The organism is Pseudomonas sp. NPDC077186 (assembly GCF_044543505.1).
Lineage (GTDB): Bacteria > Pseudomonadota > Gammaproteobacteria > Pseudomonadales > Pseudomonadaceae > Aquipseudomonas.
In genome coordinates this window covers 517,335-743,602 of record NZ_JBITWE010000002.1, presented here as the reverse complement: position 1 = coordinate 743,602, position 226,268 = coordinate 517,335, and the positions used below count along the sequence as shown (strand labels likewise).

Genomic DNA, 226,268 nt, shown 5'->3' with positions numbered 1-226,268 from the left:
GTCGACAACAAGGCCTTCGGCACCATGGTCACCTACGCGCTGGACGGCCACAGCTTCGGTCTGGGTTACCAGAAGATGAGCGGCGACACCGGCTTCGCCTACGTTGGCGGTACCGATCCGTTCCTGGTCAACTACGTGCAGATCGGCAACTTCGCCGCCAAGGACGAGCAGTCCTGGCAGGCGCGTTACGACTTCAACTTCGCCTCCATCGGCATCCCGGGTCTGACCTTTATGACCCGCTACCTGACCGGCGACAACATCGACCGCGGCAACGGCGTTTCCGAAGGCCGCGAGTGGGAGCGCAATACCGATATCGCCTATGTGTTCCAGGACGGCGCGCTGAAGAACCTCGGCGTGCGCTGGCGCAACGCGACCATGCGCAACAACTTCGGTCGCGACATCGACGAGAACCGTCTGATCGTCAGCTACACCCTGCCGCTGATGTAATCAGCCGGCAGATCCTCGGGAGGCTCCACGGCCTGTCGTCCCGAGCGCGGTAACAACAATGCCCGCACCCTTCCGGATGCGGGCATTTTTTATGTGCGCGCGTTGGGCTTAACGGGCGTCGTCGGCGCTGGCCGCGAGCGGGCCGGCGGAGGCGGCGAGAATGGCGCTGGCCAGCGCCATATCGTCGGCGCCCTGCAGCTCGGGGTTTTCACTGCGCAGGCGCTGCAGCGCCGCCTCCAGGTGCGGGCCGCGGATCTCGCCGGCACTGGCGACGAAGCTGCTGGCGTCTTCCTCGGCGGCGACGACCAGCTTCTTGTCCTTGAAGGTCAGGTAGGTGGAGGCGGTGGTCGCCCCGGAAGAAAGGATATCGCGCAGCAGGCTGTCGGCTGCGGCGGTCTGGGCGATCAGGCAGGCGGCCAATGCCAGGGCTGCTCGGCTCGATACACGCATGGGGTGGTACTCCTGTGAATTGACTCGTTCATAGGAGTCGCGCGCGCCATGCGGGGTTCCTCTTACGCGATGGTCGGTCGCCATGGAGCAGACGGGCGCGGGGTCAAGCAGGCACAAGCTTACGCAGCACTCGAACTCCGCCAGCGTCCTGTCGTAACCCCACTATCCATTGGTAGCGGCGGCAGGTTTATGTAGGGTGCGCTGTGCGCACCGCTGGCACCCGGGGGGCGTGGTGCGCACGGCGCACCCTACGAACTGGAGTCGCCGAAGCGATAGCTCTGAGTCAGCACACCAGGCCCTCGCTCATGCGTCGCGTTCGACCCGCAGAATCACGCCATCCTGGGCCACCACCTTGACCGCGCTGCCGGCCGGCAGGTCGGGGCCGCTGACCAGCCACAGGCTGTCGCCGGCCTTGATCTTGCCGCGGCCGCCGATGATCGCCTCGTGCAGGGCGAAACGCCGGCCGAGCAGTTCGCTGCCGCGCTGGTTCAGCCCCGGCTGGTCGCTGGGGCGCGTGGCGCTGCGCTGGCGGCGCCACCAGAGCACGGCGGTGAGGATCGCCAGCAGGCCGAACAGGAAGAACTGCCAGACCCAGGGCAGCTCCGGAAACAGGTAGCTGAGCACGCCGACGCAGGCGGCGGCCAGGCCGATCCACAGCAGGTAGCCGCCGGCGCCGAAGACTTCGAGGATCAGCAGGACGGTGGCCAGCGCCAGCCAGTCCCAGAACGACAGGTGTTGCAGGTAATAGATCATGACGTCAGCCCTGTTTCGCGCCTGGGCCGCCGGCAGCGAAAGTGGCCTTGACGATTTCGCCGATGCCGCCGACCGCGCCGATCACCTGGCTGGCCTCCAGCGGCATCAGCACCACCTTGCTGTTGTCGGCCGCCGCCAGCTGGCCGAGCGCTTCGATGTACTTCTGCGCGACGAAGTAGTTGACCGCCTGCACGTTGCCGCTGGCGATGGCCTGGGACACCACGCGGGTCGCCTCGGCTTCGGCCTGGGCCGCCCGTTCGCGCGCCTCGGCCTCGAGGAAGGCGGCCTGGCGCTCGCCTTCGGCCCGCAGGATCTCGGCCTGCTTGTGGCCTTCGGCGGTGAGGATGGCGGCCGAGCGCGAGCCCTCGGCCTCGAGGATCTGCGCGCGCTTGAGGCGTTCGGCCTTCATCTGGCTGGCCATGGCTTCGACCAGGTCGGCCGGCGGGCTGATGTCCTTGATCTCGATGCGGGTGATCTTGATGCCCCAGGGCGCGGTGGCTTCGTCGACCGTCTTGAGCAGGCGCTCGTTGATCGCGTCGCGCTGGCTGAGCATGGCGTCCAGCTCCATGGAGCCGAGCACGGTGCGGATATTGGTCATCACCAGGTTGCGGATGGCGTGCTCCAGGTTGTTCACCTCGTAGGCGGCCTGGGCGGCGTTGATCACCTGGAAGAAGCACACCGCGTCGATCTGCACGATGGCGTTGTCGGCGCTGATCACTTCCTGCGGCGGGATGTCCAGCACGCTTTCCATGACGTTGAGCCTGCGGCCGATGCGGTCCATCACCGGCACTATGATGTTGAGCCCGGGCTTGAGCGTGGTGGTGTAGCGGCCGAAGCGCTCCACTGTCCACTCCGAGCCCTGCGGCACCACCTTGAAGCCCATGTAGACGATGGCCAGAGCCAGGCCGACGAACAGCAGCAGGACGCCACCGATTTCCATAAAGCGATCTCCCTCTTGCGTGCAGTTGACCGTTGCGACGTGACGAACGGCCTTGTCGGCATCTAAGCATAGCCGCTGGCCAATTGCCGCCGACCCCTTCTCAGTGCCCGGCGGCGACGGCACCGTCTAAATCGGGCTGTGATGCCGCGCTCAGGCCTTGCGCGCGGGCCAGGGCGGCGCTCAGCTGGGCGTCGCGGGCATAGATGTCGGGGGCGTAGCGCAGGCTGCCGTCGCTGCGCGCCTCCACTGTCCAGTAGGCGATCAGCAGCGCCGCGGGCTGCTGCAGGCGGTATTCCTCGGTCTTGCCGCTGGCGATGCGCCGCTGCACCGGCTCCAGCTCCTGCGGCCGGAGCAGCCAGGCCAGCAGGGTGCCCACCGCCTCGACGCGCACGCAGCCGGAGCTGAATACCCGCGGCGACTTGTCGAACAGGCGCTGGCTAGGGGTGTCGTGCAGGTACACCGCGAAGGGGTTGGCGAAGCGCAGCGCCACCCGGCCCAGCGGGTTGCGCGTGCCGGCGGCCTGGCGTAGGACGATGGCGCCGGGGTTGTCCCAGTCCACCAACTGCGGGTCGAGCGGCTGGCCGTCGCGATCGAGCACGCTGAGCTCCTGCTGCGCGAGGTAGCCGAGGTCGTCGCGGATCGCCGGCAGCTTGTCCTCGCGCAGGATGGTCGGCGGCACCGTCCAGGTCGGGTTGAGCGTCAGGCGCTGGATGCGCGAGGCCAGCAGCGGCGTCTCGCGACCGGCGCGGCCGACCTGGGTGCGGGTGCGCCACAGCACCCGTTGCCGGCGCAGCACCAGCAGCTCGGCGGCGGCGACGTTGATCAGCACCTCGGCCGCGGCCAGGTCGTCGGCCAGCCAGCGCAGGCGCTCCAGGTTGAGGCGCAGCTGGGCGCGGCGCATCGGCGCGGCGACGTTCAGTTCGGCCAGGCTGGCCGGGCCGAGGATGCCGTCGGGATTCAGCCCGTGGTCGTCCTGGAAGGCCTGCAGGGCCAGCACCGTGGCCGGGTCGAAGGCCTCGCCGGCAACCGTCGTCACGCGCAGGTAGCCCTCGGCGCGCAGGCGTTCGCGCAGCGCCGGCACCCGTGCATCGCGGCGCTGCGCCTTGAGCAGCGGGCCGTCGGCCAGGGGCTGCCAGTCGGCCAGCGGCCGCTGGCGCAATTCGGCGTAGGCGGTGCGCAGGCGGCGGTAGGCGATGCCGCCCGGGCGCGCCGCGGCGAAGGCCTCGGCCGGTGCCTGCAGGTGCAGCAGGGCGAGCGACAGGCTGGCCAGGCGCAGGTCCGGCCGCGGGCTGGCGGGCGAATGCCACAGGCTTTCCTGACGCGGCGGCGGCAGGCGCCCGCGCCGCAGATGGAGCAGCGCCTGCAGGTAGCTGTGGCTGTGCAGCAGCTCGCTGCACGGGCCGTCGTACGCGGGCAGGGCGTATTCGTCGGGCTCCAGGCCGTCGTCGGCGAGGGCGGCGAGCTGCGCCGCGAGCTGCTGGCGTCGGCTGGCGTCGGCCCATGCCGGCTGGTTCTCGCGCTGGGCGTAGAAGTCGCGCAGTAGCTGGCGCGCGTTATCGTCTAGATTTGTCGGTAAGGGTGCGCAGTGCTGCGGCAGCTGCTCCAGCAACGGGCGCAGGTCGGCGCTGGCGGCAGCATCCGTGGCGGCGACCAGTGGCAGGGTGAGCAGCAGGCCGCTCAGGTAAGATGCACGTTTTTTGAACAACATACTGCTCCAGTCCTTGGCTCAGAAAAGGCGCCACCCGGGTCGGCGCCGCGCGTCCAGTATAGGCGGGCCGACGTAGGATTTAGCGACAGGACGTCCCGGAGTCTGTGCTTCAGAGGTAATTACGCAGATGTTTGGACGTATTGGCCGATGCTGGCTGGCGGGTTTGTGGTTGCTCGGTGCGCCGTTGTGGGCGAGCGCGGCGCAGGATGGGCTGTTCGCCGACCTGGCGCGGCAGGCCCCCGGGCTCGAGCCGCAGGCGCTGCGCCACGCCCTGGCGGCCATGCAGTGCGCGGTCAACCACGGCGCCGGCGATGCCCGGCGCCTGGCGGTGATCGACTACTCGCGGCCGTCGACCGAGCGCCGCCTGTGGATCTTCGACCTGCAACGCAAGCGCCTGCTGCTGCGCGATTTCGTCGCCCATGGCCGGCGTTCCGGGGAGAACTTCGCCGAGGCCTTCTCCAACGAACTGGGCAGCCACCAGACCAGCCTCGGCCTGTTCCGCACCGCCGAGAGCTACCGCGGCAAGCACGGCTATTCGCTGCGCATGGACGGCCTGGAGCCCGGCCTCAACGACCTGGCGCGTGAGCGCGCCATCGTCATCCACGGCGCCGACTACGTGAACCCGCGCTGGGTGCAGCAGCATGGCCGCATCGGCCGCAGCCTGGGTTGCCCGGCGGTGCGCCGCGAGGTGGCGCGACTGGTGGTCGATCAGCTCAAGGGCGGCCAGTTCCTCTTCGCCTGGCACTCCGACCCGCGCTGGCTGGCGGGCTCGGCCTACCTGACGTGCAAGCCGCAGCAGATGGCGTCCTTGAGCCGCGCCGGCGAGGGGTAGGTTGGCGCTGAGCGCAGCGAAGCCCAACGGGGAGTGCGCAGCGCTCCGCCCGGCGTCCGTAAGGCGTCCACAAGGCGGCTATAGGTCGTTCACCAGCACCGCTGCCCAGCCCGGTTCCGGCGTCGTGCCGGCTATCGCTCGTTGGGCTTCGTCGCAGGCTCCTCAGCCCAACCTACGCCGCGTATAAGCGCAGCCCATGCACCGCAGATAGCAATATCGAGCCGCGGAGACGTAGGTTGGCGCTGAGCGCAGCGAAGCCCAACGGGGAGTGCGCAGCGCTCCGCCCGGCGTCCGTAACGTGTCCACAAGGCGGCTATAGGTCGTCCACCAGCACCGATGCCCAGCCCGGTTCCGGCGTCGTGCCGGCTATCGCCCGTTGGGCTTCGTCGCAGGCTCCTCAGCCCAACCTACGCCGCGCATTAGCGCAGGCCATGCGCCCGTTCAAGCCGCCGCAGATGGCGGTATCGAGCCGCCAGCCGAGCGCTCTGCCGCGGATGCGTCACTTCTGCTCGCTCTGCGGGGTCACCCGCAGCACTTCCTCGATGGTGGTCAGGCCGGCGGCGACCTTCTGCGCGCCGGACAGGCGCAGGCTGCGCATGCCCTCCTTGAACGCCGCGCGGCGCAGGGCGACAAGGTCGGTGTCGGCGGTGATCAGCGGCTTGATCGCATCGCCCAGCAGCATGATCTCGTACACCCCGGCGCGGCCGCGGTAGCCGGTGTCGCGGCATTCCAGGCAGCCCACGGCCTGCTGCGCGCCGGTCGGCAGCGGCGCGCTCCAGGGTTTGGTCAGGCTCTGCCAGCCGTCCTCGTCCAGTTGCAGCGGCGCCTTGCAGTGCGGGCACAGGGTGCGCACCAGGCGCTGGGCCATGACGCCGAGGATGGTGGCCTTCAGCAGGTAGTGCGGCACGCCCAGTTCGAGCAGGCGGGTGATGGCGCTGGGCGCGTCGTTGGTGTGCAGGGTCGACAGCACCAGGTGGCCGGTGAGCGCCGCCTGGATCGCCATTTCCGCGGTCTCCAGGTCGCGGATCTCGCCGACCATGATGATGTCCGGGTCCTGGCGCATCAGCGCGCGCACGCCGCTGGCGAAGGTCAGGTCGATATTGTGCTGCACCTGCATCTGGTTGAAGGCGCCCTCGATCATCTCGATCGGGTCCTCGATGGTGCAGACGTTGACCTCGGCGGTGGCCAGTTGCTTGAGCGTGGTGTACAGCGTGGTGGTCTTGCCCGAGCCGGTCGGCCCGGTGACCAGGATGATGCCGTTGGGCTGGCGGGTCATGCTCTCCCAGCGGCGCAGGTCGTCGGCGGAGAAGCCCAGCTGGTCCGGGCTCTTCAACAGCACCTCGGGGTCGAAGATACGCATCACCATCTTCTCGCCGAAGGCGGTGGGCAGGGTCGACAGGCGCAGCTCCACCTCGCCGCCGTCCGGGGTCTTGGTCTTGACCCGGCCGTCCTGCGGCTTGCGTTTCTCCGCCACGTTCATCCGGCCCAGGCTCTTCAGGCGGCTGACCACCGCCATGGTCACCTGCGGCGGGAACTGGTAGACGGTGTGCAGCACGCCGTCGATGCGAAAGCGCACGCTGCCCTGTTCGCGGCGCGGCTCGATATGGATATCGCTGGCGCGCTGCTGGAAGGCGTACTGGAACAGCCAGTCGACGATATTGACGATATGCGCGTCGTTGGCGTCCGGCTCCTGGTCCTGGGCGCCGAGGCTGAGCAGTTGCTCGAAGTTGCCGACGCCGCTGATCTTCTGATCCACCGAGGTGGCGCCGCTGACCGAGCGCGCCAGGCGGTAGAACTCCACGGTGAAACGCTGGATGTCCGCCGGGTTGGCCACCACCCGTTTGATCGGGCGCTTGAGCACGTGCACCAGATTGGCTTCCCAGCTGTGCACCAGCGGCTGGCTGCTGGCGACGGTCACGCTCTCGGCATCCACCGCCACGGCGAGAATCTTGTGCCGCTGGGCGAAGGCGTAGGACATCAGCGGGGTGATCGCCGGCACGTCGATCTTCAGCGGGTCGATGCGCAGGTAGGGCTGGCCGGCGAACTGCGCCAGCCAGACGGTGAGGCTCTCCAGGTCGAGCTTCTTGCCCGGGCGGCTGAGGTCGTCGACCTGCTGCGCGGCGAGAAACTCCAGCGGGTGCTGCTGGTGGTTCAGCGAACTGCGGCGGATCGCCAGGCACTGCTCGGCCGCGTCCTGATCGACCCGGCCCTGGGCGACCAGCTCGCGCAGCAGGTCGCCGAGATCCAGGACGCGGTCTTGGGCGGTGGTGGCGAAGGCGGACATGCAGGCTCCTCGGTGGTTCGGCTTGGTGCAAGCGTAGCTGTTGCGGGCGGTCTGGCGCTGACTCGGCTGCGTAGGGTGCGCTGTGCGCACCTTGCACCCGGATGCCCGCAGGTGCGCATGGCGCACCCTACGTTCACCGACCGCAGTGGGTGATGACGGAACGGAGCCCTAGGATGCCCGAAAAGCGTGGACGGGGCGAAGGCCCCGGCGTGACCCACTACCCAGTGCGCAACGCCGCCTGCTCCGGGCTGTGATCCAGCTGCCGCCAGTCGACCTGCCAGACGCACACCAGGCCGCGCAGTTTCTCCGCCAGCACCCCGGCGCGATGCAGCGACAGGCCGTGCAGCTGCAGTCGCACCTGCAGATCGCCGTCCTGGCGCTGCACCTGCAGCTGTTGCGGCAGCAACTGCAACTGGGCGAACAGGCCGAGCAGGCGACACAGCACCTCGGCCTCGGCCTCGGTGCGCAGGCGGTATTCGACGGCCGCCTCGGGACGATCCTGCCAGGGATCGCGGCGGCTGTGCGGAGCGGGGAAGGGCGTGGCGTCGGGCATGGCGGCATCTCGCGGTGGATTTGCTCCAGTTTCGCCCTTCGCGCGGCAAAAGTTCTGCCTGGTTTTCTGTGAAAACCCGGGTTTTGTGGATAGTCTTGCCGTTTACTGCCGTTATCGAGGAGTTTTTATGTCCGTCGCCTTGGATCTTTACGACCAGCGCATTCTCGCCCTGCTGCAGGAGGATGCCAGTCTCTCCACCGCCGAGATCGCCGAGCGCGTCGGCCTCTCGCAATCGCCCTGCTGGCGGCGCATCCAACGGCTCAAGGAGGAAGGGGTGATCCGCCGCCAGGTGACCCTGCTCGAGCGCAAGAAGGTCGGCCTGCACACCCAGGTGTTCGCCCAGGTCAAGCTCAACGCCCACGGCCGCTCCAACCTCACCGAGTTCGCCGAGGCCATGCGCGAGTTTCCCGAGGTGCTGGAGTGTCACGTGCTGATGGGCGCGGTGGACTTCATGCTGCGTATCGTCACCCGCGACATCGAGGCCTACGAGCGCTTCTTCTTCGAGAAGCTGTCGCTGGTGCCGGGCATCCAGGAGGTCAACTCCATCGTCGCCCTGTCGGAGATCAAGTCCACCACCAGCTTGCCGTTGGCTTAGGCGGCGCTGCGCGGCCGCCTGATCCGGGCGCCCGGAGGCGGCCCGGATGCGATCCGCGGCTTACTTCACCAGCGCCTTCCAGGGCTTCAGGCTTTGCAGGATCTGCGCCTGGCTGGCGCGCAGCTGGCGCTGCTCGTCGTCGAGCGGCTGCTGGGCCAGCAGCTGGAACTTGTTCAGCTCGCCGTACAGGCGGTCGACCTCGGCCACCTCGAGCACGCCGCGGGCCAGGCGCAGCCAGACCAGCAGGCGCTCCAGGCGCGGCAGCTGCTCGGCCAGGTCTTCCGGTTGCTGCTGGTAGCGGCGCAGTTGCAGCGCCGCGCCTTCCTCGGCGAGCAGGGTCGGCAGCCAGTTGCCCAGCGCCGCGCCGCCCTGGCGGTTGCCGCGGTTGTTGCGCGCGGCGGTCCAGCCGCGGTTCAGCAGCCAGTGCGACAGCTGCAGCGACAGCAGGCCCCAGCGGCAGCCGTCCAGCTCGGCGGCGAACAGCGCCGGGGCGTTGCGCCGCATGCTGTCGTCCAGCTGGCCGGCGGCCAGGCGCGGGCGCCAGTCGGCCAGCAGGGCGTCGAGCTGCTCGCGCAGTTCCCGCGAGCTGGCGCGCGGCGCGGCCTGGCCGAGGCTGGCGAGCAGCGCGCGCAGGTCGACCAGTTGCTGCAGCCAGTCCTGCAGCAGGCTCCAGTGTCCGTTGAAGCGGTATTGCTCGGCCAGGCGCTGGCTGGCGCCGAGCAGGTGCCAGGCGAGGGCGGCGAAGGCATCGTCCAGGGTCGTCTCGGCGCTCGGCTGCGGCGCCGGCAGGCTCAGGCTGTAGCTGCCGGCGTCGAACAGACGGTAGCCACGCTCGGCCTTGCTGATGTCGCAGGGCATCAGCGGCAGCTCGGCGGCCAGTTCGCAGGCCAGCTCCAGCAGCGCCGCCGGTTCGCCCTGGCGCAGTTCCAGCTCCAGCTCGCAGATTTCTTCCTCGCCCTCGCCGGCGATCACCTTGCCCAGGTCCAGAGCGGCCTCGATGACCACCTTGGCCTTGCCGCGGCCCCAGGCGATCTCGGCCTTCTCGCGCACGAAATCGGTGGTGAACAGCGGCTGCAGGGTCTTCTTGTCCAGCTCGGCCAGGCTGGCCGGCCAGCAGCTGTCGTCGAGCTTCTTCAGGTCCAGCTTGGGTTTGGTCAGGTACCAGTCCCATTCGTTGCGCTCGGACAGGCCGGCGACGCTCTGGCCGCGGCTCTTCAGGGTCTGGATATATTGCTCGCCGTCGCGGCGCAGGCGCAGCGCGACACGGGCCCCGGCCAGCTCGCGGGCCGGGGTGTCGTAGTACTGGTTGAACAACTCGGCGCGCTGCCAGCCGCTCTTGTTGCGCTTCTTCAGCAGCGGGTGTTCGCGCAGGGCGGCCAGGGTGGCACGGCTGGCGCGCAGTTTGATTTCGGTTTCTTTGACCATGGTCGGAAGCGAGGTGCCTTGTATGAAAATATGACAGTCCGATGACGCGCGCTGGCGATAGACGAAGGCGATCCCTATACTTGCCGCCTTCTCAAAACGGGGGCTTACCCTATGCCTATCAATCCCTTTGTCAGCCTGTTCGGTCGTTCACCCATCGGCCCCATGCAACAGCATATCGCCAAGGCCAATGAGTGCGCGGCGAACCTGGTGCCCTTCTTCGAGGCCGTGATGGCCGAGGACTGGGATCGGGTGGAACAGGTGCAACAGGAGATGTCCCGGCTCGAGCACGAGGCCGACAAGCTGAAGAAAAGCGTGCGCCTGCACCTGCCCAAGAGTCTGTTCCTGCCGGTGCCGCGCTCGGACCTGCTGGAGCTGCTCAGTGTACAGGACAAAGTCGCCAACCGTGCCAAGGACATCGCCGGGCTGATGCTCGGCCGCCAGATGGCCATTCCGCAGGCGCTGCAGCCGTTGATGCGCACCTACGTGCAGCGCAGCGTGGATGCCAGCGCCCAGGCGCTGAAGGCGATGAACGAGCTGGACGAGCTGCTGGAAACCGGCTTCGCCGGCCGCGAAGCGGTGCTGGTGGAGACCCTGATCGAGGAGCTGGGCGTGATCGAGCAGGACACCGATCGCCTGCAGATCGAGGTGCGCCGCAACCTGTTCAAGCTGGAGAAGGACCTTCCCCCGGTCGATGTGATGTTCCTCTATCAGATCATCGACTGGATCGGCGATGTCGCCGACCGCGCCCAACGTGTGGGCAACCGACTGGAACAACTGCTGGCGCGCTAAGCGCCAGTGTCCTTTCTGGGATCTACGGAAAACTAACTTATGTCTCTGATTGCGGACTACGGGCTGATTCTGCTCGTTCTTGCCTGCCTTTTCGGTTTTTTCATGGCCTGGGGTGTTGGGGCCAACGATGTAGCCAATGCCATGGGTACATCCGTTGGCTCGCGTGCACTGACGATCAAACAGGCGATCCTTATCGCCATGGTCTTCGAGTTCTGCGGCGCCTACCTGGCCGGCGGTGAAGTCACCGAAACCATCAAGAACGGCATCGTCGATGCTTCGCTGATCAGCCCCAACCTGATGGTGCTGGGCATGATGTCGGCGTTGCTGGCGGCCGGCAGCTGGCTGCTGGTGGCCTCGACCAAGGGCTGGCCGGTATCCACCACCCATACCATCGTCGGCGCGGTGATCGGCTTCGCCGCGGTCGGCGTGTCGGTGGATGCGGTGCACTGGGGCGGCGTCGGCCCCATCGTCGCCAGCTGGGTGGTCACCCCGCTGCTCGCCGGGATCATCTCCTTCGGCCTGTTCGTCAGCGTGCAGAAGCTGATCATCGACACCGACAACCCCTTCCTCAATGCCAAGCGCTACGTGCCGCTGTACATGTTCCTCACCGGTTTCATGATCTCGCTGATGACCATGACCAAGGGCCTCAAGCACGTCGGCCTGAACCTCTCCAGCAGTGAAGGCTTCATGCTTTCGCTGGGCATCGGCGCTGCCGTCATGCTGCTCGGCATCGCCCTGCTCAGCCGCATTCATGTCGACGCCGAAGCCGACAAGGCCTTCCACTTCGCCAGCGTGGAGAAGGTGTTCGCCGTGCTGATGATCTTCACCGCCTGCGCCATGGCCTTCGCCCACGGCTCCAACGACGTGGCCAACGCGGTCGGTCCGCTGGCGGCCATCGTCGGCGTGATCCAGAGTGGCGGCGACCTGGCCGCCGGCGAGAAGTCCCTGGTGCCGGGCTGGATTCTGCTGCTCGGCGCGGTGGGCATCGTGGTCGGCCTGGCCACCTACGGCTACAAGGTGATCGCCACCATCGGCAAGGAAATCACCGAGCTGACCCCCAGCCGCGGTTTCGCCGCCGAGCTGGCCGCCGCCACCACCGTGGTCAGCGCCTCCGGCCTGGGCCTGCCGGTGTCCACCACCCACACCCTGGTCGGCGCCATTCTCGGCGTCGGCCTGGCGCGCGGTATCGGTGCGCTGAACCTGGGCATGATCGGCAAGATCTTCCTGTCCTGGATCATCACCCTGCCGGTGGGTGCGGCGCTGTCGATCCTGTTCTTCTTTATCCTGCGCGGGCTGTTCGGCGGCGTCTGATCTTCCCATTAGGGCGCCTCTAAAAACGTAGGCGAGGCAGTCAGCGCAAGGCGAAAGCAGGCGAAGAAGCGCAGTTTACGAGCTGTAAATGAGCATTCTGAGCCTGCTTTCAACGCAGCGATGACAACGCAGGTAGTTTTTAGAGGTGCCCCTGGCTGGCGATGCCCCTATGATGGGGCACCGTCCCAGGAGAGCACCGATGCCGCTGCCGTCCTTCCAAGAGCAATTCGCCGCGCTGATCGCCGCGCCGTCGGTGAGCTGCACCCAGCCGCACTGGGATCAGAGCAACCGGCCGGTGATCGAGCTGCTCGCCGCCTGGCTCGGCGACCTCGGCTTCGCCTGCGAAACCCAGCAGATCGCCCCCGGCAAGTTCAACCTGCTGGCCAGCTACGGCAGCGGCCCCGGCGGCCTGGTGCTGGCCGGCCACAGCGACACCGTGCCGTTCGACGCCGCCCTGTGGCAGAGCGACCCGCTCAAGCTGACCGAGGTCGACGGACGCTGGGTCGGCCTCGGCAGTTGCGACATGAAGGGCTTCTTCGCCCTGGCCATCGAGGCCGTGCGGCCCTTGCTCGATCAGCCCTTCCAGCAACCGCTGCTGATTCTCGCCACCTGCGACGAAGAAAGCTCGATGGCCGGCGCCCGCGCCCTGGCCGAGGCCGGGCGGCCGCTAGGGCGCGCCGCGGTGATCGGCGAGCCGACCGGCCTCAAGCCCATCCGCCTGCACAAGGGGGTGATGATGGAGCGCATCGATATCCTCGGCCAGAGCGGCCATTCCTCCGACCCCAGTCTCGGCCATAGCGCGCTGGAGGCCATGCAGGACGTCATGGGCGAGCTGCGCGGCCTGCGCGCGCAGTGGCAGCGCGAGTTCAACAACCCGCAGTTCGGCGTGCCGCAACCGACCCTGAACCTCGGCTGCATCCATGGCGGCGACAACCCCAACCGCATCTGCGGCCAGTGCGCGCTGGAGTTCGACCTGCGCCCGCTGCCGGGGATGGACCCGGAGCAGCTGCGCGCGGCGATTCGCGGCAAGCTGCAACCGCTGGCGCTCAAGCACCAGGTGCGCATCGACTACGGCCCGCTGTTCCCGGCGGTGCCGCCGTTCGAGCAGGCCGCCGACGCCGAACTGGTACGTCTGGCCGAACGCCTCACCGGACACGCGGCGCAGGCGGTGGGGTTCGGCACCGAGGCGCCTTATCTGCAGCAGCTGGGCTGCGAGACCCTGGTGCTCGGCCCCGGCGACATCGACTGCGCGCACCAGCCCGGCGAGCACCTGGAACTGGCGCGGATCGAGCCGACCGTGCAGCTGCTGCGCCAACTGATCCAACACTATTGCCTGAGTCGGAGCGAAGACGTGCTGCGACGATGAGAGAAGCCTTCGAACCTGCCATGGCGGCTTGACCCGCCCCCTGTCTCGACGCTCACACGGATCTTTCATGCACGACTACGTCAACTGGTTACGCCACGCTTCGCCCTATATCAACGCCCACCGCGACTGCTCCTTCGTGGTCATGCTGCCTGGCGAGGGCATCGCCCACCCGAACTTCGCCAATATCGTCCACGACCTGGTGTTGCTGCACAGCCTCGGCGTGCGCCTGGTGCTGGTGCACGGCTCGCGCCCGCAGATCGAGGCGCGCCTGGCCGCCCGCGGGCTGACCCCGCACTATCACCGCGACCTGCGCATCACCGACGGGCCGACCCTGGAGTGCGTGATCGACGCCGTCGGCCAGCTGCGCATCGCCATCGAGGCGCGCCTGTCGATGGACATGGCCGCCTCGCCGATGCAGGGCTCGCGCCTGCGCCTGACCAGCGGCAACTTCGTCACCGCGCGGCCGATCGGCGTGCTCGACGGGGTGGATTACCACCACACCGGCGAGGTGCGCCGCATCGACCGCAAGGGCATCAACCGCCAACTCGACGAGCGCAGCATCGTGCTGCTGTCGCCGCTCGGTTACTCGCCCACCGGGGAAATCTTCAACCTGGCCTGCGAAGACGTCGCCACCCGCGCCGCCATCGACCTGGGGGCGGACAAGCTGCTGCTGTTCGGCGCCGAGGACGGCCTGCTCGACGAGCACGGCCAGCTGGTGCGCGAATTGCGCCCGCAGCAGGTGCCGGCGCACCTGGCGCGCCTGGGCAGCAACTACCAGGGCGAGCTGCTCGATGCCGCGGCCGAGGCCTGCCGTGGCGGCGTCAAGCGCAGCCATATCGTCAGCTACGCCACCGACGGCGCCCTGCTCAGCGAGCTGTTCACCCGCACCGGCAACGGCACCCTGGTGGCCCAGGAGCAGTTCGAGTCGTTGCGCGAGGCGACCATCGAGGATGTCGGCGGGCTGATCGAGCTGATCAGCCCGCTGGAGGAGCAGGGCATCCTGGTGCGCCGTTCGCGCGAGGTGCTGGAGCGCGAGATCGAGCAGTTCAGCGTCGTCGAGCGCGAGGGGCTGATCATCGCCTGCGCCGCGCTCTATCCGCTGGCCGACTCCGACTGCGGCGAGCTGGCCTGTTTGGCGGTCAACCCGGATTATCGCCACGGTGGCCGCGGCGACGAGCTGCTGGCGCGGATCGAGGCGCGGGCGCGGGCGCTGGGGCTCAAGACCCTGTTCGTGCTCACCACGCGTACCGCCCACTGGTTCCGCGAGCGCGGCTTCGAGCCGAGCAGCGTCGAACGCATGCCGGCGGCGCGCGCCTCGCTGTACAACTACCAGCGTAATTCCAAGGTGTTCGAGAAGACCTTGTAGAGGGGCGAATGCGCTGGGAAGGGCTTTAGCCGCGACCGGTAGCGCAGGTCGCGGCTAAAGCCCCTCCCACGATGCGTTCAGAACGTCAGGCGCTGTGCTGCTGCAGGCGCAGCTGCTCGAAGCCGTCGTCCCAGCCGGCCTCCCAGGCCGCGGCGGGAACTTCGTCGGGGTAGGGTTGGCGGTCTTTGGCCTGGCCGGTGAGACCGGCCATATAGCCTTGCTGGTAGGCCTTGGTCAGGCTCTCCAGGCTCCATTGCGGCGTGGCGTCGTCGGCCATGGGCGCTGCTCGTCTGCATCCGTTACCCGCCATGCTAGCCGCCCGGGCGCGCCGCGACGCGGCCGCCCATCCCGGCTTTTGCTCCGCTGGCGGCCTTTGTGATGCAGTCGACTATTTCTCGGCCGGGGTCACACCGCCAGCGCCAGGATGCTGGCCTGGTAGGCGGCGACGAAGGTATCGAAGTCGCCTTGCGGCTGGGCTTCCAGCTCGGCCTGTTCGGCCAGCGAGCGCTGCGCGCTCTGCTCGAAGGCGGCCTGTTGCTCGGCGTCGAGCGGCTGGCTGCGCAGGGTCTCGGCGTGGCGCCGGCTCTGCTGCAGGGCGAAGTCGGCGAAGCGGGTGCCCTGGCGCAGCGCCGCCAGCACCTGCGCCGAGGGCGTCAGGTCGGCGTCGGCGACCTTGGCCTGCTGCATCGCCAGGGCCTCGCCGTGCGCCGCGCCGCCCTGGCTGCGGTCGAGCAACTCGGCCAGCGGGCGGATCTTTTCGAGCAGCTCCGAGGCCCAGGTCTTCAGCTCCACCGGGCGGCCGTCGCGTTGCAGGTGCAGGCCGGGGCGACGGCCTTCCTTGACCACCTTGAGGAAGTTGTCGGTGCAGCTGCGGCATTCGCCGCCCTCCAGCAGCGGGCTGTCTTCCAGCGCGCAGAACAGCAGGAAGGCGTCGATAAAGCGCGCCTGGGCCAGGTCGAGGCCCAGCGGCAGGAAGGGGTTGATGTCCAGGCAGCGCACTTCCACGTACTGCACGCCGCGGCTCATCAGCGCCTGGATCGGCCGTTCGCCGCTGCGGGTCACGCGCTTGGGCCTGATGCTCGAGTAGTACTCGTTCTCGATCTGCAGGATATTGGTGTTCAGCTGCAGCCACTCGCCATTGCGTTGGGTGCCGGCCTCGACATAGGCCGGATAGGGCGTGGCCACGGCCAGACGCAGGCTGTCGGTGTAGCTGGCCAGGTCGTTGTAGCAGGGGGTCAGGCCGGACTGGGCGCTGCTCTGGTAGCCCAGATCGCTCATGCGCAGGCTGGTGGCATGGGGCAGGTAGAGGGTGTCGGCGTCCAGTTCCTGTAGTTGATGCGGGCGGCCGCGCATAAAGCCCTTGTCCAGCGCCGGCGAGGCACCGAACAGGTACATCAAGAGCCAGCTGTAGCGGCGGAAATTGCGGATCAGCGCGATATAGCGCGCCGATTGGTAGTCGCGCGCGCTCTGCGTGTCGCCTTCGGCCTGCTGTTGCAGCTGCCACAGGCCCTCGGGCAGGGAGAAGTTGTAGTGGATGCCGGCGATGCACTGCATGGTCTTGCCGTAGCGCAGCGCCAGGCCCTTGCGGTAGACGTACTTGAGCCGGCCGATATTGGAGCTGCCGTAGCGGGCGATGGGAATGCTTTCCTCGTCCGGCAGGGCGCAGGGCATCGACGGGCTCCACAGCAGCTCGTCGCCCAGCTTGGCGTAGGCGAAGCGGTGGATGCGTTCCAGCTCGTCGAGGGTGGCCGCCGGGTCGGTGGCGGTGCCGGTGATGAATTCCAGCAACGATTCGGAATAGTCGGTGGTGATCTGCGCATGGGTCAGCGCCGAGCCCAGCCCCTGCGGATGCGGGGTCAGGGCCAGCTGGCCGTCCTGGTCGATGCGCAGGCATTCGCGTTCGATGCCGTGCAGGCACTGGCCCAGCAGGGACAGGTGGGCCGGCTCGCCGAGCAGGGCCAGGCGGCGGGAGAGAAGGTCGCTCAAGATGCACTTCCTAACTGGGCAGTCGCCACAATATGGGGGGGGCAGCTGCAAGCTTCAAGCTCCAAGCGGCAAGCCGAAAGGAAAAGTCGCAGACGGATTGCTCGCGGGCGCAATTCGCCCGAGATGGCCGGATCGGGCCGGCGCCTGAGCGGTGTGTAGGGTGGACATGCCGAAGGCTTGTCCACCGATTGCGGAGCGCGTAGCCCGGATGCAATCCGGGGCGGGTTGCATCCGGGCTACGTGCGCTCAGGTCCTACGAGCCTTTTCTTGCAGCTTAGGGCTTGCAGCTTGTTGCTGCTTACACGCAGGCGAAGGTGCCTTGCGCCTTGGCGACCAGCTTGTCGCCCTGCAGCACCTCGGCTTCGACCACCTGGGTGCGGCGGCCGGCGTGCAGCACCTTGGCGTGGCACAGCACGCTGCCCTCGGACACCGGGCGGATGTAGTTGATCTTGCACTCCAGGGTCACGCTGCTCGGGCCGCCATCGCCGAGGCTGTGGCTGGCCTGGCCCATGGCGGTGTCGATCAGCGAGAACAGCGCGCCGCCGTGCAGCTTGCCGTGCAGGTTGCGCAAGTCGTCGGTGAGGGTCAGGCGCACGCGCGCCTCGCCGCCGCCGACCTGGAGGATCTCCAGGCCGAGCAGGCGGGAAAAGGCGCTGCTGGCGCCGACGTTGCCTTCCGTACTCATTTCTTCAACTGCTTGGCGTTGGCGAACAGGGCGGCCATGCCGCCGCTGGCGGGGGCCGGTTTGTCCTGGCTGGAATGACGCTCGCTGCGCGGCGCGTTGCCGCCACGGTTGCCAGCGCGCGATTGCCCGCCGCGTTGGCCGTCGACTTTCTCGCCGGGGGTATCGCCCATGCGCATGGACAGGGCGATACGGTTACGCGGGATATCCACCTCCATCACCTTGACCTTGACCACGTCGCCGGCCTTGACCGCCTCGTGCGGGTCCTTGATGAACTTCTCCGACAGCGCGCTGATATGCACCAGGCCGTCCTGGTGCACACCGATGTCGACGAAGGCGCCGAAGTTGGTGACGTTGGTCACCACACCCTCGAGCACCATGCCCAGCTCGAGGTCCTTGAGGGTTTCCACGCCTTCCTGGAACTCGGCGGTCTTGAACTCCGGACGCGGGTCGCGGCCGGGCTTGTCCAGCTCCTTGAGGATGTCGCCGACAGTGACCAGGCCGAAGCGCTCGTCGGTGAACCTGGCCGGGTCGAGGCGCTTGAGAAAGCCCGAGTCGCCGATCAGCGAGCGGATGTCGCGGCCGGTGTCCTGGGCGATGCGCTCGACCAGCGGGTAGGTTTCCGGGTGCACCGCGGAGGCGTCCAGCGGGTTGTCGCCGTTCATCACGCGGAGGAAGCCGGCGGCCTGCTCGAAGGTCTTCTCGCCCAGGCGCGGCACCTTCTTCAGCTCGGCGCGGGTCTTGAACGCGCCGTTCTGGTCGCGGTGGGCGACGATATTCTGCGCCAGGGTCGCATTCAGCCCGGAGATGCGCGCCAGCAGCGCGGCGGAGGCGGTGTTCACATCGACGCCGACGGCGTTCACGCAGTCCTCGACCACGGCATCGAGCGAGCGCGCCAGCTTGAGCTGCGACACGTCGTGCTGGTACTGGCCGACGCCGATGGATTTCGGGTCGATCTTCACCAGTTCGGCCAGCGGGTCCTGCAGGCGGCGGGCGATGCTTACTGCGCCACGCAGGGACACGTCGAGATCGGGGAACTCGCGGGCGGCCAGCTCCGAGGCCGAGTACACCGAGGCGCCGGCCTCGGAGACCATCACCTTGGTCAGCTTGAGGCCCGGCACCTTCTTGATCAGCTCGGCGGCCAGCTTGTCGGTCTCGCGGCTGGCGGTGCCGTTGCCGATGGAGATCAGGTCGACGCCGTGCTTGGCGCACAGCTTGGCGAGGACCGCCAGGGTGCCGCCCCAGTCGTTGCGCGGCGCGTGCGGGTAGACGGTGGCGGTTTCCAGCACCTTGCCGGTGGCATCGACCACCGCCACCTTGCAGCCGGTGCGCAGGCCCGGGTCCAGCGCCAGGGTGGCGCGCGGGCCGGCCGGCGCGGCCAGCAGCAGATCGTGCAGGTTACGGGCGAACACGGCGATGGCCTCGTCCTCGGCCTTCTCGCGCAGCTCGCCGAGCAGGTCGGTTTCCAGGTGGTTGTACAGCTTGACCTTCCAGGTCCAGCGCACCACCTCGGCCAGCCACTTGTCGGCGGCGCGGCCTTGCGCGCTGATGCCGAAGCGCTCGCCGATCATCAGCTCGCAGGGGTGCAGGGTACCCGGCAGCTCCTCGCCGACCTTCAGGCTGGCGCTGAGGATGCCCTCGTTACGGCCGCGGAAGATCGCCAGGGCGCGGTGCGACGGCACGCCCTTGAGCGGCTCGTCGTGCTCGAAGTAGTCGCTGAACTTGGCCCCTTCGTGTTCCTTGCCCGGCACCAGGCGGGCGCTGAGGGTGGCGTGGTCCTTGAGGAAGCTGCGCAGCTTGTCGAGCAGGCTCGCATCCTCGGCGAAGCGCTCCATCAGGATGTACTTGGCGCCCTCGAGCACGGCCTTGACGTCGGCGAAGCCTTTCTCGGCGTCGATGAAACGCTCGGCTTCCTGTTCCGGGGCGAGATTCGGATTGTTGAACAGCGCATCGGCCAGCTCGCCGAGGCCGGCTTCCAGGGCGATCTGGCCCTTGGTGCGGCGCTTTTGCTTGTACGGCAGATACAGGTCTTCCAGGCGCGTCTTGGTGTCGGCCAGGGCGATCTCGCGCTTGAGTTCGGGAGTGAGCTTGCCCTGCTCCTCGATGCTGGCGAGGATCGCCACGCGGCGCTCGTCCAGTTCGCGCAGGTAGCGCAGGCGCTCTTCCAGGTGGCGCAGCTGGGTGTCGTCGAGGCTGCCGGTCACCTCTTTGCGGTAACGGGCGATAAAGGGCACGGTGGAACCTTCGTCGAGCAGGGCCACGGCGGCGGCGACCTGTTGCGGGCGCACGCCCAGTTCTTCGGCGATGCGGTTGTTGATGCTGTCCATAAAAAAGCTACCCACAGGGCGGCCATGCCGGCGGCACGGCGCGCGCGAATCAATTGAGTCGACTTGGCCGTGAGCACCCTGGCCCGCTTCCATGCCGTGGCGGCAGAGGGGCGGAGGAGGGGCGCTGCGCGACTGCCAGGTCGAGGCGGCGGCGCATTATAAACACCGCATCCGCCGGCGCTGGGAACCGTTCGGGGAAAAATCTGCTAACAATGGCTGGAGCGCCCGCCAGGGCGCCTGAGCCATAATGCCGCCATTCCAGCCTGGCCGCGCGGCGCGCGAGCGGGCTTCAGCCAAGGAGTTGCCATGAGCCACAGCGCCCCCGCCGCCGAAGGCGAGAAGATCCTGATCGTCGACGACGACGCCCGTCTGCGTCGCCTGCTCGAGCGTTTCTTCGACGAACAGGGTTATCGCGTGCGCGCCGTGGAGAACGTCGAGCAGATGGATCGCCTGCTGGCCCGCGAGCTGTTCAACCTGGTGGTGCTCGACCTGATGCTGCCCGGCGAGGACGGCCTGTCCGCCTGCCGCCGCCTGCGCGAGGCGAACAACCAGATCCCGATCATCATGCTCACCGCCAAGGGCGACGAGTCCAGCCGCATCCAGGGCCTGGAGCTGGGCGCCGACGATTACCTGGCCAAGCCGTTCAATCCGCGCGAGCTGCTGGCGCGGATCAAGGCCGTGCTGCGCCGCCAGGCGCCGGTGGTGCCGGGCGCGCCGGGCAGCGAGGACGAGAGCGTCAGCTTCGGCGAGTACGAGCTGTCGCTGGCCACCCGCGAGCTGAAGCGCGGCGAGCAGGTGCACATGCTCACCACCGGCGAGTTCGCCGTGCTCAAGGCGCTGGTGCAGCATGCGCGCGAGCCGCTGACCCGCGACAAGCTGATGAACCTGGCCCGCGGCCGCGAGTGGGACGCCCTGGAGCGCTCCATCGACGTGCAGATCAGCCGCCTGCGCCGGCTGATCGAGCCGGATCCGTCCAAGCCGCGCTATATCCAGACGGTGTGGGGCGTGGGCTATGTGTTCGTGCCGGACGGCAATAAGTGATTCCTGGGTTGGCGCTGCGCGGAGCGAAGCCCAACGCCCACTGCGTCCTGTCCGATAGCCCGGCGTCGGGCTTCAGCGCTGCGCGCCTCAACCCAACTTACATCGAAGCGTTATGAAAACCCCGCTCTGGTTCCCGCAAAGCTTCTTCGCCCGCACCCTCTGGCTGGTGCTGATCGTCGTGCTGTTCTCCAAGGCGCTGACCCTGGTCTATCTGATGATGAATGAGGACGTGCTGGTCGACCGCCAGTACAGCCACGGTGCGGCGCTGACCCTGCGCGCCTACTGGGCGGCCAACCCCGCGGAGCGCGAACACATCGCCCAGGCCGCCGGGCTCAAGCGCATCCCCCGCGACAAGGTGCCGGCCAGCGAGCAGCACTGGCCCTACAGCGAGATCTTCCAGCGCCAGATGCAGACCGAGCTGGGGCCGGACACCGAGGTGCGGGTGCGCGCCACCACGCCGCCGGCGCTCTGGGTGCGCGCGCCGAGCCTGGGCGACGAGTGGCTGCGGGTGCCGATGTACCCGCACCCGCTGCGCGGCCAGCGCATCTGGAGCGTGCTCGGCTGGTTCCTCGGCATCGGCCTGCTGTCCACCGCGGCGGCCTGGATCTTCGTCCGCCAGCTCAGTGCGCCGCTCAAGCGCCTGGTGTTCGCCGCCCGCCAGCTGGGTCAGGGGCGCAGCGTGCGCCTGCCGATCAGCGACACGCCGAGCGAGATGGCCGAGGTCTACCGTGCCTTCAACCAGATGGCCGAGGACGTCGAGCAGGCGGCGCGCGAGCGCGAGCTGATGCTGGCCGGGGTGTCGCACGATCTGCGCACGCCGCTGACCCGCCTGCGCCTGGCGCTGGAATTCATGCAGAGCGATTCCGAACTGACCGAGGACATGGTGCGCGACATCGAGGACATGGACGCCATCCTCGACCAGTTCCTCGCCTTTATCCGCGACGGCCGCGACGAGCCGGTGGAGCAGGCCGACTTCGCCGAGCTGGTGCGCGAGACGCTGGCGCCCTACAACCAGAACGGCGAGCGCGTGCGCCTGTGCCTGGAGGCCATTCCGCCCTTCCCGCTGCGCCGGGTGTCGATCAAGCGCCTGCTCACCAACCTGGTGGAGAACGCCCTCAATCATGGCGGCGGCGACGCCGTGGAAGTGGTCGCCAGCCTGGCCGGCGACCACAACGCGCCCTACGTGGTGCTCAGCGTGCTGGACCGCGGCAACGGCATCGACCCGGCCGAGCTGGACAGCATCTTCAACCCCTTCATTCGCGGCGACCGCGCCCGCGGCGGGCGCGGCACCGGCCTCGGCCTGGCCATCGTCAAACGCATCGCCGCCCTGCACGGCGGCAGCGTGGAGCTGCGCAACCGCTCCGGCGGCGGCCTGGAGGCGCGCGTGCGCCTGCCGCTGGGGCTGCTGCTGCCGCGCGGCGCGGTCTAGTTTTAGCCTATAGCCGGGCTGGCCCCGGCTGCATCGGCCTCAGTGGGCGGCGCTTCAGCGGCGCCTGTCGCGGCTAAAGCCTCTCCCACGGCCCATCCGTCCGCCCACGGCACACATACTGGCAATCTGCTGCCGAGGGCTCTGGCGCTGGGCTATGCTGTGCCAGCGCACCGACTCGAGGCCCGCATGCCCGCCGCCTTATCCGACCGCCTGCCCAAATGGACTTGGTGGCTGCCGCTGCCGCTTTTCCACCTGGGAACCTGGTTATCCCTGATCACCCGTCTGGATGACGGGGTGGCGCTGTGCTACCTGCCGCTGCTGCTCGGCCTGGTGCTGTGCCTGTGGTGGGGGCCGCGGGTGTTGCCGGCGCTGTACCTCAACGCCCTGCTCAGCACGCCCTTGTGGGGCCTGCCCTGGCAGTGGGCGCCGCTCTATGCCGTGCCGGAAACCGCCGCGGTGGCGCTGGGCTGGTGGCTGTTGCGGCGCCAGCCGTTCGATCCCGCGCTCGGCCGGCTGGCCGACCTGCTGCGCTTTCTCGCCTTCGCCGTGCTGCTGCCGACCACCCTGGTGGCCTTCGGCCTGCAGGGCAACCTGTGGCTCACCGGCCTGCAGGCCGGCGAGCAGTGGGCGCTGGCCGTGCTGGCGGTGTGGCTGAGCGACGGCATCGGCCTGCTGGCGCTGGCGCCGCCGCTGCTGGCCTTCGCCAGCCCGCTGCTGCGCGCGCGTGGCTGGTTGCATGAGGATGTGACGGACGCCGCGCCGGCGCTGAACTTCAGCCGCTCGCTGCCGGGCTGGCTGTTCGCCGGCGGCGCCTTCCTCCTGCTGGCGGCGTTGCTCGGCAGTCTGCCGACGCTGCTCGGCCTGCCGCTGCTGGGCATCTGCATGCTGGTGCTGGCCCTGCGGTTCGCCTTCGCCGGGGCGCTGTACGGCGTGGTCCTGGCCTTCGCCGCGACCCTGCTGCTGCCGCTGCTGCGCGATGGCCTCGGCCTCGGCGAGCCGGATCTGCAACGCAGCCAGCTGCAACTCACCGTGCTGTTGCTGATGAGCGCCGCGCTGCTGGTCGGCCGCGCCCTCGGCGACCTGCGCCAGGCGCTGGCGCGCAGCGCGCAGATGCAGCAGCAACTGGCGCGCGCCAACCTGGCCATGGAGGCCAGCCCATTGGGGGTGACCATCGCCGACGCGCGCCAGGCCGACCTGCCGCTGATCTATTGCAACCCGGCGTTCGCCCGCATCACCGGCTACGCCGTCGAGGAGGTGCTGGGGCGCAACTGCCGCTTCCTCGCCGGCGACCAGCGCAATCAGCGCGACCTGCAGCAACTGCGCGCGGCGCTGCGCGAGGGGCGCAGCGGCCACGCGGTGCTGCGCAACTTCCGCAAGGACGGCAGCCCGTTCTGGAACGAGGTGGTGCTGGCGCCGATGCGCGACGAACAGGGCATCAGCCACTTCGTCGGCCTGCAGCACGACGTCACCGAGCGCGAGGAACTGGCCGCCAAGGTCGAGCAGCAGCGCCTGGCCATGCTGCGCCAGAGCCACCTGTTCAGCCAGACCGAGAGCATCGCCGACATCGGCGGCTGGGTGCTGGAGCTGAGCGACCTGAGCATGTTCTGGAGCGAGGGCTGCTACCGCATCCTCGGCCGCGACCTGGCCCTCGGCGCGCCGGGGCTGGAGCAGGCGCTGGCCTACTACGAAGGCGCCAGCCAGGCGCTGATCCGCGACAACCTGGCCGAGGCGCTGGCCGGGCGCGATCACTTCGACCTGGAGGCGCGCCTGGCGGCGCGCAACGGCTGGGTGCGCCTGCGCGGGGTGGCCGAGCGCGACGGCACGACGCTGGTGCGGGTCTACGGCGCGATCCAGGACATCAGCGAGCGCAAGCGCGCCGAGCAGCAGCTGCGCGAGCGCGACGAACGCCTGCGCCTGTTCTTCGAGGCGCCGCTGATCGGCATGGCCCTGACCACGCCGACCTTCGGCTGGGAGGAGGTCAACCACAAGCTGTGCGCCATCCTCGGCCGCTCGCGCGAGGAGCTGCTGCGCTGCGCCTGGGACGAGCTGTCGCATCCGGACGACCTGGCCGCCGAGCAGCAGCACCTGGATGCGGTGCTGGGCGGCAGCAGCGACGGCTTCGAGCTGGACAAGCGCTTCCTGCGCGCCGACGGCCAGCTGGTGCACACCCGCCTCAGCCTGCGCGCGGTGCGCAACGGCCAGGGCCGCCCCGGCATGTTCCTGCTGCTGGTGGAGGACGTCAGCGCCCGACGCGAGGCCGAGGCGCGCTATCGTACCTTGGTCGAGCACGCGCCCGAGGCGATCATGCTGTTCACCCCCAAGGGCGGCATGGTCGACTTCAACGAGAACGCTCTGCGCCTGTTCCGCTACCGCCGCGAGGAGCTGCTGGGCAAGACGGTGCTGGAGATCAGCCCGCTGCGTCAGGCCGACGGCCAGCTCTCGGCGGAGATCGGCAAGGTGCATCTCAAGCGCGCCATCGCCGGCGAGGCGCCGGTGTTCGAATGGTTGCACCGCGACAGCGCCGGCCGCCAGCTGCCCTGCGAGGTGCGCCTGGTGCGCATGCCCGGCGAGCAGCTGCTGATCCGCGGCAGTGTCACCGATATCTCCGAGCGCCAGCGCTACCAGCGCGAGATCGAGCGCCTGGCCTACAGCGACGAACTGACCGGGCTGCCCAATCGCCGCCTGCTGCTCGACCGCCTGCAGCACGCCATGGACCGCGAGGCGCGCGAGGGCAGCCTGGGCGCGCTGCTGTTCATCGACCTGGACCACTTCAAGACGGTCAACGACAGCCTTGGCCACCTGATCGGCGATGGCCTGCTGCGCGAGGTGACCAGCCGCCTGGCGCGCGAGCTGCGCGCCGAGGACACCCTGGCGCGGCTCGGCGGCGACGAGTTCGTGGTGCTGCTGGAGGCGCTCGGCGACGACCCGCGGGTGGTCGCCGAACACGCCGCGGCGGTGGGCGACAAGCTGCTGCGCGGCCTGCTCGGCAGCTGCACCATCGACGGCCACGAGCTGTCGATCAGCGCCAGCATCGGTATCGCCCTGCACCCGCTGGAGCGGCAGAACGCCGCCGACGTGCTCAAGCAGGCCGACACCGCGATGTACCGGGCCAAGCACGCCGGGCGCAACGCCCTGCATTTCTTCGCCCCAGAGATGCAGGCGGCCATCGACCAGCGCCTGCAGCTGCAGGGCGAGCTGCGCCAGGCCATCGCCCGCGAGCAGCTGCACCTGGTGTTCCAGCCGCAGCTGGCGCTGGCCACCGGCAAGGTGGCCGGCGCCGAGGTGCTGCTGCGCTGGCGTCACCCGGAGCGCGGCGATATCGCCCCGGATCAGTTCATCCCCCTGGCCGAGGAAACCGGGCTGATCCAGGACGTCGGCCATTGGGTGCTGGAGCAGGCCTGCGCGGCGCTGACGCGCTGGCATCGGCACTGGCCGCAGCTGGTGCTGGCGGTCAACCTCAGCCCGCGCGAGCTGCGCCAGGCCGATTGCGTGGCGCGTATCCAGGCCTGCCTGCAGCGCCATGGCGTGGCGCCCGCCTCGCTGGAACTGGAAATCACCGAAGGGGTGCTGCTGGAGGACGTCGACCAGTGCATCGCCACCATGCAGCGGCTCAAGGCCCTCGGCGTGCGCTTCGCCATCGACGATTTCGGCACCGGCTACTCGTCGCTGACCTACCTCAAGCGCCTGCCGCTGGACCGGCTGAAGATCGACCGCAGCTTCGTCGCCGACCTCGACGGCGAGGAGAGCGGGCGCCTGCTGGTGCAGACCATCTTGGTGATCGCCCGTAACCTCGACCTCGAATGCGTCGCCGAAGGCATCGAGCGCGCCGCCCAGCTGGAGCTGCTGCGCGAGCACGGCTGCTCGCTGGGCCAGGGCTACCTGCTCAGCCAGCCGCTGGCCGAAGCGGAGTTTCTCGCCTGGCTGGAGGCGCACCACCGCTAGGCTGGCGCGAGATATTGTCGCCTCCCGAGCGCCGCTCCCGTAGGGTGGGTTAGCCGCCTGTCACGGCTTTTGAAATACCCGCTGTGCTTGCTGCGGCGTAACCCACCATCGGCGTAACACGGTCTATCGCCTGGTGGGTTACGCGGCGCACGACCTTCATCTGCGCCTGGAAGACCGGCATTCGGCGCCGCTAACCCACCCTACGAAGTTCGCAGCGTGCGGCTCAGCCACGCCCCTTGGTGCGGGTCTGCCCGGGTTCGGCGTACTTTTCCAGGTGTTCGACGATGATCCCGGCGACATCCTTGCCGGTGGTGGTCTCGATGCCTTCCAGGCCCGGCGAGGAGTTCACCTCCATCACCAGCGGGCCGTGATTGGAGCGCAGGATGTCCACCCCGGCGACGTTCAGGCCCATCACCCGCGCGGCGCGCACCGCGGTCATGCGCTCCTCGGGGGTGATCTTGATCAGGCTGGCGGTGCCGCCGCGGTGCAGGTTGGAGCGGAACTCGCCGGCCTTGGCCTGGCGCTTCATCGCCGCTATCACCTTGTCGCCGACCACGAAGCAGCGGATATCGGCGCCGCCGGCCTCCTGGATGTACTCCTGGACCATGATGTCCTGCTTGAGGCCGAAGAAGGCTTCGAGCACCGACTCGGCCGCCTTGTGCGTCTCGGCCAGCACCACGCCCTTGCCCTGGGTGCCTTCCAGCACCTTGATCACCAGTGGCGCGCCGCCGACCATCTGGATCAGGTCGGGGATGTCGTCGGGGGAGTGGGCGAAGCCGGTCACCGGCAGGCCGATGCCCTTGCGCGACAGCAGCTGCAGGGCGCGCAGCTTGTCGCGCGAGCGGCTGATGGCGACCGATTCGTTGAGCGGGTAGACGCCCATCATCTCGAACTGACGCAGCACCGCGCAGCCATAGAAGGTCACCGAGGCGCCGATGCGCGGGATCACCGCGTCGAAGCCCTCCAGCGCCTGGCCGCGGTAGTGGATCTGCGGCTTGTGGCTGGCGATGTTCATATAGGCGCGCAGGGTGTCGATCACCTGCATCTCGTGGCCGCGTTGCTGCCCGGCCTCCACCAGGCGGCGGGTGGAATACAGGCGCGGGTTGCGCGACAGCACGGCGATCTTCATTGGGCACCTGGAACGGAGGAGGGCAGGGTGGGTTTGTCTTGCACGTAGCTGAGCGCCGGGTTGACCACCAGTTGCCCGGCGATCAATGCCTTGGAACCGAGCAGCACGCGGTAGCGCATGGTCTTGCGGCAGGCCAGGGTGAACTCCACCGGCCACAGGCGATCGCCCAGGGCCAGGTGGGTGCGGATCACGTAGCGGCTCTGCGCCAGGCCGTTGGAACTCTTGATGCGCTTGACCGACAGCAGCGGTGCCTCGCAGCGGTGGCGGCGCTGCACCTGGGTGCCGAGGTAGGCGGTGAAGCGCACCCAGTCCTCGCCATCGCGCTGGAACGGCTGGATATCGCTGGCGTGCAGGCAGGAGGTGCTGGCGCCGGTGTCGATCTTGGCGCGCAGGCCGACGATGCCGAGCTCGGGCAGATTGATCCACTCGCGCAGGCCGATCACGCTGAGCTGGTCGAAAGTCTTCAAGGTGAGAGTGTCCCCTGCGGCCCACACGGCCTATGATTGCGCGCATTCTAGTAGCGCCGGGTGACAACTGCATCAGGCAGCCCGTGGCGAATGCGAAATCCTTCCGGGAGCGAGATGAGCGACAAAGACGACGACAAGGTGCGCCTGGACAAATGGCTGTGGGCCGCGCGCTTCTACAAGACCCGCGCGCTGGCCAAGGCGGCCATCGAGGGCGGCAAGGTGCACCACCGCGGCGAGCGCTGCAAGCCGGGCAAGGAGCCCAGGGTGGGCGACGAATACGTGCTGCGCACCGGCTTCGACGAACGCACCGTGGTGGTGCTGGCGCTGTCGGCGGTGCGCCGCGGCGCGCCGGAGGCGCAGCTGCTCTATCGCGAGACCGAGGCGAGCATCGCCCGCCGCGAGCAGGCCGCGGCGCTGCGCAAGGCCGGCGCCCTCGGCGTGCAGACCGACGGCAGGCCGAGCAAGAAACAGCGCCGGCAGATCCAGCACTTCAACGAACAGCAGGACGGCGGCCTGCGCCATCCCTGGGCGGACGAGGAGTAGGGTGCACAGCGCACCCTACGCGCTGGCCTGGCGGTCCGTGCAACCGTAGGTTGGGCTGAGGAGCCCGCGACGAAGCCCAACGGGCGATAGTGGGCGCAACGCCGAGACCAGACCGGACATCGGCGAGTTATGGACGTCGAGCGGAGCACTGCGTGCTCCCCGTTGGGCTTCGCTGCGCTCAGCGCCAACCTACTGTCCAGATGCCCTATCGTCCTGTCAGGTGCGCACACAAAGGTCGTAGGCCCGCCAGGCTCAGCGCCCGCTGACGATGCTCATACGGCCCAGTAGCGGTAGCCTGGCCAGGCGCGCGGTGATGGGCAGGGTGACCCGTTCCAGCCGCTCGCTGGTGCGCCAGGCCAGCGGCGTGTAGCAGCTCCAGGCCAGCGCCAGCAGGGCCAGCAGCAGGCCGCCGACCAGCGCGTCCGACCCCCAGTGGGCGCCGGCCACCAGGCGCGGCAGCATGCCGATCACGGCAATCGTCCAGACCAGCAGCAGGCGCCAGTTGCGCGCGAAGAAGCTCATGAATAAGGCCCAGATCAGCAGCACCGAGGCGTGGTCGCCGGGGAAGCTGCGGCTGGCGCTGTCTTTCATGTCCCAGCGCTCTTCCCAGGCGGGGAACAGCTCGGTCAGGCGCGCGCTGCCCTCGACCACCAGCGAGGCGCTGGGGCGCTGCCAGTCCATGGCCTTGACCAGCTCGGCGAAGCCCACGCGCAACAGCAGCAGGGTGACCAGCGCGACGAGAAAGGCGAACAGCGCGCGGCGCACCTGGGCGCCGGTGAACACCAGATCGGCCTTGAGCATCACCGCCAGCAGCACCAGGCCCAGGCCCAGATCCACCGGGCGCATGCTGCCGATGGCCCAGACCTTGGCCCACAGCCCGGCGGCGTGCACCGGCTCGTTGAGCAGGCGGAACAGCCACAGGTCGAAGCCGTCCCACAGTTGGCGGCTCGGCTGCCACAGCCAGCTGACGAGCAGCAGGGCGGCGGCGAGGTGGCAGATCAGCAGGGCGCGCGGGCGCCAGCGGCGGTTGAACACGGCGGTCGACATCGGAAGTCCCTTTGCAGACTTATGACGGCCCTACCTGGGCGCGCGCATCTTAGGACCTGGTTGGCCCGGCACAAGGCCGGCGGCCGATCGGTTCAGCCGGGGTTCAGCGAGCGGCAGCGGTTCCGTGATCGCCCTCACGCGACGCTCGGGCCTTGGTTGTGCGGGCATTTGTGCATAAAATCGCCAGCCTTTTTTGCAGACCCAGGCAGGGCCAGAGCGCTATGACCGATTTCAGCCAACGCTTTCTCTTCGACGACACCGACGTGCGCGGCGAGATGGTTGCCCTGCGCGAGAGCTACGCCCATGTGCTGGCCAAGCACGCCTACCCGCAGCCGGTGGCGCAACTGCTCGGCGAACTGATGGCCGCCGCCGCCCTGCTGGTCGGCACCCTCAAGTTCGACGGCCTGCTGGTGCTGCAGGCGCGCTCCGAGGGGCCCGTGTCGCTGCTGATGGTGGAATGCTCCAGCGCCCGCGAACTGCGCGGAATCGCCCGTTACGACGGCGAGCGGGTCACGGCCGACGCCGACCTGCACGCCCTGATGCCCGACGGCGTGCTGGCGATCACCATCGACCCGGCCAAGGGCCAGCGCTACCAGGGAATCGTCGCCCTCGACGGCGTCGACCTGGCCGAGTGCCTGTCCAACTACTTCGCCAGCTCCGAGCAGCTGCCCACCCGCTTCTGGCTCAAGGCCGACGGCCAGCGCGCTCGCGGCCTGCTGCTGCAGCAGCTGCCGCCGCACCAGCAGACCGAGCCGCAAGAGCGCCAGGAAAGCTGGAACCACCTGCTGACCCTGGCCGACACCCTGTCCGCCGAGGAGCTGCTCGGCCTGGACAACCCGACCCTGCTGCACCGCCTCTACCACCAGGAGACCGTGCGCCTGTTCGACGAGCAGGCGCTGCAGTTCCGCTGCAGCTGCTCGCGCGAGCGCTCGGCCAGCGCCCTGGTCAGCCTTGGCCGGAGCGACGCCGAGCTGCTGCTCGGCGAGCAGGGCGGCAAGGTGGTGATCGACTGCCAGTTCTGCAACGAGCGCTACGCCTTCGACGCCGCCGACATCGCCCAGCTGTTCGCCGGCGGCGGCAGCGAGGCGCCGTCGCAGACCCGTCATTGATGAACTTTTCTGGGCGATAGCCGCTCTCTATCGGATCGGAGGCTGCCAAGCAGTTCGCTTTTCTGGCATACTCCCGCGACTTTTTTACCGCTGTAGTGCAGTTGCCCCTGTACTACACAACGTTCGGAAGACTCGGCCAGCGGCCGACGGGGACCCTCATGACGCAAGCCAACACCGCCGTGTACACCGACATCAGCGCCGCGCAACTGGTCGAAGAAGCCATCCGCCGTGGCGAAGGCGAACTGGCCGCCAACGGCTCGCTGGTGGTACGCACCGGCCACCGTACCGGTCGCTCGCCGGCCGACCGCTTCATCGTTCAGGAGCCGAGCAGCGAGGCGCAGATCGCCTGGGGCGCGATCAACCGTCCGTTCCCGGCCGACAAGTTCGATGCCCTGTGGGACCGCGTCGAGGCGTTCAACAACGCCCAGGATCATTTCGTTTCCCACGTGCACGTCGGCTCCGCCGAGGCGCACTACCTGGCGGTGAAGATGACCACCGCCACCGCCTGGCAGAACCTGTTCGGCCGCTGCCTGTTCATCGAGCCGGCAACCTACAACCCGGCGGGCAAGACCGAGTGGCAGATCCTCAACGTCGCCAACTTCGAGTGCGTGCCCGAGCGCGACGGCACCAACTCCGACGGCTGCGTGATCATCAACTTCGCCGCCAAGAAGGTGCTGATCGCCGGCATGCGCTACGCCGGCGAGATGAAGAAGGCCATGTTCAGCGTGCAGAACTTCCTGCTGCCGGAAGCCGACGTGCTGCCGATGCACTGCGCCGCCAACATCGGCGAGGAAGGCGACGTGACCCTGTTCTTCGGCCTGTCCGGCACCGGCAAGACCACCCTGTCGGCCGACGAGTCGCGCTACCTGATCGGCGACGACGAGCACGGCTGGGGCGAGGGCGTGGTGTTCAACATCGAGGGCGGCTGCTACGCCAAGTGCATCGACCTGTCGGAGAAGAACGAGCCGGTGATCTGGAAGGCCATCCAGTTCGGCGCCGTGCTGGAAAACGTCGTACTGGACGACAGCCGCACCCCGGATTACGCCGACGACAGCCTGACCCAGAACAGCCGCGCGGCCTACCCGCTGACCCATGTCGAGAAGCGCAGCGAGCAGAACCTGGGCGGCGAGCCGAACGCGGTGATCTTCCTCACCTGCGACCTGACCGGCGTGCTGCCGCCGGTGTCGATCCTCAACGAGGAACAGGCCGCCTACCACTTCCTCTCCGGTTACACCGCGCTGGTCGGTTCCACCGAGATGGGCAGCGGCGCCGGCATCAAGTCGACCTTCTCCACCTGCTTCGGCGCGCCGTTCTTCCCGCGCCCGGCCGGCGTCTACGCCGAGCTGCTGATCAAGCGGATCAAGGCCTTCGGCTCCAAGGTCTACCTGGTCAACACCGGTTGGACCGGCGGCGGCTACGGCGTCGGCAAGCGTTTCAGCATCCCCACTACCCGTGGGGTGATCGCCGCGATCCAGAGCGGCGCGCTGATCGGCACCGAGACCGAGCAACTGCCGATCATCAACCTCAACGTGCCGAAGTCGGTACCGGGCGTCGAGACCAACCTGCTCAACCCGCGCAACACCTGGGCAGACCAGAACGCCTACGACGAGGCCGCCAAGGCCCTGGCCAAGCTGTTTATCGACAACTTCCAGAAGTTCGACGTCAGCGCCGCGATCAAGAACGCCGGTCCGCAGCTCTAAGCTCGCGCCGCGCGCTACGACAAGGCCGCCTTCGGGCGGCTTTGTCATTGATGGGCAGCGGTTGGTCGTAGGGTGGACATGGCGGAGCCTTGTCCACCGTTTTGGATCACGCGCCTTAGTGGCGGACAAGCCTTCGGCATGTCCGCCCTACGCAACTTCGACCTCGTAAGCTAGGGTTACTTGGCTTATCAGCGGTCAATGGAGTGACAGCGCATGTCCACCCTCAAACGCGTCTTCGGTTTCGATCAGCTGCGTCCCGGCCAGGAGCAGGTGGTCAGCGCCGTGCTCGCCGGTCGCTCGGCGGCGGCGATCTTTCCCACCGGTTCGGGCAAGTCGCTGTGCTACCAGCTGCCGGCATTGCACCTGCCCCATCTCACCCTGGTGATCTCGCCGCTGCTGGCGCTGATGCAGGACCAGCTGGCCTTCCTCCATGCCCATGGCATCGCGGCGGCCAGCATCGATTCGGCGCAGAGCCGCGAGCAGGTCGCCGAGGTGATGGGCCGTGCCCGCTCCGGCGAGCTAAAGATCCTGATGATCTCGGTGGAGCGCCTGAAGAACGAGCGCTTCCGCCATTTCATCGCCCAGGTGCCGATCTCCCTGCTGGTGGTCGACGAGGCCCACTGCATCTCCGAGTGGGGCCACAACTTCCGCCCCGACTACCTCAAGCTGCCCGACTACCAGCGCCAGTTCGGCATCGCCCAGGTGCTGCTGCTCACCGCCACGGCGACGCCCAAGGTGATCGCCGACATGCGCGAGAAATTCGCCATCGCCGCAGCGGACGTGGTCACCACCGGCTTCTACCGGCCCAACCTCAACCTGCTGGTCGAGCCGGTGCCCGGCGCCGCCAAGCTGCGCCGTCTGCAGGACTGGCTGGCGCCGCGGCGCGAGCAGGCCAGCATCGTCTACGTCACCCAGCAGAAGACCGCCGAGCAGGTCGCCGAGCGCCTGGCGCGCGACGGTCTGGCGGTCAGCGCCTACCACGCCGGCATGGCGCATGAGGCACGCGAGGCGATCCAGCGGCGCTTCATGGCCGGCGAGCTGCAGTGCATAGTCGCCACCATCGCCTTCGGCATGGGCATCGACAAACGCGATATCCGCAACGTGGTGCACTTCGACCTGCCCAAGTCGGTGGAAAACTACAGCCAGGAGATCGGCCGCGCCGGCCGCGACGGCCAGGCCTCGGATTGCCTGGTGCTGGCCAACCGCGACAGCCTCAGCGTGCTGGAAAACTTCGTCTACGGCGATACCCCGGAGCTCGGCGGGATTCGTGCCGTGCTCGACGACCTGCGCGCGGTCGGCACGGGCGGGCAGTGGGAGCTGATGCTGGGCCAGCTCTCCGAGCACAGCAATATTCGCGCGCTGCCGCTCAAGACCCTGCTGGTACAGCTGGAACTGTGCGGCATCATCGCCCCGCGCTACGCCTACTTCGCCGAATACCGCTTCAAGCTGCTGCTGGAGGACGAGGCGTTGCTGGCGCAGTTCGAGGGTGAGCGGCGCCGGTTCGTCGAGGCGATTCTCTCCAGCTCGCGCCGGGCGCGCACCTGGTTCACCCTGGATTTCGATGTGCTGTATCGCGATCACGGCGCCGAGCGTGCGCGGGTGATCAAGGCACTGGACTACTTCCAGGAGAAGGGCTGGGTCGAGCTGGAAAGCAAGCAGATGACCGAGGTCTATGCCCTGCTCGACGCCGAATTCGACCCCGCCGCCCTGGCCGAGCAGCTGCACGGCCATTTCCGCGCCCACGAGGCCAGCGAGATCGCCCGTATCCAGGCCATGCTCGGCTTGTTCGAAAGTCGCGATTGCCTCAGCCGGCGCCTGGCGCTGTACTTCGGCGACGCCCAGGCGCCCGAACGCTGCGGGCATTGTTCGGTGTGCCAGGGCCGCGTCGCCAGCTTGCCGGCGCCGCCAGACCGGCCGCCGCTAAGCGGGCGCGATGCGCAGGCGCTGTGCGCGGCCTTCGTCGAAAAGCACCTGCAGCACGCCGGACAAATGCCCAGCCGCGAATGCCTGACGCGTTTTCTCTGCGGCGTGACCACGCCGTTGTTCACCAAGCTCAAGGCGCGCCAGCTGGCCGGCTTCGCCGCGCTGGAGGATTACCCCTACGGCGAAGTGCGCGATTGGCTGACGCTGTAGGGTGGACATGCCGAAGGCTTGTCCACCATCGCTGACTTTGGAAGAACGACGGTGGACAAGGCTGCGCCATGTCCACCCTACGATCCGCATGCACAAGGAGTGTGCTTATGTCGAACTACCGGCGGGCCTGGGTGCCGGGCGGGAGTTACTTCTTCACCGTCAATCTGCAGGATCGCCAAAGCGACCTGCTGGCTGGCGAGATCGATTTGTTGCGGCGTGCCGTGGCAACCACCAAGGCGCGCCATCCCTTCGCCATCGATGCTTGGGTGGTGCTGCCCGAGCATATGCATTGCCTGTGGACGCTACCGCCTGGCGACAGTGACTTCGCCAAACGCTGGATGGTGATCAAACAACTGTTCTGCCGCGGTCTGCCGGTGACGTGCGAGCCGGGCATACGGCGCGAACGCGGCATCTGGCAGCGCCGTTATTGGGAGCACCTGATCCGCGATCAGGACGATTGGCAGCGGCATTTCGATTACATCCACATCAACCCGGTCAAGCACGGTTGGGTTGGCCGGGTGCGCGATTGGCCCTATTCCAGTTTCCACCGAGCGGTGCGCGAGGGCCTGTATCCGCTGGCTTGGGCGGGGGATATCGAGGTGGAGGTTCCCGGAGGCGATTGATCCGTTCGGCGCACGATTGGTGGACAAGCCTTCGGCATGTCCACCCTACGATGGGGTGATGTAGGTGGACATGGCGCAACCCTGTCCACCCGTTAATCAGCGGCCCCGCTGCCCTTCGCTCAGCGTCCAGTGCACCAGCTCGCGGGACAGTTGATCCCCCGCCTGGCCGAAGGCGGCGACCACTGCCGGCACCGAGGCGTCGCTGGCCGGCCGGGTCGCGCTGAAGCGGCGGCTGGCGAGGATGCGTTGGTCGCGGGCATCGACCAGACGCACGTCGAGCTGGATCAGCGCCTCGGGCCGCTCGCCCTGGTACTGGCTGTGGAAGGCGCGCAGCTCGCTGACCAGCTCCAGGTCGGCCTGCAGGCGCTGGGCGTCGCTGCTCAGCGCGCGGATGCGGCCATCGTCGTGGAAGGCGTCGAGCAGGCGATCGCGCAGCAGCTGCGGGGTGCGCTCGCTCCAGCGCACGCCCTGGTAGGTGTTGACCCGGCCGGGCTCGGGCAGCACGACGATGCGCGTGCCGTCGAGCAACTGGTTGCTGCTGGGACTACCCACCCGCAGCGCCCAGTCGACGGCGCCCGGCTGCGCCGGCAGCGGACTGGCCGGCAACAGGTAGACGTCCAGCGGTTCGCTCTGCGGCAGGATCGAGCAGGCGCCGAGCAGGGCGGCGGCCAGCAGCAGGGGCAGAGGCTTCATGGTTGGAACTCCTTGATGCTGTCGTTGCGCAGCAGGTAGCCGGTGGGGTCCCGTTCCAGGCGCTGGGAGAAGCTGCGCAGGGCGCCGAGGGTGTCGCGCAGCTCGCCAATCGCCGGGCCCAGTTCGCCGAGGCCCTGCATGCCGCTGTCCAGGGCACTGCGGTTGCTTTCCAGCAACTGCTCGATGCTGCGGCTGCTGCGCTCCAGTGAGGCCATCAGGCGTTCGGCGTTTTCCAGGGCCTGGCTGCCCTGGTCGTCGAGCAGACGGTTGGCGGTGCGCATCAGCTCGGCCGCTTCGCGGGTGGCGGCACCGGCCTGCTGCAGGGCGGCGCCGAGTTCGTCGCGCTGGCCGGCGATACCGGCCGTGGCCTGCTCCAGGTTCTCCAGGGTGCGCGAGACGCGCTCGGCATTCTCGCGCGAGAGCATGCGGTTGGCGCGGTTGAGCAGGCGGGTGATGTTGATCACCAGGTCCTCGCCGTTGGCCATCAGCCGGGACAGCGGCGAGCGGTCGGCGACGATGATGCCCGGTTGGCCGTCCTCGCCTCGCAGCGGCGGGCTTTCCGGGCTGCCGCCGTGCAGCTGGATCACCGCCAGGCCGGTAATGCCGGTGATCGACAGGCGCGCGCGGGTGTCCTGCTTGATCGGCGTATGGCCGACGATGCGGATGCGTGCGCGCACGGTGCGCGGGTCGTCCGGGTCGAGGCCGAGGCTGATCACGTCGCCGACCTTGATCCCGCTGTACTGCACCGCGCTGCCCTGCGACAGGCCGCTGACCGCCTCGTTGAAGATTACCTCGTAGTCGGTAAAGGCGCGCTCGGCGCCGGCCTTGTTCAGCCACAGGGCGAACAGCAGCGCGGCGCCCAGCGTGAGCACGGTGAACAGGCCGATCAGCACGTGATGGGCTCTGGGTTCCATTTATCCACCCCCTGCCGCGGTGGCGGCCTGTGCAGCCGCGCGTCCACGCGGGCCGTGAAAATATTGCTGAATCCAGGCGTCGTCGGTAGCGGCCACCACCTCCAGGCGGTCGGCCACCAGTACCTTCTGCTGTGCCAGCACGGCGACCCGATCGCAGATGCTGTACAGCGTATCCAGGTCGTGGGTGACCAGAAACACGCTGAGGCCCAGGCTGTCGCAGAGGGTGCGGATCAGCTGGTCGAAGGCCGCCGCGCCGATGGGATCGAGGCCGGCGGTGGGCTCGTCGAGAAACAGGATGTCCGGGTCCAGCGCCAGGGCGCGGGCCAGGGCGGCGCGCTTGACCATGCCGCCGGACAGCGAACTGGGGTACTTGTCGGCGGCGTCCTGCGGCAGGCCGGCGAGGGCGATCTTGACCCGCGCCAGGCGCTCGGCGCTCGCGCGCGACAGGCCGGCGTGCTCGATCAGCGGCAGGGCGATGTTCTCGCTGACGGTCAGCGAGGAGAACAGCGCGCCGCGCTGGTAGAGCACGCCGAAGCGCCGTTCCAGCTGCGAGCGGCGCTCGGCCGGCAGGCTCAGCAGCTGTTCGCCGAACACCCGCACGGTGCCGGCATCGGGCTGGCGCAGGCCGACGATGCTGCGCAGCAGCACCGACTTGCCGGTGCCCGAGCCGCCGACCACGCCGAGGATCTCGCCGCGATAGAGGTCGAAATCCAGGTGCTGGTGCACCACCTGGCTGCCGAACCTGTTGCACAGGTCGCGCACCTCGATCACGGTCTCGCGGCTCACCAGCCCATCTCCATCAGAAACAGCGCGGCGAGGGCGTCGAGCAGGATCACCACGAAGATCGACTGCACCACCGCCGAGGTGGTGTGCTCGCCCACCGACTGCGCGCTGCCGCTGACCTTGAAGCCTTCCAGACAGCCGATCAGGGCGATCAGGAAGGCGAAGATCGGCGCCTTCAGCAGGCCGACCAGAAAGTGCCGCAGCAGGTCGCTGTCGTGCAGGATCGACAGGTACATGGTCGGCGAGATGTCCAGGCTCAGGGCGCAGACCAGGGCGCCGCCGAGCATGCCGCTGAGCATGGCGACGAAGGTCAGGATCGGCAGGGCGATGAGCATGGCGAACACCCGCGGCAGCACCAGCAGCTCCACCGGGCTCAGGCCCAGGGTGCGGATGGCGTCGATCTCCTCGTTGGCCTTCATCGAACCGATCTGTGCGGTGAAGGCGCTGGCGGTGCGCCCGGCCATGAGGATGGCGGTAAGCAGCACGCCGAACTCGCGGAGGAAGGAGTAGGCCACCAGGTTGACCGTGTAGATGCTGGCGCCGAACTCGGCGAGGATGGTGGCGCCGAGAAAGGCCACCACGGCGCCGACCAGGAAGGTCAGCAGGGCGACTATGGGCACCGCGTTGAGCCCGCACTGCTCCAGGTGCGCGGCCAGCGAGGTCAGGCGCCAGCGCGTCGGGCGCAGGGCGATGGCGAGCATGCTGGCCAGGGTCAGGCCCATAAAGCCGAGCAGCGCCCGGCCCTGGTGCCAGAGGCCCTCGACCACCTCGCCGATATGCCCGAGCACCTCGCGCAGCACCGAGGGCGCTGGCGGCGGTTGCGCCTGGCGGCTGCCGGCCATGGCATCGGCCACCGCCAGCAGCAGGGCGCGGCGCTGCGCGCCGAGTTCGGCCTGCTGCGCCAGTTGGCGCAGACGCGCGCTGCCGAGCAGCTCCAGCAGCAGCGCGGCGCCGGCGGTGTCCAGCGCCGCCAACTCGCCCAGGTCGACGGGCGTCTCGGCCGCCAGGCGCTCGCGCAGCGCCAGCACCTGGGGTTCGAGGTGGCTGTAGTGGGCCAGCGTCCAGTCGCCGCCGATGCGCAGGCCGGTGGCGGCGTCCGTGCGGCTGGTCTGGAGCGGGGTCAGGTAGGGCCGGGTCATGGCCCACAGCTTAGCCCTGCCCGGCCTGGCCCGGCCAGTGGCTAGCGGCGAGCGCGCTTACAGGCAGTTGCAGGTCGAGTTCAGACAACTGCGCCAGGCGCCGCGGCCCTAGCCTGGACGGGTTCTGTCACCCCGCTCGAGGAGCCCTTATGCAACCCATCACCGTATTGCGCGACACCCAGCCCGTTCCCGTGCTCGACGCCTGCAAGTGGCAGCGTCTGGACGGCGAGCCGCACACCGTCAACCTCAACGCCTACACCTCGGAAGACGGCAAGAAGATCATGGGCACCTGGATCTGCACCCCGGGCAAGTGGCGGGTGGCCTACGACAAGTGGGAGTACTGCCACTTCCAGGAGGGCTACTGCATCATCACCCCGGACGGCCAGGAGCCGATCCACCTGCGCGCCGGCGACATCTTCATCGTCGAGCCGGGCATGTGCGGCACCTGGGAGGTGGTCGAGACGGTGCGCAAGTATTTCGTCTTCGCCTGACTCGGCCGCACTAAAGGCGGGATGACGGCGCGATGGACTAAGGTAAAGCTCTGTCACTCTCCGTGCAGGGCGAGCCCCCATGTCCATCGAGCACCTGGATGTCCTGATCGTCGGCGCCGGCCTGTCCGGGGTCGGCGCCGCCTGTCACCTCAGGCGCCTGTGCCCGGGCAAGCGCGTCGCCGTCCTGGAAGGGCGCGAGGCGCTGGGCGGCACCTGGGACCTGTTTCGCTACCCGGGCATCCGTTCCGACTCGGACATGTACACCCTGGGCTACAACTTCAGGCCCTGGCGCGAGCCGCAGGCCATCGCCGACGGCCCGTCGATCCGCCGCTATATCGAGGACACCGCGCGCGAGCACGGCGTCGACCGGCTGATCCGCTACCGCCACCGCGTGCTCGAGGCCGACTGGTGCAGTGCCAGCGCCTCCTGGCAACTGCTGGTGCAGCGCGGCGACGAGGCCGAACCGCTGCGTATGAGCTGCCAGTTCCTGATGATGTGTACCGGCTACTACCGCTACGAGGCCGGCTACACCCCGGATTTCGCCGGGCGCGAGGATTTCCAGGGCACCTTCATCCACCCGCAGCTATGGCCGCAGGACTTCGATTACACCGGCAAGCGCGTGCTGGTGATCGGCAGCGGCGCCACCGCGGTGACCCTGGTGCCGGCGCTGGCCGAGCGCGCCGCGCAGGTCACCATGCTGCAACGTTCGCCCAGCTACGTGATCAACCTGCCGCAGCGCGATGCGCTGTCCAACGCCCTGCGCCGGGTGTTGCCGGAAGCCTGGGTGTACCGCCTGGCGCGTGGGCGCAACGTGAGCCTGCAGCTGCTGTTCTACAAGCTGGCCAAGGCCTGCCCCAGGTTGGTCCGCCGGCTGTTGCTCGGGCTGGTGCGGCGCCAGCTCGGCGCAGGGTTCGACATGCGCCATTTCAGCCCGTCGTACCAGCCCTGGGACCAGCGCGTCTGCGCCGTGCCGGACGGCGACCTGTTCCGCGTGCTGCGCCAGGGCAGGGCGGCGGTGGTCACCGCCGAGATCGAGCGCTTCACCGCTGGCGGCGTGCAGCTGAAGAACGGCGAGGAACTGCCCGCCGACGTCGTCGTCAGCGCCACCGGCCTCGAGCTGCAGCTGTTCGGCGGCATCGCGGTGCGCGTCGACGGCGCGCCCTTCGAGGCGCCGCGCAGCATGGGCTATCGCGGCATCATGCTGCGCGATCTGCCCAACCTGGCGGTGATCCTGGGCTACACCAACGCCAGCTGGACGCTCAAGGCGGATCTGTCGAGCGAATACTTCTGCCGCCTGATCCGTCACCTGGACGCCATCGGCATGCGCCAGGCGACCCCGCGCGATAGCACCGGCGATGTACGCCCGGCGCCCTTTCTCGATCTCAAGTCCGGCTATATCCAGCGCGCCGCTCACCTGCTGCCGGCCCAGGGCGACCGCGCACCGTGGAAGCTGTACCAGAACTATGCCCTCGACCTGGCGCTGTTGCGCTACGGCAAGCTGGAGGACGGCTACCTGCAGTTTTCCCAGCCGAGCGCCGCGCAGGGCGGGGCGCTGGCACCCTCCTGAACGGCGCCGTCTATGGCGATTTTCCTACAGCGACTGGCGCCGTTTCGCGGCTTAACGGCCTGGCACTGCGCCACTACACTTTTGTCGACTGTGTCACGGATGAGCCTAGTGGCGTCATAGCACTTTGCCTTGAGCCAAACCCGCCTAAGAAGGACCCGGCCATGAAGGAACAGCGTCACCTGCCCGCCCTGCGTGCCCATATCGAGCAACTGCTGAACAAGGGCTGGGTCATCGCCAGCCGCAGCCCGCTGACCCTGCAGAACGGTCACCGCTGTTACCTGGTATCCCACGGCATGCTGATCAGCGAGCCCGCCAGCCGGGCCGCCTGAGCCGCCCGCGCCTTTTTCCCGACCGCTGCGCCGTCTTCCCCCCTTGGCGCAGCGGTGCTTTTGGTTACCGGATATTGCATCCGCTGCCCGCCCGTTCGCCGCTGCGCCTCCCTGAACAGAGGCCTGTAGCCCTTTCGCCTCTCCCTGCACCTGCCCTCCCGCGCCCGGCAACGCCTTGGTCTGCGCGGCGTCTGTGCCTATAACGAACGGATTGCCTTCGTCCCGTCACAGAGGAGCCACGCCATGCCCAGTCGCCGCCGCTTTCTCCAGCACAGCGCCAGCCTCGCCGCGCTGACCGCCCTGACGCCCTGGCTGCCCGCCGGCGCATTCGCCGCCGGCGGCCTGCTGCAGCGCCAGATTCCCAGCAGCGGCGAGCTGCTGCCGGTGATCGGCCTGGGCACTTCGCGCACCCACGACGTGGCCCTGAGCGAAGACGCCTTGGCGCCGCTGCGCGAGGTGCTACGGACCCTGGTCAACGGCGGCGCCAGCCTGATCGACACCGCGCCCAGCTACGGCCGCGCCGAGGCGGTGTGCGGCGCGCTGGCGGCCGAGGACGGCATGCGGCGCAAGCTGTTTCTCGCCACCAAGGTGTCCTCCAGCGGGCGATCTGCCGGCGAGCGCCAGCTGGCGGCCAGCTTCGCCGTGCTCCAGACCGACACCCTCGACCTGGTGCAGGTGCACAACCTGCAGGACACCGCCACCCAGCTCGGCCTGCTGCGCGAGCTGAAGCAGCAGGGGCGGGTGCGCTATATCGGCGTCACCCACTATCTCGATTCGGCCCACGAGCGCCTGCTCGAGGTGCTGCGCCGCGAGCCGGTGGATTTCGTCCAGTTCAACTACTCCATCGGCGAGCGCAACGCCGAGCGCGAACTGCTGCCCTACTGCGCCGAGCGCGGCATCGCCACCCTGATCAACCGGCCGTTCCAGCGCGCCGCCCTGTTCGACCGGGTGCGCGGCCAGGCGCTGCCGGACTGGGCCGCGGTGGAGCTGGATGCCAGCTCCTGGGCGCAACTGATGCTCAAGTTCATCCTCGCCCATCCGGCGGTGACCGCGGTGATTCCGGCCACCTCCAACCCGCGCTATATGGCCGACAACATCATGGCCGGCCAGGGCCGCCTGCCCGACGCGGCGCAGCGCAAGCGCATCGCCGAGCTGTTCGCCTGAAATGACGGCGCTGCAGCGGCGCCTGGCGCGGGCGATCAATGCCGAGGCGCAGGAGCTGGCCGCGGTGCTGGCCGGCTTCGCCCTGTTCTTCTGCCTGTTCGCCGGCTACTTCATGTTGCGGCCGATTCGCGAGGCCATGGGCATCGCCGGCGGAGTGGAGAACCTGCAGTGGCTGTTCAGCGCCACCTTCGTCGCCATGCTGCTGGCGGTGCCGCTGCTGGCCTGGCTCAACTCCAGGGTGCCGCGCATCCACTTCATCGACTGGGTGTACGGCTTCTTCGGCCTCAACCTGCTGGCCTTCGTCCTGCTGTTTCGCCTCGATCACGACAGCGTCTGGCTGGCGCGGGTGTTCTACGTGTGGATCTCGGTCTACAACCTGTTCGTCATCTCGGTGGCCTGGAGCCTGATGGCCGACGTGTTCGACGGCGCTCAGGCGCGCCGGCTGTTCGCCTTTATCGCCGCCGGGGCCAGCGTCGGCGGGCTGTGCGGCCCCTTGCTGAGCGCGCTGCTGATCGGCGCGCTGGGCGAGGCCGGGCTGATGCTGCTGGCCGCCCTGCTGCTTGGCGCGGCCATGGCACTCAAGCGCTACCTGATGGCCTGGCGTGAGCACGCCGGCGCCGGCCGCCCCGGCGCGATGCCCAGCGAAAGCCCGCGGCGGCCGGTACCGGGCAACCCCTTCAGCGGTCTGACCCGGGTGCTGGGCTCGCGCTATCTGCTGGGCATCGCCGCCTTCGTCCTGCTGCTGACCTCGGTCAGCACCTTCCTCTACTTCGAGCAGGCGCGTCTGGTGGCCGAATTGTTCCCGCAGCGCGCCGCGCAGGTGCGGGTATTCGGCGTGATCGATTTCATCGTGCAGGCCGGCGCCCTGACCGCGCAGCTGTTCGTCACCGGGCGGGTGGCGCAGCGGCTCGGCGTGCGCGTGCTGCTGTCCGCCGTGCCGGCGCTGGTGTGCCTGGGCTTTCTCGGCCTGGCGCTGGCGCCGACCTTCGCCGTGCTGGCGGGGCTGATGATAGTGCGGCGCATCGGCGAGTACGCCTTCGTCCGGCCGGGGCGGGAGATGCTCTTCGCCCCGCTGGACGCCGAGAGCAAGTACAAGGCGAAGAACTTTATCGACACCGTCGTCTACCGTGGCGGCGATGCCCTCAGCGGCTGGGCCAAGGCCGGGCTGGACCTGCTCGGCCACGGCGCCTGGCTGGTGGCGCTGGTCGGCGCGCTGTGCGCCGCGCTATGGAGCGCGCTCGGCTGGTACCTGGGCAGCCGCGCCGATCGGTAGGTTGGTGCTGAGCGCAGCGAAGCCCAACGGGCGGTCGTGATGGTGTCGGAACCGTTGGGCTCGTCGCGGGCTCCTCAGCCCAAGCTACTCGGCCAGCGCGAGGATTTCCTCGATCAGCCACTGCAGCGCGGCGTCGCGCTGACGTTGCGCCAGGCTGACGATCTCTAGGTGGAAGGGGCCCAAGGCGAAGGGCAGCTCGAACAGCTCAAGCGGCAGCAAGGTGGCGAAGTGCCGGGCCAGGGCGGTGGGCAGCACTGCCGCCAGCTCGCTGCCAGCGACGATATGCGCCGCCTGCAGGTAGTTCGGTGTGGTGTAGAGAATCTGCCGCGACAGGCCCTGCTCGCCCAGCCACTGATCGACCATGCCGCGGGTCTGCCCGCCATGCACCCAGAGGTGGCGCAGGCGCAGGAAGCTCTCCAGATCCAGGCTGCCCTGGCGCAGCCGCGGATGCTCGCGGCGCACTGCCAGCTTGAGCGTCTCGCTCATCCAGTGACGGCGGGCGAAACGCGCCGGTATCTCGTCGAAACGGCCCAGCACCAGGTCCAGCTCGCCCTTGTCCAGCGCCTCCATCGGCAGGCTGGGGCTGAGGTGGCGAATGTCGATGCCGATGCCCGGTGCCTTGTGGCTGAGGCGGTCGAGCAGGCGCGGCATGCATATCAGCTCGACGTAATCGGTGACGGCGATGCGAAAGCGCTGGCGGCTTTCGCCCGGCTCGAAGGTCTCGCCGGCGCTCAGGCTCTGCTCCAGCTGACGCAGCGCGCTGCGGATCGGCGCCTCCAGCGCCAGCGCCCGCGGCGTCGGCTGCATGCGCCGGCCGACGCGCACCAGCAGCGGATCGCCGAGCAGTTCGCGCAGACGGCCCAGGGCATTGCTCACCGCCGGCTGGCTCAGCGCGAGGCGTTCGGCGGCGCGCGAGACGTTCTGCTCGCGCAGCAGGGCGTCGAGCACGCGCAGCAGGTTGAGATCGAAGTTAGTGAAATTCATCTACTGAATACGTCGTATCACAAGACTAAATTTCAAAAATAGTAGCGGCTTGCTTATGGTGACCCAAGCTTTTTCCTGCGTACCCGAGAGGAACAACAATGACTCAAGTCGTCTCGCCGCTTCGCTGTGCCGCCGTGATCGGCGCCGGCACCATGGGCCGCGGCATCGTCATCAGCCTGGCCAATGCCGGCCTGCGTGTGCTGTGGCTGGACAACAACCCGCAGATGGTCGAACAGGGGCTGCAGATGGCCGAGGATACCTGGGCGCACAACGTCGCCAAGGGCCGCATCGATGCGGCCGAGGCCGCAGCGCGGCGGGCACGCGTCGAGGCGGTGGACGGCTACGCGGCGCTGGCCGATGCCGACCTGGTGATCGAGGCGGTGTACGAGAATCTCGAGCTCAAGCAACGCATCTTCCGTGAGCTGGACGCGTTGCTGAAGCCGGGCGCCATCCTCGCCAGCAACACCTCGGCGCTGGATATCGATGCCATCGCCGCTGTCACTTCGCGGCCAGAATCGGTGCTGGGCCTGCACTTCTTCAGCCCGGCGCACATCATGAAATTGCTGGAGATCGTGCGTGGTGCCAGGACTGCGCCTGCCGTGCTGCAGGCCGCTCAGGAGTTGGGCGAGCGCATGGGCAAGGTGGCGGTGGTGGCCGGCAACTGCCACGGCTTTATCGGCAACCGCATGCTGCACACCTACGTGCGTGAGGCGCGCCTGCTGCTGCTCGAGGGCGCCTGGCCGCAGCAGGTGGATGCGGCGCTGCAGGGCTTCGGTTTCGCCATGGGGCCGTTTCGCATGTACGACGTGGTCGGTATCGACCTGGAATGGCGTGCCCGCGAGCTGGCCGGCCGGGGCCAGGACGACCCGGCCGTGCAGGTGGATAACCGTCTGTGCGAGTTGGGCCGCTTCGGCCAGAAGAGCGGCCAGGGCTATTACCGCTACGCGCCGGGCAGCCGCCAGGCCGAGCACGATCCGCAAGTGGACGCGCTGGTGCAGGCCGAGTCCGAGCGCCTGGGCTTCGCCCGCCGCGATATCGGCACCGAGGAAGTTCTCGAGCGCTGCCTGCTGGCGCTGGTCAACGAAGGGGCGAAGATTCTCGAGGAGAACATCGCCGCCAACAGCCGCGACATCGATCTGGTCTATCTCAACGGCTACGGCTTTCCCGCCGAGCGCGGCGGCCCGATGAGCTGGGCCGACGGCGAGGGTGTCGCGGCGATTCACCAGCGTCTTTTGCAACTGGCAGAGCGCTTCGGCGCGCACTGGCAGCCGGCGGCGCTGATCGAGCGGCTGGTCAGTCAGAACAAGCGATTCTCCGACGTACAGGAGGGTCGGGTATGAGCTATCAGGCGCCATTGCGCGATATGCGCTTCGTCCTGCACGAACTGTTCGACGCTGCCGGCCACTGCGAGCGTCTGGGTAACGGCCTGGATCGCGAGCTGATCGACGGCGTGCTGGAAGAGGCGGCGGCCTTCGCTGCGGGCGAGGTCGCGCCGCTCAATCGCAACAGCGATGAGGAGGGTTGCCACCTGGAAAATGGCCAGGTCAGCACGCCCAAGGGCTTTGCCGAGGCCTACCGGCAGTACGTGGACAACGGCTGGGCGAGCATGACCGGGCCGGTGGAACATGGCGGCCAGGGCTTTCCGCAGCTGGTGGCCTTCGCCTTTCACGAGATGCTGATGGGCGCCTCGCTGTCGTTCCGCGTCTACTCCGGGCTGACCGAGGGCGCCGTGCTGGCGCTGCACAAGCACGGCAGCGAAACGCTGAAGCAGCAGTACCTGGGCAAGCTGGTCAGTGGCCAGTGGACCGGCACCATGTGCCTGACCGAGCCGCAGGCCGGCACCGATCTGGCCCTGCTGCGCACCCGCGCCGAGCCGCAGGCCGACGGCAGCTACCGCGTTAGCGGCAGCAAGATCTTTATCAGTGGTGGCGAGCAGGATTTTTCCGAGAACATCGTCCATCTGGTGCTGGCGCGTCTGCCTGATGCACCGGCTGGCGTGAAGGGTATTTCGCTGCTGCTGGTGCCGAAATTTATCGCTGCCGCCGACGGCACACCGGGTGAGCGCAACACGCTGTCGTGTGGCGCTATCGAGCACAAGATGGGCATCAAGGGTGCCTCCACCTGCGTGATGAACTTCGACGGTGCCACCGGTTGGCTGGTGGGCGAGGCCAACCAGGGCCTGGCCTGCATGTTCACCATGATGAACGACGCGCGCTTTCAGGTCGGCCTGCAGGGCCTCGGCATTGGCGAGGCAGCCTTCCAGGGTGCGCTGCGCTACGCCCGTGAACGCCTGCAGTCGCGTGGTCTGGCGGGTGTGCAGGCGCCGGACAAGGCGGCCGATCCGATCATCGTTCACCCCGATGTGCGGCGCATGCTGCTGACGCAGAAGGCCTTGGTCGAGGGCAGCCGCATGCTCGCTGCCTACACCGCGCGCCAGCTTGACCTGGAGCACGGCGCCGAGTCGGCCGAGGCACGCAAGGCGGCCGGCAAGCGCGCGGCGCTGCTGATCCCTATCGTCAAGGCGTTCTTCACCGATATGGGTCAGGAAGTGGCCAGCCATGGCGTGCAGGTTTATGGCGGCCACGGCTTCATCCGCGAGTGGGGCATGGAACAACTGATGCGCGACAGCCGCATCACCCAGCTTTACGAAGGCACCAACGGTATTCAGGCGCTGGACTATATCCGCCGTAAATTGCTGGGCGACGGTGGTGCGGAGTTGTCCGCACTGCAGGCCGAGTTCAGCCAGCTGTGCGATGCCGAGGCGGATCGACGAGCCCTGGCTCAGATGGCCAGTGTGGTGCAGGCCCGCCTGGGCGAATGGCGCGAGCTAAGCACAGAAGTGATTGCCGCCTGTCAGCGCGACCCGCAGGAGATCGGCGCCACTTCGGTGGATTTTCTCCAGTACTCGGCTTATGTGCTGCTCGCCGGTTTCTGGCTGCAGGCCGCGGCGCGGGCGCAGGATGCGCTGGAGGCGGGCAGCGGCGAGGCGGCGTTCTACCAGGCCAAGCTGCACAGCGCCGAGTTCTACCTGCGCCGCGTGCTGCCGCGCGCCAGCGCGCACCGCGAAGCCCTGCTGGGCGGCGCGCAGTGCCTGATGGCCATGGATGAGGACAGTTTCGCCTTTTAGCGCAGATGTCTGTAGGAGCGGCTTGCCGGCGATGCCGGTTGTGATCGCCGGTAAGCCGGCTCCTACGGGCGTAGCGGCGTAGCCCGGATGCAATCCGGGGAAATTTGCATGACCGGTCCCGGATTGCATCCGGGCTACAACAAGAGGAGCACCCCATGCACCCTTTCAGCTTCGCCACCACCGCACAGATTCTTTGCGAATCCGGCGCCAGTCTGCGTCTGGCCGAACTCTGCCGCGAGCGCGGCGCCCGACGCGTGCTGATCGTCACTGACCCGGGCATCATCCGCCTGGGCTTGCTGGAACCCTTGCTGCCGGGCTTCGCCCGCGCTGGCATGAGCGTGCAGGTGTTCGACCAGGTGCTGGCCGACCCGCCCGAGACCGTGGTGCTGGCCGCCGTGACCCAGGCCCGCGAGCTGCAGGCGGAGCTGGTGGTCGGCTTCGGTGGCGGCAGCTCGATGGACGTGGCCAAGCTGGTGGCCTTGCTGGCGCATCCCGACTGCACCCAGGCGCTGAGCGAGATCTACGGCGTGGGCAATGCCCGCGGTCGGCGCCTGCCGTTGATCCAGGTGCCGACCACCGCCGGAACCGGCTCGGAGGTGACGCCGATCGCCATCGTCACCACCGGCGAGACCACCAAGATGGGCGTGGTTTCGCCGCTGCTGCTGCCGGATCTGGCTTTGCTCGATGCCGACCTGACCCTCGGCCTGCCGGCAGCGGTCACCGCGGCCACCGGTATCGACGCCATGGTGCATGCCATCGAGGCCTACACCAGCGCGCTGAAGAAGAACCCGCTGTCCGACCTGCTGGCGCGCGAAGCGCTGCGCCTGCTGGCGGCCAACCTCGACAAGGTGGTCCGCGACGGGTCTGATCGCGACGCGCGCCAGGCCATGCTGCTCGGCGCCTGCCTGGCTGGGCAGGCCTTCGCCAACGCGCCGGTGGCGGCGGTGCATGCCCTGGCCTACCCGTTGGGCGGGCATTTCCATATTCCCCACGGGCTGTCCAACGCCCTGGTGCTGCCGCAGGTGCTGGCCTTCAACGCGCCGGTGGCCGCGCCGCTATACGCCGAGCTGGCGCCGCTGGTGCTGGGCGAGCGTCTGCGTACGGGCAGTGCGATGGAGCAGACCGAGCAGCTGATCGAGGCGCTGGCCGCTTTCAGTCAGCGCAGCGGCCTGCCGACGCGGCTGCGCGATGCCGGGGTGAGCGAGGCCATGTTGCCGACGCTGGCGGCGGACGCCATGCTGCAGCAGCGCCTGCTGGTGAACAATCCGCGCGAGATGAACGAGCAGCAGGCCTTGGCCATTTACCAGGCCGCTTACTGATTTAGGTTGCGGCTAGCAGGCCGTTGAAAAACGTAGGCGAGGCAGCCAGTGCAAGGCAAAAACAGGCGAGGACGCGGAGTTTACGAGTTGTAAATGAGCAGTCCGAGCCTGTTTTTAACGCAGCAATGGCAACGCAGGTAGTTTTTCAACAGCCTGCTAGAGCCCCCTCCCACAAGAGCGCCACAGTCTGTGGGAGGGGCTTTAGCCGCGCTGCACACTCAAGGACCATTGATGAGCCAACCCCTACACCTGCGCGGCGATTACCGCCATTTCCAGCCGATCACCACGCGCTGGCACGACAACGACCTCTACGGCCACGTCAACAACGTCACCTATTACAGCTACTTCGACAGCGCGGTGAATGCCTACCTGATCGCCGAGGGCGGCCTGGATATCCATGCCGGCGAGGTGGTCGGCTTCGTGGTCAGTTCCAGCTGCGACTACTTCGCCTCCATCGCCTTTCCCGACACCATCGAGGTCGGCCTGCGCGTCGGCAAGCTCGGCAACAGTTCGGTGCAGTACGAGCTGGCGGTGTTCAAGGTCGGCGAGGAGCAGGCCTGCGCCGCCGGGCGCTTCGTTCACGTGTTCGTCGAGCGTGCCAGCAACCGGCCGGTGCCGATTCCGCCCGGGCTGCGGGCGGCGCTGCAGCGCTTGTCGATGCAATAGCGAGGGAGGTGCACGGCACCCGTCAGTGACGGTGCCAGTGCTTCTTGTGCTTTTTGTGCTTCTTGCCGTGGTAGTGGTGGTGATGTACCTCGCGATAGCCGCGGCGATCGTCGTGGTAGCTGGCGTTGCCCATATGGTTGCCCAGCGCGCCACCGGCGCCGCCGCCCACCGCTGCGCCAACCAGGCCGCCGGTGTTGCCGCCGACCTGCTGGCCGATCACGTTGCCGCCGGCCGCACCCAGGGCGCCGCCAATGGCGGCTTCGGTGCGGCTGCGCCGATCCGCGCCGACCGCGCTGCCGGCCGCACCGCCGAGGCCGGCGCCGATGGCCGCGCCGGTGTTGCCGCCGACCTGTTTACCGACCGCCGCGCCCAGCACCCCACCCAGCGCGCCGCCGATGCCGGCTTCGGTATTGCCGGCCAGGGCGGCGCCGCTGGTCAGGCTTAGGGAGAGGAACAGCAGTTGCAGTGACTTCATGAACACCTCGATGACAGAGCCGCCTTGCGGCGAGAGTTGCTCCATTGACCCGCGACGCCCATGCCGGGTTCCCGACCTCTCGTCGGCCGCTGCTCTGGCCGCGGAACTGCTTCACGCTTTCGCCAAGCGGATAGCGGCGGGCGCTTACAGCAGGCTTTCGCGGCCCCATTGCTCCAGCGCCTGGGCCAGCGGCAGCACCTCGCCGGGGCGACTAAGGGCGTAGCCGGGCAGCTGGCCGATACGCGCCTGGAACTCCGGGTTCTGCAGCACCCGCAGCAGCGCGGCCATGGCCGGCAGTTCGAGGCTGTCCTCGCGGCACAGCAGGCAGTAGTGCTCGCGGGCCATGGGAATGAAGTCCAGGCCGAACTGACGCGCCGCCGCCTCGACGCCGAAGCCGACATCGGCCATGCCGCTGGCGACGTAGGCGGCCACCGCAGCGTGGGTGAACTCCTCGTTGTGGAAGCCGGCGATCGCCGCGCTGTCCAGGTGCTCGCGCTGCAGCAGGTCCTGCAGCAGCAGGCGGGTGCCCGAACCCGGCTCGCGGTTGACGAAACGCAGCTGGCCGCGCGCCAGGTCCGCCAGGCCGCGCACGCCATGCGGGTTGCCGGGGGCGAGCATCAGCCCCTGGGTGCGCACGACGAAGGTGATCACCCGCTGGTCGGGGCGCAGCCAGGGCTGGATGCGGCTCATGCTCAGGGCGCCGAGCGGCCCGGCCGGCACGTGCAGGCCGGCCACCTCGCAGTCGTGGCGTTGCAGGGCGATCATCGCCTCGCTGCCGCTGCGAAACTGCACCTCCCACTGCCAGCTGGGGTCGCGTTCCAGCCACTCGCGCAGCGCCGCGACGGCGAAACCGTGGCTGGCATGGATGCGCAGGCCCGGGTTGCTGGCCTGCAGCACCCGGTTCAGCTCAAGCTCCAGTTCTCCGGCCAGGTTGTCCAGTTGCGGCGACAGGCGCGCGCGGATGCGCTGGTCGGCCCACAGCAGCTTCTCGCCCAGCGGCGCCAGACGCGCGCCCTTGCCGCGCTCCAGCTCTATCAGCGGGCTGCCGAAGAACGCCTGCCACTTGCCCAACAGGTTCCACGCATGGCGGTAGGAATAGCCGACGCGGGCGGCGGCCTCGGTCAGCTTGCCGGTGTCGTGCACCGCCTGCAGCAACTCCAGGCCCTGCGGGTCGAGGCTGCTGCCGTCGCGCTGGTGGAAACGCCAGCGCGGTTGGATATCGATACGGATCATATGTTCAAGGCTTCATATTTGTCCGGGGATAAGCCCGTGATAATTTGCAGCGCATGGGCGCTTTGCGACCCAGTATAAGAACTTTACTTCATATATGGCGAGCCCTGCGGGGGTCGCCCGGGATAAGCACCCGGCAGCCGTGACTGTGGTGCTTGTCTCCCGACAGTACCGGTATAGCCGCCGGCTGGAGCATCGAACATGGCCACTCTTCCCCAGCGCTTCGCCCCCGAGCAGTGCGAGGCCGTCGCCCGTGAGGTGCTTGCCGCCCACCGCGGCCAGCCCGGCGCCCTGCTACCCATCCTCCACGATATCCAGGACCGCCTCGGCGCCGTGCCGCCCGAGCTGCTGCCGCTGATCGCCGAGGATCTCTGCCTGTCGCGCGCCGAGGTGCACGGGGTGGTCAGCTTCTATCACGATTTCCGCGCCGCGCCGCCCGGTCGCCAGGTGCTCAAGCTGTGCCAGGCCGAGGCCTGCCAGTCGATGGGGGTCAAGGCGCTGACCGCCGAGCTCGAGAAGAAACTCGGTCTGCCATTGGGCGAGACCCGTGAGGACGGAAGCCTGAGCTTCGAACCGGTGTACTGCCTGGGCAACTGCGCCTGTGCGCCGAACGCCATGCTCAACGGCGAGCTGCACGGCCGCGTCGATGCCGATGAACTGCTGGAATTGCTGGCTGAACAGGAGGCGCGCGCATGAATTCGCCCATTACCGTCTTCGTCCCGCGCGACGCCACCGCCCTGAGCCTGGGCGCCGACAAGGTGGCCCAGGCCATAGTCGCCGAGGCCGCGGCGCGCAATATCGAGGTGAAACTGGTGCGCAACGGCTCGCGCGGGCTGTTCTGGCTGGAACCGCTGGTCGAGGTCGCTACCCCCGCTGGTCGTGTCGCCTATGGTCCGGTCAAGGCCAAGGACGTCGCCGGCCTGTTCGACGCCGGCTTCCTCGAGGGCAAGCAGCACGCCCTCGGCCACGGCCTGACCGAGGAGATCGACTACCTCAAGCGCCAGGAGCGCCTGACCTTCGCCCGCGTCGGCATCACCGACCCGCTGTCGCTGGAGGACTACCTCGCCCACGACGGCTACCGCGGCCTCAAGCGCGCCCTGGGCATGACGCCCGAGGCGATCGTCGCCGAAGTCACCGAATCCGGCCTGCGCGGCCGTGGCGGCGCGGCCTTCCCCACCGGCATCAAGTGGCGCACCGTGCTCGGTTGCCAGGCCGAGCAGAAGTACATCGTCTGCAACGCCGACGAAGGCGACTCGGGCACCTTCTCCGACCGAATGGTGATGGAAGACGACCCCTATGTGCTGATCGAAGGCATGACCATCGCCGGTCTCGCGGTGGGGGCCACGCGCGGCTATATCTACCTGCGTTCGGAATACCCGCACGCCGAGGCGGTGCTGCTCGAGGCCATCGCCCGCGCCAACGCCGCCGGCTACCTGGGCGACGACGTGCTCGGCAGCGGCAAGGCCTTCCACCTGGAGCTGCGCCGCGGCGCCGGCGCCTATATCTGCGGCGAGGAAACCGCGCTGCTGGAAAGCATCGAGGGCAAGCGCGGCACCGTGCGGCCGAAGCCGCCGCTGCCGGCCATCGAAGGCCTGTTCGGCAAACCGACGGTGATCAACAACGTGATCTCGCTGGCTTCGGTGCCGATCATCCTCGACAAGGGCGGCGCCTACTACAAGGACTACGGCATGGGCCGCTCGCTCGGCACCCTGCCGATCCAGCTGACCGGCAACATCGCCCGCGGCGGCCTGATCGAGAAGGCCTTCGGCGTCACCCTGCGTGAGCTGCTCTACGAATACGGCGGCGGTTCGGCCAGCGGTCGGCCGATCCGCGCGGTGCAGGTTGGCGGCCCGCTCGGCGCCTACCTGCCGGAGTCGCAGTTCGACACCCCGCTGGACTACGAAGCCTTCGCCGCCCTCGGCGCGGTGCTCGGCCACGGCGGCATCGTGGTGTTCGACGATACCGTCGACATGGCCGACATGGCGCGCTACGCCATGGAGTTCTGCGCGGTGGAATCCTGCGGCAAGTGCACGCCCTGCCGGATCGGTTCGACCCGCGGCGAGGAGCTGCTGTCGCAGATCATCGTGGCCCGTTCCGAAGGTCCGCAGCCGGGACGCATCGAGCTGCTCAAGAGCCTCTGCGACACCATGCTCGGCGCCTCGCTCTGCGCACTCGGCGGCATGACCCCCTATCCTGTGCTGAGCGCCATCAACCACTTTCCCAAGGACTTCGGCGTGTCGCAAGACAGCGCCGAAGCCCGCTGATCCGGAGGCGTCCCCATGGCCCTGTATCGTGAACTCGACTATGGCACCCCTGCTCGCAGCGGCGCCCCGGTAACCCTGGAAATCGACGGCAACGCCATCACCGTGCCGGCCGGCACCTCGCTGATGCGCGCGGCCCAGGAGGCCGGCATCGCCGTGCCCAAGCTGTGCGCCAGCGACAGCCTGGAGCCCTTCGGCTCGTGCCGCCTGTGCATGGTGGAAATCGAAGGCCGCCGCGGCTTCCCCGCCTCCTGCACCACCCCGGTGGAGGCGGGCATGGTGGTGCGCACGCAGAGCCCGAAACTGGCCGAACTGCGCCGCGGCACCATGGAGCTGTACATCTCCGACCACCCGCTGGACTGCCTGACCTGCTCGGCCAACGGCAACTGCGAACTGCAGGACATGGCCGGCGTGGTCGGCCTGCGCGAAGTGCGCTACGACCCGGTGAAGACCCATCTGGCCGAGGCCAAGGACGAGTCCAACCCCTATTTCAGCTACGACCCGGCCAAGTGCATCGTCTGCAACCGCTGCGTGCGCGCCTGTGAAGAGGTGCAGGGCACCTTCGCCCTGACCATCGACGGCCGCGGCTTCGACTCGCGGGTGGCCGCCAGCCAGGACGAGGACTTCATCGATTCCGAGTGCGTGTCCTGCGGCGCCTGCGTCAACGCCTGCCCGACCGCCACGCTGATGGAAAAATCGGTGATCGAGCTGGGCCAGGCCGAGCGCAGCGTCACCACCACCTGCGCCTACTGCGGCGTCGGCTGCTCGTTCAATGCCGAGGTCAAGGGAAATACAGTAGTGCGTATGCTGCCGAACAAGAACGGCCACGCCAACCACGGCCACGCCTGCGTCAAGGGCCGCTTCGCCTGGGGCTACGCCACCCACCCGGACCGCATCAAGACGCCGATGATCCGCGACAGCATCCATGAGCCCTGGCGCTCGGTGAGCTGGGACGAGGCGATCGGCTACGCCGCCAGGCGCTTCAAGGAGATCCAGGCGCAGTACGGGCGCAACGCGGTCGGCGGGCTGACCTCCTCGCGCTGCACCAACGAGGAAACCTACCTGGTGCAGAAGCTGGTGCGCGCCGCCTTCGGCAACAACAACGTCGATACCTGTGCCCGCGTCTGCCACTCGCCCACCGGCTACGGTCTGAAGGTGACCCTCGGCGAATCCGCCGGCACCCAGGACTTCGACTCGGTGCTGGCCGCCGACGTGGTGCTGGTGATCGGCGCCAACCCCACCGACGGTCACCCGGTGTTCGGCTCGCAGCTCAAGCGCCGCCTGCGCGAGGGCGCCAAGCTGATCGTCGCCGACCCGCGCGGCATCGACCTGGTGCGCAGCCCGCACATCAGGGCCGAGCACCATCTGCAGCTGCGTCCGGGCAGCAACGTCGCCCTGCTCAACAGCCTGGGGCATGTGATCGTCACGGAAAACCTGGTGAACGAGGCCTTTGTCGCCGAGCGCTGCGAGGCAGAAGCTTTCGAGCAATGGCGCGCCTTCGTCAGCGAACCGCGCAACAGCCCCGAGGCGATGGAGGCCCTGACCGGTGTGCCGGCCGCTTCGGTGCGTGCCGCCGCTCGTCTGTACGCCACCGGCGGCAACGCCGCGATCTACTACGGCCTGGGCGTCACCGAGCACAGCCAGGGCTCGTCCACCGTGATGGCGATCGCCAACCTGGCCATGGCCACCGGCAACATCGGCCGTCCCGGCGTCGGGGTGAACCCGCTGCGTGGACAGAACAACGTGCAGGGCTCCTGCGACATGGGCTCCTTCCCCCACGAGCTGCCGGGCTACCGCCACGTCTCCGACCCGGTGGTGCGGCCGCAGTTCGAGGCCGCCTGGGGCGTGACCCTGCTCGACGAGCCGGGCCTGCGCATCCCCAACATGCTCGCCGCGGCGCATGCCGGCACCTTCAAGGGCCTGTACGTGCAGGGCGAGGACCCGGCGCAGTCCGACCCGGATACCCAGCACGTCACCGATGCGCTGAAGGAGATGGAGTGCGTGGTGGTGCAGGACCTGTTCCTCAACGAAACCGCCAAGTACGCCCACGTGTTCCTGCCCGGCGCCTCCTTCCTGGAGAAGAACGGCACCTTCACCAACGCCGAGCGACGCATCTCGCCGGTGCGCAAGGTGATGCCGGCACTGGCCGGCAAGGAAGACTGGGAAGTGACCGTGGCGCTGTCCAACGCCCTCGGCTACCCGATGAACTACCGCCATCCGTCGGAGATCATGGACGAGATCGCCGCGCTGACGCCGACCTTCACCGGCGTCAGCTACGCCAAGCTCGACCGCTTGGGCAGCATCCAGTGGCCGTGCAACGACGAGGCGCCGGAAGGCACGCCGATCATGCACGAGGACGCCTTCGTGCGCGGCAAGGGCCGCTTCATGGTCACCGAGTACATCCCCACCGACGAGCGCACCTCGCGCAAGCGGCCGCTGGTGCTGACCACCGGGCGCATCCTCTCGCAGTACAACGTCGGCGCGCAGACCCGGCGCACCGCCAACAAGGCCTGGCACGCCGAGGACATCCTCGAGCTGCACCCGGTGGACGCCGAGGATCGCGGCATCAAGGACGGCGACTGGGTCGGCATCAACAGCCGCGCCGGCGAGACGGTGCTGCGCGCCAAGGTCACCGAGCGCATGCAGCCGGGCGTGGTGTACACCACCTTCCACCACCCGGAATCCGGCGCCAACGTGATCACCACCGACAACTCCGACTGGGCCACCAACTGCCCGGAGTACAAGGTCACCGCGGTGCAGGTGCGCAAGGTCGAGGCGCCGTCAGACTGGCAGCAGGAGTTCGATACCTTCACCCGCGAGCAGGTTAATCTGCTGCCGGTGGTGCAGTTATGAGATCCGGTAGGGTGCGCGAAGTATTTGGCTCATTCAGCGGAGCACAGCCATGGGCATGAACGCCACGCAACTGATCAAGATGGCCAACCAGATCGGCGCCTTCTTCGCCTCCCAGCCCGATCCGGTGCAGGCGCGCACGGAGTACGCCCAGCACCTGCGCCGCCAGTGGGATCCGCAGATGCGCACGGCGCTCTACGCCCACCTGGACGCCAGCGCCGGCGAGGGACTCAGCGAATTCGCGCTGCAGGTGCTACGCGAGCTGCGCGGGCAGATCGAGCCGCAGGCGGCTACTGCGGGGTAGGGTGCGCCGTGCGCAGCAGGCAGCCGCAACCATGAAGTCCCGGTTCGGCGTAGGGTGGATGTCGCTTTTTACATCCACCACCACGGTGGATCGGTAAAACGCGATCCACCCTACGATCCTCGCGAGGAACCCAACGCCATGCCACGCCGTACCGCCGCCCCGCTCACCGACGATCGCGCCGCCCACCCGGCGGCGGACGGCTACGCCTATGTCGAGCTGAACCAGGCGGCGCGTAGTGGCCATGCGGTGCTGGCCGAGGAGTGCGCCCTGGCCATCGCCTATAACGGCATTGGCCATGCGGTGATGATGGTCTCGCCCAGCGCGCTGGAGGACTTCGTGGTCGGCTTTAGCCTGAGCGGCGCGCTGGTCGAGGGTGTCGAGGAGATCTACGACATCCAGCTAAAGCGGGCGGGCGAGGCGTTCAGCGCCGAGGTGCAGATCGCCAGCCGCGCCTTCTGGGCGCTCAAGCAGCAGCGGCGCAATCTGGCCGGCACCAGCGGTTGCGGCCTGTGCGGCGTGGAGGCGCTGGAGCAGGCATTGCCGCAACTCGACACCCTGAGCGCCAACCCGCTGCCGCCGGCCGCACACCTGGCCGATCTGCGTACGCGCATCGGCCAGGTGCAGAAGCTGGCGCGCCATAGCGGCGCGCTGCACGCCGCGCTGTTCGTCGACGCGCAGGGCGAGATCGTCCTCTGCCGCGAGGATATCGGCCGGCATAACGCGCTGGACAAGCTGATCGGCGCGCTGCGCCGCGAAGGCCGCGACGCCCGCCAGGGCTTCGCCGTGGTGACCAGTCGCTGCAGCCTGGAGCTGATCCACAAGGCGGTGCGCGCCGGCTTCGCCAGCCTGGTCAGCCTCTCGGCGCCGACCGACCTGTGCGTGCGCTGGGCGCGCCAGCACCGCCTCAACCTGATCCACCTGCCGCACCATAGCGCGCCGCGGGTCTACAGCCCGGCGCCATTCTGAGACCAACGGCGCGCCTGCTTGCTCCGCAGCATCTAGACTTGCGCTTCCGGGCGCCGCATGCCCGGCCATCCACAAGGAACGAGAGGAGTCGCCATGAGTATCTTCGCCTTTGTCAAAGAAGCCGGGGTCAAGCTGTGGGAATCGCTGGTGGGCCAGGAGGCGCAGGCCGCCGAATCGCTCAAGGAGCATGTGGCCAAGGTCGGCCTGGGCAACCCGAATATCGAGGTCAGCGTCGAGGGCGACAAGGTGATCGCCCGCGGCGAGGTAGCCAGCCAGGAAGAGAAGGAGAAGATCCTCCTGGCCCTGGGCAACGTCGCCGGGGTCGGCGAGGTGGACGACCAGATCAGCGTCGCCACGCCGGCGCCGGCGGCGCGCTTCGTCACGGTGCAGAAGGGCGACACCTTGAGCGCCATCGCCAAGGCCGAATACGGCAACGCCAACGCCTATATGAAGATCTTCGAGGCCAACAAACCGATGCTCAGCCACCCGGACAAGATCTACCCGGGGCAGGTATTGCGTATTCCGTAGGGCGGATGTCGTTTCTTACATCCGCCGGAACGGCCTCTGGCTGCCACAGCTGGAAAACACCTCGCGGTTTTCCACCCTACAGCCCCTGCAGCAATGCCCGGTAGTCCTCCACCGCGGCGAACTCCTCGGTGTCCTTGGGGCCCGCCTGGCTGTCCGGCTGGCGCACGGCGAGCAGCTGGGCGACGCCGAACTGACCGGCGCTGCGCAGGATCGGCAGGCTGTCGTCGATAAACAGGCTGCGCGCCGGGTCGAACTCGACGTCCTGGCGCAGGGCGAACCAGAACTGCTGGTCCTCCTTGGGAAAGCCGTAGTCGTGGGAGCTGATCAGCCGCTCGAACCAGGGCGCCAGCTCCACCCGTTCGAGCTTCAGCGACAGCGAGTCGCGGTGCGCGTTGGTGATCAGCACCACGCGCTTGCCGGCCTCGCGCAGGGCGCGCAGAAATAGCTCGGCATCCGCACGCAGGGCGATCAGATCGGCGACCTCGCGCTTGAGGTCGCGGATCGAGAGGTTCAGCTCGCGGCTCCAGAAATCCGTGCAGTACCAGTTCAGCGTGCCGGCGTGCTGGCGAAACAGCGGCAGCAGCTCGGCCTCGGCCAGCGCCAGGCTGAGGCCGTGGTGCTCGGCGTAGCGTTGCGGCAGGTGCTTGAGCCAGAAGTGGTTGTCGAAGTGCAGGTCGAGCAGGGTGCCGTCCATATCCAACAGGACGGTGTCGATCTGGTGCCACGGCAGTGGGAGCATGGGGACGTCTTGCGCTCGAAGGTCGTGAATCTGCCGGCCTGCGTCGCGAACGTGCAATCTGCGCCGGGGCTAATCGTAAAAGCCGGGGTATGATAACCCGCCAGGTCAGGCCAAGGAGTTTACCCATGCGTCAGAAGCCCACGGTACTCGCCCGTGAAATAGTCGCCAGCAGCCGCCTGTTCCGCGTCGAGGAACTGCAGCTGCGCTTTTCCAATGGCGTCGAGCGTACCTACGAGCGCCTGGTGGGCAAGGGCGCCGGCTATGGCGCGGTGATGGTGGTGGCGATGCTCGATGCCGAGCATGCGGTGCTGGTCGAGGAATACTGCGGCGGCACCGACGATTACCAGCTGTCGCTGCCCAAGGGTCTGATCGAGCCGGGCGAGGACGTGCTGGTGGCGGCCGACCGCGAACTCAAGGAAGAAGCCGGTTTTGGCGCGCACGAGCTGGAGTACATCACCGAGCTGAGCCTGTCGCCCGGTTATATGAGCCAGAAGATCCAGGTGGTGCTGGCCCGCGACCTGTACGAGGAGCGCCTGCCGGGCGACGAGCCGGAGCCGATGCGGGTCGACCGGATCAACCTGCGCGAGCTGTCCAGCCTGGCCCAGCACGCCCAGTTCAGCGAGGGCCGCGCCCTGGCCGCGCTGTACCTGGTACGCGACCTGCTGAGTCAGCGTGGGGAGTTCGTGCAGTGAGTCATCCCCATATTCCCCAGGTGATCGAGCTGGTACGTGCCGCCGGTGCGGCGACCCTGCCGTACTGGCGCAGCGACCTGGCGGTGACGGAGAAGGCCGATGCCTCGCCGGTCACCGCCGCCGACCTGGCCGCGCACCATATCCTGCTCGACGGCCTGCAGGCGCTGGCGCCGGACGTGCCGGTTCTGTCCGAGGAGGCCGCCGACATTCCCCTGGCCGAGCGCGCTGCCTGGACGCGCTGGTGGCTGGTCGACCCGCTCGATGGCACCAAGGAATTTATCGCCGGCTCCGAGGAGTTCACCGTCAACGTCGCGCTGATCGAGCACGGCCGCGTGGTTTTCGGCGTGGTCGGCATTCCGGCCAATGGCCACTGCTATTGGGGCGGTGCCGGCCTGGGTGCCTGGCGCTGCGAGATCGGCGTCGCGGAGCGGCCAATCGGCGTGCGTCCGGCGCCGGCGCAGGGCTTTACCCTGGTGGCCAGCAAGCGTCACTCGAGCCCGGCCCAGGAGCGCCTGCTGGCCGAACTGGCCGCGCGCTTCGGCGAGCCGGCGCTGGTCAATATCGGCAGCTCGCTGAAGTTCTGCCTGCTGGCCGAAGGCAACGCCGACTGCTACCCGCGCCTGGCGCCCACCTCGCAGTGGGACACCGCCGCGGCGCAGGGCGTGCTGGAAGGGGCGGGCGGCGAAGTGCTGGATCTGGCCGGCGCGCCGCTGGCTTACCAGGCACGCGAATCCTTGCTCAATCCGTCGTTCCTGGCCTTGCCGGCCGCCGCCGAGTGGCGTGGCGAGCTGATCGAGCTGGCACGCGGGTTGGCATAAAACCAGCGGGAGGGGCTTCAGCGGCGATTGTCGCGGCTGCGACTGCATGGATGCAGGAGGTAGTGCGAAGCAGGATGCCAGAGCCGAAAGCCCCTCCCACAGCGCCACACGCTCAATCGAGCATATCGCGGTAGCGCTCGTCCTTCTTGAACACCAGCGGCTGGTCGAAGCCGGGCACCTTCACTTCTTCGGTGGTGATGGAGATCGCCTGGTCGTCGATCATGTCGTTGCCGAAGTTGTAGATGATGTCCAGCTGGCCCAGCAGCGCCTGGCTGTCGTAGGCCGCGGCCGCGGTGCGGGTGGCTTCGCGGCGGGCCAGGTAGGCGTCGAAGGCGGCCTGGCCGTGGCGCTTGCGCAGCATGCGCTCGACCACGTGCGGGGCCAGCACCAGGGCGCTGGCGTTGTTGCCGCCGAAACCCTTGGAGTTGATGAAGGCCACGTCCAGCGCCTGCTCACCCACCTTGCGGTCTTCGGTGGACAGGCTCAGGTGATCCTGATGCACGTCGCCGGCGACGGCGTCGATGGTCTTCAGGCCGGGCAGGATGCCGTACTTGAAGGCGCCGAGCGCGGCGATCACCTGGTCGCCGCTGGCGGTGGCCAGGGAATGGCCGACGAAGGCCTTGACCGCGGTGATCGGCCATTGCTCGATGCCGAAGGCGCTGGCGACGCGGTCGAGAATCTCCGACTCGGTGACGCGGTTGGCCGGGGTGCTGGAGCCGTGGGCATGGACGAAACTGCGGCTGCGCACGGCGTCCAGGCCGAGCAGCTGCACGGCGCTGGCCACGGCCTTGGCCACGGTCAGGTAGTTGCCGGGACCGGGGGCGGAAATGGATTTCTTGAAGCCGTCGGCGTTGATGAACACGTCCGGCACCGCGCCATGGACATCGGCGCCCAGCTCCAGGGCCAGCTCGTCGTCCATCAGCACCACGAACTGGCAGGCCTCGGCCAGGGTGAAGCCGCAGTTGTCGCCGAACGGGCGGCTGGCGCGGCGGAAGTCGACATCCTGCTTGCCTTCGATCTGGCGCAGACCGTCCTCGGTGGCCAGCGCGCCCATGGCGCCGTAGCCCTCGATGCACTCCTGGTTGATCGGCGCCTCGCTGCTGCCGACGATGACCACGCGCGCCTTGCCCGAGGCGATCTGCTCGATGCCCTTCTGCAGGTTGTAGAGGAAGGTGGCGCAGGCGCCGGTGATGCTGCCGGTGGTGCCGACGCTGCCGAGCACGTAGGCGTTGATGAAGTCGGCCGGCATGGTGTTCAGGCCCAGGGCCAGCTGCTTGGCGGTGACCCGGCCGCCTTTGAGGCGCGACTGCATCATGCCGCCGAAGCCGTTCTCGTCGAGCTGGCTCATGATGCAGCTGGCGAACACGGCGATCTCGTCCGGTGCGACATGCTGAACGATGCGCTGCCAGTCGATGCCCACCGAGCGCAGCGCGTCGGTGACGCCGACCACGGTCATGGCCAGGCCGCGCGGATGGAAGCGCGAGTTGTACAGTTCGCTCGGCTCGAAGCCGGTGGGCAGCTGGCCGGCGGACTTCACCGGCAGCGGGCGGTAGCTGTCGACCTTGAACTCGCAGCTGTCGTGCAGGGTGACCTGCACTTCGCTGGCGTTGAGTTCCTGCACCGACCAGTTGGCCGGCAGCGGCTCGGGCAGCTGCTTGCGCAGGGTGAGGAAGCTCAAGCTGCCGCTGTGGCCGGGGGCCAGGCCGATGCTCTTCTGCCAGTGGGCGGCGTCCGGATCCAGGTGCTGTTTCTCGATGCGGCGCACCAGGGTGCCGGCGAGAATGTCCTTGGCGTAGCGGCTTTCGATGTCGGCCAGGCTTAGCGGCTGGCCGTCCTGATCGCGGTACTGGCCGTTGACCACGCGCACCAGTTTCATCATCTGCGCCAGCCCGGCCAGCGTCTCCTGGCGCGCGCGGGCGTCCAGGGTCTCGATCACGGTGCGGCGAAAGCCATGGTGGAAGGAGCTGCGCCCGGCTGCGTTGTACCCCCCAAAACCCACGATCACAGGTAAGCGCGACATAACTCAAAAGCTCCTGAACTGGGCCAGCGCGACGCCGAGCCGGCGCCTTGCGGCGCGGGCGCGGATCCCAAAGCGGTGGCGTATGCAAAGATTCGGCTGCCTATCCTGACGTGGATCATGACTGTCGAGTCACTCATCCGACCAATGTCGTGGCGAGCGAAAAGCATGCCGCGGGCAGGACAGCTCGTCGTGGGCGTCGTTAATCCCAGGGGCGGATCCGGGGGGCGCCGCGCGCAGCAAGGGTTTTCCAGGTGGATGCGCACTAACAACAAGCCCGCCGGATGGCGGGCTCGTGCACTGCTGGTCGCATCAGGCCTGGTAGCTGATATGACCATCCACCAGGGTGTAGCGCACCGCGCCGGGCAGGCAATGGTCGATAAAGGGGCAGTTGCTGCCCTTGGAGTACCAGCGTTCGCCGGCCAGGGTGGAGGCCTGCGGATCGAACAGCACCAGGTCGGCTGAGGAGCCGACGGCCAGACGACCGGCCGGCAGGCGCAGCGCGTCGGCCGGGCCGCTGGACAGACGCGCCAGCAGCGTCGGCAGGTCCAGCAGGCCGTCCTGCACCAGGCTCAGGGCCAGCGGCAGCAGCAGCTGCACGCTGCTGATGCCCGGCTCGGTGGCGGCGAAGGGCGCCAGCTTGGCGTCGCGCTCGTGCGGCTGGTGGTGGCTGGCGATGGCCGCGATCACCCCGGCCTTCACCGCCTCGCGCAGGCCGTCGCGGTCGGCCCGCGAGCGCAGCGGTGGCTGCACGTGGTAGAGGCTGGAGAAGTCGATCAGCGCCTCGTCGGTGAGGATCAGCTGGTACAGCGCCACGTCCGCCGTCACCGGCAAACCGCGGGCCTGGGCGGCGGCGATCAGCTCGGCGCCGCGGGCGCTGGTGATCTGGCTGAAGTGCGCGCGCACGCCACTCTGTTCCACCAGTAGCAGGTCACGGGCCAGGGCCACGGTCTCGGCGGTTTCCGGGATGCCGGCCAGGCCGAGGAAGCTGGCAGTCGGGCCCTCATGCGCCAGGCCGCCTTCGGCCAGATCGGCGTCCTGCGAGTGGAAGATCACCTGCAGGTCGAAGGTGGCCGCGTATTCCAGCGCGCGGCGCAGGGTGCGGCTGCTGCGGAAGTTGTCCAGGCCGTTGCCGAAGGCGACGCAGCCGGCATCGCGCAGCGCGACGAGTTCTGCAAGCTGCTCGCCGGCCAGGCCCTTGCTCAGTGCGCCGATGGGGAAGACCTTGGTGTGCCCGGCCTCGCGCGCGCGGTCGAGGATCAGCTCGGCCACCGCCGGGGTGTCCAGCACTGGCTTGGTAATTGGCGGGCAGCACAGGCTGGTGACGCCGCCGGCCGCGGCGGCCAGGGTTTCGCTGGCGATGCTGCCCTTGCGGCTGTAGCCCGGCTCGCGCAGGGCCACCGACAGGTCGACCAGGCCGGGGGCGGCGATCAGGCCCTGGGCGGCGAGCGTCTGCTCGGCGACGAAGCCGGCCGGCGCCTGGCCGATGGCGACCAGCTTGCCGCCGTCGAGATAGAGATCGGCGACCCGATCCAGGCCGCTGGCCGGATCGATCACGCGGGCGCCGAGGATTGCGGTACGCATCAGTTGGCCTCCTCGGCATTGAGTTGACGTTGGGCGTTCTGCCCGCTCATGGCCATCGACAGCACCGCCATGCGGATGGCGATGCCGTAGGTGACCTGGTTGAGGATCACCGACTGCGGGCCGTCGGCCACCGCCGACTCGATCTCCACGCCGCGGTTGATCGGCCCCGGGTGCATCACCAGGGCATCGGGCTTGGCCAGCGCCAGGCGCTGCTCGCTGAGGCCGAACAGGCGGTAGAACTCGCCTTCGCTGGGCAGCAGGCCACCCTGCATGCGCTCGCGCTGCAGGCGCAGCATGATCACCACGTCGACGTCCTTGAGGCCCTCGTTGGCGTCGCTGAACACGCGCACGCCGTAGCTTTGCTCGAGGCCGATGGGCAGCAGGGTCTTCGGCGCGATCACGCGGATATCCGGGCAGCCCAGGGTCTTCAACGCCAGCATGTTGGAGCGCGCTACCCGCGAGTGCAGGATGTCGCCGACTATGGCCACCGAGAGATTCTCGAAGTCGCCCTTGTGCCGGCGGATGGTGAGCATGTCGAGCATGCCCTGGGTCGGGTGGGCGTGGCGGCCGTCGCCACCATTGATGATCGCCAGGTTCGGGCAGACGTGCTCGGCGATGAAGTGCGCGGCGCCGGAGTCGGCATGACGCACGACGAAGATGTCGGCGGCCATGGCTTCGAGGTTGCGCAGGGTGTCGAACAGGGTCTCGCCCTTGCTGGTGGAGCTGGTCGACACGTTGAGGCTGATGACGTCGGCCGACAGCCGCTGGGCGGCCAGTTCGAAGGTGGTGCGGGTGCGCGTGGAGTTCTCGAAGAACACGTTGCACACGGTCTTGCCGCGCAGCAGCGGCACCTTCTTCACCGCGCGCGCACCGACCTCGAGGAAGGAGTCGGCGGTGTCGAGGATTTCGGTCAACAGCTCGCGGGGCAGGCCGTCGAGGGAGAGGAAATGGCGCAGCTGGCCTTGGTCGTTCAGCTGCAGCGGGCGCTTGGCGGCGAGTGGCGTCATCGCGGGAGTCTCAGTTGGCGAGCGTCTGGAGTTCGAGGGTCAGCGGCGTGGGGCCGGACAATTTTACCCGCTCGTTGGCCGCCAGCGACAGGCTGGCGCCGACCACGTCGGGGCGGATCGGCAGCTCGCGGGCGCCCAGGTCGAGCAGGCTGACCAGGGTCACGCTGGCCGGACGGCCGTAGTCGAACAGTTCGTTCAGCGCGGCGCGGATGGTGCGCCCGCTCATCAACACGTCGTCGATCAGCACCAGGTGTTGGCCTTCGATCTCGAACGGCAGTTCGGACGGTTGCACCTGCGGGTGCAGACCGTTCTGGGTGAAGTCGTCGCGGTAGAAGGACACGTCGAGCACGCCCAGTGCGTCATCGCGGCCGAGGGCGGCAAGCAGGGCCTGGGCGACCCAGACGCCGCCGGTGCGGATGCCGATGAAACGCGGCTCGGCGATCTGGCGCTGGTTCAGATGCTGGGTCAGGGCGCTGGCCATGGCCGGCAGCAGCTCGTTGGGGTTGGGTAGCATGGCGAAACTCCTTGGTGCGGGCTTAGCCCAAGCAATTTTCTTCGAGCCAGCCTTGCAGCAGCAACGCCGCGGCAATGGCGTCCACCGGGCGCTCGCGGTAGCCGCCGCTCTGGCCTTCGCGCAGGCGCTGGCCCTTGGCCTCGAAGGTGGTCAGGCGTTCGTCGTGGGTGTAGGCGGGCAGGTTGAAGCGGCCATTGAGGCGGCGAGCGAACTTCTCGGCGCGGGCGCTCATCTCGCTCGGCGTGCCGTCCATGTTCAGCGGCAGGCCGACCACCACGGCATCCGGCTGCCATTCCTTGATCAAGGCTTCGACCCGGCTCCAGTCCGGCACGCCGTTCTGCGCCTTGAGCACGCACAGCTCGCGGGCCTGGCCGGTGATCACCTGGCCGACGGCGACGCCGATCTGCTTGGTGCCGTAGTCGAAGCCCAGCAGCAGGCGCAGCGGCTTGCCCTCGGCCATCAGGCGTGCCCGGCTTGCGAGGTGAGCAGGCTGAGGTTGACCCCCAGGCGTGCGGCGGCGGCATTGAGACGCTGGTCGAAGGGCAGGTCGAAGAGAATGGCGCTGTCGGCCGGGCAGGTCAGCCAGGCGTTGTCGGCCAGCTCCGCTTCCAGTTGCCCGGCCTCCCAGCCGGCGTAGCCGAGGGTAATCAGGTACTTGTCCGGGCCCGTGCCGTCGGCGATGGCGAACAGCACGTCCTGCGAGGTGGACAGGCCCAGTTCGCCCAGCTCCAGGGTGGCCTGGAACTGCGGGCCGGCCGGGTGCAGGACGAAGCCGCGGTCGGTCTGCACCGGGCCGCCGGCGAAGATCGGCAGGCTGTGGCACAGCGCCGCCGGCTCCTCCTCGGGGCGCAGCTGTTCCAGCACGTCGGCCAGGTTGAGGCCGTTGGGCTTGTTGATCACCAGGCCCATGGCGCCCTGTTCGTTGTGTTCGACCAGGTAGGTGACGGTCTGCGCGAAATGCGGATCGGCCATGTGCGGCATGGCGATCAGGAAATGGTGCTTGAGCGAGGTGGGGGCTGAAATCTTCATGGCGCTAGTTTCGGCCTTAAGCGGGCAGGCTTCAAGCTGTAGGAGGGTGTCGGGCGGACATGGCGCAGCCTTGTCCGCCAAACCGGCGGGGCGGAGTGAGCGCAATGGTGGACAAGCCTTCGGCATGTCCACCCTACGGAATCAGTTACTCGACAGCCGATCGCCGCGCTCGAAGCGCCAGGTGCGGATGATTTCCAGGCGGTCGATATCGGCCAGGTCGCCGGTGAAGGGGGCGTAGGGCGCGGCCAGGCGCACGATGCGCTGGGCCGCCTGGTCGAGCACGGCCTGGCCGGAGGATTCCAGCACCTGCACTTCGTACAGGCTGCCGTCGCGGTTGATCGATACCAGCAGGCGCAGGCTGCCGTAGATGCGCTGGCGGCGGGCATCGTCGGGGTAGTTGAGGTTGCCGATGCGCTCGACCTTCTTGCGCCATTCGTCCTTGTACCAGGCGCCCTTGTCGCGCATGGTCGAGGCGGCGTTGAGGCGGTGGATCTTCGGCCGTTTGGCATAGGCCTGGACTTCCTGGGCCAGCTCGGCCTCCAGGCTGGCGATCTCCGCCGACAGCTGGGCGGCATCGAATACCGGCGCCGGGCGGGTCTGCGCCACCGGCTTGGCCTCTTCGCGTTTGACCGGGGTCTTCTGCCGCTGCGGGGCGCGGGTGGCGACCGCGGCCTTGGGCGCTTCCTGACGGGTAGCCGGCTGCTGCGGGGTGGCCGGCGGGGTGACCTTGCGCACCTCGCTGTCCTGGAACGGCGCCTGTTCGGTGGTCTTCGGTGCGGCGGCGTGTTCCAGGGTGCCGCTGCCCTGCTGGTTGTCCTGGGCGAGGAAGTCGGCCTGCTTGGGCTTTTCCTCGCTCTTGAAGGTGGACAGGGTGATTTCCAGGGTCTTGCTGATCTGGCTCGGCGGTTCCAGGCCGAAGCCGACGCCGAGGATCAGCGCCACGTGCAGGGCCGCGGCGAGGAACAGGGTGAACCCCAGGCGATCCGCCGGACGGACGGCGGCGGTGGAAACGGCGGGTGGGGTGGCTGCTGCGTTCATCACGTATCGGTCTGCTTACGAATGCCGCGCAGTCTGCGGCGCGGCGCCTCGGGCTGCAAGTCCGAAGCGCCGAGCTGTTAGCTGGTTCAAGCTTGTGGCTTGTCGCTTGCGGCTTGCCGCTTGTGTGCGATGCAGTCCATCAGGCGCTCGCCGATGCGGGTGTCGAAGGCGGCGTCGATCTCGCGGATGCAGGTGGGGCTGGTGACGTTGATCTCGGTCAGGTGCTCGCCGATCACGTCCAGGCCGACGAACAGCAGCCCCTTCTCGCGCAGGGTCGGGCCGACCGCGGCGGCGATCTCGTGGTCGCGTGCGGTCAGCGGGCGCGCCTCGCCGCGACCGCCGGCGGCCAGGTTGCCGCGGGTCTCGCCGGCGGCCGGGATGCGCGCCAGGCAGTAGGGCACCGCTTCGCCATCGATCATCAGGATGCGCTTGTCGCCGTCCTTGATCGCCGACAGGTAGCCTTGCGCCATGATCTGCTGCTGGCCATGCCGGGTCAGCGCCTCGAGGATCACCGAGAGGTTGGGGTCGCCTTCGCGGTGGCGGAATATCTGCGAACCGCCCATGCCGTCCAGGGGTTTGAGAATGATGTCACGGTGCTCATCGGCAAACTGGCGCAGAATGTCGGGGCGCCGACTGACCAGGGTCGGTGGCGTGTATTGGGAGAACTGGGTGGCGAACAGCTTTTCATTGCAGTCGCGCAGGCTCTGCGGCCGATTGACCACCAGTACGCCGTCGCGCTCCGCCTGCTCCAGCAGGTGGGTGGAATAGAGGAATTCGTTATCGAAGGGCGGGTCCTTGCGCATCAGGATCACGTCCAGTTCGGCGAGGGCGGCATCCTGTTCGGCGCCCAGGGCGAACCAGCGCTGGGCGTCGTTGAACACTTCCAGGGGGCGCAGGCGGGCACGGGCCTGGCCGCGGGCCTGGTAGAGATCCTGCTGTTCCATATAGAACAGCGACCAGCCGCGCGCCTGAGCGGCCAGCAGCATGGCCAGCGAGCTGTCCTTCTTGAAGGAAATGCTGGCAATCGGATCCATGACGATCCCGAGACGAAGGCTCATGGGGGTAACTCTCCGCGAGAAATGGGGCGGCGGCCGGGTTGGCCGCGCCGAGCACAGGCTGTCAGGGTGGCGTCGGCCGGGGCCCTGGTCAAGGGCAAGAGCCGCCCCGGCGGGCTTATAGCTTGCATGGGGAGAGTGTGCTAAAAAGGCCCGACGATTGGGTCAAGCCCCATCGGTGACAGGGCCTCAGGCACACTGATAACGCGAATATAACGACTCACCGAGGCGATGGTAGGGCGAAAATGGAACAGCATTCCGAGGGTTTGAAAGTAATGGTGATCGACGATTCGAAAACGATTCGTCGCACCGCGGAAACTCTGCTGAAAAAGGTGGGTTGCGAGGTCATCACCGCGGTCGATGGCTTCGATGCCCTGGCCAAGATTGCCGACACCCATCCCAGCATCATCTTTGTCGACATCATGATGCCGCGTCTCGATGGGTATCAGACCTGTGCCCTGATCAAGAACAACAGTGCTTTCAAATCCACCCCGGTGATCATGCTGTCCTCCAAGGACGGCCTGTTCGACAAGGCCAAGGGGCGCATCGTCGGCTCCGATCAGTACCTGACCAAGCCCTTCAGCAAGGAAGAGCTGCTCGGGGCGATCAAGGCCCACGTGCCGGACTTCATCCCGGTGGAACAAGCCTCCTGACGCCGCGGCCTGCAGGGCCGTACGCCTCTTCTGTATTGGGAAACACCATGGCTCGAATTCTGATTGTTGATGACTCCCCGACCGAGATGTACAAGCTGACCGCCATGCTGGAAAAGCACGGCCATCAGGTGCTCAAGGCGGAAAACGGCGCCGACGGCGTCGCCCTGGCGCGCCAGGAGAAGCCCGACGCCGTGCTGATGGACATCGTCATGCCGGGCCTCAACGGCTTCCAGGCCACCCGTCAGCTGACCAAGGACGCCGAGACCAGCCATATTCCGGTGATCATCGTCACCACCAAGGACCAAGAGACCGACAAGGTCTGGGGCAAGCGCCAGGGCGCCAAGGACTACCTGACCAAGCCGGTCGACGAAGACACCTTGCTGAAAACCCTCAATGCGGTGCTGGCCGGCTGATGCCGCGTCGTCCGCGTATTAAATAAGAAGAAGGCCAAGGCTGGCATGTCGGACGTGCAGACCCCTTTCCAGATTCTCCTCGACATCGACCAGCGTTGCCGCGCCCTGGCGGCCGGCCTGCCGTCGCAGCAGGCGGCGGTGCAGACCTGGAGCGGCATCGGCTTTCGCATGGGCGAACGGCTGTTCGTCGCGCCGATGGGGGAAGTCGGCGAGGTGTTGCACGAGCCGCGTCACACCCTGCTGCCGGGGGTCAAGGGCTGGGTCAAGGGCGTCGCCAACGTGCGCGGTCGTCTGCTGCCGGTGATGGACCTGTGCGGCTTCTTCGGCAACGAACTGTCGCCGCTGCGCAAGCTGCGGCGGGTGCTGGTGGTCGATCACCAGGAAATCTTCGCCGGCCTCACGGTCGACGAGGTGTTCGGCATGCAACATTTTCCCGTGGATGCCTTCTCCGAGCAGTTGCCGCCCCTCGAGGCGAGCATCGCGCCCTTTATCCACGGTGTCTTTCAACGGGAACAGCCCTGGTTGGTGTTCAGCCCTCATGCGCTGGCCAGCGATCCGGGCTTTCTCGATGTCGCTTATTAGAAAAAAATCGGTTGGGTCGGTTCTGCCGACCCTTTGGCGTTACATGGGAACCGTAGTGCGGTCGGTCCAGGCGGGGGCCAGATAATGAAAAAACTCAATGCAGGCAATTTGTTGGTCGGGGCACGCAGCAGCACGCTGATCGCGGCGCTGTTCGTCGTGCTGATCGTCTCCATCGTGCTGTTGTTCGCGAACTTCGCCTACATCAACACCCAGTCCAACTACGATACCGAGTACATCAGCCACTCCGGTGAGCTGCGCGTACTGTCTCAGCGTATCGCCAAGAACGCCACGGAAGCGGCGGCGGGTACCGCCGAGGCCTTCGGCCTGCTGCGCGACGCGCGCAACGACTTCCAGCAGCGCTGGGGTTATCTGACCGACGGCGACGCCAACAGCGGCCTGCCGCCGGCACCGGAAGCGGTGCAGGCGCAGATGGCCGCGGTGCAGCAGGACTGGGACAGCCTGCGGCAGAACACCGACGCCATTCTCGCTAGCGAGCAGACCGTACTGTCGCTGCACCAGGTAGCCGCGACCCTGGCGGAAACCATTCCGCAGCTGCAGGTCGAGTACGAGGAAGTGGTCGACATCCTGCTGGAAAGCGGTGCGCCGGCGGCCCAGGTCTCGGTGGCCCAGCGCCAGTCGCTGCTGGCCGAACGTATCCTCGGCTCGGTGAACAAGGTGCTGGCCGGTGACGAAGACTCGGTGCAGGCCGCCGACATGTTCGGTCGCGACGCCAGCCTGTTCGGCCGGGTACTGGCCGCCATGCTCGAAGGCAACGCGGCGATGGAAATCAGCCAGGTGACCGACGAGGAAGCCCTCGAGCGTCTGGCCGAGATTTCCGAGCTGTTCGAATTCGTATCCGGTTCGGTGGACGAGATTCTCGAGACCTCGCCGGAACTGTTCCAGGTGCGCGAATCGGCGAACGCCATCTTCAGCGTGTCGCAGACCCTGCTGGACAAGGCCTCCGAGCTGGCCAGCGGCTTCGAAGACCTGGCCGGCGGCCGCGCCATCAACACCCTGTTCGGCTACGTGCTGGGCGCCCTGGCGCTGGGCTCGATCATCCTCATCGGCCTGGTGATGGTGCGCGAGACCAACCGCCGACTGGCCGAGACCGCGGAGAAGAACGAACGTAACCAGGCGGCGATTCTGCGTCTGCTCGACGAAATCGCCGACCTCGCCGACGGTGACCTGACCGTGGCCGCGACGGTAACCGAAGACTTCACCGGTGCCATCGCCGACTCCATCAACTACTCCATCGACCAGCTGCGCGACCTGGTGGCCACCATCAACCTGACCGCCGTTCAGGTCGCCGGTGCGGCCCAGGAAACCCAGGCCACGGCGATGCATCTGGCCGAGGCCTCCGAGCACCAGGCCCAGGAAATCGCCGGCGCCTCCGCGGCGATCAACGAAATGGCCGTGTCGATTGACCAGGTATCGGCGAACGCCTCGGAATCCTCCGCGGTAGCGGAACGTTCCGTAGCCATCGCCAACAAGGGCAACGAAGTCGTACACAACACCATCACCGGCATGGATAACATCCGTGAGCAGATCCAGGACACCTCGAAGCGGATCAAACGCCTCGGTGAATCGTCTCAGGAGATCGGTGACATCGTTAGCCTGATTAACGACATTGCCGACCAGACCAACATCCTCGCCCTGAACGCCGCGATCCAGGCGTCCATGGCCGGTGATGCGGGCCGCGGCTTCGCCGTGGTAGCGGACGAGGTACAACGCCTCGCGGAACGTTCCTCGGCGGCGACCAAGCAGATCGAGGCCCTGGTCAAGACCATTCAGACCGACACCAACGAAGCGGTTATCTCCATGGAGCAGACGACTTCCGAAGTGGTCCGCGGTGCCCGCCTGGCGCAGGACGCCGGGGTGGCCCTGGAAGAGATCGAGAAGGTATCGAAGACCCTCGCGGCGCTGATCCAGAACATCTCCAACGCCGCCCGTCAGCAGGCCTCCTCGGCCGGCCATATTTCCAACACCATGAACGTGATCCAGGAAATCACCTCGCAGACGTCCTCGGGGACCACCGCCACCGCCAAGAGCATCGGTAACCTGGCCAAGATGGCCAGTGAGATGCGCAAGTCGGTGTCCGGCTTCACCCTACCGGACGCCTGATAAAGGAGGGCGGCGGCTGCTCGCAGTCGCCGCACGACAGCCATGACTCAGGGCGAAGGTATGCAGTCAAGCGGCGTGTGGGCCTTGCGCCCGGTGGCCGATATGTCGCAAGCCGACTTCCACGACTGGCAGGCGCTGCTCGAAGCGCGCACCGGCGTGGTGATCAGCGAGCAGCGGCGCGCCTTCCTGCAGACCAACCTGAGTGCGCGCATGCGCGAACTGGGCGTCACGGATTACGCCAGCTATTACCGCCAGGTCACCGACGGGCCGCGTGGCGCGGTGGAGTGGTCGACCCTGCTGGATCGTCTGACCGTGCAGGAAACCCGCTTCTTCCGCCACCCGCCGTCCTTCGAGGTGCTGGCGCAGTACCTGCAGGAGCGACTGGCCGCCGGCCTGACGCGGCCCTGGGAGCTGTGGAGCGTGGGCTGTTCCAGCGGCGAGGAGCCCTATTCGCTGGCGATTTTGGCGGCCGAAGCGCTGCAGGGCAGCGAGTCGCCCGAGCATTTCGCCGTGACCGGCACGGATATCAGCCAGGGCGCGCTGAGCAAGGCCCGCGAGGGCAGCTACTCGGCGCGGCGTCTGGAACAGGTGAACGGCGACCTGCGCGAGCGTTATTTCCTCGCCCAGGCCGACGGACGTTTCAAGGTGGTGCCGAGTCTGGCGGCGCGCGTGTGCTGCGCCAAGCTCAATGTGCTGGAACTGGCCAAGGCGCCGATGTCCGGCATGGACGTGATTTTCTGTCAGAACTTGCTGATCTATTTCCGCCGCTGGCGTCGCCGCGACATCCTCAACCGCCTGGCCGAGAGCCTGGCGCCCGGGGGGCTGCTGGTGGTGGGCGTGGGTGAAGTAGCCGGTTGGCAGCATCCGGCGCTGGTGCCGGTGGCCGACGAGCGAGTCCTGGCGTTTACCCGCAAGGGATAAGGCCAAGTTTATGAGTGGAGTGGCTATGGGTGATCGGCATGACTATGTCGCCCTGGAGTGGGTCAAAGGCGAGATCGCGGAAACCCTGAAGCAGGCGCGGCAGGCCCTGGAGGCGTTCGTCGAGAACCCGCAGGACCCCACGCGCATGCGTTTCTGCCTGACCTATGTGCACCAGGTCCACGGCACCTTGCAGATGGTCGAGTTCTACGGCGCCGCGCTGCTCGCCGAGGAAATGGAGCAGCTGGCAAAGGCGTTGATGGAAGGCCGCGTGGCCAACCAGGGCGAAGCCCTGGAAGTGCTGATGCAGGCCATCCTGCAGCTGCCGGTGTACCTCGACCGCATCCAGACCGCTCGCCGCGACCTGCCGATGGTGGTGTTGCCGCTGCTCAACGACCTGCGCGCCGCGCGCGGCGAGAAGCTGCTGTCGGAAACCAGCCTGTTCGCCCCGGACATGTCGGTGCGCCAGCCGGCGCTGCCGGAAGGCGGCCTGGCGCGGCTGCGCACCGCCGAGCTGCCGGTGCTGCTGCGCAAGCTGCGGCAGATGCTGCAGATGGCCCTGGTCGGGGTGATCCGCGGCCAGGACCTGGCCACCAACCTCGGCTATATGGCGCGCGTGTTCGCCCGCCTGGAAACCCTGTGCAAGGACGCCCCGCTGGGCGGCCTGTGGCAGATCGCCTCCGGCATGGTCGAGGGCCTGGCCAACGGCAGCGTGGTCAACGGCACCTCGGTGCGCACCCTGCTGCGCCAGGTCGACAAGGAGCTCAAGCGCCTGGTCGAGCAGGGCGCCGACGGCATCAACCAGGCCGCGCCGGACGAGCTGACCAAGAACCTGCTGTTCTACGTGGCCAAGGCGCCGGCGCAGTCGCCGCGCATCCGTGCGCTGAAGGAACAGTACCGCCTCGACGACGCCCTGCCCGACAACGAGGTGGTGGACGAGGAGCGCGCCCGCCTGGCCGGCCCCGACCGCGACGCCATGCGCTCGGTGGTCGCCGCCCTGTGCGAGGAGCTGGTGCGGGTCAAGGACAGCCTCGACCTGTTCGTGCGCAGCGACCGCAGCCAGGCCGGCGAGCTGGACGGCCTGCTGGCGCCGCTCAAGCAGATCGCCGATACCCTGGCGGTGCTCGGCTTCGGCCAGCCGCGCAAGGTCATCCTCGATCAGATCGACGTGATCCACGGCCTCTCCCTCGGTCAGCGCGAGCCCAGCGACGCGGTGTTGATGGACGTCGCCGGCGCCCTGCTGTACGTCGAGGCGACCCTGGCCGGCATGGTTGGCCCGAGCGACGACGGGCAGAGCGAACAGAGCCACCTGCCGACCACCGACGTGGCGCAGATCCACCAGCTGGTGATCAAGGAAGCGCGCAACGGCCTGGAACAGGCCAAGGACGCGATCATCGAGTTCATCGCCTCGCAGTGGAACCACGAGCACCTGGCGCGCGTGCCCGAGCTGCTCACCCAGGTCCGTGGCGGCCTGGCGATGATCCCGCTGCAGCGCGCCGCCGACCTGCTCAACGCCTGCAACCGCTATATCCAGGAACAGCTGCTGGCGCGTAAGGCCGTGCCCAACTGGCAGAGCCTGGACACCCTGGCCGACGCCATCACCAGCGTCGAGTACTACCTCGAGCGCCTGTCCGAGGACCACGGCAGCCAGGGCGATCTGATTCTCGACGTGGCCGAGGAGAGCCTGGAAGCGCTGGGCTATCCGCTCAAGGAAAAGCCGTCGATCCTCGATCGCGTCGAGCCGCAGGAGGAGTCGCTGGCGCCGCTGGCCGACCCGCTGCAGGAAATCGAGCTGCTCGGCGCCGAGGACAGCCAGCTGGAGCAACCCCTGGCCGACAGCGAGCCGGTCGCCGCCGCGCAGGAGTCGTCCTTCGCGCCGGGGTTCGACCTGGCCGAGCAGGCCGACGCCGACCAGCAGCCCTTCGAGGCCGCGGCCGAGCCGCAACTGGAGGAGCTGCAGCCGCTCAACGATTTCGCCTTCGAGCTGGACGACGGCCCGCAGGGCCTCGCCGCCGAGCCCGAGCACGAGCTGGAACTGGAAGAGCTGAGCCTGGAGCAGCTGTCCGCCCCGCAGCAGTGGGACGAGCTGGAACTGGCCGAACTGGAACTGCCCGAGGTCGAGCTGCCCAGCGCCCCCGAGCCGGCGCCGCTGATCGAGGTGGAGGACCTTGCCAAGCCGCTGTCGATGGCCGACGTGATGGCCGCGCCGGTGCAGGCGATCAACCCGCCGGCCGCCGAGGTACCGCCGAGCCTGCTGCCGCCGCCGGCCGACGAGGAGCCGGTGGACGAAGAGCTGCTGGAAGTCTTTATCGAAGAAGTCGGCGAGGTGCTGGAAACCATCGCCGAATACCTGCCGCAGTGGCAGGCCGATACCGAGAACAAGGACGCCCTGATCGAAGTGCGGCGTGCCTTCCACACCCTCAAGGGCAGCGGGCGCATGGTCCGCGCGCTGATCATCGGCGAGCTGGGCTGGTCCATCGAGAACCTGCTCAACCGTGTGCTGGATCGCAGCATTGCGCCGAGCGAGCCGGTGCAGCAGGTGGTGCTCGACGTGGTGGCGCTGATGCCGGCGCTGGTCGAGGAGTTCGCCGCCAAGGCGCAGCGCCAGCGCGACGACGTCGACCGGCTGGCCGCCACCGCGCATGCCCTGGCCAAGGGCCACAGCCTCCCAAAATCTGACGCCCCGGCCGCCGAGCAGGTAGCCGAGACCGCGGGCGCTGTCGAGGCTACCGCCGTCGTGGAGGAGAGCGAGCCGCTCGATGGCGAGCCCCTCGACCCGCAGTTGCTGGATATCTTCCGCAACGAGGCGGAAACCCATCTGGACACCCTGGTCGGCTTTCTCGCCGACTGCGCGCAGGAGCTGCCGCAGCCGGTGACCGACGACCTGCAGCGCGCCCTGCACACCCTCAAGGGCAGCGCCTATATGGCCGGCATCCTGCCGGTGGCGGAGATCGCCGCGCCGCTGGAGAAGTTGGTCAAGGAATTCAAGACCAACCTGATCCGCGTCGACATGGCCGAGGCCGAGCTGCTCAGCCGCGCCGAGAAGCTGTTCCGCGCCGCCCTGGAGCAGCTGGAAAGCCAGCCGCTGGCGCCGATTGCCGGTGCCGAGGACTTCCTCGCCCGGGTCCACAAGCTGCATCAGGAGCGCCTCGACGCTGCCGAAGGCGAACGCCTCGGGCAGAGTGGCGAAAGTCGCGACCCGCAGCTGATCGGCATCTTCCTGGCCGAAGGCATGGACATCCTGCTGGACGCCGAGGACCTGCTGCGCAAGTGGCGCGAGCATCCCTCCGAGCGCCAGGAGCTGTCCGCCCTGCTGGAAGAGCTGACCACTCTCGGCCGAGGCGCCGAGATGGCCGAGCTGCCGCAGATCGACGAGCTGTGCGAGGCCCTGCTGGACCTCTATGGCGCGGTCGAGGAGGGCAGCCTGGCGGTCAGCGAACGCTTCTTCGACGAGGCGGAAAAGGCCCACGAAGCGCTGATCGGCATGATGGATCAGGTTGCCGCGGCGCTGCAGGTCAGCGCCCAGCCCGAGCGTGTGCAGGCGCTGCGCGACCTGCTCGGCGAAGCCATCGACCCAGCCACCCTGGCCCTGCTCGCCCCCGGCGCCGAGGGTTTCGAAGTCATCGAGCTGGACCAGGCCACGGCCGAACTGCTGCAGGCTGAGGAACAGCCGGAGCCGGAGCCGCAGGCGTCGGGTGCGGAGTTCGCCGCGTTCGAGCTGCTCGAGGACAGCATTGCCGAGCCCGAGCCCGAGCCCGAGCCCGAGCCCGAGCCCGAGCCCGAGCCCGAGCCCGAAGCCGAAGCCGAAGCCGAAGCCAGCTTCAGCCCGGCCGATGCCGACCTCGACGAGGAGATGGTGGAAATCTTCCTCGAGGAGGCGGTGGATATCCTCGAAAGCGCCGGCCAGGCGTTGGAGCGCTGGCTGGGCGAGCCGGACAACACCCTGCCGCTGTCGTCCCTGCAGCGCGACCTGCACACCCTCAAGGGCGGCGCGCGGATGGCCGCGATCCGCCCGATCGGCGACCTCGGCCACGAGCTGGAATCGCTCTACGAAGGCCTGGTCGACCGCCGCTACAACTATGGCGCGGCCCTGGGCGGCCTGCTGCAGCAGAGCCACGACCGCCTGGCGCTGATGCTCGATCAGCTGCAGGCGCGCCAGCCGTTGGCGGCCGGCGAAGACCTGATCCAGGCCATCCGCCAGTTCCGCCAGGGCGGCGCGCAGAGCCTGTCGGCCGCGGCGACCCTGGTCGATCCGGCCCTGGATGAGGACGCGGTGGAGGCCGCCGAACCGCTCGAACTGGATCTGGATGCCGGCGAGCTGCCGCCGCTGGCCCTGGTCGAGGACGAAGACCTGCTGGTGCTCGACGATCCCACCGAGGCGCCGTTCGATCAGGCGCCGCCGGCAGTCGACGAGCCCGCGGCGGAGCTGCCGACGCCGGCCGAGCGCGAGCCGCAGGCTGCGGCGCCGACCAGCTGGCACGAGGAGCGCGACCCGGAGCTGGTGGAAATCTTCCTCGAGGAAGGCTTCGACATCATCGACAGCGCCGGCGCCGCCCTGCAGCGCTGGATGGCCGACGTCGACAACAGCCTGGAGCTGGAAGCCCTGCAGCGCGACCTGCACACCCTCAAGGGCGGTGCGCGCATGGCCGAGATCCGCGAGATCGGTGATCTGGCCCACGAACTGGAATTTCTCTACGAAGGCTTGGGCGGCGGTCGTCTGCGTGCCAGCCCCGAGCTGTTCGGCCTGCTGCAGGCCTGTCATGACCGTCTGGCCGAGATGCTCGAGGCGGTGCGCGGCCAGCGTGCGGTGCCGCCGGGCGACGCCCTGATCGAGACCATCAAGCGCTTTCGCGCCAACCCCGACGAGCAGCTGAGCATGCCGTCTGCGGTCCAGCTCAAGGCCTTCGTCGAGAGCGAGGACGGCGAGGAGGCCGACAGCGACATCCTCGACATCTTCCTCGAAGAGGGCGACGACCTGCTCGAGGCGATGGAGGCGGCCATCGGTCGCTGGGAAGAACAGCGCGACGACAGCGCCGCCATCGACGAGATGCTGCGCATCCTGCACACCCTCAAGGGCGGTGCACGGCTGGCCGGGCAGAAGCGCCTGGGCGACATGAGCCACGATCTCGAGCAGCACCTGAGCGAGGCGCTGCAGCAGGGCGCACCCTGGCCCGAGAGCCTGCTGATCGACCTGCAGTCCGGTTTCGAGGGGCTGCAGAAGGAACTCGATCTGTTGCGCCAGCGCCTTAGCGCCAGCCTGGCCGAGCCGCCGCTGGTCGCCCAGCCCGAGCCGGCAGCGCCGAGCCTGGGCGCGCCGCAACCGGCCGCCCAACTGGTCGTCCCTAAGCTGGGCGCCCAACTGGTCGTCCCGATAGTCGCCGCCAGCGAGCTGCCGAGCCTGGTGCAGGCGCCCAAGGTGCTGCCGTTCGTGCGCCGCGCCGCCGAGGCGGCGGCCGAGGCCGCGTCCCGTCGTGCCCCGCAGGAGCTGGTCAAGGTGCCGGCCGAGCTGCTCGAAGGCCTGGTCAACCTGGCCGGCGAGACCTCGATCTTCCGCGGTCGGGTCGAACAGCAGGTGAGCGACGTCGGCTTCACCCTGAGCGAGATGGAAGCCACCATCGACCGGGTGCGCGACCAGCTGCGCCGCCTCGACACCGAGACCCAGGCGCAGATCCTCAGCCGCTACCAGGCCGAGGCCGAGCGCGCCGGTTACGAGGACTTCGATCCGCTGGAGATGGACCGCCACTCGCAACTGCAACAGCTGTCGCGGGCACTGTTCGAGTCGGCCTCCGACCTGCTCGATCTGAAGGAAACCCTGGCGGCGAAGAACCGCGACGCGGAAACCCTGTTGCTGCAGCAGGCGCGGGTCAACACCGAGCTGCAGGAAGGCCTGATGCGCACCCGCATGGTGCCGTTCGACCGCCTGGTGCCGCGGCTGCGCCGTATCGTGCGGCAGGTGGCCGGCGAGCTGGGCAAGCAGGTCGAGTTCGTCGTCGGCAACGCCGAAGGGGAAATGGACCGCACCGTGCTCGAACGCATCGTCGCGCCGCTGGAGCACATGCTGCGCAACGCCGTCGATCACGGTATCGAGCCCACTGCCGTACGCCGCGACGTCGGCAAGCCGGAAACCGGCACCATTCGCCTCAACCTCGGCCGCGAGGGCGGCGACATCGTCCTCACCCTCGACGACGACGGCGGCGGCATCCGCCTCGACGCGGTGCGGCGCAAAGCCATCGAACGCGGCATGATGGATGCCGACAGCGACCTGACCGACCACGAGATCCTCCAGTTCATCCTCGAGGCCGGTTTCTCCACCGCGGAAAAGGTCACCCAGATCTCCGGCCGCGGCGTCGGCATGGACGTGGTGCACTCGGAGGTTAAGCAGCTCGGCGGCTCGATGAGCATCGACTCGGTCGTCGGCCAGGGCACCCGCTTCACCATCCGTCTGCCGTTCACTGTGTCGGTCAACCGCGCGCTGATGGTGTATTCCGGCGAGGACCTGTACGCCATCCCGCTGAACACCATCGAAGGCATCGTGCGGGTTTCGCCCTACGAGCTGGAGGCGCTCTACGAGCAGGGCGGCTCCGCCGCAGGCGCGCCCACTGCGCCACGCTTCGAGTACGCCGGGCAGGCCTACGAACTGAAGTACCTGGGCGACCTGCTGAATAACGGCCAGCAGCCCAAGCTGGTCGGCCAGAGCCTGCCGCTGCCGGTGATCCTGGTGCGTTCCAGCGAGCACGCCGTGGCGGTGCAGGTGGACAGCCTGGCCGGCTCGCGCGAGATCGTGGTGAAGAGCCTCGGCCCGCAGTTCGCCGGGGTGCATGGCATCTCCGGGGCGACCATCCTCGGCGACGGCCGGGTGGTGGTGATTCTCGACCTGCTGGCGACCATCCGCGTGCTGCATGCGCACCTGCAGAGTCAGCTGACTCCGCGCCTGGCCTCGCGCCAGGTGGCGATCAGCGAGGAAGTGGAAGTCGACCGGCCGCCGCTGGTGATGGTGGTGGACGATTCGGTCACCGTGCGCAAGGTCACCAGCCGCCTGCTCGAACGCAACGGCATGAACGTGGTCACCGCCAAGGACGGGGTCGACGCCATCGCCCAGCTGCAGGAGCACAAGCCCGACATCATGCTGCTGGACATCGAGATGCCGCGCATGGACGGCTTCGAGGTGGCCACCCTGGTGCGCCACGACGAGCGCCTGAAGGACCTGCCGATCATCATGATCACCTCGCGTACCGGCGAGAAGCACCGCGAGCGGGCCATGGCCATCGGCGTCAACCAGTACCTCGGCAAGCCCTATCAGGAGTCCTTGCTGCTCGACACCATCGCTCAGTTGGTGGATAGCCACCGGATCAAACGGACATGACAGACAAATCCGCGGCACGTATTGCAGTGATCGCCGACACCTCGTTGCAGCGCCATGTGTTGCAGCAGGCATTGGCCGGTGGCGGTTATCAGGTGGTGCTCAACAGCGACCCGGCGCGGCTCGACGAGGAGCAGCTGGCCGCCTGCGAGACCGACCTGTGGCTGGTGGACCTGGCCCAGTCGGACGACTCGCCGCTGGTCGACAGCCTGCTGGAGCGCGCCAGCGCGCCGGTGCTGTTCGGCGAGGGGCACGCCCCCGAGCGCCATTCGGAGAATTACCCGCGCTGGGAGCGCAGCCTGTTCGGCAAGCTCAAGCGCCTGGTCGGCGATCCGACCCAGGCGGTCGGCCCGAGCCTGCAGGCGCTGCTCGACGAGGCGCAGCGCCCCGCCCGCCTGGAGCTGCCGCAGGCCTTGGCCGACACGCCGTTCAAGGCCGGCGAGCCGGCGCGCCAGGTCTGGCTGCTGGCCGCCTCGCTGGGCGGCCCGGCGGCGGTCAAGGCGTTCCTCGACGCCTTGCCCGGCGGCCTGCCGATCGGCTTCGTCTATGCCCAGCATATCGACGCCAGTTTCGAAGCGGCGCTGCCGCAGGCGGTCGGCCGGCACAGCCAGTGGCACGTCAACCCGGCGCGCCAGGGCGACCCGGTGCGCTGCGGCGAGGTGGTGGTGGCGCCGATCCAGCACGAGCTGGGTTTCGCCGAGGACGGCGCGATGCAGATCGCCGAACGCGGCTGGCCCGAGCCCTACAGCCCGTCCATCGACCAGATGATGCTCAACCTGGCGCAGCAGTTCGGCGCCCAGTGCGGGGTGATCGCCTTCAGCGGCATGGGCAGCGACGGCAGCGCCGCGGCGGCCTACGTCAAGCGCCAGGGCGGCCTGATCTGGACCCAGCGCGGCGACAGCTGCGCCAGCCCGAGCATGCCCGACAGCCTGCGCGAGGGCGGCTACAGCAGCTTCAGCGCCGATCCGCGCGAGCTGGCCGTGGCGCTGGTCAACCACCTCGCCGAACACTGCAGTTGAGGACGTTTCAATGAGCCAAGCCGTCGCCGCCCAGAACAGCGCCGCCAACCTGACCGGTCTGTTGGTGCCCCTGGCCGACCGCACCCTGCTGCTGCCCAACGTGGCGGTGGCCGAGTTGATCCCCTACCGCGCGCCGCAGGTCAGCGAAGGCATGCCGGCCTGGTTCCTCGGCCAGATCGCCTGGCGCGACCTGCGCCTGCCGCTGCTGTCCTTCGAGGCCGCCAGCGGCGGCCAGGCGCAGGTCGCCAGCGGTGCGCGGGTGGCGGTGATCAACGCCCTGGGCGGCCGGCCCAAGGTCAAGTTCATCGCCCTGCTGGTGCAGGGCATTCCGCGCTCGCTGAAGGTCGCCAGCGACCTGGCGGCCGCCGACGTCGCGTTGGCGCCGCTGGAGCTGGGCGCGGCGCGAGTCGGCGAGGACGTGGTGCGCATCCCCGATCTGGTCGGCCTGGAGCAACTGCTGGAAGACGCCGGGCTGCTGTAGGTTGGGTTGAGGAGCGTGCGACGAAGCCCAACAGCGGATCATGGGACGCCAGGGATTGCCGAGCGCAGTCCTTCGGGCTTCCTGTTGGGCTTCGCTGCGCTCAGCGCCAACCTACCTGGCAACGGTTGCAACCTGTGGTGGGTCAGGGGGCAGCCTGTAGGTTGGGTTGAGGAGCGTGCGACGAAGCCCAACGGCGGATTGTGGTACGCCAGGGATTGCCGAGCGCAGTCCTTCGGGCGTCCTGTTGGGCTTCGCTGCGCTCAGCGCCAACCTACCTGGCAACGGCCGCAACCTGTGGTGGGTCAGGGTGCAGCCTGTAGGTTGGGTTGAGGAGCGTGCGACGAAGCCCAACGGCGGATTGTGGTACGCCAGGGATTGTCGAGCGCAGCCTTTCGGGCTTCCTGTTGGGCTTCGCTGCGCTCAGCGCCAACCTACCTGGCAACGGCCGCAACCCTAGCCGCGGCCACGCCTGTAGCAGTGCGGGCGTGCCGGCATGCCCGCACTGCATCCGCCCTACAGGTCCCCCCACAGCTGCTGCGCCACGGCCAGCGCCACCACGGGCGCGGTCTCGGTGCGCAGCACCCGTGGGCCGAGACGCGCGGCGTGGAAGTCGGCCGCCTTGGCCTGGGCCACCTCCGCCTCGCCGAGGCCGCCTTCCGGGCCGATCAGAAACGCCAGCGAGCGCGGCGGCGCATGGCCGGCCCAGGCCTCGGCCACCGGGTGCAGCACCAGCTTGAGTTCGGCTTCGACCGCGCCGAGCCAGACGCCCAGCTCCTGCGGCGCATGAATCACCGGCAGCACCGAGCGGCCGCACTGCTCGCAGGCGCTGATAGCCACCTGGCGCCAGTGGGCCAGGCGCTTGTCGGCGCGTTCGTCCTTCAGGCGCACCTCGCAGCGCGCCGAGACGATCGGGGTGATCTCCGCCGCGCCCAGTTCGGTGGCCTTCTGGATCGCCCAGTCCATGCGCTCGCCGCGCGACAGGCCCTGGCCCAGGTGGATGCGCAGCGGCGATTCGGCCAGGCCATCGAAGGCTTCGCGCAGCTCCACGCGCACCGCCTTCTTGCCCACCTCGATCAGTTCGCCCTGGTACTCGCGGCCGCTGCCGTCGAACAGTTGCACCGCGTCGCCCGCGGCATGCCGCAGCACGCGGGCGATATAGTGGGCCTGGGCCTCGGGCAGCTCGTGCTGGCCGAGGGACAGGGGAGCGTCGATAAAGAAACGGGATAGGCGCATAGGGGCAGCTGCCGGCGGTCAGTTCGAAGCGGCAAGTTTAAAGCACCGCGTCCCCGCCCCGCAGCCCTTGCTTGCGGGCTGGGATCAGGCGCTGGTGCGCACGGCGCTCCCTACGGACGGAGCTGTCAGCGCTACCGCCTCAGCCTGGATCGCGATGCCCGGGATAGCGGTTGTCCACCGCCACGCTGACGGTTTCGCGGGTGGCGATATCGATGCCCTCGCTGGCCACCTCGGCGAGAAAGTCGATCTGCTCCGGGCTGATCACGTAGGGCGGCAGGAAGTACACCACGCTGCCCAGCGGGCGCAGCAGGGCGCCGCGACTCAGGGCGTGCTGGTACACCGCCAGGCCGCGGCGCTGCTGCCAGGGGTAGGCGGTCTTGCTCGCCTTGTCGGCGACCATCTCGATGGCCAGGGCCATGCCGGTCTGGCGCACCTCGGCCACATGCGGATGATCCTTCAGGTGTTCGGTGGCGCTGGCCATCCGCGCGGCCAGGGCCTTGTTCTTCGCGATGACATCGTCATCGCGGAAGATATCCAGGGTCGCCAGGGCCGCGGCACAGGCCAGCGGGTTGCCGGTGTAGGTGTGCGAGTGGAGGAAGGCGCGCAGGGTGGCGTAGTCATCGTAGAAGGCGCCGTAGACCTGGTCGGTGGTGAGTACCGCGGCCATCGGCAGGTAGCCGCCGGTCAGCGCCTTGGACAGCACCAGGAAGTCCGGGGTGATGCCGGCCTGCTCGCAGGCGAACAGGGTCCCGGTGCGGCCGAAGCCGACGGCGATCTCGTCGTGGATCAGGTGCACGCCGTAACGGTCGCAGGCTTCGCGCAGCAGCTTGAGGTACACCGGGTGGTACATGCGCATGCCGCCGGCGCCCTGGATCAGCGGCTCGACTATCACCGCGGCGACCTCGTGGGCGTGCTGCTCCAGGGTCTGCTCCATGGCCGCGAACATAGTCCGCGAATGCGCTTCCCAGCCCATGCCCTCGGGGCGCAGGTAGCAGTCCGGGCTGGGCACCTTGAGGGTGTCGAGCAGCAGCGCCTTGTAGGTGTCGGTGAACAGCGCCACGTCGCCCACCGACATCGCCGCCACCGTCTCGCCATGGTAGCTGTTGGTCAGGGTGACGAAGCGCTTCTTCTCAGGCTTGCCGCTGTTGATCCAGTAGTGGTGGCTCATCTTCAGCGCCACCTCGATACCGGAGGAGCCATTGTCGGCGTAGAACACCTTGGAGAGCCCTTGCGGGGTGATCTGCACCAGGCGCTCGGACAGCTCGACCACCGGTGCGTGGGTGAAACCGGCCAGCATCACATGCTCCAGGCTGTCCAGCTGCTCGCGGATGCGCGCGTTGATCCGCGGGTTGCCGTGGCCGAACACGTTGACCCACCAGGAGCTGACCGCGTCCAGGTAGCGTTTGCCGTCGAAGTCCTCCAGCCAGACGCCGGAGCCAGAGCGGATCGGAATCAGCGGCAGGCGCTCGTGGTCCTTCATCTGGGTACAGGGGTGCCACAGCACATTAAGGTCGCGCTGCATCCACTGGTCGTTCAAGCTCATGCTGCATCTCCCAATCGTCAGCGGCACAGCCTACCAGAAGGCGCTGCCGTCGATCCGCCCCCAGCTGCCGTCTGGCGCCCGCCGACGAACTTCGCGGTGGCGGTGTCGGACTAAGCTGGCTGGTCGGAAATCCATCGTGCAAATATCGTATTTCTCGATATTTCATAGCGAAATTTTCCGCTTTAAATCGATAGATTTGTCGCTAGTCTTGCTCAACCTCTCGTCTCCGGAAGCCTTCCCATGCAGTGGCGCAACACTTCCTCCCGTTACGGCCTGGTCAGCGTGCTGCTGCACTGGCTGGTGGCCCTGGCCGTCTTCGGCCTGTTCGGCCTGGGCCTGTGGATGATGGAGCTGGGTTACTACGATCCCTGGCGCCAGCGCGCCCCCGACCTGCACAAGAGCATCGGCATCGCGCTGTTCGCGCTGATGCTGCTGCGCATGCTGTGGCGCTGGCTGAGCCCGCCGCCGGCGGCCCTGGCCAGCCACGACCGGGCCACCCGCCTGGCCTCCAAGCTGGGTCACCGCCTGCTCTACCTCGGCCTGTTCGTGCTGATGCTTTCCGGTTACCTGATTTCCACCGCCGACGGCCGCGCCATCGAGGTGTTCGGCCTGTTCGCGGTGCCGGCTACTGTTACCGGCCTGCCGCAGCAGGAGGACGTCGCCGGCCTGGTGCACGAGTACCTGGCCTGGGGTCTGGTGCTGTTCGCCGGAGTGCATGCCCTGGCCGCGCTGAAACACCATTTCATCGACCGCGACAGCACCTTGCTGCGCATGTTCGGCCGTTGATTCGTCGTTCCTTCCGGCGCGGGCCTCGAGCCGCGCCCTTCGCTCAACCTCAGCAGGAGATTCACCCATGTTGAAGAAAACCCTCGTCGCCCTGGCCCTGGGCAGCGCCCTGATCGGAGGCCAGGCCCTGGCCGCCGACTACGCCATCGACAAGAAAGGCCAGCACGCCTTCGTCAACTTCAAGATCAGCCACCTGGGCTACAGCTGGCTCTACGGCACCTTCAAGGACTTCGACGGCAAGTTCAGCTTCGACGCCGCCAATCCCGAGGCGAGCACCGTCAGCGTCACCCTCAACACCGCCAGCGTCGACACCAACCATGCCGAGCGCGACAAGCATATCCGCAGCGACGACTTCCTCAGCGTCGGCAAGCACCCGACCGCGACCTTCGAGTCCACCTCGGTGAAGTCCACCGGCGAAGGCAGCGCCGACATCAGCGGCAACCTGACCCTCAACGGCGTGACCAAGCCGGTGGTGATCGCCGCCAAGTTCATCGGCGAAGGCTCCGATCCCTGGGGCGGCTACCGCGCCGGTTTCGAGGGCAGCACCACGCTGAAGCTGAAGGACTTCGATATCGCCATGGACCTCGGCCCGGCGTCCGAGACCGTCGAGCTGATACTCTCCATCGAAGGTGTCCGCCAGTAGGTTGGGCTGAGCGTAGCGAAGCCCAACGCATCGGGTTTCGTCGCTACGCTCTTTGCTGCACCCAAAAAAACGCCGCCCCATCGGGCGGCGTTTTCGTTGGCGGCCTTGGCCTACTCTTCGCGGTTGCGCGTCAGCAGGGCCGGCTTCTCGCCGCGCGGGCGGCTGCTGTTGGCCAGCTCGTCGAGTTGCTCCGGGGTCGGGAAACGATCCAGGCGCGAGCCCTTGTGCACGATCACCGGCTGCTTCTCGCGCGGGTTGCGCACCGCGGCTTCCGAACGCGGCAGCTCGTCGCGGTCGAGCGAGGTGATGCGGCCGTCGTGCGCCGGACGCCCGCGGCCCCCGCCATTACGCCCCTGCGCCGCCTGACCGCCGCCCTGACGACGACCCTTGCCGGCGCCACCGGCGCCATTGGCGTTGCTGCGCGGGCCCTTGTTGGCCGGACGCTGGCCCTGGGGCGCGCCGTTGCCGGGCGCACCGCCGCCGGAGCGACGGCCGCGGCCCTGGGGTTTGTTCTGGATCGGGCTGACGTAGTCGACGCGGTTGCCGAAGTTGTCGATCTCGTCGTCGCGGAACTCTTCCGGATCGCGATCCGGAGGCAACGGCGGAATGGCCGGGGCGGCCGCCGCCTGGCTGCTGCCGCGCGGCGCCTGGCCGCGACGGTTCTGGCCCTGCTGCTGCGGCTTGCTCTTGTGCTCCTTGCCGCTGTCCTTGCCCTTGTCCTTGCGGCCGCCGCCATGGCGTTCGCCCTTGGGCTTGTCGCCGCCCTGGGCGTTCTGCGCCTTGGGCTGCTTCTGCCCGCGCGGCTGGCGCGGTTCGCGCACTTCGGGGCGCTCGGCCTCGACGGTGCTGGCATCGAAACCCATCGGGTCGCCGTCGGGGATCCTCTGCTTGGTCATCCGCTCGATGCTCTTGAGCAGCTTCTCCTCGTCCGGCGCCACCAGCGAGATCGCCTCGCCGCTACGTCCGGCGCGGCCGGTGCGGCCGATGCGGTGCACGTAGTCTTCCTCGACGTTGGGCAGCTCGAAGTTGACCACGTGCGGCAGTTGGTCGATATCCAGGCCGCGGGCGGCGATATCGGTGGCCACCAGGATGCGCACCTGGTTCGCCTTGAAGTCGGCCAGGGCCTTGGTGCGCGCGTTCTGGCTCTTGTTGCCGTGGATCGCGGCGGCCGGCAGGCCGTGCTTGTCGAGGTATTCGGCGAGGCGGTTGGCGCCGTGTTTGGTGCGGGTGAACACCAGCACCTGCTCCCAGGCGCCCTGGGTGATCAGGTGGGCGAGCAGCGCGCGCTTGTGGCTGGCGGGCAGGCGGAACACGCGCTGTTCGATGCGCTCGACCGTGGTGTTCGGCGGCGTCACCTCGATGCGCTCGGGGTTGTGCAGCAGCTTGCCGGCCAGGTCGGTGATGTCCTTGGAGAAGGTCGCCGAGAACAGCAGGTTCTGCCGCTGCGCCGGCAGCTTGGCCAGTACCTTCTTGACGTCGTGGATAAAGCCCATGTCGAGCATGCGGTCGGCTTCGTCGAGGACGAGGATTTCCACGTGCGACAGGTCGATGGCCTTCTGGTTGGTCAGGTCGAGCAGGCGCCCGGGGCAGGCCACCAGCACGTCGACGCCCTTGGCCAGGGCCTGGATCTGCGGGTTCATGCCGACGCCGCCGAAGATGCAGGCGCTGACGAATTTCAGGTCGCGGGCATAAACCTTGAAGCTGTCATGCACCTGCGCGGCCAGCTCGCGGGTGGGCGTCAGCACCAGCACGCGCGGCTGTTTCGGGCCATGACGCTGTTCGCGGTCGGGGTGGCCGGCCGGGAACAGGCGCTCGAGAATCGGCAGGGCGAAGCCTGCGGTCTTACCCGTACCCGTCTGGGCCGCCACCATCAGGTCGCGACCTTGCAACACGGCGGGAATGGCCCGCTGTTGCACCGGCGTGGGTTGGGTGTAGCCGGCGGATTCGATCGCACGGACTAGAGCCTCGGAGAGACCGAGGGAGGCAAAGGACATGGGCAATCCTGTACGTAGTGAGGGCGTGGCCCTATGGGGTGTATTGCCTGGCTTGAATCACGCGTAGGAAGCGTGATCCCGTCCGGTACTGCTGGCCTCTAGGGGGCTAGCATCCGGGCGCAAGCCTGGCGGGAAGGCCCGAGTATAACAGAGCGAGCGGCTTGCGTAGCCACCAGCCTGTCGGTTGGTTCACGGCCTGGACGGTGCGGGGGCGGCGTGGTGTGCCTGCAGCCGGGCGTAGGCGGGCTCGCGCTTGAAGCGGCGCAGCTCAAGGGCGAAATCGGCGGCCAGGCGCTGCAGCGCCGGGTCGCGGCGCAGGGCCAGGTACAGGCGGTCGTGGCCGATGGGCTTGCGGTTGTAGTCGACTTGCGCCTGCAAGCCCAGTTGGGCGGCGAGGTAGAGGCCGGCGCGGCGGTCGTTGACCACCAAATCGACGCGCTGGCGCACCAGCTTGCCGAGGTTGGCCTCGTGGCTGGGCGCTTCCTCGCGGCTGAACAGGGTCGAAGTACGGAAGGCCTCGTCGTTGTACCAGTAGCCGGGGGAGACGCCGATCAGCAGGTCCTGCAGGTCTTCCAGGCGGCGGAAGGGGTAGGGGCGCTGCCGGGCATGGAACAGCACCAGTTCGATCTCGGCCAGCGGCTCGTCGACGAACAGCATGTGCGCCTCGCGCTCGGGCAGGCGGAAGATGTCGAGGATGCCGTCGGCCTGGCCCTGCTCCAGCGCCAGCAGGCAGCGCTTCCAGGGCATGAACTGCAGCTCCAGCTCGACGCCCAGGCGGCGCAGCACCTCGCGGCTGATCTCGTAGTCGAGGCCGGCGGGCTGGCCGTCGTCCTGGTAGACGTAGGGCGCCCAGGCCTCGGTGACCAGGCGCAGCGGCTCGCCGCGAGCCTCGAAGGCGAGGCCGCACAGCAGGAGGATGGCGAGAATCTGGCGCTGGAATAATGGCATTGCGCCAGGTTAACGATTTTGCCGGTGCCGCGAAAGCGCCGGCGGCGCGGTTTAGTCGACCACCCGGTAGCAGGGCTCATAGGCGCTGCCGCCGGGCAGCTTCATCCGGTGTTGCTCGACGAAGGCCTGCAGCAGGCGATCCAGCGGGCGCATGATGCTCGTCTCGCCACGGATTTCGTAAGGGCCGTGCTGCTCGATCAGGCGGATGCCGTTCTCCTTGACGTTGCCGGCGACTATGCCGGAGAAGGCGCGGCGCAGGTTGGCCGCCAGCTCGTGCAGCGGCTGCTGGCGGGTCAGCTTGAGCGCGGCCATGTTGGCGTGGGTCGGCTCGAACGGGCGCTGGAAGCTCTCGTCGATCTTCAGCAGCCAGTTGAAGTGGAAGGCGTCGTTGCGTTCGCGGCGGAACTGGCGCACCGCCTTGATCCCTGCGGCCATCTCGCGGGCCACCTCGGCGGGGTCGTTGAAGATCATCCGGTAGCGCTGCTGCGCGGCTTCGCCGAGGGTCTCGCCGATGAACTCGTGCAGCTGCTGCAGGTAGGTGGCGGCGGTCTTCGGCCCGGTGATGATCACCGGGAAGGGCAGCTCGCGGTTGTCCGGGTGGGTGAGGATGCCCAGCAGGTAGAGCAGCTCTTCGGCGGTGCCGGCGCCGCCGGGGAAGATGATGATGCCGTGGCCGACACGGACGAAGGCCTCCAGGCGCTTCTCGATGTCCGGCAGGATCACCAGTTCGTTGACGATGGGGTTGGGCGCCTCGGCGGCGATGATCCCCGGCTCGGTCAGGCCCAGGTAGCGGCCGCCCAGGTTGCGCTGCTTGGCGTGGCTGATGGTGGCGCCCTTCATCGGCCCCTTCATCACCCCCGGGCCGCAGCCGGTGCAGATGTCCAGGCCGCGCAGGCCCAGCTCGTGGCCGACCTTCTTGGTGTACTTGTACTCGTCGCTGCTGATCGAGTGGCCGCCCCAGCACACCACCATCTTCGGCTCGACGCCGCTGCGCAGGGTGCGCGCGTTGCGCAGCAGGTGGAAGACGTAGTCGCTGATGCCTTCGGAGCTGTCCAGGTCGATGCGCTTGTTTTCCAGCTCGCTCTGCGTGTAGACGATGTCGCGCAGGGCGCTGAACAGCATTTCGCGGGTGCTGGCGATCATCTCGCCGTCGACGAAGGCGTCCGCCGGGGCGTTGACCAGCTCCAGGCGGATGCCGCGGTCCTGCTGGTGGATATGCACCTCGAAGTCCGGGTAGGCCTCGAGGATGGTCTTGGCGTTGTCGCTGTGCGAGCCGGTGTTGAGGATCGCCAGCGCGCACTGGCGGAACAGGCGGTAGACGCTGCCGGAGCCGGTCTCGCGCAGCTGTTGCACTTCGCGCTGCGACAGGGTTTCCAGGCTGCCCTTGGGGCTGACGGAGGCGTTGATTCTCGGGCGTTTCTGCATGGCGGGGCGGTCCTTCGGAAAGCGGGGTGTGGCGCACAAAGAGCGTCGTGGAAGCGTCGGCGAGTCGGCGCCCGGCAACGGCGCCGACTCGGGCGGCGGGTCTCAGCGCGGCAGCTTGAGGTTGTTCCAGATCGCCAGGCTGGGGCCGGCCAGGTTCATGCTGTAGAAGTGCAGGCCGGGCGCGCCGCCGGCCAGCAGGCGTTCGCACATCTCGCTGATCACCTGCTCGCCGAAGGCGCGGATGCTGTCGGCGTCGTCGCCGTAGGCCTCCAGCTGCTTGCGCACCCAGCGCGGAATCTCTGCGCCGCAGGCGTCGGAGAAGCGCGCCAGCTTGCTGTAGTTGGTGATCGGCATGATGCCCGGCACCACTGGGATGTCCACGCCCAGTTTCTGCACGCGTTCGACGAAGTAGAAATAGCTGTCGGCGTTGAAGAAGTACTGGGTGATGGCGCTGTCGGCGCCGGCCTTGGCCTTGCGCACGAAATTGGCGATGTCGTCCTCGAAATTGCGCGCCTGCGGATGCATCTCCGGGTAGGCGGCGATCTCGATATGGAAATGCTCGCCGGTTTCCTCGCGGATGAAGGCGACCAGCTCGTTGGCGTAGCGCAGCTCGCCGCTGGCCAGGCCCATGCCGGACGGCAGGTCGCCGCGCAGGGCGACGATGCGCTTGATCCCGGCGTTCCGGTACTGGTTCAGCAGCTCGCGCAGCTCGGCCTTGCTGTCGCCGACGCAGGACAGGTGTGGCGCGGTGGGCACCTTCACCTCGCCGTCCAGTTGCAGCACGGTGCTCAGGGTGCGGTCGCGGGTCGAGCCGCCGGCGCCATAGGTGCAGGAGAAGAAGTCCGGGTTGTAGGCGGCCAGCTGGCGCGCCACGTCCATCAGTTTTTCATGTCCGGCTTCGGTCTTGGCGGGGAAGAATTCGAAGCTGTAGCGGCGTTCTTGGCTCATAGGGTTTCTAGCCTTGGAGACGTAGGGTGGATGGCGTTTTTCCATCCACCTCGCGGGAAGTCGGTGGTGGATAAGCCATGGGCTTATCCACCCTACGCATTAGTAGCGGTAAGCGTCCGGCTTGAACGGGCCTTCCACGCTGACGCCGATGTACTCGGCCTGCTGCTTGGTCAGCTGGGTGACCACGCCACCGAAGCCCTTGACCATTTCCAGCGCCACTTCCTCGTCGAGCTTCTTCGGCAGCACTTCCACGGTCAGGCGCTCGGCCTTCTTCTCGGCGGAAAGGTCGGCGAACTTCTGCTCGAACAGGAAGATCTGCGCCAGCACCTGGTTGGCGAAGGAGCCGTCCATGATCCGGCTCGGGTGGCCGGTGGCGTTGCCCAGGTTGACCAGGCGGCCTTCGGCCAGCAGGATCAGGTAGTCGTCGTTGGCCGGGTCGAACTGACCGGCGCCGGTGCGGTGGATCTTGTGCACCTGCGGTTTGACCTCTTCCCAGGCCCAGTGCTTGCGCATAAAGGCCGTATCAATTTCATTGTCGAAGTGGCCGATATTGCACACCACGGCGCGCTTCTTCAGCGCCTTGAGCATGCCCGCGTCGCACACGTTGACGTTGCCGGTGGTGGTGACGATCAGGTCGATCTTGCCCAGCAGCGCGGCGTCGACGCTGGCCTCGCTGCCGTCGTTGAGGCCGTCGATGTACGGCGAGACCAGCTCGAAGCCGTCCATGCAGGCCTGCATGGCGCAGATCGGGTCGATCTCGGAAACCTTGACGATCATGCCTTCCTGACGCAGCGACTGCGCCGAGCCCTTGCCCACGTCGCCGTAGCCGATCACCAGCGCCTGCTTGCCCGAAAGCAGGTGGTCGGTGCCGCGCTTGATGGCGTCGTTGAGGCTGTGGCGGCAGCCGTACTTGTTGTCGTTCTTGCTCTTGGTCACCGCGTCGTTGACGTTGATCGCCGGGACTTTCAGGGTGCCGGCCTTGAGCATGTCGAGCAGGCGGTGCACGCCGGTGGTGGTTTCCTCGGTGACGCCATGGATGCGCTCGAGCATCTGCGGGTATTTCTTGTGCAGGATCTCGGTCAGGTCGCCGCCGTCGTCCAGCACCATGTTGGCGTCCCACGGCTGGCCGTCCTTGAGGATGGTCTGCTCGATGCACCACTCGTACTCCTGCTCGGTCTCGCCCTTCCAGGCGAACACCGGGATGCCGGCGGCGGCGATGGCGGCGGCGGCCTGATCCTGGGTGGAGAAGATGTTGCAGCTCGACCAGCGCACTTCGGCACCCAGGGCGATCAGGGTCTCGATCAGCACGCCGGTCTGGATGGTCATGTGGATGCAGCCGATGATCTTCGCGCCCTTGAGCGGCTGGCTGGCGGCGTACTTGCGGCGCAGGCCCATCAGCGCCGGCATCTCGGATTCGGCGATGATCAGTTCCTTGCGGCCCCAGTCGGCCAGGGAAATGTCGGCGACCTTGTAGTCGGTAAAACCGGCAGGCGTCAGTACAGCGCTCATATTGAGTTCTCCATTCGTTGTCTGCGATCAGACCCTGTGAAAACTACTGCGCTCGGCCATGCTGCGTTAGAAACCGGCTCGGAATGCTCATGTACAAAAGTACACTGCGCTTGCTCGCCTGTTTCCGCCTTGCCTGACCTTCGCTCGCTACGTTTTCACGCAGTCTGATTGAGCGCCGTTGATGCGTATGGTTAACGCCCCATCCGAGCCTGACAAAGTCCGCATCTGGCGGATTTGCTGCAGCGCCCCTCGGACGGGTGGCGGGAGCGGCCGGAGCGGTGCCGGCTGCGTGAAGCTGGCGGATTATAGCCGCGTGCGGCGTGCAGCCCAAGGCTTTCCGTCGGTCTTTGCGCGGCGCCGCCGGCCGTTGTCGCCGGCGCATTGGCCGGATCGCCGTCGACTTGTCCCGGCCGGGTCATGGACGCCCGACCCGCGGGCGGCCCAAGCTGCGCACTCCCTTAGCGAACTGCGGAGCCTCCATGACCCTCGCCTACTGGTGCGTCCTGATCGCCATCGTCCTGCCCTACCTGGCCACCGCCAGCGCCAAGTTCCTCGGCGCCGGCTACGGGCCGCGCGCCAACAGCGACCCGCGCGCCTTCCTCGCCGGCCTCGAGGGCTGGCGCAAGCGCGCCAACAACGCCCAGCTCAACGGCTTCGAGGTGACCCCGGCGTTCGCCGCGGCGGTGATCATCGCCCACCAGGCCGGCGCCGCCGCGCAGGGCCTGCTGGACCAGCTGGCGATCGCCTTCGTGGTCAGCCGGGTGCTGTATTTGCTCTGCTACCTGGCCGACTGGGGGCCGATCCGTTCGCTGCTGTGGTTCGCCGGTATGGGCCTGATCGTCGCTCTGTTCGTGGTCTCGGCCTGAGCCGAAACGGCGCGTGACCGCTCGGTCACTGCGCCGTTCTGGTGCATTTCGCCGCGATAAACAGGGCGCCAGGCTGCTGGCGGCTGGCCACTTTCTTGCTTGCTCCCGGTTATTGGGCGGGGGTTCCCGCCGTCTGCCAGGGAGCCTCTCATGTCCGCCACCGCCTTGTTCGACCGTCTGCTCTGCGCCATCGGCCTGCGCACGCTGAATCAGCAGTTCCTGTTTTCCTACGCGCTGATGTTCCTCCTGGCGGTGATCGCCTCGGTGGCGTTGTACCTGAGCATGTCGGTGTCGCCGCAGACCATCGACGTCGCCGGCGCGCAGCGCATGCTCAGCCAGAAGATGACCAAGGAGGCGCTGCTGCTGCGCGAAGGCGTACTGCCGGCGGCCACCCTGGAGGCGACCATGGCGCAGTTCGACGGCGCCCATCGCGACCTGCTGGGCGGCAACCCGGCGCGCAATATCAGCGCCATCGCCGAGCCCAACGTGCAGGCGCAGATGAACAAGGTCGGCGGGCTCTGGCAGGATTTTCGTGGCCAGCTGCAGCGCCTGGTCGGCGGCGACGCGGCGGTCGACCTCGCGGCCCTGGAACAGCAGTCGGTGCAGCTGCTGCGCGAGATGAACCAGGCCGTCGGGCTGATGGCGGCGCACGCCGAGGGTAGCCAGCGGCGGCAGATGTGGCTGGCCTTCGGCTGCGTGCTGGGCATCCTCGCCCTGGTGGTGCTCGGCCGCCAGTTCGGCCTGCGCCCGCTGATGCACAACCTCAATGTGGTGGAGGGCGCGCTGACCCGGGTCGGCTCCGGCGACTTCACCCGCGGCCTGGACGGGCGTCAGGGCGACAACGAGATCGGCCGTATCTTCGCCGGCTACAACCGCATGCAGGAGCAGGTGCGCGGCCTGCTGGCGGAGGTCAAGCGCAGCGGCGAGCGCACCGGCGAACACGTCGGCAGCGTGGTCGGCGCGGCGCAGGCGGCCGGCGACGGCGTGCGCCGCCAGTACGAGGACCTCGACCAGGTGGCCACGGCGATGAACGAGATGAGCGCCACCGTGGCCGAGGTGGCCCGGCATGCCGCGCACGCCGCCGAATCGGCGCGCAGCGCCGACGACTGCGCGCAGAGCGGCCAGCAGGTGGTGCAGCGCAGCGCCGCGCAGATCGCCGAGCTGACCGCCCAGCTGCAACGCAGCGGTGCCCAGGTGCAGCGCCTGGAGGCGGAAACCAGCGGGGTGGGCAAGGTGCTCGAGGTGATCAGGTCGATCGCCGAACAGACCAACCTGCTGGCGCTCAACGCCGCCATCGAGGCGGCGCGCGCCGGCGAGGCCGGGCGCGGCTTCGCCGTGGTCGCCGACGAGGTGCGCACCCTGGCCAGTCGCACCCAGCAGTCCACCGGCGAGATCCAGGCGATGATCCAGCGCCTGCAGAGCGGCGCCCGCGATGCGGTGACGGCGATGCAGCAGAGCGCGCAGCTGGCCGAGGACAACCTCAGTCATATCCGCCAGGCCAGCGAGGTGCTCGACGCCATAGTCGGCGCGGTGGACGGCATCAACGCGCTGAACGCGCAGATCGCCACCGCCGCCGAACAGCAGAGCCAGGTGGCGCAGGAGATCGACCAGCGCGTGACCCATATCTCCAGCCTGGCCGAGCGCAGCCAGGGCGAGGCCGCCAGCGTGGTGCAGGTCAGCGCGCAGATCCACGGCGAGGTGCGCCAGCTCAACCAGCAGCTGGATCGTTTCCGTACCTGAATAGCGGGTGCGCACCGCGCAGCCTAGCGACGTCGGGCGGCGGGCGGCGCGACAACTGCGGTAAAACACCGCGCTTGGCCTGATCGGGCCGAGTGGCGATACTGGCCGCCCGTTTTTTCCGGAAGGCGTCGCGATGAAGTTCAAAGCCCTGCTGCTGGCCTGCGCCTGCCTGACCCTGGTCGCCTGCGGCGGCGTCGACCCCGATTCGCCGCTGGGCCAGCGCCAGGCGCTGTTCAAGCAGATGCTCAAGGTCAGCGAGGACCTCGGCGGCATGCTGCGCGGGCGCATTGCCTACGACGAGGCCGGCTTTATCGCCGGCGCCGCCGAGCTGGAGCGCCTGTCGCGCCAGCCCTGGCAGCACTTTCCGCAGGTCCGCGACGACGAGCGCAGCAAGGCCACCGATGAGGTCTGGCAGCGCCAGGCGCAGTTCCAGCAACTGGCGCGCGAACTGGAGCAGGCCACCGCCGCCCTGGTGCAGGCCACCGCGGCGCCGCCGCTGCGCCGCGCCGCATTGGAGCCGGCGGTGCAACAGGTCGAGGACAGTTGCGAGGCCTGTCACCAGGCGTTTCGCGCCTACTGAATCAGCGCGCGAGTTCGGCCTCGGCCTGCTCCAGTTCGGCGCGCGCCTCGGCCAGCTTGGCCTGGCGCTTGGCGATCTTGTCCGGATCGCCCTTGCTCAGCGCGTCGCGCAGGTCCATCTCGCGCTGTTCGATCTCCTGCCGCGCCGCGTTGACCTCGTCCAGGCGCTTGGCCTGCAGGGCGCCGTCGCGGCAATGCGCCTCGACTTGCGCCAGGGCCTGTTGCAGGCCGGCCAGTTGGCTGCGGTTGTCGTGCTGACGGGCGATCTCGATCTTCTCCTGCAGGGCTTGGCGCTTGGCCGCGCAGCCGCCGACGCCGCTGTCGGCGAAGCTGAAGGCGGTGCTGGCGACCAGTAGGGCGAGCAGGCTGAGCTGACGAATCATGGGCTTGTCCTTATGGCAGGGGTTTGGGGGAAGACCGCGTCGCGGCGCCGGGGTTCGCCGCGGCCGAGCCAGGAAGGCGCTGACCATGACCTGGATCAAGGTTGCGCGCGCTACTGCGCGGCGGCCTGCAGCCGCGGTTGAAAGGCGGCAATGCCGGCCTGCTGCAATTGCGCGCCGAGGCGCCGCACCTCCGGGTGCTGGAAGAACGCCAGCAGCCGCTCGGCGCCCTTGTCGCCGATACCGGGCTGGCGTTGCCAGTCGGCGCGGCCGCGGGCGAGCAGGCTCGGCCAGTCGGCCGCTGGCTCCACGGCGAACCCGGCTGGGGCGCCGAGGGCGCGCAGCCATTGCTCGAGCGGGCGCTGGCGGGCCAGGGCGAAGGCCTGCTGCAACTGCGCCGCGCGGCGCGCACCGATGCCGGGCAGGGCCTGCAACTGGGCGGCGTCCAGTTCCAGCCAGTCGAGCAGGCCCTCCAGCTGAGCGTTCGCCACCAGGCTGTGCCAGGTGCCCGGGCCGACGCCGGGCAGGGCCAGGCCCCCTTTGCCGCCGAGCCAGCCCAGGCGCGCCTGGAACTGCTGGCGGCAAGCAGGGCTGAGGCGCCAGCAGCTCAGCGCGTGGTAGTCGGCCGGATTGGGCGCCTGCACCGGGGCGCGCTGCGGGCTGCGCCAGATCACCCCGTCCAGGCGCGGGATGGTCAGCCCGGCCAGGCGGATGGCCACCTGGTCGCCGGGCCGCACGTCCAGCCTGCGCCAGCCCTGCAGCGAACCCAGGGCGACGCGGCTGATGCGCCGCGCGTCGAGGTCGACCGGCTGCAGGCGCAGGATCGGGGTGATGCGCCCGCTGCGGCCGATGCTGAAGTCCACCGCCTGCACCACCGCCAGCGCCTGGCTCGGCGGGTATTTCCAGGCCACCGCCCAGTGCGGCGCCTCGGCCTGCCAGCGCTGGCCGGGCGGCCGCGCGCCCTGGCGCAGCACCACGCCGTCGCTGGCGAAGGGTAGGGCCTGGCGATACCAGCGCTGGCGCCAATGGCGGGCTTGCTCCGGCCTGTGCAGCGGCTGGGTATAGTGCGCGCTGTCGACGAAACCCAGCGCCTGCAGGCCGTGCAGGCGTGCGCGCATGTCCGCGGGGCCATCCGGCCAGTCCCAGACGAACAGGCCGACAGCGGCCGCCTCGTGCGCGTCCAGGGTCTGCCGCGCCATCAGCCCGGCCACCTTGCCGCGCGCCCCGGCGCCGCCGGCGAGCGCCTGTACATGGCCGTCCAGGCGCCAGTACAGCTCGCCCTGCAGCACCGCATCGAGCGGCTCGGGCAGGCGTGCGGGAATGGCCGGCAACTGCCGCGCCCGCGCCGTCCAGTCCTGGCCCTGGCGGCCGTCGCCGCGGCTGATGGCCTGCTGCAGCGTGCCGCCGCGGTAGACCAGGGTGACCGCCACGCCGTCGACCTTGGGTTGAATCCACAGCTCCTCGCGGCTGGCGATCCACTCGGCCACAGCCGCATCGCCGAGCTTGCGCAGACCGGTCTGCGGGATCGGATGGTCGAGCTGGGCGGCGGCGCCGGCCAGCGGCTCGGCCAGTGCCGGGGTGGCGTCGGGGAAGCAGGCGCGCCAGTGCTGCAGACGCTCGCGCGCCTGGTCGTAGAGCTCGTCGGCGACCAGCGAGCGGTTCTGATTGTGGTAGGCGTCGTCCCAGTGGGCGATCTGCTCGGCGAGGGCGCCGAGTTCGGCGCTGGCGCGACCGGCGGACCAGTCGGGGCAGGGTTCGGCTTGGGCGGCCAGGGGCAAAAGGAGCAGGGCGATCCAGGCCTTCATGGCAAGCGTCCGTGCTTGTGGGGGAAGGCTTGAGCCTAGTCGAGGGTATGCCGGTGCGCGAATGACGCCGCTGCTGCGGCGCGTAGCCCGGGTGCAGCCAGCGTCTTCCCGGGTTGCACCCGGGTTACGAGCGGCCAACAAAAAGCCCCGCACGGTGGCGGGGCTTCGTTGTTGTGCCGGGGGCTTACAGGCCGGCGGCGGCGCGCAGGTCGGCGGCCTTGTCGGTGCGTTCCCAGGTGAAGGTGGTGAAGCTGTCGTCGCCCACCGTCTTCTGCTGCGGGGTGCGGCCGAAGTGGCCGTAGGCGGCGGTCTCCTGGTACATCGGATGCAGCAGGTCGAGCATGCGGGTGATGGCGTAGGGGCGCAGGTCGAACACTTCGCGCACCAGCTGGATGATCTTGTCTTCGGCGATCTTGTGGGTGCCGAAGGTGTTGACCGAGATGGAGGTCGGCTGGGCCACGCCGATGGCGTAGGACACCTGGATCTCGCAGCGCTCGGCCAGGCCGGCGGCGACTATGTTCTTGGCCACGTAGCGGCCGGCGTAGGCGGCGCTGCGGTCGACCTTGGACGGGTCCTTGCCGGAGAAGGCGCCGCCGCCGTGACGGGCCATGCCGCCGTAGCTGTCGACGATGATCTTGCGCCCGGTCAGGCCGCAGTCGCCCACCGGGCCGCCGATGACGAACTTGCCGGTGGGGTTGATGTGGTACTGGGTGTCCTTGTGCAGCAGCTCGGCTGGCAGGCTGTGCTTGACGATCAGCTCCATCACCGCTTCCTGCAGGTCGCTCTGGCTGATTTCCGGGTTGTGCTGGGTGGACAGCACCACGGCGTCGATGCCGACCACCTTGCCGTTCTCGTAGCGGCAGGTGACCTGGCTCTTGGCATCCGGGCGCAGCCAGGGCAGCAGGCCGGACTTGCGCGCTTCAGCCTGGCGCTCGACCAGGGCATGGGACAGGCGGATCGGCGCCGGCATCAGCACGTCGGTCTCGTTGCTGGCGTAGCCGAACATCAGGCCTTGGTCGCCGGCGCCCTGGTCTTCCGGCTTGGCGCGGTCGACGCCCTGGTTGATGTCCGGGGACTGCTTGCCGATGATGTTGAGCACGCCGCAGGTGGCGCCGTCGAAGCCGACGTCGCTGCTGGTGTAGCCGATATCGCAGATCACGTCGCGGACGATCTGCTCCAGGTCGACCCAGGCGCTGGTGGTGACTTCGCCGGCGACTATGGCCACGCCGGTCTTGACCAGGGTTTCCACGGCCACGCGGGCGTGCTTGTCCTGGACGATGATGGCGTCGAGCACGGCATCGGAAATCTGGTCGGCGATCTTGTCCGGATGCCCCTCGGACACGGACTCGGAGGTAAACAGGGAATATTCGCTCATCTATCGGTTCCTTTCTTGCCGGAGGCTGAGGGCGCTGCGCGCATCGGGTTTGGCGAAGTGCCGTAACTGAATTTGAAAGCCGTTCTTCAGGCCAATGTAGAGGCTCTCGCCGGGGGCGAGGCCGGCGGCCGTGGCCCAGCGGGCCAGGTCGTCCTGTTCGAAGCCGAGCCAGAGGTCGCCGCAGGCCTCCCTGGCCCAGCTCTGGTCATGGCTGCACAGCTCGCTGAGCAGCAGACTGCCGCCAGGAGCGACCAATCGGGCCAACTGGCGAAACGCCTCGGCCGGGGTGGCGAAGTGGTGCAGCACCATGTTCAGCACCACGCAGTCGGCGGCCGGCTGTTCGCCGGTCAGGGCATCGGCCAGCTTCAGCTCGACGTTCCCCAGGCCTTCGCCGGCGCAACGCTGGCGCGCCAGTTCGAGCATCGCCGGGCTGTTGTCCAGCGCGGTGACGCGGGCGAAGCGGCGCGCCAGCTCGGGCAGGAAGGCGCCGTCGCCGGGGCCGATCTCCAGTGCGCTGGCGGTCGGTGCGAAGTGCAGCGTATCGAGCAGCGCCAGCAGGCTGTCGCGGTACTGCGCAAGGCTCGCGATCAGATCCTGCTGGGCCTGGAAGCTCGCCGCCATGCGGGCGAAGAAGTCGCGGCTGACGGTGGCGCGCTGCTGGTGCACGGTGGCGATGCGTGCCTGCACTTCGCCTGGCAGCGGCAGCTCGTCGATATCTTCCAGCAGCGCCGCATGCAGGCGGCCGCCGGGCAGGGCGCGGCGGTAGAAGATCGCGTTGCCTTCGCGGCGGGTGGCCACCAGGCCGGCCTGGGCCAGCACCTTGAGGTGATGGCTCATGCCCGATTGGCCGATGGCGAAGATCTGCGCCAGCTCCAGCACGCCGAACGAGTCGTTGCTCAGCGCGCGCAGCACGTTCAGGCGCAGCGCATCGCCGCCGGCCTTGCACAGGGCGGCGAGCTCGTCGCGGGGGTCGAAGTCCAGCTGGGGGGCGCGCAGGGTCATGGTGGCGCAGTCTAGTCGGTCATTTTTCATCCAGCAACAGCAATATCAAAAAGTTTTGATATTGCTGTGCGGCTCATTCCGGCGCTTCGCTTAGCGCCAGGAAGGCCGCCGGCGCCGGGCTCAGGCTGGCGCCGAGGCGCCACAGCACATGCAGCTCGCGCTCGATCTGCAGGTCGGCTACCGCCAGGCGGCGCAGCTCGCCGCTGGCCAGTTCGCGCTCGACCACCCGCTGCGACAACCAGGCGATGCCCTGGCCGTCGGCGAGCAGGCGCTTGAGCGCCTCGGTGCTGCCGATGGCCATGCCGGCGCATGGCTCCAGGCCGTGGGCCCGGTAGGCCTGCTCGACGCTGGCGCGCGCGCCCGAGCCGGGTTCGCGCATATACAGCGGGTAGGCCTGCAGGTCCGCCGCCTGCAGCCGCTCGACCCCGGCCAGCGGATGCTGCGGCGCCACCACCGGCAGCAGCGCGTCGCGCGCCAGCAGGCGGTGAGCGTAATCGGCCCGGGCGAATGGGCCTTCGACGAAGCCCAGGCTGATCCGGCCGTCGTCGAGCTGGCGGGTCACCGCCTCGGTGTTGCTCACCTCCAGGCCGACGAAGATCTGCGGATGCAGGGCGCGGAAGCGGTTGATCAGGGCGGGCAGCAGGTAGGCGCCGAGGGTGGCGCTGGCGCCCAGCTGCAGCTCGCCCTGTTCCAACTGGGCGAAGTCGCGCAGGTCGCGCTCGGCCGCCTGCTCCAGGGCGAAGATGCGCTGGGCATAGTCATGCAGGCGCCGGCCGCCTTCGGTCAGGTGCACGCCGCGGGCCTGGCGGTCGAACAGGCGCAGCGCCAGGCTGGCCTCCAGGTCGCGGATCTCGCGGGTCACCGCCGGCTGGCTGATATGCAGGCGCGCGGCGCCGGCGCTGATGCTGCCGGCCTCGGCCACGGCGAGAAAGACCTTGAGGTGATGCAGGTTCACGCTGGCTACCTATAAATGGAAGGCATGCAAAAGATGCTGAATATGTATTTTTAATATGGCAGCTGCGGCCCTAGGCTGACCACCCCTTCAGCCATGCCACGGGATCACCCGATTCATGCCGCGCCCCTTCGCTCGTCTGCCCGAACCGCTCGCCTTTATCCGTCACTTCACCCCCAACTGGTTCGCCATGACCATGGGCACCGGCGTGCTGGCGCTGGTGCTGGTCCATCTGCCGTGGCAGCTGTCGGGCCTGTATGCGCTGGGCGAAGGCTTGTGGCTGTTCGGCGTGGCGCTGTTCGCGCTGTTCAGCCTGCTGTTCGTGCTGCGCCTGGCGCTGTTTCGCGACACCCTATGGCCGATGCTGCTGCACCCGGTGCAGTCGATGTTTCTCGGCGCCATTCCCATGGGCCTGGCCGTATTGCTCAAAGGCCTGCTGCTGTTCGGCGTGCCGCGCTGGGGCGAGGCCGTCTATGCGCTGGCGCATGCCCTGTGGTGGCTGGACGCCGCGTTGGCGCTGCTCGGCGCGCTGCTGGTGCCCTACCTGATGTTCACCCGGCAGAACCATGCGCTGGAGAAGCTCACCGCCGTCTGGCTGCTGCCGATCATCGCCCCGGAGGTGGCGGCCAGCACCGCCGGCTCGCTAGCGCCGCACCTGGCGGCGGAGCAGGCGCAGCAACTGCTGGTGGTCGGCTTCGTGCTCTGGGGGGTGTCGCTGTCGCTGGCCTTCTCGCTGATCACCCTGGTGCTGCTGCGCCTGGCCCTGCACAAGCTGCCGGACACCGACTTCGCCGCCACCAGCTGGCTGCCGCTGGGGCCGCTGGCCACCGGCTGCCTCGGCCTGCTGAGCATGGGCCAGGCAGCGCCCATGGCCTTCGCCGGCACGCCGCTGGCCGGCGCCGCCGAACTGGCGCGCGACCTCGGCCTGCTCGGCGGCCTGGCGCTGTGGGGCGCCGGGCTCTGGTGGCTGGTGATCGCCAGCCTGTTCACCCGTCACTACATCCGCGACAACATGCCGTTCAACCTCGGCTGGTGGGGTTTCACCTTCCCGCTGGGGGTGTTCACCCTGGCCACCTTCGAGCTGCAGGCGCTGACCGGCCTGGCCTTTTTCGCCCTGATCGGCCTGGTGCTGACGGTGCAACTGAGCGCGGTCTGGTCGCTGGTGTTGAGCCGCACCCTGGCCGGTGTCTGGCACGGCGAACTGTTCCAGGCGCCCTGTCTGAGTGGTCCGGGCAGCCCGGCGGTGAGCGTATTGAGCGAGCAGGCGGGCTGATTCGGCGCGATCTGCGACCATCTGTCATTGCCCCGCGGGGGCCGGCTGGGCGAAAATGGCCGCCTTTTTCGCCCCTTCATCAAGAAGCAGCCCCCGTAGGAGATTTCAGCGATGCCCAGCCGTCGTGAGCGAGCCAATGCCATCCGTGCCCTGAGCATGGATGCCGTGCAGAAAGCCAACAGCGGCCACCCCGGTGCCCCCATGGGCATGGCGGACATCGCCGAAGTGCTGTGGCGCGACTACCTCAAGCACAACCCGAGCAACCCGAATTTCGCCGACCGCGACCGCTTCGTGCTGTCCAACGGCCATGGTTCGATGCTGATCTACTCGCTGCTGCACCTGACCGGCTACGACCTCGGCATCGACGACCTCAAGCAGTTCCGCCAGCTGCACAGCCGCACCCCGGGCCACCCGGAATACGGCTACACCCCGGGCGTGGAAACCACCACCGGCCCGCTCGGCCAGGGCATCGCCAACGCCGTCGGCTTCGCCATCGCCGAGAAGGTGCTGGGCGCGCAGTTCAACCGCGACGGCCACCAGATCGTCGACCACTTCACCTACGCCTTCCTCGGCGACGGCTGCATGATGGAAGGCATCAGCCATGAAGTCTGCTCGCTGGCCGGCACCCTCGGCCTGGGCAAGCTGATCGCCTTCTACGACGACAACGGCATCTCCATCGACGGCGAGGTCGAGGGCTGGTTCACCGACGACACGCCCAAGCGCTTCGAGGCCTACGGCTGGCAGGTGATCCGCAACGTCGACGGCCACGACGCCGAAGAGATCAAGATGGCCATCGACACCGCGCGCAAGAGCGCGGACCAGCCGACCCTGATCTGCTGCAAGACCACCATCGGCTTCGGCTCGCCGAACAAGCAGGGCAAGGAGGAGTGCCACGGCGCGCCGCTGGGCAATGACGAGATCGCCCTGACCCGCGCCGCCCTGGGCTGGAACCATGGCCCCTTCGAAATCCCGGCCGAGATCTATGCCGAGTGGGACGCCAAGGAAGCCGGCGCCGCCGCCGAGGCCGCCTGGAACGAGAAGCTCAAAGCCTACGCCGCCGCCCATCCTGAGCTGGCTGCCGAGTTCAAGCGCCGCATCAGCGGCGAGCTGCCGGCCGATTTCGCCGCCAAAGCCGCCGCCTATATCAAGGATGTGGCCGAGAAGGGCGAGACCATCGCCAGCCGCAAGGCCAGCCAGAACGCGCTGAACGCCTTCGGCCCGCTGCTGCCGGAATTCCTCGGCGGCTCGGCCGACCTGGCCGGTTCCAACCTGACCCTGTGGAAGGGCTGCAAGGGCGTGACCGAAGAGGACGCTGCCGGCAACTACCTGTTCTACGGCGTGCGCGAATTCGGCATGAGCGCGATCATGAACGGTATCGCCCTGCACGGCGGCTTCGTGCCGTACGGCGCGACCTTCCTGATCTTCATGGAATACGCGCGCAACGCCGTGCGCATGTCGGCGCTGATGAAGCAGCGCGTGCTCTACGTGTTCACCCACGACTCCATCGGCCTCGGCGAGGACGGCCCGACCCACCAGCCGATCGAGCAGCTGGCCAGCCTGCGCGGCACGCCCAACCTCGACACCTGGCGCCCGGCCGATGCCGTGGAGTCCGCCGTGGCCTGGAAGCACGCCATCGAGCGTAATGACGGCCCGTCCGCGCTGATCTTCAGCCGCCAGAACCTCCCGCACCAGGCGCGCGACGCCCAGCAGCTGGGCGATATCGCCCGTGGCGGTTACGTGCTGAAAGACTGCAGCGGCGAGCCGGAACTGATCCTGATCGCCACTGGCTCCGAGGTTGGCCTGGCCATGCAGGCCGCGGCCAAGCTGCAGGAGCAGGGCCGCCAGGTGCGCGTGGTGTCGATGCCGTCGACCAGCGTGTTCGACCAGCAGGACGCCGCCTACAAGCAGGCCGTGCTGCCGCTGCAGGTCGGCGCGCGCATCGCCATCGAGGCCTCGCACGCCGACTACTGGTACAAGTACGTCGGCCTGGAAGGTCGCATCATCGGCATGACCAGCTTCGGCGAGTCGGCGCCGGCGCCGGCGCTGTTCGAGCATTTCGGCTTCACCGTCGAGAATATCGTCGCCACCGCCGACGAGCTGCTCGACGCCTAAAACCGTAGGGTGGACATGCCGCAGCGCGGCTTGTCCACCACGAATCCGATGAACAAGCTGCGGTGGACAAGGCTGCGCCATGTCCACCCTACGCAGGTTATCGAGACAGACCCATGCCCAATCGCCCCTACCGCGTCGCCCTCAATGGCTATGGCCGCATCGGCCGCTGCGTGCTGCGTGCCCTGCACGAGCGCGGCGCCGGGGCGGGCCTGGAGATAGTCGCGCTGAACGACCTGGCCGATCAGGCCAGCATCGAATACCTGACCCGCTTCGACTCCACCCACGGGCGTTTTCCCGGCGAGGTCAGGGTCGACGGCGACTGCCTGCATATCAACGGCGACTGCGTGAAGGTGCTGCGCCAGAGCGAGCCCGGGGCCGTCGACTGGGCGGCGCTGGATATCGACCTGCTGCTGGAGTGCTCCGGCGCCTACCACAGCCGCGCCGACGGCCAGCGCTTCCTCGACGCCGGCGCGCCGCGGGTGCTGTTCTCCCAGCCCATGGCCGGCGAGGCCGATATCGACGCCACCGTGGTCTACGGGGTCAACCAGGCCTGCCTGACGGGCGCCGAGCGACTGGTATCCAACGCCTCCTGCACCACCAACTGCGGCGTGCCGCTGCTCAAGTTGTTGAACGAGGCGGTGGGGCTGGAGTATGTCTCCATCACCACCATCCACTCGGCGATGAACGACCAACCGGTGATCGACGCCTATCACCACGAAGACCTGCGCCGCACGCGCTCGGCCTTCCAGTCGGTGATCCCGGTTTCGACCGGGCTGGCGCGCGGCATCGAGCGTCTGCTGCCGGAGCTGAGCGGGCGCATCCAGGCCAAGGCCATTCGCGTGCCGACGGTCAACGTCTCCTGCTTGGACATCACCCTGCAGACCGCGCGTGATACGTCCGCTGAAGAGATCAACCGGGTGCTGCGTCAGGCGGCGGAAAGTGGCCCGCTCAAGGGGCTGCTGGCCTACACCGAGCTGCCGCACGCCAGCTGCGATTTCAACCACGACCCGCACTCGGCCATCGTCGACGGCAGCCAGACCCGCGTGTCCGGCCCGCGCCTGGTCAACCTGCTGGCCTGGTTCGACAACGAGTGGGGGTTTGCCAACCGCATGCTCGATGTCGCCGAACATTTTCTCGCTGTATCCACTTCCTCCGTACAACCAGCCCCCGTGAAGGACTGATGCCATGACCGTTCTGAAGATGACCGACCTCGACCTCGCCGGTAAGCGCGTGCTGATCCGCGAAGACCTCAACGTCCCGGTGAAGGACGGCGTGGTCAAGAGCGATGCGCGCATCCTCGCCGCCCTGCCGACCATCAAGCTGGCGCTGGAGAAGGGCGCGGCGGTGCTGGTCTGCTCGCACCTGGGCCGTCCAGAAGAGGGCGTGTACAGCGAGCAAGACAGCCTGGCGCCGGTCGCCGCCTACCTGAGCCAGGCGCTCGGCCGCGAGGTGCCGCTGGTCAAGGACTACCTCGGCGGTGTCGAGGTCAAGGCCGGTGAGCTGGTGCTGCTGGAGAACGTGCGCTTCAACCAGGGCGAGAAGAAAAATACCGACGAGCTGGCCCAGCAGTACGCGGCGCTGTGCGACGTGTTCGTGATGGACGCCTTCGGCACCGCCCACCGCGCCCAGGGTTCGACCCATGGCGTGGCCAAGTTCGCCAAGGTCGCCTGCGCCGGCCCGCTGCTGGCCGCCGAGCTGGACGCCCTGGGCAAGGCCCTGGACAAGCCGGCCCGGCCGATGCTGGCCATCGTCGCCGGCTCCAAGGTGTCGACCAAGCTCGACGTGCTCAACTCCCTGGCCGATATCTGCGACTCGCTGATCGTCGGCGGCGGCATCGCCAACACCTTCCTCGCCGCCGCCGGCCTGCCGGTGGGCAAGTCGCTGTACGAGGCCGACCTGGTCGACACCGCCAAGGCCATCGCCGCCAAGGTCAGCGTGCCGCTGCCGGTGGACGTGGTGGTGGCCAAGGCCTTCGCCGAAGATGCCGAAGCCACCGTCAAGGCGGTCAAGGACGTGGCGGAGGACGACATGATCCTCGATATCGGCCCGCAGACCGCGGCGATGTTCGCCGAGATGCTCAAGGCCTCGCAGACCATCCTGTGGAACGGCCCGGTCGGCGTGTTCGAGTTCGACCAGTTCGGCAACGGCACCAAGGCCCTGGCCTTGGCCATCGCCGAGAGCCCGGCGTTCTCCATCGCCGGCGGCGGCGACACCCTGGCGGCCATCGACAAGTACGGCGTGGCCGAGCAGATCTCCTACATCTCCACCGGCGGCGGCGCCTTCCTCGAGTTCGTCGAGGGCAAGGTGCTGCCGGCCGTGGCAGTGCTGGAGCAGCGAGCCAAGTAAGCCACGGACGTCGTAGGGTGCGCCGTGCGCAGCAGAGAGGCGCTATCGTTTCACGGTGCGCACGGCGCACCCTACGGCAGGGGATTAAACCCTGGCGTGATCGGGCGGTCTGTTACAACTGGAACAAGCGCACAAGGAGTCACGCCATGGTCAAGTTAGCCGCGTTGGGCATCATCGGGATTTTCCTCGCCGGCTGTGCCGGTGGACGGGAGCAGGCCTGCGAGGTTTTCAGCCCGGCGCCGATCGACCTGCCGACCACCCAGGACGATCGGCGCATCGAAGGGCAAAGCAGTGGCGACCCTACCGGCACGGTGCCGGAGCAGCGCTGCTGACAGGGAGCGATACATGGATACGAGGATTCTTGCCGCGCTGGCGGCTGTGGCACTGGCGGGTTGCAGCAGCCAGCCGCAGGCGCCGGATCAGTGGACCCGCTGGGTCTGCGACAGCCAGGCTGAGGTGCAGTGGCGCTTCGCCAATGGCGACTCCGATCAGGTCGATCTGCGCCTGGGTGGCGACGATATCGTCTACCGCCTGAGCCAGGAGCCAGCGGCCTCCGGCGCCCTGTACAGCGACGGTCGGCTGTCGTTCCACAGCAAGGGCGAGGAAGGCCTGGTCTACTGGACCGCGACCGACGACCTGATCGGCCGCGGCTGTAAGGCACCGTAAAAGTAGCCCGGATGCAATCCGGGAGCGCCGGCTCGGCATGTTCCGGGCCAGAGATTGAAAGGCCTCGCCAGGCGCGAGGAGCGGGGTGAGGGCGACCCCCTGTCCCGCGAAACTTGAACAACGCCGGCCCCTGCGGCAGGCTTGCACGATTAACGACCTCCAAACCGGGAGACAGTAACACCATGGCACTTATCAGCATGCGCCAGATGCTCGACCACGCCGCCGAATTCGGCTACGGCGTGCCGGCCTTCAACGTCAACAACCTCGAGCAGATGCGCGCCATCATGGAAGCCGCCGACAAGACCGATTCGCCGGTCATCGTCCAGGCCTCCGCTGGTGCCCGCAAGTACGCCGGTGCGCCCTTCCTGCGTCACCTGATCCTGGCTGCCATCGAAGAATTCCCGCATATCCCGGTGTGCATGCACCAGGATCACGGCACCAGCCCGGACGTGTGCCAGCGCTCCATCCAGCTGGGCTTTTCCTCGGTGATGATGGACGGCTCGCTGAAGGAAGACGGCAAGACCCCGGCCGACTACGACTACAACGTCCGCGTGACCCAGCAGACCGTGGCCTTCGCCCACGCCTGCGGCGTGTCGGTGGAAGGCGAGCTGGGCTGCCTGGGCAGCCTGGAAACCGGCATGGCCGGTGAGGAAGACGGCGTCGGCGCCGAAGGCGTGCTCGATCACAGCCAGCTGCTGACCGACCCGGAAGAAGCCGCCGACTTCGTCAAGCGCACCCAGGTCGACGCCCTGGCCATCGCCATCGGCACCAGCCACGGCGCCTACAAGTTCACCAAGCCGCCGACCGGCGACGTGCTGTCGATCGAGCGCATCAAGGAAATCCACAAGCGCATCCCCAATACCCACCTGGTGATGCACGGCTCCTCCTCCGTTCCGCAGGAGTGGCTGAAGGTGATCAACGAGTTCGGCGGCGACATCAAGGAAACCTACGGCGTGCCGGTCGAGGAAATCGTCGAAGGCATCAAGCATGGCGTGCGCAAGGTCAATATCGACACCGATCTGCGTCTGGCCTCCACCGGCGCCATCCGTCGCATGATGGCCGAGCACCCGAGCGAGTTCGACCCGCGCAAGTTCTTCGCCAAGACCATCGTCGCCATGCGCGACATCTGCATCGCCCGCTACGAAGCCTTCGGCACCGCCGGCAATGCCTCGAAGATCAAGCCGATCTCCCTGGAAGGCATGTACCAGCGTTACGCCAAGGGCGAGCTGAACGCCAAGGTGAATTAACAGCAGCGGCAAGCTGCAAGCCACAAGCTGCAAGCAAATTAAGGCCGACGCGCTTTTACTTGTGGCTTGAAGCTTGCGGCTTGTAGCTGCCCTGGCAGGTAAAACCCTGTAAAACACCCGGGCCATGGCGGTCGGCGGGCTGCGCCATAATTCCCGCACTGTCGTTCCGGGATCCCCGCTGCCCATGTCCAGCACGCCGCGCCTGTTGCTTGCCTTCGTTCTTGCCGTGGCGCTGGCCGCGCTGCTCGCTTCGATCTTCCAGACCCAGTCCAACCTCGCCGCCCTGCAGGCGCTCGGTGCGCCGATGCCATTGGACGTGCGCCTGGGCACCACCTGCCTCGACCTGCTCGGCTTCGCCCCGACCTTCGCCCTGCTCGCCGCCCTGGGCTTTGCCTTCGCCCTGCCGCTGGCGCAGTGGAGCGCGCGGCGCCTGCCGCGGCTGCGCTGGGCGATCTTCGTCGGCGCCGGCGCCGCGGCGATCTGGCTGGCGCTGGCCCTGGCCAATGCGCTGGCGCCGATGCCGACGCTGATCGCCGCCGACCGCGATCCGCTCGGCACCCTCGGCCTGATGGCCTGCGGCAGCGCCGGTGCACTGCTGTTCGGCCTGCTCGGTCGGCGCGCACGCTACCGCAGGCAACCGACCCCATCCGCTTCCCCGTGACAAGGCCCAGCCCATGTTGAGACCCCTTCGCGCGCTGCTGCTCGGCGCCCTGCTCGTCGGCGCCCCGGCGCTGGCCCAGGACTACCGCATCGAGACCTTCGGCGAAGGCCTGGAGCATCCCTGGTCGCTGGCCTTCCTGCCGGACGGACGCCTGCTGGTGACCGAGCGGGTCGGCCGCCTGCGCATCGTCGAGGCCGACGGCAGCCTCGATCCGCAGCCGGTGGCGGGGTTGCCGGAGATCTTCGTCGCCGCCCAGGCCGGGCTGATGGAGGTGGCGCTCGACCCGGACTACGCCGCTAACCGCTGGCTCTACCTGAGCTACGCGCACGGCTCGCTGGAGGCCAACAACACCCGCCTGGCCCGCGCGCGCCTGGTGGACGACGAGCTGCACGACTTCGAGGTGCTGTTCACCGCCGCGCCGCTCAAGGCCGGCGCCGCCCACTACGGCGGGCGCATCGCCTTTCTCGCCGACCAGAGCCTGGTGCTGACCCTGGGCGACGGTTTTGACTGGCGCGAACAGGCGCAGAACCCGGCCAACCACCTGGGCAAGATCGTCCGCTTGAACCGCGACGGCAGCGTGCCGCAGGACAACCCGCTGGTGGGGCAGGCCGGCGCCGCGGCGGAGATCTACAGCCTCGGCCACCGCAACGTGCAGGGCATCGTCTTCGATGCCGAGAGCGGCCGCCTGTACAGCCACGAACACGGCCCGCGCGGCGGCGACGAACTCAACCTGATCGAGCCCGGGCGCAACTACGGCTGGCCGTTGGCGACCTTCGGCATCGACTACACTGGCGCGCGCATCAGCCCCTACACCGAGCTGCCGGGGCTGACCCCACCGCTGCTGCACTGGACGCCCTCGGTGGCGCCGTCGAGCCTGACCCAGTACCGCGGCGCGCTGTTCCCGGAATGGCAGGGCGACCTGTTCGCCGCCACCCTGGTCGAGCGCAGCGTGCGCCGCATCCGCCTGCACGACGGCATACTGGCCGGCGAGGAGAGCCTGTTCGAGGAGCTCGGCGAGCGCATCCGCGACGTGCGCGTCGGCCCCGACGGCGCGCTCTACCTGCTCACCGACAATGCCGACGGCCGGCTGCTGCGGGTGCTGCCGAGCGAGTGAGGCGAGTTACACTGACGACCCTTTGCCGCGCAGGACCTCGCCGTTGAAATACCTCCAGGGCTACCCCGCCGCCGTCCAGCAGCAGGTGCGCCAGCTGATCGCCGACGACCGTCTGGGCGACTACCTGGCCCAGCGCTACCCCGGCCGCCACCAGGTGCAGAGCGACAAGGCGCTGTACGGCTACGTGATGGAGCTCAAGCAGGAGCACCTGAAGAACGCCCCGGCCATCGACAAGGTGCTCTACGACAACCGCCTCGACCTGACCCACCGCGCCCTGGGCCTGCACACGGCGATCTCGCGGGTACAGGGCGGCCGGCTCAAGGCGAAGAAGGAGATCCGCGTCGCCGCGCTGTTCAGGGACGCCGCGCCGCCGTTCCTGCAGATGATCGTGGTGCACGAGCTGGCGCACCTGAAGGAGGCCGAGCACAACAAGGCCTTCTACAAGCTGTGCGACCATATGCTGCCGGGCTACGCACAGATCGAGTTCGACCTGCGCCTGTACCTGACCTGGCGCGAGATGAGCGGCTCGGGGGCGTAGGTTGGCGCTGAGCGCAGCGAAGCCCAACGGGGAGTGCGCAGCACTCCGCCCGACGATCCGCAGTACGCCGCCCGACGATCCGCAGCACTCCGCTCGACGATCCGCAGCACGCCGCCCTGCGAGCGCCGCGGCCAACGACCCGCCGCAGCCGTTGGGCTTCGTCGCAGGCTCCTCAGCCCAACCTACGGATGCCTGACCTGGCGCGAGATGAGCGGCTCGGGGGCGTAGGTTGGCGCTGAGCGCAGCGAAGCCCAACAGGGAGTGCGCAGCACTCCGCCCGACGATCCGCAGCACTCCGCTCGACGATCCGCAGCACGCCGCCCGGCGAGCGCCGCGGCCGACGACCCACCGCGGCCGTTGGGCTTCGTCGCAGGCTCCTCAGCCCAACCTACGGATGCCTGACCTGGCGCGAGATGAGCGGCTCGGGGGTAGGTTGGTGCTGAGCGCAGCGAAGCCCAACGGGGAGTGCGTAGCACTCCGCCCGACGATCCGCAGTACGCCGCCCGGCGAGCGCCGCGGCCGACGATCCACCGCAGCCGTTGGGCTTCGTCGCAGGCCCCTCAGCCCAACCTACGAGGCTACGAGGCGACGCGTCTTCGGCGTAGCCCGGATGCCATCCGGGGCAACGGGGCCTGGCAATCCGCTTCAGCCGCGCAGCAGCACATTGAGCTGATCGACCACCTCGGCCCAGTCGGCGTCCTCGAGGATTTCCTCGCGCAGGAAGGCCGCCTGCGCCGGGCTCCAGAACGCGGCGTCGGCCAGCTGGCGCTCGGCTGGCAGCGGCGCGTGGGTGCGGATAAAGGTCTCGATGCTGGCCGTGTCGTGGGCCAGGCCGAGTTGCTTGAACAGCGCGGGCAGGTCGTGGATCGGGGTTTCCATGGCGGTCTCCTCTGGCGGGTGTCGGCTCGTCTAGCAACCCTAGCCCAGATAGCCCCCGCTCACTCGACCGCCAGTACCTCGAACCACTGCATGCCGCCGGCCACCGGCAGGCGCACCTCGTCGCCCGGGCCCTTGCCGAGCAGGGCGCGGCCCAGCGGTGCGGCGCTGCCCAGCACCTGGATCTCCAGGCCCTGCTGCTGCAGCTTCATGCTCGCCCCCTGCGGGCCGAGAAACAGCCAGCGTTCGCGCTCCTGCGCGTCGACCAGCTGCACCAGCGCGCCGAGGGCGATGCCCTGCGCCGCGTCGAACGGCCGCGGGCGCAGCTGGCGCCAGGTGATCAGGGTCTGGCGCAGCTCTTCCACCCGGCGCGCCTGGCCGCTGGCCAGGTAGGCGGCCTCCAGGCCAAGGGTGTCGTACTTGTTCTCGGCCACGTTCTCTTCGTGGGTGGCCGCCTCGTGGGCGGTCTGCGCGGCGTGCTGGGCCTGCTGCAGGTCGGCCTGCAGCTGCGCCAGCACCTGTTCTTGCAGGAGGTTCTTGTCCATGGCCGGCTAACCCTTGTCCTGGCGCAGATGGGCACCCAAGGTGCGCAGCGGTGCCAGCTGGCGGCAGATCAACGCCAGCTGGGTCTGCACCAGGCGCTGGCGTTCGTCGGCGTCCTCGGCGAGCTGCTCCAGTTCCTGCGCCAGCGCCTGTTCGGCGTCGCTGTGGATCGCCAGCGGGCGTTCGCCGCGCAGGCCGGCGGCGATCTCGTCGAGGCTTTGCGCGAGGGTCTCGGCCTGCTCCAGCAGGCGCGCCTGGGCCGCCTGCGGCAGCTGTTCGCCGCGGTGCGCGCCGAGCCCGGAGAGGTAGCTGAGCAGGGTGTGCGAGAGCACCAGGAAGCGAAAGCCCAGGTCCGCGTCCTTACGGAAGTGCCCCGGCTCCATCAGCATGTTGCCGAGGGTGGTGGACAGCGCCGCGTCGGCGTTGTGCGCGTTGCGCCGGGCCAGGCGGTAGCCGAGGTCGTCGCGCTTGCCGCGGGCGTACTGGGCGATGATCTGGCGCAGGTAGGCGCTGTTGCAGCTCAGGGTGCCGGCGAGCATGCGCCCCAGGCGCCGGCCCTGCCAGTCCGGCAGGATCAGGAACACCGCCAGGCCGGCGATCAGGCCGCCGAGCAGGGTGTCGACCAGGCGCGGCAGGAACAGGCCGTAGCCGTCGCCGATCTGGTTGAAGCAGAACAGCACCAGCAAGGTGATCGCCGCGGTGGCCAGGGTGTAGCGCGTGCTGCGGGTGGCGAAGAAGGCCACCCCGGCGACCACGGCGAACAGCGCCTGGATGCGTGGGTCGGGGAACAGGTCGATCAGCGCCCAGCCGAGTCCCAGGCCGAGCAGGGTGCCGGCGATGCGCTGCACCAGCTTGAGGCGGGTGGCGCCGTAGTTCGGCTGGCAGACGAACAGGGTGGTGAGCAGGATCCAGTAGCCCTGGGTCGGGTGGATCAGGTGCAGCAGGCCATAGCCGGCGGCCAGGGCGACGGACAGGCGCAGGGCGTGGCGGAACAGCAGCGAGGTGGGCGTCAGCTGCTGGCCGATACGCTCGGCCACCTCGCGCAGCGAGTGCGGTTCGCGGTCGAGCAGGCTGCTGTCCTGCTCCTCGGCCAGGGCGTCGGGGTTGCTGGCGTTGCTCAGCAGCTGGTCGAGGCTGGCCAGGTTGCCGGCCAGGGCGCCGAGCGAGCGCAGCAGGCGGCGCCAGGCCGGGTTGCTCTGCAGGTGCAGGTGATCGAGCGAGGCGTGCAGGTCCTCCAGGGCCTGGCTGCACAGCTCGCGGTACTCGAACGGCTGGCGCAGCTCGATGGCGCCGGCCAGGCGTTGGCAGGCCTCGCCGTGCAGGCGCAGCAGGCGCTGGCAGCGAAACAGCACGTCGCTGTGGAAGAAGGCCTCGGCCAGCTCGTTGTAGGGGTAGTGCGAGGAACTGGCGCGCTCGTGAATGTCCTGGGCGAGGAAATACAGCTTGAGGTAGCGGCTGACCTTGGGCCCCGGACGGCCGTCGCCGACGCGGTGGAGGATGATCTCCTTGGCGGCGTTGAGCGCCGACACCACCCGGCCGTTCTGCCTGGCCAGCTCCAGGCGCCGCGCCTCGACGTCGAGCTGGCGCAGCGGCTCGAACAGCGCGGCCTTGAGCTTGAGGTAGCGGCCCAGCTCGCGAAACAGCCGGGCCAGGCTGTGCTGCAGCGGCTGCTGGGCGAACAGCGCGTGCCAGATCACCGACAGCAGGCCGTACCAGGCGGCGCCGGCCACCAGCAGCAGCGGCTCCAGCCACAGGCCGGCGATGCCGCCGCGCTGCTCGACGCCGATCATGCTGTACACGGCGAGGATCAGGGTGCCCGAGCCGAGGGTGGCGAAGCGCTCGCCGAGCGCGCCGAGCATGGTCAGGGCGAAGGCCGACAGCGCCAGGGCGACGACGAACAGCCAGGGGTAGGGGAACAGCCACTCGACCGCGTAGGCCGCCGCGCTGAAGCAGCAGAGGGTGACCAGCACGGTGCCCAGGCGACCCTGCCAGCTGTCGTCGGTCTCGGTCAGGGCGCTGGCGATGATGCCGAGAAACAGCGGGATCAGCCCGTGCATCCAGCCCTGCCACCAGCACAGCGCCAGGGCCCCGGCCAGGGCGATAAATACCCGCAGGCTGGCGCTGAACTTGTCCAGCGCCCAGAGGCGGCGCAGCGATTGGCGAAGGCGGGGGCGGGGCATGGGCGGCCTGGTCGGGAAAGATGCGAGCAGCCTACCGGAACTGGCCGGTCGCTGGGTATCCATCCGCGACCTGTCGGGGGCGTCGAGGCCATGGACTATGCTCAGTGAGGGAGCGCCGCCGGCTGACCGGCATCCGCGCGACTCCCGGGAGGCGAAGGTGTTTGCTGCGTGGCTGCGTCTGTGCCTGGGCGCCCTGATTCTCGGCGGCTCGCTGGGCGCGAGTGCGGCGCCGGGGGCGGTGGTGCAACTGCAGGTGGACGGGGTGATCGGCCCGGCCAGCGCCGACTACCTGGTGCGCGGCCTGGCCAAGGCGGTGGACGAGGGCGCGCAGCTGGTGCTGATCCAGATCGACACCCCCGGCGGCCTGGACACCTCCATGCGCGCGATCATCAAGGCGATCCTCGCCAGTCCGATTCCGGTGGCCAGCTACGTCGCCCCCGGCGGCGCGCGGGCGGCCAGCGCCGGCACCTATATCCTCTACGCCAGCCACGTCGCCGCCATGGCGCCGGGCACCAACCTCGGCGCGGCCACCCCGGTGGCCATCGGCATGCCCGGCACGCCGAGCAAGCCGCCAGACGCGGACAAGGGCGAGACGGGCAAGGAGGGCGAAGCCGGCAAGATGCCGGCCGATGCCATGACCGCCAAGCAGGTCAACGACGCCGCCGCCTATATCCGCGGCCTGGCGACGCTGCGCGGGCGCAACGCCGAATGGGCCGAACGGGCGGTGCGCGAGGCGGTCAGCCTGGCCGCCGAGGAGGCGCTGGCGCAGAAGGTGATCGACTACCTGGCCACGGACCTGGCCGACCTGCTGCGCCAGCTCGACGGCAAGACCCTGCAGGCCGCAGGCGTCGAGGTCACCCTGGCCACCGCCGGCGCGCCCCTGATCAGCCATGCGCCGGACTGGCGCACCCGCCTGCTGGCGGTGATCACCAACCCCAGCGTGGCGCTGATTTTGATGATGATCGGCGTTTACGGCCTGTTCTTCGAGTTCTCCAACCCCGGCAGCGGCGTCGGCGGCGTGCTCGGCGGCATCAGCCTGATCCTCGCCCTCTACGCCCTGCAGCTGCTGCCGGTGAACTACGCCGGGGTGGCGCTGATCCTGCTTGGCATCGCCTTTATCGCCGCCGAGGCCTTCCTGCCCAGCTTCGGCGTGCTCGGCATCGGCGGCGTGGTGGCCTTCGTCTTCGGCGCGCTGATCCTGATCGACACCGACGTGCCGGGCTTCGGCATCCCGCTGGCGCTGATCGTCACCCTGGCGCTGGTCAGCGCCGGGTTGATCCTGGCCATCCTCGGCATGGCGCTGAAGGCCAGGCGGCGCCAGCAGGTGGCCGGCGACAGCGGCCTGGTCGGCAGCCTGGTGGCGGTCGCCGCGGTGCAGGCCGAGGATCCTTGCAGCGGCTGGGTGGCGCTGCAGGGCGAGCGCTGGCAGGTGCAGGGCGAGGGGCCGCTGCGGCCCGGGCAGCGGGTGCGGGTGACGGCGCGCCAGGGCGTGCAACTGCAGGTCAGCGCGGTGGATGAACCGCCGCCCCAAGGAGGTCACTGATGGGTTTCGAACTGAGTTTTCTCTCGCTGACGATCATCGTCCTGGCCCTGCTCGCCTCGGCCTTTCGCATCCTGCGCGAGTACGAGCGCGGTGTGGTGTTCCAGCTCGGCCGCTTCTGGCGGGTCAAGGGCCCGGGCCTGATCCTGGTCATCCCCGGCTTGCAGCAGATGGTGCGGGTGGACCTGCGCACCATAGTGCTGGACGTGCCGACCCAGGACGTGATCAGCCGCGACAACGTCTCGGTCAAGGTCAACGCGGTGGTCTACTTCCGCGTGCTCGACGCGCAGAAGGCGATCATCCAGGTCGAGGACTACCACATCGCCACCAGCCAGCTGGCGCAGACCACCCTGCGCGCGGTACTCGGCAAGCACGAGCTGGACGAGATGCTCGCCGAGCGCGAGCGGCTCAACGTCGACATCCAGCAGGTGCTCGATGCGCAGACGGACGCCTGGGGCATCAAGGTGGCCAACGTCGAGATCAAGCACGTCGACCTCGACGAGTCCATGGTGCGTGCCATCGCCAAGCAGGCCGAGGCCGAGCGCGAGCGGCGGGCCAAGGTGATCCATGCCGAGGGCGAGCTGCAGGCCTCGGAAAAGCTCATGCAGGCCGCCGAGATGCTCGGCCGCCAGCCCGGCGCCATGCAGCTGCGCTACATGCAGACGCTGAGCAATATCGCCGGCGACAAGAGCTCGACCATCGTCTTCCCGCTGCCGGTGGAGCTGCTGCAGGGCATCGCCGAGGTGAAGAAATAGCCGCCCGGAGCGGGACTTTTTCCTGAAAAACCTGGCGAAAACAGATGGCCGACTGCCAGGTCTTTTCTAGACTTCGAGAAAGCAACGGGTCCTTGCAGCGGAGGTCGCTATGCGCATCGGTGTGCCCAAGGAAATCAAGAACCACGAGTACCGCGTCGGCCTCACCCCGCAGTCGGTGGCCGAGCTCACCGCGCTGGGCCATGAGGTCTGGGTCGAGACCCAGGCCGGCGCCGCCATCGGCTTCTCCGACGACGACTACCGCCAGGCCGGCGCGCAGATCGCCAAGGGCGCCGGCGAGGTGTTCCAGGAGGCGCGGCTGATCGTCAAGGTCAAGGAGCCGCTGGCGGTGGAACGGGCCAAGCTGCGCCCGCACCACACCCTGTTCACCTACCTGCACCTGGCCCCGGACCGGCCGCAGACCGACGAGCTGATGGCCGGCGGCGCCACCTGCATCGCCTACGAGACGGTGACCGACGGCCAGGGGCGCCTGCCGCTGCTGGCGCCGATGTCCGAGGTGGCCGGACGCATGTCGATCCAGGCCGGCGCCAGCTGCCTGGAGAAGGCCCGCGGCGGCCGCGGCGTGCTGCTCGGCGGGGTGCCGGGGGTGGCCCCGGGCAAGGTGGTGATACTCGGCGGCGGCGTGGTCGGCAGCCATGCCCTGGCCATGGCGGTGGGCCTGGGCGCCGACGTCACGGTGCTGGACAAGAGCGTCGACGCCCTGCGCCGGCTCGATGCGCTGTACGGCAACCGCATCACCACGCTCTACTCGACCCGCGCCGCGCTGCGCGAGCAGGTGCTGGCCGCCGACCTGGTGATCGGTGGCGTGCTGATCCCCGGGGCCGCCGCGCCCAAGCTGATCAGCGCCGAGATGGTGCGGCACATGCGCCCCGGCGCGGTGCTGGTGGACGTGGCCATCGACCAGGGCGGCTGCGCCGAGACCTCGCGCGCCACCACCCATGCCGAGCCCACCTATGTGGTCGACGAGGTGGTGCACTACTGCGTGGCCAACATGCCCGGCGCGGTGGCGCGCACCTCGACCCTGGCACTGAACAACGCCACCCTGCCGTTCGTCGTCGCCCTCGCCGAGAAGGGCACGCGGCGGGCCCTGGAGGAAGACCCGCACCTGCTGGGTGGGCTCAACGTGGCCAAGGGCGTGATCACCTGCGGCAGCGTCGCCGAGGCCCACGGCCTGCCGTTCCAATCGGCGGCCGGGGTGCTGGAGCACCTGTAGCGGCCTGGCGGCGGCACATCGCTGTGCTGGCGCCGTTTCGTAGGGGGCGCTGTGCGCACCGACATGGCCGATGCTGGGCGTGGGCGGGATGCATCCGCAACGATCGGTGCGCGCGGCGCACCCCAGGTGGATGCCGATCCGAGGGGGGGGGCGGGGGCGCCTAGGCCCTGCGTGCCATCTGCGCGCACACTTCCTGCATAGGTCGGCCACAGCCGCTTGGACAGCGGATGATTGCGAGACAGCGCCGCGGGCATCGGGCCCGCTGGCCGCTTCGAAGGCGAACCCGCTCCGCGGAGGAAAAACCATGTCCAGTCGTCGCCATCTGCTGTTCGCCGCCGCCGGCGGCGCCTTGCTGGCCAGCCCGGCGCTGGTGCTGGCCGAGCGCCTGTTGACCCCGCGGCAGACGGTCGGGCCCTTCTATCCCGACCAACTGCCGCTGGATGACGACAACGACCTGGTGCAGGTCGCGGGCCAGGCCGAGCCGGCGCGCGGCATCCGCGTGCAGCTGCACGGGCTGATCCTCGATGGCCGCGGCCAGCCGCTGGCCGGCGCGCTGGTGGAAATCTGGCAGGTCGATGCGAACGGCATCTACCTGCACAGCCGCGGCGGCGACCGCCAGCGCCGCGACCCCGGCTTCCAGGGCTACGGCCGCTTCGTCACCGGCGCCGACGGCCGCTATCGCTTTCGCACCATCCGCCCGGTGGCCTATCCCGGGCGCACCCCGCATATCCACCTGGCGGTGACCCTGCCGGGGCTGCCGCGCTTCGCCACCCAGTGCTATATCCGTGGCGAGCCGCGGAACGCGCGCGACGGCCTGCTCAACGCGATCCGCGACCCACAGCTGCGCGAACTGCTGATCGTGCCCTTCGTGCCGGTGACTGGGCGGGTCGACGAACAGGTGGCGCGCTTCGACGTGGTGCTGGGCGTTACCCCGGCGTCATGATCGCCCTTTGCACAAGCGCCTACAGCGGCCAGACCCACAACAGCAGCGGCACGCTGACCAGCACCACGAGAATCTCCAGGGGCAGGCCGAGGCGCCAGTAGTCGCCGAAGCGAAAGCCGCCGGGGCTGAGGATCAGGGTGTTGTTCTGGTGGCCGATGGGGGTGAGGAAGGAGCAGGAGGCGCCGATGGCCACCGCCATCAGCAGCGAGTCGGGGCTGACCCCGAGCTGGCTGGCGGCGCTGAGGGCGATGGGGCACATCACCGCGGCGGTGGCGGCGTTGTTCATGAAATCCGACAGGGTCATGGTCACCACCAGCAGCAGGGTCAGGGTGACGATGGCGTTGCCCTGCGCCAGGTGCTCCATCAGCAGGCGCGCCAGCAGGTCGGCGGCACCGCTCTCGGACATCGCCCCGGCCACCGGGATCAGCGCGCCGAGCAGCACGATCACCGGCCAGTCGACGGCCTCGTACACCGCGCGCAGCGGGATCAGGCGCAGCAGCATGTAGGCCAGCACCCCGGCGGCGAAGGCCACCGCCGCCGAGAGCAGGCCGAAGGCGGCCGCGGCGATGGCCAGCAGCATCACCCCCAGGGCCAAGTTGGCCTGGCGCGGGTCGGGAATGTTGATGGCGCGCGCGGCCAGCGGCACGCAGCCGTAGTCGTTGGCGAATTCGCCGATGTCCTCGGCGCCGCCCTGCATCAGCAGCACGTCGCCGCTCTGGATCAGGGTCGAGCGCAGGCGCTTGATCGAGCGGTGGCTCTGCCGCGAGATGGCCAACAGGTTGATGCCGTAGCGGCTGCGCAGGCGGGTGCTGCTGGCGGAACGGCCGATCAACTGCGAGTCGGGCTTGACCAGCAGTTCCTGCAGCGCACGCTCCTCGCCGTTGCTCTCCTTCTTCTCCGGCTCGGCGCCATCCTCCTGGCGCTGCTGCTCGGCCTCCTTGGCCTCGCGCTCGGCTTCCAGCAGCAGGTCCAGCTGGCCCAGCACCTCGCCCAGTTCCTCGGGCTCGGCCTCGATCACCAGCACGTCGTCGGCCTGCAGCACGCGGCGCGGGTTGGGCGCGCTCAGGCGCAGCTTGTTGCGCACCATGGCCACCACCTGGGCGTCGACCTCGTCGAGCAGCTGCTCGATCTCGCGCAGGGTCTTGCCCTGGGCCTTGCCGCCGTCCTTGACGCGCGCCTCGGTAAGGTAGCGGCCGGTGTCGAAACTGGCCGCGTTGCCCACCTCGCGCCTGGGCACCAGGCGCCAGCCGAGCAGGGTGATGAACAGCACGCCGGCCAGCGCCACCGCCACACCCACCGGGCTGAAGTCGAACATGGCGAAGGGGCCGGCGCCGTGCTGCGCGCGGAAGCTGGAGACGATCAGGTTGGGCGGCGTGCCGATCAGCGTGGTCATGCCGCCGAGGATGGTGCCGAAGGCCAGCGGCATCAGCACCCGCCCGGGCGGCAGCTCCAGGCGCGCGGCGATCTGCAGGGCGATGGGCATCAGCAGGGCGAGGGCGCCGACGTTGTTCATAAAGGCCGAGAGCAGGGCGCCGAGCCCGGTCAGCGCGGCGATCGACGCCAGCACCCCGGCGTTGCCGGGCAGCAGGCGCTGGGCCAGGCGGTTGACCGCACCGCTGCTCTGCAGGCCGTAGCTGAGCACCAGCACGCAGGCCACGGTGATCACCGCCGGGTGGCCGAAGCCGACGAAGGCCTCGCGTTCCGGCACCAGACCGGCGATCACGCAGGCCAGCAGGGCGCCGAGGGCGACCACGTCATGCCGCCAGCGACCCCAGATGAACAGCCCCATGCTGGCGACGAGAATGGCGAAGATCAGGCCTTGGTCGAGGGTCATGGAGCGGACTGTCCTTGTGCGGGGCGCGCAGCTACCTGCTGTTTGTAGCGGGGGCCGCGGTTGGTAGGGTGCGCCGTGCGCACCGCGGTTGTCCATGGCCGGCGAGCCTGGGCATTGGTGCGCACGGCGCACCCTACGAAGCCAGTCGCATCTGCCGTATTCAGCAGACTTTGCACCGCGCCGGCAGTTCCCCAGGCGGGTCTGGGGCACACCCCAGGGCGGTCAGACGTACTGCGCGGCGGCGTAGCCCGAGGCCCAGGCCCACTGGAAGTTGAAGCCGCCGAGGTGGCCGGTGACGTCGAGCACCTCGCCGATGAAGTACAGCCCCGGCACCCTGAGCGATTCCAGGGTCTTCGACGACACCTCGCGGGTGTCGACGCCGCCCAGGGTGACCTCGGCGGTGCGGTAGCCCTCGGTGCCGGCCGGCACCAGCTGCCAGTCGGACAGGCGCTCGGCAATCGCCTTCAGCTCGCCCGCGCCGTACTGCTTCAGCGGCTTGTTGGCGAACCAGCTGTCGACCAGCAGGGTCGCCATCTTCTTGGTGAACAGCTCGGCCAGCAGGGTCTTCAGCTCGCTGGCGCCGCGTTCGCGCTGCTGGGTCGCCAGCCATTCGGGCAGGTCGATATGCGGCAGCAGGTCGATATGCAGGGTGTCGCCCGGCTGCCAGTAGGAGGAAATCTGCAGGATCGCCGGGCCGCTCAGCCCCCTGTGGGTGAACAGGATGTTCTCCTTGAAGCTCTGCCCGTTGCAGCTCACCAGGCAGTCCTCCACCGAGGTGCCGGACAGCTCCGTGCACAGCGTCTTGAGCTGCGGGTCGGTAAGGGTGAAGGGCACCAGGCCGGCGCGGGTCGGCAGCACCTGGTGGCCGAACTGGCGGGCCACCTGGTAGCCGAAGCCCGTGGCGCCGAGGGTGGGGATGGACAGCCCGCCGCTGGCGATCACCAGCGACTGGCAGGCCACCGCGCCGAGGTCGCTGTGCAGCAGGAAGCCGCCGTCGGTCTTGGCGATGCTCTGCACCGCGGTGTTCAGGCGGATCTCGGCGCCGGCCTCGGCGCACTCGGCCAGCAGCAGATCGAGGATGGCATTGGCCTTGTGGTCGCAGAACAGCTGGCCGAGCTTCTTCTCGTGGTAGGGCACGCCGTGCTTGGCCACCAGGCCGATGAAGTCCCACTGGCTGTAGCGGGCCAGGGCGGACTTGCAGAAGTGCGGATTTTCCGAGAGGAAGTTGCCCGGCTCGCAGTACAGGTTGGTGAAGTTGCAGCGCCCGCCGCCGGACATGAGGATCTTCTTGCCGGCCTTGTTGGCGTGGTCCAGCACCAGCACGCGGCGGCCGCGCGCGGCGGCATTGGCCGCGCACATCAGGCCGGCGGCACCGGCGCCGACTATCACTACCTCAGTTTGCAACACGAGATTTCCCCAGGCGATTCGAGCGCACAGGCGCAGGCTGCGCGAAAACCCGCGCATCTTACCCGAAGCCGCTCTGGCCCGCCGATCCCGGGGCAGCAGGGCGGATGGACGGCCGCCGCGGCCTGCACCTGTATCAGAAATGAGACAGTGACGAGGGCTGTCGCGCCTGCTATCACTAGCACTGATCATTCCCCACGGATCGTCGCCGATGCCCGCAGTGCGCGCCTGGCTGTTGCTCTTGCTGCTGTCGCCGGCGCTGGCGGCGGGCGAACCGTTGCGCCTGGTGGCGGACCCCTGGCCGCCGTTCAACGACCGCCGCCTGCCCGGCAACGGCCTGGCCAGCGAGCTGGTGGAGCAGGCGCTGCAGCGCGCCGGCTACCACACCAGCTATGTCGAGGTGCCCTGGCAGCGGGCGGTGCTGGGGCTCAAGCGCGGCGACTACGACCTGCTGATCAACGCCTGGTACAGCGCCGAGCGCGCCGAGTTCGGCCACTTCTCGCAGCCCTATCTGGTCAACCGCATCCGCTTTCTGCAGCGCAAGGGCGCCGGCATCCGCTACGACAGCCTGGCCGATCTGTATCCGCACAGCATCGCCGTGGTGCGCGGCTACGCCTACTCCGCCGAGTTCGACGGCGACGAGCGGCTGCGCAAGGTCGGCGTCGGCAGTTTCGCCATCGCCGCGCGCATGCTGCACGCCGGGCGCGTGCAGTTGACCCTGGAGGACGAACTGGTGGCGCGCTATCACCTGGGGCGCGAGCTGCGCGCCATGCGCGACGAGCTGGAGTTCCTGCCGCTGCCGTTGAGCGAGAACGGCCTGCATATCCTGGTGCGCCGCAGCCACCCGCAGCACCGCGAGATCGCCCGGCGCTTCGACCAGGCGATCCAGGCCATGAGCGATGATGGCAGCTATGCCGCCACTTTCCGGCGTCATGGCCTCTGAGGCAGCGTGGTGCAGGCCGGGCCCCGTTCGCCGGCGGCTTGGATCGCCCGCCAGCGGGCTCCTACGCGGTGCGCTGAGAGCGGTTAGGCCAGCACCGTGCGTCCGCGGCCCTGCTGCTTGGCCCGGTACAGGCGCATGTCGGCCTCGTGCAGCAGGCTTTCCAGGTCGTCCGGCGCGCCGCGGTAGAGGCCGGCGCTGAACGACAGCGGCGGCGCGCCGGCGGCGTAGTGCAGGCCGGCGCACTGTCGGCGCAGGCGGTCGAGGGCCTGGGCCAGCTCGTCGGCCTGCTGCGCGCTGACCAGGGCGAATTCCTCGCCGCCGAGGCGGCCGAGCAGGGCATCGGGGAAGGCGCCAGCCAGGGCGCGGGCGAACACCACCAGGGCGCTGTCGCCGCTGGCGTGGCCGAAACCATCGTTGATCTGCTTGAAATGGTCGAGGTCGAGCATCGCCACGCTCAGCTCGTGGCCGTCGCGGCGCGCCTGCTGCAATAGCTGCAGGCCCTGCTCGTAGAAGGCGCGGCGGTTGTTCAGCCCGGTCAGGGCGTCGAACTGCGCCGCCTGCTTCAGCGCGCGCAGCAGGTCGCGACGCTCGAGGGTGGACATCACCCGGCAGTTGAGCTCCTCGGGGCAGAACGGCTTGCGCAGGAAGTCGTCGGCGCCGTGCTTGATGAACAGCGCGCTGAGCGAGCCCTTGGCGTCGGCGGACAGGCCGATGATGATCAGCTCGTGGCGTTTCAGCTTCTGCCGCAGCAGCTTGACCAGCTCGAAGCCGCTGATGCCGGGCATGGCGTGGTCCAGCACCAACAGGTCGATGTCCGGCTGCTCGGCGAGGATGCGCAGGGTTTCCTCGCCGTCGCCGGCCTCGAGTATCTGGTAGCGGTGCGGGGTGAGCACGTGGCGGATGTAGTGGCGGGTGGCCTCGGAGTCCTCGGCGATGAGGATCTTGATCTTCGCGTTGTGCTCCAGGCGGTGCAGCAGGCGGAAGGCGTACTCGTAGGAGTGCTGGCTTTCCTTGAGCACGTAGTCGACCACGCCCTTCATCAGCAGCTCGTCGCGGCGCTGCTCGTGGTAGCTGCCGCTGAGCACGATGCACGGCAGGCGGTAGCGCATCACCAGGTCGACGCTCTCGCCGTTGGGCGCATCCGGCAGGTGCAGGTCGACGATGGCGGCGAAGAACAGCCCGGCGGAAGTCTCCAGCATCACCTCGGCCTCGGCCAGCGAGGCGCAGAACACCGGCTGCAGCGTCGGCTCCTGGCGGAACAGGTGCTCGAGAATCTTCAGCACCAGCGGACTGTCTTCGATGACCAGGATATTGCGCATCGGGGCTCCTGCCAGTTTGTTGGCCTGCTAGAGCAGGCGTACGCGTAACGTGCGGCCCTTGATCTTGCCTTCGGCGAGGCGTTTGAGGGCCTGTCTGGCCACGTCGCGCTCGACCGCGACGAAGGCCTGGTAGTCGAACAGGGCGATCTTGCCGACCTGGCTGCCGGGCAGCCCGGCATCGCCGGTCAGCGCGCCGAGGATGTCGCCGGGGCGCAGCTTGTCCTTGCGCCCGGCGCCGATGCACAGGGTGTGCATCGGCGGCAGCAGCGGCTCGCCGCCGGTCTTGGCTGCGGGCAGCGGGTACCAGGCCAGCGCCTGGCCCTGCAGCGCCTCGATGGCCTGCGCGCGGCCGGCTTCGGCCGGCGCCACCAGGCTCAGCGCCAGGCCCTTCTCGCCGGCGCGGCCGCTGCGACCGATGCGGTGGATATGCACCTCGGCATCGCGGCTCAGCTCGACGTTGATCACCAGCTCCAGGCCGGCGATGTCCAGGCCGCGGGCGGCCACGTCGGTGGCCACCAGCACGCTGAGGCTGCGATTGGCGAACAGTGCCAGGATCTGGTCGCGCTCGCGTTGCTCCAGATCACCGTGCAGGGCGGCGGCGGAGATCTTTTCCGCCTCCAGCTGCGCGGCCAGCTCGTCGCACTGCTGGCGGGTGGCGCAGAAGGCCACCGCCGGCTGCTTGCGAAAATGCCGCAGCAGGGTGCTGACCGCTTCCAGGCGCTGGCCCGGGGCGATTTCGTAAAAACGTTGCTCGATCTGCCCGTCGTCGTGCTGGGCCTCGACTTCGACCCGCTCCGGGCTGCGCAGGAAACGCGCGGCGAGCTGCTCGATGCCGCTCGGGTAGGTGGCGGAGAACAGCAGGGTCTGCCGGCGCGTCGGGGTCTGCTCGATGATCTCGGCGATGCTGTCGATAAAGCCCATGTCGAGCATGCGGTCGGCTTCGTCGAGCACCAGGGTGTTCAGCCCGTCGACCTTCAGCGTGCCCTTGCGCAGGTGCTCCTGCACCCGTCCCGGGGTGCCGACTATGACGTGGGCGCCGTGCTCCAGCGAGCCGATCTGCGGGCCGAAGGGCACGCCGCCACAGAGGGTCAGCACCTTGACGTTGTCGGCGGCGCGGGCCAGGCGGCGGATTTCCTTGGCCACCTGGTCGGCCAGCTCGCGCGTGGGGCACAGCACCAGCGCCTGGCAGCCGAAGTAGCGCGGGTTGAGCGGGTGCAACAGGCCGAGGGCGAAGGCCGCGGTCTTGCCGCTGCCGGTCTTGGCCTGGGCGATCAGGTCGCGGCCCTTGAGGATCAGCGGCAGGCTGGCGGCCTGGATCGGCGTCATCTCGGTGTAGCCGATGGCGGCGAGGTTGGCCTGCATGGCGGCGGACAGGGGCAGGCTGGCGAAGGCGGTGGTGGTCACGGCAAGGGCTCGGGGCTGGCGAAACAGGCCGGCAGTGTAGCAGGCCACGGCCTTCAGTCCTCCGGTGGTACGTCGAGGCGCCGCGCGCGGCGGCCGTCGGCCGGGTCGAGCTGGAGGAAGATCGCCGCGGCCAGCATCGACAGCAGGCCGACGCACAGGTAGGTGGCCTGGAAGGCCTGCAGCAGCTGGCCCTCGCCACCGAATTCGCGGCTGAAACCGCCGAGCAGCGCCGCCGCGGCGGCCACCCCCAGGCCCATGGCCAGTTGCACCACCACCGACAGCAGGCTGTTGCCGCTGCTGGCGTCGCGGTTGTCCAGGTCGATCAGGGTGACGGTGTTCATCGCGGTGAACTGCAGCGAGTTGGCCGCGCCGATCAGGCCCAGCTGGACGATCAGCTGCAGCAGCGCGGTGTCCGCATCGACCAATGCCAGGCTGGCGATCAGTACGCCGAGCAGCAGGGTGTTGCCGGTGAGGATGCGGCGGTAGCCGAGGCGCTCGATCAGCGGCTTGGCCAGGGGTTTGATCGCCATCGCCGCCAGCGCCAGGGGAATCAGGCTCATGCCGGCCTGCGCCGGCGAGTAGCCCATGGCCAGCTGCAGCAGCAGCGGGGTGAGAAAGGGCAGGGCGCCGCTGCCGAGGCGGGCGAACAGGTTGCCGATGATGCCCACGGCGAAGCCGCGGGTACGGAACAGGCTGGGGGCGAACAGCGGCTGCTCGATGCGCCCGGCGCGCAGCCAGTAGGCGGCCAGGCAGGCCAGGCCGCCGAGCAGCAGGAGCATCACCCGCATGGTCGGCAGGTGCAGCTCGCCCAGGCCTTCCAGGGCCACGGTGATCAGCAGCATGGCGGCGCCGAACAGCACAAAGCCCGGGGTGTCGAAGCGGCTGCGGCTCGGCCCGCGCAGGTCCGGCATATGCCGCAGCGCCGCCCAGCAGCCGAGCAGGCCGACCGGCAGGTTGATCAGGAAGATCCAGTGCCAGCTGGCCACCTCCACCAGCCAGCCGCCCAGGCTCGGGCCGAGCAGCGGGCCGAGCAGGCCGGGCAGGGTGACGAAGCTCATGATCCGCACCAGCTCCGAGCGCGGGTAGGCGCGCAGCACCACCAGGCGCCCGACCGGCATCATCAGCGCGCCGCCGAGGCCCTGGACGACGCGTGCGCCGACCAGCATGGGCAGGGAGGTGGACAGGGCGCAGAGCAGCGAGCCGAGGCTGAACAGGGCAATGGCGCCGAAGAAGATGCGCCGCGTGCCGAAACGGTCGGCGATCCAGCCGGAGGCGGGAATCAGCAGGGCCACGCTGAGCAGGTAGGCGATCACCACCGACTGCATGCGCAGCGGGTCTTCGCCCAGGTCGGCGGCCATGGCCGGCAGCGCGGTGTTGAGGATGGTGCCGTCCAGCGTCTGCATGAAGAAGGCGATGGCGACTATCCAGGGCAGCAGGCGGGCGGTGCGTGGGTCGAGCGGGGCGGGGTCGGTCATGGATTCCTCGCAGGTGGCAGCCGGCACTGTAGAGCCTGGTGGCGCATCCGGCCAGGGCGCTGCTAGGCTTGCCGCCAAGCAAGGCTCCCCGGTTCGGGGTAAGGACGGCGGCATGCGCTGGATTCCGCTATGGCTCGCTCTGCTCGCTCCCGCCCTGCAGGCGGCGCCCTGGTACCCCTATCCGGTGCAGGTCGACGGCCAGGCGCGCGAGTACCGGGCGCTGGCGAAGGCCGAGCGGCCCTGGCGCATCTGCGCCCTGTTGCCGCACGGCAAGGATCGTTACTGGTGGGGCGTGGCCTGGGGCCTGGATCAGGAGGCACGGCGTCTCGGCGTGCAGCTGGGCATCTACGAGGCCGGCGGCTACGAGCACGGGCCGGTGCAGCTGGAGCAGTTCGAGCACTGCGTGGCGCTGGGCGCCGAGGCCTTCCTGCTGGCCAGCATCAATACCCTCGACCTGTGCCCGGCGGTGGCCGCGCAGCGCGCCGCCGGGCGGCCGGTGATCGACCTGGTCAATCGCCTCGACTGCGCCGACCTCAGCGCACGCTCGCGGGTGGATTTCGCCGACATGGCCGCGGCCACCCTGGCCTACGCGGTGCAGCACAGCGGCGGCCGGCCGCTGCGCATCGGCTGGCTGCCGGGCCCGGCCGACGCCGGCTGGGTGCAGGACGCCGAGCGCGGCCTGCAGGCCGCCCTGGTCGGCAGCGCGGCGACCCTGGTGCACGGCGGCTACGGCCCGGTGGACCGCAGCAGCCAGGCGCAGCTGGCGCGGGCGCTGCTCAAGGCCAACCCCGACCTCGATTACCTGATCGGCAACGCCGAGGCGGCGGCGTTCGCCGCGCAGCTGGTGCACAACCTCGGCGTGCGCGCCGAGGTGCTGGCCTTCTACGCCACCGAGCGGGTGCTGGAGCAGATCGGCGAGGGGCAGATGCTGGCGGCGCCGACCGATTCGCCGGTGATTCAGGCGCGCATCGCCCTCGACCTGGCGGTGCGCGGCCTGCAGGGGGAGGCGCTGCCGGCGCGGGTCGGCCCGCGCATCGAGATGCTCGACCGCGCGCGCCTGGCGCATTTCGACATCGGCCGGCTGATGCCGCCCGAGGGCCACTGGATGATTCGCCAGGAGCTGCCGGAGTAGCGGCCGCTCCCCTGCCCTCAGGCCGCCGACACCGGCCGTTGCGGCTGGCCGCGTACCGGCCTGGCGCCGGCGACGAAGTACTTGGCGGTGCTGCGCGGCAGCGGCGCGCGGCCGCGAATCCGGTCGGCGATCTTCTCGGCCAGCATGATGGTGGTGGCGTTGAGGTTGCCGGTGATGATCTCCGGCATGATCGACGCGTCCACCACGCGCAGGCCCTGCACGCCGTGCACCCGGCCCTGGCCGTCGACCACTGCCATATCGTCCTCGCCCATCTTGCACGAGCACGAGGGATGGAAGGCGGTCTCGGCATGTTCGCGGACGAAGGCGTCCAGTTCGGCGTCGCTCTGGCAGTCCGGGCCGGGGCTGATCTCGCGCCCGCGGAAGGCGTCCAGCGCCGGCTGGGCCATGATCTCGCGGGTGATGCGGATGGCGTCGCGGAACTCCTGCCAGTCCTGATCGGCGCTCATGTAGTTGAACAGGATGCTCGGGTGCTGGCGCGGGTCCTTGGATTTGAGCTGCACGCGGCCGCGGCTGGGCGAGCGCATGGAACCGACGTGGGCCTGGAAGCCGTGTTCCTTCACCGCGTTGCTGCCGTTGTAGTTGATCGCCACCGGCAGGAAGTGGAACTGGATATTCGGCCACTCGAACTCTTCTCGAGTGCGGATAAAGCCGCCGGCCTCGAACTGGTTGCTGGCGCCCAGGCCCTTGCCGCGCAGCAGCCAGTGGGCGCCGATGGCCGGCTGGTTCCACCACTTCAGCGCCGGGTAGATCGACACCGGCTCCTTGCAGGCGTACTGCAGGTACATCTCCAGGTGGTCCTGCAGGTTCTGGCCGACGCCGGGCAGTTCGTGCACCAGGGGGATGTCCAGTTCGCGCAGCAGGGCGGCGGGGCCGACCCCGGAGCGCTGCAGGATCTGCGGCGAGGCGATGGCGCCGGAGCACAGCAGCACCTCGCGGCGGGCGCGGACGATCACCGGCGTGTCGCCGTCGCCGTGCAGGTAGGCGACGCCGCTGGCGCGCTTGCCGTCGAACAGGATGCGGTCGGTCAGGGCGTGGGTGACGATGCGCAGGTTGGGTCGGCCGCGGGCCTGGTCGAGGTAGCCGCGGGCGGTGCTGGAGCGGCGGCCCTGCGCGGTGACGGTGCGGTCCATGGGGCCGAAGCCTTCCTGCTGGTAGCCGTTGAGGTCGTCGGTGCGCGGGTAGCCGGCCTGCACGCCGGCCTCGACCATGGCGTGGAACAGCGGGTTGTTGCCGCCCTTCGGCGTGGTCACCGACACCGGGCCGTCTCCGCCGTGGTAGTCGTTGGCGCCGATGTCGCGGGTTTCCGCCTTGCGGAAATAGGGCAGGCAGTCGAGGTAGCTCCAGTCTTCCAGGCCCGGCAGCTTGGCCCAGTGGTCGAAGTCCAGGGCGTTGCCGCGGATGTAGCACATGCCGTTGATCAAGGAGGAGCCGCCCAGGCCCTTGCCGCGCCCGCATTCCATGCGCCGGTTGTTCATGAAGGGCTCCGGCTCGGTCTCGTAGGCCCAGTTGTAGCGCCGGCCCTGCAGCGGGAAGGCCAGGGCGGCGGGCATTTGGGTGCGAAAATCGAGGCGGTAGTCGGGGCCGCCGGCTTCCAGCAGCAACACGCTGACGTCCGCGTCCTCGGTGAGGCGGGTGGCCAGCACGTTACCGGCCGAGCCGGCGCCGATGATGATGTAGTCGAATTCTTGCGACATGGGCGTCACCTGCGTAGCCCGGATGCAATCCGGGGAAAGTGTCGGGCAGCACCCGGATTGCATCCGGGCTACGGGCCGTGCGTAGGGTGGACATGGCAACGCCTTGTCCACCGTGGGCGACCTGGTGGCTGGTGGACAAGCCTGCGGCATGTCCACCCTACGGGGTGTTCGCTCAGAACACCGAGGCGTAGCCGCCCAGTTCGACCTGCACCGACTTGATCCGGGTGTAGTGGGCGAGGGTGGTCAGGCCGTTCTCGCGGCCGACGCCAGACTGCTTGTAGCCGCCCACCGGCATCTCGGCCGGCGACTCGCCCCAGGTGTTGATCCAGCAGATGCCGGCCTCCAACTGGTGGATCACCCGGTGCGCGCGGGCCAGGTCGCGGGTCACCACGCCGGCGGCGAGGCCGTAGTCGCTGTCGTTGGCGCGGCGGATCGCTTCTTCTTCGCTGTCGTAGATGAGGATGCTCATCACCGGGCCGAAGATCTCCTCGCGCACTATGGTCATGGCGTCCGTGCAGTCGGTGAACACGGTCGGCGCCACGTAGGCGCCCTTGGCGTAGTCGCCGTCGGTCACGCGCGCGCCGCCGATCAGCAGGCGCGCGCCTTCCTCGCGGCCCTTGGCGATGTAGCCGAGCACGCTGTCCATATGCGCCGCGCTGACCAGCGGGCCGAAGTTGGTGGCCTCATCCAGCGGGCTGCCCAGGCGGATGCGCCCCACCCGTTCCAGCACCTTGGCCTCGAAGCGCGCCTGCAGCATGCGCGGTACGAACACCCGGGTGCCGTTGGTGCAGACCTGGCCGGAGCTGTAGAAGTTGGCCATCACCGCGATGTCGGCGGCGCGATCCAGATCGGCGTCCTCGAACACGATCAGCGGCGACTTGCCGCCCAGCTCCATGGTCACTTCCTTGAGGCTGGAGCTGGAGGCGCTGGCCATCACCTTCTTGCCGGTGCTGGTGCCGCCGGTGAAGGAAATCTTCTCGATGCCCGGATGCTCGGTGAGCCAGGTGCCGAGCTCGCGGCCGCTGCCGGTGAGGACGTTGAACACGCCGGCGGGCAGGCCGGCCTCGGTGTAGATCTCGGCCAGCTTCAGGGCGGTCAGCGAGGTGACCTCGCTGGGCTTGAAGATCATCGCGTTGCCGGCGGCCAGGGCCGGCGCGGATTTCCACAGGGCGATCTGGATCGGGTAGTTCCACGCGCCGATGCCGGCGACCACGCCCAGCGGCTCGCGGCGGGTGTAGACGAAGGAGGATTCGCGCAGCGGGATCTGCTCGCCCTCGATGGCCGGGATCAGCCCGGCGTAGTACTCCAGCACGTCGGCGCCGGTGACGATGTCGACGTTGCGGGTTTCGGAAAGCGGCTTGCCGGTGTCCAGGGTCTCCAGCTCGGCCAGCTCGTCGTTGCGCGCGCGGAGGATGTCCACCGCCTTGCGCAGGATGCGCGAGCGCTGCATGGCGGTCATCGCCGCCCACACCTTCTGCCCGGCCTTGGCGCTGGCGACGGCGCGCTCGACGTCGGCCTGGCTGGCGCGCTGCAGGGTGGCGAGCACCTCGCCGGTGGCCGGGTTGATGCTGTCGAAGGTCTGGCCGCTGCTGGCGGCGACGTACTGGCCACCGATATAGAGCTGCTGGTCGTCGAAGCGGGGCATGGGCTGTCCTCTGGGCGCGAATGAATTGGCTAGAAAACAGCCTATTTTATTTAGATTGAACGATCAATCAATAAAAGCGACAGTACGCAGCCAATTGCGACACGCCAGCAAGGCGAACGCGAATCCGGGGGGCCGTGCGCCTCGAGCGAACGAGAGGATGAGGGTGAACGTAGGGGCCCGCTTGTCGTCGGGCATTGGAGCGTGCGCCGGGTCAGGAGCTGGCGTTGCTTGGGGCTGACGGAGCCTTGGCCAGTTGCAATCCGTAGGTTGGGCTGAGCGCAGCGAAGCCCAACCAGCGGATGACGGGGCAGCGCCATGGCTGTGGCCTTGCTCGTTGGGCTTCGTCGCAGGCTCCTCAACCCAACCTACGGGACTTTTGCCGATCGCCAGATAAGCTGGCGCCAATCTGGTGCTGGATGCAAAAAGCCGATTGCAGGCCGTTTTCCTTCGGCCTCCTACCTTGCAGCGCTGCTTACGGCGGTAAAGACGCTATCCACGGGCCTTGGCCAACTGCAGATCGAGGTAGTCGTAGGCGATACGGCGCGCCTGTTCGGTATCGAAGGCCTCGCCGGACAGCGCGCCGCGCAGCCACAGGCCGTCGATCAGGGCGGCGAGCCCGCGCGCGGCGGCGCGCGCCTCGTCGGCCGGCAGCACGCGGCGGAACTGGCCGCACAGGTTGGAATACAGGCGGTGGTCGTTGACCCGCTGCAGGCGGCGCAGCGCCGGCTGGTGCATGCTGCTGGCCCAGAACGCCAGCCAGGTCTTCATCGCCGGGCCGCTGACCTGGCTGTCGTCGAAGTTGCCGTCGATCATCGCCTTCAGATGAGCGCGCGGGCCGTCCTCGTGCAGCGTGCGGCGGCGTTCGCCCACCGCCTCGCTGAGCGCCTGCATCAGGTGGCGCATGGTCGCTTCGAGCAGGCCGTTCTTGTCGTTGAAGTAGTGGCTGATGATGCCGTTGGACACCCCGGCCAGACGGGCGATATAGGCGATGCTGGCATCGGCCATGCCGACCTGGTCGACGGCCTCCAGGGTGGCGGCGATCAGTTGCGAGCGGCGAATGGGCTGCATGCCGACCTTGGGCATCGGTCTCTCCAGCGGGGGAAGTTGGGCCGGAGTCTAGGCGGATTTTGAGCGGGCGATCAATCAAGCGAGGCAGGCGAGCGAGGAGCGATTCTGCCGGGTGTGCCGTGCGCACCGCTGTGCCGGCGGTGGCCCTGGTGCGCACGGCGCACCCTACGAGGTGGGCAGAAACGACGAAGCGGGCCTGAGCCCGCTTCGTGTTCACGCCAGTCTGAGCCTTACTGCAACCAGCCCTCGACGCGCTGCGGGTTGGCGGCGATCCAGTCCTTGGCGGCCTGTTCCGGCTTGGCGCCGTCGCGGATGGCCAGCATCACCGCGCCCACTTCCTCGCCGCTCCAGGAGAACTTCTTGAGGAAGGCGGTGGCGTCGGCGGCCTTGGCCTCGAGGCCCGGGTTGACCACGGTGTCGACGTGCTCGTCGTCGCCGTAGACCTTCTTCGGGTCCTCGAGGAAGCGCAGTTTCCACTTGGCGAACATCCAGTGCGGAATCCAGCCGGTCACCACGATCGGCTTGCCGGCCTTCTCGGCGCGGATCAGGGCGGTGGCCATGGCCGGGCCGGAACTGGGCATCAGCTTGATGCTGGCCAGTTCGTACTGCTTGATGGCGTCCTCGGTGCGGCGCATCACGCCGGCGCCGGCGTCGATGCCGGTGATCTTGCCGTCGAAGTCCTTGGCGTACTTCTCCAGGTCGGCGATGGTCTTGGCCTCGACGTAGTCGGGCACGATCAGGCCGATCTTGGCGCCTTCATAGTTGGCGCCGAGCACCACCACCTTGTCCTTGAGCTTGGCGTAGTACTCGCCGTGGGTGGCCGGCAGCCAGGCGGAGAGGGTGGCGTCGAGGTCGCCACGGGCCACGCCCTGCCACATGATGGCCGGTTCGACCGGCTTGAGTTCCACCGGGTAGCCGAGCTTGCTCTGCAGGATCTCGCCGGCGACATGGGTGGCGGCGACGCTGTCGTCCCAGCCGTTGACGTAGCCGATCTTCAGGGTGGGTTTGTCGGCGGCGAGGGCGCTGCCCATGCCGATGGCCAGGGCGGCGACGCCGAGGCAGAGGGTCTTGAGTGTACGCATGCTGTGCTCCGTCAGTTGAGTGGCAGTTCGATCGGTATTACTGGCTCGTTCTGATCGCGGGCCTTGCGAGACCGGGCGGCACTGCCGGTCGCCGGTTCGCGGGCAAAGCACTCCCCGCAACGGCCATCGAAGTGGCCGCCGAGTTGCCAGCGAGGAGATTTCGGGTATGGACGCCCTGCGCCCATACCGGAACTGGGCCGGGCCTCAGAGCCCGACGTGTTTTTTCACCGCGGCGGCGCCGTCCTGGCCGTCGAAAGTGGTCACGCCGCTCAGCCACTGGTCGAGGATCGCCGGGTTGGCCTTGATCCATTCCTTAGCCACGGTCTGCGGGTTTTCCTTCTCCAGCACCTTTTCCATCAGCTGGCTTTCGATCTCGACGCTGAACTGCAGGTTGTTCAGCAGCTTGCCGACGTTGGCGCAGCGCGCCTGGTAGTCCGGCGGCACCACGGTGTAGACCTTGGCCGCGCCGTAGTCGGGGCCGAACACCTCGTCGCCGCCGGCCAGGTAGGTGATGTCGAACTGGGTGTTCATCGGGTGCGGTGCCCAGCCGAGGAACACCACCGGCTCCTGCTTCTTGATCGCCCGCGACACCTGCACCAGCATGCCGGCCTCGCTGGACTCGACCATGCGGAAGCCGCCGAGGCCGAACTGGTCGCCCTTGATCATGCCGTCGATCAGCAGGTTGCCGTCGTTGCCCGGCTCGATGCCGTAGATCTTGCCGCCGAGCTGGTCCTTGAACTTGGCGATGTCCTGAAAGCTTTTCAGCCCCGCCTCGGCGGCGTAGGTCGGCACCGCCAGGGTGTACTTGGCGCCTTCGAGGTTGGGTTTCTCCAGCACCTTGACCCCACCGTCCTTGGTGAAGGGCTCGATCACCGCGTCCATCGACGGCGCCCAGTAGCCGAGGAACACGTCGACCTGGCCGTTCTTCACCCCGGTGAAGGCGATCGGCACCGAGGCCATGATCTTGCGCGGCTGGTAGCCCAGGCCCTCGACCAGGGTCATGGCCACGCCGGTGGTGGCGGCGATGTCGGCCCAGCCGATTTCGGCGAAACGCACCTGCTTGCAGCTTTCCGGCTCGGCGGCCCAGGCGCCCTGCGCCAGGGCGCAGGTCAGCAGGGCGAGGGCGGCGGTGGTCTTGATCGTGTTCATCTGCGGTTCCCTGTGAAGTGAAACGGATAAGGTTTACTGACGCTGCAGCTTGCCGCTGAACCAGGCAAAGATGCCGCTGCGGGCGCTCTGCTTGGTGCCGAAGCTCTCGGTGATGCGGTCGAGGATGATCGCCAGCAGCACCACGGCCATGCCGCTCTCGAAGCCTAGCCCGATGTCGAGGCGCTGGATGCTCGCCAGCACGTCGTTGCCCAGGCCGCCGGCGCCGACCATCGAGGCGATGATCACCATCGACAGCGCCATCATGATGGTCTGGTTGACCCCGGCCATGATCGACGGCATGGCGTTGGGCAGCTGCACCTTGAACAGCAGCTGGCGGCCGTTGCAGCCGAACGACTGGCCGGCCTCGATGATTTCCTTGTTGACCTGGCGAATGCCCAGGCTGGTCAGGCGCACCGCCGGCGGCATGGCGAAGATTACCGTGGCGATGATCCCCGGCACCCGGCCGAGGCCGAACAGCATGGCCGCCGGAATCAGGTAGACGAACGCCGGCATGGTCTGCATGAAGTCGAGGATCGGCCGGATCACCAGCGCCACCCGCTCGCTCTTGGCCGCCCAGATGCCCAGCGGGATGCCCAGCAGCAGGCTGATCAGGGTGGCGGAGAAGGTCAGGCCGAGGGTCACCACGGTCTGTTCCCAGAAGCCGGTCATGACGATGAGGATGAACGACACCGCGGTGAAGGCGGCGAAGCGCGCGCCGATGCGCCACAGGCCGAGGCCGACGAAGATGGCGATGAGCAGCCAGGCCGGCGGCAGCATCAGCAACTGCTCGATGCCTTCGGAGAAGCCGCTGACCACGCTGCCGACGCTGTCGAAGGCGCCGCTGTAGTTGTCCAGCAGGTGCTGGACGACGTCGTTGACCCAGCTGCCCAGGTCGAGTTTCTTCTCACTCATGGGATTCCCCCTGCAGGCGGGTCAACAGCCGGCCCTTGCTGATGGCGCCGCAGTAATGGCCCTCGGCGTCGATCACCGGGATCGGCCCCTCGTTGTCCACCAGGCGGTCGATGACCTTCTCCAGCGGCATGTCCTCCGGTACCGGCACCACCCGCTTGAGGCCGTCGAGCTCCAGCGGCTTCGGCGCGTCGCCGTCGACCATCAGGGCGATCTTCTCCAGGCTGATCGAGCCGCAGAAATTGCGCTGTTCGTCGACGATAAAGGCGTAGTGCTTGTCCAGCGCCTGCAGCTCCTTGCACATCGCGGTGGCGTCCGGCGCCTTGCCGTTGTAGACGTAGGTCGGCACGCTGTCGGCCTTGAGCTGGCCGGCGGTGAGGTAGCGGCTGGTGTCGACGGTGTCGAAGAAGTTGCGCACGTAGTCGTTGGCCGGCTTGTCGATCAGCTCCTGCGGGGTGCCGACCTGGATCAGCTTGCCGCCCTCCATGATGCCGATGCGGCTACCGATGCGCATGGCCTCCTCGATGTCGTGGGAGACGAAGATGATGGTGCGCCGGTGGGTCTTCTGCAGCTCCAGCAGCACGTCCTGCATCTCGCGGCGCTTGAGCGGGTCGAGGGCGGAGAAGGCCTCGTCCATGATGATCATCGAGGGGTTCACCGCCAGCGCGCGGGCCAGGCCGACGCGCTGCTGCATGCCGCCGGACAGCTCGTGCGGGTACTTGTGGGCGAAGGTGTCGAGGCCGACCTGCTTGAGCACGTCCATGGCGCGCTGTTCGCGTTCCTTGCGCCCTGTGCCTGCCACTTCCAGGCCGAACGCGGCGTTGTCCAGCACGCTGCGCGAGGGCATCAGGGCGAAGGACTGGAAGACCATGCTCATGTCGCGCCGGCGCAGGTCGATCAGCTGCGACTGCGGCAGCTTGGCGACGTTCTGCCCGTCGATGTAGACGTCGCCGGCGCTGGGTTCGACCAGGCGGTTGATCAGGCGGATCAGGGTGGACTTGCCGGAGCCGGACAGGCCCATGAGGACGAAGATCTCGCCCTCCTCGACGCTGAACGAGACATCGCTGACGCCGATCACCGCGCCTTTCTCGGCGAGGATCTTCTCCTTGCTCCAACCTTCCTTGAGCAGCGCGATGGCTTCTTGTGGGTTGGGGCCGAAGACCTTGTACAGGTGCTCGACCACGATCTTTCCAGACTGCATGGGACGTTTCCCCTTCAATCGGCATCCTGTTCAGACTGGCACAAGCTGGCGCGCGCCGTCGGGGCGTTCGTCAGGTGCGTCAGACTTCCGATGCCTGTGTGGGTGTGTGCTGAATGTCGGGGGCTGGCGAGCGAGTTGCGCCGGGATGCGGCCAGGGCGCTCGGGCACGCCGCGGCGCACGCAGGATGGACGCGGTGCGCCCTGTGCGTTGCCCGATCGTGCAGGTGAGTGTCCCTTGCCTTGCCGTGTTGCAAACCGCTTTCCAAACCCTCTGGCAGTGTTTCGAAGCCCAGTCCCTTGGGGGTTCATGCGCCGTCCTGGCGCATGCGTGCATCCGAAATTTCTTGTTTGGGCTGGCGCCCGTATGGCGGTGGGCCAGCGCTGTATTTCTTCGGTCCAGAGCTGTGGGCTCTGGTCTGCCGCCCTGCTGGGCAGTGGCGGCAGCGACGTTATCGGCTGACTCAACGATATAGGCTTGCGGCCCCGGCAATTGTCGATTTGCGACTCTGACGTGTTGCGCCACGACATGCCGTCGCTCGCCGCCCGTTGTCGTGCATTCGCCGCCGGTTCGCCGCGAGTCCGGCCGTTGGCTATGCGCAACGGCCTTAAAAAACCTTAACAGACTTTTTTAGCCCTTGGCCAAGGCTGCAGGCCGCGCCGGGCCTGATTCGCCGCCCGGCGAGACGGCTTCAGGCGGCGTATCGCGGGGGCTGCGGCGCCATCGAAAAAAATGCGCCGCGCGGCCAGTTTGGCGAGGCGATGCCGTCGTTGCAGCGGCGAAGCGGCCGTGCACGGTGAACGGCTGGTGCGCGCGGCGCAGCCGACCTCCCGCGGCGCCATCCATGGTGCGGCTACCGCTGTAGGGTGCGCCGCGCGCACCGATCACCCGGCGTCGCGGCAACCCTTCAGGGCTTGTGTGCCTGGGACAGGCCGAAGAGGTCGCCGACGGGCGTGCCCCGTCGGTGGGTCACGCCCGCGAGCCAGGCGGCGATGGTCTGCGGGTTGTCCTCGATCCAGGCCTTGGCCACCCGGCGGCGGTTGGTGTTGCCTTCCAGCACCGCGCTCATCAGCTGGTTCTCCGCGGCGATGGTGAAGGTCATGTTGCGCAGCAGCCGCGTCAGGTTCGGGCATTCGGCGCTGAAGCCGCCGCGCGCCACGGTATTGACCTGCGCCGCGCCGAAGTCGGGGCCGAAATACTCGTCGCCGCCGGCCAGGTAGTGCATGCGCAGGCGCTCGTTCATCGGGTGCGGTTCCCAGCCGAGGAACACCGCCCACTTGCCCAGGCGCTGGGCGCGCTCGACGTGATTGAGCATGCCGCTCTCGCTGGACTCCACCAGGCTGAAGCCGCGCAGGCCGAAGCGGTCGTCGCGGATCATCGCCTTGACCATCTCGTTGCCCTCGTTGCCGGGCTCGATGCCGAAGATCTGCCCGCCGAGCTGCTCCTTGAATTTGTGGATATCGGCGAAGTCCTGCAAGCCGGCCTCGTAGCCGGGGGCCAGCACCGCCAGGGTGTAGCGCACGGCCGGCAGGTTGGTGTGTAGCTGCTCGATGCGGCCGCTGTCCAGGTGCGCCTGCACCAGTTCGGCCTGCGCCGGCATCCAGTTGCCGAGGAACACGTCCATCCGCCCTTCGGCGAGGGCGCGGTAGGTCTCCGGCAGCGACAGGCGCTTGATCTGGGTGCGGTAGCCGAGCTCGCCGAGCACCAGGCGGGCCACCGCGGTGGTCATGGTGATGTCGGTCCAGCCGACGTCGGGCAGGCGCACCAGCTCGCAGCGCGCGGCCTCGGTGGCGTGCAGGCTGCTGGAGCCGAGCAGGGTGAGCGCGAGCAGCCAGTGTGCGAGTCTGTTCATGGATCGTCCTTGCCTGGTTGAGAAGCGGCTTGGCCTGGCGGGCGTGCACGCCAGTACAGCGCAAGCCGCGCCGCCGAGCAGGGCGCAATGCGACCTCGACATGCCGAAAACAGACCTGCCGCGCGCGTGCGTCGCCGCGGGCGCCCTGCTTCGCTCTCCCTCCCGCATCCAGGCAGTCGTCGGCGACGACGCGTTTGGACAAGCCCGAGTCGGTGTCAGGCGTGGTCGGGGCGGCGAAACCCCGATCATGGGCGCCGACTCAATCCAACGAGGTTGCCGCCGTGGCCATCAGCGTATTCGACCTGTTCAAGATCGGCATCGGGCCGTCCAGCTCGCACACCGTGGGGCCGATGCGCGCCGCCGCACTGTTCGTCGAGGCGCTGCGCGAGCGCCAGTTGCTGGCGCGGGTGCGACGCATCGAGGTGCGCCTGTACGGCTCGCTGTCGGCCACCGGCGTCGGCCACGGCAGCGACCGTGCGGTGATCATGGGCCTGATGGGCGAGTGGCCGGATCGCATCGACCCGGCGCAGATCGCCCCGCGTATCGCCACCCTGCTCGAACGCGGCGAGCTGCTGCTCGACGGCCGCCTGCCGATTCCCTTCGAATGGGCGCGCGACATGCGCCTGCTGGAGGAGAACCTGCCCTACCACCCCAACGCCATGACCCTGGTGGCCGAAGGCGAGGGCGGCGAGCTGCATGCCGACACCTACTACTCGGTGGGCGGCGGTTTCGTCGTCGATGCCGCGCAGGCCGCCACCGGCGCGCTGGACCAGGACCACACCGCGCTGCCCTACGACTTTTCCAGCGGCGCCGAGCTGCTGCAGCTGTGCCGTCGGCACGGCCTGCGCGTGTCGCAGCTGATGCTGGAAAACGAGAAGGCCTGGCGCAGCGAGGCCGAGATCCGCGCCGGCCTGCTGCAGCTGTGGCAGGCCATGCAGGACTGCGTGGCCAACGGCCTGCGCGAGGAGGGCATCCTCCCCGGCGGGCTGAATGTACGGCGGCGCGCCGCCAAGCTGCACCGCAGCCTGCAGGAGCTGGGCAAGCCCAACGTGATCGGCAGCACCATGAGCGCCATGGAATGGGTCAACCTCTACGCCCTGGCGGTCAACGAGGAAAACGCCGCCGGCGGGCGCATGGTCACCGCGCCGACCAACGGCGCGGCGGGGATCATCCCGGCGGTGCTGCACTACTACATGCGCTTCAACCCAGATGCCAGCGACGCCGACGTGGTCGACTTCCTCCTGGCCGCGGCGGCGGTGGGCATCCTGTGCAAGAAGAACGCCTCGATCTCCGGCGCCGAAGTCGGCTGCCAGGGCGAGGTGGGCTCGGCCTGCGCCATGGCCGCAGCAGGTTTGGCCGAAGTGCTCGGCGCCAGCCCCGAGCAGCTGGAGAACGCCGCCGAGATCGGCCTGGAGCACAACCTCGGGCTGACCTGCGACCCGGTCGGCGGGCTGGTGCAGGTGCCGTGCATCGAGCGCAACGCGATCGCCGCGGTGAAGGCGATCAACGCGGCGCAGATGGCCCTGCGCGGCGACGGCGAGCACCACATCTCGCTCGACCGGGTGATCCGCACCATGCGCGACACCGGCGCCGACATGCACGACAAGTACAAGGAAACCTCGCGCGGCGGCCTGGCGGTGAGCGCCATCGAATGCTGAGCCGCGCTGGTGCGCCAGCCAGGGGTTGGCGGGTCGCGTTGCCGGCTTTTGGTGCAAACGGTCATTGCGTAGCTGGTTAAAAAGTGACCTGCTGGTCTAGGCTGTTACCGCCTGGCCGTTACGCCGGTTCAGGCCTGTCGTAGCGCTCGCCGCGGCGAGTGCTACCGAAATGCTCAAGGCCCCATGCCAAGGGGCCTGCGCCCCTGTTCGGGAGGTTCGTCGAGAGCCTGGAAAAGCCCGCCGGATGCGCCCTGCATCGACGGCAATATTTTTATTGAACGATCAATCAATTTAGGCATGCTCTTTGCCTAAGCATGGATAGCTGACTGGTTCCTACGACCAGCGTCATAAAAATAATGGAAGCTCGCTCGGTCGGGCTTCTCACCGTGCTTAGCGTGAGGGTTTCATCTATGTCGCAGTTCGCCCCAGGGGCTCAGCCCCAGAACCGTGTCGTCCAGTCCATCGGCTTCCTGCTGCTGGACAACTTCACCCTGATCTCCCTCGCCTCGGCGGTGGAACCCCTGCGCATGGCCAACCAGCTGTCCGGCAAGGAGCTGTACCGCTGGCACACCCTGACCCACGACGGCCAGCCGGTCAGCGCCAGCGACGGCCTGAAGATCACCCCGGACGCGGCGCTGGACAACGCGCCGGCGCTGGACGCGGTGATCGTCTGCGGCGGCGTCGACATCCAGCACAGTGTCAAGCGCGAGCATATCTGCTGGCTGCAGAAACAGGCGCGCCTGGGTCGCCAGCTCGGCGCGGTGTGCACCGGCAGCTGGGCGTTGGCCAAAGCCGGCCTGCTCGACGGCTACGACTGCAGCGTGCACTGGGAATGCCTGGCCTCGATGCAGGAAGCCTTCCCCCGCGCCGCCATCACCACCCGCCTGTTCTCCATCGACCGCAACCGCAATACCAGCTCAGGCGGCACCGCGCCGATGGACATGATGCTGCACCTGATCGGCCAGCAGCATGGCCGCGAACTGGCGGCCGGCATCTCCGAGATGTTCATCTACGAGCGCATCCGCAACGAGCAGGATCACCAGCGCGTGCCGCTCAAGCACATGCTCGGCAGCAACCAGCCCAAGCTGCAGGAGATCGTCGCGCTGATGGAGGCCAACCTGGAGGAGCCCATCGACCTCGACGAACTGGCCTGCTTCGTCGACATCTCCCGGCGCCAGCTCGAGCGCCTGTTCCAGAAGTACCTGCACTGCTCGCCGTCGCGCTACTACCTCAAGCTGCGCCTGATCCGCGCGCGCCAGCTGCTCAAGCAGACCAGCATGTCGATCATCGAGGTGGCCTCGGTGTGCGGCTTCGTGTCCACCCCGCACTTCTCCAAGTGCTACCGCGAATACTTCGGCATTCCGCCGCGCGACGAGCGCGCCGGCCAGCAGGGGGCGAACCTGGTGATGCTGCTGCCGATCCCCGAGCAGCAGGGCAATTCCAGCGCCGGGCTGGCGCTCAACCGCGCCCAGGGCGAGTCGACCTTCGCCAGCGTGCGCTTGCTGTAAGGCGTCGCGGCAATGCAAACGGGGCGCCAGTGGCGCCCCGTTTTATTTGTCGCGGCTAAAGCCGCCTGCGCCGGGTGTAGGGTGGGCTTTAGCCCACCACTTTGTGGCCCTCTGGCGTCACTGTCACCCTTGTGGATTTTGGTTGACCCCATCCATATATGCCTTGGTGGGCTGAAGCCCACCCTACCGGTATGGGCCGGGCGGCGTTCCGCTTTAGCCCACCAAAACCACTCAAAATTCACAAGGTCGGACGCAAACAGAGTGGTGGGCTGAAGCCCACCCTACGGCGCACCCTCCGCGCGGAGGGTGCGCCGTGTGCGCCGCGGGATCGATCAAGCCGAAGCCGGCTTCGGCACCAGCGCCGGCAGCAGGTGGCGGCTGATCGCCTCGCGTACGTTGGGCAGCAGGGTGGCGCTGCCGCCGAGCAGTTCCTCCACCAGGCGGCGCAGGGCCAGCGCGCGCTCCGGGCTGAGGCCGCTGACGGCCAGTTCGCAGGCCTGCTCGGCGCTGGCGCCGGCGGGAATACTCAGGCCCAGGGCCACCAGGCGTTCGCGGAAGTCTTCCTGGTCGATCAGGTCGGCATGCATCATGGTCGTGGCTCCTGGGCTTGGGGCGTCAACGTAGGACGCCTTCCTCGATAAGTAGTTTGAAGATAGCCTCGGCGCCGTCCTGCGGCGAGACATCCTTGAGCACCTGGCCGCCACCGCCGCTGTCCTTGGCGGTGGCCGCCTTCATCCGCTCGGCGCCGCTCTTGGCCTTGATCACCTTGAGCCGCTTCGGCCGTGGCTTGGCCGGCTGCAGGCTGGCTTCGGCCAGCAGCGGGTCGTCCACCACCGCGACTTCATGGGCTTCGATCAGGCCGCGTCGGGCCGGGCCGAAGGCGCTCTGCCGGGCCACCGGGGCGGCGTTGTCGACGCTGGCGACGCAGGGCAGGCGCACCTTGAGCCGGCGCCGCTGGCCGCGCGGCAGCGCCTGCAGCACCTGGGCCACGCCGTTCTCGACCTTCTCCACCTCGGCCAGGCCGACCAGCATCGGCCAGCCCAGGCGCTCGGCCAGGAGGAAGGGCAGCATGCCCGAGCCCTCGCCGGTTTCCGCCTGGCTGCCGGTGAGCACCAGCTGCACGCGGCTGCCCTGCAGGTAATCCACCAGCAGCGGCAGGGCGTCGGCGCCGTCGGGCTGCTCGAGCACGTCGAGCTGCTCCAGGCCCATGCCCAGGTAGCCGCGCAGCGCCTCGGCCTGCGGGTCGCCGGCATGCAGCAGCTGCAGCTGCTGCCCGGCCAGGCGCAGGCCCAGTTCCACCGCGCGGGAATCCTGTTCGGCGCGGCGCGGGCGAGCGGAGGTCGGGTGGGCGCCGAGCGAGACCAGGGCGACGATATTCAGATCAGTCATTGTGGAAACCTCGAACCGTGGGAGCGGCTTCAGCCGCGATCTGGCGGTGCGCGCAATCTGTCGCGGCTGAAGCCCCTTCCACAAGGTAATGTCCGTGAGGGTTAGGCCGCATCGCGCTTGCCCTCCTGGCGCCAGGCGGCGACGCGCTCGATCAGCGCGTTGAGGATCGCCGCCGAGTCGCCGATTACCGACAGGTCGGCGCGTTTGATCATGTCGCAGCCGGGATCCAGGTTCACCGCCACCACCTTGTCGCAGGCGCCGATGCCCTGCAGGTGCTGGATGGCGCCGGAAATCCCCACGGCCATATAGACCCGCGCGGTGACCCAGGTACCGGTGGCGCCGACCTGGCGGTTGCGCGGCATGAAGCCGTCGTCCACCGCCACCCGCGAGGCGCCTTCGGTGGCGCCGAGGGCGACGGCGGCCTGGTGGAACAGCTCCCAGTCCTTGACCCCGTTGCCGCCGGAGAGGATGAACTCAGCCTCGGCCATGGGGATCTGCGCCGGGTCCACGGCCACCGGGCCGAGATCCTGCAGGCGCGCCAGGCTGTGCGCGACGGGCGTGGCCAGCTCCACCGGGCGCGCCTCGTGGCGCGTCTCGCTGACCGGCTCGGCGCACTCGGCGGCGGCCAGGATCAGCCGCGGCAGGGCGCGTTGAATGTCCTGCTGGCCGGCACCGGCGCGGCCGATGCACTGCTCGCCAGCGACCTGCCAGACGCGGGTGGCCGGGCGCTCGCCGAGCTTGGCGGCCAGGCGCCGGCCCAGCTCGCCGCCGCCGGTGCGGCTGTCGGGCAGCAGCCAGTGGCGCGGGGCGAACTGGCCGTCCACCGCGCTCAGCGCCAGCACCCGGGCTTCCGGGGCGTAGCCGTCGAAGGCCTCGCCCTCGATACGCAGCAGGCGATCGACGCCGGCCGTGTCGAAGGCGCTTTCCTTGTCCTCGCCGAACAGCACGGCGAGCACCGCACCGCCGTCGCCGGCCAGTTGCCGGGCCAGGCCGAGCAGGTCCTTGTCGTGGCTGGACAGGCGGCCGCCGACCATGTCCGGTACCACGGCGATGAGGTGACTCGGCTGCTCCACCAGATGCAGCGGCAGCTGCACCACGGTGCTGGCCGCGCCGCGCTTCTGCCCGCCGCCCTGCTGGGCGCCGGAGCGGTCGATGCGCTTGATCCCGGCCGGGCCGATAAAGCCGGCGGCGATGGCATGGGGGTTCTTGCGGATCAGGCCGTTGGGGCCCATCCAGCTGGTCTGGTTCTGGCTCTGCATGGCCGCATGCAGCGGGTGCAGGCGGTTGCGCGCGATCCATTCGGCGCGCGGGTCGCGGCGGATTATGTCGCTCATGGGCGGCTCTCCCCGATACGTAGGTGAAGCGTAGGTTGGGTTGAGGGGCGCAGCCCCGAAGCCCAACGAGAGATCGTCGAGCGGCGCGCGACGCGCGCCCTGTTGGGTTTCGCTGCGCTCAACGCCAACCTACACCCGGCGTTTACCTGCATCACTGCACCTCCGCCAGTTCACGCCGGGCCGGCGCCGGCTTTTTTGCCGCCACCTCGACGGGCTCGATCAGCACCTCGGCGACCAGCTCGGCGATGTCCTTGATCTCCGGGCGCGGGGCGACCACGCCTTCGAGCATCGCGGTGCACTGCGGGCAGCCCACGGCCACCAGTTCCGCGCCGGTCTCCTTGATGTCGACCATGCGCATGTCGGGGATGCGCTGCTTGCCGGGGATGTCGGTGATCGGCGCGCCGCCGCCACCGCCGCAGCAGCGCGAACGGAAGCCGGAGCGTTCCATTTCCCTGACCTCGATGCCGATGGCCTTGAGCACGGCGCGCGGCGCCTCGTACTCGCCGTTGTAGCGGCCGAGGTAGCAGGGGTCGTGATAGGTCACGCTGGTCGCCTTGCTCTGGCCGAGATTCAGCGAACCCTTGCGCACCAGCTCGTCGATAAAGGTGCTGTGGTGCAGCACCTGGTAATGGCCGCCGAGGGCGCCGTATTCGTTCTTCAGCACATGGAAGCTGTGCGGGTCGCAGCTGACGATGCGCTTGAAGCGGTACTTGCTCAGGGTGGCGATATTGCGCTTGGCCAGGCTCTGGAAGGTCGCCTCGTCGCCCAGGCGGCGGGCCACGTCGCCGCTGTCGCGTTCCTCCAGGCCGAGCACGGCGAAGTCGACCTCGGCGGCCTTGAGCACCTTGACGAAGGCGCGCAGCGTTCTCTGGTTGCGCATGTCGAAGGCGCCGTCGCCGACCCAGAACAGCACGTCGGTCTCCTGCTTGTCGGCGAGCAGCGGCAGGTTGAGGTCGGCGGCCCAGTTCAGCCGGCCGCCGGGGGCGAAACCGCCGGGGTTGTCGGTGGCGATCAGGTTGTCCAGCACCTCGGCGCCCTTATTGGGCGTTGCCCCCTTCTCGAGCGTGAGATGACGGCGCATATCGACGATGGCGTCGACGTGCTCGATCATCATCGGGCATTCCTCGACGCAGGCGCGGCAGGTGGTGCAGGACCACAGGGTCTCGGCATCGACCAGCGCCTTGCCATTGAGGTCGACTATGGGTTGGTGCGGGCCGCCGCTGTGCTCGCCGAGCGGAATGCCGGGGTAGGGGCTGCCGGCGAACTTGGCGTCATTGCCACCGGCCAGGCCGATGACCATGTCCTGGATCAGCTTCTTCGGGTTCAGCGGCTGGCCGGCGGCGAAGGCCGGGCAGGCCGCCTCGCACTTGCCGCACTGCACGCAGGCGTCGAAGCCGAGCAGCTGGTTCCAGGTGAAATCGGTGGGTTTTTCCACCCCCAGTGGCGCCTTGGGGTCGTCCAGATCCAGGGCTTTCAGGCCGGTGGAGCGGCCGCCGCCGAAGCGCTCGGCGCGGCGGTGCCAGGCCAGGTGCAGGGCGCCGGCGAAGGCGTGCTTCATCGGCCCGCCCCAGGTCATGCCGAAGAACAGCTCGGACACGCCCCAGGCCACGCCGACAGCCAGGATGACAGCCAGAATCCAGCCGCCGAAGCCTTCCGGCAGGATGCCGGCGACCGGCAGGGTGGCGATAAAGAAGCTCGCCGCGAACATCAGCAGGCTTTTCGGCAGGCGCATCCACGGGCCCTTCGACAGCCGGCTCGGCGGGTTGCGCCGGCGCTTGGCGACGAACAGGGCGCCGACGAACATCAGCACCGTGGCCGCCAGCAGGGCGAAACCGAGGATGCGGTTGTGCAGGCCGAAGCCGTGCACCAGGATCGCCAGCACGGCGGCCAGGACGAAGCCGCCGGCGGTGGCGACGTGGGTCTTGGACATGTACTTGTCGCGCTCGACCACATGGTGCAGGTCCACCAGGTAGCGGCGCGGCATCTTCAGCAGGCCGCCGATCCAGTCGACCTTGGCCGGTCGGCCGCGGCGCCACATGAGGAAGCGCTTGCCGGCACCGAGCACGGCCAGGCCGAGGGCGGCGAACAGCAGGATGGGCAGTAGGGTGTTTAACATCTCGTGGTCTCCTTCGCGGGACCGGAAAACAATGCGACCTGTAGGTTGGCGCTGAGCTGGCGAAGCCCAACGGGGAGCGCGTAGCGCTCCCCGTGTTCGGTCAATGCCGCAGGCCGGTTCTGCGAACCGGATGTTGGGCTTCGTTCCTCAGCGCCAACCTACGTCCTTCCAACCACCGAAAGCGTTGGCTTAAAAGTCCTTGCACAGCCGCAGCGCGTCGTAGATCGCCGCGTGGGTGTTGCGCTGGGCCACGCAGTCGCCGATGCGGAACAGCAGGTAGCCGTCGCCCGTCTCGCTCAGGCAGGGCTGCGGCTTGATCGCGAACAGCGCCTCGACGTCGATCTGGCCCTTGTTGCGCGAGCCTTCCTTCAGCGCGTAGTACAGCGACTCGTCCGGACGCACGCCGTTCTCCACCACCACCTGGTCGACCACACGCTCTTCCTTGGCGCCGGTGTATTCGTTCTCCAGCACCGCCACCAGCTTGTCGCCCTCGCGGTAGACCTTCTCCAGCATCAGGTCGCCGGTCATGATCACTTCCTTGGGGTAGATGCTGCGGTAGTAGGTCGGGAAGCTGGTGCCGCCCATGGCCACGCCCGGCTTGATATCGTCGGTGACGATCTCGACTTGCGAGCCCTTGTCGGCCATGAAGTCGGCCACCGACATGCCGGTGAATTCGCAGATGGTGTCGTACACCAGCACGTTCTTGCCCGGCGCGACCTTGCCGTCGAGCACGTCCCAGCTGCTCACCACCAGGCCTTCGGCGGCGCCCCAGTGCTCGTTCTGCTCCAGGTACGGATGGCCGCCGTTGGCCAGCACGATGATGTCGGCGCGCATGTCCTGGATGGTCGCCACGTCGGCGGCGGTACCCAGGCGCAGGTCGACGTTCAGGCGCGCCAGCTCCAGCTGGTACCAGCGGGTGATGCCGGCGATCTGGTCGCGCTGCGGCGCCTTGGACGCCGTGGTGATCTGCCCGCCAAGACTGTCTTTCTTTTCAAACAGCGTCACGTCGTGGCCGCGTTCGGCGGCGACGCGCGCCGCTTCCATCCCGGCCGGGCCGCCACCGACCACCACCACCTTGCGCTTGGGCCCGGTGGACTTTTCGATGATATGCGGCACGCCCATATACTCGCGGCTGGTGGCGGCGTTCTGGATGCACAGCACGTCCAGGCCCTGGTACTGGCGGTCGATGCAGTAGTTGGCGCCGACGCACTGCTTGATCTGGTCGACCTGGCCCATCTTGATCTTGGCGATCAGGTGCGGGTCGGCGATATGCGCGCGGGTCATGCCGACCATGTCGACATAGCCGCCTTCGAGGATGCGCGTGGCCTGGTTCGGGTCCTTGATGTTCTGCGCGTGCAGCACCGGCACCTTGACCACTTCCTTGATCCCGGCCGCCAGGTGCAGGAAGGGCTCCGGCGGGTAGCTCATATTGGGGATCACGTTGGCCAGGGTGTTGTGGGTGTCGCAGCCCGAACCCACCACGCCGATAAAATCGAGCATGCCAGTGGCGTCGTAGTAGGCGGCGATCTGCTTCATGTCCTCGTGGGACAGGCCGTCTGGATGGAACTCGTCGCCGCAGATACGCATGCCGACGCAGAAGTCGTCGCCGACTTCCTTGCGCACGGCCTTGAGCACCTCCAGGCCGAACTTCATGCGGCCCTCGAAGCTGCCGCCCCATTCGTCGGTGCGCTTGTTGACGCGCGGCGACCAGAACTGGTCGATCATATGCTGGTGCACGGCGGACAGCTCGACGCCGTCCAGGCCGCCTTCTTTGGCGCGACGAGCGGCCTGGGCGTAGTTGCCGATCACCCGCCAGATTTCCTCGACCTCGATGGTCTTGCAGGTGGCGCGGTGCACCGGCTCGCGGATGCCCGACGGCGACATCAGGGTCGGCCAGTTGAAGCCGTCCCAGCGCGAGCGGCGACCCATATGGGTAATCTGGATCATGATCTTGGCGCCGTGCTTGTGCATGGCGTCGGCCAGATTCTGGAAGTGCGGGATGATGCGGTCGGTGGACAGGTTGACCGAGCTCCACCACTCCTGCGGGCTGTCGATGGCCACCACCGAGGAACCGCCGCAGATGGCCAGGCCGATGCCGCCCTTGGCCTTCTCTTCGTAGTACTTGACGTAGCGCTCGGTGGTCATGCCGCCGTCGGTGGCGTAGACCTCGGCGTGCGCGGTGGACAGCACGCGGTTGCGGATGGTCAGCTTGCCGATCTGGATCGGCTGGAACATTGCTTCGAAGGCCATTACGGCATCCTCACGGTAAGCGCTCTAGCGGTGTGGGAGGCGCTCTAGCGGCTCTCCCACGCATTTCTTATGGGTGACTCAGAGTGGCCGGGTGACGAACAGGCCGTCGTCGTGGCCGTCCTCGGCGCCGCTGTATTCCTGCACGGTCACCGTGCGGATCGGGCTGCCCTTGGCGGCGAGGATCTGGTCGATGGCGCCGGAGAACCAGCCGGTGAACATGTAGTCGACCTTGCGACCCACCTTGCCGTACACGTAGACGAAGGCCGAGTGCTTGAGCTTGACCTCGGCGTAGCCGGTCTCCAGGTCGAGCTTCTGCGTTTCGAACAGGCCCCAGCCGCGCTGCGACAGGCGCTTCATGTAGTGCTCGAACACCGCGGCGCCTTCGATGCCGTGGCATTCGGCTTCCTTCTCGCACCAGTGCCAGGCGGACTTGTAGCCGGCCTTGTAGAGGATCTCGGCGTACTTGTCGGCGCCGAGCACTTCCTCGATGCCCATGTGGTTGTTGACGAAGAAATGCCGCGGCACGTAGAGCATCGGCAGGGCGTCGGTGGTCCAGACGCCGGTTTCGTCGTCGACGGCGATGGGCATTTCGGGGGCGTGGGTGGCCATATGTGCTAGCTCCAGAATTCGATTTGCAGTTGGCGCCGGCCTGTCTCGTAGGTTGGTGCTGAGCTTGCGAAGCCCAACACCCGGTTCGCAGAACCGCCAGCGGCGTTGTCGGTGAACTCGTGGCGCGCTGCGCGCGCCTCGTTGGGCCTCGTTCCTCGGCGCCAACCTACGTGGCGCCGAGTAGCGGGATCATTCGCCCCAGACGTCTTTCAGCACGCGCACCCAGTTCTCGCCCATCACCTTGCGCACCACGCGCTCGGGCATGCCGCGTTTGAGCAGGGTCTCGGTCAGGTTGGGGAACTCGCCCACGGTGCGGATGCCCAGCGGGTTGACGATCTTGCCGAAGTTGGTCAGGCGGCGGGCGTAGCCCTTGTCGTGGGTCAGGTACTCGAAGAAGTCCTGGCCGTGGCCCTGGGTGAAGTCGGTGCCGATGCCGATGGCGTCTTCGCCGACCAGGTTCATCACGTACTCGATGGCCTCGGCGTAGTCGTCGATGGTCGAGTCGATGCCCTTGGCCAGGAAGGGCGCGAACATGGTCACGCCGACGAAGCCGCCGTGGTCGGCGATAAATTTCAGTTCCTCGTCGGACTTGTTGCGCGGGTGCTCCTTCAGCCCCGACGGCAGGCAGTGCGAGTAGCACACCGGCTTCTTCGACTCGAGGATCACTTCCTCGGACGTCTTGGAACCGACGTGGGACAGGTCGCACATGATGCCGACCCGGTTCATCTCGGCGACGATCTCGCGACCGAAGCCGGACAGGCCGCCGTCGCGCTCGTAGCAGCCGGTGCCCACCAGGTTCTGGGTGTTGTAGCACATCTGCACGATGCCCACGCCTAGCTGCTTGAACACTTCGACGTAGCCGATCTGGTCCTCGAATGCATGGGCGTTCTGGAAGCCGTAGAGGATGCCGGTCTTGCCCTGCTCCTTGGCCTTGCGGATGTCGGCGGTGGTGCGCACCGGCATGACCAGGTCGCTGTTATCGCGAATCAGCTTGTTGCTGGCGACTATGTTGTTGACCGTGGCCTGGAACCCTTCCCACACGGACACGGTGCAGTTGGCCGCGGTCAGGCCGCCCTTGCGCATGTCCTCGAACAGTTCGCGGTTCCACTTGGCGATGATCAGACCGTCGATGACGATGCTGTCGGCGTGCAATTCGGCTGGGCTCATCAGGCTTGTCCCCTGGGCGTATGACCGATCGGGAGCGTCGGTGCTTTGGACAGAGCTTATCCCTGGGGGGCGGGGCGACCCGGTGCAAAAACGACTGGGGGTTTGCCGAAAGCGTCAAGCCGAGGTCGCGAACGGATAAGCCGCCGATGCGCGGTCGTAGGGTGCGCCGTGCGCACCAGGGGCGCCGAGTTAGCCGCCCGCCGACCGCTCGTGGCGATCCTGGCTGGGGCTGGCGGCGAAGCGCTGGCGGTAGCAGCGCGAGAAATACGACGCCGAGTCGAAGCCGCAGGCCAGGCCCACCTCCAGCACGCTGAGATCGCTCTGACGCAGCAGCTGGCGCGCCTTGTCCAGGCGCAGGCCGAGGTAGAAGGCCGAGGGCGTGCAGTGCAGGTGGTGGCGGAACAGCCGCTCCAGCTGGCGCACGCTGACCCCGGCGCGTTCGGCCAGTGCCGCGCAGGGTAGCGGCTGCTCGCAGTGGCGCTCCATCGCGCCAATCACCCGCACCAGCTTCTTGTTGTGCAGGTCGTAGCGGCTGGCGATCTGCAGGCGCTGGTGATCCTGGCGGGTGCGGATGCGGCCCAGCACGAACTGCTCGGACACCTGCACCGCCAGCGCCTCGCCGTGATCGCGACCGATCAGCCCGAGCATCAGGTCGAGGCTGCTGGTGCCGCCGGCGCTGGTGATGCGCCGGCCGTCGATCTCGAACAGCTCCTGGGTCACCTGCAGGCCCGGGTAGCGCTCGCGGAAGGCGTCGATCGCCTCCCAGTGCAGGGTCAGGCGCTGCTTGTGCAGCAGCCCGGCCTCGGCCAGCACGAAGCTGCCGGTGTCGATGGCGCCGAGCACCGCCAGTTCGGCTTCGCGGCGTTGCAGCCAGTGGCCGAGGTGCTGGTCGTAATGCGCCAGCGGCTCGAAACCGGCGACCACGAACAGCGCGCGGGTCTGCTCCGGCAGCGTCAGCCCGGCCTCGACGTTGAGCGACATGCCGTTGCTCGCCGCCACCGCGTTGCCGTCCAGGCTGAGCAGGCGCCAGCGGTACAGTTCGCCGCGAAAGCGGTTGGCCACGCGCAGCGGCTCGATGGCCGACATCAGGCCCATCATCGAGAAGCCAGGCAGCAGCAGGAAGGCGAAGGTCTGGGGCATGCGGGTCATCGCGCCGGTGTGAGGTTGGCGGGCAGTCCGGAGGCGATCCGGGGCGGCGGGTGCCCGGATTGCATCCGGGCTACGACGCTCTCCGCCAATTAAGTTGCCCTCCATAAGAAGCCAGGCGTCGGCAGCGTGCAAGCGTTCAGGTCGCCATAGGTCAAGCAATGGTCGGATAAATGGGGATTTCCCCGTGCAGCGGCGCGTAAGGTGGCTTCATCGGGCAACGAAGATCCCGAGCACGGTGGGGGCCCTGGTGCCTCTAGAACAAGCAAAGCAAACCGCTGTGACACGATGAGGAGCACCCAGATGAAAGGTCTTACCGCCCTGGCCGCGTGCTGCACCCTGAGCCTGTTCAGTTCGTCCCTGCTGGCCGACGATGCCAGCTGCAAGACGGTGCGCCTCGGCGCCGTCGGCTGGACCGACGTGGTTGCCACCACCGCCGTGGCCAGCGAGCTGTTGCACGGCCTCGGCTACGACACCAAGCAGACCCAGGCCTCGCAACAGATCATCTTCGCCGGCATCCAGAAGAAGCAGCTCGACGCCTTCCTCGGCTACTGGAAGCCGATCATGGACGACAACATCCAGCCCTTCCTCGACGCCGGCGCGGTCAAGGTCGCCGCCGAGCCCTCGCTCGCCGACGCCGTGGCGGTGCTGGCGGTGCCCAGCTACACCGCCGACCAGGGCCTCAAGACCCTGGCCGATATCGCCAAGTTCAAGGATCAGCTGGACGGCAAGATCTACGGCATCGAGGCCGGCTCGGGCGCCAACACCGCGATCCAGAAGATGATCGATGCCAACCAGTTCGGCCTCGGCGGCTTCAAGCTGGTGGAGTCCAGCGAGGCGGGCATGCTCTCGGCCGTCAGCCGGGCGGTGAAGAACCAGAAGCCGGTGGTGTTCTTCGGCTGGCGGCCGCACCCGATGAACCTGTCGATGCCGATCACCTACCTGACCGGCACCGAGGACGTGTTCGGCCCCAACGACGGCGCCGCCACCGTCTCCACCGTCACCGCGCCGGATTATGCCGCGCGCTGCCCCAACGCCAACCGCCTGCTCACCGGCCTGCGCTTCACCAGCGCGCAGGAGGCCGAGCTGATGCAGCCGATCATGGACCGCGTGGCGCCGGCGCAGGTGGCGCGCGACTGGCTCAAGGCCAACCCGCAGGTGGTCGAGGCCTGGCTCGCCGGCGTGACCACCTTCGACGGCCAGCCGGCCAACCCGGCACTGGTCGCCGGCAACTGAGCCCCGGCGCCGGCGTGGCCGGCGCCCATCCCCTTATCCAGCGCCTGCGGCGTCTGCCGCCGGCCACCGCTCGCCTCCGAGAAGGACAGTCGATCATGAATCACGAAGTTATCGTCACCTGTGCGGTGACCGGCGCCGGCGACACCGTCGGCAAGCACCCGGCGATCCCGGTCACGCCCAAGGAAATCGCCGCCGCCGCCATCGAGGCGGCCAAGGCCGGCGCCACCGTCGCCCACTGCCATGTGCGCGACCCGCAGACCGGCAAGCCGAGCCGCGACGTGGCGCTGTACCGCGAGCTGGTCGAGCGCATCCGCGAGAGCGACACCGACGTGATCATCAACCTCACCGCCGGCATGGGCGGCGACCTGGAGATCGGCCGCGGCGAGCAGCCGCTGGAATTCGGCCTCGGCACCGACCTGGTCGGCCCGCTTGAGCGCCTGGCGCATGTCGAGGAACTGCTGCCGGAGATCTGCACCCTGGACTGCGGCACGCTGAACTTCGGCGATGGCGACTTCATCTACGTCTCCACCCCGGCGCAGCTGCGTGCCGGCGCCAAACGCATCAGCGAGCTGGGGGTGAAGGCCGAGCTGGAGATCTTCGACACCGGCCACCTCTGGTTCGCCAAGCAGCTGCTCAAGGAGGGCCTGCTCGACGACCCGCTGATCCAGCTGTGTCTGGGCATCCCCTGGGGCGCGCCGGCCGACACCACGACCATGAAGGCCATGGCCGACAACCTGCCGCCGGGCATCACCTGGGCCGGCTTCGGTATCGGCCGCATGCAGATGCCGATGGTCGCCCAGGCCATGCTGCTCGGCGGTAACGTGCGGGTGGGGCTGGAGGACAACATCTGGCTGGATCGCGGCGTGCACGCCAGCAACGGCCAACTGGTCGAGCGCGCCATCGAGATCATCGAACGCCTCGGCGGCCGCGCCCTGACCCCGGCCGAAGGGCGGGAAAAGATGAAGCTCAAGCGGCGCGGCTAGAGCGCAGCGCCGCCCGGCCCCTGCCACAAGAGCAGCGCAATCTGTGGGAGGGGTTTTAGCCGCGAGAGCCCGGATGCAATCCGGGACATTCCCTACGCCATTCCCCGGATTGCATCCGGGCTACCGGAGTTCAACCATGACCTTCGTCACCCATATCAAGACCTTCGCCGCCCTCGGCACCGGCGTGATCGGCGCCGGCTGGATCGCCCGCGCCCTGGCTCACGGCCTCGACGTGATCGCCTGGGACCCGGCGCCCGGCGCCGAGGTCGCGTTGCGTACGCGCCTGGCCAATGCCTGGCCGGCGCTGGAAAAACAGGGACTGGCCCCCGGCGCCTCGCTGGATCGCCTGCGTTTCGTCGCGAGCATCGAGGACTGCGTACGCGATGCCGACTTTATCCAGGAAAGCGCCCCCGAGCGCCTCGAGCTCAAGGGCGAACTGCACGAGAAAATCAGCGCCGCGGCGCGGCCAAACGTGCTGATCGGCTCCAGCACCTCGGGCCTGCTGCCCAGCGAGTTCTACCAAGATGCCGTACGCCCGGAGCGCTGCCTGGTCGGTCATCCGTTCAACCCGGTCTATCTGCTGCCGCTGGTGGAGGTGGTCGGCGGCGTGCAGACCGCCCCGGAGGCGGTGCAGGCAGCCATCGAGGTGTACCAGTCGCTGGGCATGCGCCCGCTGCATGTGCGCAAGGAGGTGCCGGGCTTTATCGCCGACCGCCTGCTCGAGGCGCTGTGGCGCGAGGCGCTGCACCTGGTCAACGACGGCGTCGCCACCACCGGCGAGATCGACGACGCGATCCGCTTCGGCGCCGGCCTGCGCTGGTCCTTTATGGGCAGCTTCCTCACCTACACCCTGGCCGGGGGGCCGGCCGGCATGCGCCACTTCATGGCCCAGTTCGGTCCGGCGCTGAAACTGCCCTGGACCTACCTGCAGGCGCCGGAGCTGACCGAGGGGCTGATCGACGCGGTGGTCGAGGGCACCGCCGAGCAGCGGGGCGAACGTAGCCTGGATGCCCTGGAGCGTTACCGCGACGACTGCCTGCTGGCGGTACTGGAGGCGATTCGCCAGACCAAGGCCAAGCATGGCTTCGCGTTCGCCGAATAATCGAGCCAATCCCGGTGCGCGCGGCGCACCCTACGCGAAGTATCCACTCACTCCACACGGCTCCCTCTAGAGGGGCTGGGGGAGTAGGCCTAGCCGGAGCCGGAATATGAACCTGCCTACCTACCAAACCGCCGTCTCCCCCGATTGGGTCGACTACAACGGCCATCTGCGCGACGCCTTCTACCTGCTGATCTTCAGCCACGCCACCGATGCGCTGATGGAGGTGCTGGGCCTGGACGAGGCCGGCCGCGCGCGCAGCGGGCATACGCTCTACACCCTGGAATGCCACCTCAACTTCCTGGCGGAAGTGAAGGAGGGTGAACAGGTCGAGGTGCGCACCCAGCTGTTGGCCCATGACGCCAAGCGCCTGCAGATCCACCATGGCCTGCACCGGCCGGGCGAGGACGCCAGCCTGGCGGAAAGCGAGCAGATGCTGATCAATATCGACAGCGCCGCCGGCCGCTCGGCGCCCTTCGACGCCCAGGTGGCGGGCAAGGTGGCGCAACTGGCCCGCGAACATCAGGATCTGCCGCGCCCGGCCTGCGTTGGCCGGGTGATCGGCCTGCGTCGCGGTTCGTAGGGTGCACCGCGGTTCGTAGGGTGCGCCGTGCGCACCAAGGTCACAGCCCCCGCGGCAAGCCTTACTTCGGCTTGTAGGCGCAATACCCCGGCCGTGGGCCGACCTTGGGGTGATGGCGGCAGGTGTCCGGGCGCTTGTCGTAGACGCTGCACAGGCGCGTCTTGCGATCGAGGAACAGGCAGTCGTTGTTGGACATGCGGGTCAGGGTGAAGATGCCCGACTTCTGGTTGAAGCGCTCCACCACCCCGTCCTTCTGCAGGCGCTTGGCGATGTTCTTCGGCGGCTCGCTGCGCTCGAACTCGTCCACCAGCTCCAGGCGGATCAGGTCGTTCAGGCGTACTTCGACCGGTAGGGTGCAGCAGCTGGACATGCAGCTGTGGCACATGTCGCTGCTGTACTTGGCCCAGGTTTCCAGGCGGTCGAGTTCGGCGGCGGCGATCAGGCGGGGTTTCATCATCGTCGGGTCATGGGCGGTCTGCGCCGCACGGGTTGGGGGCGGCGATGATAGCGGGCGCGCCGCGTTTGTGAAGCACCGGCCGGCAGTTGCCCACTTTGCGTTGTGCCTGTGACCGCTGTGGCAGTCGTCTCCCTGGGTGTTGGCGAGCGCGCCTCCTATACTGGGCGCACCTCGGCCTGCCAGGGATGCGAGGCGACTTCCTTATCGGAGCGGGACACACTGCATGCAATGGATCTTCATGCTGGTCGGCTTGGTACTCGGCGCTGGGGCCAGCGAATCCGTCAGCGGCGCCATTCTCGGCGGCCTGCTCGGCCTCAGTCTGGGCCAGGCGCTGCGGCTGCACGGCCTGGAGCAGCGCAACGGGCAACTGGCCGCCCAGCTCAAGGACTTCGCCGAACGCTTCGAACGCGGTACCGGCGCCATCCACGAGCGCCTGCTCAGGGTGGAGCAGGGACTGCGGCCCGAGCCTGAGCCCGCGTCTGCCGAGCCGAGCGCCAGCGTCGAACCGCGGCCCGAGCCGGTCGTGGCCGAGGCCTCCACCACCGAGCAGGCGCCAGAGGCGGAGCTGGACTGGACGCTGGAGCCGGAAATCGAGGCGCCGCCGCCACAACCCGCCGAAGCGCCAGCGCCGACGCCCGTGGCTGCGCAGGTCGCCCAGGAGCCGCCTCCGGCGCCCCAGGCCGGCCCCTGGAAACCCCGCGGGCCGCGTGAGCCTAACCTGCTCGAACGCGGCTTCGCCCTGGCCAAGGCCTGGCTGCTGGGTGGCAACACCGTGCTGCGGGTCGGCGTGGTGCTGCTGTTCCTCGGCCTGGCCTTCCTCCTGCGCTACGCCACCGAAGGCGTCGAGGTACCGGTCGAGCTGCGCTATATGGGCGTGGCGGCCAGTGCGCTGGCTCTGCTCGGCCTGGGCTGGTGGCTGCGTGGGCGCAATCCCGGCTACGCCCTGGTGCTGCAGGGCACCGGTATCGCCGTGCTGTACCTGACGGTGTTCGCCGCCATGCGCCTGCACCCCTTGCTCGACCCCGGCATGGCCCTCGGGCTGCTGGTGGCGGTGACGCTGTGCTCGGCGATTCTCGCCGTGCGCCAGGACGCCCTCGGCCTGGCTGCCGCGGCGGCGCTCGGCGGTTTCGCCGCGCCTATCCTGACCTCCACCGGCAGCGGCAACCATGTCGCGCTGTTCTCCTATTTCGCCCTGCTCAACGCCGGCATCTTCGCCATCGCCTGGTTCAAGGCCTGGCGCCTGCTCAACCTGATCGGCTTCGTCGGCACCTTCGGCATCGGCTTCGCCTGGGGACTGCGCTCCTACACGCCGGAGCTGTTGTGGAGCACCCAGCCGTTCCTGGTGCTGTTCTTCCTGATGTATGTGGCCATCGGCCTGCTGTTCGCCCGGCGCAAGCTGCGCGAGGCGGGCGACGCCCCTGAGGAGCGCGACGCGCTGCTGCACTGGTCGGCGCGCCGCGGCGACTATGTCGACGCCACCGCGCTGTTCGGCCCGCCGCTGATCGGCTTCGGCCTGCAGCTGGCGCTGGTGCGCCATATCGAGTTCGCCGCGGCGTTCAGCGCCCTCGGCCTGGGCCTGTTCTACCTGCTGCTGGCGCACCTGCTCAGGGCGCGCGCCGGGCATCGCGCGCTGCTGCTGGTGGAGACCTGCCTGGCCCTCGGCGTGGTGTTCGCCAGCCTGGCCATTCCGCTGGGCCTGGACGCGCGCTGGACCTCCGCGGCCTGGGCGGTGGAGGGCGCCGGCATCTTCTGGCTCGGCCTGCGCCAGGGGCGGCCGCTGGCGCGCGCCTTCGCCCTGCTGCTGCAACTTGGCGCGGCGCTGGCCTTTCTCGCCGCTCTGGACGCCGGCAGCGCCAGCCTGCTGGACGGCTCGCCGCTGGGCGCCTTGATGCTCGGCGCGGCGCTGTTGTTCAGTTTCTGGCAACTGCGCCAGGGGCCGCAGGCCGCCAGCCGCTGGGAAAACCGCCTGCTGCCCTGGCTGGCTGTCGCCGGGCTGGCCTTCCTCTACCTGATCGCGCCGCTGCTCTTCGCGGTACCCGCTACGGCCATCGCCTGGGCCCTGGCTGGGCTGGCGACACTGCTGGTGGGCCTGCGCATCGGCGCGCGCAGCTTCCTGTTCGGCGCCTTCGCCGTGCAGCTGCTCGGCGGCCTGTTGTTCCTCGGCCAGATGGCGCTGGATGCGGCCTTCGGCCGCGGCGGCTTCAATGCCGGCTGGCTGGGTCTGCTGGCCGCCTCGCTGCTCGGCTTCGGCCTGATCGCCGGCATGCTGCTGGCGGCGCGCGATCCGCAGATACGCGCCAGCCGCCGCCTGCTGACCGGGCTGTCGCTGGTGCTGCTGGCGGGGCTGGCCTTCGTCAACCTGGCGGTGCTGTTCGTCCTGCCCTGGGTCGCCGCCGCGGCGGTGTGGGGCGGCAGCGGCCTCCTGATCCTCTGGCTCGGCCTGTACCTGCAGCAGCGTGCGGCCTTCTACTTCAGCCTGGCGCTGCAGCTGTTCGCCGGCCTGGCCTTCCTCGCCGCGGGGCCATTGTTGCTGGCGGGTATCAGCGGCGAGGGCCTGACGCCGTTGGCGCATACCGGCTTCTGGACGCCGGCGGTGCTCGGCCTGGCCGCACAGCTCGGTGCCTGGCGCCTGCAGGCGCTGGCGCGGCGCGAGCAGGGCGCGGGGCTGGAAGGCGTCAGCCTGCTGCGCCTGGGCCAGCTATTGCTGGTCTGGGGCGCGGTCTGGTGGGCCTTGGCGCTGGCCAGCGAGGTGCTGCGCTTCGCCGCTCCGGCGCTGCAGCCGGCCCTGCTGCTCGGCGCCGCCACCCTCAGCGTGGCCCTCTGGGGGTTGCTCGCCGCACGCAGCCAGTGGCGCGAGCTGGCGCTGCTGTGCAGCCTGCTGGCGCCGCTGGGCGGGGTGATCCTGCTGCACGCCTGGCACGGCTGGTATCACCCGGCGGCGAACTTCGCCTGGCTGGCCTGGCTGGGCCTGTTCGCCGTGCATTTCCTCGTTCTGCGCCGGCTCGGCGCCCTGCTGTCGAGCCGGGCGGCGAGCGCGGCGCACGTGCTCGGCTGCTGGCTGCTGCTCGGGGTGCTGGCGCTGGAGCTGCGCTACCTGCTGCTGAATCTTTCCGAGCACTACAACGCCTGGCGCTGGCTGGGCTGGGCGCTGCTGCCCAGCGCCTACCTGTGGGCCATGGCGCTGCCGCGCGCCTGGCCCTGGCCGCTGTCGGCGCATGAGCGCGACTACCGCCTGCTGGCCGCCGCGCCGCTGGCGCTGCTGATGCTGGGCTGGTTCTGGCTGGCCAACGCGCTCAGCGCCGGCGACGCCGAGCCGCTGGCCTACCTGCCGCTGCTCAACCCGCTGGAGCTGGGCCTGTTGCTGGGCCTGGGCGCGCTGTTCGCCTGGGGCCGCTTCGCGCTGCCGCAGTTTGGCCTGGAGCCGACGCGTGCGCTGCAACTGGCCCAGGGCGTGGCCGGGCTGTCGCTGTTCGCCCTGCTCACCGCCATGGTCATGCGCACGGCGCATCACTGGGGCGGCGTGCCCTGGCACAGCGCGGCGCTGCTCGATTCGATGCTAGTGCAGGCCGGGATGTCCATCGTCTGGACCCTGATCGCCCTGGCGCTGATGCTCTTCGGCCACCTGCGCGTGCGCCGCGAACTGTGGCTGCTGGGCGCGGCGCTGATCGCCGTGGTGGTGGCCAAGCTGCTGTTCGTCGAGCTGGTCAATCGCGGCGGCCTGGAGCGTATCGTGTCCTTTATCGGCGTCGGCGTGCTGCTGCTGGTGGTGGGCTATTTCGCCCCCTTGCCGCCGCGCCAGGCCGAACCCTCGGCGAGCGACGAACAACAGCCCCCGGCCCATAAGGAGCCCGCCGCGTGATGCGCATCCGTCCGTTTCTCCTGCTGGCCCTGCTGCTGGGCGGCGCCGTACAGGCCGCCGAGCGTCCGCAGGACTTCCGCCAGACGCTGCCGCTGCAGCTGTCCGGCGAGGGCCCCTGGTATCGCCTGGAGCTGCCCATCGCCGCGCACCTGGCCGCGCGCCACGGCGACCTGCGCGATCTGCGGGTGTTCGACGCCGGCGGCCAGGCGCAGGCCTATGCGCTGATTCCCGGGCGCAGCGAGACCCTGCAGCAGGAGCAGGAACACGGCGTGCGCTGGTTCCCCCTGCACGGCCGGGCCGATGCCGCGCAGGCGCCGGCGCTGCGGGTCGAGCGCAGCACCACGGGCACCCTGATCGAGCTGCGCGGCGAGTCCGCTGCCGAACCGGACCAGCAACTGCGCGGCTGGCTGCTCGACGCCAGCGCCATCGACGCCCCATTGGTGCGCCTGAGCCTGGACTGGAGCGGCGGCGAGGAGGGCTTTCAGCGCTTCGCCATCGAGGCCAGCGACGACCTGCAGCACTGGCGCGACTGGGGCGAAGGGCAGCTGGCGCGGCTGAGTTTCGCCGCCGAGCGCATCGACCAGCGCCAGGTCGAGCTGCCCGGCCAGCGCGCGCGCTACCTGCGCCTGCTCTGGCGCAGCCCGCAGCAGGCGCCGCAGCTGGAGGCGGTGACCCTGCGCAGCCGCCGCCAGGACCATCAGCCGGCGCCGCTGGTGTGGTCCGAGCCGCTGCCGGCGCAGCGCGCCGGCGACGGCCAGTACCAGTGGCAGCTGCCGCTGGCCCTGCCGCTGGAGCGCCTGCGCCTGCCGCTGGAACAGGCCAATACCCTGGCGCCGCTGCGCTTCGAGGCGCGCACGAGCGAGCAGGGGCCCTGGCGCCCGCTGGTCAGCGGCCTGCTCTACCGCCTGCCGGAGAACGGCCGCGAGGTGCGTCACGAGGAACTGGCGCTGCCGGGCTGGCCGGTGCAGCAGTTGCGCCTGCACCTGGATGCCCGCGGCGGCGGCCTGGGCGAGGCGACGCCGCGCCTGCAGCTGGCGCTGCGTGCGACCCAGCTGGTGTTCCTCGCCCGCGGCGAGCCGCCGTACCGGCTGGCGCTGGGCCACGCCGGCGCGCAGTCGGCGGCGCTGCCGCTGGCCAGCCTGATCCCCGGCTACAAGCCCGAGCGTCTGGCCGGCTTGGGGCGTGCCGAGCTGGGCGAGCTGGCCAGCCAGGCGCAGACGGCGAGCGGCGAGCCGCCACGCGACTGGCAGCGCTTCGGACTTTGGGCTGTACTGCTGCTGGGAGTTGGCTTGCTGGCGGCCATGGCCGCCAGCCTGCTGCGTCGTCCGCCCAACGCCTGATCCTGTGCTTGGGCCAGGGTACGACTGGATCGGGGGCTGTCGTAGGTTGGGTTGAGGAGCAACGCGACGAAGCCCAACGGACGATGACGGAGCAACGGCGAAGCCTGGACAGGCATCGGCGAGTCGATGGACGCAGGGCGGAGCGCTACGCGCTCCCCGTTGGGCTTCGCTGCGCTCAGCGCCAACCTACTCGAATAAATAAAGCCCTGCTGAAACAGGGGCTTTGCAGTATCTTAGGCGCCCTGCGCCGAGCCAGGAGTTGAGGTCAGGAAGGCCCTTGCGTATTTCCATTCGCGTCACCGTCCAGTCGTCCCGTGCCGTCGCCCCAGCGCGCGGCGAGGCGTTCGTTTCCCCGCTGCAACCGCTGTGGAGAGGCTGCTGATGCAGGCCTGCCTGGCTTCCGGCTGGAGCCTGTCGCCGCCGGTGCTGATGACCCTGCTGGTGTGCCTCGGGGTGATCCTGTTGGCGCACTGGGTGACCCGCCAGCGCGACTTCCCCGGACGCGACAGTTTCATCCTGCTGCACCTGGCCAGCCTCTGGTGGATGGCCGCCGCGGCGCTGGAAATGAGCTTTTTCGCCGCCGAATGCAAGATGTTCTGGGCCAGCATGGCCTGGCCGGGCATCGTCTCCACGCCGACCTTCTGGGCGGTGTTCCTCTGGCAATACGTCAACAGCATGCGCACGCCGCTGGCGCGCAGCAGCATCCTCGGCCTCAGCCTGGTGCCGTTGCTGGTCTGGGCCCTGGCCCTGAGCAACCCCTGGCACGGCCTGTTCTACGGCGCCGGCAGCGCGCCGATCGACGCCAGCCCGGGGGCGCCGGTGCGCTATCAGCACGGCCCGCTGTTCTACGCCACGGCGGTCTACGTCTACCTGTTCATGGCCTTCTGCATGGGCGTGGTGACCCGCGCCGCGGCACTCAGCCAGGGTCTGCACCGCCGCCACTACCTGGCGTTCGTGCTGGTCACCGCGGTGCCCTGGGTGGCCAACGTCGGCTACGTGGGGTTCGGCTGGACCCTGTTCGGCTTCGATCCCACCCCTTTCAGCTTCGCCTTCACTTTGCTGGCCTTCTCCTGGTTGATCGTCGGCGTGCGTCTGTTCGACCTGCTGCCGGTGGCCCGTCACCTGCTGCTCGAGGCGCTGCTCGACCCGGTGCTGGTGGTCGACCCGCGCGGGCGGGTGATTGAGGCCAACCCGGCGGCGCTCAAGCTGGCCGGCCTGCAGCAGGGCTGGCAGGGGCGCGAGCTGGGCGACTGGCCGGTGTTCGGCGCCGACCTGCAGCAGCTGCTCGATGAACAGGCCGGCGCCGACCCGAGCCTGCCGCTGACCCTGACCAGCGCGGCGCGCTACTACGAGGTGCGCGTGCGCGCCATCGAGCGCGCCACCCGCCACGGTCCGGTGCTGCTCGGCCATATGCTCTACGTGCGCGACGTCACCCAGCGCCAGCTCAGCGAACTCAAGCTGGCCGAGGCCCTGGCCCTCAGCGAGGAGCGTCTGCGCACCATCAGCAGCCTGCACGAGCAGTTGCGCGAGCAGGCCCTGTGCGACCCGCTCACCGGCCTATACAACCGCCGCTACCTGGACGAGTTCTTCGCCCGCGAATTGGCCCGCGCCCAGCGCGAGCAGGTGCCGCTGGCCGTGGCGCTGATCGACCTCGACCACTTCAAGCGGCTCAACGACGAATGCGGCCACCTGGTCGGCGACGACGTGCTCAAGGCCGTGGCCCAGCACCTGCTGGACAACCTGCGCAGCACCGACGCGGTGTTCCGCATCGGCGGCGAGGAGTTCCTGCTGATTCTGCCGGGGCTGGATGCGGCGGCCGCGACCAGTCGACTGGAGTCGCTGCGCGCACAACTGGCGCAGATCGGCCAGCCGACGCGCGTCGGCACGCTGCCGGTGACCCTGTCGGCCGGCATCGCCCTGTGGCCGGCCCACGGCGACGGGCTCGACGGCCTGCTGCAGGCCGCCGACGTGGCGCTCTACACGGCCAAGCGCAACGGCCGCAACCGGGTCCAGCTGGCCCTCGCGCATTGAACTCAATCGCCACCAGATAGGTGTTTTTCGCCGCAACAGTCGCTACATTTGCTGGGCAGTTCATACCAACAACAATAAGGACTCGCCATGAAGCGCCTTCTAACCCCGTTGGCGGCCGCCTGCCTGCTGGCCAGCGCCACCCCGCTTTACGCCGCTCCCTACAGCGCCCTCCATGTGTTCGGCGACAGCCTCAGCGACGCCGGCTGGTTCGCCGACCCCGATGGCCCGGCGGGCGCCACCACCCGTTTCACCAATCGCGTCGGGCCGACCTACCAGGATGGCAGCGGCGAAATCTTCGGCCCCGTGGCGCCCATGCTGCTGGGCGATGCGCTCGGCCTCGGCGGCGCCGGGCTCGGCCCGGCCAATACGGTGGCCGGCGGCAACAACTGGGCGGTCGGCGGTTACCGTACCGACGAGATTCTCCAGACCATCAGCGGCCCCGGCGGTTATCTGGCCTCCAGCGGCGGACGTGCCGATCCCAACGCGCTGTACTACCTGACCGGCGGCGGCAACGACTTCCTCCAATTCCGCGTGGTCGACACCGCCAGCGCCCAGGCCGCCGCGGGGCGTCTGGTCGACAGCGTGGAAACGCTGCAGCAGGCCGGGGCGCGCTACATCATGGTCTGGCTGCTGCCGGACATCGGGCTGACGCCGAACTTCTATGGCGGCGGCCTGCAGGATCTGGTGACCTCGCTCGGCGCCGATTTCAACGACGAGCTGGTGCTGCAACTGGCCGCGGTCGATGCCAACGTGATTCCGCTGAATATCCCGCTCAATCTCGCCGAGACCCTCAGCGATCCGGGGCGCTACGGCCTGGTCGCCGACCGCGACACGGTGATCGGCACCTGCTTCGACGGTTGCAGCAACCCCAACCCGGTCTATGGCCTCAACGGCACCAGCCCCGATCCGACCAAGCTGCTGTTCAACGACAGCGTGCACCCGACCATCGCCGGCCAGCGCCTGATTGCCGACTACGCCTATTCGCTGCTCGCCGCGCCCTGGGAGGTCACCCTGCTGCCGGAGATGGCCCTGGGCACCCTGCGCGGCCATCAGGACCAGCTGCGCGCCCAGTGGCTGGCCGACTGGGAGGCCTGGCAAGGCGTCGGCCAGTGGCGTGCCTTCGTCAACGGCGGCGGCCAGCGCCTGGATTACGACCTGCACGGCGGCGATGCCGATGGCAACGGCTACAGCCTCAACTTCGGCGCCAGCTACCGCCTCGACGAGGCCTGGCGCCTGGGGCTGGCGGCCGGGCTCTACCAGCAGAGCCTGGAGGCCGGCGCGGCGGATTCCGACTACGACCTGCGCAGCTACATCGGCACCGCGTTCGCCCAGTACCAGCACAACCGCTGGTGGGGCGATCTGGCCGCCAGCGCCGGTCACCTGGATTACCACGACCTCGAGCGCCAGTTCGCCATCGGCCCGGCCACCAACTCGGAGAAGGGCGACACCGACGGCCAGCTCTGGGCCTTCAGCGGCCGTTTCGGCTACGACATCGCCCAGCCGGGCAGCCAGTGGCACCTGAGCCCCTTCGTCAGCGCCGACTACGTGCAGATCGACGTGGACGGCTATGCCGAGGACGGCCAGCGCTCCACGGCACTGAGTTATGACGACCAGGAGCGCAAGTCCCGGCGCCTCGGCTTCGGCTTCCAGGGGCTGTACGACCTGACGCCGCAGACCCGCCTGTTCGGCGAGTTGGCCATGGAGCGCGAATACGAGGACGACGCCAGCGAGGTGCGCATGAGCCTCAACAGCCTGCCGGGGATCGACTTCGAGCTGCCCGGTTACCAGCCGGACGATCGCAGCCTGCGCGGTCACCTGGGCGTCAGCCACAGCCTGGGCAATGGCCTGTCGTTGCGCGGCAGCTACAGCTACCGGCATGCCGACGACGAAGTCCAGCACGGCCTGAACCTGGCGCTGTCGCTGGATCTCTAGTCGCTGCGGCCGCTGCCCGCGCGCGCCCGGCGGCGCGCGCGGGCCTATGGCCAGCTGCACGTTCCGTCAGTTTCTCGGGTTTCGCCGCGGCCGCGGGGAGGCGGTCGCGCCGCGAACGGGTTAAACTGCGCGCGATTTTTTCCCTTTCCGGAGCCGTCCATGTCCCGCGTCACCCTGAGCCGCTACCTGATCGAGCAGACTCGCAGCCACAACACCCCGGCCGACCTGCGTTTCCTTATCGAAGTCGTGGCACGGGCTTGCAAGGCGATCAGCCATCAGGTGTCCAAGGGCGCCCTCGGCGGCGTGCTCGGCAGCCTGGACAGCGAAAACGTGCAGGGCGAAGTGCAGAAGAAGCTCGACGTGATCTCCAACGAGATCCTCCTGGAAGCCAACGAGTGGGGCGGCCACCTGGCCGGCATGGCCTCCGAGGAGATGGACAACGCCTACCAGATCCCCGGCAAGTACCCGAAAGGTGCCTACCTGCTGGTGTTCGACCCGCTGGACGGCTCCAGCAACATCGACGTCAACGTTTCGGTCGGCACCATTTTCTCCGTGCTGCGCTGCCCTGAGCGCAACGGCGACACCGGCGACCTCGGCGAGGAAGCCTTCCTTCAGCCGGGTACCCAGCAGGTTGCCGCCGGCTACGCCATCTATGGCCCGCAAACCATGCTGATGCTGACCCTCGGCGACGGTGTCAAGGGGTTCACCCTGGATCGTGAACTCGGCAGCTTCGTGCTCACCCACGACAACATCAAGGTGCCGGAGGCGACCAAGGAATTCGCCATCAACATGTCCAACCAACGCCACTGGGAAGCCCCGGTGCAGCGTTATGTCTCCGAGCTGCTGGCCGGTGAAACCGGGCCGCTGGGGCGCAACTACAACATGCGCTGGATCGCCTCGATGGTGGCCGACGTGCACCGTATCCTCACCCGCGGCGGCGTGTTCATGTACCCGCGCGACGCCCGCGAGCCGGACAAGCCGGGCAAGCTGCGCCTGATGTACGAGGCCAACCCGATGTCGATGATCATCGAACAGGCCGGTGGCGCTGCGACCGACGGTAGCCAGCGCATTCTCGATATCCAGCCCACTTCCCTGCACCAGCGCGTGCCGGTATTCCTCGGTTCCAAGGAAGAAGTGCTGCGCGTCACCGCCTACCACCGCGGCTGACCCCGTGCAGCCCTGGCAGCCCTTGCTCGACTGGTGGTTCGGCACCGCCCCCGGCAGTGCCGGCGAGGTGGCGGCGGCGCGCCAGGGGCTGTGGTTCGGCAAGCGTGACAGCCAGGACGAAGAGGCCCGCGAGCGCTTCGCCGGGCGGGTCGAACAGGCCCTGGCCGGCGAGCTGCAGGGCTGGCAGGCCACGGCGCCGGGCTGGCTGGCCAGGCTGATCCTGCTCGACCAGCTGCCGCGGATGATCTTCCGCGACACCCCGCGTGCCTTCGCCGGTGACCCGTTGGCCCGGGCGCTGCTGCGGCAGGGGCTCGAGCTGGGCCTGGACCGCCAGCTGACGCCGATCGAGCGGGTCTTTGCCTATATCGTCTTCGAGCATGCCGAGGACCTGGCCCTGCAGGATCGTGCCGTCGAGCTGTTTCGCGGGCTGCATGAACAGGCGGCTGCGGACGAACGCAGCCTGTTCGCCGGCTTTCTCGACTTCGCCGAGCGCCATCGGCGGGTGATCGCCCGCTTCGGCCGCTTCCCCCATCGCAACCTCATCCTCGGCCGCGTGTCGAGCGACGAAGAACAGGCCTTCCTGCGGGAACCCGGCTCGCGTTTCTGAACTCCAAGCGGGCACGTTGCGGCCTGCTATGCCAAGCTTGTCGCGTCCATGTCCTCCAGGAGTCTCATCCATGTCGATGCGTGTCGTCGTGCTGCTCGCCTGCTGCCTGCTGGCCGCCTGCAGCAAGGTCAACCAGGAAAACTACGCCAAGCTCAAGGCCGGTATGAGCAAGGACGAGGTGGAAAGCCTGCTCGGCGCGCCGGGCGAGTGCGCCGGTGCCCTGGGCATGTCCAGCTGCACCTGGGGCGACGACAAGAGCTTTATCAGCGTGCAGTACGCCGGCGACAAGGTGCTGATGTTCTCCGGCAAGGGCCTCAAGTGAAGGGAGCCAGCATGCGTTCGATCATCCTTGCCGGCGCGCTGCTCGCGCTCGTCGGTTGCGCCAACTCGGGCACCGGCCACATTCCGCCGGAGCCGCCGCAAACCATGCAGGTCGACCTGCAGCGCTACCAGGGCACCTGGTACGAGCTGGCGCGGCTGCCGATGTTCTTCCAGCGCAACTGCGTACAGTCCGAGGCGCATTACGGTCTGCGCGACGACGGCCGCATCGCGGTGAGCAACCGTTGCCGCGATGACGACGGCGAGTGGATCGAGGCCAAGGGCGTGGCCGAGCCTCAGGTCGAAGGCCGTACCGACAAGCTCTGGGTGCGCTTCGACAACTGGGCCAGCAAGCTGCTGCCGATCAAGGGCGACTACTGGGTGCTGTACCGCGACGAGGACTACCGCGTCGCGCTGGTCGGCCATCCCGAGCGCGACTACCTCTGGCTGCTGTCGCGCACCCCGCAAGTGGACGCCGCCATCCGCGACAAGCTGCTCGCCGTGGCGCGCGAGCAGGGTTACGACACCGCCGAGCTGATCTGGCGCCAGGCCGATTAGGGGCCTGCCGGGAGTAGCCCGGATTTTATCCGGGTTACTCCCAGCTCAGCCGCGCCAGTTTCCATTGGTCATCTTCCAGCCACCATTCCAGCTGCACCGCATAGTGCCGCGCGCTGTCGGGGATCAAGCCCTCGGCGCCGCTCAGGCCGACCTGGGCCTCGGTATGGCCCTTGCCGGCGATCGCGGCATCGATCCAGCTGTTCTTGCCCAGGGCGATCACCCGGATGTTCTTGTGACGCAGGAACAGCAAGGCCATGGTGCGCTTGGCCCACTCGCGGTCCAGCTCCTGGCGGGCGAGGAACTCGGGATGCAGCTGCGCCATCGTCGCGCCGCTGTCCTTGGCTTCGATATTGTCCTGCAACTGCTGCACGGCCGCCTCCAGCGCGGCCTGTGGGTCGTCCTTGGCGCCGCAGCCGCCCAGCAGCAGGGCGAAAAACAGCGCCAGGGGCCAGGTCGGAAAGCGTATCGACATGCTGAAACTCCTTTTTCATGGTTATGATGCCCGGCAGAGCGGAACACGGCAGTTGTAGCCCATCGAGCCAGGAGCCCCACCATGCAGACTTTGTATCCGGAGATCAAACCCTACGCCCGCCACGAGCTGGCGGTCGAGCCGCCGCATGTCCTCTACGTGGACGAGAGCGGCTCGGCGGACGGGTTGCCGGTGCTGTTCATTCATGGCGGGCCGGGTGCCGGTTGCGATGCCGCCAGCCGCCGCTACTTCGATCCCAACCACTACCGCATCGTCACCTTCGACCAGCGCGGCTGCGGCCGCTCGACGCCGCACGCCAGCCTGGAGGGCAACAGCACCCAGGCGCTGATCGGCGATATCGAACGTATCCGCGAGCATCTGGGCATCGACAAGTTCGTGCTGTTCGGCGGCTCCTGGGGCTCGACCCTGGCGCTGGCCTACGCCCAGGCGCATCCGCAGCGGGTGCACGGGCTGATCCTGCGCGGCATCTTCCTGTGCCGGCCGCAGGAGTTCCACTGGTTCTATCAGGAGGGCGCCAGCCGCCTGTTCCCCGACTACTGGGAGGACTACCTCGCGCCGATCCCGGCGGAGGAGCGCGGCGACCTGATGCAGGCCTTCTACAAGCGCCTCACTGGCGCCGACCAGATCGCCCAGATGCACGCGGCCAAGGCCTGGTCGACCTGGGAGGGGCGCACCGCTACCCTGCGCCCCAACCCACAGGTGGTCGAGCGCTTCAGCGAGGCCCACCGCGCGCTGTCGATCGCCCGCATCGAGTGCCATTACTTCGTCAACCAGGCCTTCCTTGAGCCCGATCAGCTGCTGCGCGACATGCCGAAGATCGCCCACCTGCCGGGCATCATCGTGCACGGTCGCTACGACGCCATCTGCCCGCTGGACAACGCCTGGGCGCTGCACCAGGCCTGGCCCAACAGCGAACTGCAGATCATCCGCGACGCCGGTCACTCGGCGGCCGAGCCGGGCATCACCGATGCCCTGGTGCGCGCCGCCGAGCAGATGGCCCGGCGCCTGCTCGACCTGGCCCCGGACGAAGCATGAAGGCGCTGATCCAGCGCGTCAGCGCCGCGCGTGTCGAGGTGGCGGGCGAGGTGGTCGGCGCCATCGACCGGGGCTTGCTGGCGCTGATCGGCGTCGAGCCGCAGGACGATGCGGCCAGCGTCGCCAGGCTGCTGCACAAACTGCTCAACTACCGGGTGTTCGGCGACGAGGCCGGCAAGATGAACCTGTCGCTGAAAGACGTGCAGGGCGGCCTGCTGCTGGTGTCGCAGTTCACCCTGGCCGCCGATACCAAGAGCGGTATGCGCCCGAGTTTTTCCAGCGCCGCCGCGCCGGCCCAGGGCCAGGCCCTGTTCGATCTGCTGCTCGAGCAGGCGCGGGCGCAGCACCCTCAGGTGGCCACTGGCCGTTTCGGCGCCGAAATGCAGGTGCATCTGGTCAACGATGGGCCGGTGACCTTTCTCCTGGAGGTTTGACGGATGACGCGCGGTAGGGTGCGCCGTGCGCACCGAGGCGAAGTGCTCTCGTTTTGGCGGCGCGCACGGCGCCCTACAGCTAGAACAGCCGCGCCAGCAGCGCCGGTACTGCCGTTTCCACCCGCAGGATGCGCTCGCCGAGTTGCACCGGTTGCAGGCCCGCGGCCTGGCCCAGCAGCGCCACCTCGTAGGGGATCCAGCCGCCTTCCGGGCCTATGGCCAGGGTCACCGGGCCTGAAACCGCGCGCGGGCAGGGCGGATGGTCGCCGGGATGGCCGACCAGGCCGAGCGTGCCGGCGGCCAGAGTCGGCAGACGATCCTCGACGAAGGGCTTGAAGCGCTTTTCGATCAGCACCTCGGGCAGCAGGGTGTCGCGCGCCTGCTCCAGGCCGAGGATCAGTTGCTCGCGGATGGCTTCGGGTTCGAGGAAGGGGGTCTGCCAGAAACTCTTTTCCACCCGGTAGCTGTTGACCAGCACCAGGCGCGGCACGCCCATGGCGGCGATGGTCTGTAGCACGCGCTTGAGCATCTTCGGCCTGGGCAGGGCCAGTACCAGGGTCAGCGGCAGCTTGGCCGGCGGCGCCTGGGTGAGGGCAACCTGCAGTTCGGCGTGCGCATCGTCCAGGGCCAGCAGCCGGCCTTCGCCCATCTGCCCGCCGAGGCGGCCGACGCGCAGGCAGTCGCCAGCGGCGGCGCGGTGTACTTCGTGCAGGTGCTTGAGACGGCGGCCGGTCAGGCGGGCCCGCTCGGCGCCGATGAAGTCGGCGTCCTCCAGCAGCAGCAGGTTCACGGCAGCGGCGCGGGCGGCTGGTCTTCGGGCTTGGCCTCGTCGTCGGCGTCGGCCTGGGCTTCGCTGCGCTGTTTGACCAGGCTGCCGGCCAGCACGCCGGCCTCGAACAGCAGCCACATCGGCACCGCCAGCAGGGTCTGCGAGAACACGTCCGGTGGGGTCAGCACCATGCCGACCACGAAGCAGCCGACTATCACGTAGGGGCGGCTCTTGCGCAGGGTGGCGACGTCGACGAGGCCGACCCAGATCACCAGAAAGGTGGCAATCGGGATTTCAAAGGCCACGCCGAAGGCGAAGAACAGGGTGAGCACGAAGTCCAGGTACTGGCCGATGTCGGTCATCATCGCCACCCCTTCCGGGGTCACGCTGGCGAAGAAGCCGAACATGATCGGGAATACCACGAAGTAGGCGAAGGCCATGCCGGCGTAGAACAGCAGGATGCTGGAAATCAGCAGCGGCACGGCGATGCGCTTCTCGTGGGTGTACAGCCCCGGCGCGATAAAGCCCCAGGCCTGCTGCAGGATCACCGGCATGCCGAGAAACAGCGCGCACATCAGGGTCAGCTTGAACGGCGTGAGGAACGGCGAGGCGACGCCGGTGGCGATCATCGTCGCGCCCTCCGGCAGGTAGGCGCGCAGCGGCGCGGCCACCAGGGCGTAGATGTCCTGGGCGAAGTAGAACAGCCCGGCGAAGATCAGCAGGATGATCACCACGCAGCGCAACAGGCGCGCGCGCAGCTCGGTCAGGTGCGAGACCAGGGGCATTTCCTGGTCGGCGTCCGGGTGTCGGCTCATGGCTGGCGTGGGGTGTCCTGGCTGGTGGGCGCCGGCTCGGCCTTGGCGGGCTCGCTGGCAGGCTTGGTGGCAGGGTCGAGGATCTCCTGCTTCATCGCCTTCATTTCCCGCTCCAGTTCGAGAATCTGCTCGTTATGCAGCTGGCGGCGGATCTCGTCGGCGCCGATCTCGCGTTCCACCTCTGCCTTGATCGCGCTGAAGCTGCGCTTGATCCGGCCGATCCACAGGCCGGCCGTGCGCACCGCGCCGGGCAGGCGCTCGGGGCCGAGCACCACCAGGGCGACCAGGCCGACCAGCAGCAGTTCGCTGAAACCGACGTCGAACATGGCTCAGTCTTTCTTCGCCGGCTCTTCGACCTTGCGCGCCTGGGCGTCGATGGTCTGCCCCTTGGGCTCTTCCACCGCCGGTTTCTCGGCTTCGCCGTGGTCCATCGACTTGCGGAAACCCTTGATCGCGTCGCCCAGGTCCGAGCCCAGGCTCTTCAGGCGCTTGGTGCCGAACAGCATGACCACGATGAGCAGGATGATCAGGAGTTGCCATATGCTGATGCCACCGAATCCCATGATGCGTTCTCCGTTGTGAGAGGTTGTTCAGTTTTGCGGTCGCGCGGCTTTTTCCGCGTGGCCGGACAGGCCGAAGCGCCGCTCCAGCTCGTCCAGCACGGCCTGCGGGTGCTGGCCGAGGGCGGCGAGCACCACCAGGCTGTGGAACCACAGGTCGGCGGTTTCGTAGATCAGGTCGCTGCAGTCGCCGCTGGCAGCGGCGTCCTTGGCGGCGAGGATGGTTTCCACCGACTCCTCGCCGAGCTTCTCGAGAATCTTGTTCAGGCCCTTGTGATACAGGCTGGCGACGTAGGAGCTGTCGGGGGCGGCGCCCTTGCGCGCCTCCAGCACCTCGGCCAGGCGGCTCAGGGTGTCACTCATGGCGGTGTCCTGCGTGATAGATGGCGTGCGGGTCTTTGCGCACGGCGTCGACGGTTTTCCAGCCGCCGTTTTCATAGACGCGGTAGAAGCAGCTCTCGCGCCCGGTGTGGCAGGCGATGCCGCCGAGCTGCTCGACCATTAGCACGATGACGTCGGCGTCGCAGTCCAGGCGCAGCTCGTGCAGCTTCTGCACGTGGCCGGATTCCTCGCCCTTGCGCCACAGCTTGCCGCGCGAGCGTGACCAGTAGATGGCGCGCTGCTCACTCACGGTCAGGGCGAGGGATTCGCGGTTCATCCAGGCCATCATCAGGATGCGGCCGCTCTGGTGATCCTGGGCGATGGCCGGCACCAGGCCGTCTGCGTTCCAGTGGATTTCGTCGAGCCAATCGTTCATTGGGGTTCCGTGTCGGTGCTGCCGGGCCGAAGCCCGTCGATACGCCAAGTGTGCCAGTGCGGCGGCCGACTGGCTATCGGCGCAGCACCAGATAGAGCCCGCCGCCGAGCATCAACCAGGCCGGCCAGGCCGCCAGCAGCGGCGCCAGGCCCTGCACCGCGCCGGCGCCGATCAGCGCCGCGCCGAGCAGGCGCAGCGGCCACTGCCCGTTGCTCGGTTGCGCTGCCTGCGGCGCCGGTTGTTGCAGGCGCTCCAGGGCGTCGCGGGCGATCTGCGACAGGTGCGGCACCTGCTCGGCCTGCTGCTGCAGGTTGCGCAGCAGGTGCAGCGGGCTGACCCGCTCGCGCATCCAGCGTTCGAGGAAGGGCTGCGCGGTGCTCCACAGGTCCAGGTCCGGGTACAGCTGGCGACCCAGGCCCTCGATATTCAGCAGGGTCTTCTGCAGCAGCACCAGCTGCGGCTGCACTTCCATGTTGAAGCGCCGCGCGGTCTGGAACAGGCGCAGCAGCAGCTGACCGAAGGAAATTTCCTTCAGCGGCCTCTCGAAGATCGGCTCGCACACGGTGCGGATCGCCGCCTCGAACTCGTTGACCTTGGTGTCGGCCGGCACCCAGCCCGAGTCGATGTGCAGCTGCGCCACCTTGCGGTAGTCGCGCTTGAAGAAAGCGATCAGGTTGCGCGCCAGGTAGTCCTGGTCCTCGTCGGTGAGGCTGCCGATGATGCCGCAGTCGATGGCGATGTACTGCGGACTCCAGGGCGTGCGGGTGCTGACGAAGATGTTGCCGGGGTGCATGTCGGCGTGGAAGAAGCTGTCGCGAAACACCTGGGTGAAGAAGATTTCCACGCCGCGCTCGGCCAAGAGCTTCATGTCGGTGCGCTGGTCGGCCAGGGTCGCCAGGTCGGTCACCGGGATGCCGTAGATGCGCTCCATCACCAGCACCTGCGGGCGGCACAGGTCCCAGTACACCTGCGGCACGTAGAGCAGCTTCGATCCGTCGAAGTTGCGCTTGAGCTGGCTGGCATTGGCCGCTTCGCGCAGCAGGTCGAGCTCGTCGTAGATGGTCTTCTCGTAGTCGCCGACCACCTCCACCGGGCGCAGGCGGCGGGCGTCGGCGGAGGCCTGCTCGGCGAGGCGGGCGAGCAGGAACAGCCAGGCCAGGTCCTGGCGGATCACCGGCTTTAAGCCCGGGCGGATCACCTTGACCACCACCTCTTCGCCGCTTTTCAGCTGCGCGGCGTGCACCTGGGCCACCGAGGCGGAGGCCAGCGGCTGGCTGTCGAAGCGGGCGAACAGCTCGCCCACCGGCGCGCCGAGCTGGCCTTCGATCAGGGCGATGGCCTGGGCTTCGGGGAAGGGCGGCACCTGATCCTGCAGGCGCGCCAGCTCGTCGGCGATGTCCGCCGGCAGCAGGTCGCGGCGGGTGGAGAGCAACTGGCCGAACTTGATAAAGATCGGCCCCAAATCTTCCAGCGCCAGGCGCAGGCGCGCGCCGCGCGACAGTTGCAGCGGCTTGCGCGGCAGCCAGCGCCAGGGCAGCAGCCAGCCCAGGGCGCGCAGCCACACCGGCAGCGGCAGCGCCAGCAGCAGCTCGTCCAGCTGGTAGCGGACGATCACGCGCTGGATGCGCAGCAGGCGGCGAACGGCGAGTAGTTTCATGCGTCGGGCTTAGGTCGTGAGGCGAGGCGCTCGATGCGCGCCTCGAGGCGGTCGAGGGCGAGCTTGAGCTGGTCCAGTTCGGCGAAGCGCACCTCGGCCTCGCGCTGGCCGACCAGGCTGCGCGATTCTTCGGCGAGGTAGTCGGCCAGATCCTGCTTGAGGCTGGCGGCGCCAGTCGCCGCGAGGTTCACCCGGCTGCGCAGATGGCCGGCGAGCAGGGGGCTGGCGACTGGGCCGAGCCAGCGCGACAGTTCGTATTCCCAGTCCAGCTCCAGGTCCTGGAGGATGCCGGCCAGCTCCAGCAGCACCGCGCTGTCGCCGTCCAGCGACACTTCTGGGCGGTGCAGCACGGCGGTCTTGTCGCGGCTCAGCGCCAGGCGCGCAAGGCTGGCGGCGGGGGCGGTGAGGCTGCAGTCGGCGGGCGCCTGCCATTGCCCGGCCAGCTGCAGGCCGTCGCCGCTGGGCAGGATGAACAGCTCCAGCGCCGGGCTCTGGCAGTGCACGGCGATCACCTTGCCGGCCAGCTTGTGCAGACGCGGCAGGGCGGTGCCGTCCAGACGCAGGATGCGATTGAGGCCCGCCTCGACGCCGGCCAGCAGCCCGCTCAGCAGCATCAGGGCTTGATGCCGCGGTGCAGGGCGACGATGCCGCCGGTCATGTTGTGGTAGGTGACGCGCTCGAAGCCGGCCTCGACCATCATCGCCTTGAGGGTTTCCTGATCCGGATGCATGCGGATCGACTCGGCCAGGTAGCGGTAGCTGTCGGCGTCGTTGCTGATCAGCTTGCCGGCCAGCGGCATGAAACTGAACGAGTAGGTGTCGTAGGCCTTGGCCAGCAGCGGGTTGCCCGGCTTGGAGAACTCCAGCACCAGAAGGCGCCCGCCGGGCTTGAGCACGCGCAGCATGGAGCGCAGGGCGTCTTCCTTGTGCGTCACGTTGCGCAGGCCGAAGGCGATGCTGACCACGTCGAAGTGGTTGTCGGGGAACGGCAGCTTCTCCGCATCGGCCTGGACGAACTGCACGTTGCCGGCCACGCCCTTGTCCAGCAGGCGGTCGCGGCCGACCTTGAGCATGGAGTCGTTGATGTCGGCCAGCACCACCTGGCCGCTCGGGCCGACGATGCTGGCAAACTTGCGGGTCAGATCGCCGGTGCCGCCGGCGATATCCAGCACGCGGTTGCCCGCGCGCACGCCGGACAGCTCGATGGTGAAACGCTTCCACAGGCGATGCAGGCCGCCGGACAGCACGTCGTTCATCAGGTCGTACTTGGCCGCCACCGAGTGGAACACCTCGGCCACTTTTTCCGCCTTCTGGCTTTCCGGCACGTCCTGGAAACCGAAGTGGGTGGTGGGTTCCTGCTCCTGGGCCTTGCGTGGATCGCTCATATCGCTCTACCGGCTAAAAAACGCCGCTCATTCTAGCAGGCCATCGAAAAACTATCTGCGTTGCCATCGCTGCGTTAAAAACAGGCTCGGCAGGCCGTTTGCGGCCAACGCACTTCAGTGCGGCCCGGAGGGCGAGCGAAGCGAGTACTGCTCATTTACAAGTCGTAAACTCCGCTTCCTCGCCTGTTTTTGCCTTGCGCTGACTGCCTCGCCTACGTTTCTCAATGTCCTACTCGGCGCCCGGCGCCTTTGTCTTGCCCGGGTGCCCGGCCGCGCGGCGGGCTGGTAGAGTGATGTGACCCCATGCCGCAGGCCACGGCCGCCGCGGCGCTCGGTAGTCAGTCGAAGGAGTTGCCATGTCCCGTATTCGCGTCGAACGTCCCCACCAGCTCGGCCGCGCCGCTGCGCGCGAGAAGGCCGAGCAACTGGCCGAGCGCCTGGCCCGCGAGTACGACGTGCGCTACCGCTGGAATGGCGACACCCTGGAGTTCAAGCGCAGCGGCGCCGACGGCAGCATCGAGGTGGGCGAGGATCGGGTGTGCGTCGAGCTCAAGCTGGGCCTGCTGCTGTCGGCCATGGGCGGCAGCATCAAGCGTGAGATCGAGCAGGTGCTGGACAAGTCGTTGGCGTAGGTTGGCGCTGAGCGCAGCGAAGCCCAACAGGGAGCACGCAGTGCTCCGCCCGACGATCCCCGCGGCTGGAGTCTCGCAGCCGGCTGCAATTCGAGGCTGGGGTGGATGACGCGCGATCCACCCGACCGCGCGCCTAGTATGCGATTTCTAATTTTTCTCCCTAGGGTGTACCCAAGCCTGCATTCCGTGGGCGTTTCCGCTAACTGTCAAAGCGCGTGAGGTGCACCATGTCGAAAGTTGCCGTGAAGAAGAAAGTCGAAGCCGTGGCCGAGGACAAAGTCGGTCTGCTCGATGACGTCAAGGGCTATGCCCGCAAGATCTACCTGGCGGGCCTGGGCGCCTACGCCAAGGCCGGTGCCGAGGGTGTCGAGTACTTCAAGGAACTGGTCAAGAGCGGCGAGAGCCTCGAGAGCAAGGGCAAGCAGCTGGTCGACGAACAGGTCGAAGCCGCCAACAGCCAGATCGAATCGGTAAAGAAAACCGTCAACTCCAACGTCACCAGCGTCAAGGGCAAGGTCGAAGTGCAGCTCGACAAGATCGAGAAGGCCTTCGACACCCGTGTCGCCGCCGCCCTGAACCGTATCGGCATTCCCTCCAAGCAGGATGTTGAGGCACTCTCTGCTAAGCTGGATGAGCTGAGCGCGTTGCTCGAGCACGTCGCGCGTACCAAATAAGGAGATCAGGATGGCTGTTAAGAAGAAAACCGAGAAACAGACCAGCTCCTGGATCGGCGAGGTCGAGAAATACTCGCGCCAGATCTGGTTGGCAGGCTTGGGCGCTTACTCCAAGGTTAGCAAGGACGGCACCAAGCTGTTCGATACCCTGGTCAAGGACGGCGAGAAGGCCGAGAAACTGGCCAAGAGCGAAGTCGACAAGCAGGTCGATGCGGTGAAAGCCGGCGTCGGCTCCAAGGTCGGTTCCGCCAAGTCCAAGGTCGATGAGGTCAAGGACAAGGCGATCGGCAAGTGGAGCGAGCTGGAAGAGGCTTTCGACAAGCGTCTGAACAATGCCATCTCGCGGCTGGGCGTGCCCAGCCGCAACGAGGTCAAGGCATTGAACGACAAGGTCGACAGCCTGACCAAGCAGCTGGAGAAGATCGCTGGCGTATCGGCCAAGTCGGTGGCCAAGCCGGCGGCGAAAGCGGCTGCCAAGCCGGCACCGAAAGCCGCGGCGAAACCGGCCGCCAAGCCGGTGACCAAGGCTGCCGCCAAGCCGGCTGCAAAAGCTGCGGCCAAACCGGCAGCGGCCAAGCCTGCGGCCGCCGCCAAGCCGGTCGCCAAGCCCGCTGCCAAACCGGCAGCCAAGGCCGCGGCGAAACCTGCTGCCAAGCCGGCGGCGAAACCGGCAGCGGCGAAGAAGCCGGCGGCGAAGAAGCCTGCCGCGCCCAAGGCCGCTGCAGCGAAGCCGGCCGCTGCGGCCCCCGTCGCGGCTCCCGCGGCGGCGCCTGCAGCTCCGGCACCGGCCCCGGCTGCCGTTGCGGCGACGCCTGCCACCCCGTCCTGAGTTTCTCGGGATCACAAGCGCCCGGCCTAGTGCCGGGCGTTTGCGTTTCTGCGCGGCTCAGGCGTCCAGGTAGCGCTGCGCCAGTTGCTCGGCGGCGAAGCGCGAAGGCGCGGCCAGGTGCGGCGCCACCAGCATCATCACCTGATAGACCACCAGGCGACTCTCGCCGTCGCTGCCGAGGATGCGCTGGTAGTCGAGGGAGAACAGCAGGGTCAGGGTGATCTGCTCCACCAGTTGGCCGAGGGCGCGGGTGTCGCTGACCAGTTGTCCCTCGGCCATCAGCCGCGCCAGCAATGCGGCCAGGGTGCGCTTGAGCGCGTTCAGCCAGTGGCGGATACCGCGCGCCAGCTTGGGCAGGCGTCCGGCCAGGTTGGACAGGTCCTGGAACAGGAAGCGGTACTGCGCCAGGCGCTCGACGATCAGGTGGAGGAACAGCCAGTAGTCCTCGACGTCCAGCTGCGCGTCGGCGGGAGGGTCGAGCAGCGGCGCCATCTCGGCCTGGAAGCGTTCGAACAGCTCCAGCACCAGCGGCTCCTTGCCGTGGAAGTGGTAATAGAGATTGCCCGGACTGATCTCCAGCTCGTTGGCGATCTCCAGGGTCGAGACGTTAGGCTCGCCCTGCTGGTTGAACAGCTGCAGGGCGGTGTGCAGGATGCGCTCGCGGGTTTTCATCCGATCTTCTTATTCAGGGCGCGGAGGCGTTGACGATAACGCGGCCGGCGCGGCGCCGGCCAGCCCTTCAACGGATATGCACGTAGGTGCCGGGCGCGGCCTCCATCGGCGGATGCTTCTGGTCGCCCAGCGCCAGCAGGGTCTCGCGCTGCTCGCCGGAGCGTGCCTGAATCCATTCCAGCCACTGCGGCCACCAGCTACCCGGCACGTGCTGGGCGTCGTGGTACCAGGCGCGTGGGTCCGAGGTCAGCTTGCCGTTCTCGTAGTAGTTGGCCTTGGGGTTGCCTGGCGGGTTGAGGATGCTCTGGATATGCCCGCTGTTGGACAGGATGAAGCGGCGTTCGCCGCCGAGCAGCAGGGCCGAGCGATACACCGCGTCCCAGGGCGTGATGTGGTCGTTGATGCCGGCCACGCTGAAGCTGTCCACCGTGACCTTGGCCAGGTCCACCGGGGTGCCGCAGACCTCCAGGCCGCCGGCGCGGCTCAGCGGGTTGTGCTTGAAGAAGTCGATCAGGTCGCCGTGCAGCGCCGCCGGCAGGCGGGTGTTGTCGTTGTTCCAGTAGAGGATGTCGAAGGCCGGCGGCTGCTTGCCGAGCAGGTAGTTGTTGACCCAGTAGTTCCAGATCAGGTCGTTGGGGCGCATCCAGGCGAACACCTTGGCCATGTCGCGGCCGTCCAGCACGCCCTGCTGGTAGGAGCGGCGCTTGGCCGATTCCAGGGTCTGCTCGTCGGCGAAGAGCATGGCCGGGCTGTCGATCTGGCTGTCCAGCAGGCTGACCATGTAGGTGGCGCTGGCCACCTTGCGCAGCTGCCGCTTGGCCTGCAGGTGGCCCTGCAGGGCGGCGATGGTCAGGCCGCCGGCGCAGGCGCCGAGCAGGTTGACCTCCTTGCTGCCGCTGATCGCGCGGCAGGCGTCGACGGCTTCCTCGACCGCCTGCACGTAGCTCGACAGGCCCCATTCGCGGTGCCGCGCGTCCGGGTTGCGCCAGCTGATCATGAAGGTTTGCAGGCCGTTCTTCAGCGCGTACTGGACGAAGCTCTTGTCGTTGGACAGGTCGAAGATGTAGTACTTGTTGATTTGCGGCGGCACGATCAGCAGCGGCTTGGCGTACTGTTTCTCGCTCATCGGCCGGTACTGGATCAGCTCCAGCAGCTCGTTGCGAAACACCACGGCGCCTGGGGTGCAGGCCAGGTTGCGGCCGACTTCGAAGGCGTGCTTGCTGACCTGGCTGGGCAGGCCGTCGTTGTGCAGCAGGTCGTCGAGCAGATGGCGCATGCCCTTGAACAGGCTGCTGCCGCCGCTGTTGAACAGCTCCTTGAGCGCCAGCGGGTTGAGCAGGCTGTTGGACGGCGCCAGGGCGTCGCTGAGGATCGCCGCGAGAAAACGCGCGCGGGCGCGGTCGTCGGCCGACAGCTCGCTGTCGTCGATCCAGGCGCCCAGTTGCTTCTGCCAGGCCAGGTAGGCCTGCAGGCTGCGCCGGTAGAAGGGGTTGAGCTGCCAGGTGGGGTCGGCGAAGCGCGCGTCCTGCGGGTTGGTCTTGTGCAGGGTGTCGCCGAGCAGCACGCGGCCGAGTTGGCCGCCGAAGGCTAGCAGGTGGCGGCTGCTGCGCACCGGATGCTTGAGCCCCTGCACGGCGAGCAGGCGCACGGTGGAGAGCAGGTCGCGGCCGCGCACGCCGACCACAGCGCTCTGGGCGTTCATGAACGTGGCAGGCGTGGGCAGGGCGCCGCTATTGGGCTTGTCTCGCATGGGGCAACACTCCGTCGTCAATCCTGGTAGAGACTTTCAAGGTACGAGGCTGCGCAGCAAGCCTTGTACCAAGCGCGCCGGAAGGGCGTTCCAGACAGCCGCGCGAATCAGGCGGAGGCGCTGCGGCGGCCTCCTTGTCGAGCAATCTGACAGTCGTGCACTACAGTTGTGCGTTCAATGCTGGCGCGCCGGGGCGGGCTGCGGGTGCATCACCGCGCGCTGCCGTTCCTCCTCGAGAAACTTCATGATGATCGGCGCCACCGCTTCGGCGCGGGTCACCAGGAACAGGTGGCCGTCGTCGATCACGTGCAGTTCGGCGTTGGGGATGCGCCAGGCCAGCAGGCGCATGTTGATCAGCGGGATCAGCGGGTCGTCGTCGCCGGCCATCACCAGGGTCGGCTGACGGATCTTGTGCAGCCAGTGGATGCTGGTCCAGCCGAGGCCGGCGAACAGCTGCCAGTAGTAGCCCATCTTGCCGCCGGAGCGCACCTTGCTGGCATGCGCCATGGCCAGCTTGGGGTCGCGGCGGAAGGCGCCGCCGTAGATGTCCGGGGCGATGCGCACGCCGTAGGACGGCTGCACGTAGCGCCGCGGGCTGGCCATGCGCCAGAGCACCTTGGGCTTGCCCGGGACCATCACCGCGCCGGCCGAGGTGGCGGCGAGGATCAGCTTCTTGCAGCGCTCCGGGTAGTCGTGGGCGAACTGCTGCGCCAGGGCGCCGCCCCAGGACACGCCGATGGCGTTGACCTGGCCGTAGTCGAGGTAGTCGAGCATGCGCGCCGCCAGCTTGGCCAGGCCGGGGAAGCGGTAGGGCGTGGCCGGGGTCGACGAGCCGCCGACGCCGGGCACGTCGAAGGCGATCACCTCCAGGTCCGGGTCGAGAGCCTGGACGAAGGGCATCACCAGCTCCAGGTTGGCGCCGATGCCGTTGAAGATCAGCAGCGGCACCAGCTGGCCGTTACCGGGGCGCACCGCGGTGCGGATGGTCTGGCCATCGAGGTCGATGGTGCGAAATACGAAAGGTGACGGCATGCGCGCGGGCCCTGTCAGTTGAAACGCTGGGGGCGACCGTCCCGGCCACTCCCAGATTCACCAGGGCGAGCCTGGTTCGCCGGCGTTGCGGCGAGCGGCACCTCCCAGTGCCGCAGGCAGAGTGGCGCAAGCTGCGCCGAATCAGCGTTCGTGCACATAGGTGCCCGGGGCGGCCTCGCCGGCCGGATGTTTCTTGTTGCCCAGTGCGGTGGGCGCGTTCTTGGTCTTGCCCGAGCGCTCGGCCAGCCAGCTCTGCCAGTGCAGCCACCAGGAGTCGGCGTGCTTGGTCGAGCTTTCCTGCCAGGCCTTGGGATCGGCCGGCATCTCGCTGTTGGTCATGTAGCGCGCCTTGGGGTTGCCCGGCGGGTTGAGGATGCTCTGGATATGGCCGCTGTTGGACAGCACGAACTCGCACTTGCCGCCGAACAGGTGGGCCGACTTGTAGCAGGAGTCCCAGGGGGTAATGTGGTCGGTGGTGCCGGCGACGCAGAAGAAGTCGCAGGTGACCTGCTTGAGGTCGATCGGCGTGCCGCAGACCTCCAGCGCGCCCCCACGGGTCAGTGGGTTGGTCTGGAACATCTCGATGAACTCGCCGTGCAGGGCCGCCGGCAGGCGCGTGGTGTCGTTGTTCCAGTAGAGGATGTCGAACACCGGCGGCTCGTTGCCGAGCAGGTAGTTGTTGACCCAGTAGTTCCAGATCAGATCGTTGGGGCGCATCCAGGCGAACACCTTGGCCATGTCGCTGCCTTCCAGCACGCCGGCCTGGTAGGAGCGGCGTTTGGCCGCCTCCAGGGTCTTCTCGTCGGCGAACAGCGCCACCTGGGTGTCGAGCTGGGTGTCGAGCACGCTGACCAGCAGGGTCAGGGCATGCACCTTCTGCTCGCCGAGGGCGGCGTAGTGGCCGAGCAGGGAGGCGGTGGTCAGGCCGCCGGAGCAGGCGCCGAGCATGTTGACGTCCTTGCTGCCGGTGATGGCGCAGATCACCTCGATGGCTTCCTTGAGCGCCGCGATATAGGTGGACAGGCCCCACTCGCGCTGCGCCTTGGTCGGGTTGCGCCAGCTGACCACGAAGGTCTGCACCTGGCTGCGCAGCAGGAAGCGCGCCAGGCTCTTGTCCGGCGACAGGTCGAACACGTAGAACTTGTTGATCTGTGGCGGCACCACCAGCAGCGGGCGCTCGTGCACGCTCTCGGTGATCGGCTTGTACTGGATCAGCTCCAGCACGTCGTTGCGAAACACCACGGCACCCTCGGTGGTGGCCAGGTTCTTGCCCACCTCGAAGGCCGCCATGTTGACCTGGCTGGGCATGCCGCCGTTGTTGACCATGTCCTTGGCCAGGTGCGAGAGGCCGTCGAGCAGGCTCTTGCCGCCGGTCTCGAAGAAGCGCTTGACCGCCGCCGGGTTGGCCATGCTGTTGCTTGGTGCCATGGCCTCGGTCATCAGGTTGATCACGAAGTGGCCGCGGCTGGCGTCCTGCTCGGACAGCGAGCTGTGTTCGATCCAGTCATGCAGTTCCTTGCGCCAGGCCAGGTAGGTCTGCAGGTAGCGGCGATATAGCGGGTTCTGGCTCCAGGCCGGGTCGGCGAAACGGCGGTCGCCGTCTTCAGGCTTGAGCGCGGACTGGCCGAGCATGACGTTCTTCAGTTCGAGGCCGAAATGGGCGACGTGTTTGGCGCTGTGGAAGGGTTGCTTGAGTGCCTGGGAGAGCACCATGCGGGCAGAGGTCAGGAGATCCTTGCCGCGGATACCAATCACCGGGTTGAGTCCCAGGGTGTTTTCCGAGGCCTGGCGTTTCAGGTCTTCGTTATTCTTATCACTCATCTACGACGCTCCATTGTCCTGAGACGAATACCGGCCTGCGAGGGCGCACGGCGACACAGGGCCTGGTACTGCTCGGGTTACCGGGGGCGGATCGAGTCCGCGTATTTCGTTGCACCTGGCACTGCCAAATGCAGGGAACCTGCCAGTTCCTTGGTTACCCGAGTTTGTGAAGTTAAGCAAGCTGCTCGATGGCGCAGGAGTATGCCGCGATAGATTAGAAAACTCGCCCTAACTGTCGTTAACGTGGTCGTTGGCGGATGCGCCGAGCGCTCTGTGGCAAGGGTTTTCCTGACGCCTCAGAGCATCAGACGTACGACCGATTCGCTGGGGTCGCGGGATTTCCCGGCGGCGCTGAGCTGCGCCAGATAGTCGGCCCACAGCTGATCATGCCGGGTGGCCAACTCGTGCAGATAGTCCCAAGTGAACAGGCCGCTGTCATGGCCGTCGTCGAAGCACAGTTTCAGTGCATAGTTGCCGGCCGGTTCGATGCGCTCCAGGCCGACGTTGAGCTTGCCGGTCTGCAGAATCGGCTTGCCATGCCCCTGCACCTCGGCCGAGGGCGAGTGCACACGGAGGAACTCGGCGCTGAGCGAATAGCTCTGTTCGCCGTAGCGCAGTTCCAGGGTTTTCGAGGCCTTGTGCAGTTTGATCGCGCTGGGGATGGGCATGCTGGATTTCCGTTGTCGGTAGCCCGGATGCCATCCGGGGGCTTTCAGGGGCCCCGGATTTCATCCGGGCTACGGGTCTTACAGAATATAGCGCGACAGGTCTTCGTCCTGCGCCAGCTCGCCGAGGTGGCCGTTGACGTAGGCCGCGTCGATGCGGATCGGCGTAGCGCTGTGCTGCGCGGCCAGGTCGCCGGCGCTGAACGAGACCTCTTCCAGCAGGCGTTCGAGCAGGGTGTGCAGGCGCCGCGCGCCGATGTTCTCGGTCTTTTCGTTGACCTGCCAGGCGATCTCGGCCAGGCGCTGGATGCCGTCTTCGGCGAACTCGATGTCCAGGCCCTCGGTCTTCAGCAGCGCCGCGTACTGTTCGGTCAGCGAGGCGTGCGGCTCGCAGAGGATGCGCTGGAAGTCCTGCGGGCTGAGCGCCTTGAGCTCGACGCGGATCGGCAGGCGACCCTGCAGCTCGGGCACCAGATCGCTGGGCTTGGCCAGGTGGAAGGCGCCGGAGGCGATGAACAGGATATGGTCGGTCTTGACCATGCCCAGCTTGGTGTTGACCGTGCAGCCCTCGATCAGCGGCAGCAGGTCACGCTGCACGCCTTCGCGGGAGACGTCGGCGCCGCCGGTGTTGCCGCGCTTGGCCACCTTGTCGATCTCGTCGATGAAGACGATGCCGTGCTGCTCCACCGCCTCCAGGGCGCGGGCCTTGAGTTCCTCCTCGTTGACCAGGCGCGCGGCTTCCTCGTCGCGCACCAGCTTCAGCGCATCGGCGACCTTGAGCTTGCGGCTCTTTTTCTTGCCCTTGCCGAGGTTGGAAAACAGGCTTTGCAGCTGGTTGGTCATTTCCTCCATGCCCGGCGGGGTCATGATCTCCACGCCCATGGGCGACTCGGCCACCTCGATGTCGATTTCCTTGTCGTTGAGCTGGCCTTCGCGCAGGCGCTTGCGGAACAGCTGGCGGGTGTTGGAGTCCTCGCTGCGCACCGGCTCGTCGCCGAAGCCCTGGCGCGCGGGCGGCAGCAGGGCGTCGAGGATGCGCTCCTCGGCGGCGTCCTCGGCGCGGTGGCGGACCTTGGTCATTTCCTGCTCGCGGAGCATCTTCACCGCGGCGTCGGCCAGGTCGCGGATGATCGATTCGACGTCGCGGCCGACGTAGCCGACCTCGGTGAACTTGGTCGCCTCCACCTTGAGGAAGGGTGCGCCCGCCAGCTTGGCCAGGCGCCGGGCGATCTCGGTCTTGCCGACGCCGGTGGGGCCGATCATCAGGATGTTCTTCGGCGTGACTTCCTGGCGCAGCTCGGCCGGCAGCTGCATGCGCCGCCAGCGGTTGCGCAGGGCGATGGCCACGGCGCGCTTGGCGTCGTCCTGGCCGATGATGTGGCGGTTGAGTTCGTGGACGATCTCGCGGGGCGTCATGGACATGGAATCGGGCTCGCTATCGAAACGGGATGAACAACCGGACGCTACTCGGCGGCGTCCAGTTCCTCGATGGTCTGGTGATGGTTGGTGAACACGCAGATGTCGCCGGCGATGCCCAGTGCGGTCTGGGCCACCTCGAGGGCGGACAGCTCGGTCTTCATCAGCAGGGCGCGCGCGGCGGCCTGGGCGAAGTTGCCGCCGGAGCCCATGGCGATCAGGCCTTCCTCGGGTTCGACCACGTCGCCGTTGCCAGTGATGATCAAGGAGGCGTCCTTGTTGGCCACCGCCAGCATGGCCTCCAGGCGGCTCAGGCTGCGGTCGGTGCGCCAGTCCTTGGCCAGTTCGACGGCGGCGCGCACCAGGTGGCCCTGGTGTTTTTCCAGCTGGCCCTCGAAGCGCTCGAACAGGGTGAAGGCGTCGGCGGTGGCGCCGGCGAAACCGGCCAGCACCTGGCCGTGGTAGAGGCGGCGGACCTTCTTGGCATTGCCCTTCATCACGGTGTTGCCGAGGGATACCTGGCCGTCGCCGGCCATCACGACCTTGCCGTGGCGGCGCACTGAAACGATGGTGGTCAAGGGGAGAGTCTCCACGCAGCGGGGCGAATTGCCCGGATGCAGACTCAGATGGGGGGCCCGCCGCGGCTTTTCAACCGACGGCGGACGAAAGGCGGATCAACGGACCTGGCGCTGCTGTAACAGCAGATTGCCGAAACCGCTGGCGGCCAGGGTCTTCTGCGCGCCGGCCAGCTGTTCGCGGTTGGCGAAGGGGCCGACCAGCACGCGGTGCCAGGTTTCCTCGCGCACCTTGCCGGTTTCCACCCGCACGTTCTGGCCGAGCAGGATGATCTGCGCGCGCAGGCTGTCGGCATCGTCGCGGCGGCGGAACGAGCCGGCCTGGAGGAAGAACTGGGTGGTCAGCGGCGCGGCGGCGATCACCGGCGGCGGGGGCGGCGGCACCTGGCCGTTGAGCGCGGCCTCGGCGCGGGCGGCGTCGATCTTCGCCGCTTCCTCCGGGGTCACCGGTTTTTGCGCTGGCGGCGGTGGGGGCTCTTCCAGCGCCTGCGGCAGGATCACCTCGGACTCCGGCAGCAGGGTGTAGAAGTCGTACTTGGGCTTGCTCGGTTCGCTCGGCGCCGGCTTGGGGGCCGGTTTGGCGGTGCGCGGCGGCTCGCCCTTGTCGCGCTGGATCTCGTCGCGACCCGGCTCGAGGCTGAACAGGAACATGAAGAAACCGCCGACCAGCAGGCCGCAGGCCAGCCAGATCCAGCCCGGCACCGGCTTCTTCGCCGGCGCCTGGTAGCGGCTGGCGCCGCGCTTGGGGGCGGGTTTCTTGCGCGCGGCCATTTACATGCGCTCCAGGGTTTCCAGGCCGAGCAGCTCCAGGCCCTGCTTGAGCGTGCGCCCGGTCAGGGCGGTCAGGCGCAGGCGGCTGTGCTGGGTGGCTTGATCCTCTGCGGTGAGGATCGGGCAGTTCTCGTAGAAGCTGGAGAACAGCCCGGCCAGGTCGTACAGGTAGCTGCACAGCATGTGCGGGGTGCCCTTGTCGGCGACGCTGGCGAGCAGCTCGCCGAACTGCGCCAGCTTGGCACCGAGCGCCTGTTCCTGCTCGGTGACCAGGACGATCTGCCCGCCGATCTCCTCGATGCCCTTGCCCAGCTTGCGGAACACGCCGGCCACGCGGGTATAGGCATACAGCAGGTAGGGCGCGGTGTTGCCCTCGAAGCTGAGCATCAGCTCGAAGTTGAAGCTGTAGTCGCTGGTGCGGTGCTTGGACAGGTCGGCGTACTTCACCGAGGCGATGCCGACCGTGCGGGCGATGCGGCGCAGCTCGTCTTGGCCCAGCTCCGGGTTCTTGCTCTTGACCAGCTCATAGGCGCGCTGCTCGGCCTCGTCGAGCAGCTCCACCAGCTTCACCGTGCCGCCGTCGCGGGTCTTGAACGGGCGGCCGTCCGGGCCGTTCATGGTGCCGAAGCCCATGTGCTCCAGCTCCATGCTGGGCGGGACGAAACCGGCCAGGCGCGCGCAGGCGAAGACCATCTGGAAGTGCAGGGCCTGGCGCTGGTCGACGAAGTACAGCACGCGGTCGGCCTTGAGCACGCCTGCGCGGTAGCGGGTGGCGGCCAGGTCGGTGGTGGCGTAGAGGTAGCCGCCGCCGGCCTTCTGCACGATCAGCGGCAGCGGGTTGCCCTCGGCGTTCTTGAACTCGTCCATGAACACGCACTGGGCGCCGTTGTCCTCGGTGAGTAGGCCCTTGGCCGCCAGATCGGCAACCACCTGCGGCAGGTCGTCGTTGTAGGCGCTCTCGCCCTTGACGTCGGCCATGGAGAGCTTGACGCCGAGGCGGTCGTAGATGGCCTGGCAGTGGCTCAGGGAGATGTCGTTGAAGCGGTGCCACAGGCGCAGGCATTCGGCGTCGCCGGCCTGCAGCTGGACCACCAGCTGGCGGGCGCGGTCGGCGAACTCGGGGGAGTCGTCGAAGCGCTTCTTCGCCGCGCGGTAGAAGCCTTCCAGGTCGGCCAGCTCGCTTTCGGCGGCGGCCGGGTTTTCCTGCATGTAGGCCAGCAGCATGCCGAACTGGGTGCCCCAGTCGCCGACATGGTTCTGCCGGATCACGCTGTCGCCGAGAAACTCCAGCACCCGCGCCACGCCGTCGCCGATGATGGTCGAGCGCAGGTGGCCGACGTGCATTTCCTTGGCCAGGTTGGGCGCCGACAGGTCGACCACCACGCGCTGCGCCGGGCCGTTCTTGCGCACGCCGAGACGTTCGCCGGCCAGTGCCGCCTCCAGGCGCTGGGCCAGGGCGTCGCTGTTCTGGAAGAAGTTGAGAAAACCCGGGCCGGCGATTTCCACCTTGGCGACGCCGGAGTCGGCCGGCAGGGCTGCGATCAGCTTCTCGGCCAGCTCGCGCGGCTTCATGCCCGCCGGCTTGGCCAGCATCATGGCGATGTTGCTGGCGAAGTCGCCGTGGCTCTTGTCCTTGGTGTTCTCCACCTGGATGGCCGGGCTCAGGCCCTCGGGCAGCACGCCGTCGGCGGTGAGGCGGGCGAGGGCTTGCTGGATCAGGTGGCGAATGCTGTCTTTCATGGTCGGCTCGGGTCGCCCGGGGGCATTGGTCGAAAACTGCGCATTATAAAAGCAGCTGCAAGCAGCAGGCCACAAGCAGAGCTCGGTAAAGATGAATGTAGGGTGGACATGCCGCAGGCTTGTCCACCCCATCGCCGGCCACGGTGGACAAGGCTGGCGCCATGTCCACCCTACGGCTATGCGGTTCAGAACAGATCGATCGGGTCGACGTCCAGTGACCAGCGCACCGCGCGGCCGCTGGGCATCTGCTCCAGCGCCTGCAGCCAGGGCGTGAGCAGGCGGTGCAGGGGCGCGCGGGCGTTGCCCTGCAGCAGCAGCTGGGCGCGATAGCGGCCGGCGCGGCGTTCCATCGGCGCCGGCACCGGGCCGAGCAGTTCGATGCCGGAAAGGCCCAGTTCGTTCAGCAGCAGCTCGGCTTCGCTGCAGGCTTCGTCGAGAAAACCCTCGGCCTGCCCCGGCTTGTGCGCCTCGGCGCGCAGCAGCGCCAGGTGGCAGAACGGCGGCAGGCCGGCGCCGCGGCGCTCGGCCAGGGCCTGTTCGGCGAAGGCGAAGTAGCCCTGCTCGGTCAGCTGCACCAATAGCGGGTGGTCGGCCAGGTGGCTCTGGATAATCACCTTGCCCGGTTCCTCGGCACGTCCGGCGCGCCCGGCGACCTGGACGATCATCTGCGCCATGCGCTCGCTGGCGCGGAAATCGGCGGAGAACAGGCCGCCGTCGGCATCGAGAATCGAGACCAGGGTCACCCGCGGGAAATGGTGACCCTTGGCGAGCATCTGCGTGCCGACCAGGATGCACGGCTCGCCCTTGTTGATGGTGGCCAGCAGCTTGGCCATGGCGTCCTTGCGCGCGGTGCTGTCGCGGTCGATGCGCAGCACCGGGTAGTCGGGAAACAGCAGCGCCAGGCGTTCCTCGGCGCGCTCGGTGCCGGCGCCCACCGGGCGCAGGTCGACGTGCTGGCATTTGGGGCAGTTGCTCGGCCGGCGCTCGACATGACCGCAGTGGTGGCAGCGCAGCTCGCCGTGGCGCTGGTGCACGGTCATCCGCGCGTCGCAGCGCGGGCATTCCGACAGCCAGCCGCAGTCGTGGCAGAGCAGGGTCGGGGCGAAGCCGCGGCGGTTGAGGAACACCAGCACCTGCTGGCCGGCGGCCAGGGTCTGGCCGATGGCCTGCTGCATGGGCCCGCTGATGCCGGAATCCAGCGGCCGGCTCTTCACGTCCAGGCGCAAAAAGCGCGGGGCGATGGCGCCGCCGGCGCGCTGGGTCAGCCGGAGCAGGGCGTAGCGGCCGCTGTGGGCGTTGTGCAGGCTCTCCAGCGACGGGGTGGCCGAGCCGAGCACTATGGGGACGTTTTCCTGGCGCGCGCGCACCAGGGCCAGGTCGCGGGCGTGGTAGCGCAGGCCTTCCTGCTGTTTATAGGAGGCGTCGTGCTCCTCGTCGACGATGATCAGCCCCGGGTTGTGCAGCGGGGTGAACAGCGCCGAGCGGGTGCCGATGACGATGTCGGCCTCGCCGTCGCGCGCCGCCAGCCAGGCGTCGAGGCGCTCGCGGTCGCTCACCGCCGAGTGCAGCAGGGCGATGCGCGCGTTGAAGCGGCGGGCGAAGCGGTCCAGGGTCTGCGGCCCCAGGTTGATCTCGGGAATCAGCACCAGCGCCTGCTTGCCGGCCTCCAGGCACTGGCGGATCAGCTGCAGGTAGACCTCGGTCTTGCCGCTGCCGGTGATGCCGGCCAGCAGGAAGGCATTGAACTGGCCCCAGCCGGAGGCCACGGCATTCACCGCCGCGCGCTGCTCGGCATTCAGTGGCAGCTCCGGCTGCGCCAGCCAGTGCGCCGGCTTGGCGTGCGGCTGGGTGCGGCGCACCTCGACCCGCACCAGGCCTTTTTCATGCAGCAGCTGCAGGCTGTCGCGGTTGAGCTGCAGCTGGTTGAGCAGGCCGTGGGCGACGCCGTGCGGATGCTGCGCCAGCGCCTTGAGCGCCTCGCGCTGGCGCGGCGCGCGGGCCAGGCGCGGATCCTCGAGGCTGGCGCCGCTGTTGGCCAGCCAGTAGCGCTCCTGGCGCGTCTCCGCCGGCTCGCCCTGGCGCAGCAGCACCGGCAGCGCCCAGCTCAGGGTGTCGCCGAGGCTGTGCTGGTAGTACTGCGCGGTCCACAGGCACAGCTTGAACAGCGCCGCCGGCAGCGGCGGGCGGGCATCGAGCAGTTGCAGGGCGGGCTTGAGCTTGTCCGCCGGCACTTCGCTCTGGCTGTCGACCTCCACCAGAATGCCGATCATCTCGCGCCGGCCGAACGGCACGCGCAGGCGCACGCCGGGCTGCAGCGCGCTGCGCGGCACGCCGGCGGGGGCGCGGTAGTCGAACAGGCGGCGCAGCGGCGAGGGCAGGGCGAGGCGCAGGATCAGGTCGGGCACACGAGCCTCCAAGGACAGGCCGGCGATCTTAGCACGCGACGGTCGGCACCCCGCGCGGCTTGCATCGACTGGCGGCTCTGGTATGATCCGCGGCCTATTTCTGTGCGGTGCCTGACGTTGGGTCGGGTGGCGGCACAAACACCCCGAGGAAACCCCCATGAAAGCCGATATCCACCCGAATTACGTCGAGATCGACGCCACCTGCTCCTGCGGCAACGTGATCAAGACTCGCTCCACCCTGGGCAAGAACCTGAGCCTCGACGTTTGCTCCGAGTGCCACCCGTTCTACACCGGTAAGCAGAAAGTGCTGGACACCGGCGGCCGTATCGATCGCTTCAAGCAGCGCTTCGGCGTGTTCGGCGCTACCAAGTAAGCGACCGCGCGATTGCGGAACGGCCCATGGTCTTGTCCGTGAAGCTGAAAAAGGCGTCCCTGGTGGGCGCCTTTTTCGTTTTTGTCGCCTGGGCAGGGCTCGCCCAGGCCTTCTGCCCGCTGCAGGCGGATCTGCCGCAGCTGGCGGTCAAGCAGGTGGTGGATGGCGATACCCTGCGCCTGGTCGATGGTCGCAGCGTGCGCCTGATTGGCCTCAACGCGCCGGAGCTGGGGCGCCAGGGGCGTGGCGACGAACCCTTCGCGGTGCAGGCCCAGCGCCGTCTGCAGGCGCTGGTGGCGGCCAACGACGGCCGTGTCGGCCTGCGCCCGGGGCGCGAGGGCAAGGATCGCTACGGCCGCACCCTGGCCCATCTCTATGACCGCCAAGGGCGCAATCTGGAGGCGCAGCTGCTGGCCGAGGGGCTCGGTTTCATGGTCGCGGTGGCGCCCAACGTCGCCTTGGCGAGCTGTCAGCAGGCGGCCGAGCGTCAGGCGCGTCAGCAGCGCCTGGGGCTGTGGCGCAAGGAGCAGGTGCAGGCAGCCGGCCAGTTGCGCAGCGGCGGCTTCGCCCTGCTCGGTGGGCGCGTGAGCCGGGTGCAACGCAATCGTGGCGGCCTGTGGCTGGAACTGGACGGCGGGCGGGTGCTGCGGGTGGCGCCGGCGCTGCTTGAGCAGTTCGATGTGCGCGCGCTGCAGCGCCTCGAGGGCGCGCGGGTGGAGGCGCGCGGCTGGGTGATCGACCGCCAGTCCCGCGGCGGCTTGAAATCCGCCCAGGCGCGGTGGATGCTGCCACTGACCCACCCGGCGATGCTGGAGGTGTTGCCATGATGCGAACCGTGCTTGTCTGTCTGGCCTGTGCCTGGCTGGCCGGTTGCGCGGTCAACCCGGCCACCGGGCGCAACGACTTCGTGATGATGAGCGAGCGCCAGGAACTGGATCTCGGCGCGCGCTACAACCAGGAAATCCTCAAGCAGTACCCGCGTTACGACGATGCCAGGCTGCAGGCCTATATCCAGCGGGTCGGCGAGCGGGTGGCGCGCAACAGTCATCGCAGCCAGCTCAACTATGTCTTCACCCTGGTCGACAGCCCCGACATCAACGCCTTTGCCCTGCCCGGCGGCTATATCTACATCCATCGCGGCTTGCTCGCCTACCTCAATTCCGAGGCCGAGCTGGCCGCGGTGCTCGGTCACGAGGTCGGTCACGTCACCGCGCGGCACAGCGTGCGCCAGCAGAGCCAGTCCACCGCCTGGGGTCTGCTCGGCCAGGCCGCGGCCATCGGCACCGGCATCGGCGCGGTGGGCGACCTGACCGGCGTGATGGGCAACGCCTTCGTGCGTGGCTACGGCCGTGACATGGAGCTGGAGGCCGACGGCCTCGGCGCCCAGTACCTGGCGCGCAGCGGTTACGACCCGCAGGCGATGATCGAGGTGGTCAAGGTGCTGAAGAACCAGGAAGACTTCGCCCGCGCCCAGGCGGCCAAGCGCGGCGAAGCGGTGGCGGCCGGCGGTTATCACGGCCTGTTCGACACCCACCCGGACAACGAGCGACGCCTGCAGCAGGTGGTCGGCCCGGCCCGCGCCCTGGTCGGCGAGTCTCAGGAAGTGGGGCGCGATACCTTCCTGCAGATGCTCGACGGCCTGGTGTTCGGCGACTCGGCCGCCAGCGGCATTCGTCGCGGGCGGCACTTCTATCACGGCGAACTGGATTTCACCCTGAGCTATCCGGCCGGCTGGCAGCTGGTCAACCGCCCCGACGTGCTGATCGGCCACAGCGCCGATCAGCAGGCCTTCGTCGCCATGACCCTGGAGGCGGCGGACACGCGCCTGACGCCGGAGGAATTTCTTCGCCAGCGGGTCGGCAATCAGCGCCTGGCCGCCGGCGAAGAGCTGCGCCTGGGCGCGCTGCAGGGCTACACCGCGGTGCTGCCGGGGCAGCCGGCGCGGCGCGTGGCGGCGATCTACCGCGGCGAGCGGGCCTATCTGTTCATCGGCGTGGTGAAGGGGCGCGCCTCCCTGGAAAGCCAGGACCAGCACTTCCTTGAGGTGATCCGCAGCTACCGCCCGCTCAAGGCCGAGGAGCGCAAGCTGGCCGAGCCGGTGCGCCTGCGCCTGGCCCGCGCCAAGGCCGGGCAGAGCCTGGCGGCGCTGGCCAAGGACAGCCCGCTGCCGGGTGACGGCGAAGCCCAGCTGCGCCTGCTCAACGGGCTCTATCCCGGCGGTGAGCCGCGTCCCGGCGACTGGCTGAAAACCCTGCGCTAGCCGGTCGATTCAATAGCGACCGAACGGTCTTGTGCAGCTGTATACAACTTGCGTATCCTCGGCCGCCTGCCCGTTCAACAGCCAACAAAAGCGGAAATGCCACTATGTCAGATCTCAAAACTGCCGCTCTCGAATATCACGCTCAACCCCGCCCGGGTAAGCTGAGCGTCGAGTTGACCAAAGCCACCGCCACCGCCCGCGACCTGTCGCTGGCCTACAGCCCGGGTGTCGCCGAGCCGGTCCGCGAAATCGCCCGCGACGCCGAGCTGGCCTACCGCTACACCGGTAAAGGCAACCTGGTGGCAGTGATTTCCGACGGCACCGCGATCCTCGGTCTGGGTAACCTCGGCCCGCTGGCCTCCAAGCCGGTGATGGAAGGCAAAGGCGTGCTGTTCAAGCGTTTCGCCGGCATCGACGTGTTCGACATCGAAGTCGACTCCGAGAGCCCGCAGGCCTTCATCGACACCGTGAAACGCATCTCCATCACCTTCGGCGGCATCAACTTGGAAGATATCAAGGCCCCCGAGTGCTTCGAGATCGAGCGCGCGCTGATCGAGCAGTGCGACATTCCGGTGTTCCACGACGACCAGCACGGCACCGCCATCGTCACCGCCGCCGGCATGCTCAACGCCCTGGAAATCGCCGGCAAGACCCTGGAGCAGGCGAAGATCGTCTGCCTCGGCGCCGGCGCCGCCGCCATCTCCTGCATGAAGCTGCTGGTGAGCATGGGCGCCAAGGTCGAGAACATCTATATGCTCGACCGCAAGGGCGTGATTCACGCCGGTCGCGACGACCTCAACCAGTACAAGGCGGTGTTCGCCACCGAGACCGACAAGCGCACCCTGGCCGATGCCCTCGATGGCGCGGACGTGTTCGTCGGCCTGTCCGGCGCCAACCTGCTGAGCCCGGAAGACCTCAAGCGCATGGCGGCCAACCCGATCGTCTTCGCCTGCTCCAACCCGGATCCGGAAATCAAGCCGGAGCTGGCGCACGAGACCCGCAACGACGTGATCATGGCCACCGGTCGTTCCGACTACCCGAACCAGGTCAACAACGTGCTGGGCTTCCCCTTCATCTTCCGCGGTGCCCTGGACGTACGCGCCACCCGCATCAACGAGGAAATGAAGATCGCCGCCGCCCTGGCCCTGCGTGACCTGGCCAAGCTGCCGGTACCGCAGGACGTGTGCGATGCCTACGGCGGCATCAAGCTGGAGTTCGGCCGCGAGTACATCATTCCCAAGCCGATGGACCGCCGCCTGATCACCGTGGTCTGCGATGCCGTGGCCAAGGCCGCCATCGAGTCCGGCGTGGCCACGCTGCCCTATCCGAAGCACTATCCGCTGAACTCGGTGGACGAAGTGTTCAACGGCTAAGGCCAGGCAATAAAAAACCCGCTTCGGCGGGTTTTTTATTGCCTGCAGAAAGGCCTCGCCTTGGCCGCAGGCGTGACCGGGAGTGCCCGTCGGATCACGCTTCGTCGGTCTAGCCTGGGGCTGTTCTAGAACAGATCGATCGGCGCCATTTCGTCGGCCGGCAGCGGGCTGCCGGGAACGCCCATGCCGGGCTCGAACTCACTCATCGGCGGCGGCGAATCCTCGCTCTTGAACAGCTCGAAGTAGGCATCCGGCGTACCGGGCGCCGCGGCGCGGCCGCTGAGCGGGTCGACGCGCAGGGTGAGCAGCCCCTTGGGCTCCTTGGGCCGGTGGCTGGGGCGATCCTTCAGCACGGCGCCCATGTAGCTCATCCAGATCGGCAGCGCCACGGTGCCGCCGTACTCGTGGCGGCCGAGGCTTTCCGGCTGGTCGAAACCGGCCCAGACGGTGGTCACGTAGTCGGCGTTGTAGCCGGAGAACCAGCTGTCCTTGGATTCGTTGGTGGTGCCGGTCTTGCCCGCCAGGTCGTCGCGTCCCAGGGCCAGGGCGCGGCGGCCGGTGCCGCGCTTGATCACGTCCTGCAGCATGCTGGTCATGATGTAGGCGGTGCGTTCATCGATGATCTGCTCGGCGACCTTGGGTTCCTCCAGCGGCAGCTCGGCCGTGGCGTTCACCGCCAGCGTGGCGCTGTCCGCGGTCGGCGCGCTGCTCGGCACTCGCGCCGGATTGGCGTGGAACAGCGGTTTGCCGTTGCGGTCGTCGATGCGCTCGATCAGGTAGGGCTCGACCTTGTAGCCGCCGTTGGCGAAGGTGGCCCAGCCCTCGGCGATTTCCAGCGGGGTCAGGCTGGCGGTGCCGAGCGCCAGCGACAGGTTGCGCGGCAGGTCCTGCGGCTCGAAGCCGAAGCGCTCGATGTAGCGCAGGCTGCGATCGATGCCCATGTCCTGCAGCAGACGGATGGAAACCAGGTTGCGTGACTTGTACAGCGCCTCGCGCAGGCGGATCGGGCCGAGGAAGGTGTTGTTGTCGTTCTTCGGCCGCCATTTCTGCGACAGGTAATCGTCGGAGAGGATGATCGGCGCGTCGTTGACCAGGGTGGCGGCGGTGTAGCCGCTGTCCAGCGCCGCGCTGTAGACGAAGGGCTTGAAGCTGGAGCCGGGCTGACGTTTGGCCTGCACGGCGCGGTTGTAGTTGCTCTGGTCGAAGGAGAAGCCGCCGACCAGGGCCTGGATGGCGCCGCTGTAGGGGTCGAGCGACACCAGCGCGCTCTGCGCCGCCGGAATCTGCAGAAAGCGCAGGCTGCCGTCAGTCTGGCGCTGCACGCGCACGATGTCACCGACCTGGGCGACGTCCGCCGGCTGTTGAGGGCGCGGGCCGAGGCTGTTGGTGCTGAGGAAGGGGCGCGCCCATTTCATGCTGTCCCAGGACACCGCCTGCTCCTCGCCGTTGCGGGTCAGCACGAGGATGCCGCTCTTCTCCACCTGGGTCACCACGGCCGGCTCCAGGCCGCCGATGCTGCGGAACTTGCCCAGCTCGGCGAGCCAGGTCTCGCGGGTCATGCCCGGCAGGCGGCTTTCCGGGCCGCGATAGCCGTGGCGCTGGTCGTAGTCGATCAGGCCTTCGCGCAGCGCGCTGTTGGCCACTTCCTGCAGCTGGCTGGGCACCGTGGTGGTGACGTTGAAACCCTCGGTGTAGGCCTCGCTGCCGTAGCGGCCAACCATCTCCGCGCGGGCCATCTCGGCGATGTAGGGGGCGCTGAGTTCGGGGGCGGGCACGTGGTAACGGGCATCGACCTCTTCGGCCAGGGCGGTCTCGTAAGTGGCCTGGTCGATACGGCCGAGGCGGTAGAGGCGGCCGAGAATCCAGTCGCGACGCTCCTTGGCGCGGGTCGGATTGACCAGTGGGTTGTAGCGCGACGGCGCCTTGGGCAGGCCGGCGATCATGGCCATCTGCGCCAGGTTCAGCTCGCGCATCGACTTGCCGTAGTAGACGTGCGCCGCCGCCTCGATGCCGTAGGCGCGATTGCCCAGGTAGATCTTGTTGACGTAGAGCTCGAGGATCTCGTCCTTGCTCAGCTCGCGCTCGATCTGCAGGGCCAGGAGGATCTCGGTGATCTTGCGCGAGAAGCTGCGCTCGCTGGTGAGGAAGAAGTTCTTCGCCACCTGCATGGTGATGGTGCTGCCGCCAGTCTGGATCTGCCCGCTTTTCAATAATTGCGTGGCAGCGCGCATCAGGCTGGTCACGTCGACGCCATAATGATTGGCGAAATTATCGTCTTCGGCGGCCAGCAGGGCGCTGATGAATTCCTTGGGAATCTCGTCGAAGCGAATGGGCGAGCGGCGCATCTCGCCGAATTCGGCGATCAGCTTGGCATCGCTGCTGTAGACGCGCAGGGGGATCTGCAGCTGCACCTGGCGCAGCGACTCGACGGACGGAAGGGTCGGGCTAAGATAAAGAAACGCGCCGCTGAAACTGAGCAACAGCCCACAAAAAACGGCAACGCAAGACCACCAGAAGAACTTCAGCAGGCGTATCAAAATGTTCGGAATTCCAAGTAAAAGAATGAGTTAAGCAGGAGCTGAGGCTAAAAGGGAAAAGCTGATCACATTATAAGCGTTTTTTTTCCCGGGTAGCCATTTGCGCTTCTGTCAAGACTGATATTTAATGTGGAAAAACATAAATAGTCCGTAAGTCGCGGATGCCAATAGGAAAACGGTCGTGCTAGGGCTCTTCAATAAGAAAGCGAATACGCTGCTGGGGATCGATATCAGCTCGACCTCGGTCAAGCTCCTCGAATTGAGTCGCTCGGGAAGCCGCTACAAGGTAGAGGCTTACGCAGTCGAGCCGCTCCCGCCAAACGCTGTGGTGGAGAAGAACATCGCCGAGCTGGAGGGGGTCGGTCAGGCCTTGTCGCGGGTGTTGGCCAAGGCCAAGACCGGGGTCAAGACGGCCGCCGTGGCGGTTGCCGGTTCGGCGGTCATCACCAAGACCATCGAGATGGAGGCCGGGCTTTCCGAAGACGATCTGGAGAACCAGCTGAAGATCGAGGCCGATCAGTACATTCCCTATCCGCTCGAAGAAGTCGCCATTGATTTCGAAGTGCAGGGCCCTGCCGCGCGCAACCCGGAACGGGTCGAGGTGCTACTGGCGGCCTGTCGCAAGGAAAACGTCGAAGTGCGCGAAGCCGCCCTGGCGCTTGCCGGTCTGACCGCCAAGGTGGTGGATGTCGAGGCCTACGCGCTTGAGCGTGCCTACGGCCTGCTCGAAGCCCAGCTAGGCGGCGGCCATGACGAGCTGACCGTGGCCGTGGTCGATATCGGCGCCACCATGACCACCCTCAGCGTGCTGCACAACGGCCGCACCATCTATACCCGCGAGCAACTGTTCGGCGGCAAGCAGCTGACCGAGGAAGTGCAGCGCCGCTATGGTCTGTCGGTCGAAGAGGCCGGCCTGGCCAAGAAGCAGGGCGGTCTGCCCGACGATTACGAGAGCGAGGTGCTGCAGCCGTTCAAGGAGGCCGTGGTCCAGCAGGTGTCGCGCTCCCTGCAGTTCTTCTTCGCCGCCGGCCAGTTCAACGATGTCGACTACATCCTCCTGGCGGGCGGCACCGCCTCCATCCCCGACCTCGACCGCCTGATCCAGCAGAAGATCGGCACGCAGACTCTCGTGGCCAATCCCTTCGCCGACATGGCGCTGAGTAGCAAGGTCAACGCCGGCGCACTGGCCAGTGACGCGCCGGCACTGATGATTGCCTGTGGTCTGGCGATGAGGAGTTTCGACTGATGGCACGGATCAACTTACTTCCCTGGCGCGAACAGCTGCGCGAAGAGCGCAAGCAGCGTTTCCTGGTGACCTTGGTGGGCGTGCTCGTCGTGGCCGCCGGCGTGGTTTTCCTTGGCGATCAGCTGCTCAACGCCGCCATCGAACAGCAGAATGCGCGCAACAACTTCATCAAGAAGGAAATCGCCGTTCTGGATGCGCGGATCAAGGAAATCAGCGAGCTGAAGACCCGCCGTCAGCAGTTGCTGGAGCGGATGAAGATCATTCAGGACCTGCAGGGCAACCGCCCGATTATCGGCCGCGTATTCGATCAACTGGTGAGAACCCTGCCCGATGGCGTGTATTTCACCAGCGTCAAGATGACTGGCAAGAACATCGCCATTCTCGGCGCGGCGGAATCGAATAACCGTGTTTCCAACCTGATGCGTAACCTGGACGGCTCCGAGTGGCTGGAGGCGCCCAACCTGACGCAGGTGAAAGCCACTACGGCGGGGGCATTGGATCAAGCGAACGTCTTTCAGTTGAGCGTGCAGCAGACGCAACCTGCGGCAGAAGTCGTCGAGGGTGAAAAGAAATGAGCCTGGCTGAATCTATTGAAAGTCTGCGTAAGTTCGATCTGAATGATCTGGATGTCAATAACATCGGGGCATGGCCGGCGGCGGTAAAAGGCGTTGTCTTCGTGCTGTTTTTTATTCTGGTGTTGGGGGCTGGTTACTATTTCCATATCAGCGATCTGCAGGCTACCTTGGACAGGACAAAGGCTGAAGAGGAAGGGTTGAAGCAGCAGTTTTCGACCAAGGCATTCCAGGCGGCAAACTTGGAGGCCTATAAAGAGCAAATGGCAGAGATGGAGGTGTCGTTTGGTGCGCTGTTGAGGCAGTTACCGAGCGATACTGAAGTTCCAGGGCTGCTGGAGGATATTACTCGGACTGGTTTGGGGAGCGGCTTGGAGTTTGAGGAAATCAAGCTTCTGCCTGAGGTCGTTCAGCAGTTTTACATTGAGCTGCCGATACAGATTGCCGTAGAGGGGAGTTATCACGACCTCGCAACTTTTGTTAGTGGCGTTGCCAGTCTTCCGCGCATCGTGACGCTGCACGATTTCGAAATTAAGCCGGCGGCGCAGGACAGTTCATCGGTTCTGCGTATGACGGTACTGGCGAAGACCTATCGTTACAACGATAAGGGGCTGGAGAAATGAAGGCTTCAAAGCTCGCTTTGCTTCCTCTGTTTTTGACTCTGCTTCAGGGCTGTAGCTCTGATGGGGATTTTTCTGATCTGCAGGCATTCATGACTGAGGTGAGGGCCAGGCCGAAGGGGGCGATTGAGCCGTTACCCAAGTTCCAGCCTTATGAGGCTTTTGCGTACAGCGCCTCTTCGCTGCGCAGCCCGTTTCAGCCTCCGGTCAAGGTAGAGGCCGTCAGCCGACCCAAAGGCTCTCAGGAAATCAAGCCCGATGAGAGTCGCGTGCGGGAGTTTCTCGAGGGGTTCAATATAGAGATCTTTGAGATGGTTGGTACTCTGTCCAACAGCGGTGGAGTATTTGCACTGGTAAGTGGTGCGGGGGGAGTACACCGGGTCAAAGTCGGCGACTACTTGGGTCGAAATCACGGTCGAATAGTGGCTGTGGACGATGCGAAGATCGAGGTTGTTGAAATAGTTCCTGACGGTGATGGCGGTTGGTTGGAACGGCCGCGAAGCCTTGCGCTCAAAGAGCGCTCATAGAAAGGCGGGGTTCATATGAAAAATAATTACCAGTCTGCACAACGGAAGCATGCAATGAATATCTCGTTTTCGCGATTTGGTTGTACTCTGGCGATGCTGCTTTTATCTCCAGCAGTGCTCGCGGCCAATCTGCAGCAATTGGATGTGGCATCTTTGCCGGGTGACCGTGTAGAGCTAAAATTATCTTTCGACGAGCCGGTAGTCGCGCCGCGGGGCTATACGATTGAGCAGCCGGCCCGTATCGCGCTCGATCTGCCTGGCGTGGCCAATAAGTTGGGTAGCAAGAATCGTGATCTCGGCATGGGTAACGCACGTAGCGTGACCGTGGTGGAGGCCAAGGATCGGACTCGGTTGATCATCAACCTCACCGCTTTGGCCCCCTACAGTACTCGTGTCGAAGGTAACGACCTCTTCGTAGTTGTTGGCGATGCCGCGAAAGCAGGAGTTGCACCTCGACAAGTAGCCGAAGTTGCCCCCGGCGTTTCCAAGGTGGTTCCGGTCGCTGGTCGAGCCATTCGTGATCTCGACTTTCAGCGTGGCGAGCAGGGTGAGGGGAATGTCGTTATTGAATTGTCGGATTCTTCCGTGAATCCTGATATTCAGGAGCAGGGCGGTAAGATTCGCTTGAATTTTGCCAAGACGCAATTGCCTGAGTCGCTACGTGTCCGTTTGGATGTCAAGGATTTCGCAACGCCTGTCCAGTTCGTAAACGCCAGTAGTTCTGCTGATCAAACCAGCATTCTGATTGAGCCGGTCGGTCTGTACGATTACTTGGTATATCAGGCGGATAATAAGCTGACAGTAAGCATCAAGCCCCTGACCCCAGACGATGTCGAACAACGTAAAGCAGATCGTTTCGCTTATACGGGCGAAAAGCTTTCGCTGAATTTTCAGGATATCGATGTGCGCTCGGTGCTGCAGTTGATTGCCGATTTCACCGATCTCAATCTCGTGGCGAGCGACACGGTGCGCGGTAACATTACTTTGCGTCTGCAGAACGTGCCGTGGGATCAGGCCCTTGACCTAGTGCTGAAGACCAAGGGGCTCGATCAGCGCAAAGTCGGTAACGTGCTTTTGGTCGCCCCGGCCGATGAAATTGCCGCTCGTGAGGTTCAGGAGTTGGAGTCCCGCCGGCAGATCGCTGTACTGGCGCCCTTGCGCCGCGAGCTGATCCAGGTCAACTACGCCAAGGCAGCCGATATGGCTCAGCTCTTCAAGTCCGTGACCAGTGCTGAAGGCACGGCTGATGAGCGCGGTTCTATTACTGTGGATGATCGCACCAACAGCATCATCGCCTATCAGACTCAGGAGCGACTCGACGAGCTAAGGCGCATCGTCGCCCAGCTGGATATTCCGGTGCGTCAGGTAATGATCGAGGCGCGTATAGTCGAGGCCAATGTCAATTACGAGAAGCAACTCGGTGTTAACTGGCGTGGCGCTCGTGTCGGCGATAACAATTTCGTAGTGGGTGGGCGTAGCGCTCTGCGTCCGACTGCGCCGGGCTATGGCCAGAACGCAGGGGCGCAGAATCCATTGCCCTCTCTGGGGAATTTCGTAGACCTTGGCTCTCCTGGCGCCAGTTCTGGCTTGGGCATCGGTTTTATCACCGATAACACCATCTTGGATCTTGAGCTTTCTGCCATGGAAGCAAGTGGTAATGGCGAGGTTGTGTCGCAGCCCAAGGTTGTCACTTCCGACAAGGAAACGGCCAAGATCTTGAAGGGTTCCGAAGTCCCTTATCAGGAGGCCAGTTCCAGCGGTGCAACCAGCACTTCCTTCAAAGAAGCGGCGCTTTCGCTTGAGGTGACTCCGCAGATCACGCCGGATAATCGCATCATCATCGAGGTCAAGGTGACCAAGGATGCGCCTGACTTCTCGCAGGCTTCGGAGACTGGAGGTGTGCCCTCGATCGCCAAGAATGAGGTGAATGCCAAGGTGCTGGTGGCCGATGGTGAGACCATTGTGATCGGTGGCGTGTTCTCTAATACTCAAACCAAGTCGGTCGATAAGGTTCCGTTCCTGGGGGATCTGCCGTACTTGGGGCGTCTGTTCCGGCGCGACCTGGTTCAGGATCAGAAAGAAGAACTGTTGATCTTCCTCACTCCGCGTATCATGAACAACCAAGCCATTGCCGTGAACCGATGACCTAAGTGCGGAATGTAATCCTCGTTGGCCCGATGGGAGCTGGAAAGAGCACCATCGGGCGTTTGCTTGCCAAAGAGCTGCGTCTGCCCTTCAAGGACTCCGACAAGGAGATCGAGCAGCGCACTGGTGCCGATATTCCCTGGATCTTCGATGTCGAGGGGGAGCAGGGTTTTCGTGAGCGAGAGCAGGCGGTGATCGCCGAGCTGTCGCTGCAGGATGGCCTGGTGCTCGCCACTGGTGGCGGCGCGGTGATGCGTCCGGAGAATCGCCAGGCCCTGCATGCCGGTGGTCGCGTGGTCTATCTGCACACTTCGGTGGAGCAGCAGATCGACCGCACCTCGCGCGATCGCAATCGCCCTCTGTTGCGTACGGCCAACCCGGCCCAGGTGCTGCGGGATTTGATGGCGGTGCGCGATCCGCTGTACCGGGAAGTCGCCGATATCGTCATCGAAACGGACGAGCGGCCGCCGCGCATGGTGGTGCAGGAAATCCTGGCGCGCCTGGAAGCCCTGTCGCCCCGTTAAAGCGCGGGGCGAACTGCGCTATCCTAGAGCCCTTTTGATTCTGGGGGCCTCATGCAGACTCTTCACGTTGAACTCGGCGAGCGCAGCTATCCCATCTATATCGGCAGTGGTCTGTTGTCCCAGTCCGAGCTGCTGGCACGGCATATCGGTGGGCGGCAGGTGGCGGTGGTGACCAATGAAACCGTCGCGCCGCTCTATCTGCAGGGCCTGCTGCAGTCCTTGGCGGGGTTCAATGTGGCCTCGGTGGTGTTGCCGGACGGCGAGGCGTTCAAGAACTGGGAGACCCTGCAGCTGATCTTCGACGGCCTGCTGACGGCGCGCCACGACCGGCGTACCACGGTGGTCGCTCTGGGCGGCGGGGTGATCGGCGACATGGCCGGTTTTGCTGCGGCCTGTTACCAGCGCGGTGTGGATTTCATTCAGGTGCCGACCACCCTGCTGTCGCAGGTCGATTCCTCGGTCGGCGGCAAGACCGGGATCAACCACCCGCTGGGCAAGAACATGGTCGGTGCCTTCTACCAGCCCAAGGCGGTGCTGATCGACACGGCAAGCCTGAACACCTTGCCCGCACGTGAGCTCTCCGCCGGACTGGCGGAGGTGATCAAGTACGGGCTGATCTGCGACGAGCCCTTCCTCGGCTGGCTCGAGGCCAATATGCCGGCGCTGCGCAGTCTGGATCAGGCGGCGCTGACCTATGCCATCGAGCGCTCCTGTGCGGCCAAGGCGCGGGTGGTCGGTGCCGACGAGCGCGAGTCCGGTGTGCGGGCGACGCTGAACCTCGGTCATACCTTCGGCCATGCCATCGAGACCGAGCAGGGTTATGGCGTGTGGCTGCACGGCGAGGCGGTGTCCGCGGGCACCGTGATGGCGCTGGAGATGTCTCATCGCCTGGGCTGGTTGTCGGCGGTCGAGCGCGATCGCGGCGTCCGTCTGCTGCAGGCGGCGGGTTTGCCGGTGGTACCGCCGCGGGACATGACCCCGGCGCAGTTTCTCGAACATATGGCGGTGGACAAGAAGGTGCTCGATGGCCAGTTGCGCCTGGTGCTGCTCAAGCGCCTGGGCGAGGCCGTGGTCACCGCCGACTACCCGCGTGAAATTCTCGACGCCACGCTGCGCAGCGACTACGCCGCGTTGGCTCAGTCGTTCAACTCTTGAAGAGTGATCCATGACCAGTCTGCATGCTGACGAAGCTTTCCTGGCGCATTACCAGTTCAGTCACGACCCCTTCGCGCCGCGGGTGCCCGGCTTCAAGTTCTTTCCGGCGCAGCGCAAGCCGGTGCTGGGCCAGTTGCACCATCTGGCACGCTATAGCCAGCTGCTGCTGGCGGTAGTCGGCCCGCAAGGCAGCGGCAAGACCCTGCTGCGCCAGGCGCTGGTCGCCAGCACCAACAAGCAGGCGGTGCAGAGCATCGTGCTGGCCCAGGGCGTGGGCGGCAGCGACGCCCTGCTGCGCCAGGTCGCCCAGGGGCTGTCCGTGGCCCAGGCCGACCTGCGCTCGATCCTGGCGCAGGTCGCGCAGTTGGCGCTGACCGGCCAGGAGGTCTATCTGCTGATCGACGATGCCGATCAGCTCGACGATGCCGCGCTGAAGACCGTGCTGGCGCTGGCGGCGGGCAATGGCGAGGGGCGCCCGCATCTGTTCCTGTTCGCCGAGCCCGAGCTGCTGGAGCGGCTCGAGGCCCTGGCAGGCGGCGAGGAGTGCTACCACGCCATCGAATTGCAGCCCTATAACGAGGAGGAAACGCGCGATTATTTGGCGCAGCGCCTCGACGGTGCCGGGCAGGGTATCGAGGTGCTGAACGAGGAGCAGATCGAGGAGATTCATCTGCGTTCCCAGGGCTGGCCGGGGGCGGTCAACCAGGAGGCGCGCGAGCTGCTGGTGGAGCAGATGCTGGCGCAGCGCGCCGCCGGGCGGGGGGCGGGTGCCGGCTTCGCCTTGCCGAAGAAGCATCTGCTGGCGCTGGCCGTGGTGCTGGTCGGCGTCGCGGCGGCCTGGCTGATGCAAGGGCGCGAGGCGCCGGCACCGGCAACGGCGGAGATCACCGCGCCGCTGTCGCTGCAGCCTGCCGCTCCGGCGCCGGCAGTCGAGGCGCCTGCCGAGGCGCCGGTGGTCGAGAGCAAGGCGCCGGCCATCGAGTTCGCCGGCGCCAGTCAGCCGCTGCCTCTGCCGTTGGTGGGGGAGTCGCAGGCAGTGATTCGTCAGCCTCTGGCGGAAGCGGCGGGCGAGGAGCTGGATAGCTTCGAGCCGCCGGCCGCGCCCGTCGTGGCGGCGCCCTCGACAGTCGTGGCGCCGGCCGCTCCAATCGCTGCTGCACCTGCACCTGCACCTGCACCTGCACCTGCACCTGCACCTGCACCTGCGCTGCCCAAGCCGGCGGAGGTGGCGGTCGCCAAGCCAGCGGCGCCGGCCCCTGCTCCCGCGCCTGCTCCGGTCAAGCCCGCCCAGGGCGCTGCGGCAACGGGCGACTGGTATGCCCAGCAGCCGGCTTCGCGTTACGCCCTGCAGATTCTCGGCTCGCGCTCGGAGGCCAATATCCAGGCGCTGGTGCGCGAAGGTGGCGGCGAATACCGCTACTTCAAGAAAGTGCACCAGGGCCAGCCGCTGTTCGTGCTGACCTATGGTAGCTTCGCCAGCCGCGATGCCGCCCAGGCGGCGGTCAAGGCGCTGCCGGCCAAGCTGCAGGCGGGCAAGCCCTGGCCGCGCTCCCTGGGCAGCATTCAGCAGGAAATGCGCCGCTAGCCCGCCGCTGCAGAGTGACCGCTGGGTCGTTAGCACGACCTTGCGGTCTTATCCTTCGTTTTCGCGACATAAGTTTTCATCGCCTCGTCACGAAGATTTGTGACGGCCTGGGCGGATATGTACAATGACCTCCCTTTTGCCTATGCAAAGCTGGCCCGTGCCCGCTTTTCAGGTTTAAGTAATTGAATTAGAAAGCAATTTGCCTGAAGTCTAGGCAGCCTGGTGAGAGTTTCCCCTATGAAAGCAGGTTTGTACCGTCCTGATGAGTTCAAGGATAACTGCGGCTTCGGCTTGATCGCCCATATGCAAGGTGAGGCGAGCCATCACCTGCTGCAGACCGCCATTGAGGCCCTTACCTGCATGACCCACCGCGGCGGCATCAACGCCGACGGCAAGACCGGTGACGGCTGTGGTCTGCTGATCCAGAAGCCGGACCTGTTCCTGCGCGCCGTGGCCAAGGAGTCTTTCGGCGTCGCGCTGCCGGCGCAATATGCCGTGGGCATGGTGTTCTTCAACCAGGACCCGGCCAAGGCCGAGGCCGCCCGCGCCAACATGAACCGCGAGATCGAGGCCGCCGGCCTGCAACTGATTGGCTGGCGCAAGGTGCCGATCGATACCAGCGTGCTCGGTCAGCTGGCGCTGCAGCGCCTGCCGATCATCGAGCAGGTGTTCGTCGGCGGCGAAGGGCTGTCCGATCAGCAGTTCGCCATCAAGCTGTTCAGCGCCCGTCGTCGTTCCTCGGTGGCCAATGCCGCCGACGCCGACCACTACATCTGCAGCTTTTCGCACAAGACCATCATCTACAAAGGCCTGATGATGCCGGCGGACCTGCAGCAGTTCTACCCGGATCTGGGCGACGAGCGCCTGCAGACCGCGATCTGCGTGTTCCACCAGCGCTTCTCCACCAACACCCTGCCGAAATGGCCGCTGGCGCAGCCGTTCCGCTTCCTCGCCCACAACGGCGAGATCAATACCATCACCGGCAACCGCAACTGGGCCCAGGCGCGTCGCCTGAAGTTCGCCAACGAGCTGATCCCCGACCTGGAAGAGCTCGGCCCGCTGGTCAACCGCGTCGGCTCCGACTCCTCGAGCATGGACAACATGCTCGAACTGATGGTCACCGGCGGCATCGACCTGTTCCGCGGCGTGCGCATGATCATTCCGCCGGCCTGGCAGAACGTCGAGACCATGGACGCCGACCTGCGCGCGTTCTACGAATACAACTCCATGCACATGGAGCCCTGGGACGGCCCGGCCGGCGTGGTGCTGACCGACGGCCGCCACGCGGTGTGCCTGCTCGACCGCAACGGCCTGCGCCCGGCGCGCTGGGTCACCACCAGCAACGGCTATATCACCCTGGCGTCGGAAATCGGCGTGTGGGACTACAAACCGGAAGACGTCATCGCCAAGGGCCGTGTCGGCCCGGGGCAGATCCTCGCCGTCGATACCGAGACCGGCCAGGTGCTGTCCACCGACGACATCGACAATCGCCTGAAGTCGCGCCACCCCTACAAGCAGTGGCTGCGCAAGCACGCCCAGCGCATCCAGGCCACCCTGGAAGACCGCGACCACGGCTCGCCCTTCTACGACCCGGACCAGCTCAAGCAGTACATGAAGATGTTCCAGGTCACCTTCGAGGAGCGTGACCAGGTGCTGCGCCCGCTCGGCGAGCAGGGCCAGGAGGCGGTCGGCTCGATGGGCGACGACACCCCGATGGCGGTGCTCAGCCAGCGCGTGCGCTCGCCCTACGACTATTTTCGCCAGCAGTTCGCCCAGGTCACCAACCCGCCGATCGACCCGCTGCGCGAAGCCATCGTCATGTCCCTGGAGATCTGCCTCGGCGCCGAGCGCAACATCTTCCAGGAGTCGCCCGAGCATGCCGCCCGCGTCATCCTCAGCAGCCCGGTGATCTCCCCGGCCAAGTGGCGCGCGCTGATGAACCTGGATCGCCCGGGCTTCGAGCGTCAGCTGATCGACATGAACTACGACGAGTCGCTCGGTCTGGAGGCTGCGGTACGCAATATGGCCGACCAGGCCGAGGAGGCGGTGCGCAGCGGCAAGGTGCTGCTGGTGCTGTCCGACCGCCACATCGCTCCGGGCAAGCTGCCGGCGCATGCCGCGCTGGTCACCGGCGCCGTGCATCACCGCCTGACCGAGAAGGGCCTGCGCTGCGACTGCAACATTCTGGTCGAGACCGCCACCGCGCGCGATCCGCACCACTATGCGGTGCTGCTGGGCTTCGGCGCCTCGGCGGTGTATCCGTTCCTGGCCTATGAAGTGCTGGGCGACCTGATCCGCACCGGCGAAGTGCTGGGCGATCTGTACGAAGTGTTCAAGCACTATCGCAAGGGCATCTCCAAGGGCCTGCTGAAGATCCTGTCGAAGATGGGCATCTCCACCGTCGCCTCCTACCGCGGCGCCCAGCTGTTCGAGGCGGTCGGTCTGGCCGACGAGGTCACCGAGCTGTGCTTCCGCGGCGTCGCCAGCCGCATCCAGGGCGCGCGCTTCGTCGACATCGAGAGCGAGCAGAAGCTGCTGTCGGCCGAGGCCTGGAACAACCGCAAGGCCATCCAGCAGGGCGGTCTGCTCAAGTTCGTCTATGGCGGCGAGTACCACGCCTACAACCCGGACGTGGTCAGCACCCTGCAGGCCGCCGTGCAGCAGGGCAGCTACGCCAAGTACAAGGAGTACTCGGCGCTGGTGGACAACCGCCCGGTGTCGATGATCCGCGACCTGCTCAAGGTCAAGACCGCCGAGCAGCCGCTGGCGCTGGATCAGGTCGAACCGCTGCAGGCCATCCTCAAGCGCTTCGACTCCGCCGGCATCTCCCTCGGCGCGCTGTCGCCGGAGGCCCACGAGGCCATCGCCGAGGCGATGAACCGCCTCGGTGCGCGCTCCAACTCCGGCGAGGGCGGCGAAGACCCGGCCCGCTACGGCACCGTGCGTAGCTCGAAGATCAAACAGGTGGCCACCGGCCGCTTCGGCGTCACCCCCGAGTACCTGGTCAACGCCGAAGTGCTGCAGATCAAGGTGGCCCAGGGCGCCAAGCCCGGCGAGGGCGGCCAGCTGCCGGGCGGCAAGGTCAACGGCCTGATCGCCCGCCTGCGCTACGCGGTGCCGGGCGTGACCCTGATCTCGCCGCCGCCGCACCACGACATCTACTCGATCGAGGACCTGGCGCAGCTGATCTATGACCTTAAGCAGGTCAACCCGCAAGCGCTGGTGTCGGTCAAGCTGGTGGCCGAGGCCGGCGTCGGCACCATCGCCGCCGGCGTGGCCAAGGCCTACGCCGACCTGATCACCATTTCCGGCTACGACGGCGGCACCGGCGCCTCGCCGCTGACCTCCATCCGTTACGCCGGCGCGCCCTGGGAACTGGGCCTGGCCGAAACCCACCAGACCCTGCGCGGCAACGACCTGCGCGGCAAGGTGCGGGTGCAGACCGACGGCGGCCTGAAGACCGGCCTCGACGTTATCAAGGCGGCCATCCTCGGCGCCGAGAGCTTCGGCTTCGGCACCGCGCCGATGATCGCCCTGGGCTGCAAGTACCTGCGCATCTGCCACCTGAACAACTGCGCCACCGGCGTGGCCACGCAGAACGACAAGCTGCGCAAGGACCACTTCATCGGCACCGTCGAGATGGTGATGAACTTCTTCACCTACGTCGCCGAGGAAACCCGCGAGTGGCTGGCCAAGCTCGGCGTGTCGAGCCTGGAGCAGTTGATCGGGCGCACCGACCTGCTCGAGATGCTGCCGGGCGAGACCGCCAAGCAGGGCAACCTGGACCTGTCGCCGCTGCTCGCCAGCGCGCATATCCCGGCCGACAAGCCGCAGTTCTGTCAGGTGGAGAACAACCCGCCTTTCGATCAGGGCGAACTGGCCGAGAAGATGGTCGAGCTGGCCAGGTCGGCCATCGACGGCCGCAGCGGCGGCGAGTTCGCGCTGGACATCTGCAACTGCGACCGTTCCATCGGTGCGCGGGTGTCCGGCGAGATCGCCAAGCTGCACGGCAACCAGGGCATGAACGACGCGCCGATCACCTTCCGCTTCAAGGGCACCGCGGGGCAGAGCTTCGGCGTGTGGAACGCCGGCGGCCTCCACCTGCACCTGCAAGGCGACGCCAACGACTACGTCGGCAAGGGCATGACCGGCGGCAAGCTGGTGATAGTGCCGCCCAAGGGCAGCCCGTTCGCCACCCAGGAGTCGGCCATCATCGGCAACACCTGCCTGTACGGCGCCACCGGCGGCAAGCTGTTCGCCGCCGGCACCGCCGGCGAGCGTTTCGCCGTGCGCAACTCCGGCGCCCATGCGGTGGTGGAAGGCGTGGGCGACCACTGCTGCGAGTACATGACCGGCGGCTTCGTCTGCGTGCTGGGCAAGACCGGCTACAACTTCGGTTCCGGCATGACCGGCGGCTTCGCCTATGTGCTCGACCTGGACAACGGCTTCTACGACCGCGTCAACCACGAGCTGGTGGAAATCCAGCGCATCAACAGCGAAGCCATGGAGGCCTACCGTAGCCACCTGCAGCGCGTCCTCGCCGAATACGTCGAGGAAACCGCCAGCGAATGGGGTCGCAACCTGCTGGAAAACCTGGACGACTACCTGCGTAAGTTCTGGCTGGTCAAGCCGAAAGCTGCGAGCCTGAAGTCGCTGCTGTCCAGCACCCGTGCCAACCCGCAATAAGAATGCGCCTGAAGTGGTTTGATGAGGTAATGCAATGACTGAACGTCTGAACAACGACTTCCAGTTCATCGAAGTCGGGCGCAAAGACCCGAAGAAGAAACTGCTGCGTCAGCGCAAGAAGGAATTCGTCGAGATCTACGACAACTTCAAGCCGGCGCAGGCCGCCGACCAGGCGCACCGCTGCCTGGGCTGCGGCAATCCCTACTGCGAATGGAAGTGCCCGGTGCACAACTTCATTCCCAACTGGCTCAAGCTGGTGTCCGAGGGCAACATCCTCGCCGCCGCCGAACTCAGCCACCAGACCAACACCCTGCCGGAAGTCTGCGGCCGCGTGTGCCCGCAGGATCGTCTCTGTGAAGGGGCCTGCACCCTCAACGACGGCTTCGGTGCGGTGACCATCGGTTCGGTGGAGAAGTACATCACCGACACCGCCTTCGCCATGGGCTGGCGCCCGGACATGTCCAAGGTCAAGCCGACCGGCAAGCGCGTCGCGGTGATCGGCGCCGGTCCTGCCGGCCTGGGCTGCGCCGACGTGCTGGTGCGTAATGGCGTGACCCCGGTGGTGTTCGACAAGAACCCGGAGATCGGTGGCCTGCTGACCTTCGGCATCCCCGAGTTCAAGCTGGAAAAGACCGTGATGAGCCGCCGCCGAGAAGTCTTCAGCGGCATGGGCATCGAGTTCCGCCTGAATACCGAGATCGGCAAGGACGTGACCATGCAGCAGCTGCTGGATGAGTACGATGCGGTCTTTATGGGCATGGGCACCTACACCTACATGAAGGGTGGCTTCCCCGGCGAAGACTTGCCGGGCGTGCACGACGCGCTGGATTTCCTGATCGCCAACGTCAACCGCAACCTCGGCTTCGAGAAGTCGCCGGAGGACTTCGTCGACATGAAGGGTAAGCGCGTGGTGGTGCTCGGCGGCGGCGACACCGCGATGGACTGCAACCGCACTTCGATTCGCCAGGGCGCCAAGGCGGTGACCTGCGCCTATCGCCGCGACGAAGAGAACATGCCGGGCTCGCGCAAGGAAGTGAAGAACGCCAAGGAAGAGGGCGTGAAGTTCCTGTTCAACCGCCAGCCCATCGCCATCGTCGGCGAGGATAAGGTGGAAGGCGTCAAGGTGGTCGAGACCCGTCTCGGCGAACCGGATGCCCGCGGCCGCCGCAGCCCCGAGCCGATCCCGGGCTCCGAGGAAATTATCCCGGCCGAGGCCGTGCTGATCGCCTTCGGTTTCCGTCCGAGCCCGGCGCCCTGGTTCGAGCAGTTCGAGATCCAGACCGACAGCCAGGGCCGCGTGGTGGCGCCGGAGCGCAGCCAGTTCAAGCACCAGACCAGCAACCCGAAGATCTTCGCCGGCGGCGACATGGTGCGCGGCTCGGACCTGGTGGTGACGGCGATCTTCGAAGGCCGCAACGCCGCCGAAGGTATCCTCGATTACCTGCAGGTCTGATGTAGGTTGGGCTTCGTCGCTGCGCTCCTCGACCCAACCTACGCCGCGACAAATTGACCCGCTGGACAAAAGGCACGGCACTCGCCGTGCCTTTTGTTTGGCGCTCTGCGAAAATGCCCGCACTTTTTTCGTTGGACTCTGCCATGACCGCCCTGAAGAACGATCGCTTCCTGCGTGCCCTGCTCAAGCAACCCGTGGACGTCACCCCGGTGTGGATGATGCGTCAGGCCGGTCGTTACCTGCCGGAATACCGCGCCACCCGCGCCAAGGCGGGCAACTTCGTCAACCTGATGAAGAACCCGGAACTGGCCTGCGAAGTCACCATCCAGCCGCTGGACCGCTACCCGCAGCTGGATGCGGCGATCCTCTTCTCCGACATCCTCACCATTCCCGATGCCATGGGCCAGGGCCTGTATTTCGAGACCGGCGAGGGGCCGCGCTTCAACAAGGTGGTGAGCAGCCTGGCCGATATCGAGGCGCTGCCGATCCCGGATGCCGAGCAGGACCTGGGCTACGTGATGGATGCGGTGCGCAATATCCGCCGCGAGCTGAACGGCCGCGTGCCGCTGATCGGCTTCTCCGGCAGCCCCTGGACGCTGGCCACCTATATGGTCGAAGGCGGCTCCAGCAAGGACTTTCGCAAGTCCAAGGCGATGCTCTACGACAACCCCCAGGCCATGCACGCGCTGCTCGACAAGCTGGCCCAGGCGGTCACCGCCTACCTCAACGGGCAGATCAAGGCCGGCGCCCAGGCGGTGCAGATCTTCGATTCTTGGGGCGGTGCGCTGTCGGCGGCGGCCTATCAGGAATTCTCCCTGGCCTATATGCGCAAGATAGTCGACGGCCTGATCCGCGAACACGACGGCCGCCCTGTGCCGGTGATCCTGTTCACCAAGGGCGGCGGCCTGTGGCTGGAATCCATGGCCGATAGCGGCGCCGAGGCCCTAGGCCTGGACTGGACCTGCGATATCGGCAGCGCGCGTCAGCGTGTGGGTAGCAAGGTGGCGCTGCAGGGCAATATGGATCCGAGCGTGCTGTACGCCAACCCGGCGGCGATCCGTGCCGAGGTGGCGCGCATCCTCGCCGCCTATGGCCAGGGCAGCGGCCAGGTGTTCAACCTCGGCCACGGCATCACCCCGGAGGTCGACCCGGCTCATGCCGGCGCCTTCTTCGAGGCGGTGCACGAGCTGTCGGCGCAGTACCACCAGTAAGCAGAACAGGGGCCGCGCAAGCGGCCTCTTTGCTATCGGCCGGGCAAGCGCCTCGCGCTTGTCACGGGCTTTGCATAGAATCCGAGACCATCTGAGGCTCAGGGAGGTGTGAGATGCGGCGTGTGGTGTTCAACCAGAAAGGCGGCGTGGGCAAGTCCAGCATCGCCTGCAACCTGGCGGCGGTCAGCGCGTCTCAGGGCTATCGCACCCTGCTGATCGACCTCGACAGCCAGGCCAACTCGACCCATTACCTCACCGGCCTGACCGGCGAGGACATTCCCATGGGCATCGCCGATTTCTTCAAGCAGACCCTGGCCAGCGGGCCCTTCGCCAAGAAGGGCAAGGTGGATATCTACGAGACGCCGTTCGACAACCTGCACGTGGTCACCGCCACCGCCGAGCTGGCCGAGCTGCAGCCCAAGCTGGAGCAGAAGCACAAGATCAACAAGCTGCGCAAACTGCTCGACGAGCTGGCCGAGGACTACGACCAGATCTACCTGGACACTCCGCCGGCGCTGAATTTCTACACGGTTTCCGCGCTGATCGCCGCCGATCGCGTGCTGATTCCCTTCGACTGCGACAGCTTCTCGCGCAATGCCCTGTACGGCCTGCTGGCCGAGATCGACGAGCTCAAGGACGACCACAACGACGGCCTGGAGGTGGAGGGCATAGTGGTCAACCAGTTCCAGCCGCGTGCGACCCTGCCGCAGCAGCTGCTCGACGAGCTGATTGCCGAGGGCCTGCCGGTGCTGCCGGTGAACCTGATGAGCTCGGTGAAGATGCGCGAATCGCACCAGGTGTGCACACCGCTGATCCATCTGGATGCGCGGCACAAGCTGACCCAGCAATTCGTCGAGCTGCACGACCTGCTCAATCAGGCCTGATCGGGCTTCCCGGGTTTCGCTGCGCTCCACCGCAGGCTACGGGCTGCTCGATCGGGCGTAGGGTGCGCCGTGCGTACCTCGGCCGGGTGCGTACGGCGCACCAGGCTTTCTCTCAGCGCACCACAAATACGTCGCACGGCGCCTTGTGCAGAAAATGCTGCGCCAGGCTGCCGAGCAGGGCCTGCGACAGCGCGCTGCGGCCGTGGCTGCCGAGCACCAGCAACTCGCTGCGGCGGGCTTTGATCTGCTCCTGCAGGCAACGCAGGATGCCGCCCTGAATCACCTCGTGGCTCAGCCTCGGGCCGTCTGCGGGCAGGTTCTGCGCCTCGTCCTGCAGCAGTTGGTCGATCAGCCCCTGCTGGGTCTGCAGTTGCAGCTGCACCTCCTTGGGCGTGCCCTTGTCCGGCTCGAACACATGCAGGGCGTGCAGCTCGGCGCTGCCCGGCAGCAGGCGGTAGGCCTGGCCGAGGGCGCTGCAGGCGCACAGGGAGAAGTCGATGGCGGCCAGGGTGTGCCGGTAGGGGGCGAAGTCGTTGCGCGCCACCAGCAGCAGCGGCACGCTGCAACGGCGGGCGATGCGATCCAGGCTGGTGCCGGAGAAGAAGTCGTGGCGCTGGTGGTGGCCGCCGAGCACCAGCAGGTCGCAGCCGCTGTCCTGCACCTCCTGCAGCACCACTTCCGAGGGCTTGCCGCTGAGCATGCGCAGCTCGCTGCCGGGCGGGGCGTACTGGGTCAGGCTGCGGTCCAGCGCCTGGCGCGCCTTTTCGTGCTGTTCGCTGCTTTGGCTGGGGTCGAGCACGTGCAGCAGGGTCAGGCGGGCATTGTGCTGCTTGGCGAGTTGGGTGGCGCGGCACAGGGCCATATCGGCCGTGTCGCGCAGGTCATGGGCGATCAGAATGTGCTGGAACATGGCGACGGCTCTCCTGCCGATACCGGTCGGCAATTTTATTGTGCCTGTTCAATTAGCCGTTCTTTTGACTTATGGCAAGGTCGAGGCTCAGCGTACCCGCAATTGGTAGTGGCCGCGACTCTCGGCGACCACCTCGCCGGCGCCGTCGGTCAGTTGCAGGTCGAGCTGGTACTCGGCCTTGCCCAGGCGTCCGGCCTCGTCCTCCAGGCGGGCGATCTCGGCCGCGCTCAGGCGCGCCTCGACCTGGATATCGCCGCTGGCCGGGCGACGGAAGCGCAGGTTCATTTCCTTGATTACCGGGTAGAAGCGTTCGACGTCGAAGCTGGTGAGAAACAGCGCGCCGCCGGGAATCTCCGCCAGGGTGAACAGCGCGCCGGCGTACATGCTGCCGATATGGTTCTGGTTGCCGGCCAGCGGCATGCGCAGGCGCACGAAGCCGGGTTCGAGCACCTCGGCCTTGAGGCCGCTGCGCTGGACGAAGGCGATCTGCTGTTCGGTGAGCTGGCGGGCGAGTTCCACGGGCAGGGGCATGGCGCGACTCCTTGGCGAGGGTCTGCCCAGACTAAGGGTTGGTGCGGCCCGTGCAATTGACCGCAGCGGTCGAGGCGAATGACCGAAGCGCTCAGGTCGTCCCGTTATGTAGGGTGCGCCCGGCGTTTTTTTTGCTTGAACGATGGATACCGCGAGACAGCCTAGACGCCCTGCTGGCGCAGCCAGGCCAGCAGCTGCGGCAGCGGCAGGGCGCCGCTCTGCCGCGCCACCTCCACGCCGCCCTTGAACAGCAGCAGGCTGGGGATCGAGCGGATGGCCAGCTGGCCGGCCAGTTGCGAGTTGCCCTCGCTGTCCAGCTTGCCCAGGCGGCAGCGGCCCTGCAGCTGGCTGGCGGCCTGGGCGAAGGTCGGCGCGAAGGCCTGGCAGGGCCCGCACCAGGCTGCCCAGACGTCCACCAGCAGCGGCAGCTCGCCCTTGAGCTGGCTGGCGAAGTTGCTCTGGGTCAGTTCGATGGGCGCGGCCGGCAGCAGCTCGGCCTTGCAGCGCCCGCAGCGCGGCGCATCGCCCAGGCGCGCGGCGGGGATGCGGTTGAGGCCGTTGCAGTGCGGGCAGGGAATCAGCAGGGGATCGGACATGGCGGCAGGCTCCAGGATCTATGCCCGCTAGATGGAGCCGCCGCCGCTCGATATCAAGTCACACCGGCGTCAGCGGCCAGAACAGCGGAATAACGAAGCTGGCCACCAGCCACAGCAGCAGGTTGAGCGGGATGCCGATGCGCATGAAGTCGGTGAAGCGGTAGCCGCCGGCGTTGTAGACGAAGGTGTTGGTCTGGTAGCCGATGGGCGTGGCGAAGCTGGCGCTGGCGGCGAACATCACCGCCACCACGAAGGCGCGCGGGTCGACGCCCAGGTGCTGGGCCATGCCGATGGCGATGGGGGTGACCAGCACCGCCACGGCGTTGTTCGACAGCAGCTCGGTGAGGATCGAGGTGAACAGGTAGATGAAGCTCAACATCAGCAGCGGCCCGGCCCAGGGCAGCCAGCCCATGACGTTCTGCACCAGCAGGCTGACCAGGCCGACCTTGTCCATGGCGATGCTGATGGCCAGCATGCCGAAGATCAGGCTGAGGATCTTCCAGTCCACCGCCTTGTAGGCGTCCTCCACGTCCAGGCAGCGGGTCGCCAGCACGGTCACCGCGCCGATGATCGCCAGGCCCTCGATGGGCATCAGGCCGAAGGCGGCCAGCAGCATCACCGCCAGGGTGGCGCCGATGGCGATCGGCGCCTTGTCGCGGCGGAAGGCGCGTTCCTGCACGGCGTTGAGGCTGATCAGCTCGCCGTTGTCGGCGAAGCGCTTGATCTGCGCCGGGGTGCCCTCGACCAGCATCACGTCGCCGAACTGCAGTTCGAACTCGTCGAGGTTGCCCTGCACGTTCTCGTCCTGGCGGTGCACGGCGAGCACGGCGATACCGTAGCGCGCGGTGAGGTCGAGATCGCGCATCGGCCGGTGACTGTAGCGCGAGTTACGCCCGACTATGGCCTCGGCGAGGATCACGTCGTGGCTGCTGATGGTCTCGAAGGCGTCGCCGCGGTTGAACGACAGGTGGCCGCTCTCGCGCAGCTCGACCACGTCCTTGACCTGGCCGTGCAGCACCAGGCGGTCGCCGCTGGCCAGCAGGGTGCCGCCGCCCGGCTCGGTGAGTTCCTGCTCTTCGCGAAACAGCTTGAGCACCTGCAGGCCGCTGCCGCCGTTGAGGTTGGCCTCGTGCAGGGTCTTGCCGATCATCGGCGAGTCGTGCGGCACCAGCAGCTCGGTCATGAAGGTGCGGTCCAGGTCCGGGCGCAGCTGCTTGGACAGGGTTTCGCGATCGGGCAGCAGGCGGTGGCCGACGGTCAGCAGGTAGAGCATGCCGACCGCGGCCAGGATCAGCCCGGCGCCGGTGATCTCGAAGATGCCGAAGGGCTCCAGGCCGGCCTTGCGCGCCACGCCGTCGACCAGGATGTTGGTCGAGGTGCCGATCATGGTCAGGGTGCCGCCGAGGATGGTGGCGTAGGACAGCGGAATCAGCAGCTTCGACGGCAGGGTGCCGGCGCGCCGCGCCAGGGCGATGGCCACCGGGGTGAGGATGGCCACCACCGGGGTGTTGTTGAGGCAGGCGGAGATCACCAGGGCGGTGACGGTCAGGCCGGTGAGCACGCGGATCGGGCTGGTGCCCACCAGCTCGCCCAGCCAGTTGCCGAGCGCGTCGATGCAGCCGGTGCGCTCCAGCGCGGCGGACAGCACGAACATGCAGGCGATGGTCACCGGCGCCGAGTTCGACAGCACGCTGAGCACCTCGCCCGGGGTCAGCAGCTGGCTGACCAGCAGCGCCGCCACGGCGATGGCGGCGACTATGTCCGGGCTCCATTTCTCGCGCACGAAGGCATACAGCACCCAGATCAGCAGGGCGCCGACGAACAGCAGGGGCAGGGAGTCCCAGGGCATGAGGATCCTTAGCGTCGATCTCGTGTGAGAACCTGCCCAAAGTCTGCTGCGCGTCGGCACTGCTGCGTTAAAAACAGGCTCGGAATGCTCATTTACAGCCGTAAACTCCGCTTCCTCGCCTGTTTGATTCGCTGGCGCTCACCCTTCGGGCCAGCCTTCGGCTGTTACTCCCGTTGGTCGTTGCGCCTTGCATTGCGCTAGCTCGCGAGACTTTGAACAGGTTCTGGGGGTATCGGGCCCGCGCTGGGCGGCCGCACAAGGTCGCCACGATAGTGGGCTTCGCTTAGATAGTCTAAGAATGTTTGAGAAGGTTTATATGCCTTTTCGATTTATTGGATAAGGCGTGCAGGCGTAGGGTGGATGGCGCTTTACCCATCCACCAGCGAGGGATTGGTAGAGAAGAGGCGTCATCGACTCAGGTCGGGTGGTTGGTGCGCACGGCGCACCCTACGACGGGCAGCTCGTAGGTTGGGTTGAGGAGCCTGCGACGAAGCCCAACATAAGCGTGACGAAGCTTGCGCATAGCCGGGGGGCGCTCCCTGTCGAGTGCCGGCTCAAGCCAACCTAGGACGAGCAGCTGATCTGCAGATGCTTGCCCCAGTCCGGTGGGCGCTGGGCGTAGCGCTCCATCCCCGGCTGCTCGTCGAAGGGCCGCGCCAGCACCGTGTGCAGTTCGCGCACCGGGCCGTAGTCGCCGGCCTCGGCGGCTTCGATGGCCTGCTGCGCCAGGTAGTTGCGCAGGATGTACTTGGGGTTGACCGCGTGCATGCGCGCCTGGCGTTCGGCCTGGCTGCCGCCTTCGCCTTCGGTGCGCAGGATGTAGCGCTCGGCCCAGGCGTCGAAGCCGGCCAGGTCGACGAAGTCTTCGCGCAGGCGCGCCAGCGCCGTTGCCGGTTCGCTGGCGCCCAGCTCGCGGAAGAACCCCGTGTAGTCCACCGCGCTGCCCTGCATCAGCTGCAGCAGGCGCTGCACCAGTTCCTCGTCGCCGTCTTCGGCGCCCTGCAGGCCCAGGCGGCGGCGCATCAGGTCGAGGTAGTGGGCCTGGTACAGCGGCAGGAACAGCTCCAGGGTTGCGCGCAGCTTGTCCACTTCGACCATGGGCGTCAGCGCCTGGGCCAGCGCCGCCAGGTTCCAGTGGGCGATGGGCACCTGGTTGCTGAAGCTGTAGCGGCCGCTGTCGTCGGAATGGTTGCAGATGTGCCCGGCGTCGAAGTCGTCGAGGAAGGCGTAGGGCCCGTAGTCGAAGGTGATGCCGAGGATCGACATGTTGTCGGTGTTCATCACCCCGTGGCAGAAACCGTAGGCCTGCCAGTGGGCGATCATGCCGGCGGTGCGCTCCAGCACCTCGCGCAGCATCGCCAGCCAGGGTTCGTCCTGGGTCAGGCAGGCGGGGAAATGACAGGCCAGCACATGTTCGCCGAGGATCTTCAGCTGCTCGTGCTGGCGGGTGTAATAGAAGTACTCGAAGTGGCCGAAGCGCACGTGGCTGGGCGCCAGGCGCAGCAGCATGGCGGCGCGCTCCTGCCTTTCGCGCCACACCGGGGTGTCGGAGGTGGTGACGCACAGCGCCCGCGAGCTGGGGATGCCGAGGGCGTGCAGGTGTTCGCTGGCGAGGAACTCGCGGATCGAGCTGCGCAGCACCGCGCGGCCGTCGCCCATGCGCGAGTAGGGGGTCTGCCCGGCGCCCTTGAGGTGCAGGTCCCAGTGTTCGCCGGCGGCGTTGACCACTTCGCCCAGCAGCAGGCCGCGGCCGTCGCCCAGGCGCGGGGTGTAGCCGCCGAACTGGTGCCCGGCGTAGACCATGGCGCGCGGCTCGGCCTCGCTCCATAGCTTGTGTCCGGCGAACAGTTCGGCGAATTCCGCGCGCTGCGCCTCGTCCGGCGCCAGGTCGAGCAGGGCCATGGCCGCGGCGCTGGCCACCACCAGGCGCGGCTGCTCGATGGGCTCGGGCAGCACCTCGGTGGAGAAGGCGTCGCCGAGGCGGGCGAAGCGATTGTCGAAGCTCAGCTGGTCGAGGCGTTTCACCGCGTGCTCCGCTATGGCTCAGGTCGCCGCCGGCGGGGGCGGCGTCTGCACGTTGGCCGCACCGGCTGCGGCGGCCTTGATCAGGTCTTTCTGTTCGAGCTGGTGTTCGCCGCGCTCGAGGTTCTTCACATACACCTCGACCTGGCGGAAGGCGATGTTGATGCCGTGCTTGGGGAATTCGCGGTCGATGAAGCGGTTGATCTCGTCGGTGGCCGGGTTGCGGTCGCCGAGGTCGCGCACGTGGATGCGCAGCTCGTGATCCAGGGTGCTTTCGCCGAAGTTGAGGAAGTACACCAGCGGCGCCGGCTCCTTGAGCACCCGCGCGTTCTCCTGGGCGGCCTGCAGCAGCAGCTTGCGCACCAGGTCGAGATCCGAACCGTAGCCGACGCCGACCTTGAGGGTGACGCGGGTGACCGTGTCGCTCAGCGACCAGTTGATCAACTGGCCGGTGATGAAGGTCTTGTTCGGCACGATGATTTCCTTGTGGTCGAAATCGGTGATGGTGGTGGCGCGGATGCGGATCTTGCTCACCGTGCCGGACAGGTTGCCGATGGTCACCACGTCGCCGATGCGCACCGGGCGCTCGAACAGGATGATCAGGCCGGAGATGAAGTTGGCGAAGATCTCCTGCAGGCCGAAGCCCAGGCCCACCGACAGCGCCGCCACCAGCCACTGCAGCTTGTCCCAGCTGACGCCGAGGGTGGACAGGGTGGTGACGATGCCGATGCCGACCAGCACATAGGACAGCAGGGTGGTGGTGGCGTAGGCGCTGCCCTGGGCCAGTTTCAGGCGCGACAGCACCAGTACCTCGAGCAGGCCGGGCAGGTTGCGCGCCAGGGCCACGGTGATGGCGACTATGATCAGCGCGCCGAGCACGTCCATCAGGCTGATCGGCACCAGGGCGGCGGCCTCGCCGGTGCCGCTGCTGTATGCGTAGAGGGTCACGGTGTCGAGGTAGGTGAACACGCCGATCAGCTCGGCCCAGACCCAGTACAGGCAGACCAGGAAGCCGCCGAGCAGGGCCAGGCGGATCAGCCGCAGCGACTGCTGGTTGACCTGCTCGATGTCCAGGGTCGGCTCCTCGACCACCGTCTCGCCTTCGCTGCCGTCCTTGCTCTGCGCCTGGCGCTTGCTCAGGGCGCGCTGGTAGGCCAGGCGCCGGGCGGCGACGCCGAGGCCGCGGATGAAGGCGGCTTCCAGCAGCAGCCAGAGGATCAGCAGGTAGAGGGTGTCGATCAGGCGGTCGGTGAGCTTCAGCGCGGTGTAGTAGTAGCCGAACGCCACGGCGGCGATCAGCGCCAGCGGCAGCAGGCTGAACAGCAGGCCGACGCTCGAACGCAGCGCCGAGGTGTGCTCCCGCAGCGGCGCGCCGAGCAGCAGGCGGAACAGCAGCCAGGCCATCAGCGCGTAGCAGGTCAGCACCACGCCGATGCCGATCACGTCGCCGGCCAGGCTGGCCGGCTGGTGCTCGGCGACGCTGGTCACCGCGACCAGTGCCATCACCACCAGACCCAGGCTGCGGATATGGTGGCGGAAGAAGGCGACGTTGGCCGGCGGCCAGTGGAAGTGCAGCACGGCCACGCCATTCGGCGAGAGGATGCGGTAGAGGGTGTAGAACACCAGCCAGGCCTGGGCCATCTCGTACAGAGCGGCGCCGAGGTAGAGGTTCTGCCCGCGCGCGTCCATCAGCAGGGCGTAGCCGCACAGGGCGAGGAACAGCCCGCCGGGCAGCGCCAGGGCCAGGTTCAGGCCCAGCGCCAGCGGCGTGTGCAGCTGGCTGTCGCGCTTGTAGTGGCCGATGTCGTCGTGCAGGCCGCCGAGCTTGGCGAACAGGTACTGGCGGCGCCAGAGAATAAAGGCGCAGAGCAGCAGCAGCGGCAGGAACACCAGCGGCCGCTCCAGCAGGCCGGCGCCCAGCTCCTTCAGCGCCAGGCCCCAGGGCAGGCTTTCCAGCTGCTGCTGCAGGTGCCGCGGCGCGCCCTTCAGCCATTCGAGGTCGAGCGGCTTGTTGCTGGGAATCCAGAACATCTGCTCGTCGATGGTGGCGCGCAGGCTGCTGGCGGTGCTGTGCAGTTCCTTCTGGCTGAGCTGCAGGGTGATCGACTCGTTGAGCAGGGCGTTGAGCTCGCGGTTGAGCCGGTCGAGCAGCTCGCGGCGGGTACTGAGCTGCTCGCCCAGGGTGGCGCGCAGCTCGGGCGTGACTTCTTCGGCGGGCTGGCCGGCGAGCAACTGGTCGATATAGGCCCCGGGATTGCCGATCTCCTCGCGCTGCTTGCCCAGCTCGAACTGGTACAGGCGGATATCGGCGATCTCGTCGGCCAGTTTGCTGTCCTCCAGCGCCAGGCTGGGCAGCGCCTGCTTCTGCTGGTAGAGGATCTTCGACAGCAGCAGGCTGCCCTGCAGCACGCCGATCTGCTCGTCGAGGGCCTGGTCGGCCTGCACCAGGTTGTCCAGCTGCTGGCGGGTTTGCAGGTTCTGCTCGGTCAACTGGTTGAGGCGCTCGGTGGCGCGCAGCAGGTAGTCGGAGAGCTTGAGGTTGCGCGTGCTCTCGCGCGCCAGCAGCTTGTCCGAGCCGGCGCGCTCGGCCTCGCGCGACTGCTCGGCGACGGTCTGCTCGGATTCGGCGCGGCGCCTTTCGTTGATCAGGCTCTGCAGTTCCAGGCGTTCCTGCTCGGCGCGCTTGATGCGCTCCTCGAGCAGCTCGCGCTGGGCGTTGCCGAGGTCCTGCAGCAGGCTGTTGCCGGCCAACTCCTGGCGCCGTAGCTGGGTCTGCGCGGTGAGCAGGGCGAGTTCCGCGGCGAGCTGGTCGCGGCGTTCGGCGCTCAGCGGTTTGCCGCTGTCGCGGTCGCTCTTCAGGCTGTTGTTGATCTGCTGGCTACGTGCCTGATTCTGGCTGATCTCGGCCTGGGCGCGCTCGGGGCGGGTCTGCGCGGTGATCACCAGGCTGTTGGCCTCGATGATCGCCTTGTTCCAGTCGCTGAGCTGGCTGGAGCGCTCGCCGAGCATCTGCTCCAACTGCGCCAGGGCGGTGCGCGCGTGGCGCTCGGCCAGCGGCGCCGGCTGGCTGGCCTTGAGCTGGGTGAGTTCGCGCTGGGCCTCGGCGATCAGCCGCGGGGCGTTTTCCAGCTGGGTGCGCAGGTCGGCCAGGCGCTGCTCGCTGGTCTCGCGATCCTTGAGTAGGCGCAGGGTCTGCTCCAGGGTCTGCTTGAGCGCCAGCTGCTCGGCTTCCGGCAGCTGGCGCTCGGCCAGGCCGTCGAGGCTTTGCTGCACGCTCTCGGCCTTGGGCGGCTCCTGGGCGAGAACCGGGGGAATGCTCAGGCACAGGGCGAGCAGGGCGGCGACGAACGGGAGGCGCAACAGGGGCATGGTCGTGGGATCTGCTGAATGGGACGAGGACAGTGTAGGACTGTGCTACTGAGACAGTTACGCGGACGTCATTGCCCGCGCAGCTGTGATCCTAACAGAGTCCTAGAAGTGCAGCCCGGGGCCCGGGCGGCTGCCTTCGGGGAATTTGACGCCGACCTTGCGCACCTTGTTCCCGTCCATCGCCGCTACCGTCCAGGTCAGGCCCTGCCATTCCACCTGGTCGCCGACGATCGGTTCGCCGCCCACCTTGTGCGCGATAAAGCGGCCCAGGTGCAACTGGCCTTCGGCGCCTTCCAGCTTGAGGCCGTAGAGCGCGGCCACCGCGCCCAGTTCGGCGTCGCCTTCGAGGACGAAGTCGCCGAAGAAGCGCAGGTCCTGACCGCGCTTGGGCGCCTGGCTGAACAGCTTGCCGAGCGCCGGCAGGTCGGCCTCGTGGCCGATCACGCAGAGCAGGTCGCCGGCCTCCAGGCGCGTGCTGCCGGACGGGTGGAGCAGCTCGCGGCCGCGAAACAGCGCGGCGATGCGCGTGCCCTCGGGCATGTTCAGCTCGCGCAGGGCGGCGCCGATGCACCATTTCTCCGCGCCCAGGCGGTAGACGAACAGCTCCCACTGGCTGGTGGGGTGCACCTCCAGGCCGGCGCGCGACACCGGCGCCGGCTCCGGCGGCACGGTGACGCGCATCAGCCGGGCGGCCAGCGGCAGGCTGGTGCCCTGCAGCAGCAGCGAGACCAGGACGATGAAGAAGGCCACGTTGAAGAACAGCTGGGCATTGGGCAGCCCGGCCATCAGCGGGAACACCGCGAGGATGATCGGCACCGCGCCGCGCAGGCCGACCCAGGCGATAAAGACTTTCTCGCGGTCGTGGAAGGCCGGAAACGGCAGCAGGCCGAGCAGCACCGACAGCGGTCGGGCGAAGAGGATCATCCACAGCGCCAGACCCAGCGCCGGCAAGGCGATGGGCAGCAGCTCGTGGGGAGTGACCAGCATGCCGAGGACCAGGAACATGCCGATCTGCGCCAGCCAGGTGAGGCCGTCGAGCATGTGCAGGATGCCGTGGCGCGAACGGATCGGCCGGTTGCCCAGCAGCAGGCCGCACAGGTAGATGGCGAGGATGCCGCTGCCGCCCACCGCGGTGGTGATGGCGAAGATGATCAGGCCGCCGCTGACCACCAGCAGCGGGTACAGGCCGCTGGCCAGCTCCATGCGGTTGATCAGCTTGAGCAGCAGCCAGCCGCCGCCGAGGCCGAGCAGGGCGCCGAGGCCGAACTGCTGCAGCAGCTGGATCAGCAGGTCCCAGCTGAAGCCGGTCTGGCCGCTGGCGAGCATGGCGATCAGGGTGACGGTGAGGAACACCGCCATCGGGTCGTTGCTGCCGGATTCGATTTCCAGGGTCGAGCTGACCCGTTCGTTGAGGCCGCGGCCGCCGAGCAGGGAGAACACCGCCGCGGCGTCGGTGGAGCCGACGATGGCGCCGATCAGCAGGCCCTCCAGCAGGCTCAGGTCGAACAGCCAGGCGGCGGCCAGGCCGGTCAGCCCGGCGGTGATCACCACCCCCAGGGTGGCCAGCGACAGCGACGGCCACAGCGCCACGCGGAAGCTGGAAACCCGGGTACGCATGCCGCCGTCGAGGAGGATCACGGCCAGCGC

At 67.9% G+C, this 226,268-nt stretch carries 191 protein-coding genes and 1 riboswitch (2 of these 192 cut by a window edge); of the genes, 96 read left to right on the top strand and 95 right to left on the bottom strand.

Going from position 1 to position 226,268, the window contains the following annotated elements; genetic code table 11:
- Window positions 1–447, top strand: the 3' end of a protein-coding gene (locus ACIGKL_RS11920) for an OprD family porin (RefSeq protein WP_397486834.1). The gene continues 804 nt to the left of window position 1, outside the view; the window shows 447 of its 1,251 coding nt (coding positions 805–1,251); its start codon lies off the left edge, out of view; it ends in the stop codon at window positions 445–447.
- Between the two features lie 108 nt (window positions 448–555).
- Here the strand turns inward: ACIGKL_RS11920 and ACIGKL_RS11915 are convergent, their stop codons facing one another.
- The 4 genes from ACIGKL_RS11915 to ACIGKL_RS11900 all read right to left on the bottom strand — a co-directional run bounded on the left by ACIGKL_RS11915 (window position 556) and on the right by ACIGKL_RS11900 (window position 4,295).
- Window positions 556–897, bottom strand: a complete 342-nt coding sequence (locus ACIGKL_RS11915; protein ID WP_397486833.1) for a DUF2388 domain-containing protein — start codon at window positions 895–897, stop codon at window positions 556–558.
- 303 nt (window positions 898–1,200) lie between these two features.
- Entirely contained in the window at window positions 1,201–1,650 is a 450-nt protein-coding gene (locus ACIGKL_RS11910; RefSeq protein WP_397486832.1) for an NfeD family protein, read from the bottom strand.
- Window positions 1,651–1,654: 4 nt separating this feature from the next.
- Window positions 1,655–2,590 carry an SPFH domain-containing protein gene (locus tag ACIGKL_RS11905; RefSeq protein ID WP_397486831.1) on the bottom strand — a complete coding sequence of 312 codons (936 nt, stop codon included), beginning with the start codon at window positions 2,588–2,590 and terminating at the stop codon, window positions 1,655–1,657.
- 100 nt (window positions 2,591–2,690) lie between these two features.
- Window positions 2,691–4,295, bottom strand: coding sequence for a murein L,D-transpeptidase (locus tag ACIGKL_RS11900; RefSeq protein ID WP_397486864.1), 1,605 nt, complete (start codon window positions 4,293–4,295; stop codon window positions 2,691–2,693).
- A gap of 130 nt (window positions 4,296–4,425) precedes the next feature.
- Between ACIGKL_RS11900 and ACIGKL_RS11895 the strand changes: the two genes are divergently transcribed.
- Window positions 4,426–5,130 (top strand): murein L,D-transpeptidase catalytic domain family protein, encoded by a 705-nt coding sequence (locus ACIGKL_RS11895; RefSeq protein WP_397486830.1) that lies wholly within the window; start codon window positions 4,426–4,428, stop codon window positions 5,128–5,130.
- 499 nt (window positions 5,131–5,629) lie between these two features.
- Here the strand turns inward: ACIGKL_RS11895 and ACIGKL_RS11890 are convergent, their stop codons facing one another.
- The gene (locus ACIGKL_RS11890; protein ID WP_397486829.1) at window positions 5,630–7,414 is read right to left on the bottom strand and encodes a GspE/PulE family protein; all 1,785 of its coding nucleotides are present in this window, start codon (window positions 7,412–7,414) and stop codon (window positions 5,630–5,632) included.
- A gap of 217 nt (window positions 7,415–7,631) precedes the next feature.
- Complete coding sequence (locus ACIGKL_RS11885; protein WP_397486828.1) at window positions 7,632–7,967, bottom strand: hypothetical protein; 336 nt, start codon at window positions 7,965–7,967, stop codon at window positions 7,632–7,634.
- Window positions 7,968–8,094: 127 nt separating this feature from the next.
- Here ACIGKL_RS11885 and ACIGKL_RS11880 point away from each other — a divergent pair, with 127 nt between their 5' ends.
- Entirely contained in the window at window positions 8,095–8,562 is a 468-nt protein-coding gene (locus ACIGKL_RS11880; protein WP_397486827.1) for an Lrp/AsnC family transcriptional regulator, read from the top strand.
- A gap of 60 nt (window positions 8,563–8,622) precedes the next feature.
- Here ACIGKL_RS11880 and ACIGKL_RS11875 read toward each other — a convergent pair whose 3' ends face one another.
- A complete protein-coding gene (locus ACIGKL_RS11875; RefSeq protein WP_397486826.1) occupies window positions 8,623–9,987 on the bottom strand; it encodes an inorganic triphosphatase in 1,365 nt (454 codons plus the stop codon).
- A 111-nt stretch (window positions 9,988–10,098) separates the two neighbouring features.
- Between ACIGKL_RS11875 and ACIGKL_RS11870 the strand changes: the two genes are divergently transcribed.
- The 4 genes from ACIGKL_RS11870 (at window position 10,099) to argA (ending at window position 14,819) form a co-directional block, all read left to right on the top strand.
- The gene (locus ACIGKL_RS11870) at window positions 10,099–10,776 is read left to right on the top strand and encodes a TIGR00153 family protein (protein WP_031303132.1); all 678 of its coding nucleotides are present in this window, start codon (window positions 10,099–10,101) and stop codon (window positions 10,774–10,776) included.
- Between the two features lie 39 nt (window positions 10,777–10,815).
- On the top strand, window positions 10,816–12,087 hold the full coding sequence (locus ACIGKL_RS11865) for an inorganic phosphate transporter (RefSeq protein ID WP_397486825.1): 1,272 nt from the start codon (window positions 10,816–10,818) through the stop codon (window positions 12,085–12,087).
- A gap of 199 nt (window positions 12,088–12,286) precedes the next feature.
- Window positions 12,287–13,453, top strand: a complete 1,167-nt coding sequence (gene argE, locus ACIGKL_RS11860; protein WP_397486824.1) for an acetylornithine deacetylase — start codon at window positions 12,287–12,289, stop codon at window positions 13,451–13,453.
- A 67-nt stretch (window positions 13,454–13,520) separates the two neighbouring features.
- Window positions 13,521–14,819 (top strand): amino-acid N-acetyltransferase, encoded by a 1,299-nt coding sequence (gene argA, locus ACIGKL_RS11855; protein ID WP_397486823.1) that lies wholly within the window; start codon window positions 13,521–13,523, stop codon window positions 14,817–14,819.
- A gap of 85 nt (window positions 14,820–14,904) precedes the next feature.
- Here the strand turns inward: argA and rmf are convergent, their stop codons facing one another.
- The 4 genes from rmf to ACIGKL_RS11835 all read right to left on the bottom strand — a co-directional run bounded on the left by rmf (window position 14,905) and on the right by ACIGKL_RS11835 (window position 19,814).
- On the bottom strand, window positions 14,905–15,096 hold the full coding sequence (rmf, locus tag ACIGKL_RS11850; RefSeq protein WP_021444802.1) for a ribosome modulation factor: 192 nt from the start codon (window positions 15,094–15,096) through the stop codon (window positions 14,905–14,907).
- Window positions 15,097–15,224: 128 nt separating this feature from the next.
- Window positions 15,225–16,805, bottom strand: coding sequence for a glutamate--cysteine ligase (gene gshA, locus ACIGKL_RS11845; RefSeq protein WP_397486822.1), 1,581 nt, complete (start codon window positions 16,803–16,805; stop codon window positions 15,225–15,227).
- 298 nt (window positions 16,806–17,103) lie between these two features.
- Window positions 17,104–17,490 (bottom strand): PaaI family thioesterase, encoded by a 387-nt coding sequence (locus ACIGKL_RS11840; protein WP_397486821.1) that lies wholly within the window; start codon window positions 17,488–17,490, stop codon window positions 17,104–17,106.
- Window positions 17,487–19,814, bottom strand: a complete 2,328-nt coding sequence (locus tag ACIGKL_RS11835) for a Tex family protein (protein WP_397486820.1) — start codon at window positions 19,812–19,814, stop codon at window positions 17,487–17,489. The genes ACIGKL_RS11840 and ACIGKL_RS11835 overlap by 4 nt, the downstream gene beginning before the upstream one ends.
- Window positions 19,815–20,120: 306 nt before the next feature.
- On the opposite strand from ACIGKL_RS11835, the gene ompR reads away from it, so the two are divergent.
- The 3 genes from ompR to ACIGKL_RS11820 all read left to right on the top strand — a co-directional run bounded on the left by ompR (window position 20,121) and on the right by ACIGKL_RS11820 (window position 26,226).
- Window positions 20,121–20,855, top strand: coding sequence for a two-component system response regulator OmpR (ompR, locus tag ACIGKL_RS11830; protein ID WP_021443583.1), 735 nt, complete (start codon window positions 20,121–20,123; stop codon window positions 20,853–20,855).
- Window positions 20,856–20,967: 112 nt separating this feature from the next.
- A complete protein-coding gene (locus ACIGKL_RS11825) occupies window positions 20,968–22,284 on the top strand; it encodes an ATP-binding protein (RefSeq protein ID WP_397486819.1) in 1,317 nt (438 codons plus the stop codon).
- 186 nt (window positions 22,285–22,470) lie between these two features.
- Window positions 22,471–26,226: an EAL domain-containing protein gene (locus tag ACIGKL_RS11820; protein WP_397486818.1), complete on the top strand. Its 3,756-nt coding sequence runs from the start codon at window positions 22,471–22,473 to the stop codon at window positions 26,224–26,226.
- Window positions 26,227–26,449: 223 nt separating this feature from the next.
- On the opposite strand, the gene rimK is transcribed toward ACIGKL_RS11820, so the two are convergent.
- Both rimK and ACIGKL_RS11810 read right to left on the bottom strand, forming a co-directional pair.
- Window positions 26,450–27,355, bottom strand: coding sequence for a 30S ribosomal protein S6--L-glutamate ligase (gene rimK, locus ACIGKL_RS11815; protein ID WP_397486817.1), 906 nt, complete (start codon window positions 27,353–27,355; stop codon window positions 26,450–26,452).
- Window positions 27,352–27,789 carry an ATP-dependent zinc protease gene (locus ACIGKL_RS11810; RefSeq protein ID WP_397486863.1) on the bottom strand — a complete coding sequence of 146 codons (438 nt, stop codon included), beginning with the start codon at window positions 27,787–27,789 and terminating at the stop codon, window positions 27,352–27,354. Before ACIGKL_RS11810 ends, rimK begins: the two co-directional genes overlap by 4 nt.
- Window positions 27,790–27,936: 147 nt before the next feature.
- Here ACIGKL_RS11810 and ACIGKL_RS11805 point away from each other — a divergent pair, with 147 nt between their 5' ends.
- Entirely contained in the window at window positions 27,937–28,365 is a 429-nt protein-coding gene (locus ACIGKL_RS11805; protein ID WP_397486816.1) for an RNA-binding S4 domain-containing protein, read from the top strand.
- Between the two features lie 252 nt (window positions 28,366–28,617).
- Here ACIGKL_RS11805 and ACIGKL_RS11800 read toward each other — a convergent pair whose 3' ends face one another.
- Window positions 28,618–29,412 (bottom strand): phosphatase PAP2 family protein, encoded by a 795-nt coding sequence (locus ACIGKL_RS11800; protein ID WP_397486815.1) that lies wholly within the window; start codon window positions 29,410–29,412, stop codon window positions 28,618–28,620.
- Window positions 29,413–29,633: 221 nt separating this feature from the next.
- Here ACIGKL_RS11800 and hslO point away from each other — a divergent pair, with 221 nt between their 5' ends.
- From hslO to ACIGKL_RS11780, 4 genes are all read left to right on the top strand, one after another.
- A complete protein-coding gene (gene hslO / locus ACIGKL_RS11795; protein ID WP_397486814.1) occupies window positions 29,634–30,521 on the top strand; it encodes an Hsp33 family molecular chaperone HslO in 888 nt (295 codons plus the stop codon).
- 158 nt (window positions 30,522–30,679) lie between these two features.
- On the top strand, window positions 30,680–32,221 hold the full coding sequence (locus tag ACIGKL_RS11790; protein ID WP_397486813.1) for a phosphoenolpyruvate carboxykinase: 1,542 nt from the start codon (window positions 30,680–30,682) through the stop codon (window positions 32,219–32,221).
- Between the two features lie 213 nt (window positions 32,222–32,434).
- Window positions 32,435–34,354, top strand: coding sequence for an ATP-dependent DNA helicase RecQ (locus tag ACIGKL_RS11785; protein ID WP_397486812.1), 1,920 nt, complete (start codon window positions 32,435–32,437; stop codon window positions 34,352–34,354).
- A gap of 107 nt (window positions 34,355–34,461) precedes the next feature.
- The gene (locus tag ACIGKL_RS11780; RefSeq protein ID WP_397486811.1) at window positions 34,462–34,977 is read left to right on the top strand and encodes an REP-associated tyrosine transposase; all 516 of its coding nucleotides are present in this window, start codon (window positions 34,462–34,464) and stop codon (window positions 34,975–34,977) included.
- A 96-nt stretch (window positions 34,978–35,073) separates the two neighbouring features.
- On the opposite strand, the gene ACIGKL_RS11775 is transcribed toward ACIGKL_RS11780, so the two are convergent.
- From ACIGKL_RS11775 to ACIGKL_RS11760, 4 genes are read right to left on the bottom strand one after another with little or no spacing between them, the layout of a single operon-like run.
- On the bottom strand, window positions 35,074–35,670 hold the full coding sequence (locus tag ACIGKL_RS11775) for an ABC-type transport auxiliary lipoprotein family protein (protein WP_397486810.1): 597 nt from the start codon (window positions 35,668–35,670) through the stop codon (window positions 35,074–35,076).
- A complete protein-coding gene (locus ACIGKL_RS11770) occupies window positions 35,667–36,584 on the bottom strand; it encodes an MlaD family protein (RefSeq protein WP_397486809.1) in 918 nt (305 codons plus the stop codon). The genes ACIGKL_RS11775 and ACIGKL_RS11770 overlap by 4 nt, the downstream gene beginning before the upstream one ends.
- The gene (locus ACIGKL_RS11765; RefSeq protein WP_397486808.1) at window positions 36,585–37,370 is read right to left on the bottom strand and encodes an ABC transporter ATP-binding protein; all 786 of its coding nucleotides are present in this window, start codon (window positions 37,368–37,370) and stop codon (window positions 36,585–36,587) included. It lies immediately after the preceding gene.
- Complete coding sequence (locus ACIGKL_RS11760) at window positions 37,367–38,506, bottom strand: MlaE family ABC transporter permease (RefSeq protein ID WP_397486807.1); 1,140 nt, start codon at window positions 38,504–38,506, stop codon at window positions 37,367–37,369. The genes ACIGKL_RS11765 and ACIGKL_RS11760 overlap by 4 nt, the downstream gene beginning before the upstream one ends.
- A gap of 149 nt (window positions 38,507–38,655) precedes the next feature.
- Here ACIGKL_RS11760 and ACIGKL_RS11755 point away from each other — a divergent pair, with 149 nt between their 5' ends.
- The 5 genes from ACIGKL_RS11755 to ACIGKL_RS11735 all read left to right on the top strand — a co-directional run bounded on the left by ACIGKL_RS11755 (window position 38,656) and on the right by ACIGKL_RS11735 (window position 43,330).
- The gene (locus tag ACIGKL_RS11755; protein WP_021444215.1) at window positions 38,656–38,997 is read left to right on the top strand and encodes a cupin domain-containing protein; all 342 of its coding nucleotides are present in this window, start codon (window positions 38,656–38,658) and stop codon (window positions 38,995–38,997) included.
- 79 nt (window positions 38,998–39,076) lie between these two features.
- Window positions 39,077–40,564, top strand: a complete 1,488-nt coding sequence (locus ACIGKL_RS11750; protein WP_397486806.1) for a flavin-containing monooxygenase — start codon at window positions 39,077–39,079, stop codon at window positions 40,562–40,564.
- 161 nt (window positions 40,565–40,725) lie between these two features.
- Window positions 40,726–40,893, top strand: coding sequence for a hypothetical protein (locus tag ACIGKL_RS11745; protein WP_397486805.1), 168 nt, complete (start codon window positions 40,726–40,728; stop codon window positions 40,891–40,893).
- A 243-nt stretch (window positions 40,894–41,136) separates the two neighbouring features.
- Entirely contained in the window at window positions 41,137–42,057 is a 921-nt protein-coding gene (locus tag ACIGKL_RS11740) for an aldo/keto reductase (protein WP_397486804.1), read from the top strand.
- A gap of 1 nt (window position 42,058) precedes the next feature.
- Window positions 42,059–43,330 (top strand): NTP/NDP exchange transporter, encoded by a 1,272-nt coding sequence (locus ACIGKL_RS11735; protein ID WP_397486803.1) that lies wholly within the window; start codon window positions 42,059–42,061, stop codon window positions 43,328–43,330.
- Window positions 43,331–43,414: 84 nt separating this feature from the next.
- On the opposite strand, the gene ACIGKL_RS11730 is transcribed toward ACIGKL_RS11735, so the two are convergent.
- Window positions 43,415–44,314, bottom strand: a complete 900-nt coding sequence (locus tag ACIGKL_RS11730) for a LysR family transcriptional regulator (RefSeq protein WP_397486802.1) — start codon at window positions 44,312–44,314, stop codon at window positions 43,415–43,417.
- 98 nt (window positions 44,315–44,412) lie between these two features.
- Here ACIGKL_RS11730 and ACIGKL_RS11725 point away from each other — a divergent pair, with 98 nt between their 5' ends.
- The 4 genes from ACIGKL_RS11725 (at window position 44,413) to ACIGKL_RS11710 (ending at window position 49,426) form a co-directional block, all read left to right on the top strand.
- Window positions 44,413–45,654: a 3-hydroxyacyl-CoA dehydrogenase NAD-binding domain-containing protein gene (locus tag ACIGKL_RS11725; RefSeq protein WP_397486800.1), complete on the top strand. Its 1,242-nt coding sequence runs from the start codon at window positions 44,413–44,415 to the stop codon at window positions 45,652–45,654.
- On the top strand, window positions 45,651–47,441 hold the full coding sequence (locus tag ACIGKL_RS11720; protein WP_397486799.1) for an acyl-CoA dehydrogenase C-terminal domain-containing protein: 1,791 nt from the start codon (window positions 45,651–45,653) through the stop codon (window positions 47,439–47,441). Before ACIGKL_RS11725 ends, ACIGKL_RS11720 begins: the two co-directional genes overlap by 4 nt.
- Before the next feature lie 155 nt (window positions 47,442–47,596).
- On the top strand, window positions 47,597–48,760 hold the full coding sequence (locus ACIGKL_RS11715) for an iron-containing alcohol dehydrogenase (RefSeq protein WP_397486798.1): 1,164 nt from the start codon (window positions 47,597–47,599) through the stop codon (window positions 48,758–48,760).
- A gap of 231 nt (window positions 48,761–48,991) precedes the next feature.
- Entirely contained in the window at window positions 48,992–49,426 is a 435-nt protein-coding gene (locus ACIGKL_RS11710) for an acyl-CoA thioesterase (RefSeq protein ID WP_397486797.1), read from the top strand.
- A gap of 22 nt (window positions 49,427–49,448) precedes the next feature.
- On the opposite strand, the gene ACIGKL_RS11705 is transcribed toward ACIGKL_RS11710, so the two are convergent.
- Window positions 49,449–49,901 (bottom strand): YMGG-like glycine zipper-containing protein, encoded by a 453-nt coding sequence (locus ACIGKL_RS11705; RefSeq protein ID WP_397486796.1) that lies wholly within the window; start codon window positions 49,899–49,901, stop codon window positions 49,449–49,451.
- A 144-nt stretch (window positions 49,902–50,045) separates the two neighbouring features.
- A complete protein-coding gene (locus ACIGKL_RS11700) occupies window positions 50,046–51,134 on the bottom strand; it encodes a substrate-binding domain-containing protein (protein ID WP_397486795.1) in 1,089 nt (362 codons plus the stop codon).
- Between the two features lie 198 nt (window positions 51,135–51,332).
- On the opposite strand from ACIGKL_RS11700, the gene ACIGKL_RS11695 reads away from it, so the two are divergent.
- The 6 genes from ACIGKL_RS11695 to lysM all read left to right on the top strand — a co-directional run bounded on the left by ACIGKL_RS11695 (window position 51,333) and on the right by lysM (window position 58,040).
- Window positions 51,333–51,827 (top strand): formate dehydrogenase subunit gamma, encoded by a 495-nt coding sequence (locus ACIGKL_RS11695; RefSeq protein WP_397486794.1) that lies wholly within the window; start codon window positions 51,333–51,335, stop codon window positions 51,825–51,827.
- The gene (locus tag ACIGKL_RS11690; protein ID WP_397486793.1) at window positions 51,824–53,395 is read left to right on the top strand and encodes a formate dehydrogenase beta subunit; all 1,572 of its coding nucleotides are present in this window, start codon (window positions 51,824–51,826) and stop codon (window positions 53,393–53,395) included. The genes ACIGKL_RS11695 and ACIGKL_RS11690 overlap by 4 nt, the downstream gene beginning before the upstream one ends.
- Before the next feature lie 15 nt (window positions 53,396–53,410).
- Entirely contained in the window at window positions 53,411–56,245 is a 2,835-nt protein-coding gene (fdhF, locus tag ACIGKL_RS11685) for a formate dehydrogenase subunit alpha (protein ID WP_397486792.1), read from the top strand.
- Window positions 56,246–56,294: 49 nt separating this feature from the next.
- A complete protein-coding gene (locus tag ACIGKL_RS11680) occupies window positions 56,295–56,546 on the top strand; it encodes a formate dehydrogenase subunit delta (RefSeq protein ID WP_397486791.1) in 252 nt (83 codons plus the stop codon).
- Between the two features lie 138 nt (window positions 56,547–56,684).
- Window positions 56,685–57,512 (top strand): formate dehydrogenase accessory sulfurtransferase FdhD, encoded by an 828-nt coding sequence (gene fdhD / locus ACIGKL_RS11675; protein WP_397486790.1) that lies wholly within the window; start codon window positions 56,685–56,687, stop codon window positions 57,510–57,512.
- A 93-nt stretch (window positions 57,513–57,605) separates the two neighbouring features.
- Window positions 57,606–58,040, top strand: coding sequence for a peptidoglycan-binding protein LysM (gene lysM, locus ACIGKL_RS11670; RefSeq protein WP_397486789.1), 435 nt, complete (start codon window positions 57,606–57,608; stop codon window positions 58,038–58,040).
- Between the two features lie 76 nt (window positions 58,041–58,116).
- Here lysM and yrfG read toward each other — a convergent pair whose 3' ends face one another.
- On the bottom strand, window positions 58,117–58,779 hold the full coding sequence (gene yrfG, locus ACIGKL_RS11665) for a GMP/IMP nucleotidase (protein WP_397486788.1): 663 nt from the start codon (window positions 58,777–58,779) through the stop codon (window positions 58,117–58,119).
- 125 nt (window positions 58,780–58,904) lie between these two features.
- On the opposite strand from yrfG, the gene nudE reads away from it, so the two are divergent.
- Complete coding sequence (gene nudE / locus ACIGKL_RS11660) at window positions 58,905–59,471, top strand: ADP compounds hydrolase NudE (RefSeq protein ID WP_397486787.1); 567 nt, start codon at window positions 58,905–58,907, stop codon at window positions 59,469–59,471.
- Complete coding sequence (gene cysQ, locus ACIGKL_RS11655; protein WP_397486786.1) at window positions 59,468–60,289, top strand: 3'(2'),5'-bisphosphate nucleotidase CysQ; 822 nt, start codon at window positions 59,468–59,470, stop codon at window positions 60,287–60,289. Before nudE ends, cysQ begins: the two co-directional genes overlap by 4 nt.
- Window positions 60,290–60,401: 112 nt before the next feature.
- On the opposite strand, the gene ACIGKL_RS11650 is transcribed toward cysQ, so the two are convergent.
- The 8 genes from ACIGKL_RS11650 to gshB form a co-directional block, all read right to left on the bottom strand.
- Window positions 60,402–62,309 carry a beta-ketoacyl synthase gene (locus tag ACIGKL_RS11650; protein WP_397486785.1) on the bottom strand — a complete coding sequence of 636 codons (1,908 nt, stop codon included), beginning with the start codon at window positions 62,307–62,309 and terminating at the stop codon, window positions 60,402–60,404.
- Window positions 62,310–62,618: 309 nt separating this feature from the next.
- On the bottom strand, window positions 62,619–63,890 hold the full coding sequence (locus tag ACIGKL_RS11645; protein ID WP_397486784.1) for a dihydroorotase: 1,272 nt from the start codon (window positions 63,888–63,890) through the stop codon (window positions 62,619–62,621).
- Window positions 63,890–64,897, bottom strand: a complete 1,008-nt coding sequence (locus ACIGKL_RS11640; RefSeq protein ID WP_021444027.1) for an aspartate carbamoyltransferase catalytic subunit — start codon at window positions 64,895–64,897, stop codon at window positions 63,890–63,892. Before ACIGKL_RS11640 ends, ACIGKL_RS11645 begins: the two co-directional genes overlap by 1 nt.
- 10 nt (window positions 64,898–64,907) lie before the next feature.
- Window positions 64,908–65,411, bottom strand: coding sequence for a bifunctional pyr operon transcriptional regulator/uracil phosphoribosyltransferase PyrR (gene pyrR, locus ACIGKL_RS11635; protein ID WP_021444026.1), 504 nt, complete (start codon window positions 65,409–65,411; stop codon window positions 64,908–64,910).
- A 22-nt stretch (window positions 65,412–65,433) separates the two neighbouring features.
- Complete coding sequence (ruvX, locus tag ACIGKL_RS11630) at window positions 65,434–65,871, bottom strand: Holliday junction resolvase RuvX (RefSeq protein WP_397486783.1); 438 nt, start codon at window positions 65,869–65,871, stop codon at window positions 65,434–65,436.
- Complete coding sequence (locus tag ACIGKL_RS11625) at window positions 65,871–66,440, bottom strand: YqgE/AlgH family protein (protein ID WP_397486782.1); 570 nt, start codon at window positions 66,438–66,440, stop codon at window positions 65,871–65,873. The genes ruvX and ACIGKL_RS11625 overlap by 1 nt, the downstream gene beginning before the upstream one ends.
- A gap of 141 nt (window positions 66,441–66,581) precedes the next feature.
- On the bottom strand, window positions 66,582–67,478 hold the full coding sequence (locus ACIGKL_RS11620) for a TonB family protein (RefSeq protein ID WP_397486781.1): 897 nt from the start codon (window positions 67,476–67,478) through the stop codon (window positions 66,582–66,584).
- Between the two features lie 86 nt (window positions 67,479–67,564).
- Window positions 67,565–68,536, bottom strand: a complete 972-nt coding sequence (gene gshB / locus ACIGKL_RS11615; protein ID WP_397486780.1) for a glutathione synthase — start codon at window positions 68,534–68,536, stop codon at window positions 67,565–67,567.
- A gap of 242 nt (window positions 68,537–68,778) precedes the next feature.
- Here gshB and pilG point away from each other — a divergent pair, with 242 nt between their 5' ends.
- The 8 genes from pilG to ACIGKL_RS11575 all read left to right on the top strand — a co-directional run bounded on the left by pilG (window position 68,779) and on the right by ACIGKL_RS11575 (window position 82,080).
- The gene (pilG, locus tag ACIGKL_RS11610; RefSeq protein WP_031302687.1) at window positions 68,779–69,186 is read left to right on the top strand and encodes a twitching motility response regulator PilG; all 408 of its coding nucleotides are present in this window, start codon (window positions 68,779–68,781) and stop codon (window positions 69,184–69,186) included.
- A 47-nt stretch (window positions 69,187–69,233) separates the two neighbouring features.
- Window positions 69,234–69,599 carry a twitching motility response regulator PilH gene (pilH, locus tag ACIGKL_RS11605; protein ID WP_013713612.1) on the top strand — a complete coding sequence of 122 codons (366 nt, stop codon included), beginning with the start codon at window positions 69,234–69,236 and terminating at the stop codon, window positions 69,597–69,599.
- A 45-nt stretch (window positions 69,600–69,644) separates the two neighbouring features.
- A complete protein-coding gene (locus tag ACIGKL_RS11600; RefSeq protein ID WP_397486779.1) occupies window positions 69,645–70,181 on the top strand; it encodes a chemotaxis protein CheW in 537 nt (178 codons plus the stop codon).
- Window positions 70,182–70,265: 84 nt separating this feature from the next.
- Window positions 70,266–72,302 carry a methyl-accepting chemotaxis protein gene (locus tag ACIGKL_RS11595; RefSeq protein ID WP_397486778.1) on the top strand — a complete coding sequence of 679 codons (2,037 nt, stop codon included), beginning with the start codon at window positions 70,266–70,268 and terminating at the stop codon, window positions 72,300–72,302.
- A 60-nt stretch (window positions 72,303–72,362) separates the two neighbouring features.
- Window positions 72,363–73,223 carry a protein-glutamate O-methyltransferase gene (locus ACIGKL_RS11590; protein ID WP_031302685.1) on the top strand — a complete coding sequence of 287 codons (861 nt, stop codon included), beginning with the start codon at window positions 72,363–72,365 and terminating at the stop codon, window positions 73,221–73,223.
- A 25-nt stretch (window positions 73,224–73,248) separates the two neighbouring features.
- The gene (locus ACIGKL_RS11585) at window positions 73,249–80,583 is read left to right on the top strand and encodes an Hpt domain-containing protein (RefSeq protein ID WP_397486777.1); all 7,335 of its coding nucleotides are present in this window, start codon (window positions 73,249–73,251) and stop codon (window positions 80,581–80,583) included.
- Window positions 80,580–81,599: a chemotaxis protein CheB gene (locus ACIGKL_RS11580; RefSeq protein WP_397486776.1), complete on the top strand. Its 1,020-nt coding sequence runs from the start codon at window positions 80,580–80,582 to the stop codon at window positions 81,597–81,599. Before ACIGKL_RS11585 ends, ACIGKL_RS11580 begins: the two co-directional genes overlap by 4 nt.
- 10 nt (window positions 81,600–81,609) lie before the next feature.
- A complete protein-coding gene (locus ACIGKL_RS11575; RefSeq protein WP_397486775.1) occupies window positions 81,610–82,080 on the top strand; it encodes a chemotaxis protein CheW in 471 nt (156 codons plus the stop codon).
- A 513-nt stretch (window positions 82,081–82,593) separates the two neighbouring features.
- Here ACIGKL_RS11575 and ACIGKL_RS11570 read toward each other — a convergent pair.
- On the bottom strand, window positions 82,594–83,313 hold the full coding sequence (locus ACIGKL_RS11570; protein ID WP_397486774.1) for a 16S rRNA (uracil(1498)-N(3))-methyltransferase: 720 nt from the start codon (window positions 83,311–83,313) through the stop codon (window positions 82,594–82,596).
- A gap of 139 nt (window positions 83,314–83,452) precedes the next feature.
- Window positions 83,453–84,856 carry an adenosylmethionine--8-amino-7-oxononanoate transaminase gene (locus tag ACIGKL_RS11565; protein WP_397486773.1) on the bottom strand — a complete coding sequence of 468 codons (1,404 nt, stop codon included), beginning with the start codon at window positions 84,854–84,856 and terminating at the stop codon, window positions 83,453–83,455.
- A 240-nt stretch (window positions 84,857–85,096) separates the two neighbouring features.
- On the opposite strand from ACIGKL_RS11565, the gene ACIGKL_RS11560 reads away from it, so the two are divergent.
- Together ACIGKL_RS11560 and ACIGKL_RS11555 are read left to right on the top strand one after the other, a co-directional pair.
- The gene (locus ACIGKL_RS11560) at window positions 85,097–85,642 is read left to right on the top strand and encodes a cytochrome b (protein WP_397486772.1); all 546 of its coding nucleotides are present in this window, start codon (window positions 85,097–85,099) and stop codon (window positions 85,640–85,642) included.
- A gap of 67 nt (window positions 85,643–85,709) precedes the next feature.
- Complete coding sequence (locus tag ACIGKL_RS11555; protein WP_397486771.1) at window positions 85,710–86,285, top strand: YceI family protein; 576 nt, start codon at window positions 85,710–85,712, stop codon at window positions 86,283–86,285.
- A gap of 110 nt (window positions 86,286–86,395) precedes the next feature.
- On the opposite strand, the gene ACIGKL_RS11550 is transcribed toward ACIGKL_RS11555, so the two are convergent.
- From ACIGKL_RS11550 to ahcY, 5 genes are all read right to left on the bottom strand, one after another.
- Entirely contained in the window at window positions 86,396–88,279 is a 1,884-nt protein-coding gene (locus ACIGKL_RS11550; protein ID WP_397486770.1) for a DEAD/DEAH box helicase, read from the bottom strand.
- A gap of 189 nt (window positions 88,280–88,468) precedes the next feature.
- The gene (locus ACIGKL_RS11545) at window positions 88,469–89,227 is read right to left on the bottom strand and encodes a substrate-binding periplasmic protein (RefSeq protein ID WP_397486769.1); all 759 of its coding nucleotides are present in this window, start codon (window positions 89,225–89,227) and stop codon (window positions 88,469–88,471) included.
- Window positions 89,228–89,278: 51 nt separating this feature from the next.
- Entirely contained in the window at window positions 89,279–90,652 is a 1,374-nt protein-coding gene (ppnN, locus tag ACIGKL_RS11540) for a nucleotide 5'-monophosphate nucleosidase PpnN (RefSeq protein ID WP_397486768.1), read from the bottom strand.
- A 102-nt stretch (window positions 90,653–90,754) separates the two neighbouring features.
- Entirely contained in the window at window positions 90,755–91,600 is an 846-nt protein-coding gene (gene metF / locus ACIGKL_RS11535) for a methylenetetrahydrofolate reductase [NAD(P)H] (RefSeq protein ID WP_397486767.1), read from the bottom strand.
- A 99-nt stretch (window positions 91,601–91,699) separates the two neighbouring features.
- Window positions 91,700–93,109: an adenosylhomocysteinase gene (gene ahcY, locus ACIGKL_RS11530; RefSeq protein ID WP_397486766.1), complete on the bottom strand. Its 1,410-nt coding sequence runs from the start codon at window positions 93,107–93,109 to the stop codon at window positions 91,700–91,702.
- 163 nt (window positions 93,110–93,272) lie between these two features.
- A riboswitch (S-adenosyl-L-homocysteine riboswitch) is annotated at window positions 93,273–93,366 on the bottom strand.
- 222 nt (window positions 93,367–93,588) lie between these two features.
- On the opposite strand from ahcY, the gene ACIGKL_RS11525 reads away from it, so the two are divergent.
- From ACIGKL_RS11525 to ACIGKL_RS11515, 3 genes are all read left to right on the top strand, one after another.
- Window positions 93,589–93,975, top strand: a complete 387-nt coding sequence (locus ACIGKL_RS11525; protein ID WP_397486765.1) for an MAPEG family protein — start codon at window positions 93,589–93,591, stop codon at window positions 93,973–93,975.
- Between the two features lie 150 nt (window positions 93,976–94,125).
- A complete protein-coding gene (locus ACIGKL_RS11520; RefSeq protein ID WP_397486764.1) occupies window positions 94,126–95,715 on the top strand; it encodes a methyl-accepting chemotaxis protein in 1,590 nt (529 codons plus the stop codon).
- Between the two features lie 133 nt (window positions 95,716–95,848).
- Complete coding sequence (locus ACIGKL_RS11515; protein ID WP_397486763.1) at window positions 95,849–96,295, top strand: c-type cytochrome; 447 nt, start codon at window positions 95,849–95,851, stop codon at window positions 96,293–96,295.
- A gap of 1 nt (window position 96,296) precedes the next feature.
- On the opposite strand, the gene ACIGKL_RS11510 is transcribed toward ACIGKL_RS11515, so the two are convergent.
- From ACIGKL_RS11510 to ACIGKL_RS11490, 5 genes are all read right to left on the bottom strand, one after another.
- Window positions 96,297–96,677: a DUF1090 domain-containing protein gene (locus ACIGKL_RS11510; RefSeq protein WP_397486762.1), complete on the bottom strand. Its 381-nt coding sequence runs from the start codon at window positions 96,675–96,677 to the stop codon at window positions 96,297–96,299.
- A 110-nt stretch (window positions 96,678–96,787) separates the two neighbouring features.
- Window positions 96,788–98,479, bottom strand: coding sequence for an NAD-dependent DNA ligase LigB (ligB, locus tag ACIGKL_RS11505; protein ID WP_397486761.1), 1,692 nt, complete (start codon window positions 98,477–98,479; stop codon window positions 96,788–96,790).
- 184 nt (window positions 98,480–98,663) lie between these two features.
- Complete coding sequence (metK, locus tag ACIGKL_RS11500) at window positions 98,664–99,854, bottom strand: methionine adenosyltransferase (protein WP_397486760.1); 1,191 nt, start codon at window positions 99,852–99,854, stop codon at window positions 98,664–98,666.
- Window positions 99,855–100,856, bottom strand: coding sequence for an ArsR/SmtB family transcription factor (locus ACIGKL_RS11495; protein WP_397486759.1), 1,002 nt, complete (start codon window positions 100,854–100,856; stop codon window positions 99,855–99,857).
- Between the two features lie 73 nt (window positions 100,857–100,929).
- A complete protein-coding gene (locus ACIGKL_RS11490; RefSeq protein WP_397486758.1) occupies window positions 100,930–101,811 on the bottom strand; it encodes a LysR family transcriptional regulator in 882 nt (293 codons plus the stop codon).
- A gap of 115 nt (window positions 101,812–101,926) precedes the next feature.
- On the opposite strand from ACIGKL_RS11490, the gene ACIGKL_RS11485 reads away from it, so the two are divergent.
- The 10 genes from ACIGKL_RS11485 to ACIGKL_RS11440 all read left to right on the top strand — a co-directional run bounded on the left by ACIGKL_RS11485 (window position 101,927) and on the right by ACIGKL_RS11440 (window position 111,765).
- Entirely contained in the window at window positions 101,927–103,081 is a 1,155-nt protein-coding gene (locus ACIGKL_RS11485) for a TDT family transporter (RefSeq protein ID WP_397486757.1), read from the top strand.
- Between the two features lie 111 nt (window positions 103,082–103,192).
- Window positions 103,193–105,193 (top strand): transketolase, encoded by a 2,001-nt coding sequence (tkt, locus tag ACIGKL_RS11480; RefSeq protein ID WP_397486756.1) that lies wholly within the window; start codon window positions 103,193–103,195, stop codon window positions 105,191–105,193.
- A gap of 113 nt (window positions 105,194–105,306) precedes the next feature.
- Complete coding sequence (epd, locus tag ACIGKL_RS11475; RefSeq protein ID WP_397486755.1) at window positions 105,307–106,374, top strand: erythrose-4-phosphate dehydrogenase; 1,068 nt, start codon at window positions 105,307–105,309, stop codon at window positions 106,372–106,374.
- A 4-nt stretch (window positions 106,375–106,378) separates the two neighbouring features.
- Entirely contained in the window at window positions 106,379–107,539 is a 1,161-nt protein-coding gene (locus ACIGKL_RS11470; protein WP_397486754.1) for a phosphoglycerate kinase, read from the top strand.
- Window positions 107,540–107,685: 146 nt separating this feature from the next.
- The gene (locus ACIGKL_RS11465; protein ID WP_021446164.1) at window positions 107,686–107,871 is read left to right on the top strand and encodes a hypothetical protein; all 186 of its coding nucleotides are present in this window, start codon (window positions 107,686–107,688) and stop codon (window positions 107,869–107,871) included.
- A 13-nt stretch (window positions 107,872–107,884) separates the two neighbouring features.
- Complete coding sequence (locus tag ACIGKL_RS11460; RefSeq protein WP_397486753.1) at window positions 107,885–108,205, top strand: MliC family protein; 321 nt, start codon at window positions 107,885–107,887, stop codon at window positions 108,203–108,205.
- Window positions 108,206–108,387: 182 nt separating this feature from the next.
- Complete coding sequence (gene fba, locus ACIGKL_RS11455) at window positions 108,388–109,452, top strand: class II fructose-bisphosphate aldolase (protein WP_397486752.1); 1,065 nt, start codon at window positions 108,388–108,390, stop codon at window positions 109,450–109,452.
- A 184-nt stretch (window positions 109,453–109,636) separates the two neighbouring features.
- Complete coding sequence (locus ACIGKL_RS11450) at window positions 109,637–110,113, top strand: hypothetical protein (protein WP_397486751.1); 477 nt, start codon at window positions 109,637–109,639, stop codon at window positions 110,111–110,113.
- Window positions 110,114–110,126: 13 nt separating this feature from the next.
- Complete coding sequence (locus tag ACIGKL_RS11445) at window positions 110,127–111,227, top strand: PQQ-dependent sugar dehydrogenase (protein ID WP_397486750.1); 1,101 nt, start codon at window positions 110,127–110,129, stop codon at window positions 111,225–111,227.
- A 22-nt stretch (window positions 111,228–111,249) separates the two neighbouring features.
- A complete protein-coding gene (locus ACIGKL_RS11440) occupies window positions 111,250–111,765 on the top strand; it encodes a YgjP-like metallopeptidase domain-containing protein (protein ID WP_397486749.1) in 516 nt (171 codons plus the stop codon).
- A gap of 645 nt (window positions 111,766–112,410) precedes the next feature.
- Here the strand turns inward: ACIGKL_RS11440 and ACIGKL_RS11435 are convergent.
- Genes ACIGKL_RS11435 through yccS form a run of 3 tightly spaced genes read right to left on the bottom strand, consistent with a single transcriptional unit; the run spans window position 112,411 to window position 115,364 of the window.
- Window positions 112,411–112,644, bottom strand: coding sequence for a DUF2789 domain-containing protein (locus ACIGKL_RS11435; protein ID WP_397486748.1), 234 nt, complete (start codon window positions 112,642–112,644; stop codon window positions 112,411–112,413).
- 59 nt (window positions 112,645–112,703) lie between these two features.
- Window positions 112,704–113,186, bottom strand: a complete 483-nt coding sequence (locus ACIGKL_RS11430; protein ID WP_397486747.1) for a GreA/GreB family elongation factor — start codon at window positions 113,184–113,186, stop codon at window positions 112,704–112,706.
- A 6-nt stretch (window positions 113,187–113,192) separates the two neighbouring features.
- Window positions 113,193–115,364 carry a YccS family putative transporter gene (gene yccS / locus ACIGKL_RS11425; RefSeq protein WP_397486746.1) on the bottom strand — a complete coding sequence of 724 codons (2,172 nt, stop codon included), beginning with the start codon at window positions 115,362–115,364 and terminating at the stop codon, window positions 113,193–113,195.
- A gap of 97 nt (window positions 115,365–115,461) precedes the next feature.
- Between yccS and ACIGKL_RS11420 the strand changes: the two genes are divergently transcribed.
- From ACIGKL_RS11420 to ACIGKL_RS11405, 4 genes are all read left to right on the top strand, one after another.
- A complete protein-coding gene (locus ACIGKL_RS11420; RefSeq protein WP_397486745.1) occupies window positions 115,462–116,907 on the top strand; it encodes a nodulation protein NfeD in 1,446 nt (481 codons plus the stop codon).
- Entirely contained in the window at window positions 116,907–117,659 is a 753-nt protein-coding gene (locus ACIGKL_RS11415) for a slipin family protein (RefSeq protein WP_122109370.1), read from the top strand. The genes ACIGKL_RS11420 and ACIGKL_RS11415 overlap by 1 nt, the downstream gene beginning before the upstream one ends.
- Window positions 117,660–117,768: 109 nt before the next feature.
- The gene (gene ald, locus ACIGKL_RS11410; RefSeq protein WP_397486744.1) at window positions 117,769–118,890 is read left to right on the top strand and encodes an alanine dehydrogenase; all 1,122 of its coding nucleotides are present in this window, start codon (window positions 117,769–117,771) and stop codon (window positions 118,888–118,890) included.
- 304 nt (window positions 118,891–119,194) lie between these two features.
- The gene (locus ACIGKL_RS11405) at window positions 119,195–119,833 is read left to right on the top strand and encodes an intradiol ring-cleavage dioxygenase (RefSeq protein WP_397486743.1); all 639 of its coding nucleotides are present in this window, start codon (window positions 119,195–119,197) and stop codon (window positions 119,831–119,833) included.
- 19 nt (window positions 119,834–119,852) lie between these two features.
- Here the strand turns inward: ACIGKL_RS11405 and ACIGKL_RS11400 are convergent, their stop codons facing one another.
- Together ACIGKL_RS11400 and ACIGKL_RS11395 are read right to left on the bottom strand one after the other, a co-directional pair.
- Window positions 119,853–121,667, bottom strand: a complete 1,815-nt coding sequence (locus tag ACIGKL_RS11400) for an SLC13 family permease (RefSeq protein ID WP_397486742.1) — start codon at window positions 121,665–121,667, stop codon at window positions 119,853–119,855.
- Window positions 121,668–121,889: 222 nt separating this feature from the next.
- Window positions 121,890–123,074 (bottom strand): NAD(P)/FAD-dependent oxidoreductase, encoded by a 1,185-nt coding sequence (locus ACIGKL_RS11395; protein ID WP_397486741.1) that lies wholly within the window; start codon window positions 123,072–123,074, stop codon window positions 121,890–121,892.
- 208 nt (window positions 123,075–123,282) lie between these two features.
- On the opposite strand from ACIGKL_RS11395, the gene ACIGKL_RS11390 reads away from it, so the two are divergent.
- Window positions 123,283–124,014: a substrate-binding periplasmic protein gene (locus ACIGKL_RS11390; protein ID WP_397486740.1), complete on the top strand. Its 732-nt coding sequence runs from the start codon at window positions 123,283–123,285 to the stop codon at window positions 124,012–124,014.
- 83 nt (window positions 124,015–124,097) lie between these two features.
- Here the strand turns inward: ACIGKL_RS11390 and ACIGKL_RS11385 are convergent, their stop codons facing one another.
- The 3 genes from ACIGKL_RS11385 to mdtD are packed head-to-tail and all read right to left on the bottom strand — an operon-like array spanning window position 124,098 to window position 128,212.
- Window positions 124,098–125,333, bottom strand: a complete 1,236-nt coding sequence (locus tag ACIGKL_RS11385; RefSeq protein ID WP_397486739.1) for a diguanylate cyclase domain-containing protein — start codon at window positions 125,331–125,333, stop codon at window positions 124,098–124,100.
- Between the two features lie 27 nt (window positions 125,334–125,360).
- A complete protein-coding gene (dbpA, locus tag ACIGKL_RS11380) occupies window positions 125,361–126,737 on the bottom strand; it encodes an ATP-dependent RNA helicase DbpA (RefSeq protein ID WP_397486862.1) in 1,377 nt (458 codons plus the stop codon).
- 53 nt (window positions 126,738–126,790) lie between these two features.
- Entirely contained in the window at window positions 126,791–128,212 is a 1,422-nt protein-coding gene (gene mdtD / locus ACIGKL_RS11375) for a multidrug transporter subunit MdtD (protein ID WP_397486737.1), read from the bottom strand.
- 112 nt (window positions 128,213–128,324) lie between these two features.
- Between mdtD and torT the strand changes: the two genes are divergently transcribed.
- On the top strand, window positions 128,325–129,344 hold the full coding sequence (gene torT, locus ACIGKL_RS11370; protein ID WP_397486736.1) for a TMAO reductase system periplasmic protein TorT: 1,020 nt from the start codon (window positions 128,325–128,327) through the stop codon (window positions 129,342–129,344).
- Window positions 129,345–129,361: 17 nt separating this feature from the next.
- Here torT and betA read toward each other — a convergent pair whose 3' ends face one another.
- The 8 genes from betA to ACIGKL_RS11330 form a co-directional block, all read right to left on the bottom strand.
- The gene (gene betA / locus ACIGKL_RS11365; RefSeq protein ID WP_397486735.1) at window positions 129,362–131,059 is read right to left on the bottom strand and encodes a choline dehydrogenase; all 1,698 of its coding nucleotides are present in this window, start codon (window positions 131,057–131,059) and stop codon (window positions 129,362–129,364) included.
- Between the two features lie 172 nt (window positions 131,060–131,231).
- Complete coding sequence (gene betB, locus ACIGKL_RS11360) at window positions 131,232–132,704, bottom strand: betaine-aldehyde dehydrogenase (protein WP_397486734.1); 1,473 nt, start codon at window positions 132,702–132,704, stop codon at window positions 131,232–131,234.
- Between the two features lie 489 nt (window positions 132,705–133,193).
- Window positions 133,194–133,787, bottom strand: a complete 594-nt coding sequence (gene betI / locus ACIGKL_RS11355) for a transcriptional regulator BetI (RefSeq protein WP_397486733.1) — start codon at window positions 133,785–133,787, stop codon at window positions 133,194–133,196.
- Between the two features lie 215 nt (window positions 133,788–134,002).
- Window positions 134,003–134,854, bottom strand: a complete 852-nt coding sequence (locus ACIGKL_RS11350) for a glycine betaine ABC transporter substrate-binding protein (RefSeq protein ID WP_397486732.1) — start codon at window positions 134,852–134,854, stop codon at window positions 134,003–134,005.
- A 204-nt stretch (window positions 134,855–135,058) separates the two neighbouring features.
- Window positions 135,059–136,003 (bottom strand): choline ABC transporter substrate-binding protein, encoded by a 945-nt coding sequence (locus ACIGKL_RS11345; RefSeq protein ID WP_397486731.1) that lies wholly within the window; start codon window positions 136,001–136,003, stop codon window positions 135,059–135,061.
- A 33-nt stretch (window positions 136,004–136,036) separates the two neighbouring features.
- Window positions 136,037–136,915, bottom strand: a complete 879-nt coding sequence (locus tag ACIGKL_RS11340; protein WP_397486730.1) for an ABC transporter permease — start codon at window positions 136,913–136,915, stop codon at window positions 136,037–136,039.
- Window positions 136,908–138,113, bottom strand: coding sequence for a glycine betaine/L-proline ABC transporter ATP-binding protein (locus tag ACIGKL_RS11335; RefSeq protein WP_397486729.1), 1,206 nt, complete (start codon window positions 138,111–138,113; stop codon window positions 136,908–136,910). Before ACIGKL_RS11335 ends, ACIGKL_RS11340 begins: the two co-directional genes overlap by 8 nt.
- Window positions 138,114–139,018: 905 nt before the next feature.
- Entirely contained in the window at window positions 139,019–139,963 is a 945-nt protein-coding gene (locus ACIGKL_RS11330) for an ABC transporter substrate-binding protein (protein WP_397486728.1), read from the bottom strand.
- Between the two features lie 281 nt (window positions 139,964–140,244).
- Between ACIGKL_RS11330 and ACIGKL_RS11325 the strand changes: the two genes are divergently transcribed.
- Together ACIGKL_RS11325 and ACIGKL_RS11320 are read left to right on the top strand one after the other, a co-directional pair.
- Window positions 140,245–141,621 (top strand): L-serine ammonia-lyase, encoded by a 1,377-nt coding sequence (locus ACIGKL_RS11325; RefSeq protein WP_397486727.1) that lies wholly within the window; start codon window positions 140,245–140,247, stop codon window positions 141,619–141,621.
- A 410-nt stretch (window positions 141,622–142,031) separates the two neighbouring features.
- Window positions 142,032–143,129 carry a GlxA family transcriptional regulator gene (locus ACIGKL_RS11320; RefSeq protein WP_397486726.1) on the top strand — a complete coding sequence of 366 codons (1,098 nt, stop codon included), beginning with the start codon at window positions 142,032–142,034 and terminating at the stop codon, window positions 143,127–143,129.
- 332 nt (window positions 143,130–143,461) lie between these two features.
- Here the strand turns inward: ACIGKL_RS11320 and ACIGKL_RS11315 are convergent, their stop codons facing one another.
- The 8 genes from ACIGKL_RS11315 to ACIGKL_RS11280 all read right to left on the bottom strand — a co-directional run bounded on the left by ACIGKL_RS11315 (window position 143,462) and on the right by ACIGKL_RS11280 (window position 153,134).
- Window positions 143,462–143,719, bottom strand: a complete 258-nt coding sequence (locus tag ACIGKL_RS11315; RefSeq protein WP_397486725.1) for a hypothetical protein — start codon at window positions 143,717–143,719, stop codon at window positions 143,462–143,464.
- A 25-nt stretch (window positions 143,720–143,744) separates the two neighbouring features.
- A complete protein-coding gene (locus ACIGKL_RS11310) occupies window positions 143,745–144,518 on the bottom strand; it encodes an electron transfer flavoprotein subunit beta (protein ID WP_397486724.1) in 774 nt (257 codons plus the stop codon).
- 101 nt (window positions 144,519–144,619) lie between these two features.
- A complete protein-coding gene (locus tag ACIGKL_RS11305) occupies window positions 144,620–145,852 on the bottom strand; it encodes an electron transfer flavoprotein subunit alpha/FixB family protein (protein ID WP_397486723.1) in 1,233 nt (410 codons plus the stop codon).
- 151 nt (window positions 145,853–146,003) lie between these two features.
- Window positions 146,004–147,968 carry a dimethylglycine demethylation protein DgcB gene (gene dgcB, locus ACIGKL_RS11300; RefSeq protein ID WP_397486722.1) on the bottom strand — a complete coding sequence of 655 codons (1,965 nt, stop codon included), beginning with the start codon at window positions 147,966–147,968 and terminating at the stop codon, window positions 146,004–146,006.
- A 189-nt stretch (window positions 147,969–148,157) separates the two neighbouring features.
- Window positions 148,158–150,218 (bottom strand): dimethylglycine demethylation protein DgcA, encoded by a 2,061-nt coding sequence (gene dgcA / locus ACIGKL_RS11295; RefSeq protein ID WP_397486721.1) that lies wholly within the window; start codon window positions 150,216–150,218, stop codon window positions 148,158–148,160.
- Window positions 150,219–150,296: 78 nt separating this feature from the next.
- Window positions 150,297–150,827, bottom strand: a complete 531-nt coding sequence (locus tag ACIGKL_RS11290; protein ID WP_397486720.1) for a DUF5943 domain-containing protein — start codon at window positions 150,825–150,827, stop codon at window positions 150,297–150,299.
- Between the two features lie 189 nt (window positions 150,828–151,016).
- A complete protein-coding gene (locus ACIGKL_RS11285) occupies window positions 151,017–151,994 on the bottom strand; it encodes a dipeptidase (RefSeq protein ID WP_397486719.1) in 978 nt (325 codons plus the stop codon).
- 189 nt (window positions 151,995–152,183) lie between these two features.
- Complete coding sequence (locus tag ACIGKL_RS11280; RefSeq protein WP_397486717.1) at window positions 152,184–153,134, bottom strand: GlxA family transcriptional regulator; 951 nt, start codon at window positions 153,132–153,134, stop codon at window positions 152,184–152,186.
- A 309-nt stretch (window positions 153,135–153,443) separates the two neighbouring features.
- On the opposite strand from ACIGKL_RS11280, the gene choX reads away from it, so the two are divergent.
- The 4 genes from choX (at window position 153,444) to ACIGKL_RS11260 (ending at window position 157,041) form a co-directional block, all read left to right on the top strand.
- Window positions 153,444–154,376: a choline ABC transporter substrate-binding protein gene (gene choX, locus ACIGKL_RS11275; RefSeq protein WP_397486716.1), complete on the top strand. Its 933-nt coding sequence runs from the start codon at window positions 153,444–153,446 to the stop codon at window positions 154,374–154,376.
- Between the two features lie 95 nt (window positions 154,377–154,471).
- The gene (locus ACIGKL_RS11270; protein WP_397486715.1) at window positions 154,472–155,359 is read left to right on the top strand and encodes a 3-keto-5-aminohexanoate cleavage protein; all 888 of its coding nucleotides are present in this window, start codon (window positions 154,472–154,474) and stop codon (window positions 155,357–155,359) included.
- A 136-nt stretch (window positions 155,360–155,495) separates the two neighbouring features.
- Entirely contained in the window at window positions 155,496–156,461 is a 966-nt protein-coding gene (locus ACIGKL_RS11265) for an L-carnitine dehydrogenase (RefSeq protein ID WP_397486714.1), read from the top strand.
- A gap of 106 nt (window positions 156,462–156,567) precedes the next feature.
- Complete coding sequence (locus tag ACIGKL_RS11260; protein WP_397486713.1) at window positions 156,568–157,041, top strand: thioesterase family protein; 474 nt, start codon at window positions 156,568–156,570, stop codon at window positions 157,039–157,041.
- Between the two features lie 61 nt (window positions 157,042–157,102).
- Here ACIGKL_RS11260 and ACIGKL_RS11255 read toward each other — a convergent pair whose 3' ends face one another.
- On the bottom strand, window positions 157,103–157,498 hold the full coding sequence (locus ACIGKL_RS11255; protein ID WP_397486712.1) for a YkgJ family cysteine cluster protein: 396 nt from the start codon (window positions 157,496–157,498) through the stop codon (window positions 157,103–157,105).
- Between the two features lie 223 nt (window positions 157,499–157,721).
- On the opposite strand from ACIGKL_RS11255, the gene ACIGKL_RS11250 reads away from it, so the two are divergent.
- From ACIGKL_RS11250 to ACIGKL_RS11215, 8 genes are all read left to right on the top strand, one after another.
- The gene (locus tag ACIGKL_RS11250) at window positions 157,722–161,357 is read left to right on the top strand and encodes a DUF2339 domain-containing protein (RefSeq protein ID WP_397486711.1); all 3,636 of its coding nucleotides are present in this window, start codon (window positions 157,722–157,724) and stop codon (window positions 161,355–161,357) included.
- Window positions 161,357–162,697, top strand: coding sequence for a DUF3999 domain-containing protein (locus tag ACIGKL_RS11245; protein ID WP_397486861.1), 1,341 nt, complete (start codon window positions 161,357–161,359; stop codon window positions 162,695–162,697). The genes ACIGKL_RS11250 and ACIGKL_RS11245 overlap by 1 nt, the downstream gene beginning before the upstream one ends.
- Window positions 162,698–163,078: 381 nt before the next feature.
- Window positions 163,079–164,728, top strand: a complete 1,650-nt coding sequence (locus ACIGKL_RS11240) for a histidine kinase N-terminal 7TM domain-containing protein (RefSeq protein WP_397486710.1) — start codon at window positions 163,079–163,081, stop codon at window positions 164,726–164,728.
- An 87-nt stretch (window positions 164,729–164,815) separates the two neighbouring features.
- Complete coding sequence (estP, locus tag ACIGKL_RS11235; protein WP_397486709.1) at window positions 164,816–166,660, top strand: esterase EstP; 1,845 nt, start codon at window positions 164,816–164,818, stop codon at window positions 166,658–166,660.
- Between the two features lie 159 nt (window positions 166,661–166,819).
- A complete protein-coding gene (locus ACIGKL_RS11230) occupies window positions 166,820–167,827 on the top strand; it encodes a class 1 fructose-bisphosphatase (RefSeq protein WP_397486708.1) in 1,008 nt (335 codons plus the stop codon).
- Between the two features lie 4 nt (window positions 167,828–167,831).
- On the top strand, window positions 167,832–168,434 hold the full coding sequence (locus ACIGKL_RS11225; RefSeq protein WP_397486706.1) for a DUF924 family protein: 603 nt from the start codon (window positions 167,832–167,834) through the stop codon (window positions 168,432–168,434).
- 70 nt (window positions 168,435–168,504) lie between these two features.
- Window positions 168,505–168,756 carry an outer membrane protein assembly factor BamE gene (bamE, locus tag ACIGKL_RS11220; protein ID WP_397486705.1) on the top strand — a complete coding sequence of 84 codons (252 nt, stop codon included), beginning with the start codon at window positions 168,505–168,507 and terminating at the stop codon, window positions 168,754–168,756.
- An 11-nt stretch (window positions 168,757–168,767) separates the two neighbouring features.
- The gene (locus tag ACIGKL_RS11215) at window positions 168,768–169,310 is read left to right on the top strand and encodes a lipocalin family protein (RefSeq protein ID WP_397486704.1); all 543 of its coding nucleotides are present in this window, start codon (window positions 168,768–168,770) and stop codon (window positions 169,308–169,310) included.
- Window positions 169,311–169,344: 34 nt separating this feature from the next.
- Here ACIGKL_RS11215 and ACIGKL_RS11210 read toward each other — a convergent pair whose 3' ends face one another.
- Window positions 169,345–169,782, bottom strand: coding sequence for a hypothetical protein (locus ACIGKL_RS11210; protein WP_397486703.1), 438 nt, complete (start codon window positions 169,780–169,782; stop codon window positions 169,345–169,347).
- An 81-nt stretch (window positions 169,783–169,863) separates the two neighbouring features.
- On the opposite strand from ACIGKL_RS11210, the gene pip reads away from it, so the two are divergent.
- The gene (gene pip / locus ACIGKL_RS11205; RefSeq protein WP_122109238.1) at window positions 169,864–170,835 is read left to right on the top strand and encodes a prolyl aminopeptidase; all 972 of its coding nucleotides are present in this window, start codon (window positions 169,864–169,866) and stop codon (window positions 170,833–170,835) included.
- On the top strand, window positions 170,832–171,269 hold the full coding sequence (gene dtd / locus ACIGKL_RS11200; protein WP_397486702.1) for a D-aminoacyl-tRNA deacylase: 438 nt from the start codon (window positions 170,832–170,834) through the stop codon (window positions 171,267–171,269). Before pip ends, dtd begins: the two co-directional genes overlap by 4 nt.
- Before the next feature lie 79 nt (window positions 171,270–171,348).
- Here the strand turns inward: dtd and ACIGKL_RS11195 are convergent, their stop codons facing one another.
- The 9 genes from ACIGKL_RS11195 to ubiE all read right to left on the bottom strand — a co-directional run bounded on the left by ACIGKL_RS11195 (window position 171,349) and on the right by ubiE (window position 177,211).
- On the bottom strand, window positions 171,349–172,059 hold the full coding sequence (locus ACIGKL_RS11195; protein WP_397486701.1) for a 16S rRNA (uracil(1498)-N(3))-methyltransferase: 711 nt from the start codon (window positions 172,057–172,059) through the stop codon (window positions 171,349–171,351).
- Window positions 172,056–172,853, bottom strand: a complete 798-nt coding sequence (tatC, locus tag ACIGKL_RS11190) for a twin-arginine translocase subunit TatC (protein ID WP_397486700.1) — start codon at window positions 172,851–172,853, stop codon at window positions 172,056–172,058. The genes ACIGKL_RS11195 and tatC overlap by 4 nt, the downstream gene beginning before the upstream one ends.
- A complete protein-coding gene (tatB, locus tag ACIGKL_RS11185; protein WP_397486699.1) occupies window positions 172,850–173,179 on the bottom strand; it encodes a Sec-independent protein translocase protein TatB in 330 nt (109 codons plus the stop codon). The genes tatC and tatB overlap by 4 nt, the downstream gene beginning before the upstream one ends.
- Window positions 173,180–173,182: 3 nt before the next feature.
- On the bottom strand, window positions 173,183–173,416 hold the full coding sequence (tatA, locus tag ACIGKL_RS11180) for a twin-arginine translocase TatA/TatE family subunit (protein ID WP_397486698.1): 234 nt from the start codon (window positions 173,414–173,416) through the stop codon (window positions 173,183–173,185).
- 27 nt (window positions 173,417–173,443) lie between these two features.
- Window positions 173,444–173,776: a phosphoribosyl-ATP diphosphatase gene (locus ACIGKL_RS11175; RefSeq protein ID WP_021441806.1), complete on the bottom strand. Its 333-nt coding sequence runs from the start codon at window positions 173,774–173,776 to the stop codon at window positions 173,444–173,446.
- Window positions 173,769–174,170: a phosphoribosyl-AMP cyclohydrolase gene (gene hisI, locus ACIGKL_RS11170; RefSeq protein WP_397486697.1), complete on the bottom strand. Its 402-nt coding sequence runs from the start codon at window positions 174,168–174,170 to the stop codon at window positions 173,769–173,771. The genes ACIGKL_RS11175 and hisI overlap by 8 nt, the downstream gene beginning before the upstream one ends.
- 73 nt (window positions 174,171–174,243) lie before the next feature.
- Complete coding sequence (ubiB, locus tag ACIGKL_RS11165; RefSeq protein ID WP_397486696.1) at window positions 174,244–175,827, bottom strand: ubiquinone biosynthesis regulatory protein kinase UbiB; 1,584 nt, start codon at window positions 175,825–175,827, stop codon at window positions 174,244–174,246.
- The gene (locus ACIGKL_RS11160; protein ID WP_397486695.1) at window positions 175,824–176,441 is read right to left on the bottom strand and encodes an SCP2 domain-containing protein; all 618 of its coding nucleotides are present in this window, start codon (window positions 176,439–176,441) and stop codon (window positions 175,824–175,826) included. The genes ubiB and ACIGKL_RS11160 overlap by 4 nt, the downstream gene beginning before the upstream one ends.
- Entirely contained in the window at window positions 176,441–177,211 is a 771-nt protein-coding gene (ubiE, locus tag ACIGKL_RS11155; protein WP_397486694.1) for a bifunctional demethylmenaquinone methyltransferase/2-methoxy-6-polyprenyl-1,4-benzoquinol methylase UbiE, read from the bottom strand. Before ubiE ends, ACIGKL_RS11160 begins: the two co-directional genes overlap by 1 nt.
- A gap of 356 nt (window positions 177,212–177,567) precedes the next feature.
- On the opposite strand from ubiE, the gene ACIGKL_RS11150 reads away from it, so the two are divergent.
- From ACIGKL_RS11150 to ACIGKL_RS11140, 3 genes are all read left to right on the top strand, one after another.
- Window positions 177,568–177,843, top strand: coding sequence for a polyhydroxyalkanoic acid system family protein (locus ACIGKL_RS11150; protein ID WP_021444112.1), 276 nt, complete (start codon window positions 177,568–177,570; stop codon window positions 177,841–177,843).
- A gap of 227 nt (window positions 177,844–178,070) precedes the next feature.
- Entirely contained in the window at window positions 178,071–178,517 is a 447-nt protein-coding gene (locus tag ACIGKL_RS11145; protein ID WP_397486693.1) for a phasin family protein, read from the top strand.
- Between the two features lie 10 nt (window positions 178,518–178,527).
- On the top strand, window positions 178,528–179,346 hold the full coding sequence (locus ACIGKL_RS11140) for a phasin family protein (protein ID WP_397486692.1): 819 nt from the start codon (window positions 178,528–178,530) through the stop codon (window positions 179,344–179,346).
- Between the two features lie 57 nt (window positions 179,347–179,403).
- Here the strand turns inward: ACIGKL_RS11140 and ACIGKL_RS11135 are convergent, their stop codons facing one another.
- The 10 genes from ACIGKL_RS11135 to ACIGKL_RS11090 all read right to left on the bottom strand — a co-directional run bounded on the left by ACIGKL_RS11135 (window position 179,404) and on the right by ACIGKL_RS11090 (window position 192,193).
- Window positions 179,404–180,018: a TetR/AcrR family transcriptional regulator gene (locus ACIGKL_RS11135; RefSeq protein ID WP_397486691.1), complete on the bottom strand. Its 615-nt coding sequence runs from the start codon at window positions 180,016–180,018 to the stop codon at window positions 179,404–179,406.
- A 67-nt stretch (window positions 180,019–180,085) separates the two neighbouring features.
- Complete coding sequence (gene phaC / locus ACIGKL_RS11130) at window positions 180,086–181,768, bottom strand: class II poly(R)-hydroxyalkanoic acid synthase (protein ID WP_397486690.1); 1,683 nt, start codon at window positions 181,766–181,768, stop codon at window positions 180,086–180,088.
- Window positions 181,769–181,942: 174 nt separating this feature from the next.
- Window positions 181,943–182,800 carry a poly(3-hydroxyalkanoate) depolymerase gene (gene phaZ / locus ACIGKL_RS11125; protein WP_021442881.1) on the bottom strand — a complete coding sequence of 286 codons (858 nt, stop codon included), beginning with the start codon at window positions 182,798–182,800 and terminating at the stop codon, window positions 181,943–181,945.
- 141 nt (window positions 182,801–182,941) lie between these two features.
- Window positions 182,942–184,621 carry a class II poly(R)-hydroxyalkanoic acid synthase gene (gene phaC / locus ACIGKL_RS11120; protein WP_397486689.1) on the bottom strand — a complete coding sequence of 560 codons (1,680 nt, stop codon included), beginning with the start codon at window positions 184,619–184,621 and terminating at the stop codon, window positions 182,942–182,944.
- A gap of 296 nt (window positions 184,622–184,917) precedes the next feature.
- Entirely contained in the window at window positions 184,918–185,289 is a 372-nt protein-coding gene (locus ACIGKL_RS11115; RefSeq protein ID WP_017678529.1) for a gamma-butyrobetaine hydroxylase-like domain-containing protein, read from the bottom strand.
- A 78-nt stretch (window positions 185,290–185,367) separates the two neighbouring features.
- Complete coding sequence (hslU, locus tag ACIGKL_RS11110; RefSeq protein WP_397486688.1) at window positions 185,368–186,708, bottom strand: HslU--HslV peptidase ATPase subunit; 1,341 nt, start codon at window positions 186,706–186,708, stop codon at window positions 185,368–185,370.
- Window positions 186,709–186,749: 41 nt separating this feature from the next.
- Window positions 186,750–187,280 carry an ATP-dependent protease subunit HslV gene (gene hslV, locus ACIGKL_RS11105; RefSeq protein WP_397486687.1) on the bottom strand — a complete coding sequence of 177 codons (531 nt, stop codon included), beginning with the start codon at window positions 187,278–187,280 and terminating at the stop codon, window positions 186,750–186,752.
- 96 nt (window positions 187,281–187,376) lie between these two features.
- On the bottom strand, window positions 187,377–188,048 hold the full coding sequence (locus tag ACIGKL_RS11100; RefSeq protein ID WP_397486686.1) for an SPOR domain-containing protein: 672 nt from the start codon (window positions 188,046–188,048) through the stop codon (window positions 187,377–187,379).
- Window positions 188,049–189,788: an arginine--tRNA ligase gene (argS, locus tag ACIGKL_RS11095; RefSeq protein WP_397486685.1), complete on the bottom strand. Its 1,740-nt coding sequence runs from the start codon at window positions 189,786–189,788 to the stop codon at window positions 188,049–188,051. It abuts the gene before it with no gap.
- Window positions 189,789–189,973: 185 nt separating this feature from the next.
- A complete protein-coding gene (locus tag ACIGKL_RS11090) occupies window positions 189,974–192,193 on the bottom strand; it encodes a primosomal protein N' (RefSeq protein ID WP_397486684.1) in 2,220 nt (739 codons plus the stop codon).
- A 157-nt stretch (window positions 192,194–192,350) separates the two neighbouring features.
- Between ACIGKL_RS11090 and rpmE the strand changes: the two genes are divergently transcribed.
- The 4 genes from rpmE (at window position 192,351) to ACIGKL_RS11070 (ending at window position 196,199) form a co-directional block, all read left to right on the top strand.
- Window positions 192,351–192,566 (top strand): 50S ribosomal protein L31, encoded by a 216-nt coding sequence (gene rpmE / locus ACIGKL_RS11085; RefSeq protein WP_021445703.1) that lies wholly within the window; start codon window positions 192,351–192,353, stop codon window positions 192,564–192,566.
- A 26-nt stretch (window positions 192,567–192,592) separates the two neighbouring features.
- On the top strand, window positions 192,593–193,393 hold the full coding sequence (locus ACIGKL_RS11080) for a thermonuclease family protein (protein ID WP_397486683.1): 801 nt from the start codon (window positions 192,593–192,595) through the stop codon (window positions 193,391–193,393).
- Window positions 193,390–194,826 carry a M48 family metalloprotease gene (locus ACIGKL_RS11075; RefSeq protein ID WP_397486682.1) on the top strand — a complete coding sequence of 479 codons (1,437 nt, stop codon included), beginning with the start codon at window positions 193,390–193,392 and terminating at the stop codon, window positions 194,824–194,826. The genes ACIGKL_RS11080 and ACIGKL_RS11075 overlap by 4 nt, the downstream gene beginning before the upstream one ends.
- A 104-nt stretch (window positions 194,827–194,930) precedes the next feature.
- Window positions 194,931–196,199 carry a malic enzyme-like NAD(P)-binding protein gene (locus tag ACIGKL_RS11070; RefSeq protein WP_031302588.1) on the top strand — a complete coding sequence of 423 codons (1,269 nt, stop codon included), beginning with the start codon at window positions 194,931–194,933 and terminating at the stop codon, window positions 196,197–196,199.
- A 125-nt stretch (window positions 196,200–196,324) separates the two neighbouring features.
- Here ACIGKL_RS11070 and ACIGKL_RS11065 read toward each other — a convergent pair whose 3' ends face one another.
- Complete coding sequence (locus tag ACIGKL_RS11065) at window positions 196,325–198,733, bottom strand: penicillin-binding protein 1A (protein ID WP_397486860.1); 2,409 nt, start codon at window positions 198,731–198,733, stop codon at window positions 196,325–196,327.
- A gap of 184 nt (window positions 198,734–198,917) precedes the next feature.
- Between ACIGKL_RS11065 and ACIGKL_RS11060 the strand changes: the two genes are divergently transcribed.
- The 12 genes from ACIGKL_RS11060 (at window position 198,918) to ACIGKL_RS11005 (ending at window position 215,344) form a co-directional block, all read left to right on the top strand.
- Window positions 198,918–199,982, top strand: a complete 1,065-nt coding sequence (locus tag ACIGKL_RS11060) for a pilus assembly protein PilM (RefSeq protein WP_397486681.1) — start codon at window positions 198,918–198,920, stop codon at window positions 199,980–199,982.
- Complete coding sequence (locus ACIGKL_RS11055) at window positions 199,982–200,557, top strand: PilN domain-containing protein (RefSeq protein ID WP_397486680.1); 576 nt, start codon at window positions 199,982–199,984, stop codon at window positions 200,555–200,557. Before ACIGKL_RS11060 ends, ACIGKL_RS11055 begins: the two co-directional genes overlap by 1 nt.
- Complete coding sequence (pilO, locus tag ACIGKL_RS11050; RefSeq protein ID WP_397486679.1) at window positions 200,554–201,177, top strand: type 4a pilus biogenesis protein PilO; 624 nt, start codon at window positions 200,554–200,556, stop codon at window positions 201,175–201,177. The genes ACIGKL_RS11055 and pilO overlap by 4 nt, the downstream gene beginning before the upstream one ends.
- Window positions 201,174–201,701 (top strand): type 4a pilus biogenesis lipoprotein PilP, encoded by a 528-nt coding sequence (gene pilP, locus ACIGKL_RS11045; RefSeq protein ID WP_397486678.1) that lies wholly within the window; start codon window positions 201,174–201,176, stop codon window positions 201,699–201,701. Before pilO ends, pilP begins: the two co-directional genes overlap by 4 nt.
- Before the next feature lie 54 nt (window positions 201,702–201,755).
- Window positions 201,756–203,846 (top strand): type IV pilus secretin PilQ, encoded by a 2,091-nt coding sequence (pilQ, locus tag ACIGKL_RS11040; protein WP_397486677.1) that lies wholly within the window; start codon window positions 201,756–201,758, stop codon window positions 203,844–203,846.
- Window positions 203,847–203,851: 5 nt separating this feature from the next.
- On the top strand, window positions 203,852–204,370 hold the full coding sequence (gene aroK, locus ACIGKL_RS11035) for a shikimate kinase AroK (protein ID WP_122109219.1): 519 nt from the start codon (window positions 203,852–203,854) through the stop codon (window positions 204,368–204,370).
- Between the two features lie 51 nt (window positions 204,371–204,421).
- On the top strand, window positions 204,422–205,525 hold the full coding sequence (gene aroB / locus ACIGKL_RS11030) for a 3-dehydroquinate synthase (RefSeq protein WP_397486675.1): 1,104 nt from the start codon (window positions 204,422–204,424) through the stop codon (window positions 205,523–205,525).
- 10 nt (window positions 205,526–205,535) lie between these two features.
- Window positions 205,536–207,110 (top strand): AAA family ATPase, encoded by a 1,575-nt coding sequence (locus ACIGKL_RS11025; protein WP_397486674.1) that lies wholly within the window; start codon window positions 205,536–205,538, stop codon window positions 207,108–207,110.
- Window positions 207,111–207,347: 237 nt separating this feature from the next.
- Window positions 207,348–211,796, top strand: coding sequence for a glutamate synthase large subunit (gene gltB, locus ACIGKL_RS11020; RefSeq protein WP_397486673.1), 4,449 nt, complete (start codon window positions 207,348–207,350; stop codon window positions 211,794–211,796).
- A gap of 34 nt (window positions 211,797–211,830) precedes the next feature.
- Window positions 211,831–213,249 carry an FAD-dependent oxidoreductase gene (locus tag ACIGKL_RS11015; RefSeq protein WP_397486672.1) on the top strand — a complete coding sequence of 473 codons (1,419 nt, stop codon included), beginning with the start codon at window positions 211,831–211,833 and terminating at the stop codon, window positions 213,247–213,249.
- A gap of 143 nt (window positions 213,250–213,392) precedes the next feature.
- On the top strand, window positions 213,393–214,460 hold the full coding sequence (gene hemE / locus ACIGKL_RS11010) for a uroporphyrinogen decarboxylase (protein ID WP_397486671.1): 1,068 nt from the start codon (window positions 213,393–213,395) through the stop codon (window positions 214,458–214,460).
- A gap of 113 nt (window positions 214,461–214,573) precedes the next feature.
- On the top strand, window positions 214,574–215,344 hold the full coding sequence (locus ACIGKL_RS11005; protein WP_397486670.1) for a ParA family protein: 771 nt from the start codon (window positions 214,574–214,576) through the stop codon (window positions 215,342–215,344).
- Between the two features lie 112 nt (window positions 215,345–215,456).
- Here ACIGKL_RS11005 and ACIGKL_RS11000 read toward each other — a convergent pair whose 3' ends face one another.
- The 7 genes from ACIGKL_RS11000 to ACIGKL_RS10970 all read right to left on the bottom strand — a co-directional run.
- On the bottom strand, window positions 215,457–216,254 hold the full coding sequence (locus ACIGKL_RS11000) for a universal stress protein (RefSeq protein WP_397486669.1): 798 nt from the start codon (window positions 216,252–216,254) through the stop codon (window positions 215,457–215,459).
- A gap of 87 nt (window positions 216,255–216,341) precedes the next feature.
- Window positions 216,342–216,785 (bottom strand): PaaI family thioesterase, encoded by a 444-nt coding sequence (locus tag ACIGKL_RS10995; protein WP_397486668.1) that lies wholly within the window; start codon window positions 216,783–216,785, stop codon window positions 216,342–216,344.
- A gap of 161 nt (window positions 216,786–216,946) precedes the next feature.
- Complete coding sequence (gene trxC / locus ACIGKL_RS10990; RefSeq protein ID WP_397486667.1) at window positions 216,947–217,381, bottom strand: thioredoxin TrxC; 435 nt, start codon at window positions 217,379–217,381, stop codon at window positions 216,947–216,949.
- Window positions 217,382–217,439: 58 nt separating this feature from the next.
- Window positions 217,440–219,230, bottom strand: a complete 1,791-nt coding sequence (locus ACIGKL_RS10985; protein WP_397486666.1) for an SLC13 family permease — start codon at window positions 219,228–219,230, stop codon at window positions 217,440–217,442.
- A gap of 564 nt (window positions 219,231–219,794) precedes the next feature.
- A complete protein-coding gene (gene selO / locus ACIGKL_RS10980; protein ID WP_397486665.1) occupies window positions 219,795–221,255 on the bottom strand; it encodes a protein adenylyltransferase SelO in 1,461 nt (486 codons plus the stop codon).
- An 18-nt stretch (window positions 221,256–221,273) separates the two neighbouring features.
- Window positions 221,274–224,621 carry a mechanosensitive channel MscK gene (mscK, locus tag ACIGKL_RS10975; protein ID WP_397486664.1) on the bottom strand — a complete coding sequence of 1,116 codons (3,348 nt, stop codon included), beginning with the start codon at window positions 224,619–224,621 and terminating at the stop codon, window positions 221,274–221,276.
- Between the two features lie 102 nt (window positions 224,622–224,723).
- Window positions 224,724–226,268: the 3' portion of a potassium/proton antiporter gene (locus tag ACIGKL_RS10970; protein WP_397486663.1), read on the bottom strand. The gene runs 201 nt beyond the window's last position; 1,545 of the gene's 1,746 nt are visible here — the last part of the coding sequence; its start codon lies off the right edge, out of view; it ends in the stop codon at window positions 224,724–224,726.

What these genes read in the sequence shown, in the direction of transcription:
- ACIGKL_RS11915 (WP_397486833.1), bottom strand. Translation starts at nt 897, where the DNA reads ATGCGTGTATCGAGCCGAGCAGCCCTGGCATTGGCCGCCTGCCTGATC.
- ACIGKL_RS11910 (WP_397486832.1), bottom strand. Translation starts at nt 1,650, where the DNA reads ATGATCTATTACCTGCAACACCTGTCGTTCTGGGACTGGCTGGCGCTG.
- ACIGKL_RS11905 (WP_397486831.1), bottom strand. Translation starts at nt 2,590, where the DNA reads ATGGAAATCGGTGGCGTCCTGCTGCTGTTCGTCGGCCTGGCTCTGGCC.
- ACIGKL_RS11895 (WP_397486830.1), top strand. Translation starts at nt 4,426, where the DNA reads ATGTTTGGACGTATTGGCCGATGCTGGCTGGCGGGTTTGTGGTTGCTC.
- ACIGKL_RS11890 (WP_397486829.1), bottom strand. Translation starts at nt 7,414, where the DNA reads ATGTCCGCCTTCGCCACCACCGCCCAAGACCGCGTCCTGGATCTCGGC.
- ACIGKL_RS11885 (WP_397486828.1), bottom strand. Translation starts at nt 7,967, where the DNA reads ATGCCCGACGCCACGCCCTTCCCCGCTCCGCACAGCCGCCGCGATCCC.
- ACIGKL_RS11880 (WP_397486827.1), top strand. Translation starts at nt 8,095, where the DNA reads ATGTCCGTCGCCTTGGATCTTTACGACCAGCGCATTCTCGCCCTGCTG.
- ACIGKL_RS11875 (WP_397486826.1), bottom strand. Translation starts at nt 9,987, where the DNA reads ATGGTCAAAGAAACCGAAATCAAACTGCGCGCCAGCCGTGCCACCCTG.
- ACIGKL_RS11870 (WP_031303132.1), top strand. Translation starts at nt 10,099, where the DNA reads ATGCCTATCAATCCCTTTGTCAGCCTGTTCGGTCGTTCACCCATCGGC.
- ACIGKL_RS11865 (WP_397486825.1), top strand. Translation starts at nt 10,816, where the DNA reads ATGTCTCTGATTGCGGACTACGGGCTGATTCTGCTCGTTCTTGCCTGC.
- argE (WP_397486824.1), top strand. Translation starts at nt 12,287, where the DNA reads ATGCCGCTGCCGTCCTTCCAAGAGCAATTCGCCGCGCTGATCGCCGCG.
- argA (WP_397486823.1), top strand. Translation starts at nt 13,521, where the DNA reads ATGCACGACTACGTCAACTGGTTACGCCACGCTTCGCCCTATATCAAC.
- rmf (WP_021444802.1), bottom strand. Translation starts at nt 15,096, where the DNA reads ATGGCCGACGACGCCACGCCGCAATGGAGCCTGGAGAGCCTGACCAAG.
- ACIGKL_RS11840 (WP_397486821.1), bottom strand. Translation starts at nt 17,490, where the DNA reads ATGAGTACGGAAGGCAACGTCGGCGCCAGCAGCGCCTTTTCCCGCCTG.
- ACIGKL_RS11835 (WP_397486820.1), bottom strand. Translation starts at nt 19,814, where the DNA reads ATGGACAGCATCAACAACCGCATCGCCGAAGAACTGGGCGTGCGCCCG.
- ompR (WP_021443583.1), top strand. Translation starts at nt 20,121, where the DNA reads ATGAGCCACAGCGCCCCCGCCGCCGAAGGCGAGAAGATCCTGATCGTC.
- ACIGKL_RS11825 (WP_397486819.1), top strand. Translation starts at nt 20,968, where the DNA reads ATGAAAACCCCGCTCTGGTTCCCGCAAAGCTTCTTCGCCCGCACCCTC.
- ACIGKL_RS11820 (WP_397486818.1), top strand. Translation starts at nt 22,471, where the DNA reads ATGCCCGCCGCCTTATCCGACCGCCTGCCCAAATGGACTTGGTGGCTG.
- rimK (WP_397486817.1), bottom strand. Translation starts at nt 27,355, where the DNA reads ATGAAGATCGCCGTGCTGTCGCGCAACCCGCGCCTGTATTCCACCCGC.
- ACIGKL_RS11805 (WP_397486816.1), top strand. Translation starts at nt 27,937, where the DNA reads ATGAGCGACAAAGACGACGACAAGGTGCGCCTGGACAAATGGCTGTGG.
- ACIGKL_RS11800 (WP_397486815.1), bottom strand. Translation starts at nt 29,412, where the DNA reads ATGTCGACCGCCGTGTTCAACCGCCGCTGGCGCCCGCGCGCCCTGCTG.
- hslO (WP_397486814.1), top strand. Translation starts at nt 29,634, where the DNA reads ATGACCGATTTCAGCCAACGCTTTCTCTTCGACGACACCGACGTGCGC.
- ACIGKL_RS11790 (WP_397486813.1), top strand. Translation starts at nt 30,680, where the DNA reads ATGACGCAAGCCAACACCGCCGTGTACACCGACATCAGCGCCGCGCAA.
- ACIGKL_RS11785 (WP_397486812.1), top strand. Translation starts at nt 32,435, where the DNA reads ATGTCCACCCTCAAACGCGTCTTCGGTTTCGATCAGCTGCGTCCCGGC.
- ACIGKL_RS11780 (WP_397486811.1), top strand. Translation starts at nt 34,462, where the DNA reads ATGTCGAACTACCGGCGGGCCTGGGTGCCGGGCGGGAGTTACTTCTTC.
- ACIGKL_RS11775 (WP_397486810.1), bottom strand. Translation starts at nt 35,670, where the DNA reads ATGAAGCCTCTGCCCCTGCTGCTGGCCGCCGCCCTGCTCGGCGCCTGC.
- ACIGKL_RS11770 (WP_397486809.1), bottom strand. Translation starts at nt 36,584, where the DNA reads ATGGAACCCAGAGCCCATCACGTGCTGATCGGCCTGTTCACCGTGCTC.
- ACIGKL_RS11760 (WP_397486807.1), bottom strand. Translation starts at nt 38,506, where the DNA reads ATGACCCGGCCCTACCTGACCCCGCTCCAGACCAGCCGCACGGACGCC.
- ACIGKL_RS11755 (WP_021444215.1), top strand. Translation starts at nt 38,656, where the DNA reads ATGCAACCCATCACCGTATTGCGCGACACCCAGCCCGTTCCCGTGCTC.
- ACIGKL_RS11750 (WP_397486806.1), top strand. Translation starts at nt 39,077, where the DNA reads ATGTCCATCGAGCACCTGGATGTCCTGATCGTCGGCGCCGGCCTGTCC.
- ACIGKL_RS11745 (WP_397486805.1), top strand. Translation starts at nt 40,726, where the DNA reads ATGAAGGAACAGCGTCACCTGCCCGCCCTGCGTGCCCATATCGAGCAA.
- ACIGKL_RS11740 (WP_397486804.1), top strand. Translation starts at nt 41,137, where the DNA reads ATGCCCAGTCGCCGCCGCTTTCTCCAGCACAGCGCCAGCCTCGCCGCG.
- ACIGKL_RS11735 (WP_397486803.1), top strand. Translation starts at nt 42,059, where the DNA reads ATGACGGCGCTGCAGCGGCGCCTGGCGCGGGCGATCAATGCCGAGGCG.
- ACIGKL_RS11730 (WP_397486802.1), bottom strand. Translation starts at nt 44,314, where the DNA reads ATGAATTTCACTAACTTCGATCTCAACCTGCTGCGCGTGCTCGACGCC.
- ACIGKL_RS11725 (WP_397486800.1), top strand. Translation starts at nt 44,413, where the DNA reads ATGACTCAAGTCGTCTCGCCGCTTCGCTGTGCCGCCGTGATCGGCGCC.
- ACIGKL_RS11720 (WP_397486799.1), top strand. Translation starts at nt 45,651, where the DNA reads ATGAGCTATCAGGCGCCATTGCGCGATATGCGCTTCGTCCTGCACGAA.
- ACIGKL_RS11715 (WP_397486798.1), top strand. Translation starts at nt 47,597, where the DNA reads ATGCACCCTTTCAGCTTCGCCACCACCGCACAGATTCTTTGCGAATCC.
- ACIGKL_RS11710 (WP_397486797.1), top strand. Translation starts at nt 48,992, where the DNA reads ATGAGCCAACCCCTACACCTGCGCGGCGATTACCGCCATTTCCAGCCG.
- ACIGKL_RS11705 (WP_397486796.1), bottom strand. Translation starts at nt 49,901, where the DNA reads ATGAAGTCACTGCAACTGCTGTTCCTCTCCCTAAGCCTGACCAGCGGC.
- ACIGKL_RS11700 (WP_397486795.1), bottom strand. Translation starts at nt 51,134, where the DNA reads ATGATCCGTATCGATATCCAACCGCGCTGGCGTTTCCACCAGCGCGAC.
- ACIGKL_RS11695 (WP_397486794.1), top strand. Translation starts at nt 51,333, where the DNA reads ATGGCCACTCTTCCCCAGCGCTTCGCCCCCGAGCAGTGCGAGGCCGTC.
- ACIGKL_RS11690 (WP_397486793.1), top strand. Translation starts at nt 51,824, where the DNA reads ATGAATTCGCCCATTACCGTCTTCGTCCCGCGCGACGCCACCGCCCTG.
- fdhF (WP_397486792.1), top strand. Translation starts at nt 53,411, where the DNA reads ATGGCCCTGTATCGTGAACTCGACTATGGCACCCCTGCTCGCAGCGGC.
- ACIGKL_RS11680 (WP_397486791.1), top strand. Translation starts at nt 56,295, where the DNA reads ATGGGCATGAACGCCACGCAACTGATCAAGATGGCCAACCAGATCGGC.
- fdhD (WP_397486790.1), top strand. Translation starts at nt 56,685, where the DNA reads ATGCCACGCCGTACCGCCGCCCCGCTCACCGACGATCGCGCCGCCCAC.
- lysM (WP_397486789.1), top strand. Translation starts at nt 57,606, where the DNA reads ATGAGTATCTTCGCCTTTGTCAAAGAAGCCGGGGTCAAGCTGTGGGAA.
- yrfG (WP_397486788.1), bottom strand. Translation starts at nt 58,779, where the DNA reads ATGCTCCCACTGCCGTGGCACCAGATCGACACCGTCCTGTTGGATATG.
- nudE (WP_397486787.1), top strand. Translation starts at nt 58,905, where the DNA reads ATGCGTCAGAAGCCCACGGTACTCGCCCGTGAAATAGTCGCCAGCAGC.
- ACIGKL_RS11650 (WP_397486785.1), bottom strand. Translation starts at nt 62,309, where the DNA reads ATGTCGCGCTTACCTGTGATCGTGGGTTTTGGGGGGTACAACGCAGCC.
- ACIGKL_RS11645 (WP_397486784.1), bottom strand. Translation starts at nt 63,890, where the DNA reads ATGCGTACCGCAATCCTCGGCGCCCGCGTGATCGATCCGGCCAGCGGC.
- ACIGKL_RS11640 (WP_021444027.1), bottom strand. Translation starts at nt 64,897, where the DNA reads ATGACGCCACTCGCCGCCAAGCGCCCGCTGCAGCTGAACGACCAAGGC.
- pyrR (WP_021444026.1), bottom strand. Translation starts at nt 65,411, where the DNA reads ATGCTACCCAACCCCAACGAGCTGCTGCCGGCCATGGCCAGCGCCCTG.
- ruvX (WP_397486783.1), bottom strand. Translation starts at nt 65,871, where the DNA reads ATGGCCGAGGGCAAGCCGCTGCGCCTGCTGCTGGGCTTCGACTACGGC.
- ACIGKL_RS11625 (WP_397486782.1), bottom strand. Translation starts at nt 66,440, where the DNA reads ATGAAGATTTCAGCCCCCACCTCGCTCAAGCACCATTTCCTGATCGCC.
- ACIGKL_RS11620 (WP_397486781.1), bottom strand. Translation starts at nt 67,478, where the DNA reads ATGAACGCAGCAGCCACCCCACCCGCCGTTTCCACCGCCGCCGTCCGT.
- gshB (WP_397486780.1), bottom strand. Translation starts at nt 68,536, where the DNA reads ATGAGCCTTCGTCTCGGGATCGTCATGGATCCGATTGCCAGCATTTCC.
- pilG (WP_031302687.1), top strand. Translation starts at nt 68,779, where the DNA reads ATGGAACAGCATTCCGAGGGTTTGAAAGTAATGGTGATCGACGATTCG.
- pilH (WP_013713612.1), top strand. Translation starts at nt 69,234, where the DNA reads ATGGCTCGAATTCTGATTGTTGATGACTCCCCGACCGAGATGTACAAG.
- ACIGKL_RS11600 (WP_397486779.1), top strand. Translation starts at nt 69,645, where the DNA reads ATGTCGGACGTGCAGACCCCTTTCCAGATTCTCCTCGACATCGACCAG.
- ACIGKL_RS11595 (WP_397486778.1), top strand. Translation starts at nt 70,266, where the DNA reads ATGAAAAAACTCAATGCAGGCAATTTGTTGGTCGGGGCACGCAGCAGC.
- ACIGKL_RS11590 (WP_031302685.1), top strand. Translation starts at nt 72,363, where the DNA reads ATGCAGTCAAGCGGCGTGTGGGCCTTGCGCCCGGTGGCCGATATGTCG.
- ACIGKL_RS11585 (WP_397486777.1), top strand. Translation starts at nt 73,249, where the DNA reads ATGGGTGATCGGCATGACTATGTCGCCCTGGAGTGGGTCAAAGGCGAG.
- ACIGKL_RS11580 (WP_397486776.1), top strand. Translation starts at nt 80,580, where the DNA reads ATGACAGACAAATCCGCGGCACGTATTGCAGTGATCGCCGACACCTCG.
- ACIGKL_RS11575 (WP_397486775.1), top strand. Translation starts at nt 81,610, where the DNA reads ATGAGCCAAGCCGTCGCCGCCCAGAACAGCGCCGCCAACCTGACCGGT.
- ACIGKL_RS11570 (WP_397486774.1), bottom strand. Translation starts at nt 83,313, where the DNA reads ATGCGCCTATCCCGTTTCTTTATCGACGCTCCCCTGTCCCTCGGCCAG.
- ACIGKL_RS11565 (WP_397486773.1), bottom strand. Translation starts at nt 84,856, where the DNA reads ATGAGCTTGAACGACCAGTGGATGCAGCGCGACCTTAATGTGCTGTGG.
- ACIGKL_RS11560 (WP_397486772.1), top strand. Translation starts at nt 85,097, where the DNA reads ATGCAGTGGCGCAACACTTCCTCCCGTTACGGCCTGGTCAGCGTGCTG.
- ACIGKL_RS11555 (WP_397486771.1), top strand. Translation starts at nt 85,710, where the DNA reads ATGTTGAAGAAAACCCTCGTCGCCCTGGCCCTGGGCAGCGCCCTGATC.
- ACIGKL_RS11550 (WP_397486770.1), bottom strand. Translation starts at nt 88,279, where the DNA reads ATGTCCTTTGCCTCCCTCGGTCTCTCCGAGGCTCTAGTCCGTGCGATC.
- ACIGKL_RS11545 (WP_397486769.1), bottom strand. Translation starts at nt 89,227, where the DNA reads ATGCCATTATTCCAGCGCCAGATTCTCGCCATCCTCCTGCTGTGCGGC.
- ppnN (WP_397486768.1), bottom strand. Translation starts at nt 90,652, where the DNA reads ATGCAGAAACGCCCGAGAATCAACGCCTCCGTCAGCCCCAAGGGCAGC.
- metF (WP_397486767.1), bottom strand. Translation starts at nt 91,600, where the DNA reads ATGAGCCAAGAACGCCGCTACAGCTTCGAATTCTTCCCCGCCAAGACC.
- ahcY (WP_397486766.1), bottom strand. Translation starts at nt 93,109, where the DNA reads ATGAGCGCTGTACTGACGCCTGCCGGTTTTACCGACTACAAGGTCGCC.
- ACIGKL_RS11525 (WP_397486765.1), top strand. Translation starts at nt 93,589, where the DNA reads ATGACCCTCGCCTACTGGTGCGTCCTGATCGCCATCGTCCTGCCCTAC.
- ACIGKL_RS11520 (WP_397486764.1), top strand. Translation starts at nt 94,126, where the DNA reads ATGTCCGCCACCGCCTTGTTCGACCGTCTGCTCTGCGCCATCGGCCTG.
- ACIGKL_RS11515 (WP_397486763.1), top strand. Translation starts at nt 95,849, where the DNA reads ATGAAGTTCAAAGCCCTGCTGCTGGCCTGCGCCTGCCTGACCCTGGTC.
- ACIGKL_RS11510 (WP_397486762.1), bottom strand. Translation starts at nt 96,677, where the DNA reads ATGATTCGTCAGCTCAGCCTGCTCGCCCTACTGGTCGCCAGCACCGCC.
- ligB (WP_397486761.1), bottom strand. Translation starts at nt 98,479, where the DNA reads ATGAAGGCCTGGATCGCCCTGCTCCTTTTGCCCCTGGCCGCCCAAGCC.
- metK (WP_397486760.1), bottom strand. Translation starts at nt 99,854, where the DNA reads ATGAGCGAATATTCCCTGTTTACCTCCGAGTCCGTGTCCGAGGGGCAT.
- ACIGKL_RS11495 (WP_397486759.1), bottom strand. Translation starts at nt 100,856, where the DNA reads ATGACCCTGCGCGCCCCCCAGCTGGACTTCGACCCCCGCGACGAGCTC.
- ACIGKL_RS11485 (WP_397486757.1), top strand. Translation starts at nt 101,927, where the DNA reads ATGCCGCGCCCCTTCGCTCGTCTGCCCGAACCGCTCGCCTTTATCCGT.
- tkt (WP_397486756.1), top strand. Translation starts at nt 103,193, where the DNA reads ATGCCCAGCCGTCGTGAGCGAGCCAATGCCATCCGTGCCCTGAGCATG.
- epd (WP_397486755.1), top strand. Translation starts at nt 105,307, where the DNA reads ATGCCCAATCGCCCCTACCGCGTCGCCCTCAATGGCTATGGCCGCATC.
- ACIGKL_RS11470 (WP_397486754.1), top strand. Translation starts at nt 106,379, where the DNA reads ATGACCGTTCTGAAGATGACCGACCTCGACCTCGCCGGTAAGCGCGTG.
- ACIGKL_RS11465 (WP_021446164.1), top strand. Translation starts at nt 107,686, where the DNA reads ATGGTCAAGTTAGCCGCGTTGGGCATCATCGGGATTTTCCTCGCCGGC.
- ACIGKL_RS11460 (WP_397486753.1), top strand. Translation starts at nt 107,885, where the DNA reads ATGGATACGAGGATTCTTGCCGCGCTGGCGGCTGTGGCACTGGCGGGT.
- fba (WP_397486752.1), top strand. Translation starts at nt 108,388, where the DNA reads ATGGCACTTATCAGCATGCGCCAGATGCTCGACCACGCCGCCGAATTC.
- ACIGKL_RS11450 (WP_397486751.1), top strand. Translation starts at nt 109,637, where the DNA reads ATGTCCAGCACGCCGCGCCTGTTGCTTGCCTTCGTTCTTGCCGTGGCG.
- ACIGKL_RS11445 (WP_397486750.1), top strand. Translation starts at nt 110,127, where the DNA reads ATGTTGAGACCCCTTCGCGCGCTGCTGCTCGGCGCCCTGCTCGTCGGC.
- ACIGKL_RS11435 (WP_397486748.1), bottom strand. Translation starts at nt 112,644, where the DNA reads ATGGAAACCCCGATCCACGACCTGCCCGCGCTGTTCAAGCAACTCGGC.
- ACIGKL_RS11430 (WP_397486747.1), bottom strand. Translation starts at nt 113,186, where the DNA reads ATGGACAAGAACCTCCTGCAAGAACAGGTGCTGGCGCAGCTGCAGGCC.
- yccS (WP_397486746.1), bottom strand. Translation starts at nt 115,364, where the DNA reads ATGCCCCGCCCCCGCCTTCGCCAATCGCTGCGCCGCCTCTGGGCGCTG.
- ACIGKL_RS11420 (WP_397486745.1), top strand. Translation starts at nt 115,462, where the DNA reads ATGCTCAGTGAGGGAGCGCCGCCGGCTGACCGGCATCCGCGCGACTCC.
- ACIGKL_RS11415 (WP_122109370.1), top strand. Translation starts at nt 116,907, where the DNA reads ATGGGTTTCGAACTGAGTTTTCTCTCGCTGACGATCATCGTCCTGGCC.
- ald (WP_397486744.1), top strand. Translation starts at nt 117,769, where the DNA reads ATGCGCATCGGTGTGCCCAAGGAAATCAAGAACCACGAGTACCGCGTC.
- ACIGKL_RS11405 (WP_397486743.1), top strand. Translation starts at nt 119,195, where the DNA reads ATGTCCAGTCGTCGCCATCTGCTGTTCGCCGCCGCCGGCGGCGCCTTG.
- ACIGKL_RS11400 (WP_397486742.1), bottom strand. Translation starts at nt 121,667, where the DNA reads ATGACCCTCGACCAAGGCCTGATCTTCGCCATTCTCGTCGCCAGCATG.
- ACIGKL_RS11390 (WP_397486740.1), top strand. Translation starts at nt 123,283, where the DNA reads ATGCCCGCAGTGCGCGCCTGGCTGTTGCTCTTGCTGCTGTCGCCGGCG.
- ACIGKL_RS11385 (WP_397486739.1), bottom strand. Translation starts at nt 125,333, where the DNA reads ATGCGCAATATCCTGGTCATCGAAGACAGTCCGCTGGTGCTGAAGATT.
- mdtD (WP_397486737.1), bottom strand. Translation starts at nt 128,212, where the DNA reads ATGACCGACCCCGCCCCGCTCGACCCACGCACCGCCCGCCTGCTGCCC.
- torT (WP_397486736.1), top strand. Translation starts at nt 128,325, where the DNA reads ATGCGCTGGATTCCGCTATGGCTCGCTCTGCTCGCTCCCGCCCTGCAG.
- betA (WP_397486735.1), bottom strand. Translation starts at nt 131,059, where the DNA reads ATGTCGCAAGAATTCGACTACATCATCATCGGCGCCGGCTCGGCCGGT.
- betB (WP_397486734.1), bottom strand. Translation starts at nt 132,704, where the DNA reads ATGCCCCGCTTCGACGACCAGCAGCTCTATATCGGTGGCCAGTACGTC.
- betI (WP_397486733.1), bottom strand. Translation starts at nt 133,787, where the DNA reads ATGCCCAAGGTCGGCATGCAGCCCATTCGCCGCTCGCAACTGATCGCC.
- ACIGKL_RS11350 (WP_397486732.1), bottom strand. Translation starts at nt 134,854, where the DNA reads ATGCGTACACTCAAGACCCTCTGCCTCGGCGTCGCCGCCCTGGCCATC.
- ACIGKL_RS11345 (WP_397486731.1), bottom strand. Translation starts at nt 136,003, where the DNA reads ATGAACACGATCAAGACCACCGCCGCCCTCGCCCTGCTGACCTGCGCC.
- ACIGKL_RS11340 (WP_397486730.1), bottom strand. Translation starts at nt 136,915, where the DNA reads ATGAGTGAGAAGAAACTCGACCTGGGCAGCTGGGTCAACGACGTCGTC.
- ACIGKL_RS11335 (WP_397486729.1), bottom strand. Translation starts at nt 138,113, where the DNA reads ATGCAGTCTGGAAAGATCGTGGTCGAGCACCTGTACAAGGTCTTCGGC.
- ACIGKL_RS11330 (WP_397486728.1), bottom strand. Translation starts at nt 139,963, where the DNA reads ATGAACAGACTCGCACACTGGCTGCTCGCGCTCACCCTGCTCGGCTCC.
- ACIGKL_RS11320 (WP_397486726.1), top strand. Translation starts at nt 142,032, where the DNA reads ATGTCGCAGTTCGCCCCAGGGGCTCAGCCCCAGAACCGTGTCGTCCAG.
- ACIGKL_RS11315 (WP_397486725.1), bottom strand. Translation starts at nt 143,719, where the DNA reads ATGATGCATGCCGACCTGATCGACCAGGAAGACTTCCGCGAACGCCTG.
- ACIGKL_RS11310 (WP_397486724.1), bottom strand. Translation starts at nt 144,518, where the DNA reads ATGACTGATCTGAATATCGTCGCCCTGGTCTCGCTCGGCGCCCACCCG.
- ACIGKL_RS11305 (WP_397486723.1), bottom strand. Translation starts at nt 145,852, where the DNA reads ATGAGCGACATAATCCGCCGCGACCCGCGCGCCGAATGGATCGCGCGC.
- dgcB (WP_397486722.1), bottom strand. Translation starts at nt 147,968, where the DNA reads ATGTTAAACACCCTACTGCCCATCCTGCTGTTCGCCGCCCTCGGCCTG.
- dgcA (WP_397486721.1), bottom strand. Translation starts at nt 150,218, where the DNA reads ATGGCCTTCGAAGCAATGTTCCAGCCGATCCAGATCGGCAAGCTGACC.
- ACIGKL_RS11290 (WP_397486720.1), bottom strand. Translation starts at nt 150,827, where the DNA reads ATGGCCACCCACGCCCCCGAAATGCCCATCGCCGTCGACGACGAAACC.
- ACIGKL_RS11285 (WP_397486719.1), bottom strand. Translation starts at nt 151,994, where the DNA reads ATGAGCCCAGCCGAATTGCACGCCGACAGCATCGTCATCGACGGTCTG.
- ACIGKL_RS11280 (WP_397486717.1), bottom strand. Translation starts at nt 153,134, where the DNA reads ATGCCCCAGACCTTCGCCTTCCTGCTGCTGCCTGGCTTCTCGATGATG.
- choX (WP_397486716.1), top strand. Translation starts at nt 153,444, where the DNA reads ATGAAAGGTCTTACCGCCCTGGCCGCGTGCTGCACCCTGAGCCTGTTC.
- ACIGKL_RS11270 (WP_397486715.1), top strand. Translation starts at nt 154,472, where the DNA reads ATGAATCACGAAGTTATCGTCACCTGTGCGGTGACCGGCGCCGGCGAC.
- ACIGKL_RS11265 (WP_397486714.1), top strand. Translation starts at nt 155,496, where the DNA reads ATGACCTTCGTCACCCATATCAAGACCTTCGCCGCCCTCGGCACCGGC.
- ACIGKL_RS11260 (WP_397486713.1), top strand. Translation starts at nt 156,568, where the DNA reads ATGAACCTGCCTACCTACCAAACCGCCGTCTCCCCCGATTGGGTCGAC.
- ACIGKL_RS11255 (WP_397486712.1), bottom strand. Translation starts at nt 157,498, where the DNA reads ATGATGAAACCCCGCCTGATCGCCGCCGCCGAACTCGACCGCCTGGAA.
- ACIGKL_RS11250 (WP_397486711.1), top strand. Translation starts at nt 157,722, where the DNA reads ATGCAATGGATCTTCATGCTGGTCGGCTTGGTACTCGGCGCTGGGGCC.
- ACIGKL_RS11245 (WP_397486861.1), top strand. Translation starts at nt 161,357, where the DNA reads ATGCGCATCCGTCCGTTTCTCCTGCTGGCCCTGCTGCTGGGCGGCGCC.
- ACIGKL_RS11240 (WP_397486710.1), top strand. Translation starts at nt 163,079, where the DNA reads ATGCAGGCCTGCCTGGCTTCCGGCTGGAGCCTGTCGCCGCCGGTGCTG.
- estP (WP_397486709.1), top strand. Translation starts at nt 164,816, where the DNA reads ATGAAGCGCCTTCTAACCCCGTTGGCGGCCGCCTGCCTGCTGGCCAGC.
- ACIGKL_RS11230 (WP_397486708.1), top strand. Translation starts at nt 166,820, where the DNA reads ATGTCCCGCGTCACCCTGAGCCGCTACCTGATCGAGCAGACTCGCAGC.
- bamE (WP_397486705.1), top strand. Translation starts at nt 168,505, where the DNA reads ATGTCGATGCGTGTCGTCGTGCTGCTCGCCTGCTGCCTGCTGGCCGCC.
- ACIGKL_RS11215 (WP_397486704.1), top strand. Translation starts at nt 168,768, where the DNA reads ATGCGTTCGATCATCCTTGCCGGCGCGCTGCTCGCGCTCGTCGGTTGC.
- ACIGKL_RS11210 (WP_397486703.1), bottom strand. Translation starts at nt 169,782, where the DNA reads ATGTCGATACGCTTTCCGACCTGGCCCCTGGCGCTGTTTTTCGCCCTG.
- pip (WP_122109238.1), top strand. Translation starts at nt 169,864, where the DNA reads ATGCAGACTTTGTATCCGGAGATCAAACCCTACGCCCGCCACGAGCTG.
- dtd (WP_397486702.1), top strand. Translation starts at nt 170,832, where the DNA reads ATGAAGGCGCTGATCCAGCGCGTCAGCGCCGCGCGTGTCGAGGTGGCG.
- tatC (WP_397486700.1), bottom strand. Translation starts at nt 172,853, where the DNA reads ATGAGCCGACACCCGGACGCCGACCAGGAAATGCCCCTGGTCTCGCAC.
- tatB (WP_397486699.1), bottom strand. Translation starts at nt 173,179, where the DNA reads ATGTTCGACGTCGGTTTCAGCGAACTGCTGCTGGTCGGCCTGGTCGCC.
- tatA (WP_397486698.1), bottom strand. Translation starts at nt 173,416, where the DNA reads ATGGGATTCGGTGGCATCAGCATATGGCAACTCCTGATCATCCTGCTC.
- ACIGKL_RS11175 (WP_021441806.1), bottom strand. Translation starts at nt 173,776, where the DNA reads ATGAGTGACACCCTGAGCCGCCTGGCCGAGGTGCTGGAGGCGCGCAAG.
- hisI (WP_397486697.1), bottom strand. Translation starts at nt 174,170, where the DNA reads ATGAACGATTGGCTCGACGAAATCCACTGGAACGCAGACGGCCTGGTG.
- ubiB (WP_397486696.1), bottom strand. Translation starts at nt 175,827, where the DNA reads ATGAAACTACTCGCCGTTCGCCGCCTGCTGCGCATCCAGCGCGTGATC.
- ACIGKL_RS11160 (WP_397486695.1), bottom strand. Translation starts at nt 176,441, where the DNA reads ATGCTGCTGAGCGGGCTGCTGGCCGGCGTCGAGGCGGGCCTCAATCGC.
- ubiE (WP_397486694.1), bottom strand. Translation starts at nt 177,211, where the DNA reads ATGAGCGATCCACGCAAGGCCCAGGAGCAGGAACCCACCACCCACTTC.
- ACIGKL_RS11150 (WP_021444112.1), top strand. Translation starts at nt 177,568, where the DNA reads ATGTCCCGTATTCGCGTCGAACGTCCCCACCAGCTCGGCCGCGCCGCT.
- ACIGKL_RS11145 (WP_397486693.1), top strand. Translation starts at nt 178,071, where the DNA reads ATGTCGAAAGTTGCCGTGAAGAAGAAAGTCGAAGCCGTGGCCGAGGAC.
- ACIGKL_RS11140 (WP_397486692.1), top strand. Translation starts at nt 178,528, where the DNA reads ATGGCTGTTAAGAAGAAAACCGAGAAACAGACCAGCTCCTGGATCGGC.
- ACIGKL_RS11135 (WP_397486691.1), bottom strand. Translation starts at nt 180,018, where the DNA reads ATGAAAACCCGCGAGCGCATCCTGCACACCGCCCTGCAGCTGTTCAAC.
- phaC (WP_397486690.1), bottom strand. Translation starts at nt 181,768, where the DNA reads ATGCGAGACAAGCCCAATAGCGGCGCCCTGCCCACGCCTGCCACGTTC.
- phaZ (WP_021442881.1), bottom strand. Translation starts at nt 182,800, where the DNA reads ATGCCGTCACCTTTCGTATTTCGCACCATCGACCTCGATGGCCAGACC.
- phaC (WP_397486689.1), bottom strand. Translation starts at nt 184,621, where the DNA reads ATGAGTGATAAGAATAACGAAGACCTGAAACGCCAGGCCTCGGAAAAC.
- ACIGKL_RS11115 (WP_017678529.1), bottom strand. Translation starts at nt 185,289, where the DNA reads ATGCCCATCCCCAGCGCGATCAAACTGCACAAGGCCTCGAAAACCCTG.
- hslU (WP_397486688.1), bottom strand. Translation starts at nt 186,708, where the DNA reads ATGTCCATGACGCCCCGCGAGATCGTCCACGAACTCAACCGCCACATC.
- ACIGKL_RS11100 (WP_397486686.1), bottom strand. Translation starts at nt 188,048, where the DNA reads ATGGCCGCGCGCAAGAAACCCGCCCCCAAGCGCGGCGCCAGCCGCTAC.
- argS (WP_397486685.1), bottom strand. Translation starts at nt 189,788, where the DNA reads ATGAAAGACAGCATTCGCCACCTGATCCAGCAAGCCCTCGCCCGCCTC.
- rpmE (WP_021445703.1), top strand. Translation starts at nt 192,351, where the DNA reads ATGAAAGCCGATATCCACCCGAATTACGTCGAGATCGACGCCACCTGC.
- ACIGKL_RS11080 (WP_397486683.1), top strand. Translation starts at nt 192,593, where the DNA reads ATGGTCTTGTCCGTGAAGCTGAAAAAGGCGTCCCTGGTGGGCGCCTTT.
- ACIGKL_RS11075 (WP_397486682.1), top strand. Translation starts at nt 193,390, where the DNA reads ATGATGCGAACCGTGCTTGTCTGTCTGGCCTGTGCCTGGCTGGCCGGT.
- ACIGKL_RS11070 (WP_031302588.1), top strand. Translation starts at nt 194,931, where the DNA reads ATGTCAGATCTCAAAACTGCCGCTCTCGAATATCACGCTCAACCCCGC.
- ACIGKL_RS11055 (WP_397486680.1), top strand. Translation starts at nt 199,982, where the DNA reads ATGGCACGGATCAACTTACTTCCCTGGCGCGAACAGCTGCGCGAAGAG.
- pilO (WP_397486679.1), top strand. Translation starts at nt 200,554, where the DNA reads ATGAGCCTGGCTGAATCTATTGAAAGTCTGCGTAAGTTCGATCTGAAT.
- pilP (WP_397486678.1), top strand. Translation starts at nt 201,174, where the DNA reads ATGAAGGCTTCAAAGCTCGCTTTGCTTCCTCTGTTTTTGACTCTGCTT.
- pilQ (WP_397486677.1), top strand. Translation starts at nt 201,756, where the DNA reads ATGAATATCTCGTTTTCGCGATTTGGTTGTACTCTGGCGATGCTGCTT.
- aroB (WP_397486675.1), top strand. Translation starts at nt 204,422, where the DNA reads ATGCAGACTCTTCACGTTGAACTCGGCGAGCGCAGCTATCCCATCTAT.
- ACIGKL_RS11025 (WP_397486674.1), top strand. Translation starts at nt 205,536, where the DNA reads ATGACCAGTCTGCATGCTGACGAAGCTTTCCTGGCGCATTACCAGTTC.
- gltB (WP_397486673.1), top strand. Translation starts at nt 207,348, where the DNA reads ATGAAAGCAGGTTTGTACCGTCCTGATGAGTTCAAGGATAACTGCGGC.
- ACIGKL_RS11015 (WP_397486672.1), top strand. Translation starts at nt 211,831, where the DNA reads ATGACTGAACGTCTGAACAACGACTTCCAGTTCATCGAAGTCGGGCGC.
- hemE (WP_397486671.1), top strand. Translation starts at nt 213,393, where the DNA reads ATGACCGCCCTGAAGAACGATCGCTTCCTGCGTGCCCTGCTCAAGCAA.
- ACIGKL_RS11005 (WP_397486670.1), top strand. Translation starts at nt 214,574, where the DNA reads ATGCGGCGTGTGGTGTTCAACCAGAAAGGCGGCGTGGGCAAGTCCAGC.
- ACIGKL_RS11000 (WP_397486669.1), bottom strand. Translation starts at nt 216,254, where the DNA reads ATGTTCCAGCACATTCTGATCGCCCATGACCTGCGCGACACGGCCGAT.
- ACIGKL_RS10995 (WP_397486668.1), bottom strand. Translation starts at nt 216,785, where the DNA reads ATGCCCCTGCCCGTGGAACTCGCCCGCCAGCTCACCGAACAGCAGATC.
- trxC (WP_397486667.1), bottom strand. Translation starts at nt 217,381, where the DNA reads ATGTCCGATCCCCTGCTGATTCCCTGCCCGCACTGCAACGGCCTCAAC.
- ACIGKL_RS10985 (WP_397486666.1), bottom strand. Translation starts at nt 219,230, where the DNA reads ATGCCCTGGGACTCCCTGCCCCTGCTGTTCGTCGGCGCCCTGCTGATC.
- mscK (WP_397486664.1), bottom strand. Translation starts at nt 224,621, where the DNA reads ATGCCCCTGTTGCGCCTCCCGTTCGTCGCCGCCCTGCTCGCCCTGTGC.